At 70.6% G+C, this 225,702-nt stretch carries 216 protein-coding genes, 2 tRNA genes, 4 pseudogenes and 1 riboswitch (1 of these 223 only partly in view); of the genes and pseudogenes, 118 read left to right on the top strand and 104 right to left on the bottom strand.

What is annotated here, in order from left to right; genetic code table 11:
- The 4 genes in view from AQJ46_RS05875 to AQJ46_RS05860 are tightly spaced (each overlapping or abutting the next) and all read left to right on the top strand, a layout consistent with a single transcriptional unit that may run on beyond the window.
- On the top strand, positions 1-627 hold the 3' portion of the coding sequence (locus AQJ46_RS05875; protein WP_059204584.1) for an ABC transporter ATP-binding protein. 309 nt of this gene lie to the left of the window's left edge; the window shows 627 of its 936 coding nt (coding positions 310-936); its start codon lies beyond the left edge, outside the window; its stop codon occupies positions 625-627.
- Complete coding sequence (locus tag AQJ46_RS05870) at positions 624-1,364, top strand: ABC transporter permease (RefSeq protein ID WP_059204583.1); 741 nt, start codon at positions 624-626, stop codon at positions 1,362-1,364. The genes AQJ46_RS05875 and AQJ46_RS05870 overlap by 4 nt, the downstream gene beginning before the upstream one ends.
- Entirely contained in the window at positions 1,361-2,527 is a 1,167-nt protein-coding gene (locus tag AQJ46_RS05865) for a sensor histidine kinase (RefSeq protein WP_059204582.1), read from the top strand. Before AQJ46_RS05870 ends, AQJ46_RS05865 begins: the two co-directional genes overlap by 4 nt.
- A complete protein-coding gene (locus AQJ46_RS05860) occupies positions 2,524-3,141 on the top strand; it encodes a response regulator transcription factor (RefSeq protein WP_059204581.1) in 618 nt (205 codons plus the stop codon). Before AQJ46_RS05865 ends, AQJ46_RS05860 begins: the two co-directional genes overlap by 4 nt.
- Positions 3,142-3,145: 4 nt before the next feature.
- Here AQJ46_RS05860 and AQJ46_RS05855 read toward each other — a convergent pair whose 3' ends face one another.
- Both AQJ46_RS05855 and AQJ46_RS05850 read right to left on the bottom strand, forming a co-directional pair.
- Positions 3,146-3,997, bottom strand: a complete 852-nt coding sequence (locus tag AQJ46_RS05855; RefSeq protein ID WP_059204580.1) for a transglutaminase family protein — start codon at positions 3,995-3,997, stop codon at positions 3,146-3,148.
- A 32-nt stretch (positions 3,998-4,029) separates the two neighbouring features.
- Positions 4,030-5,034: a GNAT family N-acetyltransferase gene (locus AQJ46_RS05850; protein ID WP_059204579.1), complete on the bottom strand. Its 1,005-nt coding sequence runs from the start codon at positions 5,032-5,034 to the stop codon at positions 4,030-4,032.
- Between the two features lie 135 nt (positions 5,035-5,169).
- Between AQJ46_RS05850 and fdxA the strand changes: the two genes are divergently transcribed.
- Both fdxA and AQJ46_RS05840 read left to right on the top strand, forming a co-directional pair.
- Positions 5,170-5,487 carry a ferredoxin gene (gene fdxA / locus AQJ46_RS05845; RefSeq protein WP_007384503.1) on the top strand — a complete coding sequence of 106 codons (318 nt, stop codon included), beginning with the start codon at positions 5,170-5,172 and terminating at the stop codon, positions 5,485-5,487.
- Positions 5,488-5,598: 111 nt separating this feature from the next.
- Positions 5,599-6,693 (top strand): bifunctional succinyldiaminopimelate transaminase/glutamate-prephenate aminotransferase, encoded by a 1,095-nt coding sequence (locus tag AQJ46_RS05840; RefSeq protein ID WP_059204578.1) that lies wholly within the window; start codon positions 5,599-5,601, stop codon positions 6,691-6,693.
- A gap of 68 nt (positions 6,694-6,761) precedes the next feature.
- Here AQJ46_RS05840 and AQJ46_RS05835 read toward each other — a convergent pair whose 3' ends face one another.
- Positions 6,762-7,232 (bottom strand): hypothetical protein, encoded by a 471-nt coding sequence (locus tag AQJ46_RS05835; RefSeq protein WP_059204577.1) that lies wholly within the window; start codon positions 7,230-7,232, stop codon positions 6,762-6,764.
- A 275-nt stretch (positions 7,233-7,507) separates the two neighbouring features.
- On the bottom strand, positions 7,508-8,476 hold the full coding sequence (locus AQJ46_RS05830; protein ID WP_079072144.1) for a heavy metal transporter: 969 nt from the start codon (positions 8,474-8,476) through the stop codon (positions 7,508-7,510).
- A gap of 84 nt (positions 8,477-8,560) precedes the next feature.
- On the opposite strand from AQJ46_RS05830, the gene dapE reads away from it, so the two are divergent.
- Positions 8,561-9,640, top strand: coding sequence for a succinyl-diaminopimelate desuccinylase (dapE, locus tag AQJ46_RS05825; RefSeq protein ID WP_059204576.1), 1,080 nt, complete (start codon positions 8,561-8,563; stop codon positions 9,638-9,640).
- 122 nt (positions 9,641-9,762) lie between these two features.
- Complete coding sequence (locus AQJ46_RS05820; protein ID WP_057610047.1) at positions 9,763-10,521, top strand: LOG family protein; 759 nt, start codon at positions 9,763-9,765, stop codon at positions 10,519-10,521.
- 87 nt (positions 10,522-10,608) lie between these two features.
- On the opposite strand, the gene folP is transcribed toward AQJ46_RS05820, so the two are convergent.
- Positions 10,609-11,469 (bottom strand): dihydropteroate synthase, encoded by an 861-nt coding sequence (gene folP, locus AQJ46_RS05815; RefSeq protein WP_059204575.1) that lies wholly within the window; start codon positions 11,467-11,469, stop codon positions 10,609-10,611.
- Between the two features lie 152 nt (positions 11,470-11,621).
- Between folP and AQJ46_RS05810 the strand changes: the two genes are divergently transcribed.
- The gene (locus AQJ46_RS05810; RefSeq protein WP_059204574.1) at positions 11,622-11,975 is read left to right on the top strand and encodes a DivIVA domain-containing protein; all 354 of its coding nucleotides are present in this window, start codon (positions 11,622-11,624) and stop codon (positions 11,973-11,975) included.
- Positions 11,972-12,550 carry a DNA-3-methyladenine glycosylase I gene (locus AQJ46_RS05805; protein ID WP_059204573.1) on the top strand — a complete coding sequence of 193 codons (579 nt, stop codon included), beginning with the start codon at positions 11,972-11,974 and terminating at the stop codon, positions 12,548-12,550. The genes AQJ46_RS05810 and AQJ46_RS05805 overlap by 4 nt, the downstream gene beginning before the upstream one ends.
- A 22-nt stretch (positions 12,551-12,572) precedes the next feature.
- On the opposite strand, the gene chcB is transcribed toward AQJ46_RS05805, so the two are convergent.
- On the bottom strand, positions 12,573-13,364 hold the full coding sequence (gene chcB / locus AQJ46_RS05800; RefSeq protein WP_057610051.1) for a 2-cyclohexenylcarbonyl CoA isomerase: 792 nt from the start codon (positions 13,362-13,364) through the stop codon (positions 12,573-12,575).
- Between the two features lie 358 nt (positions 13,365-13,722).
- Between chcB and AQJ46_RS51795 the strand changes: the two genes are divergently transcribed.
- Positions 13,723-13,890 carry a DUF3117 domain-containing protein gene (locus AQJ46_RS51795; protein ID WP_003966491.1) on the top strand — a complete coding sequence of 56 codons (168 nt, stop codon included), beginning with the start codon at positions 13,723-13,725 and terminating at the stop codon, positions 13,888-13,890.
- A gap of 103 nt (positions 13,891-13,993) precedes the next feature.
- Here the strand turns inward: AQJ46_RS51795 and AQJ46_RS05795 are convergent, their stop codons facing one another.
- Positions 13,994-14,692 carry an O-methyltransferase gene (locus AQJ46_RS05795; protein ID WP_079072143.1) on the bottom strand — a complete coding sequence of 233 codons (699 nt, stop codon included), beginning with the start codon at positions 14,690-14,692 and terminating at the stop codon, positions 13,994-13,996.
- Between the two features lie 235 nt (positions 14,693-14,927).
- Between AQJ46_RS05795 and sigE the strand changes: the two genes are divergently transcribed.
- The 5 genes from sigE (at position 14,928) to AQJ46_RS05770 (ending at position 20,195) form a co-directional block, all read left to right on the top strand.
- The gene (gene sigE, locus AQJ46_RS05790; protein ID WP_059204571.1) at positions 14,928-15,626 is read left to right on the top strand and encodes an RNA polymerase sigma factor SigE; all 699 of its coding nucleotides are present in this window, start codon (positions 14,928-14,930) and stop codon (positions 15,624-15,626) included.
- The gene (locus tag AQJ46_RS05785) at positions 15,623-16,582 is read left to right on the top strand and encodes an anti-sigma factor family protein (RefSeq protein ID WP_059204570.1); all 960 of its coding nucleotides are present in this window, start codon (positions 15,623-15,625) and stop codon (positions 16,580-16,582) included. The genes sigE and AQJ46_RS05785 overlap by 4 nt, the downstream gene beginning before the upstream one ends.
- Positions 16,583-16,673: 91 nt before the next feature.
- Positions 16,674-18,596, top strand: coding sequence for a S1C family serine protease (locus tag AQJ46_RS05780; protein ID WP_059204569.1), 1,923 nt, complete (start codon positions 16,674-16,676; stop codon positions 18,594-18,596).
- Between the two features lie 235 nt (positions 18,597-18,831).
- Positions 18,832-19,257 carry a sec-independent translocase gene (locus AQJ46_RS05775; RefSeq protein WP_057610056.1) on the top strand — a complete coding sequence of 142 codons (426 nt, stop codon included), beginning with the start codon at positions 18,832-18,834 and terminating at the stop codon, positions 19,255-19,257.
- 272 nt (positions 19,258-19,529) lie between these two features.
- Positions 19,530-20,195: a hypothetical protein gene (locus tag AQJ46_RS05770; protein WP_059204568.1), complete on the top strand. Its 666-nt coding sequence runs from the start codon at positions 19,530-19,532 to the stop codon at positions 20,193-20,195.
- A 44-nt stretch (positions 20,196-20,239) separates the two neighbouring features.
- On the opposite strand, the gene AQJ46_RS05765 is transcribed toward AQJ46_RS05770, so the two are convergent.
- Genes AQJ46_RS05765 through AQJ46_RS05750 form a run of 4 tightly spaced genes read right to left on the bottom strand, consistent with a single transcriptional unit; the run spans position 20,240 to position 25,262 of the window.
- Positions 20,240-22,171, bottom strand: coding sequence for a glycosyltransferase family 2 protein (locus tag AQJ46_RS05765; RefSeq protein WP_059204567.1), 1,932 nt, complete (start codon positions 22,169-22,171; stop codon positions 20,240-20,242).
- Between the two features lie 47 nt (positions 22,172-22,218).
- Positions 22,219-23,352, bottom strand: coding sequence for an Mrp/NBP35 family ATP-binding protein (locus AQJ46_RS05760; protein WP_057610059.1), 1,134 nt, complete (start codon positions 23,350-23,352; stop codon positions 22,219-22,221).
- Positions 23,353-23,395: 43 nt separating this feature from the next.
- Entirely contained in the window at positions 23,396-23,995 is a 600-nt protein-coding gene (locus AQJ46_RS05755) for a DUF1003 domain-containing protein (protein ID WP_057610060.1), read from the bottom strand.
- Positions 23,985-25,262, bottom strand: a complete 1,278-nt coding sequence (locus tag AQJ46_RS05750) for a magnesium transporter MgtE N-terminal domain-containing protein (RefSeq protein WP_057610061.1) — start codon at positions 25,260-25,262, stop codon at positions 23,985-23,987. Before AQJ46_RS05750 ends, AQJ46_RS05755 begins: the two co-directional genes overlap by 11 nt.
- 202 nt (positions 25,263-25,464) lie before the next feature.
- Between AQJ46_RS05750 and AQJ46_RS05745 the strand changes: the two genes are divergently transcribed.
- Positions 25,465-26,217, top strand: coding sequence for a hypothetical protein (locus AQJ46_RS05745; protein WP_079072142.1), 753 nt, complete (start codon positions 25,465-25,467; stop codon positions 26,215-26,217).
- Here the strand turns inward: AQJ46_RS05745 and AQJ46_RS05740 are convergent.
- Positions 26,214-26,723, bottom strand: coding sequence for a hypothetical protein (locus AQJ46_RS05740; protein WP_059204566.1), 510 nt, complete (start codon positions 26,721-26,723; stop codon positions 26,214-26,216). The two genes, AQJ46_RS05745 and AQJ46_RS05740, sit on opposite strands and share 4 nt — an antisense overlap.
- 10 nt (positions 26,724-26,733) lie before the next feature.
- Positions 26,734-27,852: a magnesium and cobalt transport protein CorA gene (locus AQJ46_RS05735; protein ID WP_007384525.1), complete on the bottom strand. Its 1,119-nt coding sequence runs from the start codon at positions 27,850-27,852 to the stop codon at positions 26,734-26,736.
- 484 nt (positions 27,853-28,336) lie between these two features.
- On the opposite strand from AQJ46_RS05735, the gene AQJ46_RS05730 reads away from it, so the two are divergent.
- A complete protein-coding gene (locus tag AQJ46_RS05730) occupies positions 28,337-28,921 on the top strand; it encodes a suppressor of fused domain protein (RefSeq protein WP_059204565.1) in 585 nt (194 codons plus the stop codon).
- Positions 28,922-28,951: 30 nt separating this feature from the next.
- On the opposite strand, the gene AQJ46_RS05725 is transcribed toward AQJ46_RS05730, so the two are convergent.
- Positions 28,952-30,187: an MFS transporter gene (locus AQJ46_RS05725; RefSeq protein WP_059205115.1), complete on the bottom strand. Its 1,236-nt coding sequence runs from the start codon at positions 30,185-30,187 to the stop codon at positions 28,952-28,954.
- A 159-nt stretch (positions 30,188-30,346) separates the two neighbouring features.
- Here AQJ46_RS05725 and AQJ46_RS05720 point away from each other — a divergent pair, with 159 nt between their 5' ends.
- From AQJ46_RS05720 to AQJ46_RS05710, 3 genes are all read left to right on the top strand, one after another.
- Positions 30,347-30,988: a DUF6758 family protein gene (locus AQJ46_RS05720; RefSeq protein WP_057610066.1), complete on the top strand. Its 642-nt coding sequence runs from the start codon at positions 30,347-30,349 to the stop codon at positions 30,986-30,988.
- Positions 30,989-31,090: 102 nt separating this feature from the next.
- Complete coding sequence (locus tag AQJ46_RS05715) at positions 31,091-31,948, top strand: PHP domain-containing protein (protein WP_059204564.1); 858 nt, start codon at positions 31,091-31,093, stop codon at positions 31,946-31,948.
- Between the two features lie 82 nt (positions 31,949-32,030).
- Positions 32,031-32,636, top strand: coding sequence for a MarC family protein (locus AQJ46_RS05710; protein WP_059204563.1), 606 nt, complete (start codon positions 32,031-32,033; stop codon positions 32,634-32,636).
- 96 nt (positions 32,637-32,732) lie between these two features.
- Here AQJ46_RS05710 and AQJ46_RS54060 read toward each other — a convergent pair whose 3' ends face one another.
- Positions 32,733-32,885: a hypothetical protein gene (locus tag AQJ46_RS54060; RefSeq protein WP_007384531.1), complete on the bottom strand. Its 153-nt coding sequence runs from the start codon at positions 32,883-32,885 to the stop codon at positions 32,733-32,735.
- Between the two features lie 194 nt (positions 32,886-33,079).
- On the opposite strand from AQJ46_RS54060, the gene AQJ46_RS05705 reads away from it, so the two are divergent.
- On the top strand, positions 33,080-33,973 hold the full coding sequence (locus AQJ46_RS05705) for an NYN domain-containing protein (RefSeq protein ID WP_059205114.1): 894 nt from the start codon (positions 33,080-33,082) through the stop codon (positions 33,971-33,973).
- Positions 33,974-34,001: 28 nt separating this feature from the next.
- Here the strand turns inward: AQJ46_RS05705 and AQJ46_RS05700 are convergent, their stop codons facing one another.
- Both AQJ46_RS05700 and AQJ46_RS05695 read right to left on the bottom strand, forming a co-directional pair.
- Positions 34,002-34,871 carry an alpha/beta fold hydrolase gene (locus AQJ46_RS05700; protein WP_059204562.1) on the bottom strand — a complete coding sequence of 290 codons (870 nt, stop codon included), beginning with the start codon at positions 34,869-34,871 and terminating at the stop codon, positions 34,002-34,004.
- A 187-nt stretch (positions 34,872-35,058) separates the two neighbouring features.
- On the bottom strand, positions 35,059-37,737 hold the full coding sequence (locus AQJ46_RS05695; protein WP_059204561.1) for a DEAD/DEAH box helicase: 2,679 nt from the start codon (positions 37,735-37,737) through the stop codon (positions 35,059-35,061).
- A 486-nt stretch (positions 37,738-38,223) separates the two neighbouring features.
- On the opposite strand from AQJ46_RS05695, the gene AQJ46_RS05690 reads away from it, so the two are divergent.
- Positions 38,224-38,979, top strand: a complete 756-nt coding sequence (locus AQJ46_RS05690) for a ferritin-like fold-containing protein (protein WP_057610071.1) — start codon at positions 38,224-38,226, stop codon at positions 38,977-38,979.
- A gap of 69 nt (positions 38,980-39,048) precedes the next feature.
- Here the strand turns inward: AQJ46_RS05690 and AQJ46_RS05685 are convergent, their stop codons facing one another.
- The 4 genes from AQJ46_RS05685 to AQJ46_RS05670 form a co-directional block, all read right to left on the bottom strand.
- On the bottom strand, positions 39,049-39,315 hold the full coding sequence (locus AQJ46_RS05685; RefSeq protein WP_057610104.1) for a hypothetical protein: 267 nt from the start codon (positions 39,313-39,315) through the stop codon (positions 39,049-39,051).
- A 184-nt stretch (positions 39,316-39,499) separates the two neighbouring features.
- A complete protein-coding gene (locus tag AQJ46_RS05680; RefSeq protein ID WP_019754243.1) occupies positions 39,500-39,727 on the bottom strand; it encodes a DUF3107 domain-containing protein in 228 nt (75 codons plus the stop codon).
- Between the two features lie 176 nt (positions 39,728-39,903).
- Positions 39,904-40,545: a TetR/AcrR family transcriptional regulator gene (locus tag AQJ46_RS05675; RefSeq protein WP_057610072.1), complete on the bottom strand. Its 642-nt coding sequence runs from the start codon at positions 40,543-40,545 to the stop codon at positions 39,904-39,906.
- A 222-nt stretch (positions 40,546-40,767) separates the two neighbouring features.
- Positions 40,768-41,001 carry a hypothetical protein gene (locus tag AQJ46_RS05670; RefSeq protein ID WP_059204560.1) on the bottom strand — a complete coding sequence of 78 codons (234 nt, stop codon included), beginning with the start codon at positions 40,999-41,001 and terminating at the stop codon, positions 40,768-40,770.
- Positions 41,002-41,191: 190 nt separating this feature from the next.
- Here AQJ46_RS05670 and AQJ46_RS05665 point away from each other — a divergent pair, with 190 nt between their 5' ends.
- From AQJ46_RS05665 to moeZ, 12 genes are all read left to right on the top strand, one after another.
- The gene (locus AQJ46_RS05665) at positions 41,192-42,280 is read left to right on the top strand and encodes an alpha/beta hydrolase (protein WP_059204559.1); all 1,089 of its coding nucleotides are present in this window, start codon (positions 41,192-41,194) and stop codon (positions 42,278-42,280) included.
- Between the two features lie 305 nt (positions 42,281-42,585).
- On the top strand, positions 42,586-44,265 hold the full coding sequence (locus AQJ46_RS05660) for a DUF3152 domain-containing protein (protein WP_079072139.1): 1,680 nt from the start codon (positions 42,586-42,588) through the stop codon (positions 44,263-44,265).
- Positions 44,266-44,322: 57 nt separating this feature from the next.
- Positions 44,323-44,418 carry an Ms4533A family Cys-rich leader peptide gene (locus tag AQJ46_RS58765; protein ID WP_311714713.1) on the top strand — a complete coding sequence of 32 codons (96 nt, stop codon included), beginning with the start codon at positions 44,323-44,325 and terminating at the stop codon, positions 44,416-44,418.
- A gap of 164 nt (positions 44,419-44,582) precedes the next feature.
- The gene (locus tag AQJ46_RS05655) at positions 44,583-46,301 is read left to right on the top strand and encodes an ABC transporter substrate-binding protein (RefSeq protein WP_059204557.1); all 1,719 of its coding nucleotides are present in this window, start codon (positions 44,583-44,585) and stop codon (positions 46,299-46,301) included.
- Between the two features lie 4 nt (positions 46,302-46,305).
- Positions 46,306-47,310: an ABC transporter permease gene (locus AQJ46_RS05650; protein ID WP_059204556.1), complete on the top strand. Its 1,005-nt coding sequence runs from the start codon at positions 46,306-46,308 to the stop codon at positions 47,308-47,310.
- Complete coding sequence (locus tag AQJ46_RS05645; protein ID WP_059204555.1) at positions 47,307-48,305, top strand: ABC transporter permease; 999 nt, start codon at positions 47,307-47,309, stop codon at positions 48,303-48,305. The genes AQJ46_RS05650 and AQJ46_RS05645 overlap by 4 nt, the downstream gene beginning before the upstream one ends.
- The gene (locus AQJ46_RS05640) at positions 48,302-49,894 is read left to right on the top strand and encodes a dipeptide ABC transporter ATP-binding protein (RefSeq protein ID WP_059204554.1); all 1,593 of its coding nucleotides are present in this window, start codon (positions 48,302-48,304) and stop codon (positions 49,892-49,894) included. Before AQJ46_RS05645 ends, AQJ46_RS05640 begins: the two co-directional genes overlap by 4 nt.
- Positions 49,895-50,084: 190 nt before the next feature.
- A complete protein-coding gene (locus AQJ46_RS05635; protein WP_063803767.1) occupies positions 50,085-51,791 on the top strand; it encodes a DUF3492 domain-containing protein in 1,707 nt (568 codons plus the stop codon).
- The gene (locus AQJ46_RS05630) at positions 51,788-53,170 is read left to right on the top strand and encodes a hypothetical protein (protein ID WP_167368198.1); all 1,383 of its coding nucleotides are present in this window, start codon (positions 51,788-51,790) and stop codon (positions 53,168-53,170) included. The genes AQJ46_RS05635 and AQJ46_RS05630 overlap by 4 nt, the downstream gene beginning before the upstream one ends.
- A 189-nt stretch (positions 53,171-53,359) precedes the next feature.
- Positions 53,360-54,319: an NAD-dependent epimerase/dehydratase family protein gene (locus tag AQJ46_RS05625; RefSeq protein ID WP_059204551.1), complete on the top strand. Its 960-nt coding sequence runs from the start codon at positions 53,360-53,362 to the stop codon at positions 54,317-54,319.
- Positions 54,307-55,053: a spherulation-specific family 4 protein gene (locus tag AQJ46_RS05620; protein WP_059204550.1), complete on the top strand. Its 747-nt coding sequence runs from the start codon at positions 54,307-54,309 to the stop codon at positions 55,051-55,053. Before AQJ46_RS05625 ends, AQJ46_RS05620 begins: the two co-directional genes overlap by 13 nt.
- A gap of 63 nt (positions 55,054-55,116) precedes the next feature.
- Positions 55,117-56,295 (top strand): adenylyltransferase/sulfurtransferase MoeZ, encoded by a 1,179-nt coding sequence (gene moeZ, locus AQJ46_RS05615; protein ID WP_057610084.1) that lies wholly within the window; start codon positions 55,117-55,119, stop codon positions 56,293-56,295.
- A 53-nt stretch (positions 56,296-56,348) separates the two neighbouring features.
- On the opposite strand, the gene AQJ46_RS05610 is transcribed toward moeZ, so the two are convergent.
- From AQJ46_RS05610 to AQJ46_RS05600, 3 genes are all read right to left on the bottom strand, one after another.
- The gene (locus AQJ46_RS05610; protein ID WP_059204549.1) at positions 56,349-57,893 is read right to left on the bottom strand and encodes an alpha/beta hydrolase; all 1,545 of its coding nucleotides are present in this window, start codon (positions 57,891-57,893) and stop codon (positions 56,349-56,351) included.
- Positions 57,894-58,036: 143 nt separating this feature from the next.
- Positions 58,037-59,581, bottom strand: coding sequence for an alpha/beta hydrolase (locus AQJ46_RS05605; protein ID WP_059204548.1), 1,545 nt, complete (start codon positions 59,579-59,581; stop codon positions 58,037-58,039).
- An 81-nt stretch (positions 59,582-59,662) separates the two neighbouring features.
- Positions 59,663-62,371 carry a lysylphosphatidylglycerol synthase domain-containing protein gene (locus AQJ46_RS05600; protein WP_059204547.1) on the bottom strand — a complete coding sequence of 903 codons (2,709 nt, stop codon included), beginning with the start codon at positions 62,369-62,371 and terminating at the stop codon, positions 59,663-59,665.
- 186 nt (positions 62,372-62,557) lie between these two features.
- Between AQJ46_RS05600 and AQJ46_RS05595 the strand changes: the two genes are divergently transcribed.
- From AQJ46_RS05595 to AQJ46_RS05570, 6 genes are all read left to right on the top strand, one after another.
- Positions 62,558-62,944 (top strand): MGMT family protein, encoded by a 387-nt coding sequence (locus AQJ46_RS05595; protein ID WP_059204546.1) that lies wholly within the window; start codon positions 62,558-62,560, stop codon positions 62,942-62,944.
- A gap of 266 nt (positions 62,945-63,210) precedes the next feature.
- On the top strand, positions 63,211-66,633 hold the full coding sequence (locus AQJ46_RS05590) for an ATP-dependent helicase (RefSeq protein ID WP_079072138.1): 3,423 nt from the start codon (positions 63,211-63,213) through the stop codon (positions 66,631-66,633).
- Positions 66,634-66,744: 111 nt separating this feature from the next.
- On the top strand, positions 66,745-70,398 hold the full coding sequence (locus tag AQJ46_RS05585) for an ATP-dependent DNA helicase (protein WP_059204544.1): 3,654 nt from the start codon (positions 66,745-66,747) through the stop codon (positions 70,396-70,398).
- Positions 70,399-70,408: 10 nt separating this feature from the next.
- On the top strand, positions 70,409-71,821 hold the full coding sequence (locus AQJ46_RS05580) for a dipeptidase (protein ID WP_059205113.1): 1,413 nt from the start codon (positions 70,409-70,411) through the stop codon (positions 71,819-71,821).
- A 154-nt stretch (positions 71,822-71,975) separates the two neighbouring features.
- Positions 71,976-72,920, top strand: coding sequence for an NAD(+) diphosphatase (nudC, locus tag AQJ46_RS05575; protein WP_057610091.1), 945 nt, complete (start codon positions 71,976-71,978; stop codon positions 72,918-72,920).
- 10 nt (positions 72,921-72,930) lie between these two features.
- Positions 72,931-73,536, top strand: a complete 606-nt coding sequence (locus AQJ46_RS05570; protein ID WP_059204543.1) for a class I SAM-dependent methyltransferase — start codon at positions 72,931-72,933, stop codon at positions 73,534-73,536.
- Here AQJ46_RS05570 and AQJ46_RS05565 read toward each other — a convergent pair.
- On the bottom strand, positions 73,533-74,342 hold the full coding sequence (locus AQJ46_RS05565; RefSeq protein WP_059204542.1) for a phosphotransferase: 810 nt from the start codon (positions 74,340-74,342) through the stop codon (positions 73,533-73,535). The two genes, AQJ46_RS05570 and AQJ46_RS05565, sit on opposite strands and share 4 nt — an antisense overlap.
- 99 nt (positions 74,343-74,441) lie before the next feature.
- On the bottom strand, positions 74,442-74,699 hold the full coding sequence (locus AQJ46_RS05560) for a mycoredoxin (RefSeq protein ID WP_059204541.1): 258 nt from the start codon (positions 74,697-74,699) through the stop codon (positions 74,442-74,444).
- A gap of 183 nt (positions 74,700-74,882) precedes the next feature.
- Here AQJ46_RS05560 and AQJ46_RS05555 point away from each other — a divergent pair, with 183 nt between their 5' ends.
- The 4 genes from AQJ46_RS05555 to AQJ46_RS05540 all read left to right on the top strand — a co-directional run bounded on the left by AQJ46_RS05555 (position 74,883) and on the right by AQJ46_RS05540 (position 78,435).
- Complete coding sequence (locus AQJ46_RS05555; protein ID WP_208616888.1) at positions 74,883-77,078, top strand: ATP-dependent DNA helicase UvrD2; 2,196 nt, start codon at positions 74,883-74,885, stop codon at positions 77,076-77,078.
- Between the two features lie 169 nt (positions 77,079-77,247).
- Complete coding sequence (locus AQJ46_RS05550; protein ID WP_059204539.1) at positions 77,248-77,571, top strand: hypothetical protein; 324 nt, start codon at positions 77,248-77,250, stop codon at positions 77,569-77,571.
- Positions 77,572-77,746: 175 nt separating this feature from the next.
- Positions 77,747-78,115, top strand: coding sequence for a WhiB family transcriptional regulator (locus AQJ46_RS05545; RefSeq protein ID WP_030784068.1), 369 nt, complete (start codon positions 77,747-77,749; stop codon positions 78,113-78,115).
- Complete coding sequence (locus AQJ46_RS05540; protein WP_057612243.1) at positions 78,112-78,435, top strand: hypothetical protein; 324 nt, start codon at positions 78,112-78,114, stop codon at positions 78,433-78,435. The genes AQJ46_RS05545 and AQJ46_RS05540 overlap by 4 nt, the downstream gene beginning before the upstream one ends.
- Before the next feature lie 153 nt (positions 78,436-78,588).
- Here the strand turns inward: AQJ46_RS05540 and AQJ46_RS05535 are convergent, their stop codons facing one another.
- Both AQJ46_RS05535 and AQJ46_RS05530 read right to left on the bottom strand, forming a co-directional pair.
- Positions 78,589-79,959: an ABC1 kinase family protein gene (locus tag AQJ46_RS05535; RefSeq protein WP_059204538.1), complete on the bottom strand. Its 1,371-nt coding sequence runs from the start codon at positions 79,957-79,959 to the stop codon at positions 78,589-78,591.
- Complete coding sequence (locus AQJ46_RS05530; protein ID WP_059205112.1) at positions 79,952-81,169, bottom strand: TOMM precursor leader peptide-binding protein; 1,218 nt, start codon at positions 81,167-81,169, stop codon at positions 79,952-79,954. Before AQJ46_RS05530 ends, AQJ46_RS05535 begins: the two co-directional genes overlap by 8 nt.
- Positions 81,170-81,430: 261 nt before the next feature.
- Between AQJ46_RS05530 and AQJ46_RS05525 the strand changes: the two genes are divergently transcribed.
- The 4 genes from AQJ46_RS05525 to AQJ46_RS05510 all read left to right on the top strand — a co-directional run bounded on the left by AQJ46_RS05525 (position 81,431) and on the right by AQJ46_RS05510 (position 85,156).
- Complete coding sequence (locus tag AQJ46_RS05525) at positions 81,431-82,027, top strand: M48 metallopeptidase family protein (RefSeq protein WP_079072137.1); 597 nt, start codon at positions 81,431-81,433, stop codon at positions 82,025-82,027.
- Between the two features lie 115 nt (positions 82,028-82,142).
- Positions 82,143-83,717: a TerD family protein gene (locus AQJ46_RS05520; protein ID WP_059204537.1), complete on the top strand. Its 1,575-nt coding sequence runs from the start codon at positions 82,143-82,145 to the stop codon at positions 83,715-83,717.
- A gap of 4 nt (positions 83,718-83,721) precedes the next feature.
- Positions 83,722-84,399 carry an AIM24 family protein gene (locus tag AQJ46_RS05515; RefSeq protein ID WP_059204536.1) on the top strand — a complete coding sequence of 226 codons (678 nt, stop codon included), beginning with the start codon at positions 83,722-83,724 and terminating at the stop codon, positions 84,397-84,399.
- Between the two features lie 19 nt (positions 84,400-84,418).
- Positions 84,419-85,156: an AIM24 family protein gene (locus AQJ46_RS05510; protein ID WP_059204535.1), complete on the top strand. Its 738-nt coding sequence runs from the start codon at positions 84,419-84,421 to the stop codon at positions 85,154-85,156.
- Between the two features lie 49 nt (positions 85,157-85,205).
- Here the strand turns inward: AQJ46_RS05510 and AQJ46_RS05505 are convergent, their stop codons facing one another.
- Together AQJ46_RS05505 and AQJ46_RS05500 are read right to left on the bottom strand one after the other, a co-directional pair.
- A complete protein-coding gene (locus tag AQJ46_RS05505; RefSeq protein ID WP_059204534.1) occupies positions 85,206-85,727 on the bottom strand; it encodes an NUDIX hydrolase in 522 nt (173 codons plus the stop codon).
- Positions 85,724-87,154, bottom strand: coding sequence for a zinc-dependent metalloprotease (locus AQJ46_RS05500; RefSeq protein ID WP_059204533.1), 1,431 nt, complete (start codon positions 87,152-87,154; stop codon positions 85,724-85,726). Before AQJ46_RS05500 ends, AQJ46_RS05505 begins: the two co-directional genes overlap by 4 nt.
- A 191-nt stretch (positions 87,155-87,345) precedes the next feature.
- Between AQJ46_RS05500 and AQJ46_RS05495 the strand changes: the two genes are divergently transcribed.
- The 4 genes from AQJ46_RS05495 (at position 87,346) to AQJ46_RS05480 (ending at position 90,577) form a co-directional block, all read left to right on the top strand.
- The gene (locus AQJ46_RS05495; RefSeq protein ID WP_059204532.1) at positions 87,346-88,461 is read left to right on the top strand and encodes an SDR family oxidoreductase; all 1,116 of its coding nucleotides are present in this window, start codon (positions 87,346-87,348) and stop codon (positions 88,459-88,461) included.
- A 208-nt stretch (positions 88,462-88,669) separates the two neighbouring features.
- On the top strand, positions 88,670-89,131 hold the full coding sequence (locus AQJ46_RS05490) for a molybdenum cofactor biosynthesis protein MoaE (RefSeq protein WP_059204531.1): 462 nt from the start codon (positions 88,670-88,672) through the stop codon (positions 89,129-89,131).
- A 123-nt stretch (positions 89,132-89,254) separates the two neighbouring features.
- Entirely contained in the window at positions 89,255-89,443 is a 189-nt protein-coding gene (locus tag AQJ46_RS05485; RefSeq protein ID WP_057612233.1) for a hypothetical protein, read from the top strand.
- A gap of 36 nt (positions 89,444-89,479) precedes the next feature.
- Positions 89,480-90,577, top strand: a complete 1,098-nt coding sequence (locus tag AQJ46_RS05480; RefSeq protein ID WP_059204530.1) for a YlbL family protein — start codon at positions 89,480-89,482, stop codon at positions 90,575-90,577.
- 126 nt (positions 90,578-90,703) lie between these two features.
- On the opposite strand, the gene AQJ46_RS05475 is transcribed toward AQJ46_RS05480, so the two are convergent.
- Positions 90,704-91,246, bottom strand: a complete 543-nt coding sequence (locus AQJ46_RS05475; RefSeq protein WP_059204529.1) for a PPA1309 family protein — start codon at positions 91,244-91,246, stop codon at positions 90,704-90,706.
- A 200-nt stretch (positions 91,247-91,446) separates the two neighbouring features.
- On the opposite strand from AQJ46_RS05475, the gene AQJ46_RS05470 reads away from it, so the two are divergent.
- The 4 genes from AQJ46_RS05470 to AQJ46_RS05455 all read left to right on the top strand — a co-directional run bounded on the left by AQJ46_RS05470 (position 91,447) and on the right by AQJ46_RS05455 (position 96,686).
- Positions 91,447-94,371 carry a UPF0182 family membrane protein gene (locus AQJ46_RS05470; protein ID WP_404828376.1) on the top strand — a complete coding sequence of 975 codons (2,925 nt, stop codon included), beginning with the start codon at positions 91,447-91,449 and terminating at the stop codon, positions 94,369-94,371.
- A 55-nt stretch (positions 94,372-94,426) separates the two neighbouring features.
- Positions 94,427-94,500: transfer RNA gene (locus tag AQJ46_RS05465), tRNA-Met, on the top strand.
- Between the two features lie 206 nt (positions 94,501-94,706).
- On the top strand, positions 94,707-96,542 hold the full coding sequence (locus AQJ46_RS05460; protein WP_059204528.1) for a tetratricopeptide repeat protein: 1,836 nt from the start codon (positions 94,707-94,709) through the stop codon (positions 96,540-96,542).
- A 70-nt stretch (positions 96,543-96,612) separates the two neighbouring features.
- Positions 96,613-96,686, top strand: a tRNA-Met gene (locus tag AQJ46_RS05455).
- A gap of 49 nt (positions 96,687-96,735) precedes the next feature.
- Here AQJ46_RS05455 and AQJ46_RS05450 read toward each other — a convergent pair.
- The 6 genes from AQJ46_RS05450 to hisN form a co-directional block, all read right to left on the bottom strand.
- The gene (locus AQJ46_RS05450) at positions 96,736-97,881 is read right to left on the bottom strand and encodes an ABC transporter substrate-binding protein (RefSeq protein ID WP_059204527.1); all 1,146 of its coding nucleotides are present in this window, start codon (positions 97,879-97,881) and stop codon (positions 96,736-96,738) included.
- Complete coding sequence (locus AQJ46_RS05445) at positions 97,878-98,738, bottom strand: ABC transporter permease (RefSeq protein WP_059204526.1); 861 nt, start codon at positions 98,736-98,738, stop codon at positions 97,878-97,880. The genes AQJ46_RS05450 and AQJ46_RS05445 overlap by 4 nt, the downstream gene beginning before the upstream one ends.
- Positions 98,735-99,466, bottom strand: coding sequence for an ABC transporter ATP-binding protein (locus AQJ46_RS05440; protein ID WP_059205110.1), 732 nt, complete (start codon positions 99,464-99,466; stop codon positions 98,735-98,737). Before AQJ46_RS05440 ends, AQJ46_RS05445 begins: the two co-directional genes overlap by 4 nt.
- A gap of 232 nt (positions 99,467-99,698) precedes the next feature.
- On the bottom strand, positions 99,699-100,115 hold the full coding sequence (locus tag AQJ46_RS05435; RefSeq protein WP_057612227.1) for a Fur family transcriptional regulator: 417 nt from the start codon (positions 100,113-100,115) through the stop codon (positions 99,699-99,701).
- A gap of 80 nt (positions 100,116-100,195) precedes the next feature.
- The gene (locus tag AQJ46_RS05430; protein ID WP_059204525.1) at positions 100,196-100,594 is read right to left on the bottom strand and encodes a CBS domain-containing protein; all 399 of its coding nucleotides are present in this window, start codon (positions 100,592-100,594) and stop codon (positions 100,196-100,198) included.
- A 183-nt stretch (positions 100,595-100,777) separates the two neighbouring features.
- Entirely contained in the window at positions 100,778-101,578 is an 801-nt protein-coding gene (gene hisN, locus AQJ46_RS05425) for a histidinol-phosphatase (protein ID WP_057612225.1), read from the bottom strand.
- Positions 101,579-101,785: 207 nt separating this feature from the next.
- Between hisN and AQJ46_RS05420 the strand changes: the two genes are divergently transcribed.
- Positions 101,786-102,394 (top strand): TetR/AcrR family transcriptional regulator, encoded by a 609-nt coding sequence (locus AQJ46_RS05420; RefSeq protein ID WP_079072194.1) that lies wholly within the window; start codon positions 101,786-101,788, stop codon positions 102,392-102,394.
- Between the two features lie 15 nt (positions 102,395-102,409).
- Here the strand turns inward: AQJ46_RS05420 and AQJ46_RS05415 are convergent, their stop codons facing one another.
- From AQJ46_RS05415 to AQJ46_RS05400, 4 genes are all read right to left on the bottom strand, one after another.
- Positions 102,410-102,733, bottom strand: coding sequence for a DMT family transporter (locus AQJ46_RS05415; RefSeq protein ID WP_057612223.1), 324 nt, complete (start codon positions 102,731-102,733; stop codon positions 102,410-102,412).
- A gap of 95 nt (positions 102,734-102,828) precedes the next feature.
- Entirely contained in the window at positions 102,829-103,839 is a 1,011-nt protein-coding gene (gene rsgA / locus AQJ46_RS05410; RefSeq protein ID WP_059204524.1) for a ribosome small subunit-dependent GTPase A, read from the bottom strand.
- Positions 103,840-103,851: 12 nt separating this feature from the next.
- Complete coding sequence (gene aroA, locus AQJ46_RS05405; protein WP_059204523.1) at positions 103,852-105,177, bottom strand: 3-phosphoshikimate 1-carboxyvinyltransferase; 1,326 nt, start codon at positions 105,175-105,177, stop codon at positions 103,852-103,854.
- Positions 105,178-105,275: 98 nt separating this feature from the next.
- Positions 105,276-105,998, bottom strand: coding sequence for a M50 family metallopeptidase (locus tag AQJ46_RS05400; RefSeq protein WP_059204522.1), 723 nt, complete (start codon positions 105,996-105,998; stop codon positions 105,276-105,278).
- Positions 105,999-106,048: 50 nt separating this feature from the next.
- On the opposite strand from AQJ46_RS05400, the gene AQJ46_RS05395 reads away from it, so the two are divergent.
- The 10 genes from AQJ46_RS05395 (at position 106,049) to AQJ46_RS05350 (ending at position 116,022) form a co-directional block, all read left to right on the top strand.
- Positions 106,049-106,864, top strand: a complete 816-nt coding sequence (locus AQJ46_RS05395) for an SOS response-associated peptidase (protein ID WP_059204521.1) — start codon at positions 106,049-106,051, stop codon at positions 106,862-106,864.
- A 9-nt stretch (positions 106,865-106,873) separates the two neighbouring features.
- Entirely contained in the window at positions 106,874-107,503 is a 630-nt protein-coding gene (locus AQJ46_RS05390) for an alpha/beta hydrolase family protein (protein WP_059204520.1), read from the top strand.
- A gap of 257 nt (positions 107,504-107,760) precedes the next feature.
- Positions 107,761-108,444, top strand: a complete 684-nt coding sequence (gene sigR / locus AQJ46_RS05385) for an RNA polymerase sigma factor SigR (RefSeq protein ID WP_007384596.1) — start codon at positions 107,761-107,763, stop codon at positions 108,442-108,444.
- Positions 108,441-108,752, top strand: a complete 312-nt coding sequence (gene rsrA, locus AQJ46_RS05380; RefSeq protein ID WP_059204519.1) for a mycothiol system anti-sigma-R factor — start codon at positions 108,441-108,443, stop codon at positions 108,750-108,752. Before sigR ends, rsrA begins: the two co-directional genes overlap by 4 nt.
- 118 nt (positions 108,753-108,870) lie before the next feature.
- Entirely contained in the window at positions 108,871-110,211 is a 1,341-nt protein-coding gene (locus AQJ46_RS05375) for an HD-GYP domain-containing protein (protein ID WP_059204518.1), read from the top strand.
- Complete coding sequence (locus tag AQJ46_RS05370; protein WP_059204517.1) at positions 110,208-111,476, top strand: HD-GYP domain-containing protein; 1,269 nt, start codon at positions 110,208-110,210, stop codon at positions 111,474-111,476. Before AQJ46_RS05375 ends, AQJ46_RS05370 begins: the two co-directional genes overlap by 4 nt.
- 104 nt (positions 111,477-111,580) lie before the next feature.
- Positions 111,581-112,561 (top strand): tetratricopeptide repeat protein, encoded by a 981-nt coding sequence (locus tag AQJ46_RS05365; RefSeq protein ID WP_057612214.1) that lies wholly within the window; start codon positions 111,581-111,583, stop codon positions 112,559-112,561.
- A 73-nt stretch (positions 112,562-112,634) separates the two neighbouring features.
- A complete protein-coding gene (def, locus tag AQJ46_RS05360) occupies positions 112,635-113,285 on the top strand; it encodes a peptide deformylase (protein ID WP_057612213.1) in 651 nt (216 codons plus the stop codon).
- A 248-nt stretch (positions 113,286-113,533) separates the two neighbouring features.
- Complete coding sequence (gene cyc1 / locus AQJ46_RS05355; RefSeq protein WP_404828374.1) at positions 113,534-114,652, top strand: epi-isozizaene synthase; 1,119 nt, start codon at positions 113,534-113,536, stop codon at positions 114,650-114,652.
- Positions 114,649-116,022 (top strand): bifunctional albaflavenone monooxygenase/terpene synthase, encoded by a 1,374-nt coding sequence (locus AQJ46_RS05350; protein ID WP_059204515.1) that lies wholly within the window; start codon positions 114,649-114,651, stop codon positions 116,020-116,022. Before cyc1 ends, AQJ46_RS05350 begins: the two co-directional genes overlap by 4 nt.
- Position 116,023: 1 nt before the next feature.
- On the opposite strand, the gene AQJ46_RS05345 is transcribed toward AQJ46_RS05350, so the two are convergent.
- Positions 116,024-116,989 (bottom strand): helix-turn-helix domain-containing protein, encoded by a 966-nt coding sequence (locus AQJ46_RS05345; RefSeq protein WP_059204514.1) that lies wholly within the window; start codon positions 116,987-116,989, stop codon positions 116,024-116,026.
- A 92-nt stretch (positions 116,990-117,081) separates the two neighbouring features.
- Here AQJ46_RS05345 and AQJ46_RS55350 point away from each other — a divergent pair, with 92 nt between their 5' ends.
- Entirely contained in the window at positions 117,082-117,252 is a 171-nt protein-coding gene (locus AQJ46_RS55350; protein WP_158013019.1) for a hypothetical protein, read from the top strand.
- A gap of 30 nt (positions 117,253-117,282) precedes the next feature.
- Positions 117,283-118,059 (top strand): hypothetical protein, encoded by a 777-nt coding sequence (locus AQJ46_RS05340; RefSeq protein ID WP_225887253.1) that lies wholly within the window; start codon positions 117,283-117,285, stop codon positions 118,057-118,059.
- Here AQJ46_RS05340 and AQJ46_RS05335 read toward each other — a convergent pair.
- The 9 genes from AQJ46_RS05335 to AQJ46_RS05295 all read right to left on the bottom strand — a co-directional run bounded on the left by AQJ46_RS05335 (position 118,052) and on the right by AQJ46_RS05295 (position 127,971).
- On the bottom strand, positions 118,052-118,510 hold the full coding sequence (locus AQJ46_RS05335; RefSeq protein WP_208616887.1) for a hypothetical protein: 459 nt from the start codon (positions 118,508-118,510) through the stop codon (positions 118,052-118,054). The genes AQJ46_RS05340 and AQJ46_RS05335 overlap by 8 nt on opposite strands.
- 51 nt (positions 118,511-118,561) lie before the next feature.
- Entirely contained in the window at positions 118,562-119,572 is a 1,011-nt protein-coding gene (locus AQJ46_RS05330; protein WP_059204513.1) for a ribonucleotide-diphosphate reductase subunit beta, read from the bottom strand.
- Positions 119,572-121,938: a ribonucleoside-diphosphate reductase subunit alpha gene (locus AQJ46_RS05325; protein WP_059204512.1), complete on the bottom strand. Its 2,367-nt coding sequence runs from the start codon at positions 121,936-121,938 to the stop codon at positions 119,572-119,574. The genes AQJ46_RS05330 and AQJ46_RS05325 overlap by 1 nt, the downstream gene beginning before the upstream one ends.
- A 126-nt stretch (positions 121,939-122,064) precedes the next feature.
- Positions 122,065-122,193: riboswitch (cobalamin riboswitch) on the bottom strand.
- Between the two features lie 52 nt (positions 122,194-122,245).
- A complete protein-coding gene (locus AQJ46_RS05320) occupies positions 122,246-122,743 on the bottom strand; it encodes a GNAT family N-acetyltransferase (protein ID WP_059205108.1) in 498 nt (165 codons plus the stop codon).
- A 73-nt stretch (positions 122,744-122,816) separates the two neighbouring features.
- Positions 122,817-124,427 (bottom strand): monocarboxylate uptake permease MctP, encoded by a 1,611-nt coding sequence (gene mctP, locus AQJ46_RS05315; protein WP_059204511.1) that lies wholly within the window; start codon positions 124,425-124,427, stop codon positions 122,817-122,819.
- Positions 124,424-124,675, bottom strand: a complete 252-nt coding sequence (locus tag AQJ46_RS05310; protein WP_079072132.1) for a DUF3311 domain-containing protein — start codon at positions 124,673-124,675, stop codon at positions 124,424-124,426. The genes mctP and AQJ46_RS05310 overlap by 4 nt, the downstream gene beginning before the upstream one ends.
- A 136-nt stretch (positions 124,676-124,811) precedes the next feature.
- Positions 124,812-125,009: a CstA-like transporter-associated (seleno)protein gene (locus tag AQJ46_RS05305; RefSeq protein ID WP_059204510.1), complete on the bottom strand. Its 198-nt coding sequence runs from the start codon at positions 125,007-125,009 to the stop codon at positions 124,812-124,814.
- Positions 124,984-127,119, bottom strand: a complete 2,136-nt coding sequence (locus tag AQJ46_RS05300) for a carbon starvation CstA family protein (RefSeq protein ID WP_059204509.1) — start codon at positions 127,117-127,119, stop codon at positions 124,984-124,986. Before AQJ46_RS05300 ends, AQJ46_RS05305 begins: the two co-directional genes overlap by 26 nt.
- An 87-nt stretch (positions 127,120-127,206) precedes the next feature.
- Entirely contained in the window at positions 127,207-127,971 is a 765-nt protein-coding gene (locus AQJ46_RS05295) for a GntR family transcriptional regulator (RefSeq protein ID WP_059204508.1), read from the bottom strand.
- Between the two features lie 306 nt (positions 127,972-128,277).
- On the opposite strand from AQJ46_RS05295, the gene AQJ46_RS05290 reads away from it, so the two are divergent.
- The 4 genes from AQJ46_RS05290 (at position 128,278) to AQJ46_RS05275 (ending at position 132,974) form a co-directional block, all read left to right on the top strand.
- Positions 128,278-129,561 (top strand): extracellular solute-binding protein, encoded by a 1,284-nt coding sequence (locus AQJ46_RS05290; protein ID WP_059204507.1) that lies wholly within the window; start codon positions 128,278-128,280, stop codon positions 129,559-129,561.
- 99 nt (positions 129,562-129,660) lie between these two features.
- Positions 129,661-130,641 carry a carbohydrate ABC transporter permease gene (locus tag AQJ46_RS05285; RefSeq protein WP_059204506.1) on the top strand — a complete coding sequence of 327 codons (981 nt, stop codon included), beginning with the start codon at positions 129,661-129,663 and terminating at the stop codon, positions 130,639-130,641.
- Positions 130,638-131,480 carry a carbohydrate ABC transporter permease gene (locus AQJ46_RS05280; RefSeq protein WP_057612198.1) on the top strand — a complete coding sequence of 281 codons (843 nt, stop codon included), beginning with the start codon at positions 130,638-130,640 and terminating at the stop codon, positions 131,478-131,480. The genes AQJ46_RS05285 and AQJ46_RS05280 overlap by 4 nt, the downstream gene beginning before the upstream one ends.
- Before the next feature lie 9 nt (positions 131,481-131,489).
- Positions 131,490-132,974 (top strand): glycoside hydrolase family 3 protein, encoded by a 1,485-nt coding sequence (locus AQJ46_RS05275; RefSeq protein WP_059204505.1) that lies wholly within the window; start codon positions 131,490-131,492, stop codon positions 132,972-132,974.
- A 92-nt stretch (positions 132,975-133,066) separates the two neighbouring features.
- Here AQJ46_RS05275 and nagB read toward each other — a convergent pair whose 3' ends face one another.
- Positions 133,067-133,852 (bottom strand): glucosamine-6-phosphate deaminase, encoded by a 786-nt coding sequence (nagB, locus tag AQJ46_RS05270; RefSeq protein ID WP_059204504.1) that lies wholly within the window; start codon positions 133,850-133,852, stop codon positions 133,067-133,069.
- A 227-nt stretch (positions 133,853-134,079) separates the two neighbouring features.
- Here nagB and AQJ46_RS05265 point away from each other — a divergent pair.
- Positions 134,080-134,298: pseudogene (locus tag AQJ46_RS05265) on the top strand (SIS domain-containing protein); the annotation flags it as partial.
- 327 nt (positions 134,299-134,625) lie between these two features.
- Here the strand turns inward: AQJ46_RS05265 and AQJ46_RS05260 are convergent.
- A complete protein-coding gene (locus AQJ46_RS05260; protein ID WP_059204502.1) occupies positions 134,626-135,378 on the bottom strand; it encodes an SDR family oxidoreductase in 753 nt (250 codons plus the stop codon).
- A gap of 96 nt (positions 135,379-135,474) precedes the next feature.
- Here AQJ46_RS05260 and AQJ46_RS05255 point away from each other — a divergent pair, with 96 nt between their 5' ends.
- Together AQJ46_RS05255 and AQJ46_RS05250 are read left to right on the top strand one after the other, a co-directional pair.
- Positions 135,475-136,116 carry a TetR/AcrR family transcriptional regulator gene (locus AQJ46_RS05255; protein ID WP_057612193.1) on the top strand — a complete coding sequence of 214 codons (642 nt, stop codon included), beginning with the start codon at positions 135,475-135,477 and terminating at the stop codon, positions 136,114-136,116.
- 362 nt (positions 136,117-136,478) lie between these two features.
- Complete coding sequence (locus AQJ46_RS05250; RefSeq protein WP_208616886.1) at positions 136,479-137,954, top strand: sensor histidine kinase; 1,476 nt, start codon at positions 136,479-136,481, stop codon at positions 137,952-137,954.
- A 182-nt stretch (positions 137,955-138,136) separates the two neighbouring features.
- Here AQJ46_RS05250 and AQJ46_RS05245 read toward each other — a convergent pair whose 3' ends face one another.
- Complete coding sequence (locus AQJ46_RS05245) at positions 138,137-138,394, bottom strand: WhiB family transcriptional regulator (protein WP_006142322.1); 258 nt, start codon at positions 138,392-138,394, stop codon at positions 138,137-138,139.
- Positions 138,395-138,714: 320 nt separating this feature from the next.
- Positions 138,715-139,683 (bottom strand): diacylglycerol/lipid kinase family protein, encoded by a 969-nt coding sequence (locus AQJ46_RS05240; RefSeq protein WP_059204500.1) that lies wholly within the window; start codon positions 139,681-139,683, stop codon positions 138,715-138,717.
- Between the two features lie 169 nt (positions 139,684-139,852).
- Between AQJ46_RS05240 and AQJ46_RS05235 the strand changes: the two genes are divergently transcribed.
- On the top strand, positions 139,853-140,302 hold the full coding sequence (locus AQJ46_RS05235) for a hypothetical protein (protein ID WP_059204499.1): 450 nt from the start codon (positions 139,853-139,855) through the stop codon (positions 140,300-140,302).
- 652 nt (positions 140,303-140,954) lie between these two features.
- Here the strand turns inward: AQJ46_RS05235 and AQJ46_RS05230 are convergent.
- From AQJ46_RS05230 to AQJ46_RS05220, 3 genes are all read right to left on the bottom strand, one after another.
- The gene (locus AQJ46_RS05230; RefSeq protein WP_079072131.1) at positions 140,955-142,100 is read right to left on the bottom strand and encodes an RNA polymerase sigma factor SigF; all 1,146 of its coding nucleotides are present in this window, start codon (positions 142,098-142,100) and stop codon (positions 140,955-140,957) included.
- Between the two features lie 17 nt (positions 142,101-142,117).
- Positions 142,118-142,531, bottom strand: a complete 414-nt coding sequence (locus AQJ46_RS05225; RefSeq protein ID WP_004925829.1) for an ATP-binding protein — start codon at positions 142,529-142,531, stop codon at positions 142,118-142,120.
- A 260-nt stretch (positions 142,532-142,791) separates the two neighbouring features.
- Positions 142,792-143,052 carry a UBP-type zinc finger domain-containing protein gene (locus AQJ46_RS05220; protein ID WP_057612189.1) on the bottom strand — a complete coding sequence of 87 codons (261 nt, stop codon included), beginning with the start codon at positions 143,050-143,052 and terminating at the stop codon, positions 142,792-142,794.
- Between the two features lie 88 nt (positions 143,053-143,140).
- Between AQJ46_RS05220 and AQJ46_RS05215 the strand changes: the two genes are divergently transcribed.
- Complete coding sequence (locus AQJ46_RS05215) at positions 143,141-144,736, top strand: Na+/H+ antiporter (RefSeq protein WP_059204498.1); 1,596 nt, start codon at positions 143,141-143,143, stop codon at positions 144,734-144,736.
- A gap of 79 nt (positions 144,737-144,815) precedes the next feature.
- Here the strand turns inward: AQJ46_RS05215 and AQJ46_RS05210 are convergent, their stop codons facing one another.
- Positions 144,816-145,727, bottom strand: coding sequence for a 1-aminocyclopropane-1-carboxylate deaminase/D-cysteine desulfhydrase (locus tag AQJ46_RS05210; protein WP_107117211.1), 912 nt, complete (start codon positions 145,725-145,727; stop codon positions 144,816-144,818).
- A 10-nt stretch (positions 145,728-145,737) separates the two neighbouring features.
- Positions 145,738-146,328, bottom strand: coding sequence for an N-acetylmuramoyl-L-alanine amidase (locus tag AQJ46_RS05205; RefSeq protein WP_063803766.1), 591 nt, complete (start codon positions 146,326-146,328; stop codon positions 145,738-145,740).
- Positions 146,329-146,640: 312 nt separating this feature from the next.
- Between AQJ46_RS05205 and AQJ46_RS05200 the strand changes: the two genes are divergently transcribed.
- The 9 genes and pseudogenes from AQJ46_RS05200 to AQJ46_RS05165 all read left to right on the top strand — a co-directional run bounded on the left by AQJ46_RS05200 (position 146,641) and on the right by AQJ46_RS05165 (position 153,420).
- Positions 146,641-148,047 (top strand): family 2B encapsulin nanocompartment shell protein, encoded by a 1,407-nt coding sequence (locus tag AQJ46_RS05200; protein ID WP_059204496.1) that lies wholly within the window; start codon positions 146,641-146,643, stop codon positions 148,045-148,047.
- A gap of 728 nt (positions 148,048-148,775) precedes the next feature.
- Positions 148,776-149,780 carry a family 2 encapsulin nanocompartment cargo protein polyprenyl transferase gene (locus AQJ46_RS05195; protein WP_059204495.1) on the top strand — a complete coding sequence of 335 codons (1,005 nt, stop codon included), beginning with the start codon at positions 148,776-148,778 and terminating at the stop codon, positions 149,778-149,780.
- 173 nt (positions 149,781-149,953) lie between these two features.
- Positions 149,954-150,559, top strand: a complete 606-nt coding sequence (locus tag AQJ46_RS05190) for a GNAT family N-acetyltransferase (protein WP_059204494.1) — start codon at positions 149,954-149,956, stop codon at positions 150,557-150,559.
- A gap of 128 nt (positions 150,560-150,687) precedes the next feature.
- Positions 150,688-150,866: pseudogene (locus tag AQJ46_RS57045) on the top strand (dihydrofolate reductase family protein); the annotation flags it as partial.
- Between the two features lie 43 nt (positions 150,867-150,909).
- Positions 150,910-151,143, top strand: coding sequence for a hypothetical protein (locus AQJ46_RS05185; RefSeq protein WP_059204493.1), 234 nt, complete (start codon positions 150,910-150,912; stop codon positions 151,141-151,143).
- Between the two features lie 85 nt (positions 151,144-151,228).
- The gene (locus AQJ46_RS05180) at positions 151,229-151,642 is read left to right on the top strand and encodes a YciI family protein (RefSeq protein ID WP_059204492.1); all 414 of its coding nucleotides are present in this window, start codon (positions 151,229-151,231) and stop codon (positions 151,640-151,642) included.
- 5 nt (positions 151,643-151,647) lie between these two features.
- Positions 151,648-152,853: an RNA polymerase sigma factor gene (locus AQJ46_RS05175; RefSeq protein ID WP_059204491.1), complete on the top strand. Its 1,206-nt coding sequence runs from the start codon at positions 151,648-151,650 to the stop codon at positions 152,851-152,853.
- A gap of 10 nt (positions 152,854-152,863) precedes the next feature.
- On the top strand, positions 152,864-153,193 hold the full coding sequence (locus AQJ46_RS05170; protein WP_059205104.1) for a DUF952 domain-containing protein: 330 nt from the start codon (positions 152,864-152,866) through the stop codon (positions 153,191-153,193).
- Positions 153,190-153,420, top strand: coding sequence for a hypothetical protein (locus AQJ46_RS05165; RefSeq protein ID WP_225887252.1), 231 nt, complete (start codon positions 153,190-153,192; stop codon positions 153,418-153,420). The genes AQJ46_RS05170 and AQJ46_RS05165 overlap by 4 nt, the downstream gene beginning before the upstream one ends.
- On the opposite strand, the gene AQJ46_RS05160 is transcribed toward AQJ46_RS05165, so the two are convergent.
- Genes AQJ46_RS05160 through AQJ46_RS05150 form a run of 3 tightly spaced genes read right to left on the bottom strand, consistent with a single transcriptional unit; the run spans position 153,407 to position 154,987 of the window.
- The gene (locus AQJ46_RS05160) at positions 153,407-154,150 is read right to left on the bottom strand and encodes a VOC family protein (RefSeq protein WP_059204490.1); all 744 of its coding nucleotides are present in this window, start codon (positions 154,148-154,150) and stop codon (positions 153,407-153,409) included. The two genes, AQJ46_RS05165 and AQJ46_RS05160, sit on opposite strands and share 14 nt — an antisense overlap.
- An 18-nt stretch (positions 154,151-154,168) precedes the next feature.
- Positions 154,169-154,582 (bottom strand): VOC family protein, encoded by a 414-nt coding sequence (locus AQJ46_RS05155; protein WP_057612182.1) that lies wholly within the window; start codon positions 154,580-154,582, stop codon positions 154,169-154,171.
- Positions 154,583-154,591: 9 nt separating this feature from the next.
- Positions 154,592-154,987: a helix-turn-helix transcriptional regulator gene (locus tag AQJ46_RS05150; protein WP_057612181.1), complete on the bottom strand. Its 396-nt coding sequence runs from the start codon at positions 154,985-154,987 to the stop codon at positions 154,592-154,594.
- A gap of 103 nt (positions 154,988-155,090) precedes the next feature.
- Here AQJ46_RS05150 and AQJ46_RS05145 point away from each other — a divergent pair, with 103 nt between their 5' ends.
- The 5 genes from AQJ46_RS05145 to AQJ46_RS05125 all read left to right on the top strand — a co-directional run bounded on the left by AQJ46_RS05145 (position 155,091) and on the right by AQJ46_RS05125 (position 160,097).
- On the top strand, positions 155,091-156,245 hold the full coding sequence (locus tag AQJ46_RS05145) for an inorganic phosphate transporter (protein WP_059204489.1): 1,155 nt from the start codon (positions 155,091-155,093) through the stop codon (positions 156,243-156,245).
- Positions 156,246-156,265: 20 nt separating this feature from the next.
- Positions 156,266-156,502 (top strand): hypothetical protein, encoded by a 237-nt coding sequence (locus tag AQJ46_RS05140; RefSeq protein ID WP_057612179.1) that lies wholly within the window; start codon positions 156,266-156,268, stop codon positions 156,500-156,502.
- A gap of 27 nt (positions 156,503-156,529) precedes the next feature.
- Complete coding sequence (ppk2, locus tag AQJ46_RS05135) at positions 156,530-157,402, top strand: polyphosphate kinase 2 (RefSeq protein ID WP_057612178.1); 873 nt, start codon at positions 156,530-156,532, stop codon at positions 157,400-157,402.
- Between the two features lie 149 nt (positions 157,403-157,551).
- Entirely contained in the window at positions 157,552-159,297 is a 1,746-nt protein-coding gene (locus AQJ46_RS05130; protein ID WP_059204488.1) for a histidinol-phosphate aminotransferase family protein, read from the top strand.
- Positions 159,294-160,097 (top strand): phosphatidate cytidylyltransferase, encoded by an 804-nt coding sequence (locus AQJ46_RS05125; RefSeq protein WP_208616900.1) that lies wholly within the window; start codon positions 159,294-159,296, stop codon positions 160,095-160,097. The genes AQJ46_RS05130 and AQJ46_RS05125 overlap by 4 nt, the downstream gene beginning before the upstream one ends.
- Positions 160,098-160,168: 71 nt before the next feature.
- On the opposite strand, the gene sodN is transcribed toward AQJ46_RS05125, so the two are convergent.
- Positions 160,169-160,564: a superoxide dismutase, Ni gene (sodN, locus tag AQJ46_RS05120; protein ID WP_020136639.1), complete on the bottom strand. Its 396-nt coding sequence runs from the start codon at positions 160,562-160,564 to the stop codon at positions 160,169-160,171.
- Positions 160,565-160,709: 145 nt separating this feature from the next.
- Here sodN and sodX point away from each other — a divergent pair, with 145 nt between their 5' ends.
- A complete protein-coding gene (gene sodX / locus AQJ46_RS05115) occupies positions 160,710-161,147 on the top strand; it encodes a nickel-type superoxide dismutase maturation protease (RefSeq protein WP_057612176.1) in 438 nt (145 codons plus the stop codon).
- On the opposite strand, the gene AQJ46_RS05110 is transcribed toward sodX, so the two are convergent.
- Positions 161,051-161,680 carry a CGNR zinc finger domain-containing protein gene (locus AQJ46_RS05110; RefSeq protein ID WP_059204487.1) on the bottom strand — a complete coding sequence of 210 codons (630 nt, stop codon included), beginning with the start codon at positions 161,678-161,680 and terminating at the stop codon, positions 161,051-161,053. The genes sodX and AQJ46_RS05110 overlap by 97 nt on opposite strands.
- Before the next feature lie 99 nt (positions 161,681-161,779).
- Here AQJ46_RS05110 and AQJ46_RS05105 point away from each other — a divergent pair, with 99 nt between their 5' ends.
- Entirely contained in the window at positions 161,780-162,538 is a 759-nt protein-coding gene (locus tag AQJ46_RS05105; protein ID WP_059204486.1) for a class I SAM-dependent methyltransferase, read from the top strand.
- 58 nt (positions 162,539-162,596) lie between these two features.
- Here the strand turns inward: AQJ46_RS05105 and AQJ46_RS05100 are convergent, their stop codons facing one another.
- The 3 genes from AQJ46_RS05100 to AQJ46_RS05090 are packed head-to-tail and all read right to left on the bottom strand — an operon-like array spanning position 162,597 to position 165,291.
- The gene (locus tag AQJ46_RS05100; protein ID WP_059204485.1) at positions 162,597-163,358 is read right to left on the bottom strand and encodes an amino acid ABC transporter ATP-binding protein; all 762 of its coding nucleotides are present in this window, start codon (positions 163,356-163,358) and stop codon (positions 162,597-162,599) included.
- Position 163,359: 1 nt separating this feature from the next.
- Positions 163,360-164,298 (bottom strand): amino acid ABC transporter permease, encoded by a 939-nt coding sequence (locus AQJ46_RS05095; protein WP_059204484.1) that lies wholly within the window; start codon positions 164,296-164,298, stop codon positions 163,360-163,362.
- A 30-nt stretch (positions 164,299-164,328) separates the two neighbouring features.
- Positions 164,329-165,291, bottom strand: a complete 963-nt coding sequence (locus AQJ46_RS05090; protein ID WP_059205102.1) for an ABC transporter substrate-binding protein — start codon at positions 165,289-165,291, stop codon at positions 164,329-164,331.
- A gap of 646 nt (positions 165,292-165,937) precedes the next feature.
- On the opposite strand from AQJ46_RS05090, the gene AQJ46_RS05085 reads away from it, so the two are divergent.
- The 4 genes from AQJ46_RS05085 to AQJ46_RS05070 all read left to right on the top strand — a co-directional run bounded on the left by AQJ46_RS05085 (position 165,938) and on the right by AQJ46_RS05070 (position 169,692).
- Complete coding sequence (locus AQJ46_RS05085) at positions 165,938-167,161, top strand: NAD(P)-dependent malic enzyme (protein WP_059204483.1); 1,224 nt, start codon at positions 165,938-165,940, stop codon at positions 167,159-167,161.
- A gap of 686 nt (positions 167,162-167,847) precedes the next feature.
- Positions 167,848-168,813 carry a zinc-binding dehydrogenase gene (locus AQJ46_RS05080; RefSeq protein ID WP_059204482.1) on the top strand — a complete coding sequence of 322 codons (966 nt, stop codon included), beginning with the start codon at positions 167,848-167,850 and terminating at the stop codon, positions 168,811-168,813.
- 106 nt (positions 168,814-168,919) lie between these two features.
- Entirely contained in the window at positions 168,920-169,129 is a 210-nt protein-coding gene (locus AQJ46_RS05075; protein ID WP_059204481.1) for a helix-turn-helix domain-containing protein, read from the top strand.
- Positions 169,129-169,692, top strand: a complete 564-nt coding sequence (locus AQJ46_RS05070; protein ID WP_059204480.1) for a Clp protease N-terminal domain-containing protein — start codon at positions 169,129-169,131, stop codon at positions 169,690-169,692. The genes AQJ46_RS05075 and AQJ46_RS05070 overlap by 1 nt, the downstream gene beginning before the upstream one ends.
- A 45-nt stretch (positions 169,693-169,737) precedes the next feature.
- Here the strand turns inward: AQJ46_RS05070 and AQJ46_RS05065 are convergent, their stop codons facing one another.
- Both AQJ46_RS05065 and AQJ46_RS05060 read right to left on the bottom strand, forming a co-directional pair.
- Positions 169,738-170,814 (bottom strand): PadR family transcriptional regulator, encoded by a 1,077-nt coding sequence (locus AQJ46_RS05065; protein WP_059204479.1) that lies wholly within the window; start codon positions 170,812-170,814, stop codon positions 169,738-169,740.
- 1 nt (position 170,815) lies between these two features.
- A complete protein-coding gene (locus tag AQJ46_RS05060; protein WP_059205101.1) occupies positions 170,816-171,868 on the bottom strand; it encodes a DUF4097 family beta strand repeat-containing protein in 1,053 nt (350 codons plus the stop codon).
- Positions 171,869-171,937: 69 nt separating this feature from the next.
- Between AQJ46_RS05060 and AQJ46_RS59435 the strand changes: the two are divergent.
- A pseudogene (locus AQJ46_RS59435) lies at positions 171,938-172,354 on the top strand (hypothetical protein); the annotation flags it as partial.
- Positions 172,355-172,507: 153 nt separating this feature from the next.
- On the opposite strand, the gene AQJ46_RS05055 reads toward AQJ46_RS59435, so the two are convergent.
- The 5 genes from AQJ46_RS05055 to AQJ46_RS05035 form a co-directional block, all read right to left on the bottom strand.
- A complete protein-coding gene (locus AQJ46_RS05055) occupies positions 172,508-172,696 on the bottom strand; it encodes a DUF6104 family protein (RefSeq protein WP_030597201.1) in 189 nt (62 codons plus the stop codon).
- 85 nt (positions 172,697-172,781) lie between these two features.
- The gene (locus tag AQJ46_RS05050; RefSeq protein ID WP_059204478.1) at positions 172,782-176,609 is read right to left on the bottom strand and encodes a multifunctional oxoglutarate decarboxylase/oxoglutarate dehydrogenase thiamine pyrophosphate-binding subunit/dihydrolipoyllysine-residue succinyltransferase subunit; all 3,828 of its coding nucleotides are present in this window, start codon (positions 176,607-176,609) and stop codon (positions 172,782-172,784) included.
- Positions 176,610-176,903: 294 nt separating this feature from the next.
- Positions 176,904-178,010 (bottom strand): HAMP domain-containing sensor histidine kinase, encoded by a 1,107-nt coding sequence (locus tag AQJ46_RS05045; RefSeq protein ID WP_059204477.1) that lies wholly within the window; start codon positions 178,008-178,010, stop codon positions 176,904-176,906.
- Positions 178,007-178,744 (bottom strand): response regulator transcription factor, encoded by a 738-nt coding sequence (locus AQJ46_RS05040; protein ID WP_057612257.1) that lies wholly within the window; start codon positions 178,742-178,744, stop codon positions 178,007-178,009. Before AQJ46_RS05040 ends, AQJ46_RS05045 begins: the two co-directional genes overlap by 4 nt.
- Before the next feature lie 123 nt (positions 178,745-178,867).
- A complete protein-coding gene (locus AQJ46_RS05035; protein ID WP_059204476.1) occupies positions 178,868-179,545 on the bottom strand; it encodes a spermine/spermidine synthase domain-containing protein in 678 nt (225 codons plus the stop codon).
- Between the two features lie 139 nt (positions 179,546-179,684).
- Here AQJ46_RS05035 and AQJ46_RS05030 point away from each other — a divergent pair, with 139 nt between their 5' ends.
- Positions 179,685-180,491, top strand: a complete 807-nt coding sequence (locus AQJ46_RS05030; RefSeq protein WP_059204475.1) for a rhomboid-like protein — start codon at positions 179,685-179,687, stop codon at positions 180,489-180,491.
- 70 nt (positions 180,492-180,561) lie between these two features.
- On the opposite strand, the gene AQJ46_RS05025 is transcribed toward AQJ46_RS05030, so the two are convergent.
- The gene (locus AQJ46_RS05025; RefSeq protein WP_059204474.1) at positions 180,562-181,359 is read right to left on the bottom strand and encodes a GNAT family N-acetyltransferase; all 798 of its coding nucleotides are present in this window, start codon (positions 181,357-181,359) and stop codon (positions 180,562-180,564) included.
- 540 nt (positions 181,360-181,899) lie between these two features.
- Positions 181,900-182,556, bottom strand: a complete 657-nt coding sequence (locus AQJ46_RS05020; protein ID WP_059204473.1) for a GNAT family N-acetyltransferase — start codon at positions 182,554-182,556, stop codon at positions 181,900-181,902.
- 179 nt (positions 182,557-182,735) lie between these two features.
- Here AQJ46_RS05020 and lon point away from each other — a divergent pair, with 179 nt between their 5' ends.
- Complete coding sequence (gene lon / locus AQJ46_RS05015; protein ID WP_059204472.1) at positions 182,736-185,150, top strand: endopeptidase La; 2,415 nt, start codon at positions 182,736-182,738, stop codon at positions 185,148-185,150.
- A gap of 100 nt (positions 185,151-185,250) precedes the next feature.
- Here the strand turns inward: lon and AQJ46_RS05010 are convergent, their stop codons facing one another.
- Complete coding sequence (locus AQJ46_RS05010; protein ID WP_059204471.1) at positions 185,251-186,093, bottom strand: lysozyme; 843 nt, start codon at positions 186,091-186,093, stop codon at positions 185,251-185,253.
- A 233-nt stretch (positions 186,094-186,326) separates the two neighbouring features.
- On the opposite strand from AQJ46_RS05010, the gene AQJ46_RS05005 reads away from it, so the two are divergent.
- Complete coding sequence (locus AQJ46_RS05005; RefSeq protein ID WP_059204470.1) at positions 186,327-186,821, top strand: MarR family winged helix-turn-helix transcriptional regulator; 495 nt, start codon at positions 186,327-186,329, stop codon at positions 186,819-186,821.
- A 710-nt stretch (positions 186,822-187,531) separates the two neighbouring features.
- On the opposite strand, the gene AQJ46_RS05000 is transcribed toward AQJ46_RS05005, so the two are convergent.
- Positions 187,532-188,320, bottom strand: coding sequence for a protein phosphatase 2C domain-containing protein (locus AQJ46_RS05000; protein ID WP_059204469.1), 789 nt, complete (start codon positions 188,318-188,320; stop codon positions 187,532-187,534).
- A gap of 372 nt (positions 188,321-188,692) precedes the next feature.
- Between AQJ46_RS05000 and AQJ46_RS04995 the strand changes: the two genes are divergently transcribed.
- The 5 genes from AQJ46_RS04995 to AQJ46_RS04975 are packed head-to-tail and all read left to right on the top strand — an operon-like array spanning position 188,693 to position 194,193.
- Positions 188,693-191,377, top strand: coding sequence for a sensor histidine kinase (locus AQJ46_RS04995; RefSeq protein WP_059204468.1), 2,685 nt, complete (start codon positions 188,693-188,695; stop codon positions 191,375-191,377).
- Complete coding sequence (locus AQJ46_RS04990; protein ID WP_057612155.1) at positions 191,374-191,877, top strand: roadblock/LC7 domain-containing protein; 504 nt, start codon at positions 191,374-191,376, stop codon at positions 191,875-191,877. Before AQJ46_RS04995 ends, AQJ46_RS04990 begins: the two co-directional genes overlap by 4 nt.
- Positions 191,874-192,287, top strand: coding sequence for a DUF742 domain-containing protein (locus AQJ46_RS04985; RefSeq protein WP_059204467.1), 414 nt, complete (start codon positions 191,874-191,876; stop codon positions 192,285-192,287). Before AQJ46_RS04990 ends, AQJ46_RS04985 begins: the two co-directional genes overlap by 4 nt.
- Positions 192,268-192,924, top strand: a complete 657-nt coding sequence (locus tag AQJ46_RS04980) for a GTP-binding protein (protein ID WP_057612153.1) — start codon at positions 192,268-192,270, stop codon at positions 192,922-192,924. Before AQJ46_RS04985 ends, AQJ46_RS04980 begins: the two co-directional genes overlap by 20 nt.
- Before the next feature lie 15 nt (positions 192,925-192,939).
- Complete coding sequence (locus tag AQJ46_RS04975) at positions 192,940-194,193, top strand: styrene monooxygenase/indole monooxygenase family protein (protein ID WP_059204466.1); 1,254 nt, start codon at positions 192,940-192,942, stop codon at positions 194,191-194,193.
- Here the strand turns inward: AQJ46_RS04975 and AQJ46_RS04970 are convergent.
- From AQJ46_RS04970 to AQJ46_RS04955, 4 genes are all read right to left on the bottom strand, one after another.
- A complete protein-coding gene (locus AQJ46_RS04970; protein ID WP_079072129.1) occupies positions 194,166-195,272 on the bottom strand; it encodes a C40 family peptidase in 1,107 nt (368 codons plus the stop codon). The two genes, AQJ46_RS04975 and AQJ46_RS04970, sit on opposite strands and share 28 nt — an antisense overlap.
- A gap of 101 nt (positions 195,273-195,373) precedes the next feature.
- Entirely contained in the window at positions 195,374-195,703 is a 330-nt protein-coding gene (locus AQJ46_RS04965) for a hypothetical protein (protein WP_208616885.1), read from the bottom strand.
- Entirely contained in the window at positions 195,696-196,343 is a 648-nt protein-coding gene (locus AQJ46_RS04960; RefSeq protein WP_059204463.1) for a TetR/AcrR family transcriptional regulator, read from the bottom strand. Before AQJ46_RS04960 ends, AQJ46_RS04965 begins: the two co-directional genes overlap by 8 nt.
- Before the next feature lie 74 nt (positions 196,344-196,417).
- Entirely contained in the window at positions 196,418-197,356 is a 939-nt protein-coding gene (locus tag AQJ46_RS04955) for an AurF N-oxygenase family protein (protein WP_057612148.1), read from the bottom strand.
- A gap of 90 nt (positions 197,357-197,446) precedes the next feature.
- Here AQJ46_RS04955 and AQJ46_RS04950 point away from each other — a divergent pair, with 90 nt between their 5' ends.
- Complete coding sequence (locus AQJ46_RS04950; protein ID WP_059204462.1) at positions 197,447-198,553, top strand: ferritin-like domain-containing protein; 1,107 nt, start codon at positions 197,447-197,449, stop codon at positions 198,551-198,553.
- A gap of 22 nt (positions 198,554-198,575) precedes the next feature.
- Here AQJ46_RS04950 and AQJ46_RS04945 read toward each other — a convergent pair whose 3' ends face one another.
- The 8 genes from AQJ46_RS04945 to AQJ46_RS04910 form a co-directional block, all read right to left on the bottom strand.
- Entirely contained in the window at positions 198,576-199,796 is a 1,221-nt protein-coding gene (locus AQJ46_RS04945; protein ID WP_059204461.1) for an outer membrane protein assembly factor BamB family protein, read from the bottom strand.
- Positions 199,797-199,848: 52 nt separating this feature from the next.
- On the bottom strand, positions 199,849-200,358 hold the full coding sequence (locus tag AQJ46_RS04940; RefSeq protein ID WP_059204460.1) for a DUF3291 domain-containing protein: 510 nt from the start codon (positions 200,356-200,358) through the stop codon (positions 199,849-199,851).
- A gap of 45 nt (positions 200,359-200,403) precedes the next feature.
- The gene (locus AQJ46_RS04935; protein ID WP_059204459.1) at positions 200,404-201,867 is read right to left on the bottom strand and encodes a penicillin-binding transpeptidase domain-containing protein; all 1,464 of its coding nucleotides are present in this window, start codon (positions 201,865-201,867) and stop codon (positions 200,404-200,406) included.
- Between the two features lie 17 nt (positions 201,868-201,884).
- Positions 201,885-203,246 (bottom strand): FtsW/RodA/SpoVE family cell cycle protein, encoded by a 1,362-nt coding sequence (locus AQJ46_RS04930; RefSeq protein WP_059204458.1) that lies wholly within the window; start codon positions 203,244-203,246, stop codon positions 201,885-201,887.
- Positions 203,247-203,296: 50 nt separating this feature from the next.
- Complete coding sequence (locus AQJ46_RS04925) at positions 203,297-203,788, bottom strand: SH3 domain-containing protein (RefSeq protein ID WP_059204457.1); 492 nt, start codon at positions 203,786-203,788, stop codon at positions 203,297-203,299.
- A 107-nt stretch (positions 203,789-203,895) separates the two neighbouring features.
- Positions 203,896-205,131 (bottom strand): sensor histidine kinase, encoded by a 1,236-nt coding sequence (locus AQJ46_RS04920; RefSeq protein WP_059204456.1) that lies wholly within the window; start codon positions 205,129-205,131, stop codon positions 203,896-203,898.
- Positions 205,128-205,859, bottom strand: coding sequence for a hypothetical protein (locus AQJ46_RS04915; RefSeq protein WP_059204455.1), 732 nt, complete (start codon positions 205,857-205,859; stop codon positions 205,128-205,130). The genes AQJ46_RS04920 and AQJ46_RS04915 overlap by 4 nt, the downstream gene beginning before the upstream one ends.
- Positions 205,860-205,952: 93 nt before the next feature.
- Positions 205,953-206,459, bottom strand: a complete 507-nt coding sequence (locus tag AQJ46_RS04910; protein WP_059204454.1) for a protein-tyrosine phosphatase family protein — start codon at positions 206,457-206,459, stop codon at positions 205,953-205,955.
- 120 nt (positions 206,460-206,579) lie between these two features.
- On the opposite strand from AQJ46_RS04910, the gene AQJ46_RS04905 reads away from it, so the two are divergent.
- Positions 206,580-207,383, top strand: coding sequence for a nuclease-related domain-containing protein (locus tag AQJ46_RS04905; RefSeq protein ID WP_059204453.1), 804 nt, complete (start codon positions 206,580-206,582; stop codon positions 207,381-207,383).
- 586 nt (positions 207,384-207,969) lie between these two features.
- On the opposite strand, the gene ligD is transcribed toward AQJ46_RS04905, so the two are convergent.
- A complete protein-coding gene (gene ligD / locus AQJ46_RS04900; RefSeq protein WP_059204452.1) occupies positions 207,970-208,851 on the bottom strand; it encodes a non-homologous end-joining DNA ligase in 882 nt (293 codons plus the stop codon).
- Positions 208,852-208,912: 61 nt separating this feature from the next.
- Here ligD and ku point away from each other — a divergent pair, with 61 nt between their 5' ends.
- Entirely contained in the window at positions 208,913-209,917 is a 1,005-nt protein-coding gene (gene ku, locus AQJ46_RS04895; protein ID WP_455770087.1) for a non-homologous end joining protein Ku, read from the top strand.
- Positions 209,918-209,968: 51 nt separating this feature from the next.
- Here ku and AQJ46_RS04890 read toward each other — a convergent pair whose 3' ends face one another.
- The 6 genes from AQJ46_RS04890 to AQJ46_RS04865 form a co-directional block, all read right to left on the bottom strand.
- Positions 209,969-210,469 carry a peptidylprolyl isomerase gene (locus AQJ46_RS04890; protein ID WP_059204450.1) on the bottom strand — a complete coding sequence of 167 codons (501 nt, stop codon included), beginning with the start codon at positions 210,467-210,469 and terminating at the stop codon, positions 209,969-209,971.
- Positions 210,470-210,554: 85 nt separating this feature from the next.
- On the bottom strand, positions 210,555-210,947 hold the full coding sequence (locus AQJ46_RS04885; protein WP_059204449.1) for a hypothetical protein: 393 nt from the start codon (positions 210,945-210,947) through the stop codon (positions 210,555-210,557).
- Positions 210,948-210,955: 8 nt separating this feature from the next.
- Entirely contained in the window at positions 210,956-211,468 is a 513-nt protein-coding gene (locus AQJ46_RS04880) for a SigE family RNA polymerase sigma factor (RefSeq protein WP_059204448.1), read from the bottom strand.
- 180 nt (positions 211,469-211,648) lie between these two features.
- Positions 211,649-212,008, bottom strand: a complete 360-nt coding sequence (locus AQJ46_RS04875; RefSeq protein ID WP_059204447.1) for a hypothetical protein — start codon at positions 212,006-212,008, stop codon at positions 211,649-211,651.
- 573 nt (positions 212,009-212,581) lie between these two features.
- The gene (locus tag AQJ46_RS04870) at positions 212,582-213,655 is read right to left on the bottom strand and encodes an acyltransferase family protein (protein WP_059204446.1); all 1,074 of its coding nucleotides are present in this window, start codon (positions 213,653-213,655) and stop codon (positions 212,582-212,584) included.
- A 106-nt stretch (positions 213,656-213,761) separates the two neighbouring features.
- Positions 213,762-214,433, bottom strand: a complete 672-nt coding sequence (locus AQJ46_RS04865; protein ID WP_059204445.1) for an SDR family oxidoreductase — start codon at positions 214,431-214,433, stop codon at positions 213,762-213,764.
- A 168-nt stretch (positions 214,434-214,601) separates the two neighbouring features.
- On the opposite strand from AQJ46_RS04865, the gene AQJ46_RS04860 reads away from it, so the two are divergent.
- Complete coding sequence (locus tag AQJ46_RS04860; protein ID WP_059205100.1) at positions 214,602-215,165, top strand: hemerythrin domain-containing protein; 564 nt, start codon at positions 214,602-214,604, stop codon at positions 215,163-215,165.
- A 27-nt stretch (positions 215,166-215,192) separates the two neighbouring features.
- Here the strand turns inward: AQJ46_RS04860 and AQJ46_RS04855 are convergent, their stop codons facing one another.
- The 4 genes from AQJ46_RS04855 to AQJ46_RS04840 form a co-directional block, all read right to left on the bottom strand.
- Entirely contained in the window at positions 215,193-215,813 is a 621-nt protein-coding gene (locus tag AQJ46_RS04855) for an Rv1733c family protein (RefSeq protein WP_107117210.1), read from the bottom strand.
- A gap of 64 nt (positions 215,814-215,877) precedes the next feature.
- Positions 215,878-216,699, bottom strand: a complete 822-nt coding sequence (locus AQJ46_RS04850) for an acetate and sugar kinases/Hsc70/actin family protein (RefSeq protein WP_059204443.1) — start codon at positions 216,697-216,699, stop codon at positions 215,878-215,880.
- Complete coding sequence (locus tag AQJ46_RS04845) at positions 216,696-217,067, bottom strand: TraR/DksA family transcriptional regulator (protein ID WP_059204442.1); 372 nt, start codon at positions 217,065-217,067, stop codon at positions 216,696-216,698. The genes AQJ46_RS04850 and AQJ46_RS04845 overlap by 4 nt, the downstream gene beginning before the upstream one ends.
- A gap of 49 nt (positions 217,068-217,116) precedes the next feature.
- On the bottom strand, positions 217,117-217,443 hold the full coding sequence (locus tag AQJ46_RS04840) for a TraR/DksA family transcriptional regulator (RefSeq protein ID WP_059204441.1): 327 nt from the start codon (positions 217,441-217,443) through the stop codon (positions 217,117-217,119).
- A gap of 340 nt (positions 217,444-217,783) precedes the next feature.
- Here AQJ46_RS04840 and AQJ46_RS04835 point away from each other — a divergent pair, with 340 nt between their 5' ends.
- The 4 genes from AQJ46_RS04835 (at position 217,784) to AQJ46_RS04820 (ending at position 223,307) form a co-directional block, all read left to right on the top strand.
- The gene (locus AQJ46_RS04835) at positions 217,784-218,734 is read left to right on the top strand and encodes a HAMP domain-containing sensor histidine kinase (protein WP_059204440.1); all 951 of its coding nucleotides are present in this window, start codon (positions 217,784-217,786) and stop codon (positions 218,732-218,734) included.
- Positions 218,731-219,396 (top strand): response regulator, encoded by a 666-nt coding sequence (locus AQJ46_RS04830; protein WP_059204439.1) that lies wholly within the window; start codon positions 218,731-218,733, stop codon positions 219,394-219,396. The genes AQJ46_RS04835 and AQJ46_RS04830 overlap by 4 nt, the downstream gene beginning before the upstream one ends.
- Positions 219,397-219,933: 537 nt before the next feature.
- Complete coding sequence (secD, locus tag AQJ46_RS04825; protein WP_059204438.1) at positions 219,934-222,165, top strand: protein translocase subunit SecD; 2,232 nt, start codon at positions 219,934-219,936, stop codon at positions 222,163-222,165.
- Positions 222,166-222,602: 437 nt separating this feature from the next.
- Positions 222,603-223,307, top strand: a complete 705-nt coding sequence (locus tag AQJ46_RS04820; RefSeq protein WP_059204437.1) for a hypothetical protein — start codon at positions 222,603-222,605, stop codon at positions 223,305-223,307.
- A gap of 64 nt (positions 223,308-223,371) precedes the next feature.
- On the opposite strand, the gene AQJ46_RS04815 is transcribed toward AQJ46_RS04820, so the two are convergent.
- A complete protein-coding gene (locus AQJ46_RS04815) occupies positions 223,372-223,695 on the bottom strand; it encodes a transposase (RefSeq protein WP_159063993.1) in 324 nt (107 codons plus the stop codon).
- A 53-nt stretch (positions 223,696-223,748) separates the two neighbouring features.
- On the bottom strand, positions 223,749-224,333 hold the full coding sequence (locus tag AQJ46_RS04810; protein WP_059204435.1) for a DinB family protein: 585 nt from the start codon (positions 224,331-224,333) through the stop codon (positions 223,749-223,751).
- A gap of 104 nt (positions 224,334-224,437) precedes the next feature.
- Between AQJ46_RS04810 and AQJ46_RS57030 the strand changes: the two are divergent.
- Positions 224,438-224,893: pseudogene (locus AQJ46_RS57030) on the top strand (tyrosine-type recombinase/integrase); the annotation flags it as partial.
- A gap of 85 nt (positions 224,894-224,978) precedes the next feature.
- Entirely contained in the window at positions 224,979-225,401 is a 423-nt protein-coding gene (locus tag AQJ46_RS04800) for a hypothetical protein (RefSeq protein ID WP_059204433.1), read from the top strand.
- Positions 225,402-225,702: the final 301 nt, after the last annotated feature.

The raw sequence follows: 225,702 nt of genomic DNA, 5'->3' as shown, positions 1-225,702 counted from the left end.
GACCTGCACCCCAAGCCGTACCAGGTGAACGACGTCCTGGCCCGCGCCGGCATCGCCCAGATAGCCGACCGCAAGGTCAACAAGCTCTCCGGCGGCCAGGCCCAGCGCGTCCGCTTCGCCCTCGCGACCGCGGGCGACAGCGACCTGATCGTCCTCGACGAACCCACGACCGGCATGGACGTCACCACCCGCCAGGCCTTCTGGGCCACCATGCGCGAACAGGCCGACCAGGGCCGCACCGTCCTCTTCGCCACCCACTACCTCGAAGAGGCCGACGCCATCGCCGACCGGGTGCTGGTGCTGCACCGGGGCCGCCTGCTGGCCGACGGCACGGCCGCCGAGATCAAGGCCAAGGCGGGCGCCCGCAGGATCGCCTTCGACCTGGAGGGCACGATCGACGAGGCGCCCCTGCGCGCTCTGCCGTTCCTCACCTCCGTCACTGTGTCGAAAAGCGGCTCCGCCGCGGGCAGCGGCCAGACGATCCGCATCCAGTCCACCGACGCCGACGCGACCGTCCACGCCCTCTACGGACTCGGCGTCTACCCCCGCAACCTCGAAGTCGCCGGGCTCGGTCTGGAGCAGGCCTTCGTCGCCATCACCGCCGCCGAGGAGGCGAAGTCGAAGTGAACAGCCTCATCAAGCTGGAACTCACCCGCGCCCTGCGCAACCGCAAGTTCCTGTTCTTCTCCGTGATGTACCCGTCGCTGCTGTTCCTGCTCATCGCGGGCAACGCCGACAGCACGTCGAAGGTCGACGGCACGGGCCTGACCCTGCCGACCTACATGATGGTTTCGATGGCCTCCTTCGGCGCCCTGACCGCCGTCCTGATGGGCAACAGCGAGCGCATCGCCAAGGAGCGGGAGGGCGGCTGGGTACGGCAGTTGAGACTGACCCCGCTGCCGGGACGCGGCTATGTGTTCGCGAAGACGGCGAGCGCGGCCGTGGTGAGCCTGCCCTCGATCGTGGTCGTGTTCGTCGTCGCCGCGGTCGTGAAGGACGTACGCCTGGACGCCTGGCAGTGGCTCGCCCTCACCGGCGCGATCTGGGCCGGAAGCCTCGTCTTCGCCGCGCTCGGCGTCGCCATCGGCTACCTCGCCACCGGGGACGCGGTCCGCCCGATCACGATGATCACCTACTTCGGCCTGTCGATGCTGGGCGGCCTGTGGATGCCCACGACGACCTTCCCGCAGTGGCTCCAGGACATCGCCAAGTGGCTGCCCACGCACGCGTACGCTGCCCTCGGGCAGGCCATCGAGCAGAGCCGCGCCCCGCACGCACAGGACATCGCCGTCCTGGCCGTCTCCTTCGCCCTGTTCGCGGGCGGAGCGGCCTGGCTGTACCGGAAGGACACGTTGAAGGCGTGAGCGGCACCGGCGTCGGGATCGGGCAGCGCCCGGAGACCCGCAAGCAGACGATGGTCAAGATGCTGTGGACGGGCATCTGGCTGGTCTATCTGAGCGCACCCGTCTCGGACCTCCTGCACGGCGGCCACGGGGCCGTGGCCGTCGTCCTCGGCTGGCTCGGCCTCGCGGGCTTCGTCGCCTGGTACCTGGCCCTGCTGTTCAGGACCGGCCGCCGCAACGCCCAGAACTTCGTCCTCGTCTCCCTCGCGGTCCTCTCGGCCGAGTCGACCCTGCTCGTCCTCACCCTGGGCCGCGAGTGGCTCGTCCTCTTCGTGTACGTGTCGATCGCGTCCGGCGCGGCCCTGCCGCTGCGGCTCGCCCGCTGGACCATCCCGGCCGCGTCCGCCCTGATGGCGAGCCTCGCCCTGGTCGTCGCCGACGGCACGGACTACATCGGCGCCCTCCTCATCCCGGCGCTGCTCGGCGGCTTCGCGATGACCGGCGTACGCGAACTCGTCCGTACGACCATCGAGTTGCGGGAGGCCAGGGCGCGGGTCGCCCAGCTCGCCGCCAACGAGGAACGCCTGCGCCTGGCCAGGGACCTGCACGACCTCCTCGGCCACTCCCTGTCCCTCATCACCCTGAAGAGCGAACTGGCGGGCCGGATGCTCCCCGCCCACCCCGAGAAGGCGGCCCAGCAGGTCGCCGACATCGAACAGGTCAGCCGCCAGGCCCTGGTGGACGTCCGTGAGGCGGTCACCGGCTACCGGCGCGCCCGCCTGGCCGCGGAACTCGCGGGCGCCCAGGTCGCGTTGACGGCCGCCGGAGTCAACCCCGCGCTGCCCGCCGAACCCGACCTCACCGGCGTCCCCGAGGAGAGCGAGTCGGCCCTGGCCTGGGCGCTGCGCGAGGCGGTCACCAATGTCGTACGGCACAGCGGCGCCCGCGGCTGCACGGTGGAACTGTTGCGCCGCCAGACCCTCGACGGACCGAGGCTCGAACTCACCGTGGAGGACGACGGCTCGGGCGGCCCGGGCAACGTTCCGGGCAACGGCCTGACCGGTCTCACCGAGCGCCTGGAGAAGGCCGGCGGCACCCTGGAGGCCACCGGCACCCGGCACGGCTTCCGCCTGGTCGCCCGGGTGCCCGCCGGTTCCGCGGCCGACGTAGGATCCGCCACATGACGAGCCGCACGATCAAGGTCCTGCTCGCCGAGGACCAGTCGATGGTCCGCGAGGCCCTGGCCGCCCTGCTCGGCCTGGAGGACGACATCGAGGTCGTCGCCCAAGTGGCCCGCGGCGACGAGGTCCTGGCGGCGGCCCGCGCCCACGACATCGACGTGGCCCTCATGGACATCGAGATGCCGGGCGCGACGGGCATAGAGGCGGCGGCCCAACTCCACAAGGAACTCCCGGCGGTGAAGCTCGTGATCCTCACGACCTTCGGCCGCCCCGGCTATCTCCGCAGCGCGATGGAATCGGGTGCCGACGCCTTCCTCGTCAAGGACGCCCCCGCCGCCCAACTGGCGCAGGCGGTTCGCAAAGTACTGGCGGGGGAGCGGGTCATCGACCCCACCCTGGCGGCAGCGGCGCTGGCAGAGGGCGCGAACCCGTTGACGGACCGGGAGCGAGAGATCCTCCGAGCGGCGGCCGACGGCTCCACGAACGCGGAGTTGGCGCAGACCCTCCACCTGTCCCAGGGCACGGTCCGCAACTACCTCTCCACGGCCATCCAGAAGCTGGCGGTACGGAACCGGGCGGAGGCAGTCCGGATCGCGAGGGAGAAGGGCTGGCTGTGACGCCCTAGTTCAACATCGCCCGTGCGGCGTGAGCCTGCTGCCGCACGCGCGCCGCCCCCGGCTCGTCGACGGCCGCCACCACCTCGGCGTACGCGTCCAACTCGACGGCTCCCTGGACGAAGTCCCCCCGCTGGACGAACAACTGGGCCCGCTCGTACCGCAGTCGGGCCGGGTGGGACGGCAACAGCAGCGACAGCTCCACGGCCCACAGGGCCACGTCCGACCGTTCGGGCCTGGCCGCGGCCCAGGCCCGGACGTTGTTCAGGATCCGCTGTACGACGTCCAGCGGATCCGCCGGACTCAGCATCGACGGATCCAGCGAACTCCCCGTCGCCCCGGCGACCAGCAACTCCGCGTCGCCACCGCTCAACACCCGCCCTCCATCGAACGGATCGGCCAGCACCTGCTCCTGAGGCGGCCCGAACCCGACCACGAAATGCCCCGGCAGCGCCACCCCGTACACCGGAGCCCCCGCCCGCCGGGCCACCTCCATCCACACCACGGACAGCAGGATCGGCAGCCCCCTGCGCCGCCGTAGCACCTCATGCAGCAGGGAGGACTCCAGCCGCTGGTAGTCCACCGGCGCGCCACGGAACCCGCAGCGGTCCCCGAGCAGCTCCCGCAGTGACACCGCCCACGACCGCGGACCACCCGGCCGGAACGGCAACTGCCCGGCCAGCCGGTCGAGTTCGATCTGGGCCGCGTCGATGCCGGTCTCGTCGAGCGACCCGTCCGCCTGCGCCCCGACGAGCAGACACAGCGCGGACAGATCCGGCCGCTCGGACCGCGCCTCTTCGGCGAACCGCCTCCGGAGCTCGGCGGAACGTTCGGGCGGGGGCGGAAACGGGGGACGCATAGCTGGCTCGTGCCCTTTCACGGCGATCGCTACTACCGTGCCTCGCCGGAGACGTCCGGCTCGCGGTAGTGGTGGTAGGCATGGTGCGCGGCGAAGCCCATGCCGTCGTACAGGGCCCGTGCACCGGCGTTGTCCGACTCGACCTGGAGCCACGCGGCCGACGCCCCCTCGTCGAGCGCCCGCCGGGCCAGCGCCGCCATCACGGTCGAGGCCAGCCCCCGTCGCCGTTGCGAAGGATCCACCTCGACCGCGGCGAACCCCGCCCACCGCCCGTCGACGACACACCGCCCGATCGCGGCCGGCGCGTCCTCGCCGGGGACGGTGGCGAACCACACCGACGGCCCGCTCCTCAGCACCCGCAGTGCCACCTCGCTCACCCCCTTGCGCTGATAGCGCGCCAGCCAGTCCGCGTCCGCGTCCCGGGACAGCACGACACCCGAGGTCTCCCGGTCGGCGACCGGCGCCAGCGCCCCGATCCACAACTCCGCGGTCACCTCACGCGTCCACCCCCGCGCCTCCAGCTCCGCGCACAGCGCCTCCTGGGTGCCGGTGGCGCCGGTCGCGGTCTGGATGTACGCCGGCAGACCGCGGTCGCCGTACCACCGTCGTACGGCGGTCAGGGCCTCGTCGAGCGGCAGCCCGGGGTCGCCGAGCGGGAGGACGGAGTTGGCGCGGCGGGTGAACCCGGAGGCGGCCCGCAGCTCCCACTCGCCGAGCCGCTCGCTCTCCACCGGCCGCCAGCCGCGCGCGGTGATCCGGGCCAGTTCCTCGTACGAGGCGGCCGGCCCCCGGCGGCGGGCCGGCTCGGCGGGGACGACCTTGCCCGCGACCAGCGCGGATTCCGGAATGCGGACGCGCTCGCCGTCCCGGCGCGTGATCATCAGCACACCGTCGTCCCATGATGTGAGAACACCCACCGTGTCGGTGAAGTTCTGCTGCGTGCCGCCGGTTTCGTCCAGGCGCCGCACGGATACCCGTTTGCCCACGTCAGCTGCGGAGATACGGACGACAAGACGCCCCGCGGCGGAGATTTCCACAGGTCAGTTCACCCCTCCTGTTCGGATCATGCCCAAGAACGGAGATACTAGGGGCGGGCATCGACGACGCCGCGCTCCCGCGCGCGAGGCGGCGGAGCCTGAGGAGGCCCGCCAGCATGGAGGAGGAACGACAGCGTGACCTACGTCATCGCGCAGCCTTGTGTCGACGTGAAGGACAAGGCCTGCATCGAGGAGTGCCCGGTCGACTGCATCTACGAGGGCTCCCGGTCCTTGTACATCCACCCGGACGAATGCGTCGACTGTGGTGCATGTGAGCCGGTCTGCCCGGTCGAGGCGATCTTCTACGAGGACGACACCCCGGACGAGTGGAAGGACTACTACAAGGCGAACGTCGAGTTCTTCGACGAGCTCGGCTCGCCCGGCGGCGCCAGCAAGCTGGGTCTGATCGAGCGGGACCACCCGTTCATCGCCGCGCTGCCGCCGCAGGCATAGTCATCCGCATCAGCGGCCCGCACTTCGTGCCGCCTCGGTCCCGTACGGCCTGAACGCGGCCGTGCGGGGCCGAGGCGTTTGCCGTACGACCCGAAAGTGAGCCCGAAAGCCGTGTCCGCAGTCTCCGACCGCCTTCCCACCTTCCCCTGGGACAAGCTGGAGCCGTACAAGAAGACGGCGGCCGCGCACCCCGGAGGCATCGTCGACCTGTCGGTCGGCACCCCCGTCGACCCGGTCCCCGACCTCGTCCAGAAGGCCCTGATCGACGCGGCGGACTCCCCGGGCTACCCGACGGTCTGGGGCACCCCGGCGCTGCGTGACGCGATCACCGGCTGGGTCGAGCGGCGCCTGGGCGCCCGCGAGGTCACCCACCGTCACGTGCTGCCGATCGTCGGCTCCAAGGAACTCGTCGCCTGGCTCCCCACCCAGCTGGGCCTCGGCCCCGGCGACCGGGTCGCGTACCCCCGCCTGGCCTACCCGACGTACGAGGTCGGCGCCCGCCTCGCCCGCGCCGAGCACGAGGTCTACGACGACCCCACCGAGCTGGACCCGGCGGGCCTCAAGCTCCTGTGGCTCAACTCCCCGTCGAACCCGACCGGCAAGGTGCTGTCGAAGGAGGAGCTGACGAGGATCGTCGCCTGGGCCCGGTCCCACGGCATCCTGATCTTCTCCGACGAGTGCTACCTGGAGCTCGGCTGGGAGGCCGACCCGGTCTCGGTCCTGCACCCGGACGTCAACGGCGGCTCCTACGACGGCCTCGTGGCCGTGCACTCGCTGTCGAAGCGGTCCAACCTCGCGGGCTACCGCGCGGCCTTCCTGGCGGGCGACCCGGCCGTCCTGGCGCCCCTCCTGGAGATCCGCAAGCACGGCGGCATGATGACTCCGGCGCCGACCCAGGCCGCGGTGGTGGCGGCCCTGGGCGACGACACCCACGTCCAAGAACAGCGCGAGCGCTACCTGGCCCGCCGCACCCTGCTGCGTGAGGCGCTGCGCTCCCACGGCTTCCGTATCGAGCACAGTGAGGCCAGCCTCTACCTCTGGGCCACGCGGGACGAGTCCTGCTGGTCGACGGTCGCCCACCTGGCCGACCTGGGCATCCTGGTGGCCCCGGGCGACTTCTACGGCGAGGCGGGCGAGAAGTTCGTGCGCGTCGCGCTGACGGCGACGGACGAGCGGGTGCGGTCGGCGGTCGAGCGCCTGGCATAGACGCGCGGGCATACGGCGAAGGGGTCCGGGATGGTGTTCCCGGACCCCTTCACCGTATGCCTGAGCTGTCAGCCGAGCGGAAGGCCCTTCACCGGCAGGGTGCCCGCCGCCGGCACGCCGCCCTTGGCGAGGGCCCCGGTCGGCAGGCCGCCCTTGGCCAGGGCGCTGGTCGGCAGGCCGCCCTTCGTCGCGCTGGACGCGGTCTGACCGAGGAGGCCCCCGGCGGAACCGGCGGCCTCGCCCGCGGCCTTCTGCGCGGCCGGTGCCACCTTCTTCACGGCCTTGCCCGCGGTCGGCACCGCCTTCTCGACCGTCTTGCCACCGGTCTTGGCCGCGGTCCCGGTCAGGTTCTGCGTCGCGCCGTCCACCGCGTTGCCGACGTTCGCCCCGTCCAGAGCGGTCAGCCCACCGACGTTCGGGGTGGCCGGCGGCTGCGCGGGGGCCGCACTGGCGGCGCCGGCCGCACCGACCCCGGCTGCCGCTCCCGCAGCGACAAGCAGCGCGGCACGGGCGATCCTGCGGGTCAGGGGGAGGGACATGTTGCTCCTTCGACGGAGGAAAACGTTGCTAGGACGCCGTGACTACCGCTCGAAGCCGTCGAAGGTTGCGGAGGGCCAACGTAAAGAGTTGGCAATGCGTCGCATTATCACCTACGGATAAAAACGGGCAAAAGGCTTCCGGTCTGAAAGTCTGCCGAATCGTTGCAGCCCTTTGAACTCAAGGGTCTTTGCGGATACGGGGGTGACGTGACGAAAACCTGCGCACACCCGCTCCGACAGCGGCCTGACGTGACCCTTCCAGGTGATCTTCCGAACTACCGTGCCGTCACTATCCGCACCGAGCCCGAGCCGCCCTCGCCGGCCGCCGTACGCCACGCGCTGTCCGTGCTCCCGGCCGTCCACTGCCGCCCGGCGTACGAGACGCGCTCGATGCGCAGCGCGGAGGAGTTGGCGACGGCCCAGTGGGCGAGCTGCCAGCCGCGTTCCCGGAGACTGCGGTCGGAACCCGGGCGGGTGTCCCCCCGCACGGGCAGGGTCACGGTGCGCCCGTCGCCCGGGGTGGGCGTCGGGCTCGGCGAGGCCTTGCCGCCCACCTCTGCGGCGGTCGTCTCCAGGGCGTCCCGCCCGAAGTCCCGTACGAGAGCCGACCGCACCGCGTCCGGGCCCGTGGCGGTGGCCTGGGCGGCCTGTGCGGGGTCCTGGCGCCCGTCACAGGTCAGGGTGGCCGCGGAGGTTCCGGTCAGCGCGGCGGCGAGCAGGGTGGCGTCCGGCTCGTGCTTGGCGTACGCCTCCGGATACCCGCTGCGCTGCACACGCTGGGCGGCGACGGTCAGCGGGAGGTCCTGGTAGCCCCGCACCTTGACCAGGTGCTTGTAGAACTCGCCCGCCGCGTACGTCGGGTCCAGGATCTCCCGCGGGGTGCCCCAGCCCTGCGAGGGCCGCTGCTGGAACAGCCCGAGCGAGTCACGGTCGCCGTGCTGGATGTTGCGCAGCCCCGACTCCTGGAGCGCGGTGGCGAGCGCGATCGCCACGGCCCGCTCCGGCAGCCCGCGCCCGGTGCCGACGGCGGTGATCGTCGCCGCGTTCACCGCCTGCTCGGGCGTGAACTCGTACGACGGTCCGCCCGCACCGCCCGAGACGACTTTGCAGCGCGGTCCGTCGGTGCCTCCGGTGACGTACTGCACCACGAGGTAACCGGCGACCGCGCACAGGACCACGAGGGCCGCCATGAAGCGGAGGAGGCGGCCACGGCGCTTGCGAGTAGGGGGCAACGGCTCTGGCATCCGGACAAGATACTGGAGGGTACTGAGACACCCGCGCCGGATGTGGACAGTGGGCGCGAACAGCGGGGCGTTAGGGTCGGGAGCATGGCCGACACCCCTCTTGACCTTTCGCTGGACGCAGCTCAGCTCACCGCGCAGCTCGTCGACTTCCCCTCCGAGAGCGGCACCGAGAAGCCTCTGGCGGACGCGATCGAGACCGCCCTGCGCGCCCTGCCGCACCTGACGGTCGACCGCCACGGCAACAACGTCGTCGCCCGTACGAACCTCGGCCGTCCGGAACGCGTCATCCTCGCCGGCCACATCGACACGGTCCCCATCGCGGGCAACGTCCCCTCCCGCCTCGACGACGAGGGCTACCTGTGGGGCTGCGGCACCTGCGACATGAAGTCCGGGGTCGCGGTCCAGCTGCGGATCGCGGCGACGGTCCCCGAGCCCAACCGCGACCTCACCTTCATCTTCTACGACAACGAAGAGGTCGCGGCACACCTCAACGGCCTGGGACATGTGGCCGAGACCCACCCCGAGTGGCTGGAGGGCGACTTCGCGGTCCTCCTGGAGCCGACGGACAACCAGGTCGAGGGCGGCTGCCAGGGAACCCTGCGGGTGCTGCTGACGTTCAAGGGAGAGCGTGCGCACTCCGCGCGCGCGTGGATGGGCTCCAACGCGATCCACAAGGCCGCTCCGGCCCTCGCGAAGCTGGCGGCCTACGAGCCGCGCAAGCCGGTGGTGGACGGGCTCGAGTTCCACGAAGGTCTCAACGCGGTGCGGGTGGAGGGCGGCGTGGCCACGAACGTCATCCCCGACTCCTGCACGCTGACCGTCAACTTCCGTTACGCCCCGGACCGCAGCGAGGCCGACGCGGAGGCCTTCGTGCGGGACTTCTTCGCGGACTGCGGCGTGGACGAGTTCACCGTCGACGACCACACCGGCGGTGCCCGTCCCGGCCTCACCCACCCCGTCGCCCAGGCCTTCATGACGGCGGTCGGAGGCGTCGCCCGCCCCAAGTTCGGCTGGACGGACGTGTCCCGCTTCAGCGCGCTCGGCGTGCCCGCGGTGAACTACAGCCCCGGTCAGCCGCTGCTCGCGCACAAGGTGGACGAGCGGGTGAAGGTGTCGCTGATCCCGGAGGCGGAGGACAAGCTGCGGGCATGGCTGACGTCGTAGGAGACGTGTCGCGCCGGGTTCCGCCCGGTGGCGCTTCATGGCGGACACGCGTACGTCCCCCCTCCGTAACCCGCGTAGATCTACGCTGAGACGGAAAAACCAGGCAAGCGGAGGGAGCGCACATGGCTACCGGGAACCCCGAGGGCAAGAAGCAGCCGCCGGAGGAGCAGCGCCTGGGACCGGTCCTCCGCAGGCGGGGACAGGTCACGGCGAGCACGACCGACCAGCGCCTGCTGGACGCGGGCGGTCCCTCGGACTGGGTCCACACCGACCCCTGGCGCGTTCTGCGCATCCAGTCGGAGTTCATCGAGGGCTTCGGCACGCTCGCCGAACTCCCGCCCGCGATCAGCGTGTTCGGCTCCGCGCGGACGCCTGCGGACTCTCCGGAGTACGAGGCGGGCGTGCGGCTCGGCCGGGGCCTGGTGGAGGCCGGCTTCGCCGTCATCACCGGCGGCGGCCCCGGCGCCATGGAGGCGGCCAACAAGGGTGCCTGCGAGGCGAACGGCACCTCCGTCGGCCTCGGCATCGAGCTCCCCTTCGAGCAGGGGCTCAACCCCTACGTCGACATCGGCCTCAACTTCCGCTACTTCTTCGTCCGCAAGATGATGTTCGTGAAGTACGCGCAGGGTTTCGTGGTCCTGCCGGGCGGACTCGGCACCCTGGACGAGCTGTTCGAGGCGTTGACGCTGGTCCAGACCCAGAAGGTCACCCGCTTCCCGATCGTGCTGTTCGGCAGCGAGTACTGGGGCGGACTGGTCGACTGGCTCAAGAACACCCTGATCGCCCAGGGCAAGGCGTCCGAGAAGGACCTGCTGCTGTTCCACGTGACGGACGACGTCGACGAGGCGGTGGCGTTGGTGTCCAAGGAGGCGGGTCGGTAGCCCCTGTGCATTCGTCAAAGGCCGGAGCGGCTGGAAGATCAGCCTCTCCGGCCTTTGACGAGTGAGTGGGGAAGTGGGGAAGAACCCCTACGCCAGCCCTCGACGCGCGACCGCCGGAGGCCGATGCCCCGCGATCGACGCCACCATGTCCAGCACCTGCCGGGTCTCGGCGACCTCGTGCACCCGGTAGACCTGCGCCCCCAGCCACGCCGACACCGCGGTGGTCGCCAGTGTCCCCACCACCCGCTCCTTCACCGGCTTGTCCAGGGTCTCGCCCACGAAGTCCTTGTTGGACAGGGACACCAGCACGGGCCACCCCGTCCCGACCATCTCCCCGAGCCGACGGGTCGCCTCGAGACTGTGCCGCGTGTTCTTCCCGAAGTCGTGTCCGGGATCGATCATCACGGACTCCCGGGGCACCCCCAGAGCCACCGCCCGCTCGGCGAGACCCACGGTCACCCGCAGAATGTCGGCCATGACGTCGTCGTACGTCACCCGGTGCGGCCGCGTACGCGGCTCGGCGCCCCCGGCGTGCGTGCACACCAGCCCCACCCGGTACCGCGCGGCGACCTCGGCGAGCCCCGGATCGACCCCGCCCCACGCGTCGTTGAGCAGATCCGCCCCCGCCTCGCAGACGGCCTCACCGACGGACGCCCGCCAGGTGTCGACGCTGATGATCACGTCGGGGAAGCGCCGCCGCACCTCCGCCACGAACCCGACGGTCCGCCGTGCCTCCTCCGTCGCGGACACCTCTTCCCCGGGCCCGGCCTTGACCCCGCCGACGTCGATGATGGCGGCCCCTTCCGCCACCGCCTGCTCCACGCGCGCGAGGGCGGGCTCGTCGAGGAACGTGGCTCCCTGGTCGTAGAAGGAGTCGGGGGTCCGGTTCACGATCGCCATGATCACCGGCTCGTGCGCGTCGAATTCACGCCTGCCCAGCCTGAGCATCGCCTGTGACCTCACTTCATGCGTCTGTGTGTTCGGAGTCTGCGGCCGCCTGCGACCCTAACTGTCAGACTCGCATGGCACGATCGGACCCTGACACATTCGACGCCGGCGGCCGGCCGCCGGCAGGGACCATGGGGACCTCAGCGATGGTTATGTTCTTGTTCCTGGTCATCGCGCTCGCGGTCGTGGTCGCCGCGGTGACACTCGCCGTCGTGGGCGGCGGGGAGAGCGACGGCCCGCTGCCGGACGTCACCCCCGAGCGGCTCCAGGACCCGCTGCCGCCGGACCGACCGGTGAACCGCGCGGACATCGACAGCCTGCGCTTCCCGCTCACCGCCCGCGGCTACCGCATGGCGGACGTCGACGACGCGCTCAGCCGCCTCGGCGCGGAGCTCGCCGAGCGGGACGCCCGGATCGCCGACCTGGAGTCCGCGCTGGCCGGCGCCCGGGCCGCGGTCCACGTCTCCATGGAGAAGCCGGAGCACGGCCACGGGGAGCAGCGGTGAGCGACGGCACTGCCCTGGCCGGACCGGACGGCGCGCCACGCTGCCCCTGGGCCCTGTCCACGCCGGACTACGTCACGTACCACGACGAGGAGTGGGGCCGCCCGGTCCACGGTGACGACGCCCTGTACGAACGCCTCAGCCTGGAAGCCTTCCAGTCCGGCCTGTCCTGGATCACGATCCTGCGCCGCCGCGAGGGCTTCCGCGCCGCCTTCGCGGGCTTCGAGATCGCCAAGGTGGCCGCGTTCGGCGAGGCCGACCGCGACCGCCTGCTGCTCGACCCGGGAATCATCCGCAACCGCGCCAAGATCGACGCGACGATGGCCAACGCGCGCGTGCTGGCCAAGTGGGCCCCGGGCGAGCTGGACGAGCTGATCTGGTCACACGCGCCGGCTTCTCATGCGGTCCGCAAAACCCTGGGAGACGTCCCGGCGGTGACTCCGGAGTCGACGGCCCTGTCGAAGGCATTGAAGAAGCGAGGCCTGCGCTTCGTGGGCCCGACGACGGCATACGCGCTGATGCAGGCCTGCGGCCTGGTCGACGACCACCTGGAGTCCTGCGTGGCGAGACGCTTTTAGGCACGCTCCCGGCGACGGCGGGTCACCGCCCCAGATACTCCGGCGTCTCCTTGTTCACGAACGCCCGCACGGCGATCGCGTGGTCCTCGGAGGCCCCGGCCCGCCCCTGCAGCTCGTCCTCCTTCTCCAGCGTCTCCGCCAGAGAGTGCGACAGCGCGTACGCAAGAGACTCCTTGATCGCCCCGTACGCCACCGTCGGCCCCGAGGCCAGCGCCCGCGCCACCTTCTCCGCCTCCGCGGGCAGCTCGGTCGACGGCACGAGACGGTTCACGATGCCCAGCTCGTAAGCGTCCTGCGCCGAGACGGTCCGGGGAAAGAGCAGCAGATCCGCGGCCCTGCCCGGCCCGACCACCCGCGGCAGCGTCCACGAGATCCCGGAGTCCGCGGTCAGCGCGACCCCCGCGAAGGACGTGTTGAAGGCGGCGGTGTCCGCCACCACCCGGTAGTCCGCGGCCAGCGCGAGCCCGAAGCCGGCCCCGGCCGCGACCCCGTTCACCCCGGCGACCACGGGCTTGCGCATCTCCGTCAGTGCCCGCACCACGGGGTTGTAGTGCTCCTTGACCGTGCTCATCACGACGTCGGAACCCTGCATCAGAAGCCCGATGTGCTCCTTGAGGTCCTGTCCCACGCAGAACGCCCGCTCCCCGGCCGCGGTGAGCAGCACGGCCCGTACGCCGTCGTCCGAGGCCGCCGACTCCACGGCCTCCCGCAGCGCGACCTTCGTGGCGACGTTCAGCGCGTTCATCGCCTCCGGCCGGTTCAGCGTGATCGTCGCGAGCCCGTCGTGCACCTCGTAGAGCACGGTGTCGGCCATGGCGTATCCCCTCCGGTGTGTCCGCTGCATCCGATGTCCGAGGGACAGCATGGCGGAGATCGCCGTCCGAGGACCGGACCGGACGTGTGACCTGCGTCAAAGAATTCCGGAGCGCTCACGGCCGGCCGGGATCGGCGCAACGGCGGAGTATCGCAGCCACATCGCCGAATTGAGTGGTTTTGCTCGCGCGCGTTGCCCAAGCGATGCCGACTGATGTTGGTCATCGGGTCCTGCGATGCGGGATAATGGCTGGGAAGCAATGTGTTCGATGCCGGTGGCGCGTGTCCCACTTTGACGCGCGTGCCCTCCCAGGGCTGTCGGCTTTGACGATGAGCTGGTTTCAGGAAGGGGAACGAGCATGGCGGCCATGAAGCCGCGGACGGGCGATGGCCCGCTCGAGGTGACCAAGGAGGGGCGGGGCATCGTCATGCGCGTTCCGCTCGAAGGCGGCGGTCGGCTCGTCGTCGAGCTGACCCCTGACGAGGCCGACGCCCTGGGCGACGCCCTCAAGAAGGTCGTCGGCTGAGCGGAAGCGACCATACCCTTTCGGCTGCCCCGGCATCTCATGAGGTGCCGGGGCAGCGGTTTGCCCGGGCTTTTCCACGAATGGCCGTACGGCACTCAACGGCTCAGCGCTTGACCGCGCAGAGCAGTCCGTCACCCACCGGCAGCAGTGACGGCATCAGGTCCTGGCTCTCGCGTACCGCCCGCAGCAGCTCCCTGAGGCGCAGCACCTCCGTGGGCTGCGGCCCCGAATCCATCGTGCGGCCGTTGGCGAAGACGCCCTCGAAGACGACCAGTCCCCCCGGACGCAGCAGGCGCAACGATTCAGCGAGATAGTCCATGACCTCCTGCCGGTCGCCGTCGCAGAAGACGAGGTCGTAGCCGGCGTCGGCGAGGCGGGGCAGGACGTCCAGCGCGCGGCCCGGAATGAAGCGGGCCCGGTTGCTGGCGAAGCCGCAGGCGCGGAAGGCCTGGCGGGCGAACTGCTGGTGCTCCGGCTCGGGATCGACGGTGGTCAGCACCCCGTCCGGGCGCATGCCGTGCAGCAGATGGATGCCGGAGACACCGGTGCCGGTGCCGATCTCGGCGACGGCCTTGGCGTCCACGGAGGCGGCCAGCAACCGCAGCGCCGCGCCCGTGCCGGGCGACACCGAGCGCAGCCCCGCGTCACGGGCCCGGTCGCGGGCCCAGCGCAGGGTTTCGTCCTCGGCGACATAGGCGTCGGCGAACGCCCAGCTCGTCTGCCGGTTGCCGGTAATGAGCCTCTCCTTGCCCCGTGGTTGCCTGGGCGTGACTGTATCCGTTGCCGCCGGGAACCCGCAGATGGGACCGGGCGTTTAGAGGGGTGGAGACGCACCCGGGGGGACACAGTTGGATCACGATGACGAGCAGGCCCTCGAGCAACTGCTGACGCAGGGGACCGAGTGGTATCAGCCCAGATCAAATTCTCGTAAAACCGCTTATCCGGAGCTAACGGGCGAGGTGGCTATGGTAGGGGCTCCACTGGAGACAACCAGAGCCGACAGGGGAGGTGCGGCCGCGCCTGGAGATCGTGGGGGAGTGCTGCGGCGCTTCCTCGGATCGGCGGGCAGGCCGAAATCCGTGAACAACACTGCTGACCAAAGCCACGCCGGCGACTACGCCCAGACCGCGACCTTCGCCACCGACGCGGACGGGCAGGCGTGGACTCCGCCCACCTGGGAGGAGATCGTCAGCACGCACAGCGGCCGCGTGTACCGCCTCGCCTACCGCCTCACCGGCAACCAGCACGACGCCGAGGACCTCACGCAGGAGGTCTTCGTCCGCGTTTTCCGCTCGCTGTCCACGTATACACCGGGCACCTTCGAGGGCTGGCTGCACCGCATCACCACCAACCTCTTCCTGGACATGGTCCGCCGCAAGCAGCGCATCCGCTTCGACGCCCTCGGCGAGGACGCGGCCGAGCGACTGCCCAGCCGCGAGCCGTCACCCCAGCAGGTCTTCAACGACGCCCACTTCGACGCGGACGTCCAGCAGGCCCTCGACACCCTCGCGCCGGAGTTCCGCGCCGCGGTCGTCCTGTGCGACATCGAAGGACTGTCGTACGAGGAGATCGCCGCGACCCTGGGCGTCAAGCTCGGCACCGTCCGCTCACGGATCCACCGCGGCCGGTCCCAGCTGCGCAAGGCCCTCGCGCACCGTTCGCCCGAGGCCCGCGCCGAGCGCCGCTCCTTCATGGCCAGGGTCCCCGCCTTGGGGGGAGGGGGCGCGTCCGCGTGAGTGGATCACTGCCCAAACCCGGCGAGGGGAGCCTCGCGGAACAGCATCTGGGAGACCGACTCGCCGCCCTGGTGGACGGCGAGCTCGGTCACGCCACGCGGGAGCGTGTTCTCGCGCATCTCGCCACCTGCCCGAAGTGCAAGGCGGAGGCGGACGCCCAGCGCCGCCTGAAGAACGTCTTCGCGGAGGCCGCCCCGCCCCCGCCCTCGGAGAGCTTCCTGGCCCGGCTCCAGGGACTGCCGGGAGGTGATCCGGAGGATGGCGACAGTTCGCCGTTCGGCGGGGGAGGACTCGGAGGACTGTCGGGACGACCCGGCACCGCCGGAGCCTTCGGCGTGAGACGTGGCGAGCGCTTCGAGTTCGGCTACGTCCCCGCCCGTCCGCACGCCTCGGTGCTCCCGCCCGCCGCGGGCCGGGGCTTCCGCATCCATGACGTCAGCCGTCACGAGGCCGAGCGCTCGGCCTCGCGCGGCATGAGGTTCGCGTTCGTCGCCGCCGGGGCGGTGTCGCTGGCCGCGATCGCGCTGGGCGGCGTCACCACGGGGACGCCGGGCGACACCGACGCTCGCGGGGCCGGCAGCAATGTGACTCCGGCGCGCACGCCGGGCACGGGAGCGGCGGTGCCGGAGAACCAACGGCGGCGTGGCGTGGGTCCGTTGCTCGCACAGGATCAGGGACAGCGGCTGCTCGGTGACACCCCGGTCTCCCCGACCGAGGCGTCCGCGCCGCTGCTGCCGGGCGTCCCCGCTCAGGTCAAGGAGGCGGCCCTGCACACCCTCACGGCACCCGTGCTCGCCGGTGCCGCCGCCATGTCCCCTCTCATACGTCCGCTCAGCACCACTCCACCGCTCACCCTGACGTCCTGGTCCGCGACCCCGGACCTCTCCGCCTCCGGCCTCCCCGCCGCGCCCGTCCCCCACATGTCCGCGCCCACGCCTCCCAGCACCTCCCGCTGACCGGCGCCCTGCTCCGCGGCGCGTGAACCTGGTTGAATCCACAGGTAGGTCGACGTGCCGCGCACCGCGGCCGGTCAGCTGTGGGGAGAGCATGGACGAGGGGAAGCCCACGAAGGCGAAATGGTGGAGCCGACCAAGGCCACGGGGGGTTTCGGGGCCGCGCGAGAGCGACAGCCCGACACCTGCCACGACACCGTCCGACGACGACTTCGTGCTGAGGCCTCCGTTCTCCGGGGCGAACTCGGAGGGTGACTACGAACTCCCGGCCCCGCGGGACGCCTCCGCCGCGGAGGGGGACTTCGCGCCGACACGGCCGGAGTCGGCGGCTGCCCTGCCGACGGAGGCCCCTGCGAAAGACACTCCCGTCGACGACCGCTCCACCGAGCCCGTCGACGCCGTCGGCCAGGCTCCTGCCGAGCCCGCCACGGACCGCCCCGAGTCCGCGCACGGCTCCGACTCCACCAGCACCCCGCCGTACGGCGTACCGGGCCCCTGGGCCCCCGCCCCGCCGGTCCAGCACCCGGCGAACCCACTCGCACCCGCACCCGGCACAGCGATACCCACACCGCCTCCGCCGCCCCTCTCCGCGCCGCCCGCCCATGGCACGCCCGCGACCCGGGGCGCGGTCACCTCCGGGCCGCCCAAGGACCATGACGTGCCCGCGCCGCACGGCTCACCCACGCCCACATCGCCGGAAGCACCCCTGACGCCTTCCCCCGACTCACCGGTGCCCTCGTCGGCCCCGGTCCCCGAGAACCCGCTCCCGCCCCAGGCCTCCGGCCTTCTCTTTCCGCCCCCGGCCCCGGGCGCCTCCACCCGCACCCCCTGGCAGAACTACGACCCCTGGGCCCCCGTCGCCGCCCCCCTCCAGCAAACCGGCGCCGCCGTGGAGACCCCGCGTCGCCGAACCCGGCGGGCGCTCCTCGCCGGTGCTCTCCTGCTCGCGCTCGTCGCAGGTGGTGTGGGTGGGGTCGTAGGGGCGTATCTCGAGCGCCATGGTGCGGGAGGGGACGTCGTGGAGTTGCCGCAGGCTGCGGAGGAGCCCAGGGGGCGGGCTCCCGACAGTGTCGCCGGGATCGCCGCCCGCGCCCTGCCCAGCGTCGTGACCCTGCATGTGAGCGGGGCCGCGGAGTCCGGTACCGGTACCGGCTTCGTGCTGGACGATCGTGGGCACATCCTGACCAACAACCACGTCGTGGAGCCGGCCGGGACCGACGGCGAGATATCGGTGACCTTTCACAGCGGGGACACCGCCAAGGCCACCGTCGTGGGACGGGACAGCGGGTACGACCTCGCCGTCGTCGAAGTGAGCGATGTCAGAGGGCTGAAGCCCATGGCCCTCGGCAACTCCGACAACGTCCAGGTCGGCGACCCGGTCGTCGCCATCGGCGCCCCCTTCGACCTGGAGGGCACCGTCACCTCCGGCATCATCAGCGCGAAGGAACGGCCCATCACCGCCGGAGGCGAGAGCGGGGGCGGCACCGATGTGTCGTACGTCGACGCCCTGCAGACCGACGCCCCCATCAACCCCGGCAACTCCGGCGGCCCGCTCCTCGACTCCCGGGCCCAGGTCGTCGGCATCAACTCCGCCATCCGTTCCGCCGACGACGGATCCGGTTCCGGGACCGGTCAGGCCGGTTCGATAGGTCTTGGCTTCGCGATCCCCGTCAACCAGGCCAAGCGGGTCGCCGAAGAACTGATCAACACGGGCAAGGCGACCCACCCCGTCATCGGCGTCACCCTCGACATGGACTACACCGGCGACGGCGCCCGCGTCGGGACGAAGAGCAGTGACGGCGGACCCGCCGTGACCGAGGGCGGCCCGGGCGACAGGGCCGGGCTCGAAGCGGGCGATGTCATCACCGAGGTGGACGGCCGCCGTATCCACTCCGGCGACGAACTCATCGTGAAGACCCGCGCCCACCGCCCCGGAGACCGTCTGGAGCTCACCCTGAAGCGCGACGGCAGGGAAAAGAACGTCTCGTTGGTCCTCGGATCCTCGGACGGTGCCTAAGAGAATCGATGGAGAACCGGCAGAGGGCCGATCGACGGAAACCTCACAGACACGCCCCCGAACCGCGCTCCACAAGGCAAACAACCCGGAAAACCGCCCACCCGCCCGCACTCGGAGCCCTCGGGACAGTACCGGTCGTACGGGAACGGCAGGTACCGTGGACCCGGCCCGGACCACGGAAGACCCGCACAGACCACCGAGGGCCGAGGACCGAGGACATCGCAAGGAGCTTCAGGTGTTCAATGACATAGGACCGCTCGAGCTGATCACGCTCGTTGTCCTCGCCGTGCTCGTCTTCGGTCCGGACAAGCTCCCGAAGGTCATCCAGGACGTCATGCGGACCGTGCGCAAGATTCGCGAGTTCTCGGAGAGCGCCAAGCAGGACATCCGCTCGGAGCTCGGCCCGGAGTTCAAGGACTTCGAGTTCGAGGACCTCAACCCCAAGACGTTCATCCGCAAGCAGCTGGACAACGACGAACTGGGGCTCAAGGAGATCCGTAACGGCTTCGACCTGAAGAAGGAGATGGCCGAGGTCACCGACGCGGTGCACAGCACGGACACCCCCGCGGCGTCCTCCTCCGGTGGCCGGATCGACATGACCAAGAAGCCCGAGGAGCCCGGCGAGGACAACCGCCCGCCCTTCGACGCGGACGCCACCTGAGCGGTAGGCCCCACCGGAAGGCGCCTGTCCGAGCGGGTCGGCTCGCGGGCGCCTTTTCGCGTCGTACGTGACGCGTTTCATACCCTGCTCTCACCTCGTACGGCCTGAACGCATCCCCCGTGCGCCCCGCGCGCCGGGCGGTTTCCCGGCAGCTCGGAGCGGTGTGGCTATGCTGCCGAGTTGTTGTGCGGGCCGTACGCGTACCAGCGACGCCGCCCGAAGGGGGGCGGGCCGGTCCGGTCCGACGAGAGCTAGTAGGAGGCGTCCGGCACATGGAGACGACGAGTGGGGCGGTCGCGCAGGCGCCGGCCGTGGAGGGTGGCCAGCAGGTTTCCTCCGCCCGGCGCACGGTCGACGGCTACCTTCAGGCGCCCTTCCCCTGGTACGGCCTCGACGAGGCCTTCACGGGGCCGCGCTGGCTGATGCAGGTCGGCACGTCGGCCGACGGGGCCGTCGAGCATGGGTCGATCGGGCACGGTGACGAGCCCTCGGTGAAGAACGAGGCGGGTTCCACGGCGGAGCCGAAGGAGAAGTTCGCGGTGGTCGTGACCGTCGCCGCGAACCCCTCCCGCAGGAGCGCGGACGGCACGGGGCTGCTGGAGGCCACGTCCGTCTCCTCCGCCGCCTGGCTGGCCGGAGTGGGGCTGCTGTCGTTCACCTGGCCCGGCCAGATGGACCACTCCCTGCGGGACGACTGGCTGGACCAGCAGACCGAGACGGCCTGGGTCCTGGCGGACGACCTCGAAGGAGCCGACTGGTCCACGCTGTCCCTGCCGGTGGACGGGGTGCCCACGCCCTTCCACTACCGGGAGTCGGAGTTCGGCTGGGTGCTCGCCGGCTCCACGCCGGAGGGCGTGCACGTGGGGGCGTACGGGAGAGGCATGAGCGCGTACGGGCTCGGGTTCGCGATGATCAAGGACATCTCGGCGTACGCCTAGCGCGTAGGGGGCACCGCAGGCCCGTGCGGTGCCCCCCACCTGTCCTATCGGCCCAGTCGCCGCCGTACCCGCCGGACCTGGCGGTGGTCGGCGACCGCGTCGAGGAACCGGCGTCCGGTACCGGACGCGTGGGCCGGGCCCTGGAGCCGCAGCAGGGCGCCGTCGCGGACGACGGCGTAGGCGACGGGAGCGTGGGACTTCGGCAGGGCGACCGGGTGGCGTCCGTCCGGGAGCCGGAGACGAGCCGGGAGCCTCAGTCGTGCGGTCGTCCCGTCGTCACCGGCGATCAGTTCGGCGTCCACCGTCAGGGCGGACACGGTGACCTCGAGGCGGGCCGGGCCACTGGCCGCGGTCGCCGCCAGGTACGGCAGCGGCAGTGACCGCTCGCCGCGCGCGGTGTTCGCCGCGGCGGCACCGGCCGTGTCGGGACCGAGCCTGCGCCGGCGCTGGTCCACGTCGAGGGCGAGCTGGCCGCTGCCCGTCCAGTACGGCAGCGCGAGCCGCCCGCCGGTCAGCGCCGGGCCGGCGGCCGGGGCACCCGGGGTGCCGTCGCCGGTCAGGCGGACCATGCGCTCGACGCCCAGCAGTTGGACGTACGCCCACACGTCGTGGACCCCGCGCTCCAACGGCCGCCCGCCCGCGAGCCGTTCCGGATCGAGCCGCAGCCGCCCGGACGCGACGAGCCGCGACCGCCCCTGGCCGAAGGGCTCGAGCCGCACCTCCAGGTCGCCCTCGGGGTACCACCAGTCCTCGCGCTCGCGGTCCTTGACGACCAGTTCGGCGTACGCCAGCCGGAACGGATCGCGGACCTCCCAGCCGTCCTCGGTCCCCGGGACCCCGGCGAGCAGCTCCGGGTCGAGCCACCGCTTCCCGTCCCGCTCGACCAGCACCAGCGGCTCGCCGTCCGCGCGCAGCAGGTCGAGGGTGACGTCGGCGACCAGCCGGCCGCCCTCCCACCGCAGACCGCCGACCCTGCTGCGGGCCTTGACCTGACGGATGCGCTCCGCGAGGGTCACGGCGCTGTCGAAGTCACCGCGTTCGAGGAGTTCGGCGCGGAGGCGGGACACGGCGGGGAGCCCTTCGCGGACGGCTGCCGGGAACTCCTCGGTCGCCAGCTTCCGGGCCGCCTCGAAGCGCTCCCGCTGTTGCGCCGGTTCCTCGCGGAGGATCTCGGGCTCGCGGGTGCGGGAGAGGATCTCGACGTGGTAGAGACGGTGCAGGAGGCGGTTCTGCAGCGCGTCGACATCGTCGGACGGGGGTGTGCCGTCCTTGATCTGACGCACGACGGTCCGGCAGTTGGCCCAGAAGCCGTGACGCGGGTTGAAACGATGCCGGGTGTTGTTGCCGCCGTCGTCCCGCTTCATCCAGTAGTAGCAGGGATAGTCGGCCAGGACCGAGATCCGCTCGGCCTTCAGGTAGGCGGCGCTGACGAAGGCCAGGTCCTCCAGGATCCAGGGCCCCTCGGGGAACAGCAGACCGTGCTCCTCGATGAAGGCGCGCCGGAACATCTTGTGCGGCGACATGCTCTGCATGAGCTCGTCGTTCTCGATGGTGCACGCGTCCACCGTGTGCCGGAACAGCCGTCGGGGACGCACTATCGTGCTGGACATCTTGCCGAGGACCACGTCGGCGTCATTGCGCTTGGCGTGTTCGTACAGCCGCTCCAGGGCCTCGGGCCCGAGCATGTCGTCGTGGTCGACGAACTGGATGTACTCGCCCTTGGCGTGCCGCATGCCGAGATTGCGCGGGGCGCCCGGCCAACCTGAGGCCGGCCGGGTGTGCACCTGAACGTTGGAGTGTACGGCCGCGAGCTTGTCCACCCGGGCCGGCGTGTCGTCCGTCGATCCGTCGTCGACGTAGATGACCTCGTACTCGTCGGCGGGCAGGCTCTGCCCGAGCAGCGAGGGGGCGCACTCGTCGACGTACTTCCCGGTGTTGTGGACGGGAACGATGACGCTGACCTTGACTCCCGGCATTCCACGGACCCTACCGGGCCCCTGGAATGCCTTCCGTCACGTGCGGCTCAGAACTTGTTCCTCGGAGTGATCCCCAGCGACAAGCCCGAAAGCCCTCGCTGCCGCCCCCCGAGCTTCCCCGCGATCCCCCGCAGAGCCGCCCCCGCCGGAGAGTCCGGGTCCGTGAGGACCACCGGCTTGCCCTCGTCGCCGCCCTCGCGGAGGCGGACGTCGATCGGAATGGAGCCGAGCACCGGGACCGTCGCACCCGTCGTGCGGGTCAGGCCGTCCGCCACCGTCTGACCGCCACCCGTGCCGAAGACGTCCACCATCTCGCCGCAGTGCGGGCACGGCAGGCCGGACATGTTCTCCACCACGCCGACGATCTTCTGGTGGGTCTGGACGGCGATGGAGCCGGCACGCTCGGCGACCTCGGCGGCGGCCTGCTGCGGGGTCGTCACCACCAGGATCTCCGCGTTCGGGACCAGCTGGGCCACCGAGATCGCGATGTCGCCCGTGCCCGGGGGGAGGTCCAGGAGCAGGACGTCCAGGTCGCCCCAGTACACGTCCGCCAGGAACTGCTGGAGGGCACGGTGGAGCATGGGACCACGCCACACCACCGGCGCGTTGCCCGGCGTGAACATGCCGATCGAGATGACCTTCACGCCGTGCGCGGACGGCGGCATGATCATGTTCTCGACCTGGGTGGGACGGCCGTCGGCGCCCAGCATGCGCGGCACCGAGTGGCCGTAGATGTCGGCGTCGACCACGCCCACCTTGAGGCCGTCGGCCGCCATCGCCGCCGCCAGGTTCACCGTCACCGAGGACTTGCCGACACCGCCCTTGCCGGAGGCGACCGCGTAGACGCGGGTGAGCGAGCCGGGCTTGGCGAAGGGGACCTCGCGCTCGGTCTGGCCGCCGCGCAGCGCGGTCGCCAGCTCCTTGCGCTGTTCGTCGCTCATCACGTCGAGCGTGACGTCGACGCGGGTGACGCCCTCGACGGCCGCGACCGCGTCGGTGACGCGTTGCGTGATCGTCTCGCGCATCGGGCAGCCGGAGACCGTCAGGTACACGGTCACCGCGACCGCGCCGTCGGCCCCGATCTCCACCGACTTCACCATCCCGAGCTCGGTGATGGGCCGGTTGATCTCGGGGTCGTTCACCGTCGCCAGTGCCTCGCGCACCGCGTCTTCGCTAGCCATACAGACGATGGTACGGCGCCGTACAAGCACCCCTGTACGGCTCTCAACGGTCGTCTACGTCACGTCCCGGCGGCCGATCCGACCGTTCTGCCGGGAATACGACGTGCCCGTCGTGCTGCCGTGCCTCCAGCTCCTTCATCAGGTCCTGGAGCTCCGAGCGGATCCAGTCGCGGGTCGCCACCTCCCCGAGGCCGATCCTGAGGGCGGCGATCTCGCGGGTCAGGTACTCGGTGTCCGCGATCGACCGCTCGTTCTGCTTGCGGTCCTGCTCGAGATTGACCCGGTCCCGGTCGTCCTGCCGGTTCTGTGCCAGCAGGATCAGCGGGGCCGCGTAGGAGGCCTGGAGGGACAGCATCAGGGTGAGGAAGATGAACGGGTAGTTGTCGAAGCGCAGATCGCCGGGCGCGAAGATGTTCCACAGCACCCACGCGATGATGACGACCGTCATCCAGACGATGAACCGCCCGGTGCCCAGGAACCGCGCGATCCGCTCCGACAGCCGCCCGAACGCCTCCGGGTCCCATTCGGGCAGCAGCCGGCGGCGCGGCGCCCGGGGCTGGTCGAGCCGGGTGCGGGGGCGGGTGGCCGCCGTGGCCCCGGCCGGGCCGCGCTCACGGGCCGACGTCTCGCGCTCAGGCACCATGAGGGGTCCCCTCTTCGGAGTCGAACTCCGTCTCCCGCCAGTCCTCCGGCAGCATGTGGTCCAGTACGTCGTCCACGGTCACCGCGCCGAGCAGCGAGCCCGAATCGTCGACCACGGGCGCCGCGACCATGTCGTACGTCGCGAAGAACCCGGCGACGACCGGCAGGGTCGCGTCCGGATCGAGGGCCTGCAGGTCGTCGTCGAGCATGGAGCTGACGAGGGTGTACGGCGGGTCGCGCAGCAGCCGCTGGAAGTGGACCGTGCCGAGGTACTTGCCGGTCGGTGTCTCGTCGGGCGCGCGGCACACATAGACCTGGGCGGCCAGGGCCGGGGAGAGGTCGGCGTTGCGGACGCGGGCGAGCGCGTCGGCGACGGTCGCGTCCGGCCGCAGGACGATCGGTTCCGTCGTCATCAGACCGCCGGCCGTGTGCTCCTCGTACGCCATCAGGCGCCGCATGTCGGCCGCGTCCCCCGGCTGCATCAGGCTCAGCAGCCGCTCCTGCTCCTCCGTCGGGAGCTCGGACAGCAGGTCGGCCGCGTCGTCGGGGTCCATGGCCTCCAGGACGTCGGCGGCCCGCTCCTCCTTCAGCTTGCCGAGGATCTCGATCTGGTCGTCCTCGGGGAGCTCTTCCAGTACGTCGGCCAGGCGGTCGTCGTCGAGAGCCGCGGCCACCTCGGCGCGCCGCTTGGGGGAGAGGTGGTGCAGGACGTTGGCGAGGTCGGCCGCGCGCAGCTGCTCGAAGGTGGCGAGGAGGCTCTCGGCGCCCTGTCCGTGCTCCTCCAGCGTGAAGCCGGTGACCGCGGACCACTCGACGGTCAGCGCCTCGCCCTTGCGCCTGAACGCCCCGCCCTTGCCGCCCTTGCGCACGAAGACCCGGTCGATCTCCCAGTCCCGGCGGGCCGGCAGGTGGTGCACCGACGCGTCGAGGACGGTGACCTGTTCGTCCGTCTCCACGAGCGTGACGCGCCGGTCGAGGAGTTCGCCGAAGACCAGGCGCTCGGTGGGCCGTTGCTCGAAGCGCCGGACGTTGAGCACGCCGGTGGTGATGACCTGGCCGGACTCGATGCTCGTGACCCGGGTCATGGGCAGGAAGATGCGGCGCCGGGTGGAGAGTTCGACGACCAGCCCGAGCACGCGGGGCGGCCGGCGCCCGACGCGCAGCACGACGACGAGGTCGCGTACGCGGCCGACCTGGTCGCCGTTGGGATCGAAGACGGCGACGCCGGCGAGGTGCGAGACGAAGATCCGGGGGGCGCCCGCTGCCATGGCTGTGCTTCCTTTGCGTACGGGGTGCTTCGTTCGTCGTTCGTTGTCCGGATTGCCCGCTCGGGAGGGCTTAAGGCTAGCCCGTACCGATCGGATACGCCCTGGTGAGCGGTCCGGACGGTCTGGCTCCGCCCGGGGCCCGGAGCCCCGGTACGCTGCCGTACGCCGCTGAAGGACCCTCGTCAGAAAGGCAGCCCCACCTGTGACTGCGATTCCCCAGGGCCGTGCCCGCAGGGCCGTACTGGTGAGCGCGATGTGCGCCCTGGTCGTGACGGGAACGGGGCTGACAGGATGCAGCGAGGACCCCGACGAGGGCACCAACGGGGTCGGCAAACTGCCCGCCGACCAGATCCAGTCCAGGACCCGGGCGGCCGCCGAGTCCGCCGACGCGCTGCGCCTGTCGGGGAACGTCGTCACCAGCGGGCGTACGTACAGGCTCGACATGCGCCTGAACTCCGGCGGCGGCTCCGGATCGGTCACCGCGCAGGGGGCCACCTTCCAGCTGCTGCGGATCGGCAAGGAGCTGTACCTGAAGGCCGACGCGGACTTCTGGACCCAGGAGGACGGCAAGGGCGACGGTTCGGACTCGGACGCGGCCGCCGACAAGCTCGACGGCAAGTACGTGAAGGTGCCGTCGGGCGACCCGGCGTACAAGAAGTTCAGCGGTTTCACGGACAAGGACGTTCTCCTCGACGGACTTCTGACGCTGCACGGCAGCCTGGACACCGACGGCCACCATGAGCAGGCGGGTACCCGCACGATCCGCATCACGGGTGACAAAGGTGACGGCGGCACGCTGGACGTCTCCCTGGAGGGCAAGCCGTACCCTCTGCGCCTGGCCCGGGCGGGCGGCGCGGGCACGCTGACCTTCTCGGCCTGGGGCAAGAACTTCTCCCTGACCGAACCGGGCAAGGACGAGACGGTGGACTACGGCAAACAGCTGCCGACGTCCTAGCGTTTGCGTCGTTTCATCAGCAGCCGCGGAAGCCCCGCGGGGATCGGCTCACGCGTGGTCGCCGGTGTCGGCAGCGGCGGTTCGGCCAGGTCGCCGTCGGGGAGCGAACCCGTGATCCCCGTCGGCTCGAGCCGCAGTACCCGGCACTCGCGGGACCAACGGCCCGTCATCGCCTCGCCGTCGGGGGCGTTCAGCCGTTTCCCCTTGAGCTCGGCGACGGCCGCCTCCCACGCCTCGGATCCGGGCGCCAGCTCGACGACCCTCGCCGTCCACGAGACCAGCCGGCCCCCCTTGTCCTTGCTCCGGACGGTCACCTCGGCGGCACCCCCGTCGGTCAGCCCCGGCAGCGGCTGCTCTCCGGGCCCGTCACCGACCAGGCACGCGGCGCCTTCGTGCCACACGTGCCACAGGGCGCGGGCCGGGCCGCCGGGTCCCGCGACCCAGATGAGGCCGGACTTCTTCGTGGCCTCCTCGACGAGGGCCCGGTCGAGCAGCTCACTTGTCATGGGGCCCACCCTAGAGCCAGCCGTTGCGCTTGAGGGTGCGGTGGATGCCCAGGCAGATGACACCGGTGATCGCCATGATCACCGGATAGCCGAGCTTCCAGTGGGTCTCCGGCATGTAGTCGAAGTTCATGCCGTAGACCCCGCACACCATCGTCGGTACGGCGATGATCGCGGCCCAGGACGTGATCTTGCGCATGTCCTCGTTCTGGGCGACGGACGCCTGCGCGAGGTTGGCCTGGAGGATCGAGTTGAGGAGCTCGTCGAAGCCCAGGACCTGCTCCTGGACGCGGGCGAGGTGGTCGGCGACGTCTCGGAAGTACTTCTGGATGTCGGGGTCGACCAGCCGCATCGGCCGCTCGCTGAGCAGCTGCATGGGCCGCAGCAGCGGGGCGACGGCCCGCTTGAACTCCAGCACCTCACGCTTGAGCTGGTAGATCCGCGCCGAGTCGACACCGCGCGAGACCTTGCCGCCGCGCCCCGGGGTGAACACCTCGGTCTCCACCTCGTCGATGTCGTCCTGCACCGCGTCGGCGACCGCGACATAGCCGTCGACGACATGGTCGGCGATCGAGTGCAGCACCGCCGAGGGGCCCTTGGCGAGCAGTTCGGGGTCGTCCTGGAGCCGGTGGCGCAGCGCCCTGAGCGAGCCCTGGCCGCCGTGCCGGACGGTGATGAAGAAGTCCCGGCCGGTGAAGCACATGACCTCGCCGGTCTCGACGATCTCGCTGTTGGCGGTGAGCTCGTCGTGCTCGACGTAGTGGATGGTCTTGAAGACGGTGAACAGGGAGTCGTCGTAGCGCTCCAGCTTGGGCCGCTGGTGGGCCTGCACGGCGTCCTCGACGGCGAGCGGGTGCAGTCCGAACTCACCGGCGATACCGGAGAATTCGGCCTCGCTCGGCTCGTGCAGACCGATCCAGACGAACCCGCCGTCGCGGCGCACCTGGCGCATCGCCTCGTGCGGGCTCAGCTGCTGGTCGGTCTGCACGCGCCGGCCGTCGCGGTAGACGGCGCAGTCGACGACGGCGGAGGGCGTCGAGGGGTCGCGCGTCGCGTCGTACGCGCCGGTGTCCTTGCGCAGCGAGGGGCGCGACGGCCGCACGGCGGCACGCAGGTCACGGATCATCGACATGGCAGGCTCCTTCGTGACGGGCAACAAAGGGCGCCGGCGAGGGATGGAACTACCCGGAATGGGGACGTCCTGCTGTGGGTGTTTGGCACGTCCACAAAGCGGGGAGCACCGCACCATCGCGGTGGCGAACTTCGCTACTGATTCAGCTACTGCTGCAGATCAGACAGATCAGGCAAAACGAACGAAGTGCTCTTCCGCACGAAGACGCGAACGTGAAAGGCGGCGGTTGCCGAAAGTCACAGAGCTGCATCAGCGGCCGGAAGAACGAGTGGTACTACCAGGTCGACTTCGATCCATGACAGCCCCACCTCCTCCGGCCGGTCCCTCGTAAGGGACGATCCAATCCCGTAAGGGAGTCTCACTGGCGTCGGGACTCGATGCGCGACGCTTCTGCGTGCTGCCCCGGCGACCGGGCAAGACTATCAGCCGACCCAAGTGTCAAGGCGCTGCTTTGCCCGGTACTGACGAGTTCTATGCTCGCGGCATGGCAGATGTTCTTCCTCTGGTCGAGGCCCGGTTGCGCAGCGCGCTGGGCGAGCCGGACGCGCGCGCGGCGGTCACGTTCCTCGGCACGGACCGCATCGAGGTGCTCCGCTTCAGTGACGGGGACGTCGTCCGCTACGCCACTCTCGGCATGTCCGCCCAGCCGATGGGCGACCCCACCGCGATGCTCGCCGACCCGGTCAAGGGCCCGCGCGCCGAACTGCTGATGTCCGTACGGTCAGGGCTCACCGATACCGACAAGGTGCTCCGCCCGCTCGCCGTGCTCGCCGCGTCCCCGCAGGTCGAGGGCGTGGTCGTGGCTCCGGGCGCCTCACTCGACGTGGGTGAACCCCTTTGGCCCGGCGCCCCGTTCACCTCGGTCCTGGTCGCCGAGCCGGGCGGACTGGTCGAGGACCTGGAACTCGACGAGCCCCTCGACCCGGTCCACTTCCTGCCGTTGCTCCCCATGACGCCGAACGAGGCCGCCTGGAAGCGCGTCCACGGCGCCCAGGCGCTGCAGGAGCGCTGGCTGACGAACGGGACGGACCTCAGGGATCCGTCCCGGAAATCCGTCCCGCTGGAGTGAGCAAGGTCACCAAGTGGTGGCCGGAAGCCGTCAGTTGGCGAAGACGGTGACACTGTCCTCGGTCGCGTGCCTCGGCTCCAGCTCCTCCGCCTCGTGGGTGAGCGCGTTGCGCCGTACGACGACCACGAGCGCGCCCAGCACCGCCGTCACCGCCGCCACCACGAAGGGGATGTGGATGTCGGTCCACTCCTCGATCTTCGGTGCGAAGTAGGGCGCCGCGGCCGCCGCGAACCAGCGCACGAAGTTGTAGCCCGCGCTCGCCACGGGCCGCGGGGCATCCGAGACGCCGAGCGCCAGCTCCGTGTAGACGGTGTTGTTCACGCCGATGAAGGCGCCGGACAGGATCGTGCAGACGATGGCCGCCGTGTGGTTGCCGTAGCCGAGAACGAGCACGTCGAGCGCGAGCAGGACGAGTGAGCCGCCGAGCACCTTGAGCGAACCGAACCTCTCCTGGAGGCGCGGCGCGGCGAACACCGAGAAGACGGCGAGCAGGACACCCCAGGCGAAGAACACGGCACCCGACTTGTACGGGGTCATGTCGAGCACGAAGGGGGTGAAGGCCAGCACGGTGAAGAACGTGTAGTTGTAGAAGAAGGACGACACCGCTGCCGAGGCGAGCCCGCCGTGGCCGAGCGCCTTGATCGGGTCGAGCAGGGACGTCTTTCGGGCCGGCTTGGGCTGCTCCTTCAGGAACACCGTGATGCACAGGAAGCCGATCGCCATCAGGAAGGCCGTACCGAAGAACGGGTAGCGCCAGCTGGCGTCACCGAGCAGCGCGCCCAGAAGCGGGCCGCAGGCCATGCCGAGGCCGAGCGCGGACTCGTACAGCAGGATCGCCGCCGCGCTGCCGCCCGCCGCCGCGCCGACGATGACGGCGAGGGCCGTGGAGACGAACAGGGCGTTGCCCAGTCCCCAGCCGGCCCGGAAGCCGACCAGCTCCTGGACCGAGCCCGAGGTGCCCGCGAGCCCCGCGAAGACCACGACGAGGGCGAGGCCGAGCAGCAGGGTCTTCTTGCCGCCGATGCGGCTGGAGACGAAGCCGGTGACCAGCATCGCGATCGCGGTGATCAGGAAGTACGAGGTGAACAGGAGGGAGACCTGGCTCGCCGTGGCGTTCAGGCCCTGGGCGATCGACGGCAGGATCGGGTCCACGAGTCCGATGCCCATGAAGGCGACGACGGACGCGCCGGCGGTTGCCCAGACTGCCTTGGGCTGGCGCAGGAGGCTGGTCGCTCCCGCGTCGAAGGGGTCCTGACTGGCTCCCATCATGTGCTCCCATCCAGACGTAGATAGTTGGTATATGCACATAGTAAGTTAGAGGAGCTAATTAATGCAAGCTACATCTACTTGCCCTGGTGAACCGCTTCCGTCCGGACGGGTGATCGTCCTTGACGTGAGGGAGTGAGGGTAGGACCGTGGGGCCCTATGAGGGGCGAACCCAGTTGCCCGAAGTGTGGTGGCCGGGTCAGGGCTCCCGGACTCTTCTCCGATTCCTGGCAGTGCGATGTGCACGGGACCGTGCATCCGCTGCAGCCCGTGATCCCGCCCAGCGTCGAGGCCCTCGATGTCGTGGTGCATCGCACGCAGGTGCCGGTGTGGATGCCGTGGCCGCTGCCGGTCGGCTGGCTGTTCACGGGCGTGGCCTGCGCCGGTGACGACCGCAGCGGCGGTCGCGCCACGGCCGTGGCCTGCACGGGACCCGGACCGCTCGGGGGTGTCGGCGAGCTGATCCTCGTGGCCGAGGAGCTCGGCGTCGGGCTCGGGGCGCGTTACGCGGGCATCGACGGGCCGGACCCGGGGCCGTACATGAGCGTGGAGAAGCCGGCGCAGGCGAAGGTGCTCGCCGCCGGCCGGCCGACTCCGCTGTGGCATGTCGCAGGGGCGCCGGACGACCGGGCGGTGTTCGCGGGAGAGGCGCTCGGGTTGTGGGTGTGGGCGGTCGTCTGGCCCGAGCAGTCCGGGTTGCTGATGTACGACGAGCTGGTGCTCACGGACCTGCGGGACGCGGGGGCGGAAGTGGAACTGGTGCCCTGCGGGGCGCTGTCGCCCCGACTGCTGAAGCCCTGACGGTAGGGGGCGCACCCTAGTAGCGGGTGTGACAGAGGAGCTGGATGATCTGGTTATCCTTGAGCGTCCTCTTCTGTTCCGTCAGCGTCTGGAGTCCGCGTCGTGCGCATCGATCTGCACTGCCACTCCACGGCCTCCGACGGGACCGACACGCCCGCCGAGCTGGTGCGGAATGCCGCCGCTGCCGGGCTGGACGTCGTCGCCCTCACCGATCACGACACGACCCGCGGGTACGACGCGGCCATCGCCGCGCTGCCCGTGGGACTGACCCTCGTCACCGGGGCCGAGCTGTCCTGCCGGATCGGCGGGGTGTCCATGCACATGCTGGCCTACCTCTTCGATCCCGAGGAGCCGGCGCTGCTCGCCGAGCGGGAGCTGGTGCGGGACGACCGGGTGCCCCGAGCGCGCGCGATGGTGGTCAGGCTTCAGGAGCTGGGCGTGCCGGTCACCTGGGAGCAGGTGGCACGGATCGCCGGTGACGGGTCCGTCGGGCGGCCGCATGTCGCCACCGCGCTCGTCGAGCTCGGGGTCGTCGCGAGCGTCGACGACGCCTTCACCGGCGACTGGCTGGCCGACGGCGGGCGGGCCTACGTGGAGAAGCACGAGACCGACCCCTTCGAGGCGATCCGGTTGGTCAAGGGAGCCGGAGGGGTCACCGTGTTCGCCCACCCCGGCGCGAGCAAGCGCGGTCACACGGTCCCGGAGTCCGCGATCGCCGAGATGGCCGCCGCCGGGCTCGACGGCATCGAGGTCGACCACATGGACCACGACGAGGACACGCGCGTACGGCTGCGCGGGCTCGCCAAGGAACTGGGGCTGCTGACCACCGGTTCCAGCGACTACCACGGCAGCCGCAAGACGGTCGCCCTCGGCGAGTACACGACGGACCCCGAGGTGTACGGGGAGATCACGCGGCGGGCGACGGGCGCGTTCCCCGTCCCGGGGGCCGGCGGAGTCTGAGGCCCGCCCCCGCTTCCCGTCACCCGGCGCCGGGCCGCACCCGGCGCCGCGTTCCACCTCCTTCGGTAAGGCCAGTTCCGTCATGTTCGACGTCGCCGTCTTCGGCTCGCTCTTCCTCACCCTGTTCGTCATCATGGATCCCCCCGGGATCACCCCGATCTTCCTCGCGCTCACCGCCGGACGGCCCGGCAAGGTGCAGAAGCGGATGGCCTTCCAGGCCGTCTGTGTCGCGGGCGGTGTCATCGCCGTCTTCGGGCTCCTGGGCCACCAGATCCTCAACTACCTGCATGTCTCCGTGCCCGCGCTGATGATCGCGGGCGGGCTGCTGCTCCTGCTGATCGCGCTCGACCTGCTCACCGGCAAGACCGACGAGCCGAAACAGACCAAGGACGTGAACGTGGCGCTCGTCCCCCTGGGCATGCCGCTGCTGGCGGGTCCGGGTGCGATCGTCTCCGTCATCCTCGCCGTGCAGAAGGCCCACAGCGTCGCCACGCAGGTCTCGGTGTGGACGGCGATCCTCGCCATCCATGTCGTGCTGTGGCTGGTGATGCGGTACTCGCTGCTGATCATCCGGGTCATCAAGGACGGCGGGGTCGTGCTGGTGACACGCCTCGCGGGCATGATGCTCTCCGCGATCGCCGTGCAGCAGATCATCAACGGGATCACCCAGGTGGTCCGGGCGAGCTGAGCGGCCATGGGTACGCGGCCTTGGGTATGCGCAGAGCCCCCGCCCGGCGTCGATGCCTGGCGGGGGCTCTGAAGCTTCGGCGGTGATCCGCGTCTGTTACGAGGCCGAGGTGTCGGCCGGACGGATCCAGAGCCGCTGTCCTATGGCGGCGGCCTGCTGAACGATCCGATTGACGGAGGCGGCGTCCACGACAGTGCTGTCCACGGGCGTGCCGTCGACGTCGTCGAGTCGCATGATTTCGAAGCGCATGGCTTCTCCCTTCGTCTGGTCATCCTCCTGCGGAGAATTACTGCGTACGTGAGTAGTCAACGGGGTGCGTGTTACAAACATTCCCTACGCTAAAGAAATTTTTCGAACGGCTAACTACTGACCGGTAAGTGAGTCTTCGGAGACTCCTTGGGACCGGTTGTGTTCGCAGCGTGACCGCCGGGACAATGGTGGCGATGAACGACGACCTGGCGCCCCTGAGCGCCCGCATCGACCGCACCAACGAGCTGCTCACGCGCATGCTCGCCGAGGTCGCGAAGACGCCCTCGACGCATGCGATCTTCGTCGACGCGGGATACCTCTACGCGGCCGCGGGACGACTCGTCGCCGGCACCGAGGACCGTCGCGCCTTCGACCTCGACGCCGAGGGCCTGATCGAGGCCCTCATCGACCGGGCCCGCACCATCTTCGCGGACAGCAGACTGCTGAGGGTCTACTGGTACGACGGCGCGAGACGTCGTATCCACACCTCTGAACAGCAGTCCATCGCCGAACTCCCGGACGTGAAGGTCCGGTTGGGCAACCTCAACGCCAACAACCAGCAGAAGGGCGTCGACTCGCTGATCCGCTCCGACCTGGAGTCCCTGGCCCGGCACCGCGCGATCAGCGACGCGGCGCTCCTGGGCGGAGACGAGGACCTGGTCTCGGCGGTCGAGGCGGCCCAGGGATACGGCGCCCGCGTGCACCTGTGGGGCATCGAGGCGCCGGAGGGCCGCAACCAGGCGGAACCGCTCCTCTGGGAGGTCGACAGCCAGCGCACCCTCGACCTCGACTTCTTCAAGCCGTACGTCTCCCGGCGAGCGGCCGTGCCCTACGAGGCGACGGCCACCCGGCCCACCCGCGAGGACGTCCGTTTCGTGGGCGCGCAGATCGCCGCGAAGTGGCTTGGGGAGCGGGGGAGGGCGGCGCTGCAGGAGCTGCTGCCCGGCCATCCGTATCTGCCGGGCTCGGTGGACCAGGACCTGCTGGTGGAGGCGGAGGTGCTTCTCCAGTACTCACTGCGGGGGCAGGCGGATCTGCGACGGGTGCTGCGGGACGGGTTCTGGGAGCACTTGCAGGGGCAGTACTGACCGCTCATCGGCAGCCAGTGGTGACCGCTCAACGGCCGACGCTGTCCCAGAAGTCGGCCAGGGCGTGGGCCATGGGGAGGGGCTGGTCGGCGTTGGGGGAGTGTTCCGCTCCCGGGATCACCGTGCGGCGGGCGCCCAGTCGTACGGCCATGTCGTCGAGGAGAGGCACCGGCCAGGTGTCGTCCTGCGATCCGGACAGGACGTGGAACGGCAGCGGGACGGCGGCCAGTTCGCCGACCCGGTCCGGCTCGGTGCACAACTGGTGGCCCGTTGCGAGGAGTTGGGCGGGTTTGTTGCCCAACCAGCGGCGGCGGAGCTGTTCGACGTCCCCGATGCCCTTGGCGGGGCCGCCGACCTCCTCCGGCGGTCCCATGGCCAGGATCGCGTCCCACACCTCGGCCATCGTCATCACACCGAGCGCGTCCCGCAGCAGCTTCACCCGCTGCTGCTGGGAGTCGGAGATCTGCGCGGGGCCCGAGGAGACGAGGGTGAGGGACAGGAAGGGGGAGTGGTCGAGCAGTACGGTGGCGCGCGCGATCTGACCGCCCAGGGAATGCCCGACCAGGTGCGCGGGTGCGTCGAGGGCGGCGGCCTGTGCGAGCACGTCCCGCGCCAACTCGCCTCGCGCGTAGGCGGATTGGTCGGTCTCCGGCCCGTCCGACTCGAACTGTCCTCGCCCGTCCACGGCCACGACCCGGTATCCGCGCGCCGTGAGCGGCTCGTGGAGCAGCGTGAAGTCCTCCTTGCTTCCCGTGAACCCGGGCAGCAGCAGCGCGGTGCCCTTCTCGGCGACGCCGGGGGCCACGGCCGAGTCCACGACCGCGAACTCGCCGCGGGCGGTGCGCAGGGGGTAGGCACGGGCGCCGGGGGGCGGGGTGAAGACGGCTCGGGTGCTCACGGGGTGAGGGTAGCGGGCGGTCGTGACGGGTCGGTCCCGCAGGGGGTGGCGCGGGCGCGGTCCCGGGCGGCTGCGGGTTCGTCGTGGCTCGTCGCGCAGTGGTGTGGTCGGCGCCGGCTGCCACGGGCCGGTGCGGGAACGCCGACGGCCCGGCCCCAGGTGAAGGGGCCGGGCCGTCGGTGTGGGATCAGCTGTCCGCGGGCTCCGCGGCGGCCGTCTTGCGGGTCCGGCGGCGCGGTGCGGCGACCTTCGGCTCCTGGTCCGCCTGGGCCGGGATGTCGGCGGTCACCGCCGGCTCGGCGGCCTTGCGGGTGGTACGCCGGCGGGGCGTGGCCTCGACCGTGTCCGCGACCTCGGCGGTGGCCGCGGTCTTGCGGGTGCGACGCGGCTTGACCTCAGCGGTCTGCGCCGTGTCGGTGGCCTCCGTCGTCGCGGTCGCGGTCGTGGTCTTGCGGGTGCGGCGCGGCTTGGTGGCCGTGCCTTCCGCGGTGTCCACAGCCGTCTCGGCCGCCTTGGCCGAGGTCGCCGTCTTTCGCGTACGCCGCGGGTTGGCCACCTCGACGGCCTCCGGCTCCTGGACCGACTGGGCCGGGATCTCGGCGGTCACGGCGGGCTCGGCGGCCTTGCGGGTACGGCGGCGCGGCTTGGCTTCCGTCGCCTCGGCCGTGTCCACGGCAGCCTCTGCGGCCGGAGCCGCAGTCTTGCGCGTGCGGCGCGGCTTGGGCTCGGTGGCCTCAGCCGTGTCCAGGGCGGCTTCCGCGGCGGGTGCGGCGGCGGCCGCCTTGCGGGTGCGGCGCGGCTTGGCCTCGGTGGCTTCGGCCGTGTCCACCGCGGTTTCGGCGGCGGTCGTAGCCGCGGCTGCGGTCTTGCGGGTGCGCCGGGGCTTGGCCTCCACGGCCTCCGCCGTGTCGGCGCCGGCCTCCGTCGTCGTGGCCGCGGTCTTGCGGGTGCGGCGCGGCTTGGCGGCCGTGCCTTCCGCGGTGTCCACTGCCGTCTCGGCGGGTGCGGCGGCAGCTGCCTTGCGGGTGCGCCGCGGCTTGGCCTCGGTGGCTTCGGCCGTGTCCACCGCGGCCTCTGCGGCGGGAGCCGCGGTCGTGGTCTTGCGGGTGCGCCGCGGCTTGGTCTCCGTGGCCTCGGCCGTGTCCACGGCGGCCTCGGCGGCCGGAGCCGCCGACTTGCGCGTACGGCGCGGCTTGGTGGCCGGAGCCTCCGGAGCGGTCTCCGTGACCGGCGCGGTCTCGACGACCGTCTCCACGGCTGCCGGTGTCTCCGCGGACCTGCGGGTCCGGCGGCGGCGCGGCTTGGCCGGGGTCTCGGTGTCGAGGGACGGGCCCTCCGCCGCCGTGACGGCGGACTCCGCGGCCTCGGACACGGTCGGCTCGACCGCCGCCGCTGCCGTGGTCACCGTGGCCGGAGCCGAGTCGGACGCCCCGCCGCGGGTGCGCCGACGACGGCGCGGGGTGCGGGTCGCGGTGGTGTCCTCGACCGCGGTGGTCTCCGACGGGGCGACCGCCTCGGCGGGGGCCGCCGCGTCCGGCGAGGTACCACCACGGGTACGACGGCGACGGCGCGGCGTACGCTCCGAACGCTCGCGGTCGGCGGAGCGGGACTCGTCCCGGCCACCACGCCCGCGACCCCGGTCACGGTCACCGCGTCCGCGTGCACCGCGTCCGCCCGGCTCGCCCAGGTCCTCCAGCTCCTCCGCGGCGAGCCCCGCGCGCGTGCGGTCGGCCCGCGGCAGGACACCCTTGGTGCCCGCGGGGATGCTCAACTCCTCGTAGAAGTGCGGGGAGGTGGAGTACGTCTCCGGCGGATCGTTGAAGTTGAGCTCGAGCGCCTTGTTGATCAGCTGCCAGCGCGGGATGTCGTCCCAGTCGACGAGGGTGATCGCGATGCCCTTGGCACCCGCGCGACCGGTACGGCCGATGCGGTGCAGGTACGTCTTCTCCTCTTCGGGAGACTGGTAGTTGATGACGTGCGTGACGCCCTCGACGTCGATACCACGGGCGGCGACGTCGGTGCAGACGAGGACGTCCACCTTGCCGTTGCGGAAGGCGCGCAGCGCCTGCTCACGGGCGCCCTGGCCCAGGTCGCCGTGGACCGCGCCGGCGGCGAAGCCGCGCTGCTGGAGCTGGTCGGCCAGGTCGGCCGCGGTGCGCTTGGTGCGGCAGAAGACCATGACCAGTCCCCGGCCGTCGGCCTGCAGTATGCGCGCGACCATCTCGGGCTTGTCCATGTTGTGCGCGCGGTACACGTGCTGCTTGGTGTTCGCGACCGTCCTGCCCGCGTCGTCGGGCGAGGTGGCGTTGATGTGCGTGGGCTGCGACATGTAGCGGCGCGCGAGACCGATGACCGCGCCCGGCATGGTCGCCGAGAACAGCATCGTCTGGCGGCGGGCCGGAAGCATGTTGATGATCTTCTCGACGTCGGGCAGGAAGCCCAGGTCGAGCATCTCGTCGGCCTCGTCGAGGACGAGCGCCTTGATGTGTCCCAGGTTGAGCTTCTTCTGGCCCGCGAGGTCCAGCAGTCGGCCCGGGGTGCCGACGACGACGTCGACGCCCTTCTTGAGGGCCTCGACCTGGGGCTCGTAGGCGCGGCCGCCGTAGATGGCGAGGACACGTACGTTGCGTACCTTGCCCGCGGTCAGCAGGTCGTTGGTGACCTGGGTGCACAGCTCGCGCGTGGGGACGACGACGAGCGCCTGCGGGGCGTCGGTGAGGTCCTCGGGCTTGGCGCGGCCGGCCTCGACGTCGGCGGGGACGGTGACGCGCTCGAGGAGCGGAAGGCCGAAGCCCAGCGTCTTGCCGGTGCCGGTCTTGGCCTGGCCGATGACGTCGGAGCCGGAGAGGGCCACCGGGAGCGTCATCTGCTGGATGGGGAACGGGTTGATGATGCCGACGGCTTCGAGGGCCTCGGCCGTCTCGGTGAGAATCCCGAGATCGCGGAAGGTCGTAGTCAGGGTGCTGCCTCTTCTGTGTGCGCGGTGCGAGGCGAGCGCAGGGGGTCGTCTACCGTGCTGGGGACGTCGGCTGCCTTACGGGCTAGGCCGTAATGGCACGGGACCACTGCCGACGCTCTAGCGCTCGTACCGCTGAGGGTCCCCCTCCGAACTTCGTACGCACAGTGCCGTACGGGCGAGGAGGGCTGTCGGGTCGGAGCCGATCGGGCCACCGACCGGGCATCCTCATACGTGCGGCCTGTCGAGGTTCGGTGCACTCATGAAGTGCCGTCGTACCAGCAGGCGCATTACCACCATACCCCGGAATCGTGCACATGCGATGGCCGATTTGGTCACGTAGTCGTCGTCACACTGATTGACCAGGGCCTTCCGCCGTCCGGAGAGCGGGCTATTGTGCGCTTCATGACGACCTCTGACAAGCCCGACAACGCCTCCGAGACCCCTGCCGAACCCACCGGAGTCGCCGCCCAGGACTGGACGAAGGCCTCCGCCGACCCGCAGTACCGAGCCGCGGTCGTCGACCTGCTCGGCGCGCTCGCGTACGGCGAACTCGCGGCCTTCGAACGGCTCGCGGAGGACGCGAAGCTCGCGCCGACGCTGGCGGACAAGGCGGAGCTGGCGAAGATGGCGTCGGCCGAGTTCCACCACTACGAGAAGCTGCGTGACCGGCTGACCGAGATCGGCGAGGAGCCGACGCTCGCGATGGAGCCGTTCGTCGCGGCGCTCGACGGCTTCCACCGGCAGACGGCTCCGTCGGACTGGCTGGAGGGGCTCGTCAAGGCGTACGTCGGTGACTCGATCGCCAGTGACTTCTACCGGGAGGTCGCGGCGCGCCTCGACGCGGACTCGCGCGAGCTGGTCCTGGCCGTCCTCGACGACACCGGGCACGCTGGGTTCGCCGTCGAGAAGGTGCGGGCGGCGATCGACGCGGACCCGCGGGTGGGCGGCCGACTGGCCCTGTGGGCGCGGCGGTTGATGGGGGAGGCGCTGTCGCAGTCGCAGCGGGTCGTCGCCGACCGGGACGCGCTGTCGACGATGCTCGTGGGCGGCGTCGCCGACGGGTTCGATCTCGCCGAGGTGGGACGGATGTTCTCGCGGATCACCGAGGCGCACACGAAGCGGATGGCTGCGCTGGGCCTGGCCGCCTAGCGCCCGACCGCCCGGGGAGCTGTGCTCCGTCGGCGGCCGCGGGTTCGTCGTGGCCGGTCGCGCAGTTCCCTACGCCGGCGCTGATCGGCGCAGTCTGCCGTTCGGCCGCAGGAGCAGGGACAGCGACGCCACCGAGACCACTGCCGCGCCCAGGAGGATCAGCAGGAGGTTGCCCGGGTCCAGCGCGGTGTGGGTCACGAAGGCGCCGAAGAGGGCTCCGGCGGTGCCCGTCGCGAGGACCAGGGAGCGGGTCGGCAGGCGGTGGGCGAGGCGGTGTACCGCCACCCCTGCCAGCACGAGACCGAGCAGTGCGGAGCCGAGCGCTTCGATCAACATCATGGGGTCCCTCCCACATGGCCACACTGCCATCACGGTCGTAGCCCGTCATACCCGTGACCTGCGGAATGCAATCCTCCTCCGTGTGTTCCTCGTGCTCCATACGTGGAGAAAGGAATCTCGCCCGCAGCACGAAGAGGGGCCCGGCGACTTCCGGTCGCCGGGCCCCTCTTCGTCTGTGTGCCTACAGCGCGCCGAAGCCCACCTTGCGGGGAGCCGGCTCACCGAGCTCGACGTACGCCAGACGGTCGGCCGGGACGAGGACCTTGCGGCCGTGCTCGTCCACCAGGCTCAGCAGCTGAGACTTGCCGGCCAGGGCCTCCGAAACCGCCCGCTCGACCTCCTCGGCGCTCTGACCGCTCTCCAGAACGATCTCGCGGGGCGCGTGCTGCACGCCGATCTTGACCTCCACGGCTATGTCCCTCCGACGGTCAGTGAAGTGCGCGACCTTCCGCGCCGTACCCAGCACACATTAGCCCGGTGAGGGGACGTACACGTTCCGCGCAAGAACGCCAACAGCGAACAAGGGACGGGAACAAACGACCCGCACGCGCGCGTGCGGGTCGAGTGGTGGTCCCAGAGCTGATCTCAGTGGTTCTCCGTGCCGTGCAGCGGGAATCCGGCGATGCCCCGCCACGCCAGTGACGTCAGCAGCTGGACCGCCTGGTCGCGCGGGACGCTGCGGTCGCTGTGCAGCCAGGACCGGGCCACCACCTGGGCGAGCCCACCGAGGCCCGAGGCGAGCAGCATCGACTCCGCGCGCGAGAGACCGGTGTCCTCCGCGATGACCTCGGAGATCGCCTCGGCGCACTCGACGGTGACCTTGTCGACGCGCTCGCGCACCGCGGGCTCGTTCGTCAGGTCCGACTCGAAGACCAGGCGGAAGGCGCCGCCGTCGTCCTCGACGTAGGCGAAATAGGCGTCCATGGTCGCCCGCACGCGCTGCTTGTTGTCGGTCGTCGACGCCAGCGCGGTGCGCACCGCCAGGATCAGGGACTCGCAGTGCTGGTCCAGCAGCGCGAGATAGAGGTCGAGCTTGCCCGGGAAGTGCTGGTAGAGCACCGGCTTGCTGACGCCGGCGCGCTCGGCGATGTCGTCCATCGCGGCCGCGTGGTAGCCCTGCGCCACGAAGACTTCCTGCGCGGCGCCCAGCAGCTGGTTCCGTCGGGCACGGCGCGGCAGGCGCGTCCCGCGCGGGCGTGCCGCCTCTGTCTGCTCGATGGCTGTCACGCCGCCTCCCAATGTCGTCCACATGCGGTGTGCGCCGCGCCGCCATCGTACTTTTCGGTAACCGTGCTGTGCGCGGTACGAACGCAGAATTTCACGGACCGGACGGTGACGAAAACCGTCCAAAGGTTTCAAACGGTCATCTAGTGGGCAGGGCTGCCGTCCCGTTCCTGCTCGGGAATGCGCTGATGAGTGCCTTGTCGGCCGCTCGGCGCCGGTCCGACGTCACCGATAGTCGTCCTCGTCGAGCGAGACGACCCTGGCCTGTTCGACCAGGTCGGCCTCGTTGGCCCGGTCGGGGTCCACGCCGGTCAGGGGGTCGTCGCGGTCGGGCGCGATGTCGGTGTGCTGCTCGGCCGCGTCGACCTCGGGGGCCTCGACGTCGCGCTCGGCGACGTCGTCCTCCTCGAAGGCCTCGGAGTCGGTGAAGGCCTCGGGGTCGGTGGGGTCGTAGGCCATGGTGGGCTCCCTTCCTAGAACGTCCCTGATGTACACAGGGGGCCACATTCGGGTGCCCTGCGTACGAGCCTAGGAGACACACGATCTGGACGCCATGCGATGTACGTGCGACCGCCGCGCACGCCTCGTACATGTGCTCTGTGATGGCGAACACATGAACCACAGCGTGATCGTCTCGTAACATTGCCGCATGTCTTCGACCGAGCTGCCCTTCGTGCCGCCCGCCACCGTCCTGCCGAAGGTGGCGCCCGTCAGGGTCGGTGAGGGCGAGCGGATGAGGTCGGTGGGGCTGCCGGGGATCACCCTGGCGGTGCGTTCGAGACCACCCGCGCGCGAGGGGCTGCCGCCCGCGCTGTACGTCCATGGCCTGGGCGGTTCCTCGCAGAACTGGTCGGCGCTGATGGAGCAGCTGGAGGGCGACGTCGACGGCGAGGCCGTCGATCTGCCGGGCTTCGGTGACTCCCCGCCGCCGGACGACGGCAACTACTCGATCACCGCGCACGCGCGCGCGGTGATCCGTTTTCTCGACGCGTCCGGCCGCGGCCCCGTCCACCTCTTCGGGAACTCCCTCGGCGGCGCGGTGTCCACCCGCGTGGCAGCGGTGCGGCCCGACCTGGTGCGTACGCTCACCCTCGTTTCGCCGGCCCTCCCGGAGATCCGCGTCCAGCGCACCGCCGTGCCCACGGGGCTGCTGGCGGTCCCCGGCGTGGCCGGTCTGTTCACCCGGTACAGCAGGGACTGGACGGCCGAGCAGCGCGTCCGCGGGGTCACGGCCCTGTGCTACGGCGACCCCGGGCGGGTCACTCCGGAGGGGTTCCGGTACGCGGTGGAGGAGATGGAGCGGCGGCTGCAACTGCCGTATTTCTGGGACGCGATGACGCGTTCCGCGCGCGGGCTGGTGAACGCGTACACACTGGGCGGCCAGCACGCGCTGTGGCGCCAGGCCGAGCGTGTTCTCGCGCCCACGCTTCTCGTCTACGGCGGCCGCGACCAGCTCGTCGGCTTCCGCATGGCCCAGAAGGCGGCCCGAGCCTTCCGCGACTCCCGACTGCTGACGCTGCCGGAGGCGGGGCATGTGGCGATGATGGAGTACCCGGAGACGGTGGCGGGCGCGTTCCGGGAGTTCGCCGTGGACGGGGCGACTTCTGACGGTTCCGTGGGAGGCTCTGACAAGCGTGACGGTTCCGTGGGTGCCTCCGGTGAGGGGGCCTCGGGTGACCGGCGCGATTCCGCGACGGCCTCCGGTGACGGGGCCGACGCCACGACTGTGGGGAGCTGAGGCGGGGCGTGGGACGCCACAGTCGACGCGGGCCCGCTCCCAAGAAGGGGCCCGACAAGGGCAGTTCCGACCGGGGGGATTCGGGCCGGGCGGGCGCCGAGGGTCTTGGCACGGAGGCGAGGGACCGGGCGGACGCCGAGGGGGCGCGGGGCGCTACGGGTCTCGGCCGGGAGACGCAGGGCTGGGCGGGCGTCGAGGGAGTGCGGGGCGCCACAGGTGTCGGCCGGGAGACGAGGGACCGGGCCGGGGCCGAAGGGGCGCGGGGCGCTACAGGTCTCGGCACGGAGGCGACGGGCCGGGGACGGATGCCGACTTCGTCCGCTGCGGCGCCGCAGTCTGCTCGGCGGAGGACGCAGGGTGGCCGGGGGCCCGACCGCGGGGCACCCGGAGCTGGACCCGGAGTCGACGCTGCCGGGTATCGGGTGCCTGCGCAGGGCGGCCCGCGGCATCCAGACGGCACGCCTGCACATGGGTTTCCTCGGCTTGCGGACGGCACGCCTGCGGGTGGGTTTCCGGGGGTTCCGGATGGGGCGCCCGCCGGTTTCCCCCGGCTTGCGGACGGGTCGCCCGCGCGTGGCGTTCCTCGGCTTGCGGACGGGACGCCCGCGCACGGGTTTCCCCGGCTTCCGGACGGTACCCCCGCTCACGGCTTTCCTCGGCTGCCCGACGGCACGCCGGCGCGCGGGGTCCCTCGTGTGTCCGACGGTCCGTCCGGCCAAGGTGGGCGGCGGTTCCCGGAGGGGACGCCCCCGCACGGTTTCCCGCGGCTTTCCGACGGCACGCCGGCCCATGGCGTCCCCCGGGCCCGTGGTGGCCATCCCGAGCAGCGTGAATCCGGGGGCGGCTGGGGGGAGTTGAGTGATCGGGGACCGGGCGGGTACGCCGCCGGACCCGGAGCCGCTCCTCCGCGGCAGCGGCAGGGCCCGTCGGGATCGAGGCCACGACAGGACTACCTTGACGCGTTCACCGACGAGGTCGATGCCTTCGCGCCCGGTGGGCCTCGCGGCCCTGTTCCCGTCACGGCGGCCCGCGCGTCCGACTCCGCGTACCCCGCCGTCGCGCACCACTCCGACCCGTACGGCTCGGTCACCGACTGGCCCGACGACACCGCCACCGACACCGACGAGGACGCCCGCCCCGACTCCGGCGACGCGCCACCGGCCGACCCGCCGGTGGCCAAGGGCGGCAAGGGCCGGGCGTTCACCGGCATCGCGGCCGCCGCGGTCGTCACCGTCCTCGCTGTCGTCGTGGCAGGACAGGTCACCGACGGGCGCGACACCGCCGTGGGCACGCAGTCCGCGACCGACCAGGCCCGGGACGCCCGCGACTCCGTCTCGGGCGCGGACGGGCAGCCGACGCCGTCCGCCTCGGCCAGTGTGGCGACGCTGACGTACGAACAGGCGATGGGCACCAAGTACCCGCTCAGCGCCAAGCTCGACGGCTCGGGGAAGTTCGACGCGATCCAGGGCGTCGACAAGGCGCCCGGCAAGGGACAGAAGTACACCTACCGCGTGGACGTGGAGCAGGGTCTCGGACTCGACGGCGCACTCTTCGCCGAGGCCGTGCAGAAGACGCTCAACGATGACCGCAGCTGGGCCCACAGCGGCGCCCGGACCTTCGAGCGCGTCTACACGGGCAAGCCCGACTTCGTGATCACGCTCGCCAGCCCCGGCACCACCGCCGACTGGTGCGCCAAGTCCGGACTCGACACCACCGAGGACAACGTCTCGTGCGACTCGGCCGCCACCGAACGCGTGATGATCAACGCGTATCGATGGGCGCAGGGATCAAGTACATACGGTGATCAGATCCATGCCTACCGTCAAATGTTGATCAACCATGAAGTCGGTCACCGTCTCGGCTACTCCCATGTCACCTGCGACAAGAACGGCGAGCTCGCGCCGGTGATGCAGCAGCAGACCAAGTTCCTCGACCACGACGGGATCCACTGCCGGGCCAACCCCTGGCCGTACCCCGGGAGTTGACGGATGGCGCCCATGTCACATTGACATGGGTTGAGCCGGTCGTACATATTGCTGCGCATGTGGTCTAGTCATGCCGTCGAGAGCAGCGCCGCCATCCAGCTGGCGCTCATCGGTGTGACCCCGCTCTGCGTGGCCGACATTCTCTGTCGCTGACGCCCGCCCTCAGGCGCGCGCGTCGCGAATCCCGTACTTCTCCGTGACCTCGGTCATGGCTCTTTCGACGACCCGACGCCAGGGCGGACGTCTGTCCACTTTCGTCTCACCCTTCGTCAACCTGTCTCGCCATTCGAGACTCATCATTCGAGAGGTCGTCTCCGATGCGTCCACCGTCCCTCACCACGCGCCGTGTGGCAGCGGTATCCGTAAGCCTGGTTCTGGCAGCGGGCGCGGCCGCCTGCGGCCCTGAGGACAACGATGCCAAGAGCTCCGGTGGCGACTCCACGCCCCACAAGGGCGGCACCCTCACGGTGCTGAACTCCAACCCGCAGCAGGACTTCGACCCCGCCCGCCTGTACACCTCCGGCGGCGGCAACGTGCCCTCGCTCGTCTTCCGCACCCTCACCACCCGCAACCGCGAGAACGGCGCCGCCGGTGCCGAGGTCGTCCCCGACCTCGCCACCGACACCGGGCGCCCCAACAAGGACGCGACCGTGTGGACGTACACGCTGAAGGCAGGGCTCAAGTACGAGGACGGCGCCGCGATCACCTCGGCCGACATCAAGTACGGCATCGAGCGCTCCTTCGCGCCCGAACTCTCCGGCGGCGCCCCCTATCTGCGGGACTGGCTGGTCGGCGCGGCGGACTACCAGGGGCCGTACAAGGACAAGAAGGGTCTCGCGGCCATCGAGACGCCTGACGCCCGCACCATCGTCTTCCATCTGAACAAGCCCGAGGGCGAGTTCCCGTACCTGGCCACGCAGACGCAGTTCACGCCCGTCCCGAAGGCCAAGGACACCGGTACGAAGTACGAGGAGCACCCCGTCTCGTCCGGCCCGTACAAGGTCGTCACGAACCAGAACGACGGTGAGCACCTCGTCCTGGAGCGCAACACGTACTGGTCCACTTCCACGGACGCCGAGCGCAAGGCGTACCCGGACAGGATCGACGTCAAGTCAGGGCTCGACTCATCGGTGATCAACCAGCGGCTGTCGGCGTCCCAGGGTGCGGACACCGCCGCGGTCACCACGGACACCAACCTCGGCCCGGCCGAACTCGCCAAGGTGACGGGCGACAAGGAGCTCGCCGCCCGCGTCGGCACCGGGCACTTCGGTTACACCAACTACATAGCGTTCAACCCGACGGTCAAGCCGTTCAACAACGTCAAGGTGCGGCAGGCGATCTCGTACGCCATCGACCGGTCCTCCGTGGTGAACGCGGCCGGCGGCAGCGCGCTCGCCGAGTCCGCCACCACTTTCCTGCCGAACCAGAAGTCCTTCGGCTACGAGCCGTACGACCTCTTCCCGGCAGGTGCGACGGGCAACGCGGCGAAGGCCAAGGAGCTGCTGAAGGAGGCCGGACACCCGAACGGGCTCACGGTCACGCTCACCCACTCCAACGCCAAGGACTTCGAGACCAGCCCCGAGATCGCGACCGCGATCCAGGACGCGCTCAAGAAGGCCGGCATCACGGTCAAGCTCCAGGGACTGGAGGACAACAACTACTCGGACACGATCCACAGCGTGAAGACCGAGCCCGGCTTCTTCCTCGCCCACTGGGGTGCCGACTGGCCCTCCGGCGGCCCCTTCCTCGCTCCGATCTTCGACGGCCGTCAGATCGTCAGGGACGGCGCGAACTTCAACACGGGCCTGCTCAATGACACGTCGGTCAATGACGAGATTGACGCGATCAACAAGTTGACCGATCTTGACGCTGCCGCCAAGCGGTGGGGCGCACTGGACAAGAAGATCGGCGAGCAGGCACTGACCGTGCCGCTGTTCCACCCGGTCTACAAGCGTCTGTACGGCAAGGACATCAAGAACGTCGTGATCAGCGACTGGACCGGTGTGCTGGACATCTCGCAGGTCGCGGTCAAGTAACCCGATGAGCGAGGCACTTGTCGCCACCGAGGTTCCCGAGGCGTCCGTCTCGGGAACCTCCGGGGCCCGTCAGTTCTGGCGGCGGCTGCGGGCGCAGCGTGCCGCCATGGTCGCGGCGTTCGTCGTCGCACTGCTCGTCCTGGTGGCGCTAGCGGCGCCCCTGCTCACCGCGCTGGAGGGCCAGGATCCGACCAGCTACCACCCCTCCCTGGTGGACTCCGCGCGCGGTGGCGTGCCCATCGGGTCCTTCGGAGGGATCAGTGCGGACCACTGGCTCGGTGTCGAACCGCAGACCGGACGCGACCTGTTCGCGCGCCTGCTGTACGGCGCCCGGGTCTCCCTCGGCGTCGCGCTGACCGCGACCGCCGTACAGGTCCTGCTCGGTGTCGTCGTGGGCGTCGCGGCCGCGCTCGGCAACCGATGGGTTGATCAACTGTTGAGCCGGATCACCGACATCATCGTGGCCATGCCGTTGATGATCATGGCGTTGGCGCTGCTGGCCATCGTGCCGAGCAGCTTCTCGCGGCCGGTTCTGGTCGCACTCATCATCGGCTTCGTCGCCTGGGGCACGATCGGCAAGATCGCGCGCGCCCAGACACTCACCCTCAAGGAACTGGACTACGTGGCCGCAGCCCGGCTGAGCGGCTGGGGCACCTTGCGGATCGCCCGCCGGGAACTGCTGCCCGGTCTCGCCGCGCCGGTCATCACCTATGCGGCACTGATGGTGCCGGCGAACATCAGCATCGAGGCCTCCTTGTCCTTCCTCGGCGTCGGCGTGAAGCCGCCCACCCCGTCCTGGGGACAGATGCTCTCCTCGGCCGACGTCTGGTACCAGGCGGCCCCGCAGTACCTGCTGCTGCCCGCCGCCGCGCTGTTCCTCACCGTCCTCGCGCTCACCGTCCTCGGCGACGGCGTCCGCACCGCCCTCGACCCGCGCGCGGCCTCCCGCCTGCGCATCGGCACGGGCCGCAGGCAGGAGTCCAAGGCCGGCAAGGAGGGATCCGCATGAGCGGCTTCACCGGATTCGCCCTGCGCCGGACCGTGAGCGCCGTACTCACCCTGCTCGCCCTCTCGGTGATCATCTACGTCGTCTTCTACGCCACTCCCGGCAACGTCGCCCAGATCACCTGCGGCCCGCGCTGCTCACCGGAACAGGTGCACCAGGTCGCCCAGCAGCTCAGGCTCGACGACCCGCTGTACCTGCGCTACTGGCACTTCCTCCAGGGCATCGTCGCAGGCCACGACTACTCCACCGGCACCTCGGTCGAGCACTGCCCGGCGCCCTGCCTCGGGCTGTCGTACCAGAGCGACCAGCAGGTCACGCAGATCATCCTGAACAAGCTGCCCGTCAGCCTGTCGCTGGTGCTCGGCGGGATGGTCCTGTGGCTGCTGCTGGGCGTCGGCACCGGTGTGCTGTCCGCCTGGCGACGCGGCCGGTTCACCGAGCGCGCGCTGACCGGGCTCACCCTCGCGGGGATCGCCACACCTGCCTTCGTCATCGGCCTCGTCCTGATGATCGTGGTCTGCGGGCAGCTGGAGATACTGCCGTTCCCGGAGTACGTCGCCTTCTCCGACGACCCCGAGCAATGGATGTGGGGCCTGCTGCTGCCCTGGGTCACGCTCGCCCTCGCCGAGGCGGCCTACTTCGCACGGCTGACCCGTGCGTCGATGCTCGAGACGCTCGCCGAGGACCACATCCGCACCTTCCGGGCCTACGGCGTCGGCGAGCGGTCGATCGTCGGCCGGCACGCCCTGCGCGGGGCCCTGGCACCGATCATCGCCCTGAACGCCAACGACTTCGGCAGCGCGGTGGGCGGGGCCGTCCTCGTCGAGTCACTGTTCGGCCTGCCCGGCATCGGCCAGGAACTGGTCCACGCCGTCACCGTCGTCGACCTCCCGGTCGTCGTCGGGATGGTCCTGGTCATCGGCTTCTTCGTGGTGCTCGCCAACGCCGTCGCGGACGTGCTGTACGCGGTGGCCGACCGACGGGTGGTGCTCGCATGAGCCTCGTCCATGTCACGGACCTGACCGTCGAGTTCGGCGACCTGCGTGCCGTCGACGGCCTCTCCGTCCGCCTGGAGCAGGGCGCCGCCCTCGCCCTGGTCGGCGAGTCCGGCTCCGGCAAGTCCACCGTCGCCTCGGCCCTGCTCGGGCTGCACCGCGGCACGGGCGCCCGCGTGGGCGGCTCGGTCGAGGTCGCCGGAGTGGACGTACAGCGAGCGCCGGACGACGACCTGCGGCGGCTGCGGGGCGGGAAGGCCGCGATGGTCTTCCAGGACCCGTTGTCGTCCCTGGACCCGTACTACGCGATCGGCGACCAGATCGCCGAGGTGTACCGCGTGCACACGCGTGTGTCGCGACGAGCCGCACGCGCGCGTGCGGTGGAGGTGCTGGACCGGGTCGGCATTCCGGACGCCGTACGGCGATCCCGGGCCCGTCCGCACGAGTTCAGCGGCGGCATGCGTCAGCGCGCCCTCATCGCGATGGCACTGGCCTGCGAGCCCGACCTGCTGATCGCCGACGAGCCGACGACCGCGCTCGACGTGACCGTCCAGGCCCAGATCCTCGACCTGCTGCACACCCTGCGCCAGGAGACCGGGATGGGTCTGCTGCTCGTCACGCACGACGTGGGCGTCGCCGCCGAGAGCGTCGACGACGTGCTCGTCATGCGGCACGGCCGCGCGGTCGAGCAGGGGCCGGTCGGCGCGGTGCTCGGGGCGCCGGCGGAGGCGTACACGCGTGAACTGCTCGCCGCGGTACCGCGCGTGGACGCGCCTCGGACACCTTCCCGGGCATCCGGCGAGGTGGTCCTCGAAGCGAAGAGCCTGCGGCGCGAGTTCGGGCGAGGCAAGAAGGCCTTCGCGGCCGTCGACGACGTCTCGCTGACGGTCCACCGTGGCGAGACCCTCGGCGTCGTCGGCGAGAGCGGCAGCGGCAAGACGACCCTGGGGCGCATGCTGGTCGGGTTGTTGGAGCCGACGGCGGGCGAGGTCCGTCACGACGGCCACGCGCGCGTGGGCGTGAACCCGGCCGTCCAGATGGTCTTCCAGGACCCCGTCTCCTCCTTGAACCCACGCCGCAGCGTGGGCGAGTCGATCGCCGACCCGCTCCGCGCGCGTGGTGAACGGGACGAGAAGCGGATCAGGGGGCGCGTGACGGAACTCCTGGAGCGCGTGGGGCTCGAAGGGGCGCACTACGACCGCTACCCGCACGAGTTCAGCGGCGGCCAACGCCAGCGCGTGGGCATCGCGCGGGCGCTCGCGGCGGACCCGCGCGTCATCGTCTGCGACGAACCGGTCTCCGCGCTCGACGTCACCACCCAGGCCCAGGTGGTCGCCCTGCTCGGCGAGTTGCAGCGGGAGCTGGGGCTCGCGCTGGTCTTCGTCGCGCACGACCTCGCCGTCGTACGCCAGGTCAGCGACCGGGTCGCCGTGATGCGGCGCGGCCGGATCGTCGAGACCGGGCCCGCCGACGAGGTGTACGACAACCCCCGGGACCCGTACACCAAGCAGCTCCTGGCCGCCGTACCGGCGCTCGATCCGCGCATCGCGGCCCGGCGCAGGGCGGAGCGCCGGGAAGTGGCCGTGACCTGACGTTCTGTGTCCGCATGATCTCCTAGCGCGACCGAACGCGATCCGCACGGGAAAGTTACGACCGTTCACCCCTTTTGGTGGCGCGATGGACAACCGTCCGTCGCGCCACCGCCTTGTCCGCATACGTTCTTCCCGCTGCGAGCCGCCGGGCCAACGGCGGCTCTCGACACGGGAGATCGGGGGCGCACTCGTGCGCATAGGACTGCTTACGGAGGGTGGCTATCCGTATGTGAGCGGTGACGCCAGGCTCTGGTGCGACCGGCTCGTGCGCGGCCTCGGGCAGCACGAGTTCGACATCTACGCGCTCAGTCGCAGCGAGCGCCAGGAGGACGAGGGCTGGGTCCAGCTGCCGCCGCAGGTCGGCCGGGTCATCACGGCCCCGCTGTGGACCGCGGCGGACGACGGCGTGGTGTACGGCAGGCGGGCGCGCCGTCGGTTTGCCGAGTCCTACGGCGAGTTGGTGGCGGCGCTGTGCGAAGGGGGGGTCGGCGACGCCTCGGGGGAGTCGTCGGCCGCCGAGGCGGACCGTTTCGCCATCGCCCTGTACGGGCTCGCCGAACTCGCCCGCGACGAGGGCGGACTGGTGGGGGCGCTCCGCTCCGAGACCGCCGTACGCGCCCTGGAGCGCGCCTGTCGCGCACCCGGCGCCCGGCAGACGGCACGCGAGGCGCGCGTACCGGATCTGCTGGCTGTCGCCGCGCACCTGGAGCGCGCCCTGCGCCCCCTCTCGCTCGACTGGTACGAGGACGACGGCCTCGGCGCGGTCGACCTGTGTCACGCGGCCTCCGGTGGCCCGGCCGCCCTGCCCGGTCTCCTCGCGCACCGCTTCTGCGGCGTCCCGCTGCTGGTGACCGAGTACGGCGTGCGGTTGCGCACGCACTACCTGGCCGACACCGAGTCCGCGCCCGCCGTACGGGCCCTGCTCGCCGCCTTCCACGGCCGGCTGGCCACCGAGACCTACCGGCGGGCCGCGGTCGTCACGCCCGGCAACGCCCACGCCCGCCGCTGGCAGGAGCGCTGCGGCGCCGACCGCGAGAAGCTGCGCACGGTCTATCCCGGCATGGATGCCGCCCGCTTCACGGAGGTGGGGGAGTCCGCGGAGTGCGGGGACCCGGACCGGCTGGTCTGGGTGGGCCGCGTCGAACCCGCCAAGGACCTGATCTCCCTCCTCCACGCCTTCGCGGAGGTCCGCAAGGAGGAGCCCAAGACGCGGCTGAGAATCGTCGGCGCGCCCACCGGCCCCGAGGGCGCGGCCTATCTGGGGCACTGCAAGGCGCTGGCCGCGCAGCTCTTCCCGGACGAGGCGGAGGGACTGCACGCCGTCGGCGACAACCCCGTCTCCTTCGAGGAGATCGGCGGTCCCGAGGTGCCGACCCTCGCCGACGCGTACGCCTCGGGCGCGGTCACCATCCTGTCCAGCGTCGTCGAGGGCTTCCCGATCAGCCTCGTCGAGGCCATGTTCTGCGGCCGGGCCACCGTGTCCACCGACGTCGGCGCGGTCGTGGAGGTCATCGGTGGCACGGGGCTCGTCGTCCCGCCGCGCAACCCGAAGGCGCTCGCGGAGGCGTGCGTGACGCTGCTGCGCGACCCCGAACGCCGTGAGCGCCTCGGCGCCGCCGCGCGCGCCCGCGCTCTCGAACTGTTCACCGTGGAGCAGAACATCACGGCATTTCACGGCATTTACCTGGAGATCGTCTCGCACACGCCGGTCCGCCGGGTCGTGCTGGGCGGCACCGGCAAGCCCCTCCCGTTCGCCACCCCCGCCGAGGCCCATGTCCCCGGCCACTGGACCGAACTCAACACCCGCGTCGTGGCCCGAAGCGGCCCCGGCTGGGCCGCGGGGCCCCCGGTTCACGCGACGCCTCCCTTCGCCGCCACGGAAGGAGCGTCCGGATGAGCGACGTGGGACTCGACCGCCCCGACACTCCGGGCGGCTCGGGGGCGGGCGAGCACGGAGCGGATGGCGGCCCGGGGGGCGGTGAGGCAGCGGTAACGTCGGGAACTTCGGGGCCGCGATCCGCGAAGGTCCCAGAGAAGTCAGAGGAGTTCGGAGGATCCACGGCATCCGGAGGGTTCGAAAGGGCTGAGGCGGGCGTCGCGGACGCGGACCCGCCCACCCCATCGGCACCCGCTCCCCGCGCCCCCGAGGTCTCCACCGGCCGCAAGTCCACCACCCCCGGCCCCGCCCGCCGTTCCCCTGCCGACCCGGTGAAGGCCCTGATGCACCGTCACCGCGAGCTGTGCGAACGGGCCGTCGACCCCCTGGAGATCGCCGCGGGTCTCGAGGCGCACGGCGTCACCGACCGCACCGCCGTCCGCTTTCGGCACCGGGACGTCTTCTCCCTCGCCGAGGAGATGTACGCCCGCGTCCCGAGGGACGGCGAGACGCCCCCGCCCCCCACGGCGGAGCAGGCACCCCGGGCCCGTGCGGACTGGGCCCTGCTCACCCTCCTCCCCGGCGCCCTCTGCGCGGCCACGGTGGCCGGCATCCGCCTCACCGACGGCCAGTCCCGCCTGGTCGCCGCCTTGGTGGGCTTCCTGGCCGTGTCCCTGGCCATGCGCGCGGCCCTGTCCCGCGGCCCCCTCGGCATCCCCGACCGCGCACACACCCCCGGCACCTCCACCTGGATGTACTGGCTCCTCGCCTACGCAGCCCTCGGCGACGGCCTCCTCGCGGCGGCCGTGACCGGCGGTCCCGACGCCCTGCCCACCGGCACCCCCGAGGCCCCCTGGCCCATGGCCACCGCTCCCGTCCTCGCCCTGGCCCTGTCCTGCGCTCCGGCAGCCTGGTCCGCCCACCTCTTCGCGGCGGGCGCCCGCCGCAAACTGACCGTCAGTCGAGGCCTGGAGGACTTCGCGGCCTCCGTACGCCCCCTGCTGCTCGGCACGTTCGCCCTCTATCTGTGCGCCTTGACGGCTCTCTCGGCCCTGTCCGGCGCCGCCCTGGACGAACCCTCCGCCCACCCACAGGTCATCGCCCTGGGTGCCCTCCTCTTTCTCGCCCGCCTCCTCACCGTCCACGGCTTCACTCACGCCCCCGCGGTGGTGCTCACCGCCGCCGCGACAGCCCAGACGACGGCCCTGGCCGCGGCCTTCGCCTCCCGCCTGCCGGGCTGCGGCTTCCTGACCGCACCGGTGGAAGCCCTCGTGGACCTCTGGGGCGCGGGCGGCATCCAGACCCTTTCCTGCGGAATCGGCGCCCTGGCCCTGCTGATCCACGGGATCCGCAAGCTGACCAGGGCATCGGCCCACGCCCAGGCGGAGGACCCGTGCTGACCCGGCCCCGAGCGACGCACCCGCCGTAGGCGCGGCCACCCGCCCCGTGGGCGAAACCGCCCGCTGAACCCGCACAGGCCGCCGCAGGCACCCCGGCCCCACCGCCGGACGCAACTCGCAAGCCCCTCCCGAAGGAGAACCCGCAATGACCACCTCCCGACCTGCCCCCAAGGCCCCGGGAGCAGCCCGATGAGAGTCCTGCTGATCGGAGCCAACGGCTACCTCGGCCGCTTCGTCGCCGACCGCCTGCTCGCCGACCCCGCCGTCCAGCTCACCGCGCTCGGCCGCGGCGACGACGCCGACGTCCGCTTCGACCTCGCGTCCGGCAGCCCCGGCGCCCTCACCCGCTTCCTCGACGCGGTCCACCCGGGCGTCGTCGTCAACTGTGCCGGCGCCACCCGCGGCGGTGCCCGCGAACTCACCCGCCACAACACGGTCGCCGTCGCCACCGTCTGCGAGGCCCTGCGGCGCAGCCGCTGCGCTGCCCGTCTGGTGCAGATCGGCTGTGGCGCGGAGTACGGCCCCAGCCAGCCCGGCTCCTCCACGGCCGAGGACGCCGTCCCCCGTCCCGGCGGTCCGTACGGCGTCAGCAAACTCGCCGCCACCGAACTGGTCCTCGGATCCGGCCTGGACGCCGTCGTCCTGCGGGTCTTCTCACCGGCGGGCCCCGGCACTCCCGCGGGCTCCCCGCTCGGCCGTCTCGCCGAGGCCATGCGCCGCGCCATGCAGTCCGGCGACGGCGAACTGAAACTCGCCGGCCTCGGCGCCCAGCGCGACTTCGTCGACGTCCGCGATGTGGCCCGCGCCGTCCACGCGGCCTCGCTCTCCGCCGCACAGGGCGTCATCAACATCGGCTCGGGCCGTGCCGTCCGCCTCCGCGACGCTGCGGCCGTCCTGGCCCGGGTCGCCGGATACGGCGGCGCCCTCCATGAACTCGACGGTCCTCCCGGCCAGCTGAGGGCGACCATCGGGCATCCCCGCTCCGAACCGGACCACGCGGGACCCGTCGCGTACCCGTACCCCGACGGCTGTGGCAGCTGGCAGCAGGCCGACGTGCGCACCGCACGCGACCGGCTCGGCTGGCGCCCCCGGATCAACCTCGAAGAGTCCCTCGCCGACATCTGGATGGAGGCGGCATGCCGCATCTGACCAGCACGAAGACAAGCACGCCGAGCACCGACCTGCGCGTCGGCCTCGGTGCCCCCGGCTTCGCCCATCCCCTGGTCGCCCCCGCCGAATGGGCCGAACTCAGCCGTCCCGGCACCCCACTGCACTGGGCCGTCCTCAACGTCGCCGACGGACCCGGGGCCCGCCCCGACCCGCACTGCCTCGAAGCGGCCGGCCGGCTGCGCAACGCGGGCGTCCGCGTCCTCGGTCACCTCGACACCTCCGGGGTCCGCACCTGCGGCGAGCTGGTCCCCGAGGCACATCGCTACATCAACTGGTACCAGGTCGACGGCTTTCTCCTGGACCACTGCCCGGTCGAACACGCGGCGCTCCCCGAGGTGCGCCGCACCGTCACCGCGCTCCGCGCGATCCGTGACGATGCCCACATCGTCCTCGGCCACGGCACCCACCCCCACCCGGGATACGCCGAGAACGCCGACCAGCTGGTCACTTTCTCCGGGTCCTGGAGCGACTACCGCTGGTCGCAGGTGGCCGAGTGGACCGCCGACTACCCGCCCGACCGCTTCTGCCACCTCGTCCACGGAGTGCCCGGCCCGCACCTCGAGGAGGCCCTGCGGATCGCGCGCTGGCAGGGTGCCTCGACGATCTGGTTCACCGACCGCACGGACCGCGGCGGCCGCGTCGACCCGTGGGAGACCCTGCCCGGCTACTGGGACGAGATCGTCTCGCGGATCGGAACGGGTGTCTCGGAATGAAGAAGCCCATGGCAGTGTTACGGGGAGAACAACTGTAGTGATTGACCGACCAACGGAGTCCCCGTGTCGCTGCCACCCCTGGTCGAGCCCGCCTCCGAGCTCACCGTAGACGAGGTCCGCAGGTACTCCCGCCACCTGATCATCCCCGACGTCGGGATGGACGGGCAGAAGCGGCTGAAGAACGCCAAGGTGCTCTGTGTGGGCGCCGGCGGCCTGGGCTCGCCGGCGCTGATGTACCTGGCCGCGGCGGGCGTCGGCACGCTCGGCATCGTGGAGTTCGACGAGGTCGACGAGTCGAACCTGCAGCGCCAGATCATCCACAGCCAGGCCGACATCGGCCGCTCCAAGGCCGAGTCCGCGCGCGACTCGGTCCTCGGCATCAACCCGTACGTGAACGTGATCCTTCACGAGGAGCGGCTCGAGGCCGAGAACGTGATGGAGATCTTCAGCCAGTACGACCTGATCGTCGACGGAACCGACAACTTCGCGACCCGCTACCTGGTCAACGACGCGTGCGTGCTGCTGAACAAGCCGTACGTCTGGGGCTCGATCTACCGCTTCGACGGCCAGGCCTCCGTCTTCTGGTCCGAGCACGGCCCCTGCTACCGCTGCCTCTACCCGGAGCCCCCGCCCCCCGGCATGGTCCCCTCCTGCGCCGAGGGCGGCGTCCTGGGCGTGCTGTGCGCGTCCATCGGCTCCATCCAGGTCACCGAGGCGATCAAGGTCCTCACGGGCGTCGGCGAGCCGCTCGTCGGCCGCCTGATGATCTACGACGCCCTCGAGATGCAGTACCGCCAGGTCAAGGTCCGCAAGGACCCGGACTGCGCGGTCTGCGGCGAGAACCCGACCGTCACCGAGCTCATCGACTACGAGGCCTTCTGCGGCGTCGTCTCCGAGGAGGCCCAGGAGGCGGCCGCCGGCTCGACGATCACTCCGAAGCAGCTCAAGGAGTGGATCGACGACGGCGAGAACATCGAGATCATCGATGTCCGTGAGATCAACGAGTACGAGATCGTCTCGATCCCGGGCGCGAAGTTGATCCCGAAGAACGAGTTCCTCATGGGCACCGCCCTGGAGGGCCTCCCGCAGGACAAGAAGATCGTCCTGCACTGCAAGACGGGTGTCCGCAGTGCGGAAGTTCTCGCGGTCCTGAAGTCCGCGGGCTTCTCCGACGCCGTGCATGTCGGTGGCGGCGTGATCGGCTGGGTCAACCAGATCGAGCCGGACAAGCCGGTCTACTAGGCCCACGTCTTCCCGGGAGGGGCTCGGCACCAGGTGTGCCGGGCCCCTTTCCGCTACTGGCGCCGACCGCAGACCTTGCCGTCCTTCGGCACCGTGCCCTTCAGCAGATACGCGTTCACCGTGGAGTTCACACAGTCGCTCCCGTTCCCGTACGCCCCGTGTCCCTCGCCTTTCCAGGTGAGCTCCACGCCGACGCCCTTGCCCAACTCGTCCGCCATCCTGCGGGCCCCCTCGTACGGGGTCGCCGGGTCGCCCGTGTTGCCGATCACCAGCACCGGCGCCGCACCGGGCGCGCTCACCTCCGGGGTCGCGTACTGGCCGGGCACCGGCCAGTCGTGGCACCAGCCGGCCGCGTCCCAGCCGAGGAAGGGGCCGAACACCGGCGAGATCTTCTCGAACTCGGGCAGCAGCTTCTTCGTCTCCGCGAGCGTGGGCCGCTGCTTGTCGTCCAAGCACGATATGACTCGTTGTGACTGCGTCAGCAGGCCGTAACGGCCCGAGGCGTCCCGTTCGTTGTAGCCGTCGGCGAGCGCCAGCAGTTCGGAGCCGTCCCCCTGCTCGGCCGTGTCGAGAGCGCTGGTCAGCGAGGGCCAGCTGTCCTGGCGGTACAACGGCAAGACGATGCCGGTGAACGCCAGCACCTGGGTCAGTTTCCGCCCGGAATACGTGTCCAGCGGGTCCGCGTCGATCCGCTCCAGCAGATCCGCGATCTTCCGGGTGCCCCTTTCCGGGTCCTGTCCGGTGGATTCGAGGTAGTTGTCGAGGGCCCGCTGGAAGCCCCGGGCCTGGTTCTTGCGGTGGTCCACCAGGTCGGCGGTCGGATCGACGACCGCGTCGAGCACCAGCCGCCCGACCTTCTCGGGGAACAGGTGGGCGTAGACGCCGCCGAGTTGGGTGCCGTAGGAGATGCCGAAGTAGTGCAGCTCGGTGTCGCCGAGGACCTGGCGCATGAGGTCCATGTCCCGCGCGGTGTCGGTGGTCGAGACGTGCGCCAGCAGTCTGCCCACGCCCTTCTCGCAGCCCTGCGCGAAGTCGGTGGCGTCCCGGAGATACGCCCGTTCCTCGGCTGGGGTGTCCGGGGTGGCGTCCACCGACTCCGCGGCCTGGGTCTCCTTGTCGCCACGGCAACGGACGCCTTCGCTGGCTCCGACCCCGCGCGGGTCCCAGCTCACCAGGTCGTACCGCTCGCGCAGCAGGGAGACGGTGGCGGCATACCCGGGCATTCCGGCGACGCCCGACGCGCCGGGGCCGCCGAAGTTGAACAGGAGCGAGCCGATGCGGTCGCCGCCGCGGGCCTTGGAGCGGATCAGCGCGAGGTCGATCGTCTCGCCGCCCGGCTTCGACCAGTCGAGCGGCGCCTTCAACGTTGCGCATTGCCAGTCTCTGCCGGGCGGGGAGGAGTCCGCGGTGGCCTTGCAGCGCACCCAGTCGAGCTTCTGCGAGGTCAGCGCGGCGGGCAGTGCTTTCGCGCCTGTGGTGGTGGGCCTCGCGCTGCCCGACCGCTCGTCCCCTTCACCGCCGCCGGACGAGCCGCTGCAGCCCGCCGCCAGCAGTGCCGCCGCGGCGGTCATGGCCGCCCACCGTACGAAACGCCTCATTCCAGTCCCCCTCCCCAACCGTCCGTGCCGAGCCACGAACGTCGGTCTGGCCATGGTAGGCCGATCACCTGACACCCGTCGGGGCCTGTGGATAACCTTCTGACCAGCGATTTCACAGAGGCTTGGGGGGGGCTACGGTCGCGCTACGAGCAGACGGTCCCGGGCGCCGGCACCTTCCCGCTCAGGAGGTAGCCGTTCACGGCGTCCTGGACGCACTTGTTCTTGCTCTCGTACGCCCCGTGCCCCTGCCCCTTGTACGTCAGCTCGACCCCGACGCCCGTTCCGAGCGCCTCCACCATCTTGCGCGCGCCCTCGTAGGGGGTCGCCGGGTCCCCGGTGTTGCCCACGACCAGGATCGGTGCCGAGCCGGTGGCGCTCACGTCGGGATGGTCGGCGGCACCCGCCACGGCCCAGTCGGTGCAGGCCACCATCGACCAGGCCATGAAGTCGCCGAACAGAGGGGACGCGGCACGGAACTCGGGCAGCCTCCGCTCGACCTCGGCGGAGGTGTACCGGGGTTTGTTGTCGGCGCAGTTGATGGAGGTGTTGGCCGCGGCGATGTTGCTGTACTCGCCGTTCTCGCTGCGCCCGTTCATCGAGTCGGACAGCAGCATCAGGATGCTGCCGTCGCCGGCGTACGCCTGCTCCAGGCCCTCGGTGAGGTACTCCCAGAAGTCCTTCGAGTACAGCGCCTGCGCGATGCCGTTGGTCGCGGCGGTCTGGGTCAGTACGCGCTGCCCGATGCCGGGGATCGGCTTGCGGTCGAGGTCGGCCAGCAGTTCGGCGATGCGGTTCCTGACATCCTGCGCGGTGTCGCCGATGGGGCAGTCCGTGGGCTGCGAGGTGCAGTCCTCGGCGAAGTTGTCGAGCGCGAGCTGGAATCCCTCGGCCTGTCCGAGCGAGCCCTGTTCGCTGCTCTGCGTCGGGTCGACGACCGCGTCGAAGACCGCGCGCCCCACGCGCTTCGGGAACAGATGGGCATAGACGCCGCCGAGTTCGGTGCCGTACGAGATGCCGAAGTAGTTCAGCTTGTCGTCGCCGAGGACCTGGCGCATCAGGTCCATGTCGCGGGCGGCATCGGTCGTGCGCACATGCGGCAGCATCTTCCTGGAGTTCTCCTCGCAGGCCGCGTTGAACTCCTTGGTGTCGTCCAGCAGCGAGGCGCGCTCGGCCGGGTCGTCAGGGGTCCAGTCCTGCTCGAAGTACACGTCGAGCTGGGGATCGTTCAGGCACTCCACCGGGGCGCTGCGGCCGACCCCGCGGGGGTCGAAGCTCACCAGGTCGTAGCGGGTGCGCAGGTTCGCGTAGTCCGTGCCGAAGGCGGGCAGCGTGGTGACGCCCGAGCCGCCGGGTCCGCCGAAGTTGAAGACGAGCGAGCCGATACGCCTGTCCTCGGCGCCGCTGGCCTTCGCCCGGATCAGAGCGAGGCCGATCGTGTCGCCCTTGGGCTTCGCCCAGTCGAGAGGGACCTCGAGGGTGCTGCACTGCCACTCCTCGTCACCCGGCAGCGGGGAAGGGGCGTCACCTCCGCCCTCGGCCCGGGAGGGCGCCGGGCAGTCCTTCCAGTTCAGCTTCTGGGCCGACAGGTCCTCGTCCTGGGAGTCGCCGCTGCAGCCTGCCAGCACGGAGGTCAGCAGAAGGGCTGTGGTGGTCAGGGCGGCGGCGCGCAGTCGAGGGGGGGTGGGCATGATCCCATCCTGCGGTCGCGCGCGGGGGGACGCTCGGGGCGCGAGCCGTAAGAGGTACTCGTCCCGGCTCGGCGGTACGGACTACAGCGCGCCCTTCCGGGACAGCTGGTTGAAGGCCAGCCAACCCGGCAGCACCGGCAGCCACAGCGTCAGCAGACGGAACAGCAGGACGGCCGGGGCGGCGACCTCCTTGGGGAGCCCCACGGCGATCAGACCGACCGTCAAAGTGGCCTCCACGGCGCCCACACCGCCCGGTGTCGGGGCCGCCGACCCGAGCGCGTTGCCGGCGAGGAAGACGACGGCGACGCTGGCGATGCTGAGCGAGGTCCCCTCTTGGCCGAAGGCACGGATCGAGGCGTCCAGGCACATCACGAAGCAGGCCGTCAGCAGCAGCATGCCGCCGATGCCCGTGACCAGCTTCTGCGGCCGCTGGAGCACGTCCAGCATGCGCGGCACGACACCCGCGAACAGCGACCTCACGCGCGTGACGACGAATTTCCTGAGGAACGGCACCGAGGTGACCACGAGCACGAGCACCGCCACCGTCAGCAGACCCGCGATGACCGTTCGGGACGGCGACAGCGACGGCGTCTTCTCGGTACCGGTCAGATAGCCGAAGGACAGCAGCATCAAAATGTGGCAGCCGAGCCCGAACAACTGCGAGGCCCCGACGCTGGCCACCGCGAGCCCCGGCCGCACCCCCTGGCGTTGCAGGAAGCGCGTGTTGAGTGCCACACCACCGACCGCGGCCGGCGCGACGATCTTCACGAACGACCCGGCGACCTGGGCCGCGACCGTTCGCAGGAACCCCACCCGCTCGGGCACGAAGCCCAGCAGCGCCATGGCCGCGGCGAAGTAGCTGCACGCCGAGAACAGCACGGCAGCCGCGACCCAACCCCACTCGGCGTTGGCGACGAGCGGCCCGAACTCGATGTGGGTGAGCTGCGTCAGCAGGAAGTACGCGCCGATGGCACCCGCGATGAAGCTGATCAGCGTGCGCGGCTTCACCCGCTCCAGGCGGGCCGGTTCGACCGGTGCCTGTGGCCTGATCAGCAGCACCTGGTGGCGGATCTGCGTCAGCAGGTCCTCCTCGCGCGCCTCTTCGATGGCCTCGTCGATGGCCCGCTTCTCGGCCCGCGCCTCCGCCTTGACGGCCTTCTTGTCGGGCTTTTCGAGTTCGGGTCTTGCGTCCCCCGGCGCCTCCTCCAGACGAGCCTGCTTGGCCTGCTGGGACGCGTCCAGGACCGCCTCGCGCTCGCGCTGGGCCCGCTCCCGGGCCAGTTTGCGCAGTGTCGCGCGCGTGGAGCGCGTCAGCGCGATGGGCTGCAGCATCGGCAGACAGTCGGCCACGGCGTCGGGGCCGAGGATGCTGACCGCCGAGGCCACAGCGCGCTCCGCGCCGGCCAGCAGCCCCAGGGTCGTCACCAGCTGGGCGACGTCCATGCGCAGCAGCAGGGTGCTGGCCGCGATCTCGCCGCCACGAAGATCGGTGAGGATCACCCCACCGGAACGATCCACCAAAACCGCGTCACCCGCGAGCCTGCGGTGCGCGATACGCCGCGACTGCAGCGCCTGCACCTGACGCCAGGTGTTGCGCAGCAGTTCGTCGGTGATCTCCTCCTCGGCCAGTGACTCGAGCGTGCGCCCGCCGGTGTGCTCGTAGACCAGCATCACGGCGTCGGGGCCGAGCTCGGAGGTGGCGATCAGCTTGGGCGCGTTGGCACCGGCCGCGATGGCCGCGTAGGCGAGCAGCGCTTCCTGCTCCAGCGCCTGCCTGAGCGACTGGAGGCTGCTGCGGGTGGCGAAGCCGCGCAGAGTGAGATTGCGCCACACGCGGTAGAAGAAGCCCTGCGCCTGCTGCTCCCGGTCGACGACCGTCACATCCAGCGGCGGGCCGTCCTCCAGGGTGACGAAGTAGCGCCGGCCGCGGTCGCTGTTCTCCGCGGTCTCCGAGGCCTCCTCGCGCGCCGCGCTGACCGGGTGGAAGCCGACGGTCCTGAGGCCCGCGATCAGCGTCTGCCCGGTGGGCCGGACATTGGGCGAGCCGACCGCGTACAGCGTCCCGTAGGCGACCGTCCAGCCGATCAGCACCGTCAGGATGATCGAGAACGGTGTGGTGTAGCCCGTGACGAGCATCGAGAACGCGTCGAGCATCAGCACGATCCAGAGCACCGCCCGCCAGCGCGGCCTGCGGGACATGCCGACGGCCGTCATATAGGCGATGACGGGCGCCAGATAGCCGTGCACCGGGTCGGTGAGGGCGTGGACGTCACCGGGGGAGGGCTGGGTGAGCGCCTCCTGGATCGAGCTCGGGGCGGCCTTGGCGACCCACAGGTCGGTGGCGAGAGTCACACCGTGGGCGAGGACCGCGGCGAGCACGCCGTCGGCGATCCGCAGTCCGTCGCGTTTGATCAGCCGCTCGATCGCGAACGCGACCGGGACGAGGAGGATCGCGATGCTGGAGGCCAGACCGGCGATCTTGATGAGCAGGTCGGGCGCCTGGCCGGTGCCCTTGTTGATGTCCTGTTCGAGGCCGGAGGTGGTGCCGTGCGCGAACGCGGCGATCGCGAGCAGGACGACGACGGCGAGCACGCCGACCAGCAGTCGCATGAGGTCGGAGGGCCGGTGCACGCGCGCGGGAAGCAGCGGTTCGTCGCTCTCGACCTCGTCGGCGTGCACCTCCTCGACGCAGCCGTCGGCGTCCTTGCCGTCCGCGTCGGCGGTGTCGGGGCGCGACGAAGCGTCAGAGGTGCTCTCGGCGTCCTCCGGGTGCACACCCTGTGGCTTCATCGTCTCTTCTTGATCTCGTATCACCAGTCACCGCCCGCACGATGGTGGCATGCCCCACCGACACACGGGGGCGTCAGGGTGCACATGCGGGGGCGCACAGTCTGCCCGAAGCGCTGTCCCCGGGCGAGGGATACGCACGGTCGCGAGCCCGTCACATTGTCGGTGGCGTGGGGCAGGATGGGGCGGATGAGCGAGCAGAGCCTTCCTCCGGACGCCCACCCGGAGTACGCGGACCCGCTGCCGGAGTACGCCGAGCGGGTCCTCGACGTCGCCGAACGCATTCCGGCCGGGCGCGTCATGACGTACGGCGACGTCGCCGAGTGGCTGGAGGAGGGCGGCCCCCGTCAGGTCGGCCGGGTCATGGCCCTGTACGGCGGAGCCGTCCCCTGGTGGCGTGTCGTCCGCTCGGACGGCGTCCTGCTTCCCGGGCATGAACTGCGGGCGCTCGGCCACTACCGCGCCGAGGGCACGCCCCTGAAGGAGGCGAGCAGGGCCGCCGAGAACCATCTGCCGCGCCTCGACATGAGACGGGCTCGCTGGGACGGCGGCGCTCGGGCGGAGGGTCACACCTGACAGCTTCCGCCATCCCGCGGGCCCGGGGACACCCTGAGGCCCGTACGGGGGAAACAGGGCACGTCCGTGCCATGCCGTACGTTCGTGGGGTGAGGGACGTACGGGTCGCGTGGGCCGCATGGGTCGCGCGGGAAGAAGCGGAAGTCCTGCTTCCGTCCTTGGCGTCGGCGTAGCGTCGGCTGCACGCGTCCCCCTCACCCCCCGTCCACCGCTCTCCACGCGCGGCGGGCCGCCCAACAGCACACCCACCAGGACCGGCGAACCACGTGAGCTCCTCTTCCTCCACCAGGCGTCTGTCGCACTCCCCGGTGCGACAGGGGAACCGTGGCGCTTACCGACTGGTCCGTACCCCGCCGACGCGGGTGGATCCCCCTCGTCTGGACGCCGCACAGCGCGCCGTGGTTGAGCACGGAGGCGGCCCTTTGCTCGTTCTTGCAGGTCCGGGCACCGGCAAGACCACCACGCTCGTCGAGTCGGTGGCCTCACGAATCGCCCGCGGAGGGGACCCCGCGCGCGTGCTCGTGCTGACGTTCAGCCGCAAGGCGGCCGTCGAGCTGCGCGACCGCATGGCGCTGCGCATAGGAGCGGCGCGCGCGCCGCAGGCCACCACCTTCCACTCGTTCTGCTACGCCCTGGTCCGCGCCCACCAGGACAGTGACCTGTTCGTGGAGCCGCTGCGGCTGCTGTCGGGTCCCGAGCAGGACGTGGCCGTACGCGAACTGCTGGCCGGTCAGCCCGACCTGGAGCGGCTCGGCCTCGCGCACGTGCGCTGGCCGGACGAACTGCGCGCCTGCCTGACCACCCGCGGCTTCGCCGACGAAGTCCGCGCGGTCCTCGCCCGCAGCCGCGAGCTGGGCCTCGGACCAGGCGCCCTCGACGCCTTCGCCCGCCGCAGCGGCCGCCCCGACTGGCGGGCCGCGGCCGCCTTCCTCGCCGAGTACCTCGACGTCCTCGACCTCCAGGGCGTCCTCGACTACGCCGAACTCGTCCACCGCGCGGTGCTCCTCGCCCGCCGCCCCGAAGTCGCCGAGGGACTCGCCGCCCGGTACGACGCCGTGTTCGTCGACGAGTACCAGGACACCGACCCGGCCCAGGTACGGCTGCTGCAGGCGCTCGCCGGGGGTGGCCGCACCCTCGTCGCCTTCGGCGACCCCGACCAGTCGATCTACGCGTTCCGTGGCGCGGACGTCAACGGCATCCTCGACTTCCCGTACGCCTTCCCGCGCGCGGACGGCCGGACGGCCCCCGTCGAGGTCCTGCGCACCTCCCGCCGCTCCGGAGCCGCTCTGCTGGCCGCGACCCGTCTGGTGACCCAGCGCATGCCGCTGACCCGGCTGCCGGCGGAGAAGGTCCGCGCCCACCGCGAGCTCGCCCCGGTCCGGGACGGGGGACGCGCGGAGGTGTACACGTACCCGACATCCGGCACCGAACTGGACAACATCGCGGACATCTTGCGCCGGGCGCATCTGGAGGACGGCGTCCCCTGGGGCGAGATGGCGGTTCTGGTGCGCGCGGGATCCCGCACGATTCCGACGGTCCGACGCGCACTCACAGCGGCCGGGGTCCCCCTCGACATCGACGGCGACGACCTGGCCCTGCGACACGAACCGGCGGTGGCGCCGCTGCTGACGGCATTGCGGGCAGTGGCCACGGCGGAGGCGGCGGAGGGTGCCGTACGCCTTGAGGAGGGCAACGCTTCCGACGAGGCCGGGTCGGTGCCGGAGGAGGAGGCGCGGTCGGGGTCAGACGAGGGGCCGCAGCAGGACTCGGCCGACGAGCCGCAGCCCCCCTCCACGGAACCGTCGTCGGACACCTCTTGGCTCGACACCGAGACCGCCCTCACTCTCCTCGCCTCCCCCCTCGCCGGTATGGACGCCGCCGACCTGCGCCGCCTCGGCCGTGCCCTGCGGGACGAGGAGCGGGCCGCGGGCAACGCTCTGCCGCCGCCCTCCGACGTGCTGCTCGCGCGGGCGCTCGCCGAGCCCGAACGCCTGGCCGTGCACGACCCCGCGTACGCGCGCGGAGCCCAGCGGCTCGGCGCGCTGCTCGGCAAGGCCCGCGAGCGCCTCGCGAACGGCGGCAGCGCCGAGGAGGCGCTGTGGGACCTGTGGGAGGGCACACCGTGGCCCGGACGCCTCGAGCGGGCCGCCCGGCGCGGCGGCGCCGCGGGACGCAACGCGGACCGTGATCTCGACGCCGTGTGCGCGCTGTTCGCGACCGCCGCGCGCGCGGAGGAGCGCACCGGAGGCCGCGGCGCCCTGAACTTCCTGGAGGAGATCGACGCCGAGGACATCGCCGCCGACACCCTCACCCGGCGTGCCGTACGCCCCGACGCCGTCCGCCTGATGACCGCGCACCGCTCCAAGGGACTGGAGTGGCGCCTGGTCGTCGTCGCGGGCGTGCAAGAGGGCCTGTGGCCGGACCTGCGCCGCCGCGGCTCCCTGCTGGAGGCCGACCGCATCGGCCGCGACGGACTCGCCGAACCGCTCACCCCGGGCGCCCTGCTGGCCGAGGAGCGCCGCCTGTTCTACGTGGCCGCCACGCGTGCGCGTGAGCGACTCGTGGTCACGGCGGTGAAGGCACCGGCCGACGACGGCGACCAGCCCTCCCGTTTCCTGACCGAACTCGGCGTCGAACCCAGGGACGTGACGGGCCGCCCCCGCCGCCCGCTGTCCGTCGCCGCCCTGGTCGCCGAACTCCGCGCCACCACCGTCGACCCACGCGTGTCCGACACCCTGAGGGAGGCCGCCGCCCGCCGGCTGGCCCGGCTCGCCGCCCTCGCCGACGAGGACGGCCGCCCGCTCGTCCCCTCCGCCCATCCCTACCGCTGGTGGGGCATGTTCGAGCCGACCGAGTCCAAGGTGCCGCTGCGTGACCGCGACCAGCCCGTCGTGCTCTCCGGCAGCGCCCTCGACCAGCTCGCCAACACCTGCGCCCTCCAGTGGTTCCTGGGCCGCGAGGTGAAGGCCGACGCGCCGGCGACGGTCGCCCAGGGCTTCGGCAACGTCGTGCACGTCCTCGCCGACGAGGTCGCCTCCGGACACACCCCCGCCGACCTCGACGTCCTCATGGAGCGCCTCGACTCCGTGTGGAACGCGCTCGCCTTCGACGCGCCCTGGAAGTCGGCGCAGGAGAAGGAGAACGCGCGCGTGGCGCTCGAACGCTTCCTGAAGTGGCACGTCATGGACCGCACCGGCCGCACGCCGGTGGCCAGCGAACACGACTTCGACGTCACCCTGGAGGCGGGCGAGGTCGAGGTGCGCATCCGCGGCCAGATGGACCGCGTGGAGGCCGACGGCGAGGGCCGCGCGTATGTCGTCGACTTCAAGACGGGCAAGCAGCCCGTGAGTTCCGCCGAGGTCGAACGCCACCCCCAGCTCGCCGTCTACCAGCTAGCCGTCCGCGAGGGCGCCGTCGACGAGGCCTTCGACGGGGTACGGCCGGAGCCGGGCGGCGCCGAACTCGTCCAGCTGCGCCAGGGCGCCCCCAAGCGGGACGGCGGCGAGACCCTCCCCAAGGTGCAGGCGCAGGAACCGCTGGAAGGGGAGTGGGTCGGAGATCTGCTCGCCACGGCGGCGGGGAAGGTCCTCGACGAACGGTTCACACCGAACGCGGGGCAGCACTGCTCCCATTGCGCCTTCCGGGCCTCGTGCAGCGCCCAACCGGAAGGACGGCAGATCGTGGAGTGAGGTGGGCACACCGGTGTGATCAGTCGCACCACGCGTGCTGACCTGCGCTTCTTCCGGCCCGCCGAGGTGATTCGTCCTCCGTTGTCAGTGCGCGCCGCTAGCCTCTGCGACATGCCCGCCCGTATCACCGATCCCGATCAGCTCAAGGAGCTCCTCGGTATCCCGTTCACCCCGGAGCAGACGGCCTGCATCACCGCGCCGCCCGCCCCACAGGTGATCGTGGCCGGCGCCGGCTCGGGCAAGACGACGGTGATGGCGGCCCGCGTGGTATGGCTGGTCGGCACCGGCCAGGTCGCCCCCGAACAGGTCCTCGGCCTCACCTTCACCAACAAGGCCGCCGGAGAACTCGCCGAGCGCGTCCGCAAGGCACTCATCAAGGCCGGCGTCACCGACCCCGACGTCATCGACCCGGACAACCCGCCGGGCGAACCCGTGATCTCCACCTACCACGCCTTCGCGGGCCGCCTGCTGACCGACCACGGCCTGCGCATCGGGCTCGAACCCACCTCCAGGCTGCTCGCCGACGCCACCCGCTACCAACTCGCCGCGCGCGTACTGCGCGAGGCCCCGGGCCCCTACCCGGCCCTGACCCGCTCCTTCGCCGACCTCGTCAGCGACCTCCTCACCCTCGACGCGGAACTCGCCGAGCACCTCGTACACCCCGAGCGCCTGCGCGCGTACGACGCCGAACTGCTGCGCGACCTGCAGGGCGCCAAGCTCACCAACGACGCCCTGCGCAAGGTCCCCGAGACGGCCGCCGCCCGCCGTGAACTCGCCGACCTGGTCGTCCGCTACCGCACCGCCAAACGCGAACGCGACCTGCTCGACTTCGGCGACCAGATCGCCCTGTCCGCACGCCTCGCGGGGGCCCCGGAGGTGGGCCGCATCCTGCGCGACGAGTTCAAGGTGGTGCTGCTCGACGAGTACCAGGACACCTCGGTCGCCCAGCGCGTCCTGCTGGCAGGCCTGTTCGGCGGCGGCACCGGCCATCCGGTCACCGCCGTCGGCGACCCCTGCCAGGCCATCTACGGCTGGCGCGGCGCATCCGTCGCCAACCTCGACGACTTCCCCGAACACTTCGCCCACCCCGACGGCCGGCCCGCCACGCGTCAGGCGCTCAGCGAGAACCGCCGCAGCGGCGGCCGCCTCCTCGACCTCGCCAACGGCCTCGCCGAGCCCCTGCGCGCCATGCACGCGGGCGTGGAGGCCCTTCGCCCGGCCCCCGGCGCCGAGCACGACGGCATGGTGCGCTGCGCTCTCCTGCCCACCCACGCCGAGGAGATCGACTGGCTCGCGGATTCGATCGCCCATCTCGTACGGACCGGGAAGGAGCCCGGTGAGATCGCCGTCCTGTGCCGCACGGCGACCGACTTCGCCGAGATCCAGGGCGCCCTCGTCGAACGGGACGTCCCGGTGGAGGTGGTGGGGCTCTCGGGCCTGCTGCACCTGCCCGAGGTCGCCGACCTGGTCGCCGTCTGCGAGGTCCTCCAGGACCCCGGTGCCAACGCCGCCCTGGTCCGCCTGCTGACCGGCCCGCGCTGGCGCATCGGCCCGCGCGACCTCGCCCTCCTCGGCCGGCGTGCCCGGCGACTCGTGTCGTACACGCGCGTGGACGGCGACGACGACCCCGACCGCCGGCTCGCCGAGGCCGTCGAGGGGGTCGACCCGGCCGAGGTGATATCGCTCGCCGACGCCCTGGAGACCTTCCTGGAGACACCCCTCTACAGCGACGACGAGGACGACGACGGGCTGCCCTTCTCGCCGGACGCGCGCGTGCGGTTCGCGCGCCTGGCCGCCGAACTGCGCGACCTCCGCCGCTCCCTCGCCGACCCCTTGATGGACGTTCTGCACCGCGTCCTCGCCGTCACCGGCCTGGAGGTCGAACTGGCGGCGTCCCCGCACGCGTTGGCCGCCCGTCGCCGCGAGACCCTGTCCAACTTCCTCGACATCGCCGCCTCGTTCGCGGCGGGCGACAACGAGGCGACCCTCCTCGCCTTCCTCGGCTTCCTGCGCACCGCCGCCCAGTACGAGAAGGGCCTCGACAACGCACTGCCCGGCGGCGAGAACACCGTCAAGGTGCTCACCGCGCACAAGTCCAAGGGCCTGGAGTGGGATGTCGTCGCCGTCCCCGGCCTGGTCACCGGGACCTTCCCGAGCACCCAGGGGCGCGAGAAGTGGACCGCCCAGGGCAAGGTGCTGCCGCACGCGCTGCGTGGCGACACCGACACCCTGCCCGACATCGACTCCTGGGACTCACGCGGCATGAAGGCCTTCCACGAGGCCATGAAGGACCACCAGCACACCGAGGAACTCCGCCTCGGCTACGTCACCTTCACCCGCCCCCGCTCCCTCCTCCTCGGCTCCGGCCACTGGTGGGGACCGACACAGAAGAAGCCCCGAGGCCCGTCCGACTTCCTCAAGGCCCTGTCCGACCACTGCACGGCCGGCTACGGCGAGATCGAGGCCTGGGCCGACGAACCCGCCGAGGACGCGGAGAACCCGGCCCTGCACGCACAGAGCGCCGACCAGGTCTGGCCCCTGCCCCTCGACGACACCGCCCTCGCGCGCCGCCGAGCCGCCGCCGAGACGGTCCTGGCCCATCTGGAGAACCTCGCCTCCCCCACGGACGGCCATCCCGCGGCCGCCCACGACCCGGACACCTACGACGACCCGGACTGGCCCCCACCACCGGATGACGAGGAGCCGGACTTCGACGACCGGGACCTCGCGGAGCGGGACTTCGCAGAACCGGACCCGGATGACTTCGCGGACGCCGAGGACGAGCCCCTCCCGGAGGACCCCGCCGACTGGGACACCTGGACGACGGTCCGCGCGGCCGTCCCGCACCAGGCCACGTCCCCGGACGGTGCCGAGCCGCCCGGCCCCGACGAGGGCCCGCGCAGCCATCCCGAGGAGCGTGAGCCCCAGGAGGCGCGCGCCCACGGTCCGGAGCGCCAGCCCAAGCACCCACGCGCCTTGCAGCAGCCCCCCACGCACCCCCGGCTCACCCCCGAGGAAGCCCGCACCATCGCCTCCTGGGACCGCGACCTCGACGCCCTGGCCGGGGAACTCCTGCGCGTACGGCAAGCCGTCACCGACGTGCCCCTGCCCGCGTCACTCACCGCGTCCCAGGTCCTGCGTCTGGCGAGCGATCCGGACGGGCTCGCACAGGAGCTCGCGCGCCCCATGCCGCGCCCCCCGCAACCCGCCGCACGTCAGGGCACCCGGTTCCACGCCTGGGTCGAAGCCCGCTTCGAAGCCCTGACGCTGCCCATGCTCGAACCGGACGACCTGCCCGGCAGCGACGCCGAGATCGCCGACGAACGCGACCTGGAAGCCCTCAAGGACGCCTTCGAGCGCAGCGAGTACGCCCACCGCACCCCCTACCGGGTCGAGACGCCCTTCCAGCTCGCCATCGCAGGCCGCGTGATCCGGGGCCGTATCGACGCCGTCTACCGACACGGCGACGGGGACACGACGACGTACGAGATCGTCGACTGGAAGACCGGCCGCACCCGCACCGCCGATCCCCTCCAGCTCGCCGTGTACCGGTTGGCCTGGGCCGAGCGGCAGGGCGTCCCTGTGGAATCGGTCACGGCCGCGTTCCTCTACGTCCGTACCGGAGAAGTCGTACGCCCCGGGGACCTGCCCGGCCGGGCAGCACTGGAGCGGCTGCTCACCCAGGGACCGGGAGGGCAGCCGAGCGGTTCCGCGCAAGCACACTGTGAGGAACCGCCCACCGAGGATGTCGGCGCGGGCCGATAGGCTCGTGACCATGAGCCAACCCGTTGACAGTGCCGTCAGCGCCGTCCGTACGTACATCGAGCAGCACCGCGCCGCCTTCCTCGACGACCTCGTCGAATGGCTGCGCATCCCGTCCGTCTCGGCGCAGCCCGACCACGGCCCCGATGTACGCCGCAGTGCCGACTGGCTCGCTGCCAAGCTCAAGGAGACCGGGTTCCCCACGGCCGAGGTCTGGGAGACGCCGGGAGCGCCCGCCGTCTTCGCCGAGTGGCCCGCCGAGGACCCGACGGCGCCCACGGTCCTCGTCTACGGTCACCACGACGTACAGCCCGCCGCCCGCGAGGACGGCTGGGACAGCGACCCGTTCGAGCCGGTCGTCCGCGACAACCGCCTCTACGCGCGCGGGGCGGCCGACGACAAGGGCCAGGTCCTCTTCCACGCCCTCGGTGTCCGCGCCCATCTCGCCGCCACCGGCCGCACCGCCCCCGCGGTGACTCTGAAGCTGCTGATCGAGGGCGAGGAGGAGTCCGGCTCACCCCACTTCCGCGCCCTCGTCGAGGAGCACACGCACCGGCTCGCCGCCGACGCCGTGATCGTCTCCGACACCAGCATGTGGGACGAGAACACCCCCACCGTGTGCACCGGCATGCGCGGCCTCGCCGAGTGCGAGATCCGGCTGTACGGCCCCGACCAGGACATCCACTCGGGGGCCTTCGGCGGTGCTGTGCCCAACCCGGCCACGGCGGTCGCCCGTCTGGTCGCCGCCCTGCACGACGAGCACGCACGCGTGACCGTCCCCGGCTTCTACGACGGCATCGTCGAACTGACCGATCGTGAGCGTGAACTCTTCGCCGAGCTCCCCTTCGACGAGGAGCAGTGGCTGCACACGGCCAGGTCGCACGCCACCCACGGCGAGTCCGGACACACCACCCTGGAGCGGATCTGGGCCCGCCCCACCGCCGAGGTCAACGGCATCGGCGGCGGCTACCAGGGCCCCGGGAGCAAGACGATCATCCCGTCGTCGGCCATGGTGAAGCTGTCGTTCCGTCTGGTCGCGGGCCAGGATCCCGACCACATCGAGAAGGCCGTCCGGGCCTGGGCCACCGAGCAGGTGCCCGCCGGGATCCGGCACGAGATCACCTTCGCGCCCGCCACACGCCCGTGCCTGACCCCGCTCGACCACCCCGCGCTGCAGTCCGTGGTCCGCGCCCTGGGCCGCGCCTTCGAGAGCTCGGTCCGCTTCACCCGCGAAGGTGGCTCCGGCCCCGCCGCCGACCTCCGGGACGTCCTCGGCGCACCCGTGCTGTTCCTCGGCATCTCCGTCCCCTCCGACGGCTGGCACGCGCCGAACGAGAAGGTCGAGCTCGATCTGCTGCTCAAGGGCGTCGAGGCCTCCGCGTACCTTTGGGGTGATCTCGCCGAGCACTGGAGCCACGCGCCCTGACCGTCCCGCGCCGCCCGGCCCGGCAGCGCGCGGGGCACCCTGAAAGGGCCGCCCCGTACCGCGAGGCCCCGCCGGACCCGGTCGCCCTCCGACGTACGTCCCGCCGAACCGTTCGCCGAAACAATCCGCTGCACCGGGGGAGTTGGAAGCACCCGTGACCACCTGGACCGACCACACCGCCGACCGTCCCGTCTCGCTCACCGCCCCCAGCGGCATCGACCGCGCCGCGCACCACCGGCTCGACGAGGCCTGGCTCGCGGCAGCGTGGAGCCACCCCACAACCCGCTGCTTCGTGGTTTCCGGCGGTCAGGTCCTGATCGACGAGACGGCTGACGGCCGTACCGAACTCGTCATGACCCCGTCCTTCGAAGCCCCGCTCACCGAGGCACACCGCTACTTCCTCGGCATCGACGAGGAGGGCGTCCGCTACTTCGCCCTCCAGAAGGACGCCCTGCCCGGCCGCATCGACCAGTCCGCGCGTCCGGCCGGACTGCGCGAGGCCGGCCTGCTGCTGTCCGCGCGCGAGGCGGGCCTGATGGTGCACGCGGTCGGCCTGGAGAACTGGCAGCGGACCCACCGCTTCTGCTCCCGCTGCGGCGAGCGCACCGTCATCGCCGCGGCCGGCCACATCCGCCGCTGCCAGGCCTGCGGCGCCGAGCACTACCCGCGCACCGACCCGGCCGTGATCATGGCCGTCACGGACGACGAGGACCGCATCCTGCTCGGCCGCCAGGTGCACTGGCCGGAGGGCCGCTTCTCGACCCTCGCCGGATTCGTCGAGCCGGGCGAGTCCATCGAGCAGTCGGTGCGCCGCGAGGTCTTCGAGGAGGCCGGGATCACCGTCGGGCCGGTCGAGTACGTTGCCAGCCAGCCCTGGCCGTTCCCCTCCAGCCTCATGCTCGGCTTCATGGCCCGTGCCACCTCCACCGAGATCAATGTCGACGGGGACGAGATCCACGAGGCCCGCTGGTTCTCCCGCGACGAACTGGGCGCCGCCTTCGAGGCCGGAGAGGTCCTCCCGCCGTACGGCATCTCGATCGCGGCCCGTCTGATCGAGCTCTGGTACGGCAAGCCGCTGCCGACGAGGAGTTTCGTCTGAGAGGACGGGCATGCCCGACCCGTACTGGAACCACAACGTCCACTACCACCGCCTGGTGCTCGACGCCGTACCGGACGGCTGCCGCGAGGCCCTGGACGTGGGGTGCGGTGACGGACTGCTCGCCCGCAAGCTGGCCACCAAGGCCGCGTTCGTCAGGGGCGTGGACCGCTCACCGGAGATGATCCGGCAGGCGCGCGCGACCGCCTCCGGGAACGTCACGTTCCTGGAGGCGGACTACCTGGACGGCGCCGCCCTGCCCGAGAGCCGGTACGACTTCGTCAGCGCGGTCGCCGTGGCGCACCACGCGCCCTTCGAGGAGGCGGTCGACAGCCTGGTTCGGCTACTGGCCCCCGGCGGACGGCTGGTGATCGTCGGGATGGCGTACAACAGGACGGCGCTGGACTGGATCATCAGCGGCTGTGGCCTACCCGTGTCCCTGCTCCTCAGACGGCGACGGGGCGGCAAGCGGGCACCGTCCGGCATGCCCATGGAGGACTCGACCGTGCACTGGGGCGAGGCGCGCAGGGCTGCCCGCCGCCTTCTGCCCGGCTGCCGTTACCGGCGCCGACTGCTGTGGCGCTACACGGCGGTGTGGGACAAACCACTTGAGTCCTAGGTCAGCGCCACAGTGAACGTCTCGCGGTGGTCGGTCAGCCAGGACTGTAGGCGGTCCCAGCGTTCCCATCCGCCACGGTCGGCCAGCGCTTGGAGGTAAACAGGATCGCTGTCGGCCACGCGGCGGGCGACGAAGGCCCGGCAGATCTCCGTGGCCTGTTCGATGACGCCGGGCAGTTCGGCGCGTTCTCCTGGCGAGAGGCCGTAGCCGTCGGCGAGCGTCCGCAGCCGTGCAGGCGCGTCCAGTCCGGCGGGATACACGGCAGCCGCGGACACCGGATCAAGCATGGGAACCCAGTAGCGGGCGGTCATGGCCACGTCCCAGAGGGGACGGCCCGGAGCCGCCAGGTCGAAATCGATCAAGGCGGCGGCACGACCGTCGCGGAAGACGACGTTCTCCGGGCACACGTCGTTGTGGCACACCATCGTTCCGCCCTCCGGGTCGGAGAGGTCCTGGGGCCACTCGACGTCTGTGTCGACAGCGATGGACACGCTGACCTCGTGCAGGCGGCGCAGCAGGTTCCCCACCGATTCGAGGGCGGTTGTCGTCAGCACCCAGGGCGGGAACGGTGGCAGAGCCACGTCGCCCGGGATGAAGGTCAGCCGCTCCCGACCGTCAGCGGTCGGGCCCACGGGAGTCGGAGCCGCGTCGAAGCCGTGCTCTTTCAGCGCGAGAAGGTGGGCATGGAGGGCGTGTGAGTTATGCGGTGCCGGGCGTTCCACCAACGCACCCCGGCGGAAGACCGCGCCCGCATTCGCCATGCCCCCGACCAGCGCCTCACGGTCCGCCTCGTCCTCGGTCGTCATGTTCGATCACGCTACCGTCCAGCCGCCTCGTACAGGGCGGGCACACAAAACCCCCGATTCCGGTGCCAGGCCGGTCGGGGGTCGTGTGCGTCAGGTGAGTCAGACGCCGAGCGCCTGCTTCACCTGGGCAAGGCTCGGGTTCGTCATCACGACCTCAGAGCCACCGCTGGAGGGAACCACCTGAACCGTGGGAACCGTCTGATTCCCGCCGTTCGCCTTCTCCACGAAAGCCGCGGACGCCGGGTCCTGCTCGATGTTGATCTCGGTGTACGCGATGCCCTCGCGGTCCAGCTGCTTCTTCAGCCGCTGGCAGTAACCGCACCATGTGGTGCTGTACATCGTCACACTGCCCTGCATGTCTCGCGCGCTCCTTCGGTGGCCCGGGGGAAGAGATCGTCCGTTGAGGGAACGTAGGAGACCTGAGCGCCATTCCCGGCCCGGGTGCCCGGCCAGGTGACGCCTGCCGCATTAGTACGACTGCGGCTACCTGCCTGTGGACAACCGGCTCACCCGTCTCCGCCGACCTGGCAGCATGGCCGTGTGACAGCAGCAACGCACTCCACGCTCTTCCCGCGCACACCGGACTCTGCCGACGCGGTGCTCGAAGGGCTTGATCCCGAACAGCGCGAGGTGGCCACCGCCCTGCACGGGCCGGTGTGCGTGCTGGCGGGCGCCGGTACCGGCAAGACCCGGGCGATCACCCATCGCATCGCCTACGGGGTGCGGGCCGGCATCCTCCAGCCCTCCAGCGTGCTCGCCGTCACCTTCACCAACCGCGCCGCCGGAGAGATGCGCGGGCGACTGCGCCAGCTCGGCGCCGCGGGCGTCCAGGCGCGTACGTTCCACTCGGCGGCCCTGCGCCAGCTCCAGTACTTCTGGCCGAAAGCCGTCGGTGGCTCCATGCCCCGGCTCGTCGACCGCAAGATCCAGCTCGTCGCCGACGCGGCCGCCGCCTGCCGCATCCGCCTCGACCGGGGCGAGCTGAGGGACGTCACCGGTGAGATCGAATGGTCCAAGGTCACCCAGACCGTCCCCTCCGACTACGCCCTCGCGGCAGCGAAGGCCGGCCGCGAGACCCCTCGCGCCGCGGCCGAGATCGCACAGCTCTACGCCGCCTACGAGGACCTCAAACGCGATCGCGCCGTCATCGACTTCGAGGACGTCCTGCTGCTGACCGTCGCCATCCTCCAGGACCGGCACGACATCGCCGAACAGGTCCGTTCCCAGTACCAGCACTTCGTCGTCGACGAGTACCAGGACGTCAGCCCCCTCCAGCAGCGCCTGCTGGATCTGTGGCTCGGGCGCCGCGACAGCCTGTGCGTCGTCGGCGACGCCAGCCAGACGATCTACTCCTTCACTGGCGCAACTCCCGACCATCTCCTCGACTTCCGTACCCGTCACCCCGGCGCCACCGTCGTCAAGCTGGTCCGCGACTACCGCTCCACGCCCCAGGTCGTCCATCTCGCCAACGGCCTGCTCGCCCAGGCCCGCGGCCGCGCCGCCGACCACCGGCTGGAACTGATCTCCCAGCGCCGCCCCGGCCCCGAACCCGTCCACACCGAGTACACCGACGAGCCCTCCGAGGCCGAGGGAGCCGCCCGCCGCATCCGGGAGCTCATGGACGCGGGCGTCCGGGCCAGCGAGATCGCCATCCTGTTCCGCACCAACTCCCAGTCCGAGACCTATGAACAGGCCCTGGCCGACGCCGGAGTGCCCTATCAGCTGCGCGGCGCCGAGCGGTTCTTCGACCGTCCCGAAGTACGCAGGGCCATCGTCAACCTCCGGGGCGCGGCCCGCTTCGGCGGCAACGACTCGCGGTTGGACGACGCCGTCGACCTGCCCTCGCAGGTGCGTGCCGTGCTGTCGGGCGAGGGCTGGACCACCGTGCCGCCGGCCGGCTCCGGAGCCGTCAGGGAGCGCTGGGAATCGCTGGCCGCGCTGGTGAACCTCGCGCAGGACTTCGCCGCCGCGGGAGCCGGCGCCACTCTCAACGACCTCGTGGCCGAACTCGACGAGCGGGCCGGCGCCCAGCACGCCCCTACCGTCGAGGGCGTCACCCTCGCCTCCCTGCACTCGGCCAAGGGCCTGGAGTGGGACGCCGTGTTCCTGGTCGGTGTCGCCGAGGGCATGATGCCGATCACCTACGCGAAGACGGACGAGCAGATCGAGGAGGAGCGCCGGCTCCTCTATGTCGGTGTCACCCGCGCCCGCGAGCGCCTTCACGTCTCCTGGTCGCTCTCCCGCTCGCCCGGCGGCCGCCCCAACCGCCGCCCCAGCCGCTTCCTCGACGGACTGCGTCCCGGTTCCACCGCCACCGCGGGGCGGACTGCGGGTGGCGGTCCCGGAGGCGTCGAGCGCGGCTTCACGAGCCCCGCCGGCGCCGCTCCCAGACGCACCCAGCGCACCCCGGCGCGCTGCCGGGTGTGCGGGCGCACGCTCACCGACGCGGGCGAGATGAAGCTCATGCGTTGTGAGGACTGCCCCTCCGACATGGACGAGGGACTCTACGAGCGCTTGCGCGACTGGCGTGCCATTCAGGCGCAGCGCAGCGGACAGCCGGCCTTCTGCGTCTTCACGGACAAGACCCTGATGGCGATCGCCGAGGCAGTGCCCGACGACGAGCACGAGCTCGCGCGGATCCCGGGCGTCGGTATGCGCAAGCTCAACCGGTACGGAGCCGATGTGCTGACCATCTGTGCAGGCCAGGAGGTTTCGGAAGAAGAAGACGAGGCCTGATCCCAACTCGTCGGAAAAATAGTTTGCGCATGCCCCAGCAATCCCCATAGGTTCTTAGCCACGGGGACGGAGGCCTTCTCGGAGGCCCCGATTCCGTGTTCTACTTGCATTTCCGTCGGACAGCGGCTCGCGCCGCCGTCCCCAGAGACGCCGAGAGGAGGCGATTGAAGTGATCAGCATCAACAGCAGCAAGGCCGTCAGCTCGGCCAAAATGACCGATCGCTCGGTCGTCTCCGCGTGCATGCTCGGCGTTTCGAACCTGGGCACCGGTCTGTCCGGCATTCCTGCCGCGCGTCCGGCGTCCTCCGTGTCTCTCGCGGTCCTTCCCGTCCGTGAGCGCAATGAGCGACCGACCAAGGCACTGGAAGCAGTAGTGGCACAGGCGCATGTCTATGCCTTTGCGGCGGCCGGTGCCGGATTCCGGAAGCAGACGACGCAGCACCACCTGATGTGGGCCTTCCGTGGGCCAGAACCCTGGAGTGATCCAGCCTGATCGTCGATCAGGCCGGCGCCTTCAGGGCCGCGGAACCCCATCCGGGATCCGCGGCCCTTCTGTTTTCCCCGAACGGGGAGAGCGGAGCGAAGGGGCCTCGGGACAAGAAAAGAACCCGGTACCAAGCGACTACCGGTCCAACAGGGCCGGACCGAACAGACGAGGAAGACGAACCGTGCAACTCGAAGCGCACGCCCCGTCCGTACCGCCTTCCGAAACGATCCCCCCGCCCGGCCTCACGGAGGACTCCGCCTTGACTCCGCTCACCGCGCTCACCGCGCTCGACGACGCCATCGAGAACCTCGGCGTACCCGTCCCCTGCCGTTCCTACGACCCGGAGGTCTTCTTCGCCGAGTCGCCGGCCGACGTCGAGTACGCCAAGTCCCTCTGCCGCACCTGCCCGCTGATGGAGGCCTGCCTCGCCGGCGCCAAGGAGCGGCGTGAGCCCTGGGGCGTCTGGGGTGGCGAGCTGTTCGTCCAGGGTGTTGTCGTCGCCCGGAAGCGGCCGCGTGGTCGCCCGCGCAAGAACCCGGTCACGGCATGAACACCGCAGGAACGATCGACCGCCCCCTCACGAACGACCCCACGAAGCAGGCCCCGATGAAGCCGTCCACCAGCGAGCCCGCCGGCTCCGCGATCCCAGACTTCACCACCACCGACGCGTCCGACTCGCGTCAGAACAGGACCCGAGAGATGCAACTCATCCCAGAAGCCCTGGCTCGTGCGCATATGCACGACCGCCTGCATGAGGCCGAGCAGGAACGCCGGGCGATCCGCCTGGCGACCGCTCGCCGGATGCAGCGCCGGGCCGAGCGCGCCTCCCTGCGTGCTCGCCGTGCGCTCGCCATCGCCGTCATGCAGTAGATCCGACCCACACCTGAAGCGGTGGCCTCCCGAACCGAGCAGAACTGAGCTCACCGGGAGGCGGAAGCTCTCCCCCGCGGGGGCCGGTCCGTCCGAACGGACCGGCCCCCGCGGTGCGTTGCGCGTCGGGCGCCTTCACCTGACGAAGACCGTTCACGCCTCCGCCGCGGAACCCTCCTCGTCCAGGTCCTCCTCCGGCACGAACCCCGGCAGCCATTCCTCCAGTTCTTCGCGCAGCCGGACGGTCGCGCCCAGCTGGCACAGAACGCCGATGGTGCTCAGGGTGACCCGGTGTATCAGGAGGTATGCCGGGGGGAGGTTGAGCTGTTTGCCCAGTTGGTGGGCGGGGGAGCGGGGGTCTGCGATCCGGGCGGCCTGGCTGCGCATCCAGCCGCGGGTGAAGGTGAACTCGTCGACCTCGGCCGGTTCGATGATCGGCAGGAGGTAGTCGAGGACCGCGTCCGGGTCCAGCTCTATCGACTCCTTGACGAAGCCCTCCACACGGAGGAGTTCGTAGACCGCGTCCGCCTCACCGTCCAGCGTCATGCGCAGGCAGGTGCCGATGGTGTCCGGCAGACCGCCCGGGAGCCGGTCGACCGTGCCGAAGTCCAGGACGCCCAGGCGCCAGTCCTCCTCGCCGTCAGGACCGCCGGGCAGCAGCCGGAAGTTGCCCGGGTGCGGGTCGGCGTGCAACAGGCCGGTGCGGGCGGGGCCGGAGAAGAGGAAACGGGCCAGGAGTTGTCCGGCGCGGTCGCGCTGCTCCTGGGTGCCGTCGGAGATCACCTCCGACAGGGGTACACCGTCGATCCACTCCGTGATCAGGACCTGGTCGCTCTGGTGGACCACGGCCGGGACCAAGACGTCCGGATCGTCCGCGAACTCCTCCGCGTGGGCCTGCTGGGCCTGTGCCTCCAGGCCGTAGTCGAGCTCCTCCGAGACCCGGTCGCGCAGCTCGGCGATGAGCGGCTTGATGTCGATACCGGGGACGAGGGGCCCCAGCAGACGGGCGAAACGGCCCAGTTGGTTCAGATCGGACAGCAGGGCCTCGCCGGCTCCCGGGTACTGGACCTTGACCGCCACCTCACGCCCGTCGTGCCACACGGCCCGGTGCACCTGGCCGATGGACGCCGCCGCGGAGGGCTTGTCGTCGAACTCGGCGAACAGCTCCCGCCAGTCCTCGCCCAGCCGCTCCTCGAGCACGGTGTGCACGGTGCGGGTCGGCATCGGGGGCGCCGCCTCCTGCAGCTTCGTCAGGGCCGCGCGGTAGGGGCCTGCGACCTCCTCGGGGAGCGCCGACTCGAAGACGGACAGGGCCTGGCCGAACTTCATGGCTCCGCCCTTGAGCTCCCCGAGCACCTTGAACAACTGGTCGGCGGTGCGCTGTTGCAGCTCGCGGCCGACGATCTCCGCGGACTCGCCCACGATCCGCTTGCCGAGTCCCCAGGTGGCCCGCCCGGCGAAGCCGAGCGGGAGCGCGGCGAGCTTGGCGGTCCGGGTGACCGCCTTCCGGGGAAGATCAGACATGCGCCCTCCAGGTCCCAGCAGGCCGTGGCGCGGTTGCCTTGCGGCACAGCTCCTCCGACGACCCTTGCTCCGTCATTGTCTCGTGCGCAGCCTCCTCCTTGGAGGTGTGTTCTCCCTTACCTTTCTCCGCGGCTCCGCACGGACATGCGGAATGCGGCCAGACCGGCCGCGCGTGCCAGCTCAGATTGGGCAGTGAGACCTCCCAGCGGGCACCCGCGCTCGACGGGAGGCGGCCGTCCAGGAAGGCGAGCGCGTGCGAGGCCGCGAGTCCGGCGACTGCGGTGGCCAGTGCCAGGTCACAGGGCCGCGCCGCAAGCCGTCTGCTGCCCGAACGCCACTGGGCGACAAGCCGGGGCCAGGCCTGATCGCGGTCGGTCCGCGTCTCGTGGAGACAGCCCGCGCAGCCCGTCTCGCCCGGCAGGACGAGAGGACCGACCACTCCTGTCGCCTCGACCACACCGGCGTACAGATGAGGTGTGCCGGATCTCACGAGGGGCTCCCCGGTGGCCGGGGCGGGCGCGTGCACGTCGACGTCGTCCCGCGGGGCCAGGATCACCAGGGAGAACCCGGGGTCGTCCGCGCCGGCCGAGGCCCGGGAGCCGCCGCGGGGCGGGCGCCCCGGAGCCGCCGCGGACACCGCCCGGCGTGCGGCCGTGTCCCTGCGGTCGCCGACCGAGCCGGCGGGCAGCCCACCCGGAGCCACGTCCCAGGGCTCGACCCGCCCGCTGTCCCGCACGTCGACCTCCCCGACGCCGGCGCCCGAGAGCAGCGCGGCCAGCACCACACCCACCCGGCCGGCACCTCTGATCTGCACGCGCAGTGAACGGCGGGCGGCCAGGAGTCTCATCGCCTCACCCGGCTCCGACGTGGTCAGCGAGAGGGACGCCAGGTCGGGTGCCAGCCGGTCGAGGACCTCCTTCTTCCCCCGCAGCGTGTCCGCGTCCGGCCCGCCGCCCCTCGCGTCGTCGACGAGTCCGGAGCGTGCGAGCCGCCCCACCAGCGTGTCGACATGGCCCTCGGGCAGATCCATACGGCGTCCCTCCTCCCGCAGCAGCGCGAGACCCCGCGTGCCGTTGAGCAGGTCGAGGAAGCTGCCCGTCGCCGTGTCCACCGGACCCAGCGTCATCGCGTGCGCCGGGGTCATCCCGAACTGCACGGTGTTGAGATCGCGCCACCCGCGCCGGAGCGCGGGCTTCATCTGCGGAACCATGGTGTGCTCGAGCGGAACCACTGCTTGCATGACAGGCCCCCGTAGCCCTCGTAGAACGTCCCCGTCCGTCGCCGGAGCCCGGACGACGGCCGGTCGTGGCTCAGGCGGCGGTGCCAGGATGCCCGGACCCGGCCGTCACGTGCCGAAAGTTGTCCACAGGTGAGGGCCATTCGTCGTACAAATCAGACGCATGGCGGGCGATCGGAACCGAACCGTCCCGGAGTCGGGACTTCACCCGTGTGCAGCGGGTAACGTCAGGGCGTGCCCGCCGACCCACTGCACAGCGCCGGAAAGCCACAGCGCAGTACGACGAGCCAGCCGCCGAGCGGCTCGGGGGCGAGCGCGATCGAGGTACGCAGGAGCAGCCGTCGCCGCCGGACGGTCTCCGCGTACCGCGAGGGCGATCGCACCGTCGTGCTCATCCCTGCCCGGATGTCCGAGGCCGAGGAGCAGCGCTGGGTGAGCGTCATGCTCGACAAGCTGGCCGCCCAGGAGAGCAAACGGGTCCTCGGGGACACCGAGCTCTCCGAGCGCGCCCAGCGGCTTTCGGCCCAGTACTTCGACGGCCGGGCACGGCCCGCCTCGGTGCGCTGGGTCACCAACCAGAACACCCGCTGGGGCTCGTGCACCCCGTCCGAGGGCAGCATCCGGCTCTCACACCGGCTTCAGGGCATGCCGGAGTACGTCGTGGACTACGTCCTGCTCCATGAGCTCGCGCATCTGCTCGTGCCCGGCCACGGGCCCCGTTTCTGGCGCTTGCTGGAGGCCTATCCGCGCACTGAGCGGGCCAAGGGCTATCTCGAAGGCGTGGTCGCCGCGGACCGGTTGCCGCACCTTCCGGACGCCCGCGGAGAGTGACCGCCGACTCGAACGGGTTTTTGTACCGGATCTGTACCGGCCTGCACCGGTGTCCGAGTTTGCCGTTAGCCTGTCGCGACGCACTCGTATTCGGGATGGGGGACGGTCGTTACGCATGGCCAGGGAATTCCAACGCGGCCACAAGGCCAAGATCAGTGACCTGACCGCGGGCACGGACCTGTATGTAGGTGTGCAGATCTCCGGCCCCGGACTGACCTTCGACATCAGCTGCTTCGGCCTCGACGCCGACGAACGGCTCTCGGACGACCGGTACTTCATCTTCTTCAACCAGCCGAAGTCCCCCGAGGACTCGATCCAGCTCCTGGGCGCGCAGTCGGGCGACACGGAATCGTTCCGGGTCACGCTCGATCAGATTCCGTCGCAGATCCAGAAGCTGTCGTTCACGGCGACGATCGACGGCGCCGGCCAGATGTCCCAGATCGCCCCCGGCTACCTCCGCATCGTCGCCGGTGGCGAGGAAGTGGCCCGGTACTCCTTCGACGGCAGCGAGTTCTCCACCGAGCGTGCCGTGATGGTGGGCGACCTGTACCTGAAGGACGTCTGGCGGTTCGCCGCGGTCGGCCAGGGCTTCGACGGCGGCCTCGACGCGCTGCTGAAGAACTTCGGCGGCGAGGTCGCCGAGGAGGAGCCCGAGGCCGCGCCCCAGCAGCCCGCCGTCCCGGCCCAGTCCCAGGCGCCGGCCTTCGCCCCGCCCCCGCAGACCGCCGCGCCAGCACCTTCGTTCGGCGCCCCGCCGGCCCCCGCGCCCGCCGCTGCGCCGGTCGCCGGGACCACCCCGCCCGCTCCCCCCGCGCCGACGAGCCCGCAGACGTTCACTCCTCCCGGTCAGACCTTCACCCCGCCCGGCGCACCTCCGGCGGGACAATTCGCGCCCCCCGGCGCACCCGCGGGACAGTTCACGCCTCCGGGCGCCGTCGCCGGCCAGTTCGCGCCCCCCGGCACCCCCGGAGCCTTCCCCGGCCAGGCGCAGCCCTTCGGCGGCGGCACCCAGCTCGCCCCGGTGCCGCCCGAGGCCAACGTCCGGGTCGTCCTGACGAAGTACGCGGAAGCCCCCGTCGGTGACCGCTGGACCGAGCAGAACACGAACCTGGTGCGGGCCACCCTCACCAAGGACGCCCCCATCCTCGCCAAGCAGGGCAGCATGGTCGCCTACCAGGGCGACATCGACTTCGCCCACAAGGGCTCGGGTCTGCTCGGCAAGCTCACCGGGGCGCTCACCGGCCAGGGCATGTCCCTGATGCGCTGCACCGGCAACGGCGAGGTGTTCCTCGCCGACGAGGCCAGCCGGGTCTTCGTGATCCGCCTCCAGGGCGAGCAGCTCTACACCAGCGCCCAGGGCGTGCTGGCCTTCGACGAGACGCTGGAGACCGAGGTCCGCCGCATCGAGGGCGCGGGACTGCCCGGCGGGGGCTTCTTCAGCATGCTCTTCTCCGGCACCGGCGCGGTCGTCGTCAAGACCCGCGGTGTGCCCGTCGTCCTCCCGGTCGGCGCGGCCACCTACGTCGACGGCAACGCCGTCATCGCCTGGTCCGCCGGTGCGCAGGCGGTCACCACGACCTCGCTCAGGCTGCGCCGCTCCGGGTACGCCCGGCAGACCACCGAGGCCGTGAACCTCCAGTTCCGCGGCGCCCCCGGCAACTTCGTCGTCGTACAGCCCTTCGAGGTGTGAGGCCATGGACTCCCAGACTCTGAGTGCGCACCGCGCCGCCGCGACCGGCGTCCGCATGAGTGTGCACAGCTCCAAGACGCTCAAGGTCACCATGGTCACCGGACAGGACCTGATCGCCAAGGCCGGCTCGATGATCGCCTACGACGGTTATGTGCAGTTCGACGGGGCGCCCGCGAGCCTGCGCCGCTCGGCTGAGGAGATGGTCAGCGGCGAGGGCGGCAAGCTGATGCTGGCGCGCGGCGACGGCGATCTCTACCTGGCCGACTACGGCGGCGACGTCCTCGTCCTGCACCTCAACGGCGAGGCCCTTTCGGTCAACGGCGCCACCCTGCTGGCCTGCGACGCCTCGCTGGAACTGGCCATCGAGCCGGTCAAGGGACTCGCCAAGCTGTCCGGCTCCGGCCTGACCAACCTCGTGATCAAGGGCACCGGCTGGGTCGCCCTGGTCAGCCGGGGCATCCCGATGGCCCTGGACTGCGCCGAACGCGAGACCTACGTCGACCCGGACGCCCTCGTCGCCTGGACCACCGGCCTGGAGATGAAGGCCCGCCGCACCATCAAGGCGAGCGCCCTCATCGGCCGCGGCAGCGGCGAGGCCTTCCAGATCGGCTTCAAGGGACAGGGCTTCGTCGTCGTCCAGCCGAGCGAGGACACCGGCGACCGATTCAAGATCCGGGGCTGAGGGGAGCACCAGGCACATCATGCACAGCACACTCTTCGCACACGTCCCGGTCGAGTCGACCGGGCGCTACACCCTGCAGAACCCGCAGCTCCTGAAGACCGACGTCACCCAGGGCAGCAGCGCCGTTCTCGCCCGGCAGGGCGCCATGGTGGCCTTCGAGGGCCAGGTCGAGTTCGACAGCCAGTACCGCAACCGCAGTTGGCGCAACGTCGAGCGGATGACCGGCGAGCGCCTCGAACTCATGCGCTGCAAGGGCAACGGCATCGTCTACCTGGCCAACCTCGCCCAGCATTTGCACATCATGGAGGTCGGCAGGGGCATCACGGTCGACAGCTCCTACGTCCTGGCCTTCGACGGCTCCCTCGGTGTCGGCATCGTCGCGGTGGACAGCGCCGTCGAGGTGGCCGCCGCGGGCGCCTACAACCTGGAGCTGTCCGGCTCCGGCCAGGTGGTCCTCATGACCTCCGGCGAGCCGCTGGTGCTGGAGGTGGGACCGGACAAGAACGTCTGCGTCGACTCCGACGCCGTCATCGCCTGGTCCACGTCCCTGCGCACCCAGCTCCAGGCGCCGACCTCCACCTCCGGAGTGTGGCGCCGCCGGGGGACCACCGGCGAAGGCTGGGAGATGCACTTCGGCGGCACGGGCCACGTCCTGGTCCAGCCCAGCGAACTGCTGCCGCCGCAGGGCATGCGCAACGGCGGGATGCTCGGCCAGTTCGGCATGCGCGGCAACTCCCTCGGGGGCAGCAACAGCTAGCCATGCGTAAGGGGCGCCTGCCATTGCCGGGCGCCCCTTACCCGTGCGCTCACAGCCTCGAGCGGGTCGCTTCCAGCAGTCGTACGACCGAATCGTCCGCCACTGCCGCCACCTCGTCGTAGGCGAACCACCGCACGTCGAGCGATTCGTCGCTGACCGTCTCCACGGCCCCGGACGGAGCGAGCGCCGCGTACTGGACGTCGAAGTGGCAGTGGCACGGCGGCGGAATCGGATGCCGGTCCAGGCGCACCGGACCGCCCGGCAACAGTGTCAGGCCAGGGATGCCGGACTCCTCCGTCGCCTCGCGCAGGGCCGCCGCCGCCAGGGAGGTGTCTTCCGGTTCGCAGTGGCCGCCCATCTGCAGCCACATGCCCAGCTTCTTGTGGAGGGTCAGCAGAGCCCGTCCGCGCTCCGGGTCGACGACCAGGGCACTCGCCGTGATGTGGCCCGCCTCGCAGGCCTTCCACATGCCGTCCGGGTGTGCCGCCAGATGGTCCAGGTAGGCCTGGCGAAGATCCGCCTGGTCCTCATATCCCTTGAGGACCAGGGCGGCGTCGTCATGGAGGCTCACTCTGCGCTGCCGCCCTCGGCGGAGTCGTCCTTCTTCTTGAGGTCGGGCTTCTCCGCGGCCTCGCCGAGCATCTTGTCCAGCTCGGAGAAGTCCAGCTGCTCGCGGTGCACGAAGCCGTCCGGGTCGTCCAGGTCGGACGCGGTCGGCAGCATGTCCGGGTGGGACCACAGGCCGTCACGGCCGTCGACACCGCGCGCGTCGGTGAGCGAGGCCCACAGACGGGAGGCGTCCCGCAGGCGGCGCGGACGCAGCTCCAGCCCGATCAGTGTGGCGAACGTCTGCTCGGCCGGACCGCCCGAGGCCCGGCGGCGGCGCAGGGTCTCGCGCAGCGCGTCGGCGGACGACAGACGTGGCTTCGCGGCCGCGTGGACCACCGCGTCCACCCAGCCCTCCACGAGCGCCAGAGCGGTTTCCAGACGGGCCAGGGCCGCCTTCTGCTCCGGCGTGTCCTCCGGCTGGAACATCCCCTGCTGGAGCGCGTCCTGCAGCTGCTCGGGGTTCTGCGGGTCGAACTGGCCGACCACGTCCTCCAGCTTGGCGGTGTCGACCTTGATCCCGCGCGCGTAGCCGTCGACCGCGCCGTACAGGTGCGAGCGCAGCCACGGAACGTGCGCGAAGAGGCGCTGGTGGGCGGCCTCGCGCAGGGCGAGATACAGCCGCACCTCGTCCTTGGACACGCCGAGGTCCTTGCCGAAGGCCTCGATGTTCGCCGGCAGCAGTGCGGCCTTGCCGGCCGGGCCGAGCGGCAGGCCGATGTCGGTGGAACCGACGACCTCGCCCGCGAGCACACCGACGGCCTGCCCGATCTGGGTGCCGAACATGGCCCCGCCCATCGAGCGCATCATGCCGATCAGCGGGCCCGCCATGGCCTGCATCTCCTCCGGCAGGACATCACCCATGGCATTGCCCACGCGCTCGGCGACCGGGTCGACGAGCTCCTTCCACGCGGGCAGGGTCGCCTCGACCCACTCCGCGCGGGACCATGCCACGGCGGAGCCCGCCCCGGACGGCAGCGACGTCGCGTCGTCGAGCCACAGGTCCGCAAGGCGCACGGCCTCCTGGACCGCGGTGCGCTCGGCGGGGCCGATGCTCGCGTCCTTGGTGCCGTCCGCGGTGCCCTGGGACACCGTCTGGCGGGCGATCTGCTTGGCCATGTCCCAGTTCACGGGGCCGCCCTCGTACGAGAGCATCTGGCCCAGCTGCTGGAAGGCGGCGCCCAGGTCGGTGGGGTTCAGTGAACCGAACATGGCTGCGAGCGGATTGTCCGCACCGGGGCCGCCAAAGCCTCCGGCTCCGGGCAGACCGCCGAAACCGAACGGGTTGGCCGGTCCCTGACCACCACCGCTCTCCTGGTCCTTCTTCTTGCCCTCGTCGCCGTCGTCCGGCTCCTCCGGCGGAAGGCCGAATCCGAATGGGGTGTCACTCACGGGATTCCTCGGCTGGTAAGGCCACCGGTTCCTCCGGCGGCGCGGCTGCCCGATAACACCCCCCAGCGTAGACACCGACGGCCGTTAGGGCCTCGGTGCTCCGCCGACTCTCCGCCTGCGGCAGGATGGATGCCACCTGGTACGTACGCGTCACTCGCGTTCCTACTGAAGACAACCGCTGGAGACGCCTGGTGAGTTCCCCTGATCCGCAGGTTCGCGCAGCGCGAAACCAGTCAACCAACCCCGCCGCGCTCCGGCCAGTCGTCGCGGTCACCGGTGCCGCGTCCGGCATCGGAGCGCTGCTCACCGAGCGGCTGGCCGCCTCGGAGGAGATCAAGCAGGTCATCGCGCTGGACGAGCGGCGTGGTGAGTGCGCCGCGGCGCAGTGGCACATCCTGGATGTGCGGGATCCGGCCATCGCGGAGAAACTGCGCGGGGCCGACGTCGTGGTGCATCTGGCGCTCGACCTCGATCTGGAGACGGACCCGGCCGCGCGTACGGCGTACAACGTCCGGGGGACACAGACCGTGCTGACCGCCGCGGCGGCCGCCGGTGTCCACCGGGTCGTGCTGTGCACCTCCGCCATGGTCTACGGGGCGCTTCCGGACAACGAACTGCCCCTCTCGGAGGACGCCGAGCTGCGGGCCACCGCGGAGGCGACCGGGGTCGGGGATCTGCTGGAGATCGAGCGGCTCGCGCGGCGGGCCCCTCGGGCACATCCCGGGCTCAATGTCACCGTCGTGCGGCCTGCCGTGCTGGTGGGCGGAGGGACCGACACCGCTCTGACCCGGTACTTCGAGTCCCCGCGGCTGCTGGTCGTGGCCGGGTCCCGGCCCGCCTGGCAGTTCTGCCATGTCGAGGATCTGTGCAGCGCTCTGGAGTACGCCGTCCTGGAGAAGGTCGACGGGGAGCTGGCCGTCGGGTGTGACGGGTGGCTGGAGCAGGAGGAGATCGAGGAGCTCAGCGGGATCCGCCGGATGGAGCTGCCGTCGGCGGTCGCGCTGGGGGCGGCGGCCCGGCTGCACCGGATCGGGCTGACGCCGTCTCCCGCGGGGGACCTCGCGTACACGATGTACCCCTGGGTGGTGAGCGGGAGCCGGCTGCACGACGCCGGGTGGCGGCCGCAGTGGACCAACGAGGAGGTGCTCGCGGAGCTTCTGGAGGAGGTCGCCGGGCGGCACACGGTCGCCGGGCGGCGGCTGGGACGGAAGGACGCGACGGCTGCGGGGGCCGCGGGGGCGACGGTGGCTCTGCTCGGCGCGGCGGCTGTGGTGCGGCGGGCCAGGAAGGCGCGGCGGCGGATCTGACCGGAGCGCCTCGCGGAGTGCTGCACGAGGTCGACCGGCGACTGCGGGTTCGCTGTGGCTGGTCGCGCCCACGCGGCGGAGCCGCAGGTCGATACAGCCCCGCGCACCTGCGGGGCGCGTCCCCTGTACGAGCCTCCAAACGCACACACGCGTGTGCCGGGTGAAAGCGCTATTTCCCGTGGTCTCAGGAGTGCGGCACGATGGACGCATGGCACCCACTTACGACCACCCCGGTGAGCAGGCCGCCGATGAGCCGATCAAGCTGATCGCGATCCGTGAGACCCCGCTCTCCCTCGACGAGGTCTTCCGGGCCGTCGGGGACGACTCCGCCGGGGGGACCGCCCTGTTCGTCGGGACCGTCAGGAATCACGACGGGGGAGCCGACGTCGACAAGCTCGGGTATTCGTGTCACCCCAGTGCCGAGGCCGAGATGCGGCGGGTCGCCGAAAAGGTCGTCGCCGAGTTTCCGGTGCGGGCCCTTGCCGCCGTGCACCGGGTCGGGGATCTCGGGGTCGGGGATCTCGCTGTCGTGGTCGCCGTTTCCTGCCCTCACCGGGGAGAGGCCTTCGAGGCCTGCCGGAAGCTGATCGACGATCTCAAGCACGAAGTGCCGATCTGGAAGCACCAGACGTTCTCTGACGGTACGGAGGAATGGGTCGGCGCCTGCTGAACCCTTCCTTCACCCCTCCGGTTGCGTAACCGCACCCCTGGCGTGAGCGTTGTCAGTGCGGATGATTAATCTGCTGATCAGTCAGTTTTTCGCGGTCGCTCAGCGCGGGGTCGGGAGGTCGGCATGGGGGCGCTCATCTGGTTGTTGATTCCGTTCGTGGCCGCGGTCGCTGCCGGACTCTGGGGCAGTTGGGCCAACCGGACCCAGCGGATGCGCAGCGACGGCCCCGAGCTCGACGGTTACGCCCGCTTCCGCGCCGCGATGGAGAAGTCGCACTCCGGCCCTGACGACCGGGTGACGACGGCGCCCTGACGATGGTCCGACAGGAGCGTCCCGTACTGTCGTGCCATGCCACGCCGCACCGCGACGATGCTCGCCTCCACCCTGATGCTGATCGCGCTCCTGTGCGCGGGAGTCTTCATCAAAGTGCCCTACGCCGAGATGTCACCGGGCCCCACGGTGAACACCCTCGGGGACCACGGCGGCGAGCCGGTACTGCAGATCTCCGGGCGCAAGACGTATCCGACGAGCGGTCACCTGAACATGACCACCGTCCGGGTCACCAGCGCCGACTACAAGATGAACCTCGTCGAGGCCGTGTACGGCTGGCTCGCGCACGACAACAAGGTCGTCCCGCACGACACCCTCTATCCGGACGGCAAGACCGAGGAGCAGTCCACCCAGGAGAACGCCGAGGAGTTCAGCCAGTCCCAGGAGAGCGCCAAGGTCGCCGCCCTGAAGGAACTGGACGTCCCGGTGCAGGCCTGGGTGATCGTCTCCACCGTCGTGAAGGACTCCCCGGCCGAGGGCAGACTGCACGCCGGTGACGTGATCAAGGCCGTCGACGGTACGACGGTGAAGGAGCCGGGCGACGTCGCCAAGCTGGTGACCAAGCACAAGCCCGGCGAGGATGTCGTGTTCACGATCGTCCCCGCGAAGGAGCAGGCCGCCGCCGAGAAGGCGCACCGGACGGCGACGAAGACCGAGAAGATCACGATCACGACCAGGACGTCCGACGACGAGGGCGAGAAGCGCGCCATCGTCGGGATCGCCGCCGGGACCGACCACACCTTCCCGTTCACCGTCGACATCAAGCTCGCCGACGTCGGCGGCCCGAGCGCCGGTCTGATGTTCGCGCTCGGCATCTACGACAAGCTCACCCCGGGCAGCCTGACCGGCGGCAAGTTCGTCGCCGGCACCGGGACGATCGACGACGACGGCAAGGTCGGCCCGATCGGCGGCATCGAGATGAAGACGGTCGGCGCGCGCGACAAGGGCGCCCAGTACTTCCTGACGCCCGCCGACAACTGTGCGGCCGCCGCCAAGGACACCCCCGGCGGGCTCACCCTGGTCAAGGTGAACACCATCGACGACGCCCTCGGCGCACTCAAGGACATCCGCGAGGGCAGGACGTCCGACCTGCCGAAGTGCACGACCAAGAGCTGACCGGCACGCGCGTGTACGACGACGGGGGCGCCCCTCACACCGAGGGCGCCCCCGTCGTCGTACCGGAAGACCTTGAAGACCTGGAAGACCCGGAAGACCCGGAGGACCCGGAAGACCCGGAGGACCTCAGTCCGCGAACGTCGCCGACAGGGCCTCCGCCAGGCCGGGAACCAGGTCGCGGCCCGTGAGGACCTCCGTCGGGGAGTCCTTCTCGCGCAGGCGCAGGGCCGAGTCGCGGGTGCCGTCGCGCAGGACGGCGACCGTCATACGGACGTCCTGGCGCGCCGGGTGCTCGGCTACCCACTTCGCCAAGCCGGCCTCGCTCAGCCCCTGCGGGACGGACGCCTCGGCGGACGGCGGCAGCATCAGGCGCTCCACGGTGAGCGCGCAGCCGACGACCGCGTCGGGCCAGGCGATGGTGCCGAGGAACTCGTCGAGCGGCTTGCCCGCGGGAATCTCGTCCTGCTCGATGGGGGTCAGACCTGAGGACTCCTGCGCGTCCTCCAGACCGAGCTGGCTCGCGAGAGCGGGTTCCTGAGCTCGCAGCTGTGCGGTGTCTACGAGGGCGAAGAGGCGAGCGGGCTGGTCCCAGCCGAGGCCGGAGGCGTACTCGTCGATCTCGAGTACGGCCCGGGTGAGCGGGCTCGCCGCCATGGGGGTGTTGGACATGGTCACAATCCTGCCTCGTTCGTGACCGGAATCGGGAACCGAGTAAACGGTGAGTAAGTTGCATAGGTGTGGGCCCGCGATCACGGGGGCTCTGGAGGGGCTCGCGAACACGGGGGCCTGACGGATCGACAGCGAACTTCGAGGTGCGCACCTTGGCTTTCCAGATGCCGGACCGCGGCGGAGGCCCGACGGGGCCGCGGATGAGAGTGGGCCGCCCGTCCCGGCGTGCCCGGACCCTGCTCATGACGCTGGGCGTCCTTGCCGTTCTCGGCATGGCGTTCACCATGTTCGCGGGTTTCTGGACGGACTGGCTCTGGTACCGCTCGGTGAACTACTCGTCCGTGTTCACCACCACGCTGTGGACCAAGATCGGGCTGTTCTTCTTCTTCGGCGTGCTGATGGCCCTCGCGGTCGGCTTCAACATCTGGCTGGCCCACCGGCTGCGCCCGCCGCTGAGCGCCATGTCCATGGAGCAGCAGAACCTCGATCGCTACCGCATGGGCATCGCGCCCTACAAGAGGTGGCTGCTGCTGGGGATCGTCTCCCTGGTGGGCCTGATCGCGGGTGCCTCCGCCTCCAGTCAGTGGCGGACCTGGCTGATGTGGGTCAACGGCGTCTCCTTCGGACAGAAGGATCCGCAGTTCCACCTCGACATCTCCTTCTACACCTTCGATCTGCCCTGGTACCGGTTCCTGCTCGGCTTCGGCTTCGCGGCAGCGATCCTGTCGGTGATCGCGGCCGCGCTCACCCACTACCTGTACGGCGGTCTCCGGATCACCTCCCCGGGCGCGCGGGCCACGGCCGCCGCGACCGGGCACCTGTCGGTGCTGCTCGGCGTCTTCGTCGCCCTGAAGGCGGTCGCGTACTGGCTCGACCGGTACGGCCTCGCGGTCAAGTCCAGCGACTTCAAGGCGACCGACAGCTGGACGGGCCTGCGGTACGTCGACGCGAACGCCTATCTGCCCGCCAAGACGATCCTGTTCTGCATCGCCGTCATCTGCGCCCTGCTGTTCTTCGCCACCCTGTGGCGGCGCACCTGGCAGCTGCCCGTGATCGGCTTCGGTCTGATGGTGCTCTCGGCGATCCTGATCGGCGGGCTCTACCCCGCGATCGTCCAGAAGTTCCAGGTCCAGCCGAACGAGCAGGCCAAGGAAGCGCCGTACGTCGAGAAGAACCTCAAGGCGACGCGTGAGGCGTACGGCATCGACGACGCCTCCGTGAAGGAGTACGACGGCAAGTCCACCACCACGGACAAGACCAAGCTGCGCGACGACGTCGACGCGACGGCGAGCATCCGGGTCGTGGACCCCAATGTGGTCTCGCCGACGTTCCAGCAGCTCCAGCAGATGCGGAACTACTACGCGTTCCCGACCAACCTGGACGTCGACCGTTACAGCAAGGACGGCAAGAACGCCGGAGATCAAGACACGGTCATCGGTCTGCGCGAGCTGAACCTCGCCGGTATCCCGAAGAACAACTGGATCAACGACCACTTCCGTTACACCCACGGCTACGGCGTGGTCGCCGCGAAGGGCACCGAGGCCGACGCCGAGGGCCGCCCGGTCTTCACCGAGTCCAACCTGCCGTCCCAGGGCGACCTCGGGACGTACCAGCAGCGCGTCTACTACGGCGAGAAGACCACCGAGTACTCGATCGTCGGCGGTCCCCAGAAGGAGATCGACTACTCCGACGACAACGGTGAGAAGACCTACAGCTACAAGGACAAGAGCGGGGTCAACCTCTCCAACCCGGTCAACCGGGCCGCCTACGCGGTGGCGTTCAGCGAGCCGCAGATCCTCTACTCCGGAGCGATCGGCGAGGGTTCGAGGATCCTGTACAACCGCACGCCCAAGCAGCGCGTCGAGGCGGTCGCCCCCTGGCTGACCATCGACGGCGACGCCTATCCGGCGGTGGTGAACGGCAAGATCCAGTGGATCGTCGACGCGTACACGACGACGAACGGCTACCCGTACGCCTCCCGTACGACCCTCGGTGACACGACGGCCGACTCGCTGACCGCGACGAACAACCAGCGTGCGGTGGTGGCCCAGCAGAACCAGGTCAACTACATCCGCAACTCGGTGAAGGCGACCGTCGACGCGTACACCGGCGAGGTCAAGCTCTACCAGTGGGACACCAAGGACCCGGTCCTCAAGACCTGGATGAAGGCGTTCCCGGGCACGGTGGAGCCGAGGAAGGACATCTCCACCGACCTGATGGCCCACCTGCGGTACCCGCAGGACCTGTTCAAGGTCCAGCGTGAACTGCTGGCGCGCTACCACGTGGAGGACGCGGACACCTTCCTCAGCGGCAGCGAGGTGTGGCAGGTGCCGGACGACCCGACCAACAAGTCGGGCGACGCGGTGCCGCCGTACTACCTGAGCATGAAGATGCCCGACCAGGCGGCACAGGCGTTCTCGCTCACGACGACGTTCACGCCCAACGGCCGGGACAACCTCAGTGCGTTCATGTCGGTCGACGCCGAGGCGGGCACCAGTGACTACGGCAAGATCAGAATCCTGAAACTGCCGACCAACACCACGGTCAACGGGCCCAAACAGGTGCAGAGCCAGTTCAACTCCGAACAGGACATCGCCGAGACCATCAGCCTCCTCAACAGAGGCGACTCCAATGTGGAGTACGGCAATCTCCTGACGGTGCCGCTCGACGGAGGACTGCTCTATGTGGAGCCGGTCTACGTACGCGGTGGTGGACTCAAGTACCCGCTGCTGCGGAAGGTGTTGGTGACCTACGGCGGCAACACGGCCTTCGAGGACACCCTCGACGAAGCCCTGAACAAGGTCTTCGGAGCGGACGCTTCGACGACTCCGCCACCGGACGACGACGGCGGGACCACCAAGCCGCCGCCGACCTCCAGCAACCCGACGGTCCAACAGGCGCTGGACGACGCCCAGAAGGCCTTCGACGCCGGCCAGGAAGCCCTGAAGAAGGGCGACTGGGAGGCGTACGGCCGGGCCCAGAAGGATCTGGAGGACGCGCTCAAGCGGGCCGAGGACGCGCAGGCCGCGGCGGACAAGAGCGGCGGCAGCAGCGCGAAGCCCAGCAGTAGCCCGAGTCCCAGGAGCAGTCCCAGCAGCAGTCCCCGTAGCAGTCCGAGCGGCTGAGCAGCCGCTGGTCACATGCCCACCCCCGCACCGTGATACGGTTGCGACACAACGGCGCGGGGTGGAGCAGCTCGGTAGCTCGCTGGGCTCATAACCCAGAGGTCGCAGGTTCAAATCCTGTCCCCGCTACTGAAAACGAAGGCCCGGATCCTCAAGAGGATCCGGGCCTTCGTGATGTGCGAACGCATGTGCCGACCGAGGGACGGCCGTGCCGCCTCGGGGAGTTGGGGGTAGCCGTGTTTGACTTGTCTCTCTGTGGGCATGTCGACAAAACGCTGAAGTGACCTCACTGGCTGCGGTATACCAGGTGTACCCAGGTTGCAGGTGGTGCGACGATGGACGTTATGGGGGACAAGGCAACTCTGTTGGAGACAGGGCGTTTTGTGCAGCCTGCCGATTTTTCGGAGTCGACGGGCGACTTGTCGCAGCCCATGGACCGGGACGAAACCGGAGAGGCTGCCGAGGAGGCACGTCAGCGTCTTGCCGCGCAGACCGGTGACGTCGAGGCGATGAGCGTCCTCGGCGCCCTCCTGCTGCGCCGCGGTGACCTCGACGGAGCCGAGCCCCATCTGCGTGCCGCCACCGCCGCGGGCGACCGGGCGGCCGCCAACAACCTGGGTGTCCTGCTGCACCAGCGCGGTTACGCCGAGGACGCCGCCGGCTGGTGGCGGATCGCCGCCGTCGCCGGATCCGCCGCGGCCGCGCACGCGCTGGGACGCCACCACCGTGAGCGGGGCGACGAGCCCGCCGCCGAGTACTGGCTGCGCCAGTCCGCCGAGCAGGGGCACGCGCTGGGCGCCTACGCGCTGGCCGACCTGCTGGAGCACCGCGGGGACGCGGGCGCCGAACAGTGGATGCGGATCGCCGCCGAGCGGGGGCACCGGGAGGCGGCCTACCGGCTGGCCCGCGCGCTCGACCGCCGGCTGGTTCCCGAGGGGGACGTCGGGGACGACCACGGGGCCGGGGCCGAGGCCGAGCAGTGGTACCGGCAGGCCGCCGCGCGGGGGCACCGTCGGGCGGCGCTGCATCTCGGGGCGATCCTGGAGAGGCGCGGCGCGCTCAAGGAGGCCGGGCGCTGGTATCTGACGTCCGCCAAGGACGGCGAGGCACGGGCCGCCTGCGCCCTCGGGTTCCTGCTGCGGGACGCCGGTGACACCGAGAGCGCCGCCGTGTGGTGGCTGCGCGCCGCCCAGGACGGGGACGGCAACGCGGCCAACGCGCTGGGCGCCCTGCACGCCGAGCGTGGCGAGCCGCAGACAGCCGAGCGCTGGTACCGGGCGGCGATGGACGCCGGTGACGACAACGGCGCGTACAACCTGGGGCTGCTCTGCGCCGAGCAGGGGCGGACCGCGCAGGCCGAGCAGTGGTACCGGCGGGCCGCGTACGCGGGGCACCGGGAGGCGGCCAACGCGCTCGCCATTCTGCTGCTCCAGGGCGGGGACGCGGCCGGGGCGGAGCCCTGGTTCTCCAAGGCCGCGGAGGCCGGGAGCGTGGACGCCGCGTTCAACCTCGGGATCCTCTTCGCCGGGCGGGACGAGGAGGCCGTCGCCCTGCGGTGGTACGAGCGGGCGGCTGCCGCCGGGCACACCGAGGCCGCGCTGCAGGTGGGCATCGCCCGGCTGCGGGACGGGGACGAGGCCGAGGCCGAGCGGCACCTGCGGTGTGCGGCGGGGGGCGGCAGCGCGGAGGCCGCGTACCGGCTGGCGACCGTGCTGGACGCCCGGCGGCCGCCGGTGCCCGCGCACTCGCTCGGTGAGCCGGTGCACACGGAGAAGAGCGAGTGCGAGGAGTGGTACGAGCGGGCGGCCTCCCAGGGACACCGGCGCGCTCAGGTGCGGGTGGGCATGCTCGCCGCCGCTCGGGGTGATGTCGTGGAGGCGGCCCGTTGGTACCGGGAGGCCGCGGAGGCGGGGTCCCGGAACGGAGCCTTCAATCTGGGGCTGCTGCTCGCCAGAGAGGGCAGCGACCCGGAGGCCGCCGTGTGGTGGGCTCGCGCGGCCGACGCGGGGCACGGGCGGGCGGCGTTGCGGCTGGCCCTCGTCTACGCGCGTCGGGGTGAGCTGGCCGAGGGGCAGCGGTGGGCCGACCGGGCGGTGGCTCTGGGGCCGGCCGAGGTGTCCGAGCGGGCTGCTCGGCTGCGGGACGCGTTGCGTGAGGAGCTGTCGGCGTAGCGATGCACGGCGGGGCGCTGGAAGCGATTTGCCTCTGGCCTCCTCCTTCACGTAACGTTGCATTCATCGCCGCGGGGTGGAGCAGCTCGGTAGCTCGCTGGGCTCATAACCCAGAGGTCGCAGGTTCAAATCCTGTCCCCGCTACTGAAGACCGAGGGTCGGAATCCGAAAGGGTTCCGGCCCTCGGTGTTTCTCAGGGGCGGTGACCCACCGCCTCCTCGTACAGGCTTCTGTTCACGGTCTTCGATTCCGGCAGCGGCTCGCCCTCCGCCACGCCCTGTGACGTGTACGCCGCCTGCAGCCGGTCCGTGGTGCCGGACCTGATCTCCCAGTCCATGCGCAGGGACGGGGTGGACCTGAGGATCGCCTCGTCGGTCTTCAGGAGTTTCGCCAGGTAGGTGACGAAGGTCGCATCCGACTTGTAGTCGGCCGTGAAGTACGTGTTCACCGTGCGGATGTACGCCCGCAGCAGGGCGACCCCGGCGTCCAGGTCGTCGTTCAGCAGGCCGGGACCGTAGAGCATGCCGCCCAGGGGCTCGCCGAGCGGCTGGCCGCCGAGGAAGGCGTAGCCGGGCTCGCCGTCGACCCTGCGCCAGACCGGGTCCAGGAGCCAGGCCGAGTCGACGCCGCCGTTCTGCAGGGCCGTGAGGACGTCGGCCGAGCCGAGCTGCTGGTACTGGATCTCGTCGAGGCCGCCGCCGTGCCTTTCGAGGGCCTTCTCCATGGGGTACGCGATCACCGAGCCCTTGCCGATCATCGTGCCCATCCTGCGGCCGGCCATCTTCACCTGGTCGCCGGTCTCGCCGTCCTTCAGGCGTACCCACAGGCCGCTCTTCGACTTCGGGTCGGGCGAGAAGTTCGCGGCGACCCAGCGGATGTCGAAACCGCCCCGGACGCCGTTCATGACCGCCGCCTCGGGGGCCGCCCACAGCGCGTCGATGTCGCCCTTGGCGAGGAGGGGGAGCGAGTCGGGGGTCGGCAGCACCTTCAGGGTGACCTCCAGGCCCTCCTTCTTGAACTCGCCCTTGTCCAGCGCAACTTGGAGTGGTGCCACGTACTCCGCGCTCAGTGTGCCCGTGGCGATCGTGATCTCGCGGGGCTCGGGGAGCGGGGCGGGCGCGGGGGTGCCGGGCTCGCAGCGGGCCGGGGTGCGGGTCGGGGAGAGGTCGGCGGGGTCCGTCCAGGACTTCGCGCCGCAGCCCGCCACCGGGCGGACGGTCCGCGTCCCACCTCCCCCCGCCTTCGACTCCGAGCTCGTCGAGTCATGTGACGCCGTGCAGGCTGTCGACGTCAGCAGAACGGCTGCGGTCAGTGCTGCGCCGTAGAACCGTGTTTTCACGACTGGCCCCTTCCGCGGTCCCTGGGTGCCCATGGGGTGAGCAGGCGGCCCACGATGCGGACCAGTTCGGAGAAGAGGACTCCCAGGGCGGCCACGCAGACGATGCCGACGAACATCACGTCGTTCTGGAACAGGGCGCGCGAGTCGAAGATCAGATGGCCCAGGCCGTTCGTCGCGGCGATCTGTTCCGAGGCGACGATCACCAGGACCGCCACGCCCGCCGCGATCCTGGCGCCGACCAGGACGGACGGGAGGGAGGCGGGGAGCAGGACGTGGCGGAACATCTGCCACGGTGAGGCGCCGAAGACCTGGCCCGCGTCGCGGTGACCGGAGGGGATCGCGATCACCGCCGACATCGTCTGGATCCAGACGAAGAAGAAGACCGTCGCCGCCACCAGGGCGATCTGCGGGCCCTCGCCCAGGCCGAACATGTTCAGGAAGACGGGCAGCAGGGCCAGTTTCGGGACGACGTACAGGGCGTCCAGCAGGGGTTCCAGGGCCGCCCTCACCAGGGACAGCGAGCCCATCAGAAGCCCCAGCGCGTAGCCCGTGGCCGTGCCGATCGCGTAGCCCGCCAGGACGCGTTTCGTGGTCGCCCACACGTCCGGCCACAGCTCGCCGGCCGCCGCGCGGTCCCAGCCGTCGGCCAGGATCGTGGAGGGGGCGGGGTAGACGCGGTCGTCCAGCCAGGCCTGGGTGGCGGCCAGTTGCCACAGCAGGACGAGGAGCAGCGGGACCGCTGTCGCCAGGGTCAGTTCCAGGGCTCGTCTGCGGCGGTGGGTGCGTACCGGGTGCAGCTCTTCCGGGCCCGGGCGGCGTACGAGTACGGAGACCTTCTCGGGAGCCACGGTCGTCATGCCGGTACCGCCTCCTTGCGCAGCAGGTCCCACAACTCGCTTTTCAGGGACGTGAATTCGGGCGCCGAGCGGATGTCGCCGGTGCGCGGGCGGGGGAAGGGCGGGCGGTGTTCGGCGATCAGCCGGCCGGGGCGGGCGGACATCACCAGGACGCGGTCGCCGAGGATGATCGCCTCCTCCAGGCTGTGGGTGATGAAGAGGGTGGTGGTGCGCAGGGTCTGCGTGATCTCCAGCAACTCGTCCTGGAGGATCATGCGGAGTTGGGTGTCCAGGGCCGCGAACGGCTCGTCCATCAGGAGCAGTTCGGGTTCCACGGCGAGGGCGCGCGCTATCGCGACCCGCTGGCGCATGCCTCCCGAGAGGGTCGCCGGGTACGCGTCGGCGAAGTCCGACAGGCCCATGCGGGCCAGCCACTCGTCGGCACGGGTGTTCGCCTCGCGGCGTGGGACGCGCTGGATGTCCAGGCCGAAGCGGACGTTGGCGCGGACGGACTTCCAGTCGTAGATGCCGTAGTCCTGGAAGATCATGGCGGCCGGGCGCGGTGCGGTCGTGCGGATCTCCAGGGTGCCCGTGCTCGGGCGGAGCAGGCCCGCGGCGATGCGCAGCAGCGTCGACTTGCCGCAGCCCGAGGGACCGACCAGGCAGACGAACTCGCCGGGGTCGACGGTGAGGTCGAGCGGGCCGAGGGCTTCGACGGAACGGGGCGGGCGGCCGAAGGTACGGGTCAGGGCGGTGGCGTGGAGTTTGGGGCGCGGACGGTCGGGAGTGGGCTGCGGTGGCGGTTCTCCCGCGGTGGGTTCGGGGTGCGGATCTCCCACGGTTGCTCCTTGCGGAGTTCGGTACGGAGAGGGGGTGGCCGCACGACGATATGACGGTCCGTCAGATTCAGGAACCCCGTGGGCAGCACAAAGCCCCGGCGTCCGCGAAGGATGCCGGGGCTTTGTGCTGCGGTGAAGGCGGTTACGCCGCCGCGCAGTTCGGGCAGACGCCCCGGTACGTGACCTCGACACCCGAGACGGTGAAGCCGAAGCGCTCCGTGTCGGGAAGCTCGGTCAGCGGGTCGCCCGTGGGGTGGACGTCCCGGATGGCGCCGCACTGGGCGCAGACCAGGTGGTGGTGCGGTCGGTGGGCGTTCGGGTCGTACCTCTTGGCGCGCTTGTCGGTGGCGACCTCGAGCACCTCGCCGAGGCTGACCAGCTCGCCCAGCGTGTTGTAGACGGTCGCCCGGGAGATCTCCGGCAGCTTGGCCACGGCGCGCGCGTGGACCTCGTCGGCCGTCAGGTGGACGTGTTCGCCGTCGAGGACCTCGGCCACGACGCGCCGCTGCGCGGTCATCCGCCAGCCGCGGCCGCGCAGTCGTTCCAAAAGGTCGCTCATGCGTCCCAGCCTAACAGCAAGGGACCAGAATCCGAATGGGTGTGAGTTTGGATGGCTGCTGGACTTGGATTAAGTCCAGATCAGGAGCGGGCCGGTACGCGCTGCCGGACAGGCGCCCAGCAGCGGATGATGTCGCGGACCGAGACGATGCCCGCGGGCTCGCCGTGGTCCAGGACGATGAGGTGCCGGAAGCCGCCGTGGGTCATCGCGTGCGCCGCCTCCTCCAGGGTCCAGGTCGGGGCGGCGAAGACCACGTCGGTCGTGGTGTGGGCGTGTGCGTACTCCGTGTCCGGGCTCTGGCCGAGGCCCACGGAGTTGAGGATGTCGCGCTCGGTCAGTATGCCGATACCGGTGCCGTCGGGGTCGAGGACCACGGCCGCGCCCACCCGGCGGGCGGACATCAGGGCGGCGGCCTGGCGGAGTGTGTGGGCGGGGCCGATGGTGAGGACCACCGTGCTCATGGCGTCGCGGACGAGCATGGGTTCGCAGTCACCTCCTGGGAGCCGGTGCGTTAGTTCACCGGTTCACAAGTTCACAAATGAGGGTCCTCTCAGAGTCGCAGGTAAAGCGAGGGTCAACAAGAGGGCGCGCGTCGCCGATTGAGGGCGTGCGTGCTCAGATGTGCTCCCCGGAAGCGCCCCTCGGCCTCCGGTGGAGGGGCGCTAGTAGCGCTCGTTGAGATAACCCAGGAACTCGTCGTGGAGCAGGCCGTTGGAAGCGGCCGCATTGCCGCTGTGCGGGCCGGGACGGCCGTCGAGGCCGGTGAAGGTGCCGCCGGCCTCCGTGACGACGATCGCGTTCGCGGCCATGTCCCAGAGGGAGAGCTCCGGCTCCGCGCACAGGTCGATCGAGCCCTCGGCGACCATCATGTACGGCCAGAAGTCGCCGTACGCGCGCGTGCGCCACACCTCGCGGGTCAGGTCCAGGAAGCCGCCGAGGCGGCCCTGGTCCTCCCAGCCGGTGAGGGAGGAGTACGCGAACGAGGCGTCCGAGAGCTTGCCGACCTGGGAGACGCGCAGCCGGGAGGCGGCGGAGAGGCTGCGGCCGGTGTAGGCGCCGTGCCCCTTCGCGGCCCACCAGCGGCGGCCGAGGGCGGGGGCGGAGACCACGCCGACGACGGGCTGGTAGCCGCCCTCCGCCGCCTCCATCAGGGAGATCAGCGTGGCCCAGACCGGGACTCCCCGTACGTAGTTCTTGGTGCCGTCGATGGGGTCGATGACCCAGCGGCGGGGACCGGTGCCCTCGATGCCGAACTCCTCGCCGAGGATGGCGTCGCGGGGACGGGCGCGCTTGAGGTGGCCGCGGATGAGTTCTTCCGCCGCCTTGTCCGCCTCGCTGACCGGGGTCATGTCCGGCTTTGTCTCGACCTTGAGGTCCAGTGCCTTGAAGCGGGCCATGGTGGTCGCGTCGGCCGCGTCCGCGAGGACGTGGGCGAGGCTGAGGTCGTCGAGGTAGTCGGGCATGTTGCGAACGGTATCTGTCGGTGTCGGTACGGGGCCAGCGGGCCCGGTGTGTGGACGGTGCGGGGGTTCGTGCGGACAGGGCCCCTTTTTGCTCGCCCCCGCTTGTGAGGCGCCGCCGCGCGCGCCCCTTCGTGTCCTCGCGAACCCTTGACAGTGCTCCCGTGCGCGTCAAATCTGGGCGCAGAGCTGCTTGCTCCCTGGGAGGCGCTGATGCCTGCTGCGCGGGAATCGCTGCTGGACGCCGCTTATGCGGCGTTGGCGCGTCGGCCGTGGTCCGCCGTGAGGATGGTGGACGTCGCGGCGTCGGCCGGAGTGTCCCGGCAGACGTTGTACAACGAGTTCGGGAGCAAGGAAGGCCTGGCCCGCGCGCTGGTCAGACGAGAGGCCGACGGGTATCTCGTCGGCGTCGACCGGGCGCTCACCGCGCACGGCGACGCCCGGGAGCGGCTGACCGCGACCGCCGAGTGGACCACCGCCTCCGCCCGGGAGAACGCGCTGGTACGGGCCATGCTCACCGGTTGCTGGAGTGAGCGGCTGCCCTCGCCGACGCTCTCCGCGGTGCCGTCCTCCTCCGCGGTGCCGGCGCAGCGCCGGGCCGACGGAGCGCTGCCGTCGCCCGGCGACTTCGTTGCACTGGTGCGGGACCGTGCCGTGTCCGTCCTCTCCGGACCCGGTGTGCACAAGTCGGACGTCCCCGAGCTCGCCCGCTCCTGCGAACTGGCCGTCCGGCTCGCCCTGTCCTGCGTGGCGGCCCCGCCGGGTGAGGGCGGGGTCGGGGACCTGGTGCGGAGCGTGCTGCACCGGCAGCCGGTGTGAAGGGCCCTCGTGGCCCTAGTGGGAGGACCCCGACAGTTGGAGTCCGATCACACCGATGATCACCAGGCTGATCGAGACGATCTTCAGCGTCGAGACCAGGTCGTCGAAGAAGATCATTCCGTAGATCGCGGTGCCGGCCGCGCCGATGCCGGTCCACACCGCGTACGCGGGGCCGACATCCAGCTTCTTCAGGGAGAGGGTCAGCAGGCCGAAGCTGCCGAGGGCGAAGATGCAGAACGCGACCGTCGGCCACAGTCGGGTGAAACCGTGAGAGAGCTTCAGACACACGGCGAATCCGGTCTCGAGCAACCCGGCCACCACCACCAGCAGCCACGCCATGTGCTGTCCTCCCGTATGTCCGGCTCGATGCGATTATGCACTTACCGAACTCGCGTACAGCCAAACAATGCGGAGGTCGGGCCCCCGGCCCTCTCTCAGTCCCCTTCGGTCCGCTCCCGCGTCGAGAGCAGCCGTCGCAGGGAGTACAGCCGGGCCGGATCGGCGTGCCCCTCGGCCACCCACGCGTCCAGCGCGCAGTCCGGCTCATCATGACTGCACGCGCGCGGACAGCCCTCGGTTCCCGGTACCAGGTCGGGAAACGCGAGGATCACGCGGGACGGGTCCACGTGGTGGAGGCCGAACGACCGTACGCCCGGGGTGTCGATCACCCAGCCGGCGTCGCCCGCCAGGGGAAGCGCCAGCGCCGAGGTCGTGGTGTGGCGGCCGCGGCCGGTCACCGCGTTCACATGACCCGTCACCCGGCGCTGCTCCACCGGGACCAGCGTGTTGACCAGTGTCGTCTTGCCCACGCCCGAGTGGCCGACGAAGGCCGTGATCTTGCCGTCGAGGTGCTCGCGCACCACGTCCGCGGCGCCGCCGTTCTCCAACTCCTCGCGGCTGGTGACGACGTACGGGATGTCCAGGTGGCCGTACAGCTCCAGCAGCTTGTCGGGCTGGGCCAGGTCCGACTTCGTCAGGACCAGGAGGGGAGTCAGGCCACCGTCGAAGGCGGCCACCAGGCAGCGGTCGATCAGACGGGGGCGGGGTTCCGGGTCGGCGAGAGCCGTGACGATGGCGAGCTGGTCGGCGTTGGCGACGACCACGCGCTCGTACGGGTCGTCGTCGTCCGCCGTGCGGCGCAGGACCGAGGTGCGCGGCGAGATGCGGACGATGCGGGCCAGGGTGTCCTTCTCGCCGGAGAGGTCGCCGACGATGTCCACCCGGTCTCCGACGACCGCGGCCTTGCGGCCCAGTTCGCGGGCCTTCATCGCCATGACGACCCTGCCGTCGACCAGACAGGTCAGACGGCCCCGGTCGACGGTGAGGACCATGCCCTCGACCGCTTCCTCGTGCTTGGGGCGGATGTTCGTACGAGGCCGGTTGCCCTTGCGGTTCGGGCGGCTGCGGATGTCGTCCTCGTCGGTGTGCTTGCCGTAGCGGCGCATGGCGTGAGTCCCCTACGCCTTCTCGCTCCCGAGCATCCCGCTCCACATGCCGGGGAAGTCCGGCAGCGTCTTGGCCGTCGTCGCGACGTTCTCGATCTGTACGCCCTCGACCGCGAGGCCGATGATCGCGCCGGCCGTGGCCATGCGGTGGTCCTCGTAGGTGTGGAAGATCCCGCCGTGCAGCCGGCGCGGGCGGATGTGCAGACCGTCGGCCGTCTCGGTGACGTCACCGCCGAGTTCGTTGATCTCTTTGGTGAGCGCGGCCAGCCGGTCCGTCTCGTGCAGGCGCAGATGGGCCACCCCGCGCAGGCTGGAGGGGGAGTCCGCGAGGGCCGCCACGGCCGCGATGCCGGGGGTCAGCTCGCCGACCTCGCCGAGGTCGACATCGATGCCGTGGATCGCACCCGAACCGGTGAACACCAGGCCGTACTCGGTGAGTTCGCAGGAACCGCCCATCTCGGTGAAGATCTCGCGCAGCCGGTCACCGGGCTGGGTGGTGCGGTGCGGCCAGTCCGGGACGACGACCTTGCCGCCCGTCACCAGCGCCGCCGCCAGGAACGGCTGGGCGTTGGAGAGGTCGGGCTCGACGGTGAGGTCCCGGCCCAGCAGGGCACCCGGCGTGACCCGCCAGACGTTCGGTTCGCCACCCGACTCCGGGGTGTCCACCTGGGCGCCCACCGCGCGCAGCATGTCCACGGTCATCCGGATGTGCGGCATCGACGGCAGGGCGGCGCCGACGTGGCGGACCTCGACGCCCTGGTTGAAGCGCGGGCCGGACAGCAGGAGCGCCGACACGAACTGGGACGACGAGGACGCGTCGATCTCGACCGGGCCGCCGTCCAGGGCACCCCCGCCGTGCACCGTGAGCGGCAGCGCGCCACGGCCGTCGTCGTCGATCCGCGCGCCGAGGACGCGCAGGGCGTCGATCACACCGTTCAGGGGGCGTTCGTACGACCTCGGGTCGCCGTCGAAGTGGATCGGGCCGTCGGCGAGCGCGGCGACCGGTGGCAGGAAGCGCATCACCGTGCCGGCGTTGCCGACATCGATCGTGGCCGGGCCGGCGAGGCCCGTCGGAAGCACCCGCCAGGCCTCACCCGAGCCGTCGGGGCCCACGCCCTCCTCGATCGCCACGCCCATCGCCCGCAGGGCGCCCGCCATCAGCAGGGTGTCCCGGGAACGCAGCGGGCGGCGCAGCCAGCCGGGCTCGGAGGCGAGGGCGGCCAGTACGAGGGCTCGGTTGGTGACTGACTTCGACCCCGGCACGTGGACCGTCGCGTCGACGGCTGCGCTCGCGTGGGGGGCGGGCCAGAGGGCGGTGTCTGCGGGGTTCGAGGCCATGGGGTCCACTTTAGTGGCGGTCGTCTTTCGGGTGCAGCGCCGTCGTGGCTGGTCGCGCAGTTCCCCGCGCCCCTGTGATGCGCCCCTTTGGGGCTGCATCACACCTCCAGCAACCACCTTCCGCCGCCTATCAGGGAGCACAGGCTCACCGCGTGGAACAGGAACAGCCACAGCCCCGCCGGGACGTTCGTGAGGCGGGAGAGCTGGTCCGCGTCCGAATCACCCGCCCCGCCCCGCGCACGCTTCGCCTGGAGCTCGAAGGCCGGACGCACCCCACCGAGCAGTAGGAACCACACCACGGCGTACGCGAAAGCCGCCTGCACCTGGGACCCGGCGAGCCAGGACACCATGACGAAGGTGCCGCCCGTGAGCACCACCGTCAGCGCCCCGTACGCGTTGCGGATCATCACCAGCATCACCACGAGCAGGGCCGTCGCCGCCCAGAGCAGCAGGGTGATCCGGCCGGCGGCCAGCAGGGCGGCGCCGCCGAGGCCGAGCAGCGGGGGAGCGGTGTAACCGGCCGCCGCCGTGAGGATCATGCCGATCCCGTGCGGCTTGCCCCGGCTGACCGTCAGTCCGCTGGTGTCGGAGTGCAGCCGTATGCCGGTGAGCTGACGCCCCGTGAGCAGGGCGACCAGGCCGTGGCCACCCTCGTGGGCGATGGTGATGGCGTTGCGCGAGAGCCGCCACAGCGTGTGCGGGACAACTATGGCGAGCGCCGCCACCATGGTGGCCAGGACCACCCACAGGTCGGGGTCGGGCTGCAGGCCGACGAGGCGGTCCCAGAGGTCGGGCAGCGCGGTCGATGCGGTGCTGTCCATGTTTCCCGGTGGCTCCCTCTCCTCGTACGGAGTCTGGCAGTGTGGCACGTATGTGCGGACGGTATGCAGCGAGTCGTGGGCCCGAGGATCTCGCAGGAATCTTTGAGATCGAGAAGTGGGAGCCCGAGGAGACCCTCGAGCCCGACTACAACGTGGCCCCGACCAAGGAGGTTTACGCCGTCCTCGACCGCCCCCTCAAGGACGTCGAGGACCCGCGACCGGTTCGGCAGCTGCGGAAGCTGAAGTGGGGACTGGTCCCGAGCTGGTCGAAGACCCCCGAGGGCGCCGCCCGGATGATCAACGCGCGCGCGGAGACCGTGCACGAGAAGCCGTCGTACAAGAGGGCCTTCGCCACCCGCCGCTGCATCATCCCGGCCGACGGCTACTACGAGTGGGTCACCGGGTCCGGCGAGCGGGAGCTGGAGGTCGAGGGGAAGAAGAAGCGGCCGCGCAAGCAACCCTATTTCGTGCTGCCCGCGGACGGTTCGGTGTTCGCGATGGCCGGCCTGTACGAGTTCTGGCGCGACAAGACCCTGCCCGACGACCATCCGCAGGCCTGGTGGACGACCTGCTCCGTGATCACCACCGAGGCGGAGACGGGCCCGCTGGCGGTCTCCCCGGCCGACGGCCCGCGCTCCCTCACCGACATCCACCCCCGGATGCCGCTGATGCTGACCCCGGACCGCTGGGACACCTGGCTCGACCCGTCCCGCACCGACCTCGACGACCTGCGCAACCTGCTCGCGCCGCCGCCCGAGGGACTGATGCGGGCCTACCCGGTGAGCACGGCCGTCAGCAACGTCCGCAACAACGGGCCGGAGCTGCTCAAGGAGCTGGACGGGCCGGAAGAGGGCACTCTCTTCTAGCCTTCTGGTGTGAAGACCCAGATCATCAGCACCGAGGCCGGGGACGCCCGCATCACCTGGCACCCGGCGCGCAGGCCGCGGCTCGTGCTGGCCGTGAGCCATGGCGCCGGCGGCGGCATCGAGGCACGGGACCTCCAGGCGCTCGCCCGGGTGCTCCCCGGCCATGGCGTGAGCGTCGCTCTGGTCGAGCAGCCCTGGCGGGTGGCCGGCAAGAAGGTCGCGCCCGCGCCGAAGACGCTGGACGTGGGATGGCGGGGCGTCTGGCCCTCGCTCGAGGAGCCCGGCCTGCCGGTGATCTCCGGCGGGCGCAGTGCCGGGGCCCGGGTCGCCTGCCGTACGGCCGTGGAGCTGGGCGCCGCCGCCGTCCTCGCCCTGAGCTTCCCCCTGCACCCGCCCGGCAGGCCGGAGAAGTCGCGCGCCGGGGAGCTGCTCGGATCCGGGGTGCCCACCCTGGTCGTACAGGGCGGCAACGACCCGTTCGGGAAGCCGGAGGAGTTCCCGGACGGATCCTTCGAACTGACCGAGGTGCCCTACGGCGATCATGGCTTCGTCGTGCCGAAGCGGGCGCAGATCACTCAGGAGGAGGCCGTGACGGTCATCACGGACGCGGTGGTGAAGTGGGTCGGGTCACTGGGGTGAAAGCCCGGGAATGCTGAGCCGCGGACCTCTGTTGAGGCGGACAGAAGCGCTGAAGAGCAGCGCCGACCGTCGTAGGAGAGGAAGTCCGCCGCATGGGTTCGACCTTCTGCCCGAGGCGCACCAGTCGCGCTGACCTGGACTGGACGGTGCTGCATGCGGCCAAGACCACCCCGATTCGAGGGGCGGGCGGGACGGGTAGTCGTCTATCCTCCAATTCCGGTGGCACCGGTTTCGGTGCTGCCCGGAATCTTGAGGAGGTGGGTCCGGTCACTGGGATCGACGCAGGGACCGACAACGGCCAGGCGGAGCAGCCCGAGGGCCAGGGCGCGAGCACGGAGTCGACTGCGGAGCGCACCGCGCGCTTCGAGCGGGACGCGCTCGAATTCCTCGACCAGATGTACTCGGCCGCTCTGCGCATGACGCGCAACCCGGCCGACGCCGAAGACCTGGTGCAGGAGACGTACGCCAAGGCGTACGCGTCCTTCCACCAGTTCCGCGAGGGGACCAACCTCAAGGCGTGGCTGTACCGGATCCTCACCAACACGTTCATCAACTCGTACCGCAAGAAGCAGCGCGAACCCCAGCGCTCCGCGGCCGAGGAGATCGAGGACTGGCAGCTCGCCCGCGCCGAGTCGCACATGTCGACCGGTCTGCGCTCCGCCGAGTCGCAGGCGCTCGACCACCTGCCCGACTCGGACGTGAAGGAAGCGCTCCAGGCGATCCCCGAGGAATTCCGCATCGCCGTCTACCTCGCTGACGTAGAGGGCTTTGCGTACAAGGAGATCGCGGACATCATGGGGACACCCATCGGAACGGTGATGTCCCGACTGCACCGGGGCCGCCGTCAACTGCGCGGCATGCTCGAGGACTACGCCCGTGAGCGCGGGCTCGTCCCGGCCGGTGCCGGAGAGTCGAACGAAGCGAAAGGCTCGGGCTCATGAGCTGCGGAGAGCCGCACGAGACGGACTGCAGTGAGGTACTCGATCATCTCTACGAGTTCCTCGACAGTGAGATGCCGGACGTCGACCGCGTCAAGTTCAAGCAGCACTTCAGCGAGTGCTCTCCGTGCCTGGAGAAGTACGGTCTCGAAGAGGCCGTGAAGAAGCTCGTCAAGCGGTGCTGCGGCCATGACGACGTGCCGACCGACCTGCGCTCCAAGGTGCTGGGGCGGCTCGACCTGATCCGCTCCGGACAGGCCGTGCCCGAGCACGACGTGACGGCGTCGCCGGCGACACCGCAGGAGTCCTGAGCAGTCCGGTCGCCGTTCACTCGAACGTGCTAATCGGCAGGTGATCGGCCCACACCGCCTCCCCTCGCCGTCCTAGGCTCCTCACAGCTGTGCGGACTTGGGGCTGGAGGGGCGAGATATGGAGGCGGTACCGGCACGGGCGCGTGCGTACGTCGCCTGTGTCGCCGTAGCCGCACTGCTCTGTCTGCTGCCGCTGCCGGCCGTACGCACCCCCTGGTGGGAGGTCGCGCTGCTCGCGGCGCTCTCCGCCGGATGTGAGCAGGCCGCCGCCCACCGGCGGTTCGCCGGCACCTTCTACCCCGTCCTGCTCGCCGGCGCCTTTCTGCTGCCGCCCCCGGCCGCCGCCCTCGTGGCCCTGCCGGGGGCGCTGCTGTCCCCGGTCGAACAGCGCCCGCGTGGGCTGCGCCGTGTCTGGCGGGCCGCGCAGCTCACGGTGGGGGTGTGGGCGGCCGCACGGGTGCACGGGGCGATGGGCGGCCGGGACACGGTCCTGGCCTCCGACTTCCCGTACGCGCTGGTCCCGGCCGTGGTCGCGGTGCTCGTCTTCTGCCTGGTGCTGAGCCTGCTGGACGGGGGGATCCTGGCGCTCGCCGTGGGGGCACCTCCCACGCCTTTCGGGCAGTGGGGGAGGATTCCCGTACGGCGGGCCTGGCGCGGCCTGTTTCTCCGCTCCCTCGCCCCCGTCGCCGTACACGGGCTGGCCGGACTCATGATGGCCGTCCTGTGGCGCAGTCCCTACGGTCCCGTCGCCGCGTTGCTCGTCCTGCTGCCGATGTGCGTGTCGTGGTGGGTGTTCGCGCAGTACCACCGGGAGCGCGCCGCCCACCAGGCCACCATCCGGGCGCTGGTGCAGGCCGTCGACATCAAGGACGAGTACACGCGCGGGCACAGCGAGCGGGTCGGGCAGGCGTCGATGATGATCGCGCGGGAGCTCGGCATGGACGACGACCGGATCGAGGTGCTGCGGTTCGCCGGGATCCTGCACGACGTCGGGAAGCTCGGCGTGCCGACGCGGCTCCTCAGGAAGGACGGGCCGCTGACCCCTCAGGAGCGGCGGATCATCGAGCTGCATCCCGAGTACGGGCACGAGATGGTCCGGGGCATCTCCTTCCTCGGGGAGGCCCGGGCGGCCGTACTGCACCACCATGAGCGGCTGGACGGGAGCGGGTACCCGTACGGACTGACAGGGGGCCAGATCCCGGAGTCCGCACGAGTGGTGGCCGTCGCCGACGCCTTCGACGCCATGACGTCCACCCGTTCCTACCGGCGGGCCCGGCCCGTCTGCGCCGCGTTGGAGGAGCTGGAGCGGTGCGCGGGCAGCCAGTTCGACCCACGGATGGTGACGGCCCTCGTCCACGCCCTGTCCCGGCACGGGTGGCATCCGGCGGTCACGGCCGACGAGCCCGGTGTGCCGCGTCCCCGTCCGGCGGTCCCGGGGCCGACGGGAGCCCGCCGGTGAGCGCCCGGTGCGCGCCGAAGACGTCCTGCCGGGTGCCGCCGATCCTCACCCTGGTCCACACCTCCGCCGCTCTCCTCGCCACCGGCTCGCTCGCCTTCGTCCTCTGGACCGGTCTCGAGGAGCGCGGCACCGCCCTCACCTTCGGGGTGCTGATCGCGGTCGGTGAGCTCAACCGGCGCAGCGGTCCCCATGTCAGGGAGGCCGCACCCCTCGGTGCCGCCGGGGCGCTGTCCTACGCCCTGCTCGGCGAGAGCGCCGGTGCGCCCACGCATCACGGCGCCGCCCAGGTCGTCACCGTCGTGCTCGCCGCCTCCCTCGTCGGCAGCGTGCCGCACGTCGGACGCGGACAGGGCCCCCTCGCCGACCAGCTCGCCCGCCGCGTCCTGACCGTCGGATTCGCCGCCGTGTGCTTCCAACCCCTGTACAACCAGGGGACCTTCGCACAGTGGGGCGGTCCCGCGTACGCCCTGCTCCTGCTCGCCCTGCTCTCGCTCACCGCGCTGTGCGACGCCGTGCTCGCGGCGGCCCTGGCGCACTCCCGCACCCGCTGGCCCTTCGGCCCGCTGCTCAGGGACGAGCTGCGGGCCCTGCTCGGCATCGGGTCCGCCGTCGTGGCCACCGGGGCCGTGATGGCGCTCGCGGTCGCCGTCGCGGGACTGTGGGCGCTGCCCGTGTTCTCGGTGCCGTTGCTGCTCACCCAGCTCTCCGTCCGCCGGTACGCCGCCGTCCGTTGCACCTACCGGCAGACCATCGCCTCCCTCGCCCGTGCCACCGAGATAGCCGGGTACACGCCCGCCGGGCACGCCCACAGGGTCGCCGCGCTCAGCCGGGAGGTCGGGCGCGACCTGGGACTGTCCCGGCCCGAACTCACCGTCCTGGAGTACGCCGCCCTCATGCACGACATCGGCCAGCTGAGCCTCGTCGACCCGGTGCCCGCGGGCGCCACCGCGAGCCTGCCCCTGGCAGAACAGCGCCGTATCGCGCTCCTCGGCGGGGCCGTCGTACGGCAGACGGGCGTGGACGCGGCCGTCGCCGTGGTCGTGGAGCGGCAGGCCGACCCCTGCCGGGAGCAGCCGCTGGCCGCGCGGATCGTGCGGGCCGTGAACGCGTACGAGGAGAAGGCGCGTGACGCCGGACCCGGCGGTCCACTGACCGCGCTCGAGGAGCTGCGCCTGGGCACCGCGGGGGACTACGCTCCGGAGGTCGTGGAGGCGCTGGCCAGGGTGCTGTCGAGAGACTGTCTGACCTCCCCCGCGACGGGGTAACCCATGGGTAATGAGCGCCCTTCCAAGCACACGTGGTTGGATGCGAGAGAGAGGGTGTCCGGGGGCACAGCCAGCCCACTCGACGGAACTGGCAGGCGGGAATCGTGAGGATCTTCGGCAAGGGACGGCACCGGCCCTCCGCCTCCTGGCGGCAGGCCACGGACCGCGCGTTCACGCTGATCGGCGACGGCCGGTACGAGGACGCGGGCGCGCTGCTGACACGTGCCGCGGACCTGGAGCCGTGGCTGTCCGAGTCCTGGTTCAACCTCGCCCTGCTCCACAAGTTCCGGCACGACTGGGAGCAGGCGCGGGCCGCGGGCCTCAGGGCCGTGGCGCTGCTCGACCGGGAGACCGGGGCGCCCGACTGGTGGAACGTCGGCATCGCCGCGACCGCGCTCCAGGACTGGTCGCTGGCGCGGCGGGCCTGGCAGGCGTACGGGCTGCGGGTGCCCGGTGGGGCCACCGACGCCGGTGAGCCGCTCGGCATGGACCTCGGCAGCGCGGCCGTGCGGCTGTCTCCCGAGGGGGAGGCCGAGGTGGTCTGGGGGCGGCGGCTCGACCCGGCCCGTATCGAGGTGCTGTCCATCCCGCTGCCGTCCTCCGGGCGGCGGTGGGGCGAGGTCGTACTGCACGACGGGGTGCCGCACGGCGAGCGGACCACGGCGTCCGGGCATGCGTATCCCGTCTTCGACGAGATCGAGCTGTGGGCTCCCTCACCCGTCCCCACCTGGGTGGTGCTCCTGGAGGCGGCCACCGAGGCGGACCGGGACGCGCTGGAGCAGCTCGCGGCGGACGCCGGGTTCGCGGCGGAGGACTGGTCGTCGTCGGTGCGGTTGCTGTGCCGGATGTGCTCCGAGTCGCGGATGCCGTCGGACGAGGGCGACGGGGAGCACCTGGACCCCCACGACCACAGCGAACCGGGACACCCGGGGCCGCTGGGGCATCGCACGGACGGTCAGCTGTGGGTGCCGGAGCGGGAGTGCGGGGTGGCCGCGCCGGCCTCGCTGGTTCGGGGACTGTTGGACGGTTGGGTCGCGGACAGTCCGGACTCCAGGGACTGGCGGGATCTCGAAGAGGTCTGCTGACCGTTCGCCGTACCCTGTATCAGCGTCACACCCTCTTTGTTCTTTGTTTGTGCAGGAAGGCGATCCGTAGGTCATGGCCCAGCAGGACACCGATCAGCAGCACGCGGGCGTGCTCCCCGTCGACGACGAGGGGTTCGTCATCGACACCGAGGACACGGAGGAGCGGGAGAACGCCTGGCGTGAGCGCGGCACCTCGCGGCCCATCACCGTCGTCGGGAACCCCGTGCTGCACAAGGAGTGCAAGGACGTCACCGAGTTCGGTGAGGAGCTCGACCAGCTGGTCGCGGACATGTTCGCCAGCCAGCGCACCGCCGAGGGCGTCGGCCTCGCCGCCAACCAGATCGGCGTCGACCTGAAGGTCTTTGTGTACGACTGCCAGGACGACGAGGGCCGACGGCACGTGGGTGTCGTCTGCAACCCGAAGCTCGTGGACCTGCCCGCGGACAAGCGCCGCCTCGACGACAGCAACGAGGGCTGTCTGTCGGTGCCCACCGCGTACGCGCCGCTCGCCCGCCCCGACTACGCCGAGGTCACCGGGCAGGACGAGAAGGGCAACGCGGTCAAGGTCCGCGGCACCGGCTACTTCGCCCGGTGTCTGCAGCACGAAACCGACCATCTGTACGGCTACCTCTACATCGACCGGCTCTCCAAGCGCGAACGCAAGGACGCGTTGCGGCAGATGGCCGAGAACGAGCCCCGCTACCCCGTGGTCGCGAACGACTGACGCCCCACAACTCCCGCCCGCACGGCGCCTGTTCAGGAATCACTCCCCGAACAGGCGCCGTTCGCATGTGCGTCGCACGTTCGATCGGATGTGCTCACATGGTGATCCGATTCGAGTCACACATGGGGAGAATTCCGACACTGCGGGGTGGTGAATGAAGCAAATGCGTTCCCAGAATGGTCAGTTGTGGTGCTGAATGGGAAGTGCGGGGATACGCAACGGCGCACGCCCGGTTCAGCGGCAGGGGCATGCGTCAACTGGCGGCTGGAAGGGGTTTGTTCGTGCCTGCTTTCCCACACAGCACCACATCGACGCCGACGGCGATCGCGGTTCCACCGTCGCTCTCTCTCCCGGTGATCGAGGCAGCGTTTCCCAGGCAACTGCATCCGTATTGGCCCAGGCTCCAGGAGAACACCCGTACCTGGCTTCTGGAAAAGCGGCTCATGCCGGCGGACAAGGTGACGGAATATGCCGACGGACTGTGCTACACGGACCTCATGGCGGGGTACTACCTCGGCGCCCCGGACACGGTCCTCCAGGCGATAGCGGACTTCAGCGCGTGGTTCTTCGCCTGGGACGACCGGCACGACCGCGACATCGTCCACCGCCGTCCGCGCGCGTGGCGGCGGCTGAGGTTCCGGTTGCACGCGGCGCTCGATTCCCCTCGGGATCATCTGCACCACGAGGATCCGCTGGTCGCCGCCTTCGCCGACAGCATGGTGCGGTTGTACTCGTTCCTGCCGCGGACATGGAACACCAGGTTCGCCGGACACTTCCACGAGGTGATCGAGGCCTACGACCGGGAATTCCGCAATCGTACCCGGGGAATCATCCCACCGGTCGGTGAATACCTGGCACTGCGCCGCCTCACCTTCGCGCACTGGATCTGGACGGATCTGCTGGAGCCGTGCGCGGGACGTGAACTCCCGGACCGGATAAGGAAACACCCGGCGTACCGGCGGGCGGCGCTGTTGAGCCAGGAATTCGCCGCCTGGTACAACGACCTCTGTTCGCTGCCCAAGGAAATCGCGGGAGACGAGGTCCACAATCTCGGCATCAGTCTCATCAAGCACGAGGGGCTGACTCTCGAAGAGGCGATCCGGGAAATGCGGCGGCTGCTCGAGAAATGTGTGGACGCATTCCTCGTCGCCGAGGCCGACGCCCTCCTTTTCGCCGACGGCCTCGACGACGGCACCGCGCGGGGGAGGGAACTGAGCGTCGCCGTCCGGGCCTGCGTCCGCAATATGCGCAACTGGTTCAGCACCGTCTACTGGTTCCACCACGAGTCCGGCCGTTACATGGTCGACAGCTGGGACGACCGGTCCACGCCCCCGTACGTCAACAACGAAGCGGCAGGTGAGAAATGACCGTCGAATCCGTGAAACCCGAAGCCACGGTGGCTCCCGAGTTGCGTGAGCCGCCGTTCGCGGGCGGGCGCGTCCCCGTCCTCGGCCACGGCTGGCGGATGGTCCGCGATCCGCTGAGCTTCATGTCCGGGCTCCGGCGGCACGGCGATGTCGTACGCCTCAGGCTCGGCCCCAAGACGGTGTACGCACCCACCACCCCGGAACTGACCGGAGCGGTGGCGCTCAATCCGGACTTCATCATCGCCGGGCCGCTGTGGGAGTCCCTGGAGGGACTGGTCGGCAAGGAGGGTGTGGCCACCGCGAACGGCCCCCAGCACCGGCGGCAGCGGCGCGTCATCCAGCCCGCGTTCCGGCTCGACGCCATCCCGGCGTACGGGCCGATCATGGAGGAGGAGGCGCATGCGCTCGCCGAGCGCTGGCGGCCCGGTGAGACCGTCGACTGCACCTCTGAGGCCTTCCGGGTCGCCGTGCGCGTCGCGGCCCGCTGTCTGCTGCGCGGGGACTTCATGGACGAGCGCGCCGAACGGCTGTGCGTCGCGCTCGCCACCGTCTTCCGGGGCATGTACCGGCGGATGGTGATACCCGCCGGGCCGCTGTACCGGCTGCCCCTGCCGCCCAACCGAAAGTTCAATCGAGCGCTGGCCGATTTGCATCTCCTCGTCGACGAGATCGTCGCCGAGCGCAGGGCATCCGGTCAAAAGCCGGACGATTTGCTGACGGCATTGCTGGAGGCGAAGGACGAGAATGGCGAGCCCATCGGGGAACAGGAGGTCCACGACCAGGTCGTCGCGATACTCACCCCCGGCAGCGAAACCGTCGCGGCCACGGTCATGTGGTTGCTCCAGGCTCTCGCCGCACATCCGGAACACGCGGACAAGGTGTGCGCGGAAGTCGAATCGGTCACCGGCGGACGTCCCGTGGCATTCGAGGACGTCCGGGCGCTCACGTACACGAACTATCTGGTGATCGAGGTCATGCGTTTACGGCCTGCCGTGTGGATATTGACGCGGCGGGCGGTGCGGGACACGGAACTCGGTGGCTGTCGCATTCCGGCCGGGGCCGACATCGTGTACAGCCCGTATGCGATCCAGCGCGATCCGAGGTCGTACGACGACAGCCAGGAGTTCGATCCCCTGCGCTGGAGTCCGGAGCGGGCCAAGGCCGTGCCGAAACACGCCATGAGTCCGTTCAGCACGGGTAACCGGAAGTGCCCGAGCGACCATTTCTCGATGGCCCAGCTGACACTGATCACGGCGGCACTGGCCCGGAAGTACCGCTTCGAGCAGGTGCCCGGATCCGACGACACGCCACGGGTGGGCATCACACTGAAGCCGGCCGGGCTGTTGCTGAAACCCGTGCCGAGGACGTAGGTCAGGCGGCCGCCTCCGGGCCCTGGAAGGTGCGCCGGTAGGCGTTCGGGGTGGTGCCCACCGCGCGCAGGAACTGGTGACGCAGCGCGGCCGCGGTGCCGAACCCCGCCCGCCCGGCGATCGCGTCCACCGTCTCGTCCGTCGCCTCCAGCAGCCGCTGCGCCAGCAGCACCCGCTGGCGCAGGATCCAGCGGTAGGGAGTCGTACCCGTCTCCTGCTGGAAGCGGCGGGCGAAGGTGCGCGGGGACATGTGCGCGCGCTCGGCGAGCTGCTCGACGGTGACCTCCTCGTCGAGGTGCCGCTCCATCCACACGAGCACCTCGCCGACGGTGTCGCACTTCGACCGGGGCAGCGGCCGCTCGATGTACTGCGCCTGCCCGCCGTCCCGGTGCGGCGGTACGACCATGCGCCGGGCGATCTTGTTGGCGACCTCGGGGCCCTGCTCCTTGCGCACGATGTGCAGACAGGCGTCGATACCGGCGGCGGTGCCCGCGGAGGTGATCACCGGGTCCTCGTCGACGTACAGGACGTCCGGCTCGACCGTCAGCCGCGGATACGCGAGCGCGAGCTCCTCCGCGTGGTGCCAGTGCACGGCGGAGCGCCGGCCGTCGAGCAGTCCGGCGGCGGCGAGCACGAAGACACCGGAGCACACGCTGAGCACCCGGGCCCCGCGCTCGACCCCGCGCCGCAGGGCCTCCAGCAGCTCCGGCGGGAACTCCCGCGTCTCGTAGCGGGCGCCGGCCGGCACGGCGATCAGGTCGGCCGACTCCAGCCGCTCCAGGCCGTGTTCGACGTGAACGGCGAAGCCCGCCCGCGAGGTCAGCGTCGGGCCCTCGGCCGAGGCGACCGCGAAGTCGTACACGGGCAGTCCGTCGTCGCTGCGGTCGGTGCCGAAGACCTCGCAGACGACTCCGAGTTCGAAGGGATTCACACCGTCCAGGACGACGGCGGCCACGTTCTTCAGCATGCTGCCAGTGTGCCTCAGGAGTGGCAGTAAATCGAGGGTCCACGGCAGTCCTGCCACTGTTGGTAAGGAGTCTGCGGCGCGACAGTAGTGACATGACTTCAGCGCAGACAGAAGGACTGATCGCCATGCTGACTGTTTTCGCCATCCTCGTCCTCCTGGTCCTCCCCTCGGTGATCGGGATCGTGCACGACAAGCGCGTCGACCGGCAGATCCGGAAGGCGCACGAGTACCGGACCGCACACGGGGCGACCCGAACGGTCTAATCTCTCCTGGATCAACAACAGGGGAGGACCATGAGACACAGACTGTGGGCCGTGGCAGGCGGGGCGGCAGCCCTGACCCTGCTCACGGCCACCGGCGCCCACGCCGAGGGCGAGGGTGACATCAGGGTCACCAAGACCGTCGTCAACAAGGGCGGCAACGTGATCATCGGTACCGCGAAGACCGTCACGTACCCGATCGCGATCACCATCAAGGACGATTCGGGCGTCAAGAAGATCACCAGTCTCAGCACGTTCAACAAATCCAACGGCTACGGCTTCATCGACTGGAACGGCGACTCTTCCTGCGTGAAGAAGAGCGCGACGACGTCCGTGTGCACGGGCACGATGACGGTCGACCCCGGCTGGATCGCCGCGAGCGACGACATCGACAGCAACAAGGTGGCCGGCGTCTGGCAGGTCAACGCCACCGTCAAAGCCAACGACGGCGACTACTGGATCTCGGACCACATCGCCGAGTACAAGGTGAAGCGGGCCGCACAGCTCACCACCGACGCGACCCCCGAACCCGTCGCCAAGGGCGCCCAGCTGACCGTCAAGGGCAAGCTCTCCCGGGCCAACTGGGAGGACCTGAAGTACCACGGCTACCCGGGTCAGGCGGTCAAGCTGCAGTTCCGCGCCGCCGGCGCCGCCCACTACCGCACGGTCAAGACCGTGAAGACGGACAACGTGGGCAGGCTCAGCACCAAGGTGACCGCCACGTCGGCGGGCAGCTGGCGCTGGTACTTCCCCGGCACCACGACGACCTCGCTGAAGGTGTCGGTAGGGGACGCGGTCAAGCTCAGGTGACCAGTACGGTGACCCGCCACTCCTGAATCCCCTTGCACGAGACCCGGCCGGTCTCGGTGGCGCACAGGGGGCGCTGTGAACTCAGCCGCACCTGACCCGCCGAGACCGCCTTGTACGCGGAACTCGCGTCACCGGGCAGCAGGACGATGCCGCTGTTGGTGGCCTCCAGGCCACTGCCGTCGACGGCGACCGGCTTCCAGGGGCGGCTCTTCGTCCCGTCCAATGAGATCCGGATCGTGTCGCCCACCGCGAGGCACACGATGTCCCCGCTGTCGGTGGCGCCGAGTTCGGCCCGGGTCGTACATCCCGTCGCGGTGGGTGTGGAGGTGGGGGAGGGCGGCGACACACTGTCGCCACCTCCCCCCTTCCCGTTCCCGGCTTCGGTGCCGCAGCCGGCGAGAAGCAGCGTCAGCGTCGCGAGGGCGAGGGTCGTCTTGCGGATCGGGCGCATGGATGGCCTCCTTCCCTCTTGGACGTACCACCCATGTGCCCGGATCCCGGCCTAGAAGTCCTCGTCCAGGTCGACCGTGCCCTCCACCGCCACCTGATAGGCGGACGGACGCCGCTCGAAGAAGTTGGTCAGCTCCTGAACCCCCTGCAGCTCCATGAAGGAGAAGGGGTTCTCCGAGCCGTACACCGGGGCGAAACCGAGGCGCGTCAGGCGCTGGTCGGCGACGCACTCCAGGTACTGCCGCATCGACTCGGTGTTCATGCCCGGCAGCCCGTCCCCGCACAGGTCGCGCGCGAACTGCAGCTCCGCCTCGACGGCCTCCGCCAGCATGTCGGTGACCTGCTGCCGAAGCCGGTCGTCGAAGAGCTCCGGCTCCTCCTTGCGGACGGTGTCGACCACGTCGAAGGCGAAGGACATGTGCATGGTCTCGTCGCGGAACACCCAGTTGGTGCCGGTGGCGAGGCCGTGCAGCAGGCCCCGGCTGCGGAACCAGTAGACGTACGCGAAGGCGCCGTAGAAGAACAGGCCCTCGATGCACGCGGCGAAGCAGATCAGGTTGAGCAGGAAGCGGCGGCGGTCGGCCTGGGACTCCAGCCGGTCCAGCTTCTCCACCTCGTTGATCCACCTGAAGCAGAACTCCGCCTTCTCGCGGATCGAGGGGATGCTCTCGACGGCGTCGAAGGCCGCCGCCCTGTCCTCCGGGTCGGGCAGGTAGGTGTCGAGGAGCGTCAAGTAGAACTGGACGTGGACGGCCTCCTCGAAGAGCTGGCGGCTCAGGTAGAGCCGCGCCTCGGGGGAGTTGATGTGCTTGTACAGGGTCAGCACCAGGTTGTTCGCGACGATCGAGTCGCCGGTCGCGAAGAAGGCCACCAGGCGGCCGATGAGGTGCTGTTCGGCGGGGCTGAGCTTCGCCAGGTCGGAGACGTCCGAGTGGAGGTCGACCTCCTCGACGGTCCAGGTGTTCTTGATGGCGTCCCGGTAGCGCTCGTAGAAGTCGGGGTAGCGCATGGGGCGCAGAGTCAGCTCGAAGCCGGGGGCGAGCAGGTTCCGGTTGCTGGACATTACTGGCAGGCCTCGCAGGACTCGGGGTTCTCAAGGGAGCAGGCGACCGCGTCTTCCGGGGCCGGCTGCTGGACGGGGACCGTCGCCTGTGCGGCACGGGCGATACGGGTCGCCGGGCGCGAGCGCAGGTAGTACGTCGTCTTCAGCCCGGACTTCCAGGCGTACGCGTACATCGAGGAGAGCTTGCCGATGGTCGGCGTCTCCAGGAAGAGGTTCAGGGACTGGGACTGGTCGAGGAACGGGGTCCGCGCCGCGGCCATGTCGATCAGACCGCGCTGCGGGATCTCCCACGCCGTGCGGTACAGCGCCCGTACGTCCTCGGGGATCCACGCGAAGCCCTGCACCGAGCCGTTCGCGTCGCGCAGCGCCTCACGGGTGCGGGCGTCCCAGACGCCGAGCTTCTTCAACTCGGCCACCAGGTACGAGTTGACCTGGAGGAACTCCCCGGACAGCGTCTCGCGCTTGAACAGGTTGGAGACCTGCGGCTCGATGCACTCGTACACACCGGCGATCGACGCGATGGTGGCGGTGGGCGCGATGGCGAGGAGCAGGGAGTTGCGCAGTCCGGTGACGGCGATACGGTCGCGCAGGGCCGCCCACCGCTCGGGCCAGGTGAGTTCGACCCCGTAGTGGTCGGGGTGCAGGACGCCCTGGGCGGTACGGGTCTTCTCCCAGGCCGGCAGCGGGCCGCCCCGCTCGGCGAGGTCGGCGGAGGCCTCGTAGGCGGCGAGCATGACGCGTTCGGCGATCCGGGTGGAGAGTTCCTTCGCCTCGGGGGAGTCGAAGGGCAGCCGCAACTTGAAGAAGACGTCCTGGAGGCCCATCGCGCCGAGGCCCACGGGGCGCCACTTGGCGTTGGACCGCCCGGCCTGCTCGGTCGGGTAGAAGTTGATGTCGACGACCCGGTCGAGGAACGTCACGGCGGTGCGGACGGTGGCGTCCAGCCGCTCCCAGTCGATGCCGTCGCCGGTGACGAACGCGCCCAGGTTCACGGACCCCAGGTTGCACACCGCCGTCTCCCCGTCGTCCGTGACCTCCAGGATCTCCGTGCAGAGGTTGGAGGAGTGGACGACATGGCCCGGTGTGGCCGTCTGGTTGGCCGTGCGGTTGGCGGCGTCCTTGAACGTCATCCAGCCGTTGCCGGTCTGCGCGAGAGTGCGCATCATGCGGCCGTAGAGGTCACGCGCGGGGATCGTCTTCTTCGCGAGCCCCGCGGCCTCGGCCTTGCGGTACGCCGCGTCGAACTCCTCGCCCCACAGGTCGACCAGCTCGGGCACGTCGGCGGGGGAGAAGAGGGACCACTCGGCGTCCGCGTTCACCCGGCGCATGAACTCGTCCGGGATCCAGTGCGCGAGGTTCAGGTTGTGCGTACGACGGGCGTCCTCACCGGTGTTGTCCCTGAGCTCCAGGAACTCCTCGATGTCGGAGTGCCAGGTCTCCAGGTAGACCGCGGCCGCGCCCTTGCGCCGGCCTCCCTGGTTCACGGCGGCGACCGAGGCGTCCAGCGTCTTCAGGAACGGGACGATGCCGTTGGAGTGCCCGTTGGTGCCGCGGATCAGCGAACCGCGGCTGCGGATACGGGAGTACGACAGGCCGATGCCGCCGGCGTGCTTCGAGAGGTTGGCGACCTGGTGGTAGCGGTCGTAGATGGAGTCGAGCTCGTCCTTCGGGGAGTCGAGGAGGTAGCAGGACGACATCTGGGGGTGCCGGGTGCCGGAGTTGAAGAGGGTGGGGGAGGAGGGGAGGTAGTCGAGGCGGCTCATGAGCGCGTAGAGCGCGGCGACCTCGTCCAGTGCCCTGACCGTGTCGTCCTCGGCGAGGCCCGACGCCACCCGGAGCAGGAAGTGCTGGGGAGTCTCGATCACCTTGCGGGTGAGGGGGTGCCTGAGGAGGTACCGGCTGTGGAGGGTCCGGAGGCCGAAGTAGCCGAAGCGGTCGTCGGCGTCGGTGTCGACCAGGGCGTCGAGCCGCTCGGCGTGGACCCGCACGAATTCGGCGGTGCGGTCGGCGATGAGGCCCACGCGGTGTCCGACGGCGACCGATCCGGTGAACGAGGTGACGCCCTGCGAGGCGGCCTCCGCGGCGATGGTGACGGTCAGCAGCCGGGCCGCCAGCCTGCTGTACACGGGGTCCTCGGAAATGAGGCCGGCCGCCGCCTCGGTGGCCAGCTCGCGCAACTCCACGGCCATTTCGGGGGAGGCCCCCCGCGAGGACCGGCCGCGCAGCGCGGCGGCGGCGACCCTGCCGGGGTCGGCGTCGGGGAGGTCGGCGGTCAGCGCGGTCAGGGTCCGCAGCAACGCGGTTCCGGGACCGTCCTCGTCCACAAAGGTGGTCGCTGAAGCCGGTTCGGCTGGCGCGATGGTCACGTGGGGCTCTCCCTCGCTGGGGCACGGGGCCTTGCGGAGGGCAGGCGGCAGCACACGAGCGCACACGGCGTCGCGTCCACCGGCCCATTCCACGAGGCCCGGACGTCAGGACACCCGGGCCGGTATGGCTCGGGCGCGCTGTCGGCAGGTCCTCGGACTGACTCTCATGTGGGCTTATGCACGCATGAGTACACCGTTGCGGGACAGTTCCGGATTCACACCGGATTCCCCTGCGGCGACAGCGAGCATGAGCATACATCTTGTGCCGGGTGAGGAAAGCAGGCCCATATGTTGTGTCGTGGTGACTTCAGAGCGTCAACTGGTAAGTGAGAAGCGTGAAGTCGTCGCCTGGTATCGGGCGCCAGTCGCGCTCGGGGGCGCGGGTGAAGCCGAGGCGCTCGTAGATGCGGTGGGCGGTGCGCATCGTGGGCTGGGTGCACAGGACGACTGCGGTGGCCGCGCCGTTCGCGCGGTCGACGCAGGCCTGGACGAGGGCTTGTCCGATGCCTCTGCCCCGGGCCGTGTGCGCCACGGCGAGCATGCGGATCTCCGCCTCTCCGGGGCGGGCGAGGTCGGCCAGAGGGCCACCGGAGGGGACGAAGGTGACTCCGCCGAGGATGTCGTCGTGCGCCGTGGCCACCAGGACGTCCGCGGCGGACGCCCTCTTGGCCACGTCCTTGAGTTCTTCGAGGTACCAGTCGCTCTCACCGAACAGGAGAAGGCCGTCCTGGAGGTAGGCCTGGGCGGTGATCTCACCGAAGGGTTCGTAGTCGGCGGGTACCGCGGGGCGGATCAGGATGTCCATGCGGGTGAGTGTGCCCGACGGGTACGACAACGGGCCGCCGGAGGGGAACTCCGACGGCCCGTGCGCACCGTGACTATTGGGTCTTACCCGCGGTCGCCGGCGGAAGCTCCACCTGGACCCCCGGGTCGCCCGCGTCCGCCGTGTAGTCCTCCGGGCTGGTCTCGTCCACGCCGTCGGGGACCTTGGCCGCCTTCAGGGCGAAGGTCAGGACCACCGTCACCACGACGTTGAGCACGAACGCCGTCAGGCCGATGTAGCCGATCTCGCCGATGCCCGGGATCTCCTTCGCCGACCCGCCGAAGTGCTTCTGGGTCGGGGAGGCGACGCCGTACGCGGCGACCGTGCCGTAGATCATGCCGACCGCCCAGCCGGCGAGCAGGGCCCAGCGGTGGAACCAGCGGGTGAAGAGACCGCCGACCAGGGCCGGGAAGGTCTGGAGGATCCAGATTCCGCCCAGGAGCTGGAAGTTGATGGCGACCGTCTTGTCCATCGTGAGGACGAAGACCAGCGCGCCGACCTTCACCAACAGGGACACCAGCTTGGAGACCTTGGTCTCCTGCGCGGGCGTGGCGTCCGGCTTGATGAAGTCCTTGTAGATGTTGCGGGTGAACAGGTTCGCGGCCGCGATCGACATGATGGCCGCGGGCACCAGCGCGCCGATGCCGATCGCCGCGAAGGCCACGCCCGCGAACCAGGACGGGAACATGTCCTCGAAGAGCTGCGGGATCGCCAACTGCGGGTTGGTGACCTTGACTCCGGCCGCGATCGCCATGAAGCCGAGCAGCGCGAGCAGGCCCAGCATCAGCGAGTACAGCGGCAGGATCGTGGTGTTGCGGCGGATCACCTCACGGCTGCGGGAGGAGAGCGTCGCGGTGATCGAGTGCGGGTACATGAAGAGCGCGAGTGCGGAGCCCAGCGCCAGCGTGGCGTACGTCCACTGGCCCGCCTCCAGCGGGACGAGGCCGCCGGCCTTGGCCGCCGTGTACTTCTCGCTCGCCGCGCCGAAGACGTCGTCGAACCCGCCCAGCTTGATCGGGATGTAGATGATCGCCACCGCGATGACGATGTAGATCAGCGTGTCCTTCACGAACGCGATCAGGGCGGGGGCGCGGAGGCCGGAGGAGTACGTGTAGGCCGCGAGGACGCCGAAGGCGATCAGCAGCGGGAGGTCCTTGACGAACCAGTTCGTGTTCTCGCCGCCGCCGACGCCCATCACATCGAGGACCGCCTGGATACCGACCAGTTGGAGCGCGATGTACGGCATGGTCGCGAGGATGCCGGTGACCGCCACCGCCAGCGACAGTCCCTTGGAGCCGAAGCGGCCGCGCACGAAGTCCGAGGTCGTCACGTATCCGTGCTTGTGGGAGACCGACCACAGGCGGGGCAGGAACGTGAAGATCAGCGGGTACACCAGGATGGTGTACGGCACCGCGAAGAAGCCGGCCGCGCCCGCCGCGTAGATCGCCGCGGGGACCGCGACGAAGGTGTACGCCGTGTAGAGGTCGCCGCCGAGCAGGAACCAGGTGACCCAGGTGCCGAACGACCGTCCGCCCAGGCCCCATTCGTCGAGGCTGTGCTCGTTCTCGGCCTTGCGCCAGCGCGCGGCCAGGAAGCCCATGACCGTGACGGCCAGGAAGAAGAGGATGAAGACGGCGAGTGCCACGCCGTTGACGCCGTCGTTCACTTGGTACCTCCGTGGCGGGCACGCTGGTCACGCTGCCACAGCTTGTACGCGGTCATCGTCAGCGCGGTGGAGATCAGCACCCACAGCATCTGGTACCAGTAGAAGAACGGGATGCCGATGAACGTGGGGTCGACCTTGGCGTACGAGCCGACCCACAGCATCGCCACGAACGGGGCGAACAGACAGAGGGCGATGACCACCCTTGCCGGTGTCACCACCGGCGGTCTCACTTCTGGTGCGTCCGACATTCCGCGACTCCGTCCCCTGACTGATCACCTGTAACGCGCAGGCAATCTAGGTCACGGTGTCAGGTGAGCGGAAGACCTCGTCCGCATATCGGTATGTCGATTCTGTGAAGCATCAACGGCAGCATCAGCAGCAGCATCAACAGCAGCGGAAGTCCTGGCGGGGATCTCCTTCCTGACGTTCCGTCCGCATCCGTTCGAACGCCCGCCGTGTCGGCACCGGCGCCTGCGGGTGGTCCTGGCGCACATGCGCGACATAGCGGTCGTAGGCCGACTCGTCGGTCAGTTCACGGACGTACCAGCGCACGGCCCTAAACACCCGTCGGAGCGACCGCATCCCGAGCCTCCTCCCTTTCCTCCCGGGTCGGGACCAGACCGGCCGGGGCCTGGATCTTCGACTCGACGTACGGCGCCTCGCTGAGCGTGGACAGCGCGGGACGGCGCAGGTGCCGGACGCAGACCCGCAGGGCGTCGGCGATCACCACCACGATCAGCAGGGCGAGGACGGCCGTGAGGACGCCGTCGACCGTGGAGTTGGTGACCACGGTGTGCATGTCGTCCATGCTCTTGGCGGGCGGCAGGACCTTGCCGTCGTCGATGGCGTCCTGGAACACGGACCGCTGCTTGAAGAAGCCGACCTTGGGGTCGCTGGAGAACACCTTCTGGTAGCTGGCCGTCAGCGTCACGGTCGCGTCCCAGACGAGCGGAATCCCGGTGATCCAGGCCCACTTGAGGCGACCGGACTTCACCAGCAGCGTGGTGCAGACGGCCAGCGCGACCGCGGCGAGCAGCTGGTTGGAGATGCCGAAGATCGGGAAGAGCTGGTTGATCCCGCCGAGGGGCTCGTGGACGCCCACCCACAGGAAGTAGCCCCACAGTGCGCACACGATCGCGCTGGTCAGGACCAGTCCCGGCTTCCAGCTGATGTTCTTGAACGGCCGGTAGACGTTGCCCAGCATGTCCTGGAGCATGAACCGGCCCACGCGCGTCCCCGCGTCCAGCGCGGTCAGGATGAACAGTGCCTCGAACATGATCGCGAAGTGGTACCAGAAGGCCCTGAGGCTCCCGCCGGTGACCTTGGAGAAGATCTCCGAGACGCCGACGGCGAGGGTCGGGGCGCCGCCGGTGCGGGAGAGCAGGGTGGCCTCCTCGACGTTCTTCGCCGCCTGGGCGAGCTCGGCGGGGGAGATGGAGTAGCCCCAACCGGTCACCACCTGCGAGGCGTTCTCGACGGTCGTGCCGATCGCACCGGCGGGCGCGTTCATCGCGAAGTACAGACCCGGGTCGATGATGCTCGCCGCGACCAGGGCCATGATCGCGACCGACGACTCCATCAGCATGGAGCCGTAGCCGATCATCCGGACCTGCGTCTCCTTCTGGATCATCTTCGGCGTCGTACCGCTCGAGATCAGGGAGTGGAAGCCGCTCAGCGCTCCGCAGGCGATGGTGATGAAGACGAAGGGGAACAGCGAGCCCGCGAACACCGGGCCGTCGCCGCGCGAGGCGAAGTCTGTCACCGGGTCCATCTTCAGCGTCGGCAGCGCGATGACGACACCGAGGGCGAGCAGGGCGATCGTGCCGATCTTCATGAAGGTGGAGAGGTAGTCGCGGGGCGCCAGAAGCATCCACACCGGCAGGATCGAGGCGATGAACCCGTACGCCACCAGCCAGACGACCAGCGTCGAGGGCGCGAGGGTGAAGGCGCCGGCCCACGACGACTCGGCCACCCAGCGGCCCGCGACCAGCGCGAGCAGCAGCAGTCCTACGCCGATGAGGGAGACCTCGGCGACCCGGCCGGGGCGAAGTACCCGCAGATAGAAGCCCATCAGCAGAGCGATCGGGATCGTCATCGCGATGGAGAACGTGCCCCAGGGCGAGGCGGCCAGGGCGTTGACGATGACGAGGGCCAGTACCCCGAGCAGGATGATCATGATGGCGAAGGCGGCGATCAGCGCGGCCGCGCCACCGAAGGGGCCGATCTCCTCGCGGGCCATCTGCCCGAGTGAGCGCCCGTCCCTGCGCGTGGAGAAGAACAGCACCACCATGTCCTGCACCGCGCCCGCGAAGATGACGCCCGCGATGATCCAGACCGTGCCGGGGAGATAGCCCATCTGCGCGGCCAGCACGGGGCCGACGAGCGGGCCGGCGCCCGCGATGGCGGCGAAGTGGTGGCCGAGCAGGACACGGCGGTCGGTGGGGTGGAAGTCGATGCCGTTGTTGAGGCGTTCGGCCGGAGTGGCCCTGGTCGCGTCGACCTTCAGGACCTTGTACGCGATGAACTTCGAGTAGAAGCGGTAGCCGATCGCGTACGACCCGAGGGCGGCCGCGACCATCCAGGCGGCGGAGACGTCCTCGCCCCGGGCGAGCGCGAGCACGGACCAGCCGGCGGCGCCGACCAGGGCAACAAGGGTCCAGATGACGATGGTTCGGACGTTCGCGGTACGCACGAGGCGGTCCTCCCGTCCAGACGGAGTCGGAAGGACCGTAGAGCAGGATGTGAAGTTGCGCTACACCGCGTGCGGTACCGGAAAGGACTAGTCGACAGGCCTCTTGAGGCGGGCCACGAACTTGTACCGGTCGCCCCGGTACACCGACCGCACCCACTCCACCGGCTCGCCCGCCCTGTCGGACGAGTGGCGGGACAGCATCAGCATCGGCAGGCCCACGTCGGTGCCGAGCAGGCCCGCCTCGCGGGGGGTGGCCAGGGAGGTCTCGATGGTCTCCTCGGCCTCGGCGAGGTGGACGTCGTAGACCTCGGCGAGCGCCGTGTAGAGGGACGTGTACTTGACCAGCGACCTGCGCAGGGCCGGGAAGCGCTTGGCGGAGAGGTGGGTCGTCTCGATGGCCATCGGCTCGGCGTTGGCCATGCGCAGGCGCTCGATGCGCAGCACCCGGCCGCCGGCGGTGATGTCGAGGAGCTCGGCGAGACGGTCGTCGGCGGTGATGTAGCCGATGTCGAGCAGCTGCGAGGTGGGTTCGAGACCCTGGGCGCGCATGTCCTCCGTGTAGGAGGTGAGTTGGAGCGCCTGCGAGACCTTCGGCTTGGCGACGAAGGTGCCCTTGCCCTGGATGCGCTCGAGCCGGCCCTCGACCACCAGTTCCTGGAGGGCCTGGCGCACGGTGGTACGGGAGGTGTCGAACTCGGCGGCGAGTGTGCGCTCGGGCGGTACCGGAGTGCCGGGCGACTGGGTCTCCGTCATGTCGAGCAGGTGCTTCTTCAGGCGGTAGTACTTGGGCACGCGCGCGGTACGGACGCCTGCCCCGCCCTCGGTCTCCGCACTGCTGACGTCGCTGCTCATGGTCTGCCTTCCCGGCTCCGGATGCGGATCACATCGTGATCCCTTCTGTATACCGTCGCCGTCTCTTTTGGTCTAGTCCACCGAGGTAAGTGGTCTAGCGGACGACAGTACTCCGGCGCCGGTGTTTTCGCTGGCTTCTTTACTAATGGTTCCTGCATATGTAGCTCGCATAACAGCTGGTCAGAGCCATTTCGCGGGCTCTTGACAGGCTTCGTGGTCTGGTCCAAGCTCCCCCTACTGGTCTACACCATTGGTCCAGGTCCCGGCCTGTGGGCGGGAGGTGTGGGCATCCCTGAGGAGGGTGGCGTGAAGCGCAAGCTGGCAGCCGCGATCGGTATCGCGGGCATGGTGGTCTCCGTCGCGGCATGTGGGAACAGCGACAGCGGAAGTTCGGACAACAGTGGCGCGGACGCCAAGGAGCTGACCGTCTGGCTCACCGTCGACGCTCAGAACAACTGGCCCGAGCTGGTGAAGGCCGCGGACGCCGCGGTCCAGAAGAAGCACCCCGGCATCAAGATCAACCACGAGTACTACGGCTGGCCGGACAAGAACACCAAGCTCGACGCGGTCCTCGCCACCGACAAGGCCCCCGACGTGGTCGAGATGGGCAACACCGAGATGCTGGGCTACATGGTCAAGGGCGCCTTCGCGCCCCTGGACACATCGAAGTTCACCAACTCGTCGGCCTGGCTCGACGGTCTCAAGGCCTCGGTGTCCTACGACGGCAAGACCTACGGCGTCCCCTACTACGCGGGTGGCCGCGTCGGCAACTGGCGCAAGGACGTCTTCGCCTCGGTCGGCGTCAAGTCCACGCCGAAGACCTACGCGGAGCTCACCGCCGCCCTGGACAAGGTCCAGAAGAAGGAGGGCGACAAGTTCTCCGCCTGGTACCAGCCCACCCGTGACTGGTACGCGGCCATGTCCTTCGTCTACGACGCCGGCGGCTCCATCGCCAAGGAGGACGGCGGCCAGTGGAAGGGCAACCTCTCCTCGCCGGAGTCCGTCAAGGGCCTCACCGAGTTCAAGAACGTCGTCGACAAGTACATGCACGGCGACAAGACCAAGGACGAGTCCGACCGTTACATCGTCTACGGCCAGGGCAAGTCCGGCATGATCTTCGGCGCGGCCTGGGAGGGCGCGACCTCCGCCGACCCGAAGAACGACAAGACCGGCAAGCTCAAGGACAACCTCGAGAACTTCGTGATGCCCGGTCCCTCCGGCAAGAACCTGCCCGTCTTCCTGGGCGGTTCGGACCTCGCCGTCCCGGTGAAGTCCAAGGCGCAGGCCGTCGCCGCCGAGTGGATCAACGCCTTCACGGGCCCCTCCGGCCAGAAGGGCCTGATGGCCAAGGGCAACCTGCCCAACAACAAGACCGACCTCGCCACCCTGAAGAAGGACCCGGCGACCGCGGTCCCGGCCACCGCGGCCGAGTCCAACTGGTTCGTCCCGATGGCGCCCGGCTGGGGCCAGGTCGAGAAGGCGCAGGTCCTGCAGAACATGCTGCAGAACATCGGCACCGGCAGGAAGTCGGTCGAGGCCGCCGCGAAGGAGGCGGACGCCGCGATCGACAAGGTCATCAACACCAAGTGACCGCAGGCAGGGCCCCGTTGAGACCGGCGGGGCCCTGCTTCCCGTACGACGTGCGGGCTTTGCTTTCGTACGACCAGAGGGACCGCTGAGGAGCGCGCGATGAGTGCCGCAGACACGACCACCCCCACCGAGGTGCCGCCGCCGATGTCGGTACCACCGCCGTCCAGGCCGGTTCTGCCGCGCAGAAAGCGGACCTTCAACGCCACCCCCTGGCTGCTGCTCGCCCCCTGTCTGCTGATCCTGGTGCTGGTCCTCGGCTATCCGCTGGTCCGCCTGGTCACGCTGTCCTTCCAGAAGTTCGGACAGTCCCAGCTGTGGGGCTTCCTGCCCGCGGACTGGATCGGATTCGACAACTTCACGGGCGTCCTGGACGACGGCGAATTCTGGGCGGTCGTCGTCCGGACCGTCGTCTTCGCGGCCGGCTGCGTGATCTTCACCATGGTCGCCGGCATGCTGATCGCGCTGCTGCTCCAGCGGGTCTCCGGCTGGGTGAAGACCCTCGTCAACATCGCGCTGGTGGCCAGCTGGGGCATGCCGATCATCGTCGCCACCACGGTCTTCAAATGGCTGTTCGACGCGGACTACGGCATCCTCAACGCGCTGCTCAGCAAGCTGCCCGGGGTCGAGATGATCGGCCACAACTGGTTCGCGAGCGGTCCCCAGGGCCTGGCCGTGATCATGCTGCTCGTGGTCTGGGGCGCGGTGCCCTTCGTCGTCATCACCCTGAGCGCCGGGCTCACCCAGGTCCCGGCCGAACTGGAGGAGGCGGCCCGACTGGACGGCGCGGGCGCGTGGGGCATCTTCCGGTACGTCACCCTGCCGATCCTCAAGCCGCTCATCGTGATGCTGACGACCCTCTCGGTCATCTGGGACATGGGCGTCTTCCCCCAGGTGTTCGTCATGCGCAACGGCCACCCGGAGCCGGAGTTCCAGATCCTGACGACGTACTCGTACGACCGCGCTTTCGTGGTCAACGACTACGGGGAGGGTTCGGCGATCGCGCTCATCACCGTGCTCCTGCTGCTCGGGGTCGTTGCCGTCTACATGCGCCAGATGCTGAAGATCGGAGAGGTCGAATGAGCACGCTTGCTCCGGGGGCCCGCCGGAAGTCCAAGACCGGCTGGAACCTCCTCGGTCTCCTCGTCTTCGTCACCGCCGGCTTCCCCGTCTACTGGATGCTGAACACGGCGTTCAAACCGGCGAAGGACGCCATCGACCCGGACCCGAGCCTGCTGCCGACGGGGCTGACGCTGAGCAACTTCAGCCGCGCACTGGACATCGCCGACTTCTGGGGCCCGGTCGGCCGCAGCCTCGTCGTCTCCCTGTCGGTCGTGGCGATCGGCGTCGTGGTCGGCACCCTGGCCGCCCTCGCCATCTCCCGCTTCGCCTTCCGCGGTCGCAAGGTCGTGATCGTGGGCATCCTCGCGGTCCAGATGGTCCCTCTGGTCGCGATGATCATCCCGGTCTTCCTGCTCCTCAACGACCTCGACCAGTACGACAAGTTGTCGGGCTTGATCATCACCTACCTGACCTTCATCCTCCCCTTCACGGTGTGGACGCTGCGCGGCTTCATCGTCAACATCCCCAAGGAGCTGGAGGAGGCGGCGATGGTCGACGGCTGCTCGCCCACGGGCGCCTTCCTGCGGGTGGTCTTCCCGCTGCTGGCCCCCGGCATGGTCGCCACCTCGGTCTACGCCTTCATCCAGGCCTGGAACGAGTACCTCTACGCCCTCATGCTGCTCAGCCAGAAGAACCAGACCGCGACCGTCTGGCTCGGCAACTTCACCACCAAACACGGCACCGAATACGCCCCCATGATGGCCGGTTCCACCATGATGGCCGTGCCGATCGTGGTCCTCTTCCTCCTCGTCCAGCGCAAGATGGCCGCGGGCCTCACCGCGGGCGCCGTGAAGGGATAACGCCCCCCGATGACGACATTCGCCAGCGGCACAGACACGCTGACCCGCGACGCGCTGACCGTCCTGCAGCCCGGCTTCACCGGCACCACCGCCCCCGACTGGCTGCTGCGCCGTCTCGGCGAGGGCCTCGCCTCGGTCGGCCTGTTCGGCCGCAACATCGCCTCGCCGGAACAACTGACCGCCCTGACAGCCCAGTTGCGCGCCGAACGCGACGACGTCCTGGTGGCCATCGACGAGGAGGGCGGTGACGTCACCCGCCTGGAGGTGCGCACCGGCTCGTCCTTCCCGGGCAACCACGCCCTCGGCGCGGTGGACGACGTGGAACTGACACGGGAGGTGGCCGCGGAACTGGGCCGCCGTCTCGCCGCCTGCGGGGTCAACCTCAACTGGGCCCCTTCGGCCGACGTGAACTCGAACCCGTCCAACCCCGTGATCGGCGTCCGATCCTTCGGCGCTTCCTCGAAACTCGTCGCCCGGCACACCGCCGCCTACGTCACCGGCCTCCAGTCGGCGGGCGTGGCGGCCTGCACCAAGCACTTCCCGGGCCATGGCGACACGGCGGTCGACTCCCACCACGCGCTCCCACGCATCGACGTGGACACCGCTGTCCTGGGATCACGTGAACTCTCCCCGTTCCGCGCTGCCATCGCCGCCGGAACCCGCGCGGTGATGACCGCCCACATCCTGGTCCCGGCCCTGGACCCGGACCGCCCGGCCACGCTGTCCGGCCAGGTGCTGACCGATCTGCTCCGCGGCGAACTCGGCTACACCGGCCTCATCGTCACCGACGGCATGGAGATGCAGGCCATCGCCGGCACCTACGGCATCGAGCGTGGCAGCGTCCTGGCCATCGCCGCCGGCGCCGACGCGATCTGCGTGGGCGGCGGACTGGCCGACGACGAGACGGTACGGCGCCTGCGCGACGCCCTGGTCGCGGCGGTGCGCTCGGGCGAACTCCCCGAGGAGCGGCTCGCACAAGCGGCGGAACGCGTCCGCACGCTCGCCCACTGGACGGCGGCCCGCGCGGCCGACGCGCAGTTGCCGGCCGACGAGGAGGTGGGCCTGCGCGCGGCCCGAAGGGCGTTGCGCATCACCGGCGCAGACGGCTTCACCCCCCTCACCGCGGCGCCCTACGTCGCCGCCTTCACCCCGGTGGCCAATGTGGCCGTCGGCGACGAAACGCCCTGGGGTGTCGCCGCCGAACTCGCCCGTCTGATCCCGGGCACGGAGACGGGCAGCTTCGCCGGCGAGGACGCGGGCCTCGCCACCCTGGCCGCGGCCGGCCCCCGCCGTGTCGTGGCCGTGGTGCGCGACGAACACCGCCACCCCTGGATGGGAGCGGCCCTGGACACCGTCCTCAGAACCCGCCCCGACACGATCGTGATCGAAATGGGCCTCCCTCAGGCCCCCGCCCGAGGAGCCCTGCACATCGCGACCCACGGCGCCGCCCGGGTCTGCGCCAGAGCGGCGGCGGAGATCATCGCGGGGGAGTAGGGCTGAAGCAGGGCTGTACGGCATGAAGGTGCCGGTCCCGGGAACGGACCGGCACCTTCATGCCGTACAGCCCTGCCGACGTGAGAACCGCCCTAAATCCCCTGCCAGTCGGGCTTGTTGACAAACGTCTGCCGGAAGTAGTCCGCGAGCTTCAGCTTGGAAGCGGCACCCTCGTCGACCACGACCGTCGCATGCGGATGCAGCTGAAGCGCCGATGCGGGACACACCGCGGCAACCGGCCCCTCCACCGTCGCCGCAACCGCATCGGCCTTCCCCTCGCCCGTGGCGAGCAGCACCAGATGCCGAGCCTCCAGAATGGTCCCGATGCCCTGGGTGATGACGTGATGAGGGACCTGCTCGATGTCCCCGTCGAAGAACCGCGCGTTGTCCACCCGGGTCTGCTCGGTCAACGTCTTGATCCGGGTCCGCGAGGCCAGCGAGGAACACGGCTCGTTGAAGCCGATGTGGCCGTCCGTCCCGATCCCGAGCAACTGCAGATCCACACCCCCGGCATCGGCCAGCGCCGAGTCGTAGGCCTCACAGGCGCCGGGGATGTCCTCCGCCGTCCCGTCCGGACCCATGAACGAGGACATCGGCACCCCCAGCGGCTCCAGCACCTCGCGCCGCAGCACCGAACGGTACGACTCGGGGTGCTCGGCCGGCAGCCCCACGTACTCGTCGAGCTGGGCTATTCGCGCCCGCGAGGCGTCCGCGGCGCCCGACCGCACCTTGGCCGCCAGCGCCTCGTAGATGGGCAGCGGGGTCGAGCCGGTCGCCACGCCGAGCAGGGCGTCGGGCTTGCGTCGGAGCAGCTGGGCCATGGCCCCGGCGATGAGCTCGCCACCCGCCTTGGCATCCGGAACGATGACAACTTCCACGCTGGGCCTGCCGATCTGAGGAAACGGTCTGATCTGGAGTGACGGTCTGATCTGGAGAAACGGTGTGAACCGAGAGGGCCCGACCGAACCCGGTGCAGCCCATGTGGTTTAGACCAATCTAACAGAATCGGGTTCCACGGCCCAGGTCCACGAAAGCATCACCGCACCACATCTCGGACAGGCCCCATTCTGCGCGGTGGAGCGGGAGGGGGAGTGGAAGAGAGGCAATGCCCACCGTCACGACACCCGCCCCCCAGAGCGCACTGCCCGGCCCGATCATGGCCCGTGAGATGGCTGAACAGACCGCCGTCCTGCGCCGCATCCTGGACGATGGCGCCCCGGCCATCCGCAAGGTCGCCCAGGAGATCGCCGCCCGCGCACTTCGCTTCGTCCTGCTGACCGCCCGCAGCGCCTCCGGCAATGCGGCCCTCTACGCCACATACCTCCCGAAGTCCGGACGCGCCGCGCGCCCTGGCCAAGGTGACGGAGACGCACTGAGCCGGGGCGGACGGGGGAATGGTTGTGGGGGCGTACTGGGTCGTGTCGGGCGGGGCGAAAGGTGACGGGTGCGTCCTGGGTCGTGCCCGGTGGTTGGTTGCAGGGACGTGCTGGGGTGTGGCGGGCGAGGGACGGTCGAGGGGACGTTCTGCCTGGCCGAGCGGGGGCGGTTGCGGAGGGCTCCGTGCCGGGCGGACGACGGCTACGGAGGCCCCCTCCTGGGTCCTGCCGGGCAGGTGATGGTGGCGGAGACGCCCCGGGCCCTGCCGGGCGGCTCACGGCATCGAACCCCCCGTCGCGTCCACCCAGCTCCCGGTCACCCAGCGTCCGTCGTCCGACGCCAGGAACGCCACCACGTCCGCGACGTCAGCCGCTGTCCCCACCTGTCCCAGCGCCGAATATGCCTCCGCCTGCGCCCAGCCGCCCTCGGTGCCGTGCAGGAACCCGGCAGTGTTGTCGGTGTCGATCAGGCCCGGTGCCACCGAGTTCACCCTGATGCCTCGAGCGCCCAGGATCTTGGACAGATCCCGGGAGAACACGTCCAGTGCACCCTTCGTCATGGCGTAGGCCATGTTGTGCGGCATGGCGGCGGTGCGGGCGAGTCCGGAGGAGATGTTGATGATCCGGCCGCCGTCCCGCAGTCGTATCACACCCTGTTTGACCAGGAAGAACGGTGCCTTCACATTGACCGCGAAGAGCCGGTCGTACTCCCCTTCGTCGATCTCCTCGATGGGGCGTGAGGCGCCGATTCCCGCGTTGTTCACGAGGATGTCCAGCCCGTCCGCGTGCCGGTCGAACTCCTCCCAGAGGGCCTCGACGGCTCCCGGTGTCTCCAACTCGGCCCCGATCGTGAAGGCGGAGCCGCCGGCCGCCTCGATCGCCGCCACCGTCACCTTCGCCGCCGCCTCGCTCCTGCCGTAGTGCACCGCCACCTGCGCGCCGTCCCGTCCTAAGCGCTCGGCGATGCCCCGCCCGATGCCCCTGCTCGCCCCCGTCACCAGAGCTGTCCTGCCCGTGAGCACGCCCATGCCGACGCCCCTTTCGCATTTCTCTATCGGTCGCTACAGAAAAACCGTACAGGGCGCCTCGGCCCTTTATCTAGTACCCGCTATACAATTCACTCCATGGTGAGCAGCGAGGAGACGGAAGCGCAGGTCAAGACCGCAGCCAGGACATCGAGACTCCGCGGCCGCCCTCGGTCCTTCGATCGGGCCACCGCTCTGGAGAAGGCGATCCTGGCCTTCTGGGAGCACGGCTACGAGGCAACGTCCGTCTCCGACCTCACCCGCGTCATGGGTATCGGCGCCCCCAGCCTCTACGCGGCCTTCGGCGACAAGCGATCGCTGTTCGAGGAGGTCGTCCAGGAGTACGGAGCGCGATACGGCTCCTTCGGCGACCGTGCCCTTGCCGAGGAGCCCACCGTCCGGGCCGCGATGGAGCGGATGCTGCGCGAGGCCGCGGTCGAGTACACGGCTCCCGGCCGCCCGCACGGCTGCCTCGTCATCCATGCCGCGACCAACTGCTCCAGCCCGGAGGTCGAGGAGTCGCTGCGGGTGCGGCGCAACGCCAACATCGCCGCCTTCGAGAGCCGTATAAGGGCGGGGATCGCCGCGGGGGAGCTGTCCGCCGACACCGATGCCACCGCGCTCGCCCGGCATGTAGGGGCGGTGATCCAGGGCATGTCCCAACAGGCGCGCGACGGCGCGAGCCGGGAGGAGTTGGAGGCGGTCGCGGAAATTGCCATGGCCATCTGGCCCCGCACATGAACCCACACGCGTTAGGCTGCGTGGTGGTTGTTAGGGCGTCCGAGTAGGTGACTCCCGCGAGGGAAAGCTCCAACAACAAACAGGCTCCAACGCATGGACACATCTAGTGGTCTAGTCCACAATTGAACGCGTGACTTCCGTCTTCCCCGCACAGGAAGGCGGACCGAGGAACCGGAGCTCTCTGCCCTGACTGCCCCGGGTCCTCATCCTCGGCCGACCGGGACCGCACACCCCACGGCCGATATTGCTCCGGGCTGCGGTGCCGGGAAGGTTGAGGGTCCTTCCCAGGCGCCGCGGCCCGCGGGTGTTCTCAGGGCCGGTGCTTTTAGGTCACTCACATACCCCCAGGTACGCTCGCACCTGTGCCCTCCATGAACGAACTGGTCCGCCAGCACACCGCCCTCGACGACTCCGACCTCGAGTGGCTGCATCTGCTGGTCTCGGAGTGGCAGTTGCTCTCCGACCTCTCCTTCGCCGACCTCGTTCTGTGGGTCCCCACCCGCGACGGCACCCGCTATGTCTCCGTCGCCCAGATGCGGCCCAACACCGGCCCCACCTCCTACCAGGACGACATGGTCGGCCACCTCGTCCCGCGCGGCCGCCGCCCCCTGCTGGACGCGGCGCTCGACGAGGGCCGGATCGTGCGCGAGGGCGACCCGGAGTGGCGTGAGGAGGTCCCGGTCCGCGTGGAGTCGATTCCGGTACGACGGGAGGGGCGCGTCCTCGGTGTCATCGCGCGCAACACCAACCTGCTCACCGTGCGCACCCCGAGCCGTCTCGAACTGACCTATCTGCAGAGCGCGTCGGACCTGGCGCAGATGATCGCGGCCGGCTCCTTCCCGTTCCCCAACCAGCAGATGGACATGGACGCCGCCCCGCGCGTCGGCGACGGGCTGATCAGGCTGGACGCGGACGGCATCGTCCAGTACGCCTCCCCGAACGCCCTGTCCGCGTACCACCGCATGGGCCTCGCCTCCGACCTCGTCGGCCAGCACCTCGGCCGGACCACCGCCGAACTCGCCCCGACCCGCGGCCCGGTGGACGAGGCGCTCGCCAAGGTCGCCAGCGGCTGGGCGCCCCGTGAGTTCGAGATCGAGGCGCACGACGGGGTCATCCAGTTCCGGGCGATTCCGCTCAAGCCCAAGGGCACCCGCATCGGTTCGCTGGTCCTGCTACGGGACGTGACCGAACTGCGCCGACGCGAGCGCGAGTTGATCACCAAGGACGCGACCATCCGGGAGATCCACCACCGGGTGAAGAACAACCTCCAGACGGTAGCGGCCCTGCTCCGCCTCCAGGCCCGGCGCATCGAGTCCGACCGCGGCCGGGAGGCCCTCGAAGAGGCGGTACGGCGGGTCGGCTCCATCGCGATCGTGCATGAGACGCTGTCTCAGAACCTGGACGAACGCGTGGAGTTCGACGAGATCGCCGACCGGGTGCTCGCGATGGTCGCCGAGATCTCCCCGGGTAAGGTCACCGGCCGGCGCAACGGACGCTTCGGCATCCTGGACGCCGAGGTCGCCACCCCCCTGTCGATGGTCCTGACGGAAATCCTCCAGAACGCTCTGGAACACGGGTTCCGTGAGGGCGAGACCGGCACGGTCGAGGTCTCGGCCGTCCGCGGCGGTACCACCAAGGAAGCCCGCCTCCTCGTGACCGTCCAGGACGACGGCGTCGGTCTGCCCGAGGGCTTCGACCCGCACACCGGGGGCAACCTGGGCCTGCAGATCGTACGGACGCTGGTGGAGGGCGAGTTGGGCGGAACGTTCGACATGGTTCCGGCACCGGAGGGCGGCACCCGGGTGATCCTGGACGTACCGGTGCTGGCGCACAAGTAGATCCGCGCACGGGCGGGGGTGCCGGCACAGCAAAAAGCCCCGGACCGTTCAGGGGTCCGGGGCTCAAATGCTCGTTGCCAGCGTTTGCTGCGCATCGGGGGTACTGCGCGCTGCGGCTCGGGGGCGGGAGAAGCGTACGCGGTGTACGCGCCGCCAAGCTCAGGCTGTGCGGGGCGGGTGTGTCAGGCGGAGGCCTGACGGGCCCGGTTGCGGGCGGCACGGCGCTTCATGGCGCGACGCTCGTCCTCGCTGAGACCACCCCAGACGCCGGAGTCCTGACCGGACTCGAGCGCCCACTGCAGACACTGATCCATAACGGGGCAGCGACGGCAGACGGCCTTGGCTTCCTCGATCTGCAGCAGCGCAGGACCGGTGTTGCCGATGGGGAAGAAGAGCTCGGGGTCTTCCTCGCGGCAAACGGCGTTGTGACGCCAGTCCATGGCTGCTACCTCTCCTTGGTATTACGTGCAAGTTGCTTGTGAATGTGAACGCTTTCACGAATCCCTCAACAAGTGAAGGGCCGTCCGCCGAGTCTTCCCCGGCGTGGTCCTTGGATTGAAGAGGGGTTCCGGTGGTCTGTGGACGCTGGTGTTGCGGGCTGTCCCGACCGCCACGTAGAGACTCGCAAACCTCAGCGGCGGATACAACCCCTTCCGGAAAGTTTTTTTTGATTCCTCGGTGTCGACTAGGTCACAGCCGTACTTCCATGGGGTGGACCCTGGTCTAAACGTTCGAGTGAAAGGACTTTAGCCCCTTCTGCTCACACAATCACACGCAGTGCACGGCGTACGCCTGTGAACGTCACGCTCGTACGCAGTCCGAGGTGGTCGCCGTCCATCTGGAGGGGCAGGGGCACCTTCGAATGCAAGGTGAACTGGTCCAGGTCGTGCAGGGACACGGCGTGCTTGCCATGGGGGCCGCGTTCGGGGGACGAAGTGAGCAACTGGGTGCCATATCGGGTGATGGCGGTCGTCGTCATACGGCTGAGGCCGAGTATGTCGAGGCCTTTATCGAACGAGGCCTTAGGTGACGCGTACATCGGGTGATTGCCGAGGAAGGTCCACGGAGAGGTGTTCGAGACTATGGAAAGGACCAGATCGGTCACCGGCTCCGCATCCGGCCGCTCCAGGGTGATCGTCCCGTGGCGGCGGTGCGCCTCGCCGAAGAACTGGCGCAGTGCCTGACGGACGTAGAGAGCGTGGGTGGATTTCCTGCCGCGCTCACGCTGCTGCTCGACCCGCCCGACCACGCCGGCGTCGAATCCGAGCCCCGCATTGAAGGTGAACCAGCGTCCCGGGACGGCCTCGTCCTCGGTGCCAGGTGTACCGGAGGCCAGACCCAGGCCGACCGTGCGCTCGCTGCCCTCGCGCAGGGCGTCCAGGAGGGCGCCGGTTGCCTCGACGGCGTCGTTGGGCAGGCCGAGGGCCCGGGCGAAGACGTTGGTGGAGCCGCCGGGGACCACGGCGAGGCCGGGGAGGTGCTCGGGGGCGGGGCCGGCGTGCAGGAGGCCGTTGACGACCTCGTTGACCGTGCCGTCGCCGCCCAGGGCCACTACCAGGTCGATGTCCTTGCTCTCCGCCGCCTGCCGGCCCAGGTCGCGCGCGTGGCCGCGGTACTCGGTGGTGACCGCTTCCAGTTTCATCTCGCTCGCGAGCGCGTGGATGAGGACATCGCGCGTACGTGCGCTTGTGGTGGTTGCCGCCGGATTGACCACGAGAAGTGCACGCATGGGTTGCAGCGTACCTACTGGGTGGTACCGGGCACAGGCCGAGGTAGGGATCACGTAAGACTTCGGCGCGTGAACCTTGCCACGGGGGCGTGAGGCAACCCGAGTGCGGCGGTGTGCGTTGCCCGCTCCTCACCCGAGAGGCTTCGGGGGCGAGGGCTACTCTTCAGGGGTGAGCAGCGAGCAGACCCCCGCCACCCCCGAGACCGCCGGTCCGCGCCCGCGGCGCCTGACGTACGCCGCCGCCCTGGCCGCGCTGGAAGGGCTCGCGCTCGTCGCGGGAGGCGCCTGGTTGCTCGTGGAGGGCCTCGCCGGTGACCCGGACGACCGGCAGTCGGCCGTCACCGGGGGCGTCACGCTGATCGTCCTCGCACTGCTGCCGCTCCTCGCCGCGCGCGGACTGCTGTCCCGGCGCAGTTGGAGCCGGGGGCCGGCCGTCATCACGCAGATCATGGCCCTGCCCGTCGCCTACAACCTCCTCCAGGCCGACAGCGTGGCGATCCCGGCGGGCATCGCCCTCGCGGTCGTCGCGGTGGCGGCGCTGATCCTCCTGATCAACCCGGCGACGACCCAGGCCCTCGGCATCAGGGGCCCGGGACGGGCCCAGGACGGCGAGCAGTAGCGATAGGGGTGCGTCGCCCGGTGGGGGAACCGCGGCTGTCTGCTCCGAGTGCCGCCCGTGCTGCCGGCCGAGGTGGCGGGCGGCGGCCGTAGGGCTCACGGCGGCTGCCCGGTCTGGTCGAGTCGTTGCAGCCGCTCTTGAGCGTGGGCGTCGGATCGACCCGTGGCCGAGGTGGCAGGCGATGGTCGTGGAACCCGGGTGCCTTCGGCGAGTGTGGTGCCGGGGGCGCAGCCTGTCGGTCTGGTGCGCGGCTGCCGGCCGGGGGCAGCGGTGGCATCCGAGGGTGACGAATGCCGTGCCCGAGGGCGCCGCCTGTGGGTCCGGAGCGCGGCTGCCGGCCGGGGGCAGCGGTGGTGCCTGAGGAGGGGTGAGCGCGGTGACAGTGCGCGCCGCAGCTGTCGGTCCGGGGCGCGGCTGCCGGCCGAGGGCGGCGGTGGCGCCTGAGGGGGTGGCGAGCGTCGAGCCGTGGGCCCAGAGCGGCGGTGGGGTCGTACGGCGGTCGCGGTTGACCGCCTCCGGCCTGCTCCAGGGCCGAGGTCGGTGCCCGGTGGCGAGCGGTGACGTCGGGCCGAAGTGGATGTCGTCGGCCCTGAACCCGTTCGTCGGAAGCCTGGACCCGTGACGGAACCGCCGCTCGGGGAGGCCCCTGGGTCTACTCCTCCACCAGCAGCTTCTCCCGGAGCTGGGCCAGGGTGCGGGCCAGCAGGCGGGAGACGTGCATCTGGGAGATGCCGACCTCCTGGGCGATCTGCGACTGGGTCATGTTGCCGAAGAAGCGGAGGAGGAGGATTCGCTTCTCGCGCGGGGGCAGATCCTCGAGCAGCGGCTTGAGGGACTCTCGGTACTCGACGCCCTCCAGCGCCTCGTCCTCCGCGCCGAGGGTGTCCGCGACCGCCGGGGACTCGTCGTCCGTGTCGGGGACGTCCAGGGACAGCGTGGAGTACGCGTTGGCGGACTCCAGGCCCTCCAGGACCTCCTCCTCGGAGATGGCCAGTTTCTCGGCCAGCTCATGGACCGTGGGGGAGCGGCCGTGCTGCTGGGAGAGCTCCGCCGTGGCCGTCGTGAGGGCCAGGCGCAGTTCCTGCAGGCGGCGGGGCACCCGCACCGCCCAGCCCTTGTCACGGAAGTGGCGCTTGATCTCGCCCACGACCGTGGGAGTCGCGTAGGTCGAGAACTCCACGCCGCGGTCCGGGTCGAAACGGTCGACCGACTTGATCAGGCCGATGGTGGCGACCTGGGTGAGGTCGTCCAGCGGCTCGCCGCGGTTGCGGAAGCGGCGCGCGAGGTGCTCGACGAGCGGCAGGTGCATCCGGACCAGCCGGTTCCGCAGTTCCGCGTACTCCGGGCTGCCGTCCTTCAGCGCGCGCAGCTCGACGAACAGGGCGCGTGCCCCGCTGCGGTCATGGGGGTCGTGCCGCGGGACCGGCGTGTTGTTCGCGCCCGCCACGCCGTCCTCTGCTTTTCGCTCGTGCTCGCTCATCGTCCCGCCCGTCGCCCTTCCACGAGCCCTCGCCTCCGTCGGCACCGGGAGGACCCCGGCCCGCCCTGCCGGAGGCGCACCCTGCACGGCACCTTTCCGATCCCGCTGCCCGTCGTCCAGGAGGCCGGTCGCCGTGGTGTCGACGGCGTCCTCCTCCGGATGGGGCCGGGCCTGCTCGGGGATGCCGTCGATGCCGTCCGCCATGCGTCGGGAACCGCCGGGGCCGTCGCCGCCCAGGCTGTCGGCGCCGCTCGGGCAAGGAAGGCGGTGCCCGCCCTCGGCCGGCAGCTCCCGTGTGCCGCGCTCTTCGTCCCGCACCGGCCCGTCCCCGTTCCTCACGCCGGCCCGGGTCCCGCGCCGCGCTGTTTGTAGAGGCTGATCGAAACGGTCTTGTCCTCGTCCACGGCCGACGAGACCTTGCCCGCGAGGGCCGAGAGGACGGTCCAGGCGAAGGTGTCCCGCGACGGTGCGTGACCGTCCGTGGTCGGGGCCGAGACGGTGACCTCCAGCGAGTCGTCGACGAGGCGGAAGACACAGCTGAGCACCGAGCCGGGCACGGCCTGCTGGAGCAGGATCGCGCAGGCCTCGTCCACCGCGATGCGCAGGTCCTCGATCTCGTCGAGGGTGAAGTCCAAACGGGCTGCGAGGCCGGCCGTGGCCGTCCGCAGCACCGACAGGTAGGCACCCGCGGCCGGCAGCCGGACTTCCACGAAGTCCTGGGTCGCGGGCTCGCCTGCGATCTGGGACACCCTCACCTCCAAGGTGGTACAAGCTTTACGGGGGCCGAGGGTCGCCCCCCGGAGTAACGCGAAGTGTGGTTCAGCGGTGACGCTACCGCGCTCTCGACTTTCCTGTCCCCGGGACCCCAACCCCTTGCCGTCACTCACAGTAAAACTGTGAACACGCTCCGTGTCTAGGGGTTTGCGGCTCCAATTGGGAAGAACGCGCGCCGGGTTGACGTACCCAGACGTCAGACGGTCGAACCGTCCTGGAACCCGACGGTCCAGGGTCACACAAGGACATGGTCCACGAAGCACCAACGCCAGTTCTCACCCGGTTCGTGGGTCCGCATGATCGGGTGGTCGGAGTCCTTGTGGTGCTTCGTCGCGTGTTGTCCCGGCGAGGAGTCGCAGCAGCCGACGTGACCGCAGGACAGGCACAGGCGCAGTTGTACGGGGTGGGTACCGTCCCTCAGGCACTCCGGGCACGTGTCGGCCAGCGGCTCGGGTTCCGGGTGCGGCAGCGCGTCGGCGTGCGTGCACTGTTTCATGATTGCCAGGTTACGACGGCCGCGCGGGCGGACGCGCACAAAAACCGAGGGGCGGGCGCACGACTATGAGCGAGGGCGGGCGAGGGCCATGGACGTGATGCCACTGCTGTTGCTGGTGGCGGGGAGTGCGGCGATCGCCGCGGCCGCCCGGCGGACCCCGATTCCGGCGCCACTGCTGCTGGTCGCGGCCGGCCTGGTGATCTCGTACCTCCCCGGGGTGCCGGAGTACACGCTCGACCCCGACGTGGTCCTGCCCCTCATCCTGCCGCCGCTGCTGCACTCCGCGGCCACCGACAGCTCCTATCTCGATCTCAGGGCGCAAATGCGGCCCGTGGCGCTGCTGTCGGTGGGATACGTGCTCTTCGCGACCTTCTTCGTCGGCTGGGCGGCGTACCAGATGGTGCCGGGGCTGTCGCTGACCGGGGCGCTCGTGCTGGGAGCCGTGGTGGCGCCGCCGGACGCGGTCGCGGCGACGGCGGTGGCACGCCGCGTCGGGCTGCCGTCCCGGATCACGACCATCCTCCAGGGCGAGTCCCTGGTGAACGACGCCACCGCGATCACCGCCTACCGGGTCGCGCTCGCGGCCGCGGTGGGCGAGGGCGCCACCTGGGCGGGCGGCATCGGCGAGTTCCTGCTCGCGGCGGTCGGCGGCGTCGCGGTCGGCCTGGTGCTGATGGTGCCGATCCACTGGCTGCGCACGCACCTCAAGGAGCCGCTGCTGCAGAACACGCTCTCCCTGCTGATCCCGTTCGTCGCCTACGCGACGGCCGAGCAGTTCCACGCGTCCGGGGTGCTCGCGGTGGTCGTGGTGGCGCTCTTCCTCGGACACCGCGCGTGGGAGGTCGATTTCGCGACGCGCCTCCAGGAGGACGCCGTCTGGAAAATGGTTGCCTTCGTCCTGGAATCATCGGTGTTCGCCCTCATCGGACTGCAACTGCCCGTCGTGCTGAAGGGCCTCGGGCAGTACGAGGGCGGCCGCGCCGCCTGGTACGCGGTCGCCGTCTTCCTCGTGGTCGTCGTGTCAAGGTTCGTCTGGGTCTATCCGGCGACCTTCCTGCCGCGCATGCTCTCCGCGCGGATCCGCGCGCGTGAGGACAACCCCACCTGGAAGGCGCCGTTCGTCATCTCCTGGGCCGGGATGCGGGGCGTGGTCTCGCTGGCGATCGCCTTCTCGATCCCGGAGCACCTGCACAACGGAGAACCGTTCGCGGGCCGCAACCTGATCCTCTTCCTCACCTTCACCACGGTCATCGGCACCCTCGTCCTCCAGGGCGTCACCCTGCCTCCGCTGATCCGCATGCTCAAGCTCCCCGGCCGCGACCAGCAGGCCGAGACCCTGGCCGAGGCCAACGCCCAGGCGCAGGCCTCCAGGGCCGCCGAACGCCGCCTGGACGAACTCCTCTCCGACGAGCGCAACGCCCTCCCACCGCCCCTCGCCGACCGCCTGCGCATGGTCCTGGACCGCCGCCGCAACGCCGTCTGGGAACGCCTCGGCCAGTCGAACCCCCTCACCGGCGAGACCGTCGACGACACCTACCGCCGGCTGTCCGGGGAGATGATCGGCGCCGAGCGCGCGGTGTTCGTGAAGCTGCGGGATCTGCGCTACATCGACGACGAGATGCTGCGGACACTGCTGCGCAGGCTGGACCTGGAGGAGGCGGCGGCGTATCGGGAGGCGGAGTGAGGCGGGCGGGCCGGCGCAGACGGGTCGGTCATGACCGGTTGTGGGCGTCACCGCCCACCAGCCGCTCGTCGGCCCTCCGTCAGGGCTCCTGGGGTGCCCCCGTGACGACCGCCACGACCGTCGAGCCGCGCGGGAAGGCACCCTCGTCGGTCAGGACGACAAGTCCGTACAGCAACTTGGCGACATAAAGACGCTCGACGGGCACGCCGTGCCGTTCCTCGAAGTCCTCGGCGAAGGCCTCGAGTTCGGGAGTGGTGCGGGCGTAGCGGCCGAAATGGAAACGCTCGTCGAGCCGCCAGTCGCCGCGAGGACCGCCGAAGGCCTGGTGCTGGAGGGCCCTTATGCCGGCCGTCAGGAAGCCGCCTCGGAGGACCGGTACGCCCAGGGCGCGCTGGTCCGGGGAGAGGCCCGCGGCCAGGCCCGCGAGGGTGCCGCCGGTGCCGCAGGCGATCGCGACGACGTCCGCCCGCCCCGACAGCTCCTCGCCGAGCGCGCGGCACCCCCGTACGGCGAGGGCGTTGCTGCCGCCCTCAGGGACGATGTACGCGTCCGTCGCTCCCGCCGCCCGCAGCAGCGCCGCCAGTGTCTCTGGCTCGGTCTTGCGGCGGTACGTCGACCTGTCGACGAAGTGCAGACGCATACCGTCCGCCGAGCAGCGGGCCAGGGACGGGTTCAGGGGGCGGTCGGAAAGTTCCTCACCGCGGACCAGGCCGATCGTGGGCAGGCCGAGGAGGCGGCCGGCGGCCGCCGTGGCGCGCAGGTGGTTGGAGTACGCGCCGCCGAAGGTGAGGATCGGGCGGCCGGCCGCGGCCGTGAGGTTCGGCGCGAGCTTGCGCCATTTGTTGCCGACGAGGTCCGGGTGTATCAGGTCGTCCCGCTTGAGGAGGAGCCGGACGCCCCGGCGCGTGAAGCGCTTGTCCTCGACCTCCTGCAGCGGCGACGGGAGCCGGGGACGCAGGGTGGTGAGGTCGGGGACGCCGGGGCTGGACACCGCTCCATTGTCACTTGAGGCGATCCCGGATGCGCGCCCGCATCGAGGCCATCGTGAAGCCCCGCGGGTCCACCTTCCCCGGCTGCCACTCCAGGTGGCCGATGACCGACCGTTCCGTCCACCCGTGGTGCCGGCACACCGCGGCGGAGACCCGCTCGATCGCCGTCAGCTGGGCCGCCGGCCAGGGGTCCTCGCCGTCGCCGAGGTTCTCGCACTCGAAGCCGTAGAAGTGGCGGTTGCCGTCGGTGTCGGCCTCGTTGTCGAGGGGGAGCGCCTTCTCCGCGATCACGGCGCGCAGGACGTCGTCGTCGCCCAGGCCGGCGTGGTTGGCGCGGCCGTAGCCGACGAGATGGACTTTGCCGTCCTTGGTGATGACACCGTGGCAGAGCGGGCCGGGCAGGCCCGTGTAGCCCTTGCGGCACAGTTCCACCGTCGCCGCGCTGCCCTTCGTCACCGTGTGATGGATCATCACGCCGTGCACCGGACCCCAGGCGCCGACGTGGTTGCGGTTGTGGTGCTCCCAGTCGCCGACCTCGACGACGGTGGCGCCCTCCGCCCGCAGGACGGCCAGGAATCTGCCCGCGGACATGGGTGAGGCCATGGCCACCTCCTTCGCACTGCGCACCGGCCGCCGATCGCGGCCGGCTCGTACCGGTGCTTGTACCGAAAACAGCGGACTCCGACTCCTGGTTCGCACAGCGTGCGAGCTGATTCGGACAGACAAATTCCGTTCCGGGAAGTGGACTTGACTGGTCGTCAGTGGACATGAACCGCGCATATGCCCAGCGTCGCGATGATCCATTCCCGCTCTTTCGTGTAATAGCACCGCCACGTTCCGTGAGGAAGGCTTGTCCCTGCACACGATGCCCGGGAGCAGATCGCGTCCGGGCATGTATCGGGAGGGCAATTCCTTATGTCGGTAGGCGAAGAGGTCCGCACCGAGCAGGACAGGCCGCAGCAGAGCCTCGGCACGGCGGCCGCGCGGAACCTGGCCACCACCACCAAGTCCGCACCCCAGATGCAGGAGATCAGCTCCCGCTGGCTGCTGCGCATGCTGCCCTGGGTGAACGTCCAGGGCGGCACGTACCGGGTGAACCGGCGCCTGAGTTACGCCGTGGGTGACGGCCGGGTGACCTTCGTGAAGACCGGGGACCGGGTCGAGGTGATCCCCGCCGAGCTGCGTGAGCTGCCGGCACTGAGGTCGTACGAGGACGACGACGTGCTCTCCGAGCTCGCCCGACGCTGCCAGCAGCGGGAGTTCACCCCGGGCTCGGTCATCGCCTCGTTCGGTGCCCAGACCGACGAGGTGTACCTGCTGGCGCACGGCAGGGTGGAGAAGGTCGGCACCGGCCCCTACGGCGACGACGCGGTGCTCGGAGTCCTCGCCGACGGCGCGTACTTCGGCGACCAGGCGCTCCTCGACCCGGACGCCATCTGGGAGTACACCGCCCGCGCGGCCACCGCCTGCACGGTCCTCGTGCTGCCCCGCCAGGACGTCGAGCAGGTGGCGGAGCGTACCGAGGGCCTGCGCGAGCACCTCCGGGAACAGCGCGCGATCCCCTCGCAGCGCACCAACAAGTACGGCGAGAAGGAGATCGACCTCGCGGCGGGCCATGACGGCGAGCCCGACATCCCGCACACCTTCGTCGACTACGACGCGAGTCCGCGTGAGTACGAGCTGAGCATCGCCCAGACCGTCCTGCGCATCCACACGCGGGTGGCCGACCTCTACAACCAGCCGATGAACCAGACGGAACAGCAGATCCGGCTGACCGTCGAGGCACTCAAGGAGCGCCAGGAACACGAACTCGTCAACAACCGCGAGTTCGGCCTGCTGAACAACTGCGAGTACGACCAGCGGCTCCAGCCGCACGACGGCGTGCCCAGCCCCGACGACCTCGACGAACTGCTCAGCCGCCGCCGGGGCACCAAGCTGCTGCTCGCCCACCCGCGCGCGATCTCCGCGATCGGCCGTGAGCTCAACAAGCGCGGACTGGTCCCCGAGACGATCGACATGGGGGGCAACCGCATCCCCACCTGGCGCGGGGTGCCGATCTATCCGTGCAACAAGATCCCGGTCACCCCGGAGCGGACCACGTCGATCATCGCCATGCGCACCGGTGAGGCCGACCAGGGGGTCATCGGCCTCCAGCAGGCCGGTATCCCGGACGAGATCGAGCCGAGTCTGTCGGTGCGGTTCATGGGCATCAACGAGCAGTCGATCATCAAGTACCTCGTGACGGCCTACTACTCGGCGGCCGTGCTGGTGCCGGACGCGCTCGGAGTCCTGGAGAACGTCGAGATCGGCCGCTGGAGGTGACGTCTCTGCACCTGGGAGGCGTGTCCCCGCCGACCGGGGCGGGTACACCCCGGTCGAACACCGGGGCGGAGGCACCCCGGCGGAACGCGCCCACCCACAGCGGAAGCGCCACCGTCCGCGGCCTGACCGAGGGGGGTTCCATGGCCGAGTTCACGACGGGGACGCAGGAGTGGGCGACAGAACGGGCGGAGGTGCGGGTGCCGACGGCCGGGGGGACGGAGGTGCCGGCCACCGGGCGGGTCGGGGAGCGGCCGCAGTCCAGCGAGACGGGCCCACTCGACGGTCTCGAGACCCGTTCGCACCAGGAGGCCGAGGCGCGTTCGCCTAGCGGGCCCGAGGTGCGGTCCGAGACGCCTCTGCTCCGTAGGCCTGACCCGCGGTCTGGGACGCCTCCGCTTCACGGGTCCGAGGCGCGTTCGCTTCACGGGTCCGAGGCGCGGGCCGAGTTGCCTACGCTTCACGGCCCTGCCCCGCGCCCCGAGACGCCTCCGCTTCACGGCCCTGCCCCGCGCCCCGAGACGCCCCCGCTTCACGGCCCTGCCCCGCGCCCCGAGACGCCCCCGCTTCACGGCCCTGCCCCGCGCCCCGAGACGCCCCCGCTTCACGGCCCTGCCCCGCGCCCCGAGACGCCCCCGCTTCACGGCCCTGCCCCGCGCCCCGAGACGCCCCCGCTCCGCACCCCCGCCCCCCGCCCCGAGACCCCTGCGCTCGACGGTCATGAGGCCGGGGTGATCCTGGAGGGTGTCCGGGCGTCGGTCGATCCCGAGTTGCGCTCCGCCCTGGAGTCGCTGCCCGGTTCCCTGCGCAGGGTCGCGCTCTACCACTTCGGCTGGGAGCAGGCCGACGGCACCCCGGTCGCGGGCAACGCGGGCAAGGCGATACGGCCCGCACTCGTCCTCACCGCGGCCACCGCCCTCGGAGGTGACCGGGCGAGGGCGGCGGCCGTCCGGGCGGCCGTGGCGGTGGAGCTGGTCCACAACTTCACGTTGCTGCACGACGACGTGATGGACCGCGACACCACCCGCAGGCACCGACCCACCGCGTGGACGGTGTTCGGCGACGCCGACGCGATCCTCGCCGGGGACGCCCTCCAGGCGCTGGCGCTCCGGTTGCTGGCCGAGGACCCGCACCCCGCGGCGGGAGCGGCCGCGGCCCGGCTCGCGGACTGTGTCGTCGAGCTGTGCGAGGGCCAGCATGAGGACACCGCCATGGAGGCGCTCGACCCCGGCGAGGTCACCCTGGACCAGGTGCTGGGCATGGCCGAGGCGAAGACGGGGGCGCTGCTCGGGTGTGCCTGTGCTCTCGGAGCGCTGTACGCGGGAGCGTCCGGCGAGGAGGTCGGGGCGATGGACGCGTTCGGCCGGGAGGCCGGGCTCGCCTTCCAGCTCATCGACGACGTGATCGGCATATGGGGCGACCCGAGCCGCACCGGCAAGCCGGCCGGCGCGGACCTCGCCGCCCGCAAGAAGTCCCTCCCGGTGGTCGCCGCGCTCACCTCCGGCACGGCGGCGGCCGCGGAACTGGCCGCGCTGTACGCGGCGCCGTACGACGAAGGGGATCTGGCGCGCACGGCCCTCGCCGTCGAAGAGGCCGGCGGACGCGACTGGGCGCAGGTGCAGGCCGCCGACCGGATGGCTCGGGCGATGGGGCAGCTGGCCCGTGCGGTGCCCGATCCGGAAGCGGCGGGCGGGCTGCTGTCCCTCGCGGAGTTCGTGACGCGGCGCAGCGCCTGAGAACACCGGAGTGCCCGGTACCGCGCGGTTCCTGACCCCGCGCGGCCCTCCGGGGGCTCCGGCCGACGGGTCCCGCACATCCCCACGGTGTGCGGGGCCCGTTTTCGCGCTCACCGGATAGTCTCAACATCCTTGTGGCCAAAGGTGGTTGAGGCAAAGGGGTGGGGCAAGGCATGGGCGTGGCGATACGGACGGCCGGCGCAGACGACCGCGTGCTGGTCGCGCGGCTGCTGGACTCGGCCTTCCAGGACGATCCGGTCAGTGGGTGGATCTTTCCGGGGGAGGAGGAGCGCCGGACGATCCATCCCCGGTTGATGGCCGCGTTCGTCGACATCGTGCTCGCCGAGGGGCGGGTCGATGTCACGGAGGACGGGGCGGCGTGCGCGTTGTGGCTGCCGGTGCCGGCGGAGAGTGCTGACGGGCATGACGACGAGGACGGGTTCGCCCAGTTGAGAGAGGCTCTCGATCCGGACAACGAGCGGATCGAGTTGATCGGGCGGCTCACCGCGGAGGTACATCCGTCGGGACGGGCGCACGAGTATCTGTGGATGGTCGGGGTGGCTCCGGAGCGGCAGGGGGAGGGGCTCGGAACCGCGCTCATCGGGGCGGTTCTGGAGCGGTGCGACCGGGAGACACTGCCCGCCTACTTGGAGGCGAGCAGCGCGCGGAGTCGGGGGCTGTACGAGCGGCTCGGCTTTGAGCTGGTGGACCGGCCGCTCGACCTGCCGGACGGACCACAGATGTGGCCCATGTGGCGCGAGCCACGCGCTGTGCGGTAGCGCCGAGGCGGGTCGTCCTGCGGCTGCGGCCGAGTGAGCGCCGGCCGCGCCCGCGCGGTGGTGGCCGCAGTTTCCATGCGGCCACGCGCCGTGAGTAGGGGCCGGTCGCGCTCACGCGACCGCAGATTCAGCTCGCCGGCGAACTGCGCGACGAGATCGACGAACTCGTCATCAAGACCCACCCGGTCGTGCTCGGCGGCGGCATGCCGATGTTCGCCGCGGACTTCCGGTCACGGGGTTCGCGCTCGACGAGGTCCGCCGCTTCGACAACCGCGTCCTGGTGCGGACGTACAGCAGGAAGGGCTGACGGGCGGGAAGCGCCCGCGGCCCCCTCGCTCTACCCTGAAGGCATGGACAGCGACGAACACGTCTGTCCCGTCTGCGGACAGCCGGTCCAGACAGTCGTACGGCGTCACAAGACGCTGGGCGCGTGGGTCCCCGTGTGGGTGGGCGGCCCGTGCCACAACCCCGCGTGCGAGGCGAACCCCGACCGGGTCACCGAGTCCGACAAGGTCACCGCACCTGACAAGGTCACCGCGCCCGGCGAGGGCCACGGTGACGCCCCCGCCGGAAAAAGTTCCTGAATCCGTGTCGAGAATCCGTCCCCGGCTCCGACGTCCCCTGTGAGAGCCGCCCGCACGGGGCGGCCGAAGCCGAAGGAGCGAGGTCATGAAGTACCTGGTCATGGTGCAGGGGACGCAGGCCGACTACGAGGCCATGCGCGGCAAGGGCTCCGAGCACTCCCCGGCCTGGAGCGAGCAGGAGATCCAGACGATGTACGCGTTCATGAGCGCCATCAACGACGACCTGTCCGAGACCGGCGAGATGCTCGACGGCCAGGGCCTCGCCGAGCCAGCGAAGGTCCGGCACGTCAGCCGGGACGCGGACGGCAAGGCCGTGATCACCGACGGGCCCTACAGCGAGACCAAGGAGCTGCTGTGCGGCTACTGGGTGCTGGAGTGCGAGAACCTGGAGCGCGTCACGGAGATCGCCGAGCGCATCGCCCAGTGCCCCCAGCCCGTCGGCGCCCCCGACTACCCGGTGGTGATCCGGCCCATCCTGGACGGCGCCGGGGACATCTGAGGACCGTGCGAGGAGCCACCGGGACCGAGGACCTGCTGCGCCTGCACGCGCCGCAGGTCCTCGGCGCGCTGGTCAGGCGGTACGGCCATTTCGACGCCGCCGAGGACGCCGTACAGGAGGCACTGCTCGCCGCGGCCGGGCAGTGGCCGACGGCAGGGGTGCCCGACAATCCGCGCGGGTGGCTCATCAAGGTGGCCTCGCGGCGGCTGACCGACGCGCTGCGCGCGGAGGAGGCGCGGCGGGCGCGGGAGGAGCGGGTGGCGGCGCTGAGCGTGCGGGACACGGCCGTCGCCGACCGTGCGCCGCGCGAGGACGACACCCTGTCCCTGCTGTTCCTGTGCTGCCATCCGCAGCTCACCGCCTCCGCGCAGATCGCGCTCACCCTGCGCGCGGTCGGCGGGTTGACCACGGCGGAGATCGCCCGGGCCTATCTCGTCCCCGAGGCGACCATGGCCCAGCGGATCAGCCGGGCCAAGCAGAAGGTGCGGGGCGTCGGTTTCGGCCGGCCGGAGAACTGGGAGGAGCGGCTGCCCGCCGTCCTGCAGACCCTCTACCTGATCTTCAACGAGGGCCATACGGCGACCTCGGGCCCGGCCCTGCAGCGGCGCGACCTCGCGGGTGAGGCGATCCGGCTGACCCGCACGGTCCACCGTCTCCTGCCCGACGACTGCGAGATCGCGGGCCTGCTCGCCCTGATGCTCCTCACCGACGCGCGCCGCGACGCCCGCACGGGCCCGGACGGCGACCTGGTTCCCCTGGACGAACAGGACCGCGCCCGCTGGGACAAGGCGGCGATCGAGGAGGGCGTCGCGCTGGTCACCCGCGCGCTGGCCCGCCGCCGTGCCGGGCCCTACCAGATCCGCGCGGCCATCGCCGCCGTGCACGACGAGGCGCCCTCGCCGGAGGCGACCGACTGGCGGGAGATCCTCGGCCTGTACGACGTTCTCGTACGGCTCGTTCCCGGGCCGGTGGAGCGGCTGAACCGGGCGGTCGCCGTCGCCATGGTCCACGGCCCGGAGGCGGGACTCGCGGAACTGGATTCGCTCACCGGCGAGTTGGGCCACCGCCTGGACGCCGTACGGGGGCATCTGCTGGAGCGGGCCGGTTCCCGTGAGCAGGCCCGTGCCGCGTACGAGTCGGCGGCGGCCAAGACCCTGAGCCTGCCCGAGCAGCGCTATTTGCAGGGGCGGGCGGCCCGGCTGAGGCCCTAACGTGGGCCCCATGTCCACGACACCCATTCTGCACCTCACGGAACGCTCCCTGTGGGACGAGGCGCGCGCCCGGGGCACGTACGAGATGTCCACGCGCGGCCGCACCCTCCAGGAGGAGGGGTTCATCCACTGCTCGACGCGCGAGCAACTGCCCGCCGTCGCCGCTTTCCTGTACGGCTCCTACGACGGCCCCGACGAACTGGTGCTCCTCGTCATCGACCCCGCGCGGCTGTCCGTACCGCTGAAGTACGAGGCCCCCGAGCCCGGTGCCGAGGAGTTCCCGCACATCTACGGTCCGCTCCCGGTGGAGGCGGTCGTCGACGTGGAACCGTGGGGGTGAGCGGTCCCCGTCGCTGGTGGCGCCGGGTCCTGTTGGTGTGGGCGGCCCTCGTGGTCGCGGCGGGTGGGCTGACCCTCTGGCTCCAGGACTCGGACGAGCCGTCGAGGCCGCCCATGGGGGAGCGGGCGACTCCGACGCCCTCGCTCCCGGAGGGGTGGCAGACGGCGTGCTCCCGCTCCTCCCCCGACGAGAAGGGCCGTACGCTCTGCTTCGTCAGGACCCGCTAGGCAGTCCGCCCGTCTCCGGGTCCCGGCCGGTCAGGCAGTAGGTGCCGCCCGCCGGGTCCCTCATCACTGTCCAGCTCCTGCCCTGGGCGACGAACTCGGCGCCCAGGCGCTCGTGTTCGGCCCGCGTCGCCCCGATGTCCGCGCAGGCGAGGTCCAGATGGGCGGAGACGGGGCGTTCCTCGTCGAGGCGCTGGAGGAGGATGCGGACCGGGAGGCCGGCCGGCGGCTTGAGCACATGGAATTCGGGGAGCGAGCCGGAGAGGGACTCCCAGTCGGGCAACAAGGCGGCCCAGAAGGCGACTTCGGCGTCGTGGAGGGACGGCGGGATGTCGAGGCAGACCTGGTCGAGGCGGGTGCCGCGGACCACCGGCGGGCGGGTCGACTGCCCGCGCCAGGGATCGGCGCAGAACAGCTGGCCGGCCGGGGAGCGGAGCACGACCAACGTGCCCTGATCGGCGACCACATGCGCGCCGAGCGCCTCCGCCCCCTTCGCGAACTTGCGTACGTCGTCGACGCAGAAGTCGAGATGAGCACCGCCGGGCCCGGAGGCGACGGCCTGGACCTTGACGCAGGCGTCGGCCCCGCCGGGCGGCACCAGGGTCACGAACTCCCGCCGTTCGCCACGGGGTTCGGACAACCGGGTGCCGGTGACGCCGGTCCAGAAGTCGCAGGCCTGGGCGAACCGTGGCACGGGCCGGTCAACGAAGGCGTACGTCCAGCGCGTAGTCATGCCGTGATCGTAGGCGCCCTACTTCGGCGCTTCCATGAACCGCAGCATGTTCCCCGCCGGATCCCTGAAAGCGCAGTCCCGCACCCCGTACGGCATGTCGGTGGGCTCCTGGATCACCTCCGCTCCCGATTCCCGCACCCGGGCGAACAACGCGTCGCAGTCGGACGTGGTGAAGTTGACCCCTCTCAGCAGCCCCTTGGCCAGCAACCGGGCCATGGCCTCCTTGTCCGCGGGGGAGGCGTCGGGATCGGCGGCGGGCGGCTCCAGGACGATGTCCACGTCCGGCTGGAGCGGCGAGCCGACCGTCACCCAGCGCATGCCCTCGTACCCGACGTCACCGCGCACCTCCATGCCCAGGACGTCCCGGTAGAACGCGATCGCCTTGTCGTGGTCGTCCACGGCGATGAAGCAGTTCTTGAGTCTGATGTCCATGGCTTCACGTTAGGCCCGTCGGGGCCGGGTGTGCCTGCGGACCACGCACGGAGGGATGTCCGCGATCTCCTCGTGGGAGCGGGCGCGGTAGGCGCTCGGCGTCTCGCCGACCAGTTCCGTGAAGCGTGAGCTGAAGGACCCGAGAGACGTACACCCCACGGCCATGCAGACCTCGGTGACGGACAGGTCGCCGCGCCGCAGCAGCGCCTTCGCGCGCTCGATGCGCCGGGTCATGAGATAGCCGTACGGCGTCTCACCGAACTCGGCGCGGAAACTGCGCTGGAAGTGACCCGGTGACATCAGCGCGGTGCGGGCGAGCGCCGTCACGTCGAGCGGCTCGGTGTACTCGCGGTCCATCCGGTCCCGCGCCTGTCGCAGCCGCACCAGGTCCTCGATGCTCACCATCACGCCAGCATCGCACGACGCTCACGAGCTGGGCGCGTGGACCTGGAACGGGCTTTGCCTCGCGTTCGCCTGCCGTACGGAAGCGCTTGCTCCCATGAGAGGCATGGACCACATCACGTTCCTCGTGGCGGTCGTCATCGTCACGGCACTGGCTTTCGACTTCACCAACGGATTCCACGACACGGCCAACGCGATGGCGACGTCCATCGCGACCGGCGCACTGAAACCCCGGACCGCCGTCCTCGTGAGCGGCGTCCTGAACGTCGTCGGCGCCTTCCTGTCGACCGAGGTCGCCAAGACGATCTCCGGCGGCATCGTGGACGACGCCCTGGTGTCACCGGGGATGATCTTCGCGGGGCTGGTCGGAGCGATTCTGTGGAACCTGCTGACCTGGCTGGTCGGCCTGCCCTCGAGTTCCTCGCACGCGCTCTTCGGCGGACTCGTCGGAGCGGTCTGGGTCGGCGCGGGCTCCCACGGCGTCCACTTCGACAAGGTGGTCGAGAAGATCCTGATCCCCGCGGTGGCCTCACCGGTCGTGGCGGGTGTGGCGGCGCTCATCGCCACCTACCTCGCCTACAAGCTCACCACGCGCGCCCGCAAGGACTCGGTGACCAAGGGGTTCCGGCTCGGCCAGATCGCCTCCGCGTCCCTCGTCTCCCTCGCGCACGGCACCAACGACGCCCAGAAGACCATGGGCGTCATCACGCTGACCCTGATCTCCGCGGGCGCGCTCGGCCACGACGCCGGGCCACCGGTCTGGGTCATCGCCTCCGCCGGTCTCGCGATCGGCCTCGGCACCTACCTCGGCGGCTGGCGGATCATCCGCACCATGGGCAAGGGCCTCACCGAGATCCAGTCCCCGCAGGGCTTCGCCGCGGAGACCGCGTCCACCACGGTCATCCTGACCTCCGCCCACCTCGGCTTCGCCCTGTCGACCACCCAGGTCGCCTCGGGCAGCATCCTCGGCGCGGGCCTCGGCCGGAGGCTGGCGGAGGTCCGCTGGGGCGTCGCCGGGCGCATGGTCGCGGCCTGGCTGATCACCCTGCCGGCGGCCGCGCTGGTCGGCGGCGTCTCCGCGAGCGCCGTGAAGCACGGCGGGAACTTCGGCACGGTCGTCGTCGCGCTGGTCGGTGCCGCCGTCGCCGCGGGCATCGTGCTGCTCTCGCGCCGTAACCCGGTCGGCGCGCACAACGTCAACGACGCCCACGAGGTCACCCTCCGCACCGAGCCGCCGGCCCGCGTCGGTACGGCCGCCTGAACCCCGCAGGAGTACCTGTCATGAGCATCGACTGGACCGCACTCGGCCAGGTCACCGCGGTGAGCGTGGGCGTCACCGTCGCCGTGGTCGTCGTCTTCGCCCTCGGTGTCCTGGGCCTCGCCCGCTTCGAGGGGGCGAGGGAGGATGGCGGTGGTGGCACCTCCACACTCGGCATCGCCCAGGCCGGCCTGTGCTTCCTCGCCTGCGCGGCGGTGGTGGCGTACGGCATCTATCTGATCGTGCCGCAGTTCCACTGATCCACCGAGACGAGAGGGGGAGCAACGATGACGCCCCTGCTGACCGACCTGAAGGTCGACTACACCGACCCCGACGATCCCGTCCTCATCCGCCCGGACGGCAGCCCGATCGACACCTGGCGGGAGAACTACCCCTACGCGCACCGCATGGAGCGCAAGGAGTACGACTGGCACAAGCGGCTCCAGCAGATCGAACTGCTGAAGCTGCAGAGCTGGATCAAGGAGACCGGGCGCCGGCTCGTCATCGTCTTCGAGGGGCGGGACGCGGCCGGCAAGGGCGGCACCATCAAGCGCTTCACGGAGCACCTGAACCCCCGTGGCGCGCGAGTGGTGGCGCTGGAGAAGCCCACCGAGCGCGAGCGCGGGCAGTGGTACTTCCAGCGGTACGTCGAACATCTGCCGACCGCGGGCGAGATCGTGCTGTTCGACCGGTCCTGGTACAACCGGGCCGGGGTGGAGCGGGTCATGGACTTCTGCACGGACGACGAGTACCGGCGCTTCATGCGGCAGGCCCCGCTGTTCGAGCGGATGCTCGTCGACGACGGCGTGGACCTGCTGAAGTTCTGGTTCTCGGTCAGCCAGGGCGAGCAGCGCACCCGCTTCACCATCCGCCAGATCGACCCCGTACGGCAGTGGAAGCTCAGCCCCATGGACCTCGCGTCCCTGGACCGCTGGGACGACTACACCGCCGCCAAGGTCGCCATGTTCCGTGAGACGGACACCCAGTTCGCGCCCTGGACGGTGGTCAAGAGCAACGACAAGAAGCGGGCCCGTGTCGAGGCCATGCGCAGTGTGCTGGCCCGCTTCGACTACTCCGACAAGGACGACGAGGTGGTCGGTACGCCGGACCCGCGGATAGTGGGGGCGGCGGCGGGCCTGCTGGAGGCGGGCGAGGCCTAGGAGACGTGGGGAGAGCGGGCCGGGCGCGGGAGCACACAGGGCGCGATCGCGCCTGAGTACACATACTCAGGCCGGTTGCGGCGCTCGGCTCTGGCAGGGGCGACGCGGGTTTTCCATGATGCAATCCACCCGCGTCGAAAGAGGTGCTCATGGTTCGGGACCTGCAGCTGCGCACAGCCACATCCGAGGATCTCGACTGGATCCACGAACTGCGTCATCGGGTCTACGCACAGGAGTTGGGCCAGCACGCGCCGGATCCGGCCGGGCGGTTGCGCGACGGTCTCGACGGGGACAACGTCTACCTCGTCGCGGCGCGCGGAACGGCCCGCATCGGCTTCGTCAGCCTCACTCCGCCCTGGCTTGGGCGGTTCGGGCTGGACAAGTACCTGACCCGCGACGAACTGCCGGCGCTGGCCGGCCACGACGTGTTCGAGGTACGCATCCTCACCGTCGAGCCGCGCTGGCGCACGACCTCCGCGGCGCCCCTGCTGATGTACGCGGCGCTGCGCTGGATCGCCTCCCGGGGCGGCCGTCGGGTGGTGGCGATGGGGCGTACGGAAGTCCTCGACCTGTACCGGGCCGTCGGTCTGCGCCAGGTCGGTCGTACCGTCCGCAGCGGGGCGGTGACGTTCGAAGTCCTGGCCGGCGAGGTGCCCGAGCTGACGAGGCGGGCGAGGGAGCGGTACGGCAGCGCGCTGGAGCGGTTGCGGTCCGTGGTGGACTGGCGGCTCGACATGCCGTTCGCGCCCCGGCCGGACGGCTGCGAGCACGGCGGTGCCTCGTTCACCGCCGTCGGCACGGACTTCCGCACCCTGCACCGGCGGCACGACATCGTCATGGCCGATGTGCTGGACGCCTGGTTCCCGCCGGCCCCCGGAGTGCGGGCGGCCCTCGCGGACGACCCGGACTGGACCGCCCGTACCTCGCCGCCGTCCGGCGCCGAGGGCCTGTCGGCGGAGATCGCCGCTGCCCGTCAACTGCCGCAGGACGCGCTGGCGGTGGGCGCCGGTTCGTCCGACCTGATCTTCCGGGCGTTCGGCCGCCGGCTGACCCCGCAGAGCCGGGTGCTGCTGACCGACCCGTGCTACGGCGAGTACGCCCACGTCACGGAGCGGGTGATCGGATGCCGGGTGGACCGGTTCCCGCTGCACCGTGAGGACGGCTGGCGGATCGATCCGGACCGGCTGTCCGCCGCCGTCCGCTCCGGCCGCTACGACCTCGTGGTGGTGGTCAACCCGAACAACCCGACCGGGCGGCACGCGGCGGCGTCCGGGCTGCGCGCAGTGATCGCGGCCGCGCCGGACCGCACGCACTGGTGGATCGACGAGGCGTACCTGGGCTACGTCGGCCTCCACGAGTCACTCGCAGGCCTCGCCGCGACGGACCCGCGGGTGACCGTGTGCACCTCGCTGTCGAAGATGTACGCGCTGTCCGGCATGCGGGCCGCGTACGCGGTGGCCGAACCGGCCACGGCGGAGGAACTGCGCCGCTGGACCCCGCCCTGGCCGGTCAGTCTGCCGGCGCAGATGGCCGCCGTGGCGGCGCTGCGCGATCCGGAGTACTACCGAGAGCGCTGGCACGCCACGCATGCCCTGCGCCGGCGACTCGCGGCGGATCTGGCCGGATCGGCGCAGGACGTGACGGTCGAGGAGTCCGTGGCGAACTTCCTCTCGGTCACGCTGCCGCCGGGCGGACCGAGTGCCGCGCAACTGGTGCACGAGTGCCGCCGCCACGGTGTGTATCTGCGCGACCTGTCGCCGTTGTCGCCGCGGTACGAGGGGCGCACCGTGCGCATCGCGGTCCGGGACACCGCCGAGAACGCGCGCATCGTGGCGGCGTGCCGGGCTGCCCTGGACGTGCTGCGGCCGATGCCCGCCACGGCAGCCGCTCGGTGATCACCGTGGCCTCGCTGGCGCCCTGGCTAGGTGGGGCGCTGGCCCTGGGCGGTGTCGCGGTGGCGGCCTCCAGGCGCCGCGAGCTGATCGTCCGGTGGTGCGCCTGGGCGGTCGCAGTGCCGTTGGTCACCGGGGCGTTCTGGTGGGGCGAGCCGGGTACGGCGGCCGTCGCCGTCGTGGTCGGGGTGATCGCGGTGCTGGAGTTCGGCGGGCTGATGCTGCTGGGCCCGGTGGACCGTGCGGTGCTGGCCGCGGCGCTGGCGGGTGTGGTGCTGACCACCTGGCTGGCGCCCGGAGAGGTACTTCGGGCACTGGCGGTCGGGGCGCTCACGGTGGCCGCGGTGCCGTTGGTGACCGGCGACGCCGACCAGGGGCTGCGGCGGCTCGGCGCCGGACTGCTCGGGCTGGCCTGGCTGAGTGCGCTGGCCGCGCTGGTGCCCCTCGGGGCCGACGCGCTGGCGTTGTTCGTGGCGGTCTCGGTCGCCGACATCACGGCGTACTTCGCCGGACGACGGCTCGGTGGGCCACGGTTGTCGCTGCTGTCACCGGCCAAGCGGTGGAGCGGGACCCTGGCCGGGGCCGCGGCCGGACTCGGTGTGCTGACCGTGCTGTCCGCGCTGAGCTGGCCGATGGCGGTCGCGGTGGCGGTCGGCGGGCCGGCCGGGGACCTGCTGGAATCCATGATCAAGAGGGGTGCGCAGGTCAAGGACGCCGGCCACTGGCTGCCCGGCTCCGGCGGCCTGCTGGACCGGATCGACTCGCTGCTCGTCGCACTGGCCGTGCTGCTCGTCCTGAGCTGACGTCCTACGCGGAAGGGGCTCGGCCGGTATCAGCCGGCCGAGCCCCTTCCACGCGTGCGCCGACCCGGGGGTCAGGCCTTCTTGGTCTCCCAGAAGATCTTGTCGATCTGGGCGATGTAGTCCAGAGCCTTCTGACCGGTGGCCGGGTCGGTCGACGCCTTGGCGGCCGAGAGGGCCTTGAGGGTGTCGTTGACCAGCTGGTGCAGCTCCGGGTACTTCTCGAAGTGCGGGGGCTTGAAGTAGTCGCTCCAGAGCACCGAGACGTGGTGCTTCGCGAGCTCGGCGCGCTGCTCCTTGATGACGGTGGCGCGAGCCTGGAAGTGCGGGTCGTCGTTGGCGGCCATCTTCTCCTGCACGGCCTTCACCGACTCCGCCTCGATGCGGGCCTGGGCCGGGTCGTACACACCGCAGGGCAGGTCGCAGTGTGCGCTGACCTTGACCTTGGGGGCAAACAGGCGGGAAAGCATGGAGCATTCCTTCCTCGTGATCGTCTTCTCAGGTGCGACATTACTCCCTGAGAGAGGCGAATTCGCGGGTGCCCCCATGGGCTTAGGACAAAAGTCCGGGGTCAGACTGAGACTGGTGGATGAACGTACCGGGGAGGTGCCGGGGATGCCGGAGCTGTCGCAGGAGACCGAGCGGGAGAGGTCGTTGCTGCCCTTCGTGGGGGTGGCCGAGGTGACCGGGCCGTCGATGGTGCCCACGCTCCAGCACGGTGACCAGCTCGTCGTGCACTGGGGGGCCAGGGTCGGACCCGGTGACATCGTGGTGCTGCGGCATCCGTTCCAGCAGGACCTGCTCGTCGTCAAGCGGGCCGTCGAGCGGCGCGAGGGCGGCTGGTGGGTGCTCGGGGACAACGCGTTCGCGGGTGGCGACAGCACGGACTACGGCGTCGTCCCGGAGGAACTCGTGCTGGGGAAGGCCCGACTGCGTTACCGGCCGCTCAAGCCGGGTCAGCGCTCGCCGCTGGCCGCCGTGCGCTGGGCGCTGTCCGCCGTGCGGCCCGTCTTCCCCGACCGGTCGGCCTCCAGGCGTTTGCGGGCCCGGTAGGCGGCCACGTTGGCGCGGGTGGCGCAGCGGTCGGAGCAGTAGCGCCGGGAGCGGTTGGTCGAGGTGTCGAGGTAGGCGTTGCGGCACGGGGAGGCCTCGCACAGGCCCAGCCGGTCCACGCCGTACTCGGTGAGGTGGAACGCCAGGCCCATCGCCGCGATCGCCGCGTACCCGGCGGTGGCGTTGGACGGGTGGTCCGCCAGGTGCATGTGCCACAGCGGGCGGCCGTCGTCGTCGCGGAAGTCGTGCCCGGAGATCTGCGGGCTCACCGGGAACTCCAGCAGGAGCGAGTTGAGCAGGTCCACCGCGAGCGTCTCGTCGCCCTGGTCCGCCGCCTCGAAGACCGACCGCAGCCGGGCCCGGACCGAACGGAACCGAGTGACGTCGGCGTCGGTGGCGCGGCGGGCGCCCGTGCCGTAACCGCCGAACAGATCGCGGACGGCCTCCACCGAGGTCAGGGTGTCCTTGCCGCGGGCCGGGTCCTCGCTGTTGACCAGACGTACGGCGTAGTCCGAGTAATAGGCCAGTTCCACTTGTAGTCCTTACGGAGGCGTTCTATCGTCGTGGCACGGTCGGGTAACAGCTGATCGTGCTTCCAGGGTATTACGACAGCGAGCGGACAGGGGGCTCCCATGGCGACGGGTGTCGGCACCGACTGGCAGGCCTGGCAGGAGAGCTGGGACCGGCAGCAGGAGTGGTACATGCCGGACCGCGAGGAGCGGTTCCGGGTGATGCTCGACATGGTCGAGGCCCTCGTCGGGCCCCGGCCGCGCATCCTCGACCTCGCGTGCGGCACGGGAAGTATCACGGCGAGACTGCTCGCCCGGTTCCCGGAGGCGACCAGCACCGGCGTGGACCTCGACCCGGCGCTCCTCGCCATCGCCGAGGGCACGTTCGCGGACGACGAGCGGGTCACCCTCAGGACGGCCGACCTCAAGGACCCCGACTGGCCCGCGAAGCTGCCGTACGACACGTACGACGCCGTCCTGACCGCCACGGCCCTGCACTGGCTGCACAGCGAACCCCTCGCGGCCCTCTACGGCCGGATCGCGGAACTCGTCCGCGACGGCGGTGTCTTCATGAACGCGGACCACATGATCGACGAGACCACGCCCCGGATCAACGCGGCCGAACGCGCGCAGCGTCACCGGCACATGGATCAGGCCAAGCAGGACGGCGCCCTCGACTGGGCCGCATGGTGGCAGGTCGCTGCCGAGGACCCCGTCCTCGCCGGGCCGACGGCGCGCCGCTTCGAGATCTACGGCGAGCACGCCGACGGGGACATGCCGTCCGCCGCGTGGCACGCACGCGTGCTGCGCGAGAAGGGCTTCGGGGAGGCCCGGCCGGTGTGGTGCTCGCCGTCGGACACGCTGCTGCTCGCGCTCAAGTAGGGGCCATGCGAAAGGGGCGGTACGGGAATCCCGTACCGCCCCTTTCGGCGTCGTACCGCTAGAGCACCTTCGACAGGAACGCCTGCGTGCGCTCGTGCTGAGGGTTCGTCAGGACCTCGCGGGGGTCGCCGGACTCCACCACCACGCCGCCGTCCATGAAGACCAGGCTGTCGCCGACCTCGCGGGCGAAGCCCATCTCGTGGGTGACGACGACCATCGTCATGCCGGACTCGGCGAGGTCGCGCATGACGTCGAGGACGTCACCGACCAGCTCCGGGTCGAGCGCCGAGGTGGGCTCGTCGAAGAGCATCAGCTTCGGGTCCATCGCGAGCGCCCGGGCGATCGCCACGCGCTGCTGCTGGCCGCCGGAGAGCTGGGCGGGGTAGCTGTCCGCCTTGTCGGCCAGGCCCACCTTCTCCAGGAGCTCCCGCGCGCGTTCCCGGGCCTGGCTCCGGCCCATGCCCTTGACCTGGACCGGTGCCTCCATGACGTTGTCGAGGGCCGTCATGTGCGGGAACAGGTTGAACCGCTGGAACACCATGCCGATGTCCCGGCGCTGCAGCGCGACCTCGCTGTCCTTGAGCTCGTACAGCTTGTCACCCTTCTGGCGGTACCCGACCAGCTCGCCGTCGACGTAGAGCCGGCCGGCGTTGACCTTCTCCAGGTGGTTGATGCAGCGCAGGAAGGTCGACTTGCCCGAACCCGAAGGGCCGATGAGGCAGAAGACCTCGCCCCGCTTCACTTCCAGGTCGATGCCCTTGAGGACCTCCACCAGGCCGAAGGACTTGTGGACGCTCTCAGCCCTCACCATGGCGGTCATGTCACACGCCCCTTTCGCGACTGAAGGCCATCAGGTTGACCCTGATCTTCTGCCACGGCGTCGGCGGCAGGCTCCGGGACGAACCGCGGGCGAAACGGCGCTCCAGGTAGTACTGGAAGACGCTGAACACGCTGGTCATGACCAGGTACCAGATGGAGGCCACGAACAGCATCTCCATGACGGCGTACGACGTCGAGCCGATCGTCGAGGTGGCGCGCAGCAGTTCGTTGTAGGTCACCGCGTACACCAGCGACGAGGTCTTCAGCATGTTGATGAACTCGTTGCCCGTCGGCGGCACGATCACCCGCATCGCCTGCGGGATCACGATCCGGCGCAGCGTCCTGCCGTGGCTCATGCCGAGCGCGTGCGCGGCCTCCGTCTGGCCCTCGTCGACGGCCAGCAGGCCGGCGCGGCAGATCTCCGCCATGTACGCGGCCTCGTTCAGGCCGAGTCCCAGCAGGGCGCACATGAACGGGGTCATCACGTCCGTCATCTCGTCCTTGTAGATCGGACCGAGATTCAGCATCGGGAAGATCAGCGCCAGGTTGAACCACAGCAGCAGCTGGACGTAGACCGGGGTCCCGCGGAAGAACCAGATGTAGAACCAGGCCACCCAGCTCGTCACCGGGTTCTTGGAGAGCCGCATCACGGCCAGCACGACGCCGAGGACCACGCCCACGATCATCGCGAGGACGCTGATCAGCAGGGTGCGGCCGGCACCCGCGAGGACCGTGGAGTCGAACAGCTTGTCGCCGACCGCGCTCCACTGGATCTTCTCGGCGGTGGCGAACGCGTTGACCAGCAGGGCCACCAGCGCCAGCACGATGACCGCGCTGACGTAGCGGCCGTAGTGGCGGACCGGGATGGCCTTGATGGTCTCCGGTGCGAGGGAGGCCCGCGGCGGTGTGTCCGCGGGCTCCTTGTCGATCTTGTCAGTCACCGTGACTGCCCTTCAGTGGTGCGGGGTCCGTCACTTGCCGCCATTGACGACGGACTTGTCGATGGCACCGGTCTGGGCGCCCCACTTGTCCAGGACCTTCTTGTACGTGCCGTCCTCGATGATGGCGTTCACGGCCGCCTCCAGGGCGCTCGTGAGCTCCTTGTTGTCCTTGTTCACGGCGATGCCGAACGGGCCGGCGTCGACCTGCTCGCCGACGACCTCGAAGGCGTTGCCGCCATCGGCCTTGCGGGCGAGGTCGACGGCGACCGGGTAGTCGTTGACGCCCGCGACCGCGCCGCCCGACTTCACCCGGGTCTGGGCCTCGGTGTCGTTGTCGAACGACTCGATCGTCATCTTCTTCTTGCCGGCCTCGGTGCACGCCTTGGACTGCTTCTGCAGGGCCTGCTCGTAGGTCGTGCCGCGCTGCACGGCGACCTTCTGACCGCAGAGGTCCTCGATCGAGCCGATCTTCTTCGGGTTGCCCTTCTGGACGTAGATGGCGGTGCCGGCCGTGAAGTAGTCGACGAAGTCGACGCCGGGGCCGAGCTTCTTGCCGTCCTCGTCCAGGCCCTCCTGGCGCGCCTTGGTGTCCGTGATGGAGGACATGGCGACGTCGTAGCGCCCGGAGTTCAGGGAGCTGATCAGGCCGTCGAAGGAGCCCGAGGTGAACTGGAACTCCACGCCCAGCTGCTTGCCGAGCGCGGCCGCGATGTCGGGGTCGACGCCGACGATCTTGCCGCCCTCCTGGTACTCCATGGGGGCGTACTCGGCGTTGGTGCCGACCTTGATGACGCCGGCCTTCTGGATCTTCGCGGGCAGCTTGTCGAACAGCGGGGCCTTGCTGGACGACGCGGATTCCTTGGTGCTGCTGCCGCCGCTGTCCGTCTGGTCACCGCAACCGGTGAGAATCAGGGCGCCTGCGACCGCGATCGCACCTACCGCGGCTGTCCTGGTGCGCGCGACGGTCGTACGACGGGTGGAGCTTGCGGTCATGGTGGGTTCCTCCGGCGGATGGGTGGAGTTGCCGATGGGCGGGGCGGCTGCCGAGTGGTTCGGCAGCACTGCCTTCATTCCTCGGGTCGACGAGAGCACACGCCTTCGAGTGTCGCGACCTCGTGTGATGACGGCATCTTGCCATTCGGACTGGACCATTCTGGGGGCCGGTCATGTCAAAATCGGATAACGGGTGACCCCCGAACCGCACCATGTCCGTACATCACGACCGGACCATCTGCGGGAATCTGGCATTCCGGCCGGAAGATCTTCGGTCCGGGTCGCGGAGCGGATGACCGCGACCGGGCGGGGCCGCGGTGGGTTGAGCGGCGGTTCGGTGATCGTCAAGGGCCTGCTGATGGTTTGTCCGGATGGCCCTCCATGATTCATGTCACCGGCCTCGGATGATCGATGATCGATTTACGTTCCGGCATGTGACCTTGGACGTATTGGACTCGTCCCCGACGCCGGTCGTCCGGTAAGAAGGTTCTTTACACCCCTCATCCGGGGCTCAGGGCGCGTGTGCGGCGCGCCCGTCGTGTACCGGCCCGTACGCATCAGTGAACAGGGCCGTACGCGGTGCCCGCCCACTTCTCAACCAGGAGTGGCCACCCTCAAACCATGAAGACCTAAGGGGTAAGACAAAGTGGCAGCGGAGATCGTCAATCCTCGCAGCGACAGCGATACGGGACAGGACGGAGGGGCGGAGCCCCTCGATTCCTTCGACCCCGCGTTCGCGCTGCACCGCGGCGGCAAAATGGCTGTGCAGGCCACCGTGCCGGTCCGTGACAAGGACGACCTGTCCCTCGCGTACACGCCCGGCGTGGCGAAGGTGTGCAGCGCCATCGCCGAGCAGCCGGACCTCGTCCACGACTACACGTGGAAGTCATCGGTCGTCGCCGTCGTGACCGACGGTACGGCCGTGCTGGGGCTCGGTGACATCGGGCCCGAGGCCTCCCTCCCGGTCATGGAGGGCAAGGCGATCCTGTTCAAGCAGTTCGGCGGCGTGGACGCGGTTCCGCTCGCGCTGGCCTGCACGGACGTCGACGAGATCATCGAGACGGTGGTCCGTCTCGCGCCGTCCTTCGGCGGCGTGAACCTCGAGGACATCTCGGCCCCCCGGTGCTTCGAGATCGAGCGGCGGCTCCAGGAGCGGCTCGACATTCCCGTGTTCCACGACGACCAGCACGGGACCGCGGTCGTGACGCTGGCGGCACTGCGGAACGCCGCGCGGCTGAGCGGGCGGTCGATCGGGGATCTTCGTGCGGTGATCTCCGGTGCGGGTGCGGCGGGCGTGGCCATCGCCAAGATGCTCGTCGAGGCGGGCATCGGGGACGTCGCCGTCGCCGACCGCAAGGGTCTCGTGTCCGCCGAACGGGACGACCTCACGTCCGTGAAGCGGGAGCTGGCCGGGTTCACGAACAAGGCGGGGCTGTCGGGGTCGCTGGAGGACGCGCTCGCTGGTGCGGACGTCTTCATCGGCGTGTCCGGCGGTACGGTCGCGGAGTCGGCGGTCGCCTCCATGGCGGAGGGGGCCTTCGTGTTCGCGATGGCCAACCCGGACCCCGAGGTGCACCCGGATGTCGCGCACAAGTACGCGGCCGTGGTGGCCACCGGGCGGTCCGACTTCCCGAACCAGATCAACAACGTGCTGGCGTTTCCGGGGATCTTCGCGGGGGCGCTGCAGGTGCGTGCCTCGCGGATCACGGAGGGCATGAAGATCGCGGCGGCGGAGGCGTTGGCCGCGGTCGTCGGGGACGATCTGGCGGCGGACTACGTGATCCCGTCCCCGTTCGACGAGCGGGTGGCTCCGGCGGTTACGGCGGCGGTTGCCGCGGCGGCTCGGGCCGAGGGTGTTGCTCGCCGCTGAGTTCTGTTGCGTGTGGGGGTGGCCCTGTCCGGGTGTGGTTTCCGGGCGGGGCCATTTCTTTGCTTTCGGGTGCGGCTGATCGGGTGAGGGTGGGGTTGTCGGGTGGCTGCGGGCCGGTGGGGGGCGGGCGTTGTGCGCAGTTCCCCGCGCCCCTGAGTGCCTGCGGCGGCCTGTTTCGGCTTCGGTGGGGGTGCGTGTAGCGCGTGCGGGTGTGTTGTGGGTCGGGGCCGGGGTGGGGGGGGGTGTCCGTCCTCGGTCCGGCGGTTGCTGGTGCTTCAGCGGTTGCTCGGTATCGGACGCCGGCCGCTGCGGGCGGACACCCCCCACCCCCCACCCCCTCCCCTTGTCGCCGTACGCGGCCAACGGCCCGTCGTGGCGCGCGAGGTGGCGGACGGTCCGTCGTGGTGTGCGGGGTGGGGGTCGGTCCGTCGTGGCGCAGGGGAGCGCAACGCCCCAGGGGCGCGGGGAACTGCGCGACCAGCCCCTACCGGCCCGCAGCCGCGCAAGGGCCCGGTGCGGCACCCTCATAGGCGCCCGGCCCAAGCGCAGCGCACGCGGCCCGCGGGCAGCTGCGCGACCAGCCCCCGCTCACCCGACAACCCCATAGCCGCACCCGACCGCAAGAGGGCATGTGTCACAGCGCGCCCCGGTTCCCCCGTACCGCCGGCGGACCTATCGTCAAGGTCATGTTCGCTGTCTACGCCGCCCGAATCGACCGCGACAACCCGCTCTCGGGGCTGGAGTTGGGGGAGCGCCCGGCCCCCGAATCCCGCCCGGGTTGGAGCGTCGTCGACGTCAAGGCCGCTTCCCTCAATCACCATGACCTCTGGTCCCTGCGCGGCGTAGGCCTCGCGGAGGACAAGCTGCCGATGATCCTCGGCTGTGACGCCGCCGGTGTCGACGAGGACGGCAACGAGGTCGTCCTGCACTCCGTCATCGGTCAGAGCGGGCACGGCATCGGCCCCAAGGAGCCGCGTTCCATCCTCACCGAGCGTTATCAGGGGACGTTCGCCGAGAAGGTCGCCGTGCCGACCTGGAACGTCCTCCCCAAGCCGAAGGAGCTGTCCTTCGCGGAGGCCGCCTGTCTGCCCACGGCGTGGCTGACGGCGTACCGGATGCTGTTCACGAATGCCGGGGTCCGGCCCGGAGACTCCGTGCTGGTGCAGGGCGCGGGCGGTGGTGTCGCCACGGCCGCGATCGTGCTGGGGAAGGCCGCGGGGTTGCGGGTCTTCGCCACCAGCCGGGACGAGGCCAAGCGGAAGCGTGCGGTGGAACTCGGGGCCGTGGAGGCGCTGGAGCCGGGGGCGCGGCTGCCGCAGCGGGTGGACGCCGTCATCGAGACCGTGGGCGCGGCCACCTGGTCGCACTCCGTGAAGTCGCTCAAGCCCGGCGGCACGGTGGTCATCTCCGGTGCCACGAGCGGCGACCGCCCCTCGCACGCCGAACTGACCCGGATCTTCTTCCTGGAGCTCAAGGTCGTGGGGTCGACCATGGGGACCAAGGACGAGCTGGAGGACCTGCTCGCGTTCTGCGCGGCCACGGGTGTGCGGCCCGTGATCGACGAGGTGCTCCCGATGGACCGTGCGCGTGAGGGCTTCCAACGGGTGGAGTCCGGTGAGCAGTTCGGGAAGGTCGTGCTCACGAACGGCTGATTTCACCTTCCGTTCTTCCTGTCGGCGGCCGGCCCCTTCGAGGGCCGGCCGCCGATGTATGTCAACTGTGGTTGACGGGACGGTCATGTCAACGTAGGTTGACATCATGACCGAAGCAACGGATCTCGCCGCGCGCGCCGGCGATCGCGATCCCCGCGTGGGGCTGCGTGCCGTCGCCGCGCTGCGCAGGCTGCTGGAGCAGCTGGAGTCGGTGCAGGTGCGCAGTGCGCGCAATCAGGGCTGGTCGTGGCAGGAGATCGCCGCGGAACTCGGAGTGAGCAGGCAGGCCGTGCACAAGAAGTACGGGAGGCATTGATGTTCGAGCGGTTCACGAAGGACGCCCGGGCGGTGGTCATGGGTGCGGTCGAACATGCCGAGGGGGCTGGGACGGGTTCCGTGGACGCCGAGCATCTGCTGCTGGCGCTGCTGGACCGGGAGGCCAGTCGGGCCTCCTTCGCCCTGGCCGCTCTCGGGCTGGCTGAGCGTGGGGACGCCGTACGGGAGGCGCTGGGTGAGGCGCGACGGCGGGCCGGGCTGTCCCAGGCGGACGCCGAGGCGCTGGCCGGGCTCGGGATCGACGTCTCGGAGATCGTCGCCCGGGTCGAGGAGGTGCACGGGGTCGGGGCGATGGCCGGCGACCGGAAGGACAAGGGGTGGTGGTCCGGGCGGCGCTCCTTCGGGCGGGGCGCCAAGGAGATCCTGGAGAAGGCGCTTCGTATCGCCGTGGCCCGGCGGGACCGCCATGTCGGCGACGAGCACATCCTGCTGGCCCTGACCGTCAGGCCGGGAGTGCCCGGGGAGGTCCTCGCCGACCACGGGGTGACCTACGAGTCGGTCGTGCGTGTCCTCTACGGCGGAGGAGAGGCGAAGGCCGGCTGAGGTCCGCGAGGGCGCCGACGTCGGTGACGGCGGCGCCCGTCCGGCTCACGCCTTCGGCGCTCGCAGCAGTGCCCCGATGTGGGCCGCCGCCGTCGACAGATGGCGGCGGGCGTCGCGCAGCTGGTCGGCCGTGATGCCGTGATCGCGGGCCGCGTCGCGGATGTCGTCGCGGAAGCGGTCGAGCAGGCGGTCCAGGTCGCGGGCCGGGTCACCGGTGGAGTCCTCGTGGGCCCAGGAAGGTTCGTACTCGGCGGGGAAGTCCTCCGGGGTGTGCGAGTACTGGGGGCCGGGTGGCGTTCCCTCGGCCTTCTCGGACTTCGCGCCGCCCCGGCCGAAGCCGAAGTCCTTCCCGAACTCCTTGCCGTAGTCCTTCCCGAACTCGCCGAACTCCTTGGCCAGTTCGGTCAGTCCCTCGCGCACCCCCGTCGGCCAGTCGCCGCGCGCGAAGTGGTCCTGCACCCGCTCCTGTACACGCTTGGCGATGCGCTGCACCTCCTCCTGCGCCTGCTCCCGCGCCCGGTCCTGGGCCTCCTTGGCCTGACGGCGGGCCCGCTGGGCCTCCTCGCGGGCGCGGCGGCTCTCGTCCTTGGCGCGCCGGGCCTGTTCCTTCCACTCCTGCTTGACGCGGCGCATCTCCTCCTTGGCGGTGCGCCACGCCTCCTTGTCGGCGTACTCCGCGAAGTCCCCGAAGGGGCCCTCGTGTTCGCCGGTGCCTTCCTTGGCGCCACCGCCCCGGCGGGCCTGGGTCGCGGCAGCCCGCATCTCGCGCCGCAGATCACCCGCCGCGCCGCGCACATCGGCCCGGATCTCGGCGGCGAGCTCGGCGACCGAGTCGCGGATCTCCAGCTCCAGGTCGGCCAGTTCACCACTGCGGTCGGCCAGCTCGGCGCGGCCCGCGTCCGTGATGGAGTACACCTTGCGGCCGCCCTCGGTGGTGTGGGTGACCAGGCCCTCCGCCTCCAGCTTGGACAGCCGGGGGTAGACGGTGCCCGCCGAGGGGGCGTACAGGCCCTGGAAACGCTCCTCCAGAAGCCGGATCACCTCGTAACCGTGGCGCGGGGCCTCGTCCAGCAGCTTCAACAGGTAGAGACGGAGGCGGCCGTGGGCGAAGACGGGAGGCATGTCAGAGCACCTTCTTGTCGGTCGTGCCGTCGGCCGGGGCGCGGGACGGGTCGTCCGTCGGGTCGTCCGTCCGTTCGTCCGTGGGATCGTGGGCGTCCGTGAGGTCGGGGTCGTCGGCCGGGCCGGAAAGGGAATTGTCCCCCGAGGCGCCGCCCTCGCCGTCCACCGGGCCGGCGGCGCCGGCCGGTCCGGCGCCCGTGGGACCGTCCTTCACGAAAGGATCCGTCTCCCACGGCTCCTCCTCGTCCTCCCGGGGCGGGCGGCGCAGGAGGGCGATGGAGCCGGAGACGGTGGTCGCGCGGAGCTTGCCGGTCCCGGCGCCGAGGCGGCCGGTGACCTTGTGGGCGCCCCACTGGCCGTGCACGCGCAGGCCGTCGAAGGCGTTGGAGATCGTCCCGCTCGCGGTGTTGGCCTCCACCTCCGCGTCCGCGGGCTGGGGGAGCCGGATGGCGATCTCACCCGAGACGCTGGTCAGCCGGACCTCGGTGGGGCCCTCCGGATCGAGGTCCACGATCATCGAGCCGCTGACGGAGTCGGCCCGCACGGAGGGGCCGGAGCCCTCCACGACGGTGAGATCCCCGGAGACCGAGTTGAAGCGCAGGTCACCGGTGACGGCCTGCGCCTCCAGGTTCCCGGAGACGGTGTCGGCGCGGACGGGTCCGGAGAGGCCGACGAGGGTCGTGTCGCCGTTGACCCCCTTCACCACCGACGGGCCGCGCACCCCCGACACGACGGCGGCGGCGCTGACCACACCCACCTCGACGCGGGTGTCGGCCGGCACGGCCAGCGAGACGACGGCGCTGCGCCGCCAGCCCTTGCGGTCGAGCCACTTGAGGAAGCCCTTCCAGGGCAGGTCCTCGTAGGCGACCGTGAGGGTGCCGCCCTCCTGGGTGACGACCAGAGGCGGTCCCTCGATCTCGGACACCTCCAGGCGTGCGGAACCTTCGTCCGTGCCCACCACGTTCACCGTTCCGTTGACGATGCGCACGTGGAGTTCGCGTACGGGCTCGTCGAAGGTGAGCTTCCTGGGCTCCGTGACGGACCACTCGGGCATGGTGCAGACCTCCCCGTAGCAACGCGCCATATCGCGTCTCCTGCAATTCACGATATATCGTGGGGAGTGAAAGTCAAGACACTCTGGGTCACCGCCCTGGCCGTCGACGCTCCCTGGCTCGTTCTCGCCCTGTGGCGGGACCGACCGCGGCGGCTACCCATCGCGTCCGGCTTCCGCCGCCCTGTGGGCCACGTCTGGCTCGCCGGCGGCACTCCGGCGGGCGGAGGGCAAGGCCATGCGCACCTTCGCGGCCCGTCTGGCCCTCGCACCGACACGCATGGGCCTGGGCCTCCCTGCCGGCCCCGCTCCCGGCGAACCGACCGACTGCCTCCGCGCGGTGGCCCGGGACCAGCCGGAGGAAGTGGTCGCGGGAGCCGCCTCACCCCGTGGCTCCCCTGGTCCGGCGACCCGAAGGCCCCGCCCCTGGCCCAGCCGGCGGCAGGTCTCCCGCTGGCCGCCTGGGCCCTGCGCTACCTCAGCGGCGGCCGCGGCTCACGTTGGGAGCGCTGCGGCCGGCCCACGGGGCGCTCGGGCTGTCGTACGACCTGACGCACCTCCGCGACAGACCCCCGCGACCGACCGCCGCCACGAAAAGCGGGGCACCTCAGGGGTGCCCCGTGATGGAGAAGCCGTAAGGCCCTATTCGTCGTCCTCGTCGTCCTCGTCGTCCAGCCGGGCCAGCCACGTGGCCAGCCGCTCCACCGGTACCTCGAAGTCGGGATTGAGGTCGACGAACGTCCGTAGCTGCTCGGCGAGCCACTCGAAGGTGACTTCCTCCTCGCCGCGCCGCTTCTCCAGTTCCTCGATGCCACGGTCCGTGAAGTACATGGCTCAAGGATAAGTGCGCCGAAACGGCCGGGCCGCACCCCCGGAGAGGGGGTGCGGCCCGGTCACGCACAGCCTTCGAGAGCGGTTACGCGTCGAACACCTCACGCACCAACTGCTCCTGCTCGGCCTGGTGCCGCTTCGCCGAGCCCACCGCCGGGGACGAGCCGTGCGGGCGGGAGATCCGCCGCAGCCGCTCGCCGTGCGGGATGTCCGCGCCGACCGCCAGGTCCAGGTGGTCGATCAGGTTGAGGGCGATGAAGGGCCACGCGCCCTGGTTCGCCGGCTCCTCCTGGGCCCAGAGGTACTTCTCGGCGTTCGGGTACTTGGCGATCTCGGCCTGGAGCTCGGCACCCGGAAGGGGGTACAGGCGCTCGACGCGGATGATCGCCGTGTCCGTGACACCGCGCTTCTGACGCTCGGCGTCGAGGTCGTAGTAGACCTTGCCGGCGCAGAAGACGACCTTCTTGACCGCGGCCGCGTCCACCGACGTGTCGCCGATGACCGGGCGGAACTGACCCGACGTGAACTCCTCCGTCTTCGACGCGGCGGCCTTGAGGCGCAGCATCGACTTCGGGGTGAAGACCACCAGCGGCTTGTGGTGCGGGTTGTGCACCTGCCACCGCAGGAGGTGGAAGTAGTTCGACGGGAGGGTCGGCATCGCGACCGTCATGTTGTTCTGGGCGCAGAGCTGGAGGAAGCGCTCCACGCGCGCGGACGAGTGGTCCGGGCCCTGGCCCTCGTAGCCGTGGGGGAGGAGCAGCGTCACACCGCTCGTCTGGCCCCACTTCTGCTCCGCCGCCGAGATGTACTCGTCGACGATCGTCTGCGCGCCGTTGACGAAGTCACCGAACTGCGCCTCCCACAGCACGAGCGCGTCGGGGCGGGCCAGCGAGTAGCCGTACTCGAAGCCCATGACCGCGTACTCGGACAGGAGGGAGTTGTAGACGTTGTAGCGGGCCTGGTCCTCGGCGAGGTACTGGAGCGGGGTGTGCTCCTCGCCTGTCTCCCGGTCGATCAGGACCGCGTGGCGCTGGCCAAACGTACCGCGCTGCGAGTCCTGGCCGGAGAGGCGGACCGGGGTGCCCTCGAGGAGCAGGGAGCCCACGGCCAGCGTCTCGCCCATGCCCCAGTCGATCGTGCCGTCCTCGACCATCGACGCCCGGCGCTGCAGCTGCGGCAGCAGACGCGGGTGGACGTGGAAGGTGTCGGGGATGTTGACCTGGGACTCGGCGATCCGCTTCACGGTCTCCGAGGAGATCGCGGTGTTCACGGCGACCGGGAACTCGGCCTGCGGGTCGGAGACGGGTCCGGCGGCCGGCTGGGCCGTGACGGCCTCGCGGACCTCGGTGAAGACCTTCTCCAGCTGGCCCTGGTAGTCCTGCAGGGCCTGCTCGGCCTCTTCCAGGGTGATGTCGCCGCGACCGATCAGGGACTCGGTGTACAGCTTGCGCACCGAGCGCTTCTTGTCGATCAGGTCGTACATCAGCGGCTGGGTGAAGGCCGGGTTGTCCGACTCGTTGTGACCGCGGCGGCGGTAGCAGATGAGGTCGATCACCACGTCCTTGTTGAACGCCTGGCGGAACTCGAAGGCCAGACGGGCCACGCGGACCACGGCCTCCGGGTCGTCGCCGTTCACGTGGAAGATCGGGGCCTCGATCATCCTCGCCACGTCCGTCGCGTACATCGACGAGCGGGAGGACTCCGGGGCGGCCGTGAAGCCGACCTGGTTGTTGATGACGATGTGGACCGTGCCGCCGGTGCGGTAACCCCGCAGCTGCGACATGTTCAGGGTCTCGGCCACCACGCCCTGGCCCGCGAAGGCCGCGTCGCCGTGCAGGGCGACCGGCAGGACCGTGAAGTCCGTGCCGCCCTTGTTGATGATGTCCTGCTTGGCGCGGGTGATGCCCTCGATGACCGGGTCGACCGTCTCCAGGTGGGAGGGGTTCGCCGCCAGCGAGACCTTGATCTGCTCGCCGTCCAGGCCCGTGAAGGTGCCCTCGGCGCCCAGGTGGTACTTCACGTCACCGGAGCCGTGCATCGACTTCGGGTCGAGGTTGCCCTCGAACTCGCGGAAGATCTGCGCGTACGACTTGCCGACGATGTTCGCCAGGACGTTCAGCCGGCCGCGGTGGGCCATGCCGATGACGACCTCGTCCAGGCGGGACTCGGCGGCCGAGTCCAGCACCGCGTCGAGCAGCGGGATGACGGACTCGCCGCCCTCCAGGGAGAAGCGCTTCTGGCCGACGTACTTCGTCTGCAGGAAGGTCTCGAAGGCCTCCGCCGCGTTCAGCCGGCGCAGGATGCGCAGCTGCTCCTCGCGCTCCGGCTTGGTGTGCGAGCGCTCGATGCGGTCCTGGATCCACCTGCGCTGCTTCGGGTCCTGGATGTGCATGAACTCGACGCCGGTGGTGCGGCAGTACGAGTCGCGCAGCACACCGAGGATGTCGCGCAGCTTCATCAGGGACTTGCCGGCGAAGCCGCCGACCGCGAACTCCCGCTCCAGGTCCCACAGGGTGAGGCCGTGCTCGGTGATGTCCAGGTCGGGGTGCTTGCGCTGGCGGTACTCCAGCGGGTCGGTGTCGGCCATGACGTGGCCGCGGACCCGGTAGGAGTGGATCAGCTCGAAGACGCGGGCGGCCTTGGTGACGTCGTCGTCGTGCGAGGCGTCGATGTCCTTGAGCCAGCGGACCGGCTCGTAGGGGATGCGCAGCGCCTCGAAGATCTCGTCGTAGAAGCCGCCCTCACCGAGGAGGAAGTTCGCGACGATCCGCAGGAACTCGCCGGAGGCGGCACCCTGGATGACCCGGTGGTCGTAGGTCGACGTGAGCGTCATGACCTTGGCGATGCCGAGCTTGTTCAGGGTGTCCTGGGAGGTGCCCTGGAACTCCGCCGGGTAGTCCATGGAGCCGACGCCCATGATGACCGACTGGCCGGGCATCAGGCGGGGCACGGAGTGGACCGTGCCGAGGCCGCCGGGATTCGTCAGGGAGACCGTCACACCGGTGAAGTCGTCCATCGTCAGCTTGCCGTCACGGGCACGGCGGACGATGTCCTCGTAGGCCTGCCAGAACTCGAAGAAGTTCAGCGTCTCGGCCTTCTTGATGCCCGCGACGACCAGCTGGCGGTCGCCGTTGGGCTTCACCAGGTCGATGGCGAGGCCGAAGTTGACGTGCGGCGGCTTGACGAGGGTGGGCTTCCCGTCCTTCTCCGCGTAGTGCCAGTTCATCGACGGCATGGCCTTGATGGCCTGCACCATCGCGTAGCCGATCAGGTGCGTGAAGGAGATCTTCCCGCCCCGGGCCCGCTTCAGATGGTTGTTGATGACGATGCGGTTGTCGAAGAGCAGCTTCACCGGGACCGCGCGCACGGACGTGGCCGTGGGCAGCTCCAGGGAGGCGTTCATGTTCTTCGCGACCGCGGCGGCGGGACCGCGCAGGGTCACCATCTCCGGGCCCTCCGCGGAGGAACCCGCAGCGGCGGCGGGCTTCGCAGCGGCGGCGGCCGGCTTCGCAGCGGCCGGCTTGGCAGCCGGGGCGGCCTGAGCCGGAGCGGCGGCCGGAGCGGCCTTGGCGGGGGCCGGAGCCGCGGCGGCCGGCTTGGCGGCCGGAGCAGCGGCCGGGGCCGGCGCGGCGGCCTGAGCCGGAGCGGTGGGGGCCGGTGCGGCCGCGGCCGTGGTGGTGGTCTCCGCGGCCCCCGCGGCCGCGGTACCCGCCGCAGCCGGAGCGGCGGCCCCCGACTTGTAGTCGGCGAAGAAGTCCCACCAGGCACGGTCTACCGAATTCGGGTCCTGGAGGTACTGCTGATAGATCTCGTCGACGAGCCACTCGTTCGGGCCGAACGCGGCAGCGGGGTTCTTGCCCGCTTGGTCTGCGTCGGTCGAGATGCTCGAGTTACTGGGGGACTGTGGCGACACGGCGGCAACCGCCCTCTTCCGCTTCTCACAAGGTGATGGACAGCGGGAATAAAGGCTACGCCCCCAAGACGGTGAAGGTCAGGCCGGGCCGGTCCATCGTCGTGTAAGTCACATCAAAGAGCGGGTTTCGGGGGCGGAAATGGCGGGAAACAAGCGTGGTTCCGCTGCGTGAATCCACGGGAGGGAAGCACCGAGCGGGGCTCTGCGCGACGATGGCGCGGCCCTCTGCCTGATCACACGTGTCCGTCGGCGCGGAACAGAGATGGATCTTGTGGCTCCGCTTCGAACTTTACGTCAACTTGGCAGAGATGGAAGTCCTGGAAGGGTGACAAGGATCCTGCAGCCCCGATCGGATTCAGCCACTCCGATCCGGCCGCCGTGCAGATCCACCGCCCAGCGGGCGATGGCGAGCCCGAGTCCGGTGCCGCCGTCGCTGCCCGGTCCGTGCGGCCGCCTGACCTGGCCGCGGTTGAACCGCTCGAAGACGCGGTGCCACTCCGAGCGCGGAATGCCGGGGCCCTCGTCGAGAACCTCCAGCTCGAGCGACTCCGGCAGGGACCCGCGCCGCGCCTTGACCGTCACCCGGCCGTGCGCCGGGCTGTGCTTGACCGCGTTGTCGATGAGGTTGGCGACGACCTGGTGGATGCGCTCCGGGTCGGCGTGAGCGGTGAGCTCCGGCGGGGACACGTCGAGGTGCAGATGGACGTCGTTGCGGGTGTGACTGCCGGACCCGGACGCGATGCCCCCGCGCGCGGTGGCGACCATGTTGGCCTCCTTCAGCACGCCCGACAGATACGGCCACACCTCGAAACGGCGCTTTTTCAGCGGTACGACGCCGTTGTCGAGCCGCGACAGGTCCAGCAGCGTCTCCACCAGCCGGCCGAGCCGCTCGGTCTGCTTCAGGGCCGTGCGCATGGTCTCGGGGTCGGCCTGGGTGACCCCGTCGACGATGTTCTCCAGCACCGCGCGCAGGCCCGCGATGGGCGTGCGCAGCTCATGGGAGACATTTGCCACAAGTTCCTTGCGCTGGCGTTCCTGGGCCTCCAGGTCGTCCGCCATGCGGTTGATCGTCTGGGCCAGGTCGCCCAGCTCGTCCCGGCGGTTCTCCCGCACCCGGCGGGTGTAGTCGCCGTGCGAGATGGACCGGGCGACCGCGTTCATGTCGTCCAGCGGCGCGGTGAGCGAATGCGCCACGAACTGCGTAATGAGCAGTGTGGCGATCATCGAGAAGACCGTGATGAAGCGCAGCTCGGTCGCCGTGCGCATCGCGATCATCATCAGCCCGGTGGTGATGAGGACCGCGATGACGACCAGCGCGCCCAGCTTGGTCTTGATCGAGAACGGGCTCACGCCACCCCAGGGTTCCTTGGGGCTTCTCCGGACGGCCGGACCCTCGCTCATGGCGTCGGCGTCTCCAGGGCGTAGCCCACGCCGTGCACCGTACGGATCCGCTCGGCGCCGATCTTCCGGCGCAGTGCCTTGATGTGGCTGTCGACCGTGCGGGTGCCGGAGGCGTCCGCCCAGTCCCAGACCTCGGCCAGCAACTGCTCACGGGAGAGCACCGCGCGCGGGGTGTTGGCCAGGCACACCAGGAGGTCGAACTCGGTGGGCGTCAGATGCACGTCCTCCGAGCGCACCCGCACCCGGCGCTGCGCGTGGTCGATCTCCAGCTCGCCGAGCCGGAGAATGCCGGACCGGGGCGTCGCGGCGGCCAGTGCGGCCCGCTCGACCCGCCGCAGCAGGACGTGCACGCGCGCGGCCAGCTCACGCATCGAGAACGGCTTGGTCATGTAGTCGTCCGCGCCGACGCCGAGCCCGACCAGCATGTCGGTCTCGTCGTCCCGCGCGGTGAGCATCATCACCGGCACCGGACGGGCGGCCTGCACACGGCGGCAGACCTCGAGACCGTCGAAGCCGGGCAGCATGATGTCGAGGATCAGCAGGTCCGGCTGCCAGGCCTCTGCCGTGTCCACCGCCGACGGACCGTCGACCGCTGTTTGCACGAGGAATCCCTCGGCGCGCAGGCGGGTCGCGATGGCGTCGACGATCGTCGGATCGTCCTCGACGACCAGAACCCGGCGCTGTGCGCCCGGCGTGGCCGTCGTGCCGTTGTGGGAGGTGTGTGTCTGCTCCATCGCCCGCCCCTGGGGAGTGCTTTCCGGAACCATGTGGGGTGATTCCTTGTCTGCGCATGACTGCGATTGACGCTTGAATGATCGGCGTAGGGAAGCAGAGTACGGGGAGTCATCACCCCTTTGCTATCCAGGTCGGACGGCGAGATGCACGACGTCGGGTACGCCCCGGGCAACGGGGATCTCCTCGGTACGTACCTGCTGGAACCCGGCATTTGCTAGGGATCCCTCAAATTCCGCAGAGGGTTTCGCGGACCACACGGCCAGTACCCCGCCCGGCTTCAACACCCTTGCGCAGCTTGTGAGTCCGGCACGCGCGTAGAGTCCGCCGTTGCCCTCCGTGACCGTCCAGCCGGGCCCGTTGTCGATGTCGAGGCACAGCACGTCAAAAGTGGCGCATGTCTCATTGACGAATCCGACTAGATCCGTTTCCAGAATGTTCGTCCGGGGATCGGCGAGCGCCTCGGCCGAGAGCGCCGAGAGCGGGCCCGCGCGGTGCCAGTCGACGATCGCCGGTTCCCGCTCCACGACCGTGATCCGGCCCCAGCGCGGATTCGCGGCCGCGTGTGCGAGCGAGAAGCCGACGCCGAGGCCGCCGATGAGGACGTGCGGGGCGGGGCGGTCGTCGAGGGCGTCGAGCGCCGCGTCGACGAGCATCCGCTCCGAGCGTCCGTCGGAGGTGTCCATCAGGAAGCAGCCGTTGGCGATGATCTGGAGCAACTCGCCGTGGCGCCGCAGGACGACCTCCCCGTAGGGGCCCTCGCGACGGTCCAGGACTTCGGGAATGTCGTACGAGGTGGGCATCGGCCCATTCTGGCAGGTACGGCGTCCCGACCGGGACTTCTTGAGAAGTCCCTGTGAATGGGCGGCGAGGTGGCGCAGGTCACAGACAGCGGATGGGTCGGGCGCGAAGGCTGGGGTGAAAGGGAAGGAGCAGCTCACCTTGGAACGGACCGTGCCTGCCACTCCTTCCGACGACGCGCCCGCCCCCGCGCCGGTGGCGGGCCTGCTCGACGGCATGCCCCGGCAGCGGGAACGGGGCATGACGGGTGCCGTCGAGACACCGGCGACACCCCCGCCAACGGCCGCCCCGGACAGCCGACTTCGCGTCCTCCGCCTCAGGCGGCTGTTCCCCACCCCCGCCGGGACCCCGTTCACCTTCGTCTACGGTGCCGTCCTGGCCGTGGTCTCGCTCGTCGCCGCGCATCTCGACCCCGCCCTCGTGCACACCCTGCACCAGGGCTCCAGCACCGATGTCGCCCACCTCGTGCGGACACCCGTGCTGGTGCTGGTCGCCAGCGCCTTGTGGATCGCGGGCGGGATCCTCTCGCCGTACGCCGTCGCCCTGCTGTTCGTCCTGACCGCACTGGAGCGGCGGATCGGTGGCGTGCGCACGGCCGGTGTCTTCCTGCTCGGGCATGTCGGGGCGACCCTCGCCACGGAGGTCCCCATAGGACTCGCGGTCCTGGTCGGGCATCTGCCCGCCACCTCACTGCACCGCCTCGACTACGGAGTCAGCTTCGGTGTGGCCGCGAGCCTCGGCGCGCTGTCGGGGCTGCTCGGGCCGTGGCTGGGCCGGCCGTTGCTGGCCCTCTTCGGCTGGATGCTCGTGACGAACCTGATCGGGTTCACCGACCCGATGACCGACTGGGGCCACCTGATCGCCCTGACGATCGGCGTCGCGACCTGGCCGGCGGTACGGCGGTGGCACCGTGCGCGCCAGCCCTTCGCCGGTCGCTGGGTGCAGTGACTCGCAGGGTTGTCGACGCGGCTGACGGGTGGCCGGCCTGCTCCCCAAGTCCCGGCAAGCCATTGCGATGTCAGCGGCCCGGCGTCCAGACGTACGGCGTCGTCGTGGTCACCGCGTGCATGCCGAGCCTGCGCAGAATGGGCGCGCTGTCGTCGGACGCGTCCACGTGCAGATACGTGACCCCGCGGGAGACGGCGAGAGCGGCGCGTACGGCGACCAGCGCGCGGTAGATGCCCCTGCCCCGCCACTCGGCGAGCGTGGATCCGCCCCACAGGCTCGCGAACCCCGTGCCCGTGCGGAACACCAGCCAGGCGGCGCACACCACTTCGCCGTCCGCCTCGGCGACGTACACCGCGATGTCGTCCGGTGCGGCGGCCACCCTGCCGATCAGGTCGTCGGCGAGCCAGCTCCAGTCCTCGCCCCACACCGCCGACTCCATCGCGGCGATCCGGCGCATGTCCGCGTCCGCGGTGACGCGGCGCACGGTGACGCCTTCCGGTGGCGCGGGCTGTCGTACGGCCATCTCGGCGGCCCGGCCGACCAGTACCGTCTCCCGCTCCTCGGGCACGAAACCGGCCGCGCGGAGTCGTTCGGTGAGGTCGGCCGGGGTGTCGTGGGAGCGGGTCTTCCATTCGACGGCCTCGCCGCGTGCCGCGAAGAAGTCACGTTGCCGCGCGATGAGTTCGTCGAGCGCGGCGCCGTCGACGCCGAGGTCGCGCGGCCCGCTCACGAACCCGCGGAACTGGCCGACGATCCTGAGCAGCGGTCCGTCCTGGTCGTACGTCACCCCCGTGGGCGGGGTCGGGGGAGCGCCACGCATCTGGTCGTCGTAGGCGGAGAGGAGGGGCTGTATGTCTGCGGTGGTCATGGTCGTTCTTTCCCCCGGTCGTCTCGGTCGTCTCGGTCATCTGGGTCGTTCGGGGCGTCGCCCCGCACGCGCGCGGGGACGTACTGGTCGTGCCGCCGTCCGCGTGGAGGAGGGCGTGGCGCATGGTGCCCTCCAGCCGGAAGCCGGCCCTCTCCGCCACCCGGCAGGAGGCATCGTCGGCGACGGCGTGGCAGAGGGTGAGGCGGTGCAGACCGAGATCGTGCAGCGCCCGGTCGGTCAGCACGGGCAGCACCCAGTAGGCGATCTCGGCGTGGCCCCGGTGGACGTTGACGCAGCCCTCTCCCGCCGCCCCCCCGCATCCGCCCGATACGCGCCGGCCTCGTCCTCGGTCGGCGTCGGCAGCAGGGTCGCGCGCCAAGGGGCCCGAGTTCCAGTCCGCCGGGAAGAGCGAGGACCCGCCGGGCGTTGTCCGCCATGCGGCCGGCGGGAACCACCGGAGGTATCGGGGCGATCACCGGCGCAGCATGACAGAGGCCGTCCCCTGTCGCCTCCGGGTTTTCCGTGGGTGGCGACGGACGGTCACCCGGCGTCCGGTCCCACGAACTTCGCACTGGTGAGCGGAGCTTCCACATGCCAGCCCAGATACTCGTACAGCCCCCGCCCCGCCGGCGTTCCCGCGAGGACGCCGGTCTCGGCGCCCGTGTCGGTCGCCACGGCCTGGAGTGTGCGCATGACGACGCTGCCCAGCCCCCGGCGCCGATGGGCGGTCACGGTCTCGATCTGGTCGAAGACGGCGGTCGCGCCGGTCGGGGTGACCTGACCGCGCGCCGCGAGGGAACCGTCGGGCGCGGCGACGAGTACACGGGTGACGCCGCCGACGGACCAGGTGCGCAGCCGGTATCCGTCGGGGGCCGCGGTCCGGTGCGCCGGTGCGGTCAGCGGGACCGTCATCAGGTAACCCGGCTCGGGATCCACCCACCAGCCCTCGTCCAGCCAGGGCCCGACCACGTCCGGGTCCTGGAACACCTTGAGCCACACCCCGGCCCCGGTCACCCCGCCCGCCACCTTGCGCACGACCCCTTCGTCCACGTCGTCGCCCAGCGCGTCGAACACGTGCCGCGACACCTGCGCGACCTGCCCCACGTCGACGGTGAACCCCCACGGCTCACGCTGCGGCGTCGCCGCCCCGCGGGACACGACCCAGCCGGTCACCCACGCCTGTACGAGTCCGTCCATGACATCCCCCTGTAATGACCGCTAGCGGTATGTGTCTATTACTGGGTGACCTTAGGGCCCGAACCGCGGATTCCGGCAGCTGTGATCGCCGACAGCGAACAGGCGAGTGGGTGGGGAACATTCGAAGGCGGCTATGCATTGAGTCGGCATAGCTCAACTTGACTGCCTAAGGGGAGATCATGGCTTCGACGTCCACACCGCTCACCCTGCCCGTGCTGCCGCTCGACGACGAGGTCGTGCTGCCCGGAATGGTGGTTCCGCTGGATCTGAACGACACCGACGTCCGTGCCGCGGTGGAGGCCGCTCAGGCCGCCGCCCGCTCGGAACCCGGAAAGCCGAAGGTCCTTCTGGTGCCACGCATCGACGGCGAATACGCCGGCACCGGTGTGCTCGGCACCATCGAGCAGGTCGGCCGGCTGGCCGACGGCGACCCGGGCGCACTCATCCGCGGCCGGAGCAGGGTGAAGATCGGTGCGGGGACCACCGGCCCGGGCGCCGCCCTGTGGGTCGAGGGGACCACGGTCGACCAGACCGTCCCCGAACCGCTGCCCGGTCACGTCACCGAACTGGTCAAGGAGTACAAGGCCCTCGCCACCGCCTGGCTGCGCAAGCGCGCCGCCTGGCAGGTCGTCGACCGGGTGCAGGCCATCGACGACGTCTCCACCCTTGCCGACAACTCCGGTTACTCGCCCTTCCTGACCACCGAGCAGAAGGTCGAACTGCTGGAGACGGCCGACCCGGTCGCCCGCCTCAAGCTCGCCACCCAGCAGCTCCGCGACCACCTCGCCGAGCAGGACGTCGCCGAGACCATCGCCAAGGACGTCCAGGAGGGCGTCGACAAGCAGCAGCGGGAGTTCCTGCTCCGCCGTCAGCTGGAAGCCGTACGCAAGGAACTGCGCGAGCTCAACGGCGAACAGGAGGGCGAGGAGTCCGACGACTACCGCGCCCGCGTGGAGGCGGCCGACCTGCCCGAGAAGGTGCGGGAGGCCGCCCTCAAGGAGGTCGACAAGCTGGAGCGGTCCAGCGACCAGTCTCCTGAGGGTTCCTGGATCCGGACCTGGCTGGACACGGTCCTCGAACTGCCGTGGAACGAACGGACCGAGGACGCGTACGACATCCAGGGCGCCCAGGCGATCCTCGACGCCGAGCACGCGGGCCTCCAGGACGTGAAGGAGCGGATCACCGAGTACCTGGCGGTGCGCAAGCGCCGCAGCGACCGCGGGCTGGGTGTCGTCGGCGGCCGGCGCGGCGGTGCCGTCCTGGCCCTGGTCGGGCCGCCCGGCGTCGGCAAGACCAGCCTCGGGGAGTCCGTGGCCCACGCCATGGGCCGCAAGTTCGTCCGCGTCGCCCTCGGTGGCGTACGGGACGAGGCGGAGATCCGCGGCCACCGGCGGACGTACGTCGGCGCGCTGCCCGGCCGGATCGTGCGGGCGATCAAGGAGGCCGGGTCGATGAACCCGGTGGTCCTGCTCGACGAGATCGACAAGGTGGGCTCCGACTTCCGCGGCGACCCCGCGGCGGCCCTCCTGGAGGTCCTGGACCCGGCGCAGAACCACACCTTCCGCGACCACTACCTCGAGGTCGAGCTCGATCTGTCGGATGTCGTCTTCCTCGCCACGGCCAACGTGCTGGAGGCGATCCCGGAGGCGCTGCTCGACCGGATGGAGCTGGTCCGGCTCGACGGGTACACCGAGGACGAGAAGATTGTCATCGCCCGTGACCACCTGCTCCCGCGCCAGCTGGAGCGGGCGGGGCTCGCCAAGGACGAGGTCGTCATCGACGAGAGCGCGCTGCGCAAGCTCGCCGGCGAGTACACCCGCGAGGCGGGCGTCCGCACCCTGGAGAGGTCCGTCGCGAGGCTGCTGCGCAAGGTGGCGGCCCAGCACGAACTGGGCGAGCGGGAGCTGCCGTTCACCGTCACGGACGCGGAACTGCGCGGTCTGATCGGCCGGCCGCACCACGTGCCCGAGTCGGCCCAGGACCCGGCGGAGCGCCGTACGGCGGTCCCCGGGGTGGCGACCGGACTCGCGGTCACCGGAGCGGGCGGAGACGTGCTGTTCGTCGAGGCGTCGCTGGCCGACCCGGAGACGGGCGCGGCGGGTCTGACGCTGACCGGCCAGCTGGGTGACGTGATGAAGGAGAGCGCGCAGATCGCGCTGAGCTTCCTGCGGTCGCGCGGCGCGGAGCTCGAACTGCCGGTCGGCGACCTGAAGGACCGGGGCGTGCACATCCACTTCCCGGCGGGCGCGGTCCCGAAGGACGGCCCGAGCGCGGGCGTCACCATGACGACGGCGCTGGCCTCGCTGCTCTCCGGCCGCCTGGTCCGCACGCACGTGGCGATGACGGGCGAGGTCTCGCTGACCGGCCGGGTCCTCCCGATCGGCGGCGTGAAGCAGAAGCTGCTCGCCGCGCACCGCGCCGGGGTGACGACCGTCATCATCCCCAAGCGCAACGAGGCCGACCTGGACGACGTCCCGGCGGAGGTGCTGGACAAGCTCGACGTCCACGCCGTCACCGACGTCCGCCAGGTCCTGGAGCTGGCGCTGTCCCCGGCGACCAACGGGGCGACGCCGGAGGTTCCGGTGGCGGCGTGAGGCCGTAGTCCTCAGCGGGCTCGGCCCGCGGCTGCCGGACGAGGTGAAGGCCCGGGTTCTCGTGAGGGAGGCCCGGGCCTTCGCCGTACGCCGGGGTGGGTCAGCCGGCGGCGAGCGCCTGTACGCGGTCCAGGGCGCCGTTGAACCGGTCGTGGTCGCCGACCGTCGGACCGGAGGAGGTGTACTGCCACATGGTGTACGTGCTCCAGCCGGCCGGGAGGGTGCCCGCCGTCGAGGCGTACCGGGCGATCCACAGCGGGTTGGCGGAGAAGCCGCCGTAGTTCCCGGTGCACTGGCTCCACCAGTTGGTGGCCGTGTAGATGACGGCGTGGCGGCCGGTGCGCGCCTTGTACCGGTTCAGGAAGTCGCGGATCCAGGTGACCATCGCGCTCTGCGACTTGCCGAAGCAGGCGTCGCCGTACGGGTTCCACTCGATGTCGAGGGTGCCGGGCAGGGTCCTGCCGTCCTGGTACCAGCCGCCGCCGCTGTCGACGAAGTAGTCGGCCTGCGTCGCGCCGCTGCTGGTGTCCGGGGTGGCGAAGTGATAGGCGCCGCGGATCATGCCGACGTCGTTGGAGCCGGTGTACTGCTGGCTGAAGTAGGGATTCCTGTAGTACGTCCCCTCACTCGCCTTGGTGTACGCCCAGCGCACCCCGCTGTTCCACAGGGTCGACCAGGAGACGTTGCCCTGGTAGCTGGCGACGTCGACGCCCTCCGCCTGGGTGGCGCGGGTGCCGGCGGGCAGACCGTCCTGGCCGTCATGCGCTACGACGCCCATTCCCATGTGGGCGGAGCCGCGGGCCGGGGTGGCGGTGGCCTCGGGGGTTTCGGGGACTTCGGCGGCCGAGACGGCGGCCGGGTGGAGCAGGGAGAACGCGGTGAGCAGGAGTGCGACGAGGAAGAGGCGTCGGGGACGTATCGGTCCGGGTCTGTGCACGGGCATGGCGTGCCTCCGAGGGCTCGGTGATGCTCGGTTGGGGAACACGGGAAGGCCGTGCCGCGCTGGCGTGAGCATGCCAGCCGCTGCTCGGCGAAGACGCTGCGTACGACGACGAGGGTGGGAAGCGGGACCGGCGGCTGCCGTTGGTCCAGCCCTGCGAAATACTTACGGAGCCGCGGTGATGGCGCAATTTGGCGGAAACCTTTACGACCGGGACATTCAAGGCAGGGGCTGACGTGCACGAAGACGGAAACGGTGGCGGGAGCCGGGGCGGGGCCGACGTGGCGCCGAGCGGTGTGGACCAGCCCGGATTCCTCGCGCTGGAACGTGAGTTGACCGTCCTGCTGCGCCGCGCCCGGGCCAACCAGGGCGAGATGGCCCGCGAGGTCCACCCCGACCTGGAGTCGGCGGCCTACGGCCTGCTCGTCCGTCTGGATGAATGCGGCCGCCAGCGCGCTACCGAACTGGCCGCCTACATCGGCGTCGGCAAGGCCACGATGTCCCGCCAGCTGCGCGCCCTGGATGACCTGGGCCTCGTCGCCCGCGCCCCCGACCCGGCGGACGGCCGGGCCTGGCTCGTCGATCTCACACAGGAGGGCCGCTCCCGGGTGCAGAGGGTCCGCGACGCGCGCCGGGCCCGGTACGCGGGCCGGCTGGCGCACTGGGACCCGGACGAGGTCACCGAACTGGCGAGGCTGCTGCACCAGCTGAACCGGGGCATGGAGAAGTAGGCCAGACGCCGGTCGTGTCGTCGCAGGTCGGAGTGATCGAGGGCGCGGTCGTCGGCCGTGCGCCGGGTTGCCAGGCCGAGCTGGTCGTGTCGTGGTGGGTCGGCCGCCGGTCGGGCCGTCCCGGTCGCTGGGTGGTCGAGGGTGCGGTCGTGGGGGGACGGCTGTGCGGGGTGCTTGGCGACGTCGGCCGGAAACCGGCTGTCCGGACGATCGCCCGGTTGGTAGGCCGAGCTGGTGGTTTCGTCGCGGGGCCGCCCTCGGTCGGGTCACTCCCGGGAACCCGCTGGTCGAGGGCACAGTCGACGGCGGACCGCCGCGTCGTGTGCTCGACGGCGTCGACCGGGAACCGGCCGTCCGGGCGATCGCCCGGTTGGCGGTGAGGGTGGCGGTCCGGGCGGGGCGGGTGGTGTCGGGGTCTCGGTGCGGGTGGCCGCGGCGGTGCGGTGGCGGGGATGGTGCCGGCGCGGCATGGCGTCCTCAGAGGCCTGGTCGGCGCTGGGGTCGGGCGGCCCGGGCCCGAGGTCGAAGGCCGGCGTGCCGCCGTGATCCGGACGCGGGCAGGACCCGGTGGGTCGCCAGGAGCGGCAGCTCATGGCCGCGGGCATAGGCGGCAGGGGGCCGTCCCACCTCCATGGCCGGCCCGGCGACGCCCCGGGAGACCGGCTCGCGGACCTGTCGACGCGTCGGCCGGCACGGCAGGCCCCCGCCCCTCAGAGCTCCGCGTACACCACCGTCGCGTCGTCGTGGATCTTGCCCCGGCGCAGATACGTCCGGGCCTCCGCGTCCGCCCGCTCCAGCTCCCGGACGCGGTCCACCAGCGCCTGCGCCCCCTCCTTGCGGACGAAGGTGAGGCACTCCCCCCAGCCGCCCTCGTGGAACTTCTCCACCCACCGGGTCGCCCCGTCGGTCAGGGCCACCAGAGTGCGTACCGCCGATCGTGGCAGCACCCCCGTCACCGCGCGCCCCGCCACCGACGGATCGGCCGCCGCCGTGAAGAAGCCGCCCTCCTTGTTGCGGAGGTTGGCGTCGACAAGGGCGTCCGTCGCCAGGGAGGTGCGGGGGAGACGGGAGAGACGGTCGTCCACCACGGCCGTGACCGTGCCGTCGGTTGCCTCCACGAGCAGCGCCGAGTCCGACAGGACCAGGTACTCGACCGTCTCCGGAGACCATCGCGCCATCACCACCGTCGCCTGCGGCGTCCGTGGGTGAGAAAGGTCACAACCTTCACCATGTGAATCAGCTGTGCGCGCGATGGCCCGGGACAGCACCTCGGCCGGTGGAACATCCATGAGTGAAACGGCCAGTTCGGTCAGCGCCCCGCCGAGACGGGCCGTGAACCAGGGGACGGAATGCAGACAGCCCGTCGGGCCGTCGGGCGGGGTGACCCCGTCGAGGGCGATCAGCACACCGCCCCGTCCGGAAGCGGGCAGAGCGACGCTCGCGAAGTCCTCGTTGGGACGGCTGACAACACCGGGTTCCGAGACAAGTTCCGTACGCATTCGGCCAGTCTGCACGAGCCCTTCACATGCTTCGCCAAAGAGCGCCAACGGTCGCGGAATTGACGCAGTCGCGCAGGTCAGACGCCAGGTTTGGGCTGGAATGGTTCACTCCGGGCAGGCGTAGCGGCGAATACTGCCATCGGTCTTCGCCGGCGTCCAACCGGCCTGCCGTACAGGGCCCGTGCGCGTGCCGCAGGAACTTGCCCGCCAACTCACCTACGCGGTTCACTCCTTCGGGTGGCGGCTCAGGCGATGCGCGGCCACCGCCCACCGGCGCTGGGAGGGTCGGGAACCGTACCCCGGTGTGCACAACAGTTGACGGAGCGTCACTCCGGGCCAATGGTTATCACGAGTTCAGGAATGCGAGCAGCGGTGCAGAAGACGCGGCCTCGTCGCACAGGCAAGCAGACGGCCTCCGGCACAGGCGCGGAGCGCACACCCGCCACGCCCGGCGCCCCCGAGACCCCCGTCGGCAAGGGCCGCCCCACCCACGTCCGCACCCGGCTGATCCTCGCCGTCGCCGTCGTGGCCGCCGCCGTCGCCGGAGCCGGCGCCCCCTCCCTCGTGACCGCCTCCGGGGAACTCAACGACTCCCAGGACCTGGTGACGTTCGCCGAGCAGACCCAGGACGCCCTCGACCTCGCCCACTCGCTCGCCGACGAACGCGACGAGGTCACCTCCTACGTCGCGGCCGGCCGCCCCAGGTCGAAGGCGCCCGGCGAGCAGTCGAGCGCCCGCGTCGACCGCCAGGTCGAGGAACTGCGCGCCGACACCGACCTGTCCACGAACCTGCGCGGCGACCTCGACGACATCGCCGCCGTACGACGCTCCGCGCTCACCGGCAAGAGCACTGCCCTCGAGACGCACAGCGCCTACTCCGCCGCCATCACCGAACTGCACCGGCTCGCCGAGGAACTGGCCGAGAGGATGCCGTCCCGCGCCGGCTCCGGCGCCTACTCCCTCGCCGAGCTGGACTCCGCCGTACAGCAGGCCGCCGCCACCCGCGGCCTGCTGCTCGCGGCGCTCAGCGTGCCGACGACGACCCAGAGCGTCTACGACCCGATCACCGGCCTGACGAGCACCAAGAAGGTCTCCTCGAAGGCCGACGCCGCACAGCGCGACGCGCTCAGCGCCGCCGCCCAGCAGGCCCGGCTGCGCTCCGACGCGGCCCTCGCCGACTTCCAGGACTCCGCGCCCGCCGCCGCCAAGGCGAGCTACGACTCCACGGTCACCGGTCCCGAGGTCAACTCCGCCGACAAGTACCTCGCCGCCCTGACCGACCAGCCCACCCTCTCCGGCGGCGAACTCGGCACCAGCGCCGGCAAGCTCGACGCGGCGCTCTCCGCCCGCGTCGACCTCATGCGCGGCGCCGAGTCCGCGCTCTTCGACCGCCGGGTCAAGGAGCTCGCCCAGCTGCGCGACGACGACGTCACCGCGCTGGAGCTGCGCGTCGCGATCCTCGGCGCCCTGATGCTGCTGGCCGTCGGCATCGCCACCGCGATGGCCCGCACCCTCACCCGCCCCCTCTCCGTGCTCCGCCGCGGTTCCGCCCGGCTCGCCGGGGCCGAGGACCCCACCACCGAGGAAGCGGTCACCTTCACCGGCCGCAACGACGAGTTCGCCCAGGTCGTCCGCTCCGTCAACGCCCTGCACGCGCACGCCGTCGCGCTCGCCGAGCGGATCACCACCCTGGAGTCCGACCGCAAGCACCTGGTCGGCCAACGCCAGAAGATGGCGGACGCGCGCGAGCAGCTCAAAGGTGAACTCGCCGAGTCCGCTGCCCAGTTGGAGCGGCTGCGCACCACCATCGGCGCCACCTTCGTCAACCTCGCGCTGCGTACCCTCGGCCTCGTCGAGCGGCAGCTCGCCGTCATCGAGAGCCTGGAGGAGCGCGAACAGGACCCGGACCGCCTGGCGACCCTCTTCAAGCTCGACCACTTCGCCACGGTCATGCGCCGCCACAGCGAGAACCTCCTCGTCCTGGCCGGCACGGAACACGTGCAGCAGAGCGCCGGACCCGTCCCGCTCGTCGACGTCGTCCGCGCCGCGGTCAGCGAGATCGAGCGCTACGACCGCGTCCGCATCGCCGCCCTCCCGCCGCACGCCCACGTGGCGGGCTTCGCCGCGGACGACCTCTCCCATCTGCTGGCCGAACTGATGGAGAACGCCACCTCGTTCTCCCCGCCCGACCTGCCCGTCGAGGTCTCCGGCTGGCTCCTGGAGAGCGGCGAGGTCATGCTCTCCGTCCAGGACGAGGGCATCGGCATGACCGGCGAGCGGATGACCGCCCTCAACTCCCGCCTCGCCGAGTTCGATCCCGAGGCCGCGTACGAGTCGTACGACGAGGGCGACGAGGGACTCGGCCTGGGTCTGTACGTCGTGGCCAGGCTCGCCCACCGGCACGGCGTCCGGGTGCAGCTGCGCGAGCAGAAGCAGGGCGGGGTGGCCGCGGTGGTGGTCCTCCCCAAGCCCCTGCTCACCGCCGCGCCCACGTCCGCCGTACCGGCCTCCGGCACCGGCCCGGTCACCGGCGCGACCCACTCCTTCTCCCTCCCCGGCGCCGACGCGGAGGTCAACTCCAACGTCCTGAGCGGCCGTTCGCAGGGCGATCCCCTGGTGGACCTGGCCGAGCAGGCCGTACGCCACGCGGAGGCGGAGTCCCCCGCCGAGACCACGATGGAACTCCTGGCCCCTGTACCGGCACAGGGGGAGCCGGACCCCGTAGCGGAGGAGCCGCCGGCACCCACGGCCGCCGAGACCGAAGCCGCCACGGAACACACCCGCGCCGACGAGGAGCCCGTCACCGACAAGGGCCTCCCCAAGCGCACCCCCAAGATCACCGCACCCACCACCCCGGTGCCCCGCCAACGGAACAGCTCCGTGGACGCCGACGCCCTCCGCCGCAGGCTGGGCGGCTTCCGCCGGGGGGCGGAGGCCGGCTACCGCGACGTGGAAGCGGAGATCCAGGAACAGACCGGCGAGAGCAGACTGCCGGCAACGCACAGCACCGCATCCGAAGAAGCCACGGGGGGCACAGCCGAGGAGGCAAGCAGTTGACCGCGCCCAGTACCTTCGGACTGAGTCGTGAAGCACGCAATCTCCACTTCCTGCTGACCAACCTCGTCGAGGAGGTCCCCGGCGTCCAGTCCGTCGCCGTGGTCTCCTCCGACGGACTGCTCCTGCTCTCCTCCGACGCCGAGCGGAACGCGGCGGCCCGCGAGGCCCGCGAGGAGAAACCCTCCGGCCCGCGCGGCTCGTCCGCCGACCTCGCGACCGTCGTCTCCGGCATCGGCAGCCTCACCCTCGGCGCCGCGAAGCTCATGGACTTCGGCGCGACCAAGCACACCATGATCGCGATGGACGACGGCAGCCTGTTCGTGATGTCGATCAGCGACGGTTCGCTGCTCGGTGTGCACGGCTCCGCCGACTGCGACATGAGCGTGGTGGCCTACCACATGGCGCTGTTCGTCGGCCGCGCCGGACACGTCCTGACCCCCGAACTCCGCAGCGAGCTGCGCCAGTCGCTGGAGAACGACGCGACAGGGAGCGCCCGATGACGAACAGGCCCGGGCTCCCGGTCCGCGGCGGTGACCGCAAGGCCGCCCGGGTACGGCCGTACTCGCTCACCGGCGGCCGTACCCGCTTCGGCCACGTCCTCCTCGTGGAGACGTTCGTGGCCAGCACAGCGGCCCTCGAAGCCCCCGAGGAGCGCAAGGAGCTCACCAACGGCTCGCTGAGGTCGGTCATGCCGGAGCTGCGGGCCATCGTCGAACTGTGCCGCCGGATGCGCACGGTGGCCGAGATCGCCGCGCTGCTGAAGATGCCGCTCGGCGTGGTCCGCGTGCTCCTCAGCGACCTCGCGGACCAGGGAAAGATCCGTGTGTACGGCACCGGGACCGGTCACGGTACGGGCCGTCCCGACCGCGCTCTGCTGGAAAGGGTGCTCAGTGGACTCCGTCGTCTCTGACGCCGCCGCCTCCTCCGGGTACGGCGTCACCCCGTTCGTCGATGTCGAGACCGACGACAACCTCAAGTCCTGGCAGACGGACCGCACGCGGGCCCCCATCGCCACGAAGATAGTCGTGGCCGGCGGCTTCGGCGTCGGCAAGACCACCCTGGTCGGCACCGTCTCGGAGATCGAGCCCCTCCAGACGGAGGCGCTGATGACCGAGGCCAGCGAGCAGGTCGACGACCTCACCGGCACCCCGGAGAAGGTCTCCACCACCGTGGCCATGGACTACGGCCGCATCACGCTCGACGACGACCTGGTCCTGTACCTCTTCGGCACGCCGGGCCAGGAGCGCTTCTGGTTCATGTGGGACGACCTGGTGCGGGGCGCGATCGGCGCGGTGGTCCTCGCGGACACCAGGCGGTTGAAGGACTGCTTTCCGGCGCTGGACTACTTCGACGGCTGTGGGATGCCCTACGTCGTCGCGGTCAACCACTTCGACGGCAGTGATCGCTTCGAACCGGAGGATGTGCGAGAGGCGTTGACGATCCCCGCCCACATACCTGTCATGATCATGGACGCCCGGCGGAAGATATCGGTGATCGAAACGCTCCTGTCCCTCGTCGGCCACGCGCTGGACGTCACCCCCGAGTAGGAGAACAGCACCCGCATGCGGAAGATACTCGTCGTCGGAGCCGGCCAGTCCGGACTCCAGCTCGCCCTCGGCCTCCAGTCCCACGGATACGAGGTCACCCTGATGTCCAACCGGACGGCGGACGAGATCCGCTCCGGCCGGGTCATGTCGACGCAGTGCATGTTCCACACGGCACTCCAGCACGAGCGTGATCTCCAGCTGAACTTCTGGGAGTCCCAGGCCCCGAAGATCGAAGGGCTCGGCGTCTCGGTGGCGGCTCCCGGCTCGTTCGACCCGGGGCCCTCGCAGCGCGCGATCGACTGGCTGGGCAGGCTCGACGGGTACGCGCAGTCGGTCGACCAGCGGGTCAAGATGGCCGGCTGGATGGAGACCTTCGCACAGCGCGGCGGCCAGCTCGTCATCCACGGCGCGGCGGTCGGCGACCTCGACTACTTCTCCCGTACGTACGACCTCGTGCTGGTCTCGGCCGGCAAGGGCGAGCTGGTCTCCATGTTCGCGAGGGACCCGGAGCGCTCCCCGTACACCGAGCCGCAGCGCGCGCTCGCCGTGTCCTACGTCCACGGCCTGGGCCCGCGCCCTGAGCACCCGGAGACCGAGGCCGTCCGCTGCAACCTCGTCCCCGGCGTCGGTGAACTCTTCGTCATGCCGACGCTCACGACCTCCGGGCGCGCCGACATCCTCTTCTGGGAGGGCATACCCGGCGGCCCGCTCGACGTCTTCAACGGCGTGAAGGACCCGGCGGAACATCTCTCCCTGACCCTGGAACTCATGGAGAAGTTCCTGCCGTGGGAGTACGCGCGCGCCACGAACGTCGAACTCACGGACGCCGGTGGCACGCTGGCCGGCCGCTACGCGCCCACCGTGCGCAATCCGATAGGCCGCCTGCCCGGTGGGGGACTGGTTCTGGGCGTGGCCGACGTCGTCGTCGCCAACGACCCGATCACCGGGCAGGGCTCCAACTCCGCGTCCAAGTGCGCGGCTTCCTATCTCGCGTCGATTCTCGACCAGGGGGAGAAGGAGTTCGACGAGGAGTGGATGCGGGCGACGTTCGAGCGGTACTGGGCCACCGCCCAGCACGTCACCAAGTGGACGAACGCGATGCTCGCTCCGCCGCCGGAGCACATCCTGAATCTGATCGGCGCGGCCGGGCAGTTGCCGCCGGTGGCGGACCGGTTCGCCAACGGCTTCGACGACCCGGCCGACTTCGAGAACTTCTTCTACGATCCGGAGAAGACGGGGGCCTACCTGGCTTCCGTGACGGGCGGCTGATCGTCGCCCTTGCGGGTGCGGGCCGTCTGTGGCCGGTCGCGTCTGTCCGGACGTACGGCTCCGAGGAGCGGGTGGGCCGCGATCGGGGAGACCTTGATCCGCTCGCCGGTTCTCGGAGCCTCGATGACCTGTCCCCTGCCCATGTACATCGCCACGTGGGTCGCCTTGGGAAAGTAGATCACCAGGTCACCGGGGCGCAGGTCCTTCAACGGGATCCTCGGGAGCCGCGCCCACTGCTCCTGGCTGGTCCTCGGGATCGGAGTGCCGGCGTGCGCCCAGGCCTCCGACGTCAGGCCCGAGCAGTCGTACGTCCTCGGGCCCTCCGCGCCCCACTCGTACGGCTTCCCCAGCTGCCGTCGGGCGTACCGCAGGGCCGTCTCGCCCCTCCGGGTGGGCTTGCCGTCCTCCACGCCGAGGGCGCCGGAGGTCGTCAGCTCCTCCTGCGCCTTCTCGACCCCCTTCTCCTCGAACTCGGCCAGCCTGGTGAGCTGTTCGGCGGTGAGGGAGGCGAGGAGTTCCTCCACGTCGGCGAGCTTCGCCTGTACGTCGTCCCGTTCCCGCTTCTGCCGGGCGGCGAGCGTGAGCTGGTCGTCGAGCGCGCTGCGCGCCCTGCGGGCGAGTTCGCCGGCACGGTGCTCGGTGCCGGTCAGGCGGCCCACCGTCACGGCCCGCTCGCGCGCCAACTGGCCGATGACATGGCCCTGGTCGAGAGCGTGCTGGGGATCGCGGGCGAGCAGAAGGCGGACGTACGGCGAGAAATTGGTGGTGTTCTGGTACTGCTGCCGGGCCAGCCGTCCCGCGGCGCCCCGGCTGTCGTGCAGGGAGAGGCGGGCCTTGGAGAGTTGCGTATCGAGGCGGGTGACCTCCGCGCGCTTGTCCTTCAGCTTCTCCTCGGTGGCGTTGTAGGTCTCGGTGGCCTCCTCGGCCTCCCGGTACAGCCGCTGAAGGTCCGTCACCAGATCGGCGACGGAACGCTCGCGCGGCTCCGGCGCCGGGACAGCCGCCGCGGGCAACGGCGCGAGGACGGTGCCGACCGCCACCGCCGCCGTACACACCAGACGCAGAAGCCTTCCTGACACGTCATCACCTCCTGTGCGGAGCAGCCCCTCTGTTCCGCACGGTGAGCATCAGGCGGTGTCGGTGTCCTCGCGCGCCGGGTGGGCGGTTCGGCGCAACGTCGTCACCCTTCGGTGTCAGCCGGTCCGTCGTTCGGACTGTCGTTCGACCTGTCGGGCTTGGACCAGGGCCACTTCAGCCTGCCCACCCCCTTTTCACCTTCGGCGGCGTACTCGTACTTCCACCCCTTCTGGATCCCCATCCTGGAGTGGCCCCTGGGCACCAGTCGGTAGACCAGCACGGCGGGCGGTCCGCCGGCCGCGTCGGGGACGGGGATGCGGTACGTCTTCGGCGGCCGGCCCGTGGGACCCAGCAGCACGGGCAGCACCCGGCCGTCCATGGGGCCGCCCTCGAAGGGGGTGTCTTCGCTCTTCACGGCACCAGTGTCAGCCATCCGCCGCGAGGGCCGTGACCAGCGCGGCAGTCTGCGGGTCGCGGTTCGCGGTCACGGAGAGCACGGCGACGAACTGCTCGACCAGCCAGTCGCGCAGCTCCTCGACCGGGGGCTGCTTGCCCTCGTCCAGCCAGATCAGCGATGCCGCCTCCACCGCGGTGATCCACATCCGCACGGTCATGCGCAGCCGCAGACCGGGTTCGGTGACGCCGAGGTGGCTGAGGATGTGCTCGGCGGCGGCCCGTCGTACGCCGTCGACGATGGCGGTGGTCCGGGACGTCTCGACCACGCTGCCGCCCTGGAGGAGCGCGCTGAAACCGGCGTCGTGCTCGTCGACGAAGGCGAGGTAGCGGTCGAGGGCGCGGGAGAGGCGGATGAGCAGGGGCCCCTCACGGGGTTCGTCGAAGCACTGCTCCAGCTCATCGGCGGCGGAGCGGAGGGCGGCCTCGTAGAGCTGCTGCTTGCCGCCCGGGAAGTACCGGTAGACGAGGGGGCGGGAGACTCCGGCCGCTTCCGCCACGTCGTCGAGGGAGATGTCCTCGGGCGCGCGGTGCGCGAAGAGGGTGAGGGCGGCTTCGAGAAGCTGGCTGCGTCGCTCCTCGACGCTGAGGCGACGATAGGCGGGCGCGGCAGGGGTCATGCCTCGAAGGGTAGTCGGCCGTCCGCGGGTACGTCGTGGCTGGTCGTGCAGTTCCCACCGGCCCGCAGCCTGCATCAGGCCAGTAGTCCCGATGACCTCCACAGCCGTCGCCCCACACCCCGCAGTACGCCGATGTCGTCCAGGAAGTCGGTCAACCGCCGAGCCCCCGTCTGCATGACCTCCCGCCGATGACCGCTCGCCTTCACCTGCGCCAACGCCTCCCGCTGGTCAAGGCCCACATTCGTGTACACCTCCGGATTCACGAAGGCCACGGAGAACACCCGGGCGAACTCCCCGGACGTCACCCGGGTGAACTCCTGCGACCACCGCGGAGCGGAGACCATCTGCCGCCGCAGCTCCTCCCGGGCGTAGCGCACGTGGCGCGCCTCCTCCACCACATGGATCCGCGTCACCCCGCGGATCAGCGGCTGCACCCGCTCGTCCGGGAAGGTCAGCCGCTGCATCCAGTCGAGGATCTCCTCACCCAGCAGCGTCGCCGTGAAGGATCCCGGTGTCGTGGAGATCGTCTTGAACAGCCGGCCCAGCTGCTGATGGCCCCGGCTCACCGGGTACCAGGGCGTCCCGCCCCGCGAGATCAGCCGCGCGAACATCTTGGAGTGCCGGCACTCGTCCTCGATCTCGGTGAGCGCGTACCGCACATGCGCACTCGTCGCCGCCTTGTCGTAGATGTGCCGGCACAGCAGCTGCATGAGGATGATCTCGAACCAGATCCCCAGCGAGGCCAGCGCCGCGGCCTCGTGCTGCGAGAGCAGGATCCGCTGTTCCTCGCTCATCCGCCGCCACATCGGGGTGTCGTACAGCGAGACCAGCTCCGGCGGCCAGAACCACTTGCCCTCCTCGAAGGGCGCGTCCCAGTCCAGTTCCTCGTCCGGGTCGAAGGAGTGCTTCCTGGAGGAGTCGAGCAGCCGCTCGGCGACCTGCTCCCGGTCCTTGAGCAGACCGAGCGCGTCACGCAGCCCTTCGAGCGCGTCGACTTCTGTCAGACTCGTCATGGCTCTTATGAGACTGCTTGTCAGCAAGCTCGTCAATCCCTCGCGCACGACTTGTTGACCCGGCGTCTACAAAGGGGCAGCCTGCGGAGCATGCCGACTTTCGACCTGTACACCACGGACCCCGGGGACCCTCACTGGCAGGTACCGGCGACGGGTGCGGCCCGCTTCGCCTGGGAGTACGACGACGGGCGCGACCGCCTGCTGGCCCTCTACCAGAAGGGCAAGGACAAGCAGTGGGACGGGCAGAAGCGCATCGACTGGAGCCTCGAGGTCGACCCGTACGACCCGCTCGGCACCCCCGACGAGTCCATCTCCGTCTACGGCACCAAGTACTGGGCGAAGTTCACCGACCAGGACAAGGGCGAGCTCCGCAAGCACCTCGCCTCCTGGCAGTTCAGCCAGTTCCTGCACGGCGAGCAGGGCGCGATGGTGTGCGCCGCGCGGATCGTGGAGTCCGTCCCCGACCTCGACGCCAAGCTCTACTCGGCGACCCAGGTGATGGACGAGGCGCGGCACGCGGAGATCTACGGCCGCTTCCTGCACGAGAAGATCGGGATGCTGTACCCGATCAACGACAACCTCCAGTCCCTGCTGGGCGACACCCTCAGGGACTCGCGCTGGGACATGCCCTACCTCGGCATGCAGGTCCTCATCGAGGGCCTCGCGCTGGCCGCCTTCGGCATGATCCGCGACACCACCGACAAGCCCCTCCCGAAGCAGATCCTCGCGTACGTCATGCAGGACGAGGCCCGGCACGTGGCCTTCGGCCGTATGGCGCTGCGCGACTACTACAAGCAGCTCTCCGACGCCGAGCTCCGCGAACGCGAGGAGTTCGTCATCGAGGGCTGCTACCTGATGCGTGACCGCCTGCGCGGAGTCGAGGTCCTGGAGAACTTCGGCATCCCGAAGGCGGAGGCCGAGGAGTACGCCGAACGGTCCGAATTCCTCGCCCTCTTCCGTCAGTTGCTCTTCTCCCGGATCGTGCCCTGCGTCAAGGACATCGGCCTGTGGGGCAAACGCCTCCAGCAGGCCTACGTGGACATGGGTGTGTTCGAGATGGGCAACTCCAACCTCGATCTCCTCATGGCCCAGGACGAGGAGATCGCCGAGAAACTCGACGCGGAGCGCTTCGCGGCCGAGGAGCGGGAGCGGGTCGCGGAGGTGCGGGAGACGATCGAGCAGGGGGCGCGCGAGTGAGGCGAGGCGGGCGGCCCGCCGGTCAGCGCCAGTCGTAGGCCTTGACCGGCGGGGCGAGCGGCGCGCTCCGCTTGCTCACCCAGAGCAGCCGCTCGCCCTGCAGGTGCATCGCGTACGGCTCGTCCTGCGTCACCCGCAGCCTGCGCCGCGCCACTTCACGGCCGTCGGCGGGGTCGAGGACCCGCACCTTGCACCGCCACTCGACGTGATCCTCGACCTCGTGCTCGTAGTGCCGCAGGGTGACGACATGGCCCCGGTGGAAGGCCAGCGCGCCGATGCCCCAGCCGCTCTCCCATGTCCACAGGTGCCGTCCGGTCGACAGCGAGAAACCGGCGAGGCGGCTCAGGTGCTCGTAGGGGGGCGAGTCGACGAAGGTCACCAGCGTGTCCCCGGCCCAGCCCGTCCAGCGCTGCCCGTGGTCGAGCCGCCAGGGCGCGTGCGGCACGATCTCGGCGCCGTCGTCGGCCGACCCGAACTCGGCGACGGTGTTCCCGTCCGCGTCCAGCCTCAGCAGGCAGTTCGCACCGCGCCGGCCCTCGCCCTCCACGGCGAGCAGCAGCGGGTCGGCGCAGACCAGACGCACGTGGGCGACGGGGCCGTCGACGGCCGGCGACCTCTTCCAGCGCACCCGGCCGTCGGCGACGGAGACCGCCCTGACGGTGGCGGTCCCCTCGTGTCGCGTGACCACGACGAGCCGCTCTCCCGCGGCCCCGATCCGCACGTCCTGGTCACGGCCGTGCTGCATGACCCACGCCTGGCGGCCGGTACGGACGTCCAGGGCGGCGACCGCCGTTCCGGTGGCGACCATGGCCCGGGTCCCGGACAGGGCGACGGTGCCGGGTCTGAGCCGGGAGTCGTGGTGCCACAGCTCGTCGAGGGCCCGCGGGACCGTCCACAGCGCCTCGCCGGACGTCAGGTCGAGGGCGGTGACACCGGCCTGCTTCTGCCCGTTGTGGACGTCCGGCCAGTGCGCCAGCAGACCGACGCCGTCGACCACCTCGTCGGACATGGCCGCCAGCACGTCACGGCCGGGCACGTGCCAGGTCCAGCGCTCCCTGCCGGTACCGACCTCGAAGGCCCGCAACCGGTCGAAGGCGGCCCTGACGACGAGCCCCTCATGGAGCAGGCTCCCCAGCGCCTCGCTCTCGGCCCGACCGGTGTGCTGGGCCTCCCACACCGGCTTCAGCTTCCGCCACCGCCGCTTGGGTAGCCACACCGACTCCGGTGCCCTGTCCTCGTACACACGTCCCCCACCCCAGAAGAACCGATGCCGAGGGAAGCGTACGGGGCGTGATCTAGGCCGGGCAGCCCAGATCGTCCGGGATCTCCAGAGCCGTGACCGGCTCCGCCCCCTGTGCCGGGAACGGCGTCCGCAGCGTGAACGCGTACGGCGTGGGTCCGTTCGTGCGCAGGTGCAGCAGGCGGGACTCCGCCTCGGCGACCGTGGGGCGATGGCCGGCCGGGACCCACCACAGGGCCACCATCGCCTCCTGGACCCGCTCGAAGAACTCCCTGCGGCGGGCGAGCATCTCGCGGTGCCGGCCCTGGTACATGTACGCCGTCAGCGCGTTGGTGTCCCGCCACACCGACATGTTGATGATCAGCCACTCGTCGCCGAAGACGGCGATGTCCGTCGCGTCGCCGGACTCGTCCTCCAGTCGCCAGACGAAACCGTCGGCGTTGTCGGCGTCGGCGTTCACGGGATCGAGGTTGTCGACGAAGGCCTTCAACTGCGGGGAGTCCAGCGGGGCTTTGAGGCGGCCGATGTTCACCTGGGCGAGTTGGTACGCGTTGGCTTCAGTCATGTACCGAACGTTAGGTCGGTAGCCCGGCGGGACTCAACCCCCGTCTCAATACCTGGAGTTGAGCACCGCCTCCATCACCGCCCGTGCGATCGGCGCCGCCACCCCGCCCCCGGTGATGTCCCCCCGGACGGCCGACGCGTCCTCCACCACCACGGCCACCGCGACCTTCGGCTCCATGTCCCGCTCGCCCTGCGCCCACGACACGAACCAGGCGTACGGCGTCCCGGCGTTGCCGATGCCGTGCTGGGCGGTGCCGGTCTTGCCGCCGACGACGGCGCCGGGGATGGCGGCGTTGGTGCCGGTGCCCTCCGTGACCACCTGGGCCATGAGCTCCTTCAGCCGTGCGGCCGTCGCCGGGTACATCGCCTGCCGTACCGGGCGCGAGCCCGCCGTCGCCACCGTGTCACCGTCGTCCGTCGTGGTCCGCTCCACCAGATAGGGCGTGCGGATCTGCCCGCCGTTGGCGACCGCCGCCGAGACCGTCGCCATCTGGAGCGGGGTCGCGCGGGTGTTGTACTGGCCGATCGACGACAGGGCCAGCTGAGCCTTGTCGACGGTCGGGTCGAAGGTGCTGCGGGCCACCGAGAAGGGGATCCGCAGCGAGTGGTCGTTGAAGCCGAAGGCGCGTGCGGTGGCCGTCATATGACGCACCCCCACCTTCACCCCGAGCTTCGCGAACACCGTGTTGCACGACCACCGGAAGGCCTCCCGCAGGGACAGGTCCTCGCAGCCCTCGGACTCGTTGGTGAGGGAGGTGGTGGTGCCGGGCAGGGTGTACGGCTCCGGCGAGTCGGTCGGCGCGTCCACGTCCTTGATGACACCCGCGTCCAGCGCGGCCGCCGCGGTGACCACCTTGAACGTGGAACCCGGCGGATAGGTCTGCCGTACCGCCCGGTTGAGCATGGGCTTGTCCACGTCCCCGTTGAGCCGGGCCCAGGCCCGGCCCACCCGCGGGTCGTTCCCGGACAGCGCCGCGGGGTCGTACGAAGGGGAGGACGCCAGCGCGAGCACGCGGCCCGTCGCCGGCTCCACCGCCGCCACCGCGCCCTTGCGCCCGCCGAGTCCGCGGAAGGCCGCCTTCTGCGCGGCCCTGTTGAGCGTGGTGACGACGTTCCCGCCCGGATTGCGGCTGCGCGTGAAGTCGTTCCACAGTGGGAACGGCGTCAGCAGCGGGTCCGAGCCGGAGAGGACCGAGTCCTCGGTGTGCTCCAGGAAGGACGTGCCGTACTCCTGCGAGGCGAAGCCGGTCACCGGCGCGTACAACGGCCCGTCCGTGTACGTCCGTTCGTAGCGCAGCTGCTCCCCGGTGTCCCGGGATCCGGTGACCGGCCGGCCGCCGACCAGGATGTCGCCGCGCTCCCGGCCGTAACGGGCGATGGTCTCGCGGCGGTTGGCGGGGTTCTCGCCGTGGGCGCGGGCCTGGACGACCTGGACGCGGGCGGCGTTGACGAGGAGCGCCAGCAGCAGCAGGGTGCAGAAGCAGGCGGCGTGCCGGATGTAACGGGCCATGCCGGGGCCTCGCGTCGTCACGGGGTCTCCTTTCCGTCGTACTGGTCGCGGGCCGAGTCGCTCACCCGGATCAGCAGAGCGACGATCGCCCAGTTGGTGACGACCGACGAGCCGCCCTGCGCGAGGAACGGCATCGCCATGCCGGTGAGCGGGATCAGTCCGCCGACCCCGCCCGCGATCACGAACACCTGGAGCGCCACGATCGAGGCGAGTCCGATCGCCAGCAGCCGCCCGAACGGGTCGCGCAGGGCGAGGCCCGCCCGGTAGCCGCGCTCCACCAGCAGGGCGTACAGCAGGAAGATCGCGGCGAGGCCCGCCAGGCCCAGCTCCTCGCCGGCGGTCGCCAGGATGAAGTCCGACTTCGCGGCGAAGCCGATCAGGATGGAGTGCCCGAGCCCGAGCCCGGTGCCGAGGACCCCGCCCGCCGCGAAGGCGAACAGGGACTGCGCGAGCTGGTTCGGCCCCAGACCCGCCTCGATCGACGCGAAGGGGTCCAGCCAGTCCTGCACCCTGATGTGCACGTGCGGCTCCAGCCAGCCCACCGCGAAGGCGCCGACGGCGGCCAGCAACAGCCCCAGCGCGATCCAGCCGGTGAGTCCGGTGGCGACGTACAGCAGAACGACGAACAGTCCGAAGAACAGCAGCGAGGTGCCGAGGTCCCGCTCCAGGACCAGGACCCCGACGCTGATCAGCCAGATGGTGAGCAGCGGGCCCAGCACCCGCCCGGTGGGCAGCTGAAGCCCCCACAGCCGCCGCCCCGAGAACGCCAGCGCGTTCCGGTTGGTCGCGAGATACGCGGCGAAGAACACCGCCAGCAGCACCTTGGCGAACTCGCCGGGCTGGATGGAGAACCCGGCGATCCGGATCCAGATGCGGGCGCCGTTCACGGAGGGGAAGAGGATCGGGAGGGTCAGCAGGACCAGTGCGGCGGCGACACAGACGTAGGCGTACCGCTGGAGCACTCGGTGGTCGCGCAGCATCAGCACGACCACGATGAACAGGGTCACCCCGACCGTGGACCACACGAGCTGGGTGGGGGCCGCGCGGTCCCCGGGTGTCTCCAGGTCGAGCCGGTAGATCAGGACGAGGCCCAGGCCGTTGAGCAGTACGCCGATCGGCAGCAGGAGCGGATCGGCGTACGGAGCCCTCAGGCGCACCGCTCCGTGGGCGATGAGCGCGAGCACGCCGAGCCCGGCGCCGTAACCGGCGGCGCCGGGCGGGACGGAGCCGTTCTTGGCGAGGCCGACAGCGCAGTAGCCGTACACCGACAGCAGGACGGCGAGGACGATGAGGGCCAGTTCGATGCCACGGCGCCGGGGCAGGCGTACCGAGGGAGCGGAGGTCTCCGCGGGGGCCACGGTGGTTCCGGCCTTGGTCATGTCCGGAACTTACCCAAATCGGACGTGATGTCTCCTGGCGTGCGGGGAAGTCAGCACCAGCGTGGCGCCGTTCCGATGGTCCGGATGTAACGGGCAGGGCCCCAGGCCCAGGTGCCGTCCGTGAGGAGGTACCACTGGCGGTTGCCCTGGACGCTCTGGCCGTTGGTCTTGCAGAAGATCGAGACGACCTCGCCCCGGTCGGCCCACCGGATGATCTGGCCACCCCGGTTCGGCGCACTGCGCAGCGCCAGCGAACTGGCCGTCACGATGCCTCTGGACAGGCGGGGGTTGTGGCCCTGGCCCTGGCCCTGGCCCTGGTTCTGGCCCTGGCCCTGATTCTGGCCCTGGCCCTGATTCTGGCCCTGATTCTGGCCCTGGCCTTGGCCTTGCGGCTGGTCCTGGGGCTGGTCCTGGGTCTGGTTTTGCCCCCAGTCGTCGCGCGGGTCGTCCGGGTCGTCACCGGCGACGGCGGGCGTGGCGAGGGCGGTGACGGCGAGGGTACCGGCGGCCACGGCTATGGAGAGACGGGAGCGCAGGGACATGGGGGACCTCCGTGATGGGGGTGCAAACCTGACTATTCGCCACGTTAGGAGCCCCGTACACGGGTCGCCTTTCACACTGAGCCATAGGAGAACCGACCCAGGACCGTCTACCGCAGGAACAACGTCGCGACCGCCCCGCCGTTCACCGCGTTGGAGAACGACAGCCGCGCTCCCAGGACCTCCGCCTGCCCCACCGCGATGGTCAACCCCAGGCCGTGCCCCTTCGCCCCGCCCTCGGTACGGAACCGCTGAGGCCCGTGCTCGATGAGATACGACGGAAACCCGCCCCCGTGGTCCCTGACGGTCACCACCGGCCCGTCCACCGTCAGGGACACCGGTCCCCTGCCGTGCCGATGCGCGTTGGCCACCAGATTGCCCAACACCCGCTCCAGCCGCCGCCGATCCGTCTCCACGGCAAGGTCCCGCACGACGACGACCTCGGTATCGGTACCGGACGCACGGACCACCCGCTCGGCCAACGCCCCCAAGGGCTCGGTATCCAGCTCCACCGTCTCCCGCCCGGTGTCCAGCCGGGAGATCTCCAGCAGATCCTCCGTCAGGGTCCGCAGTGCCCCGACCCGATCCCGCACGAGTTCCGTGGGCCGCCCCGGCGGCAACAGCTCGGCGGCCGCGTGCAGCCCGGTCAGAGGCGTTCGCAGCTCATGCGCGACATCCGCCGTGAACCGCTGCTCACTCAGCAGCTTCCCCTGCAGGGACACCGCCATGGAGTCCAGCGCGGCGGCCACCGCGGCCACCTCGTCCTGCGGCCGCGACGGATCCTTCGTACGGGGATCGCCGACCCGCGCGTCGAGGTCGCCCGCGCTGATCCGCCGGGCCACCCGAGCGGTCGTGTGCAGCCGCGTCGTCACCCTGGTGACCGCGAACGCGCCCACCAGCAGCGTCGCCGTGATCGCCAGCGCCGACGACCACAGGATCGCCCGGTCCAGCCCCGCGATCGTCCGCGCGCCCTGCGAGTAGTCGACCTCCACGGCCAGCGCCCGGTCCCCGTCCACCGGACCCGCCGCCCACATCACGGGACGCCCGCGGTGCACGCCGACCATCGTGCCGCGGTCCCCGGCGACCGCCAGTGCCCGCAGCGAGCCCGGCAGGTCCGGCGGATCCACGCCGGCGTCCCACATCAGCGTGTCCCCGGCCTCGTACGCCTCGGTCGCGTCCTTCAGCCGGCTCAGCGCCAGCTCACGGGCCTCGCCGACGGTCTGGTTCGTCACCGAGACATGCACGAGGATTCCGAGCAGCGCGGCGAGGGCGCAGCACATCACGGTGATGAAGACGGCGGCCTTCACGGCCAGCGTGCCGGACCAGCGGGGCAGCGCGAGTCTCATCGCGAGCTCGCGGACGGGCCGGGCGCCGGGCTCTGCGCATCCCCGAGGGAACGGCTGCCGGTGCGCAGCATCTCGTCGTGGGTGAGGAGCATCGACTTCTGCTGGGGGTCCCAGGTCCACTGGAGCCGGTACTCGTATCCGGCCACCTCGGACGGCGAACGGATGATCACGGACCGCCCGGCCAGCTCGACCCCGCTGACCGCGTCCTCCCAGTGCATGACCCGCACGAGTCGGTGCTTCTCGACGGTGTAGACGCGTACGGCGGTGACATTGCCGGGCAGCTGCCGAAAGCCCAGCGTCAGGTCCTTGCGCCCGTCACCGGTCAGGTCGCGGTAGTACGGCTGGAGGACCGGACACCTCTTACCGGCCACCCCCTGCTTCCCGCAGTCCGCCATCCGGCGGGCCGTCTCGACGTAGCCTCCGGCGGCGTAGCTGCTGGGGTCCTTCTTGATCTCCGTGCGCACGAGCGCGACCGGGTCCACCTCGCGGATGTCGTCGCCCGGCACGGAGACGCCCGCCACGACCTGCGAGTCCACCTCGCCGATCTCGAACGCCGGGCTGGAGGCGGGCGTCAGCTGCGGCCACAGCCGGTCGGGGCTGATCGCGGTCGGCGTCGAGCCCGCCCCCACCAGGTCGCCCGCGTCACCGCAGCCCGACGCGGCCGCGAGCAGCAGGGCGACGGCGGCGACGGCGCGGGTCGTACGGGGTGCGCGGCGGGCGGGTGGCACTGTGCTCCTGGAGTCGGGGCCGGGGCGGGCGTCCGCCCCGACCACCCTATTCGTGTGGAAGTCTTCTTTGCGTTCCGGCGCCTCCGGGCCGCACTACTCGGTCAGCTCCTCCAGCAGCCGGGCCGTCGGGAGGCCGGCCCGGAGGTATTCGACGAACAGTTCGTTGTGCAGCGCCCACGGCGAGCGCCGCCTCCGGATCAGGCGGATCGCCTCGTCGGCCGTGTGTCCCCTGCGGACCAGGGCGTGCGCCACGACCAGGCCCGAGCGGTTGTAACCGTGGTAACAGCGGACGAGGACCTTGCGGCCGTCGTCCAGTGCCTCGCTCGCGGCCTGCGCCAGGCGCATCACGCCAGCGAGCTGGGTCCCGTCCAGCGGGCCGTCCGGAATCGGCCACACATGGTGCTCGACGCCGGGATCGGGACCGTGGCCCGGCAGCCGCAGCAGCGTCTGCACGACCTCGAACTCGTCCCGTACGACGGCGAACTCCCGTTGCCCGGACATGCCCTGGAACTCGTGCCCGCCCATCCACAGCCCGGGCACGATCTCGTCCCACGCTCTGTCCGGAGCCGGTACATCGGGTTGCTTCCTGCGGGTCCGCAACAGCGCCTCCCCAAGCCCCTGCGCCAAGCCCTGCAACTCACGGCAACTCACCCCAAAGGTATCCGGCTTCTTGCCTGCGCAGCACCCCGCCTGTTCCCATGGTCCATGGGGTGATGGTGCATGAGCGGACTGCGCGTCGTACCGACCTGGCGCCATGGTCAGGAGCGGCTGTACGTCTGCCTCACGAACGGCAGGAACATCGCCTGGTACGACCGTGAGGCGGCCCGGATCAATCTGCTGAGCGAGGCCCGCAGGGAGGATGTGCTCGATGTCCTCGGGCCCTTCCTGACCGGCCCGGTGGCCGTGGGCCCGCCCCCGGTGCCGACGCCCGCCGAACTGGCCCGGCTCACCCTCCACCCGGACGACGACCTCGCGCCCAACCGGCCCGGCGAGGCCCTCCAGATCGACCTGGACCGGGACCCCCGCTCTCCGCACCTGATCCGCCGCGACCCCCGTCGGCGCGCGCTGGAGGCGGAACAGACCGTGGGTGAGGCACTGGACTGCCTCGACGGCGTCGGCTGGCACACCCTGCACTCCGTCCCGCTGCCCGGCGGCGACCGCGTCCACCATCTGCTGATCGGCCCCGCCGGACTGTTCGCCGTGCACGCGCTCCACGCCCGCAGGCAGCGGGTCACGGTCGCCGACCCGATGGTCGCCCTCGGCCGCCGCGACCCACAGCCGCTGCTGCGCCGCGTCCGCGCCGACGCCGACCGTGCCTCCTACGCCCTGACGGCCGAGGTCCACCCGGTCCTCGCCCTCGTCGGCCCCACGGCCGTGACGGTCACCCTCCCGCCCCGCGGGGTCCGCGTCCTCGCGGACACCGACCTCGAAGGCCTCGCCCGCCTCGGCGGGGTGCTCAAGCCGGCGGACGTGGAGGCCCTGCACGCCATGGCACGGGACCGGCACACCTGGACGAAGGTCTGACCCGGGCGGCTGCCGTCGACCTGCCCGCGCTCGCCCAGCGGTGTGTTCACGGCAGCGGCGCCGCCTGCTCGCTGTCGAGGAGCGGGGGCCGACAGGTCGCCGTGGTCCGGGAAGGTCTGGCCCGGGGCGCCTGTCCTTACCCTGGGACGCGGGGCTGTGCCGAGCCGCGGTTGCGCCGCGTGGATGCGGCCGCTCACGATCTGCCCGCGCTCGCCCAGCGGTGTGTTCACGGCAGCGGCGCCGCCTGCTCGCTGTCGAGGAGCGGGGGCCGACAGGTCGCTGTAGTCCGGGAAGGTCTGGCCCGGGGCGCCTGTCCTCACCCTGGGACGCGGGGCTGTGCCGAGCCGCGGTTGCGCCGCGTGGATGCGGCCGCTCACGATCTGCCCGCGCTCGCCCGACGGTGTGTTCACGGCAGCGATGCCGCCCGCTCGCTGTCGAGGAGCGGGGGCCGACAGGTCGCTGTAGTCCGGGAAGGTCTGGCCCGGGGCGCCTGTCCTCACCCTGGGACGCGGGGCTGTGCCGAGCCGCGGTTGCGCCGCGTGGATGCGGCCGCTCACGATCTGCCCGCGCTCGCCCAGCGGTGTGTTCACGGCAGCGGCGCCGCCCGCTCGCTGTCGAGGAGCGGGGCCAGCAGGTCGCCGTAGTCCTGGAGGCGGGGGCCCATGTCCGGTGCCTCGAAGGACAGCTGGGCCGGTGCGCCGCAGTCCTCGACCTCCGTCCAGGTCACGGGTGCCGACACCAGGGGCCGGGTCCGGGCCCGCAGGGTGTAGGGCGTGGCGGTGGTCTTGCGGGCGGCGTTCTGGCTCCAGTCGACGAAGACCTTGCCGGGGCGCAGGTTCCGGGTCATCCGGTGCAGGGCCAGCCGGGGCATCGCCCGCTCCGCCTCCACGGCGAGCTGCTTGGCGTACTCCGACACCTGGTCGGACGACGCCCCCCGGACGGCCGCCAGCAGATGCAGCCCCTTCGACCCGGCGGTCTTCGGGTACGCCTCGATACCGTCCGCCGCCAGCCGCTCCCTGAGCCAGAGGGCCACCTCGCAGCACTCGACGATCGTCGCGGGCGGCCCCGGATCGAGGTCGAGGACCAGGCGGTCGGCCTCGTCGGGGGTGCCGATCGGCCACTGGTGGGTGTGGAACTCGGTGACCAGGTTGGCGGCCCACATCAGGCTCGCCAGGTCCTGCACGAGCACCATCCGGGCCGGCCCCTCGGAGCGGGGCACCTCGGCGGTGGTGACCCAGTCGGGCGTACCCGGCGGAACGTTCTTGGCGAAGAAGACCTGACCCTCGGGGCCGTCCGGATAGCGCAGGAAGGAGACGGGACGGTCACGCAGATGGGGGAGCAGCACCTCGGCCGTCGTGGCGTAGTAGTGCAGCACCTCGCCCTTGGTGAAGCCGGTGGCCGGATACAGCACCTTCTCCAGATTGCTGAGCGCGAGCCGTCGGCCCTCCACCTCGGTGATCGGCGTCATACGATGAGATTCTCACGCATATCAGATGAAACTGCGTAATGCGCCAGAAAGGGTGCTGCCGGTGAGATCCATTTGGAACGGCGCCATCTCGTTCGGCCTGGTCAGCATTCCGATCAAGCTGGTGAACGCCACCGAGAGCCACTCGATCTCCTTCCGCCAGATCCACACCGAGGACGGCGGCCGCGTCCGCTACCGCAAGGTCTGCGAACTGGAGGACCGGGAGATCAGCCAGGCGGAGATCGGCAAGGGGTACGAGGACGCCGACGGCACCATCATCCCGATCACCGACGAGGACCTGGCCCATCTGCCGCTCCCGACGACGAAGACGATCGAGATCGTGGCCTTCGTGCCGGGCGACCGGATAGACCCGCTCCAGATGGATGCCGCGTACTACCTCCAGGCGGGCGGTGCCCCCGCCGCCAAGCCGTACACCCTGCTGAGAGAGGCCCTCAAGCGCAGCAACAAGGTGGCCATCGCCAAGTTCGCGCTGCGGGGGCGGGAACGGCTCGGGATGCTGCGGGTGGTGGAGGACGCCATCGCGCTGCACGGGCTGCTGTGGCCGGACGAGGTCCGCGCGCCCGAGGGACTCGCCCCCGACACCAAGGTCACCGTCAGCGACAAGGAACTCGACCTCGCCGACGCCCTGATGGACACCCTCGGCGAGATCGACCTCGACGAACTCCACGACGAGTACCGCGAGGCACTGGAGGAGGTCGTCGCCGCGAAGGCCGCGGGCGAGGCACCTCCGGAGGCACCCGAGCGGGCCAAGGGCGGCAAGGTCCTCGACCTCATGGCCGCGCTGGAGAAGAGTGTCCGGGACGCGAAGGAGTCCCGGGGCGAGGAGCCGGGGGAGGTCACGCGGCTGCCGCAGCGCAAGTCCGCGCGGGCGGCGCCGAAGCAGACGGGTGGCAAGAAGTCCACGTCTGCCACGAAGAAGACGGCGGCCGCCAAGAAGACGACGGCGAAGTCGTCACAGGGAACGAAGAAGACGGCGTCGGCGAAGAAGGCGACGGGCGCGAAGAAGACGGCCGCCAAGAAGACGACCGCCCGCAAACGGACCGCGTGACCTGCGCACCGCCTTCGGCGCCGCGCAGGTCGCGTCAGTCTGCCGGCGAGGTCAGTCGACGGCCTTCGCGGACTCGATGATCACCGGCTGCGTGGGCACGTCACCGTGACCGCGGCTGCTGCCGGTGCGCACGCCCTTGATCTGGTCGACGACGTCCTGGCCCTCGACGACCTTGCCGAACACGGTGTAACCCCAGCCGTTCGGGCTCTTGGCCGTGAAGTTGAGGAACTCGTTGTCCGAGACGTTGACGAAGAACTGCGCGGTCGCCGAGTGCGGGTCGCTGGTGCGCGCCATCGCCACGGTGTACGCGGTGTTCTTCAGACCGTTGTCGGCCTCGTTCGGGACCGGCGCGAGCGTGGGCTTCTGCACCATGTCCGGGGTGAAGCCACCGCCCTGGACCATGAAGCCGTCGATCACCCGGTGGAAGATCGTGCCGTCGTAGTGCCCGTTGCCGACGTACTTCAGGAAGTTCTCGACGGTCTTGGGGGCCTCGGCGTCGGCGAGCTCGAGGGCGATACGGCCGAAATTAGTGGTCAGCTCGACCCTGGACATGGGAATCGTCCCTTTCTGGTGGGGCATGACCGAAGCATCTTGTCACACGGCTGCCCAGGCCCGACGGCGTCACGGCCTCACGGCCTCACGGGAGAGGCGACGTCAGGGGGGCGTCCCCGGGCGCGTCCCCGGTCGTGCCGCCCGATGGCGTCGGAACGGCCGACGGCTCGGACGGGACGGCCGACGGCGACGCCGGGTCCGTGGTGGTGGGCGGGGGACTGCTCACCGGGGCCAGCGGCACCGAGGAGCGGCCGGGGTCCTCGCCGGGCAGGGCGGCCACGGCCCCGGCCGTGAGGACGGCGGCCACCAGCACTCCCACGGCGCCCGAGACCGCCGTACGACGGCGTCGGATCCGTCGGCCGCCGGCGACGGCCGCGTCGGTGACGCTGGGCAGGGCCGGTTCCCGCGAGCCGTCGAGGATGGCCTCGAACGCGCCCCGCACGCGGCCGCCCTCCCCGTACTCGTCCGAGTCGTCCATCTGCCGCCTCACCTCCCGCTCGTCTCGCCCGCGAGTCCCTCGACGAGCCCGCGCAGCCGGACCAGCCCGCGGGCGCTCTGGCTCTTGACCGTGCCCGGGGTCACGCGCAGCGCCTCGGCGGTCTGCTCCACGCTCCAGTCCTCCCAGAACCGCAGTACCAGCACCGCCCGGTAGCGGGGCGGCAGTTCCATCAGCGCGGCCTGCATCACCAGCCGCAGTTCGGGCGTGACCGGCGGCTCGGCGGACACCGGCTCGGGCACCTCCTCCGTCGGCTCCTCCCGCCAAGTCCGCTTGCGGTACTGGTCGATGAAGACGCGGGTGAGGATCGTACGGGCGTAGGCCTCGACGTTGCCGTCGCGGCGGATGCGGCCCCAGGAGGCGTACAGCTTCATCAGCGTCGTCTGGGTGAGGTCCTGGGCCTGGTGCCAGTCCCCGCACAGCAGATACGCGCTGCGTCTGAGCTGCCCCTGCCGGGCCTCGGCGAACTCCCGGAACTCCCGCTCCCGGACTGCTTCCCGCACCCGCCGCCCCTACGCCGAACCGATCACACCTGTCCTTCAGAGGTACGGCGACGGGCTCCGCGAGGTTGCACGCCCACGGAAGAAAAGTTTCCGGCGGCCGCGTGCAACCCGCCCCGGGCGGTGCCCCGTACTCCTCTCACGCAATCGACCAGACGACAGAGGAGCAGTTTTGACGAACCGTCATGGCATCCGACCCACCCGCCGCCTGCTGATCGGGGTCCTCGCGGGAAGCGCCGTGGCCGTGGCGGGCTGGGCCGCCGTCGCAGGCGCCGCGACCGGCGCCGCCACGCCGAAGCCGGCGCCGGCCTCGGCGTCCGAGGCTCCTACGGTGCCTTCGGCCGTCCCGTCGCCCGTACCTTCCACGGTGCCGTCGGAGCGGCCGTCCGAGCCGAGCCCGGTGCCGTCCGCTGTGCCGTCCGAGCCGGGGACCGCGCCGAGCCCCGTGCCGACGGTCGTGCCGAGCCGGCACCCCTCGACCGTCCCGAGCCCCGTCCCGGCGGAGCCGACCACCGTACCGAGCCCGGTACCGTCGGTCCCCACGAGGCCGTCGAAGTAGCGCCGGCACGGACGACGGGACGGCGCTCCGAGCCGCCGTCCCGTCGTACGGCCAGCCCTCCGAGACCCCCCGCGCGGTCACGGTGGAGGCGGGGGCGAGGTTTTCGTGGCGCGCGACGAGCGATCGTGGCGCCTCCCGGGAAGGCTCACCGCGCGGTCACGGTGGCGGCTGCGGCGAGGATTTCTAAGCGCGCCGGGCGGTCGTGTCGCTGTTTCGTCGTGCGGCCATCTGCTCTCCGTCGCGTGTCCGGCTTGGGTCGTGTGCTGTCGGACTCGCCGCGCGGTCGAGGGTGACCGCGCGCGCGGAGCGGTTCTGCCGCTGTTTCGTCGTACGGCCGCGTGATCTCCGGCGCGCGTTCGGCTTGGGCCGGTTGCGGTCGGAAGGCTCACCGCGCGGTCACGGTGGAAGCGGCGGCGAGGAGTTCTGGGCGCGCCGGGCGGTCGTGTCGCTGTTTCGTCTTACGGCCACGTGCTCTCCGGCGCGCGCCGGCCGCGCGGTTACGGCGACCGGGCGCGCCGAGCGGTGATGCCGCCGCTGCGTCGTGCGGCCCACTCGCCTCAGGTGCGCCCTGGTCGGGGCGCGTGTTGACGGAAGGCCCACCGCATGTCCGGTTCCACCAGGCACCGCAGGGCGCGTCGGACCGGTGGGGTGCACAGGGCGGTCACGACGGCGGTGGCGATCAGGGCGACCGCGGCCGCGCCGAGCCGTTCGTGGACCCAGGCGGGCCCGTACCAGCCCCAGAACCGGGCGCCCTGGACGAGGAAGCCGTGCAGCAGATAGCCGTAGAGCGTGCCCGCGCCCAGCCCGGTGAACCAGGTCCGCCGCCCGGGCACCAGCGCGAGGAAGCACCCGACCAAAATCAGCGAGCACCCGAAGGTGACCAGCGTCATCACCGGTCCCGACCAGGCGGGCGCACCCAGCTCCTGGGCGCTGTCCCGGTGGTAGAACCAGGCCCCGCTCATCCGCGGCACCGCCCAGTAGGCCAGCGCGAGGGCGACCGCGAACACCGGCAGGGCCGCCAGCCGTACGGCCCGGCGACGGACCAGGCGGAAGTGCTCCGGCTTCAGGCACAGGCCCAGCACGAAGTACGGCAGGAACTGCAGGACACGCTGCAGATCGAGATCGTCGCCGATGGAGGGCGTGAGGGTGGCGAGCATCGCCACGGCGAGGGCGAGTGGCACCGGATGACGCACTCGCTGCCACAGGGGAGTGGTCAGCCGCCACACGAACAGCGCCACCAGGAACCAGGTCAGATACAACGGATCCAGCAGACTCACCGGCCGGTCCGGCTCCTGGTCGGTCCACCGGGTGAAGAACGTGTACGCCGTCTCGAACACGACGTACGGCACGACCAGCCCGGTCACCAGCCTCCGCAGCCGCTGCGGACCGGCGTCGAAATTCCGCGAGAAGTACCCGGAGACGACGATGAACGCCGGCATGTGAAAGGCGTACACGAGCAGGTACAGCGCCGAGACGCCTCGGCTCCCGTCCCGCAACGGCTCCCACGCGTGTCCCACCGCGACCAGCACGATCGCCAGATACTTGGTGTTGTCGAAGTAGGCGTCGCGCTCCACGGGACGCTGCGCTGCGGGTCTTTCCCGAGGGGCGACCGTGACAAGTTGCTCGTGCATCCCGGGCGCCTCACCACTCCGGAGCGGCCCAAACTTCGAATCCAAGTGCTATCCGTGCCCCGTAGGTGCGCGCCGGCACCGAGGGCGTGGTCAGCCCGCCCGTGGCTCACGGCAGGGGCGTGCCGGCGGTCGCGTTGAGGATCTCGGCGGTGACGAAGCTCGCTTCCTGAGAGGCCAGGTAGACGTACGCCGGGGCCAGCTCGGCGGGCTGGGCCGGGCGGCCCAGCGGACTCTGCTTGCCGAACTCCACGGTGTCGGGCAGCGTCGCGGGGATCAGCGGCGTCCACACCGGGCCCGGCGCGACCGCGTTGACGCGGATGCCGCGCTCCGCGAGCATCTGGGCCAGCCCCTGGGTGAAGGTCACGATCGCGCCCTTCGACATCGCGTAGTCCAGCAGGTGCGGACTGGGCTTGTACGCCTGCACGGACGTGGAGTTGATGATGTCGCAGGGTACGGCGACCGCCTTGCGGCCGGCGTCCTCGACGAGGCGGGACGTCTCGCGCGCCTCGTCCGTCTCCTCCTCCAGATGGGTGAACAGCACGTCGGCGCCTTCCCGGGCGAAGGCCAGCGCCACCGCCCGCCCCATGCCGGAGTCCCCGCCCGTGATGACGGTCTTGCGGCCCTCCAGCCGGCCCGTGCCGCGGTAGGACTCCTCGCCGTGATCGGGCGGCGGGTCCATCGCTCCGGTCCAGCCCGGGTGCGGCTGGTCCTGCGCCGGGAAATCCGGGCGCGGGTGCTGCGTCGCCGGGTCCTGCTGGGTGTGCTGCTGCTCGGTCACGGCGGCCTCCTCAACGCCGGCGGGTTCGGACGGATCAGCGAGTTCCCGCCCTGCATCACCGAAAAGCCTGGGTACTCCTCCTCGGCCACCGGAGTGAAGTGGCGGACCGGTGTGAGGCCGCCGGTACGCCCGTGGCAGGTATCTGGCAACGACAAGGAGTGGAGAACCATGGGACACGGCGGAAACGTCATCCAGGAACTGACTACGGACCACCGCGAGGTGGACGACCTCTTCGCGCAGATCGAAGCGCTGCCGGGAACCGACCAGAAGCGACGTGAACTGGCGGACCGGCTCACCATGGAACTGATTCGGCACTCGGTGGCCGAGGAGGAGTACCTGTACCCGGCGGTGCGCCGGTACGTCGACGGGGGAGACGACCTCGCCGACAAGGAGGTCGCCGACCACGCCGAAGTCGAGCGCATGCTCAAGGAGCTCGAGGGCTGCCGGCCCGGAGACGGGAAATTCGACACGCTGATCCTGCGGCTGAAGAACTCCGTCACGGCGCATGTCAGCGACGAGGAGAACAGGATCTTCCCGTTGCTGGCCGAGGTCTGTTCCGCCAACGCTCTGGAGGAACTCGGCGAGAAGGTCCGCTCGGCCAAGCAGCACGCTCCCACCCGCCCGCACCCGTCCGCTCCGGACACCCCGCCCGCGAACAAACTCCTCGCGCCCGGTGCCGGCATGGTCGACCGCCTGCGCGACATGCTCACCGGCCGCGGAAAGCAGGACTGACGCACTGACAGGGCTGCCGCCGACAGGTCAGCGAGACGTAGTCCAGCGGGGGGCGATCTCGGCCCAGGCCGCGTCCCACTGAGTGAGACGGTGCCGCTCCAGCCTGCGGTTGGCGTAGCCATGGAGGGCGGCACCGAGGACGGGGACAGCCAGGGCGGCAAGGAGGGCGCAGCCCATGGCGCGGCTGCGGACCTGTTCCATGGTCAGAGGCGGGTCGGTGATCTTTCCGTCGGCGTTCACCCAGACCCGGACGGTGCTGCCGGCGGTCAGGGCGGGTGCGACGTCGGTCTCCGCGGTGCGGGGCGTGCCCGCGGGGTCGGTGAAGCGGACAGTGGCCGGGTACAGGGTCTTCCTCGCCTCGTACGATCCCGGCTCCGGGTGGCGAGGGGCATCGTGGAGCAGTACGGCGGGAGTGTCGTACCGGGTGATGGCCTGGTGCCGGGCGATCTCCTTGTGGTGGCGGTAGGCAGTGGTGCCGGTCAGGAAGACGGCGACGGGGGTGGCGGCCGCCACGACGAGGAACAGGCCGACCGCGATCCACGCCTGCGCGAGGTCGGTACGGCGGCGCAGGGGGTTGCGCCGCCAGCGCCACAGCCAAAGGCGCGGGAGTTCTTCGGGAGGGCGTGCCGGGGGTGTTGCGCGGGCCACGTGAATCTCCTTCCGCATGAGCGTGGCAGCCTCGCTGGGCGCTTGCCGGTAGGGGGGCGGTGGGTCAATGAGGGTGCGCCATGTCGGGGATTCCGGTGGCGGAGGGGTGGGCGTGAGCGGCTTGCAGGAGTCGCGCCGCGCCGCGGACGGCTGCGGTGTGCGGAGCGGGGACGGACCGGACGGGAGCGCGGAGCCTGCGGCTGAGGTGGTACGTGATGTCGGGTCGTAGCGCGCCGCCACCGGCGAGGAGCACGCCCCGCTGGAGGGCATCGAGTGTCTGTGAGGTGCGGTCCTGGTCCAGCATGGCGGTCACCATCGCCCCGACCGCGTCAGTGAGTTGTGCAGCCGGCGTGCGGCCCTCCAGGTCGCCGGTGCCCAGGGCGGTGTGGCGGGCGTCGGTCACCGCGCCGTCGGTCAGGAGCGTGACCTCGGTGAGGTGGGCGCCGATGTCCAGGACGAGCAGGGGGCGGGTCAGGTCGGTGTCCGCGGCCACGGCGACAGCGCGCGCGGTGGGGACGGTCAGTACCGTTCGCGGGCGCAGGACCTCGACCGCGGTGCGGGCCTCGGCCCGGTAGGTGATGCCGCCCAGTACGGGTGTGGTCAGGATGAGCAGGGGACGGCCGAAGCGGGGCAGGCGGTGGCCGAGCAGCCGGTTCAGCATGCGGGCGGTTCCGGGGGTGTCGACGATGGTGCCGCGCTGGACGGGGTGGGTGGCGCTGTCGCCCGGGACGGTCACCGTGGGCACGTCGAGGATGCTTCGCCGTCCGGACATCCAGGCGCGGGTGCGGGCGCTGCCCATGTCGAGGGCGAGGCCGGTGCACTGCCGGCACCAGGGCCACGGGCGGTGCCGGGCCGCCGGCGGACGGGGACCGGGGGCGCTGGTCATCGGCCGGCCTCCCTGACCTGCTGGCATCGGGCGCAGTAGCGGGCCTGCGGCACGATCATCAGCCGTTCGCGGGCGATGGGCCCGCGGCACAGATGGCAGGTGCCGTACCGGCCCCGGTCCATGCGTGCGAGGGCGGCTTCGACGTCGGCGAGGACCATGCGGGCGGAGGCGGCGAGTTGGACGCGGACCTCGATCTGGGAGGCGGCCTGCCGGTCGAGACGTGCGTCGGCGCGGGTCGTGGCGGGGCCGGAGAGCTGTTGCAGCTGTTCCTGGCGGAACAGGCGCTGTTCGTGCAGGTTCGCGCGCAGCGCGGCGACGTCCTCGATCGAGAGAGTGGTGTCGTGGTCGTCGATGATCTGGTGGTTCACCGATTCACCCCTTGGGCAGGGCGGGAGAGGGAGGGGGGATGCCTGGTTGTCAGGCGGTGTCGCGCTGGCAGGGCACACAGAACGGCGTGTAGGGCAGGATTTCCAGGCGTTCGACAGGGATGGGCCTGGTGCATTTGCGGCAGGTGCCGTAGCTGCCGTCCTGGACGCGGGCGAAGGCGGCCTCGATCTCGGTGAGGACTCGTTGGAGGGTGTCCATGTGCGTGGACGTCACCTGTTCCTCGGTGTCCGGCCCGGCCTGCCCGATGGCCCGCAACTGGGTGAGGCGGGAGGCACGTTCGTGTTCGAGGCGCTGGAGAGCCTCGTGCGCCGTCAGCCGCTCACGATGGGCTTCGGTCCGGGGCGTATCGAGTGACATGGCGGATCCTTCTTCCGTAATTCCGTAATTCCGTGACGCGGCGAGGCGATGGCGGCGTCGGGCAGGGAGTCAGGGGTGGCGATTCATGCCTCTACCGTGGCCGCGACGCGGCGCAAAGCCCATCGGGCGCGATACCCATCTGTGGCATGGCCCGTGGCCCATCACGGCGTGGGCAGGCCAGGCGCGGGAAATGGGCATTGGAGCCCATGGCCGCGTGGACCGGCAGCGGGCAGCCTGGACGGCAGACCGGTCAGTACCAGTGGACGCAGCTCACGCTCGGGGTGCGCGGTGACCGACAGTAGAGACAGCGCCGTGTCACACGGAGAAAGGCGTCATCCGGGTGTCCCTGTTCTGGCGGATCTTCGCGCTCAACGCGGTGGTACTGGGAAGTGCCACCGCGCTGCTGCTGTGGGCACCGGTGACCGTCTCCGTGCCGGTGGTCCTGACCGAGGCGATCATCCTCGTGTCCGGCCTGGTCGTCATGCTGGTCGCGAACGCGGCCCTGCTGCGGATCGGACTGGCCCCGCTCGACCGGCTCACGCGGCTGATGGCCACCGTCGATCTGCTGCGCCCCGGGCAACGACTGCCGGAAGGGGGACGCGGTGAGACCGCCGAACTGATCCGCACCTTCAACGCCATGCTCGAGCGCCTCGAACACGAACGGGCGTCCAGCAGTGCCCGCGCCCTGTTCGCGCAGGAAGCCGAGCGGCGCCGCATCGCCCAGGAACTGCACGACGAGGTGGGCCAGAGCATGACCGCGATCCTGCTGTCGCTGGAGCGGGCCGCCGACGACGCGGACGAGCCCCTGCGCGGTGACCTGCGCCAAGTACAGGAGATCACCCGGGGGAGCCTGGACGAGGTACGGCGCCTGGTGCGTCGGCTCCGGCCGGGCGTACTGGAGGACCTCGGTCTGGTCAGCGCGCTGACCTCGCTGACCGGCGAGTTCGCCACCCACGTGGGGTTGCGTGTGGTGCGTCGTTTCGAGACCGGCCTGCCCGCGCTGGACCATCAGACGGAGCTGGTGCTGTACCGGGTCGCCCAGGAGGCCCTGACCAACGCGGCCCGTCATGCCGAGGCCGGCCGGGTCGAGGTGAGCCTGCGCCACGCCGGCGAGGCGGTGGTGCTGGCCGTCGTCGACGACGGCCGCGGCACCGGGGTGGCCCGCGAAGGAGCGGGAATGCGCGGAATGCGCGAGCGGGCCCTGCTGATCGGGGCCACTCTGGATGTCACCTCCCAGCCGCAGGCCGGTACGACGGTCCGGCTCACCGTGCCCCTCAGGAAGCAGCCATGACCACGCCGCACCCATCCGTGATCCGTATCCTCCTCGCCGACGATCATGCGTTGGTACGTCGCGGGGTGCGGCTCATCCTCGACCGGGAGCCGGACCTGGAGGTCGTCGCCGAGGCCGGGGACGGCGCGGAGGCCATCGAGCTGACCCGCACCCATGAGGTCGATCTGGCGGTGATGGACATCGCCATGCCCCGGATGACCGGTCTGCAGGCCACCCGGGAACTTCTCGCGCTCAAGCCCGGCGTGCGGGTGCTGATGCTGACGATGCATGACAACGAGCAGTACTTCTTCCAAGCGCTGAAGGCCGGTGCCAGCGGATATGTGCTGAAGTCCGTGGCCGACCGCGACCTGGTGGCGGCATGCCGCGCCGCCATGCGCGACGAGCCCTTCCTGTATCCGGGTGCGGTCACCGCGCTCATCCGCAACTACCTCGACCGGGTCCGCCACGGTGAGGAGCCGCCCGATCAGGTGCTGACCCCGCGCGAGGAGGAGGTCCTCAAGCTCGTGGCCGAGGGCCACTCGTCCAAGGAGATCGCCGAGATGCTCTTCATCAGCATCAAGACCGTCCACCGGCATCGGGAGAACCTGCTGCACAAGCTCGGCCTGCGTGACCGGCTGGAACTCACCCGCTACGCGATCCGCGCGGGCCTCATCCAAGCCTGAGCCCGCTGACCGCTCAGGGCTCATGGAAAGGGGGCGGTGGTGGTCCGCTGCACGCACACCGTCGCGCGCACCCGGGGTCCCGGCCCAGGCCGAGGCCTGGCGTTGGCCGCCCTGCTCGCCGTCCTCATCACTCTGCTCAGCCCGCCCGCCCTGGGCGGTACGCACCATGGCGCACCGGTCGGCGCGCTGCTCGCGGCCGAGGAGTCGGCGCACGCTGACCCGTACGCGGACAGCGCGGACCCGGCCGTCTCCACCGCCGCGGTTCGCAGCCATCGGGATGCCGCGGGCGAGCGCCCTGCGCCGCCGGTCTCCGCCCCGGGCGCGTCACCTGACCCAGTGCCCGACCGGCCCCGGCGCGCGCAGCCCCCGGTTTCGGCAGCGGGCCCGCCCGCATCGGAGCAACCGGCACTTCGGCACGGGGTGAGGGCACCGCCCGCGCTCTCCGGCACCTGAACCTCTTCCTCTCCTTTCTTCCTTTCCCGACTTTCCCGACCGCAGCCACTGCCCTGGCCGCGGTGTGCCTGCCGGAGGCCCGCTGTGAACCGATCCCCGCACATCAGAGGGCTGATCGCCCTCGCTGCCGTTGCCCTGTCCCTGTACGTCGCGCTCACCGTGCCCGTCCACCTCGGACTCGATCTGCGGGGCGGCACCCAGATCGTGCTGGAAACCCGCCCCACCGCCGCTGCCGACGCCGACGGCGAGGCGACGGACCGCACCGTGGAGGTGCTGCGCGGCCGCATCGACGCGCTCGGTGTCGCCGAACCGGGCATCGCCCGCTCCGGCAGCGACCGGATCGTCGTCGAACTGCCCGGCCTGCAAGATCCCCGCAAGGCGGCCGAGGTGCTCGGCCGCACCGCCCAGCTCACCTTCCACCAGGTACTCGGCACCGCAGCCAACACCGACGACCTGCCAACTCCCTTGCCCAAGCGGCCCCGCGAGCAGGTCGTGGCCGACGAGTCCGGCCAACTTCTGCGCCTTCAGGCGCCCTCACTGACCGGCAAGGACGTGGAGAAGGCAGCCGCCCGCTTCGACCAGCAGAGCGGTGCCGGATGGCACGTCACCGTCGACTTCAGGGGATCGGGCGAACAGGGGTGGGCCCGCCTGACCGGCGAGGCCGCCTGCCACGCGGCCGGAGACCCGGCCCGCCGGATCGCCATCGTCCTGGACGACAAGATCATCTCTTCGCCGCAGGTCGACCCGTCCGTCGCCTGCCGGTCCGGCATCAGCGGCGGCTCCACCCAGATCACCGGCACCTTCAACGACAGCGAAGCGAAAGAGTTGGCCCTGCTCATCAACGGCGGCGCCCTGCCGGTTCCGGTCGAGACCGTCGAACAACGCACCGTGGGCCCCACCCTGGGTGCGGCAGCCATCAGGGCCAGCGCCTGGGCCGCCGTCATCGGCACCGCTCTGACCTCGCTGTTCATCATCGCCGTCTACCGGCTCATGGGCGCCTTGGCCACCGTCGCCCTGGCCTGCTACGGCCTCATCTCCTACGCCGCCCTCGCCGCCCTCGGCGCCACCCTCACCCTGCCCGGCCTGGCCGGCTTCGTGCTGGCCATCGGCATGGCGGTCGACGCCAACGTGCTCGTCTTCGAACGCGCCCGCGAGGAGTACGCCTCTCGCCACCGCCCCACCCCACGGTCGTCCCTGACCGCCGGATTCCGCAGGGCCTTCAGCGCGATCGCCGACTCCAACATCACCACCCTCATCGCCGCCGGCCTGCTGTTCTTCCTCGCCTCCGGACCTGTGCGCGGGTTCGGCGTCACGCTGGGCATCGGCGTCCTCGCCTCCATGCTCAGCGCCCTCGTCATCACCCGTGCCCTGGCCGACTACGCCGTCGCCCGCCCCCGCCTGCGCCGCCGTCCCCACCTCACCGGCATCGCCCACACCGGCACCGTCCGCGATCGCCTCGCCCGTACCCACCCGAACCTGATGCGCCACCCGCGCCGGTGGCTGGCCGCCTCCGCCGCCGCCCTCGTCCTGGCCGCTTCCGGCATCGCCGTGCGCGGCCTCGACTTCGGCGTCGAGTTCACCGGTGGCCGCCTCATCGAATACACCACGGCCGCCCCCGTCGACGCCGACCGGGCCCGCGCCGCGCTCGCCGACGCGGGATTCCCCCGGGCCGTCGTCCAGACCTCCGGCGAGAACCAGCTCACCGTCCGTACCCACCACTTGAGCAACACCCAGGCAACGGCGATCACCGACACCATCACCGACCTGACATACCAAGCCGACAAGATTCGCGACGAAGCCATCGGGCCCAGCCTCGGCAAGGAACTACGCCAAGGCGCCCTCATCGCCCTCGCTGTCGCCCTCGCCGCCCAACTGATCTATCTCGCGGCACGCTTCCGCTGGCTGCTCGGCACCTCGGCGGTCGCCGCCCTCGCCCACGACGTCGTGATCCTCACCGGCATCTTCGCCTGGCTCGGCAAGCCCGTGGATGGCGTCTTCCTGGCCGCGCTGCTGACCGTGATCGGCTACTCCGTCAACGACTCCGTCGTCGTCTTCGACCGCATCAGGGAACTCGGCCGCCACGACCGCAAGATGCCCTTCGCCCGCACCGCCAACCAGGCGCTGCTGCAGACCCTGCCCCGCACCGTCAACACCGGCATGGGCGCCGCATTCATCCTCACCGCCCTGGCCGTCCTCGGCGGCGACACCCTGACCGACTTCGCCCTCGCCCTCCTCATCGGCCTCGCGGTGGGCACGTACTCCTCGATGTTCACCGCCACCCCACTGGCCATCGAACTGCACAAGCACCGCACGTAGGCGAGCTGCCGGTTGGGTCGCGCGGCTCGCTCAGGCGACGGGCTCCAACCGGACGCAGCGGTCGGGGGCTTCGTGGTGTCTCGGCCGTGCACTGACGGTCGACAGTTGAGGGGTGGGCGCCGCCGCGCGTGCGCGGCCCCTCGGTCCCCTTCGATCGATCCCGACTCCGTTGGGCGGCTCCGGTCTCATGGTCTCGATGGGGTGTCTCCTGCTCGTGCGCCTTGTGGGTCCTACGGCTGCTGATGGGTCTTCCACCCCAGGCCGGATCGCGGCGGCGGTTCCCCGCGGGCGTACCCGGCGTCACCGGAGCAAGATCCCCAGGGCATAGGGCGGTTGGCGCTCGCGGCCGGAGCAGGACGGCCGCGAGCGGAGCGAGCCTTGATGAAGTAGGGAAAGTTCTACCGCGCTCGCTCGGGAGGCATTGATACGGTCCCGTCATGGCTGAAGCGCAGGGATCACCGAATGGCCCGGTTACCGCGGCCGATGTCGAACATGCCGTCCGTTTGGCGCTCGCCGCTCTGCGCTCGGCGAAGGCGCCGGACTGGAGTGTCAAGGCTGGTTCCCTGGAGTGGGATTGTTGGGAGACGGTCGAGCACCTGGCCGACGACCTGTTCTCCTACGCCGTCCAACTGGGCCCGGCGAACCCGCCGCTGGACACTCACGTGCCGTTCGCGTGGGATCGCAAGAGGCCGGGCGGCCCCGCGAATGCTGTCTTCGCAGACCGCGAGGCTGGCCCAGCCGGTCTGCTGCAAGTACTGGATGCCAGCGGCGCCTTGCTGGCCGCAATCGTCCGCACGATGCCACCCACGGTCCGGGCGCATCACGTCTTCGGCCCTGCCGACCCCGAAGGCTTCGCCGCGATGGGCATCGTCGAGACCCTGGTGCACACCCACGACGTCGCCGAGGGTCTGGGCGTTGACTGGACGCCGCCCGCAGACCTGTGCGGCCGCGTGCTGGACCGGCTCTTCCCCGACGCCCCGACCGATACCGACCGGTGGCCAACCCTCCTTTGGGCCACCGGCCGCACGGAACTGCCGGGTCGGCCGCGCCTTACCAAGTGGCGCTGGTATGGCGCACCCCGCGCTGACAGTAGGCCGCACAAGACCGTCAGCCCGGCTGGGGTCGCGCTGACGGAGGTCTGACCGAGACCCCCGAATACGACCTCTGTCGGAGCCAGCGGAACCACCCATTCGAAGTGGGGCCAAATCACCTTGCTACAGGGGCGCGATCCCCTGCGCCCCGGACCCAGAGTTCGTCCAGCACCGCCCGATGCAGCCGACGCCACAGGCCGACCTCGGTCCATACCGTGAAGCGGCGATGCGCGGTGGCGGAGGATGTGCCGAACGTCGGCGGCAGATGCTGCCAGGCACAGCCGCTGGTCAGCACGTACACCACTGCGGTGAACACGCCCTGCTGGTCGCGCGGAGGAGTCCCGCCACCTTGCGGTCGAGCCGCGAATGACGGCAGTAACGGGGCGACCACCCTCCAGAGCTCACCAGGAACCAGACGCTTCGACAGATCAGCACTCACGGCCGGCACCATGCCGCTCGAACATCAAGCATCAAGTCACGGGGGACAGCCTTCTATGCCTCGACTGATGCGGCCGATCTGGCGGCCTGCTCGATCTTCGCGCAGTAGGCGGTGCGGGCGTCCTCATCGATCTGCATCTCGTGTTCGGGGCGCAGCCCGGTTCGGCCGTCCACGCCTTCGCGCAGGATGTCGGCGTGCCCGGCATGCCGGTTGGTCTCGCCGAGGACGTGGACCAGGATGGCGAAGAGGTTCGTGTTGGGATAAGGCTCCGGCCACCACGGCACGTGGCCCGGGGCATCGAGGGCAAGCTCGTCGATCGTCGCGTCTGAGTGTTCCCACGTGCGCCGGTAGGACTCGATGATCTGATCGCGCGCCTCGTCCTCAGCCGCCCACAGATCGCTGCCGTCATGGTCCTGCCACCGGGGCAGCGGTTCTGGGGACGGCCGGTCGAAGACCTCGCCAAAGTACCTGGCCTCGACGCTGGCCACGTGTTTGACCAGGCCGAGGAGGTTGGTCCCGGTCACTGTCAAAGGTCGGCGGGCGTCGTATTCGGACAGGCCGTCGAGCTTCCAGAGCAGCGCCTTGCGGTCCCGCCGCAGTCGCCCGTGCAGGGTACCCTTCGCGAATTCATCGATCATGCGGCATGAGCCTGCCATGGGCTATTTCCTGGCCTCAAGATCGCGTACGTGGACCGCAACGACCGGCAGTGCTGAAGCCCGGCCATGGCCGCCGCCCCGAGCTAACGGCACTGCTGAACAGCACTCGTCCCAGCGTCGGCAAGCAGTGGACCGACTCCGGCGAAACCCACGACGACCGAGGCTTCAAGAACCGGCCCGTGGAAGAGGTCCGGCCTGTGCCAATCCCGCCTCACCTCTTCACGAGCCTGCGGAATCACCTCGACACCTTCGGGGTGGCCGGCGACGGACGGCTCTTCACCAATGAACGCGGGGGAGCAGTTGGGTGGCAGGAGGCTCGCGCCCTGGCTCTTCCACTGGCCGCCGTCACCTCGCCACTCGCCGCCCGCCCGTACGACCTTCGGCACTCGGCGCTGTCGACTTGGCTCAACTTCGGGGTCGACGCAACCGAGGTCGCCGAACGTGCGGGCAACAGCGTCGAGGTCCTGCTGAGCCGCTACGCGAAGTGCATCGACGGTCGGCAGGAGATCGCCAACCGCAAGATCGAAGAGCTGTTGCGCGAGAAGGATGATCAAGAGCGGTGCGCTGTCGGCGCCGTCTCCTACCCTGCGGTTACGTTCGAGCAGTTCAGATGGGGAGGGGACGACGATGGGCGGCAACGCATGGAGCCACACGGGCCCGTATCAGCAGGACCTGGCGGTGGCGTTCCGGCAGGCTCAGGAAGAGACCCTGGCACGGGACAACCACGGCTTCGTAGGTCGATCCATCGAAGAACTGTGGCGCGACCGGGAGTGGCAGGAGTACATCTTCACTGGCGGCACGTGCACTGTGCTGGACTTCCCCCTCATGATCGACGCCACGGATACCGACGATGGTCCGTTCATGCGGCCGCTGACAGACGATGAAGTGCGCGCGTGGGCTCCCCAAGGCCGGCCCACATACGAGGAGTGGGACGACGCCCTCGATTCCGAGCGGCTGGCCTTCCCGGGCCGTGCCCAAGGAAACTGCACGGTGCTCTACCGTGACGGCCGACCCGAGCAGATCGGCTACTGGGGCGTCACGGCCGACTAGCGAACGGCACCTTTGCACGGTGCGGCCCCTGGATGCGTCCGGGGCCTTCGCCGTTCCCGAGGTTGACCAGGACAACGCCTCAAGATCGTTTCCATAAATAGTCCACGGACCCCGACATACGGCCGTTCCGAGCGGCATACGCCTGCACATACGCGAAGACCCCGGCCTCAGCGTTTCCGCTGGTGACGGGGTCTTTGGGCACCTCATACAGGGTGCCCCCGGCAGGATTCGAAATGCGCACACGGCTCCGGAGTGATTGTGCATGGCTGCTCTGGAGCTAGGTGAGGGGTTTGAATCGGTA

The sequence above is a fragment of the Streptomyces canus genome, assembly GCF_001514145.1.
In the GTDB taxonomy this organism is placed as follows: domain Bacteria; phylum Actinomycetota; class Actinomycetes; order Streptomycetales; family Streptomycetaceae; genus Streptomyces; species Streptomyces canus.
This window is presented reverse-complemented; position numbering and strand designations above follow the sequence as displayed.

Excerpts from the sequence above, each read along its gene's own strand:
- AQJ46_RS05245 (WP_006142322.1), bottom strand. The coding sequence starts at position 138,394 with ATGGACTGGCGTCACAACGCCGTTTGCCGCGAGGAAGACCCCGAGCTC.
- AQJ46_RS05755 (WP_057610060.1), bottom strand. The coding sequence starts at position 23,995 with ATGGTGCCTGAGCGCGAGACGTCGGCCCGTGAGCGCGGCCCGGCCGGG.
- AQJ46_RS05620 (WP_059204550.1), top strand. The coding sequence starts at position 54,307 with ATGCCGCATCTGACCAGCACGAAGACAAGCACGCCGAGCACCGACCTG.
- AQJ46_RS51795 (WP_003966491.1), top strand. The coding sequence starts at position 13,723 with ATGGCGGCCATGAAGCCGCGGACGGGCGATGGCCCGCTCGAGGTGACC.
- hisN (WP_057612225.1), bottom strand. The coding sequence starts at position 101,578 with ATGCCCGACTACCTCGACGACCTCAGCCTCGCCCACGTCCTCGCGGAC.
- AQJ46_RS05330 (WP_059204513.1), bottom strand. The coding sequence starts at position 119,572 with ATGTCCAGCAACCGGAACCTGCTCGCCCCCGGCTTCGAGCTGACTCTG.
- AQJ46_RS05585 (WP_059204544.1), top strand. The coding sequence starts at position 66,745 with ATGCCCGCCCGTATCACCGATCCCGATCAGCTCAAGGAGCTCCTCGGT.
- AQJ46_RS05100 (WP_059204485.1), bottom strand. The coding sequence starts at position 163,358 with ATGACCGCCATGGTGAGGGCTGAGAGCGTCCACAAGTCCTTCGGCCTG.
- AQJ46_RS05720 (WP_057610066.1), top strand. The coding sequence starts at position 30,347 with ATGAGGGGCGAACCCAGTTGCCCGAAGTGTGGTGGCCGGGTCAGGGCT.
- AQJ46_RS05595 (WP_059204546.1), top strand. The coding sequence starts at position 62,558 with ATGAGCGAGCAGAGCCTTCCTCCGGACGCCCACCCGGAGTACGCGGAC.
- AQJ46_RS05820 (WP_057610047.1), top strand. The coding sequence starts at position 9,763 with ATGGCTACCGGGAACCCCGAGGGCAAGAAGCAGCCGCCGGAGGAGCAG.
- AQJ46_RS04930 (WP_059204458.1), bottom strand. The coding sequence starts at position 203,246 with ATGACCAAGGCCGGAACCACCGTGGCCCCCGCGGAGACCTCCGCTCCC.
- AQJ46_RS04800 (WP_059204433.1), top strand. The coding sequence starts at position 224,979 with ATGGGCGGCAACGCATGGAGCCACACGGGCCCGTATCAGCAGGACCTG.
- AQJ46_RS04810 (WP_059204435.1), bottom strand. The coding sequence starts at position 224,333 with ATGATCGATGAATTCGCGAAGGGTACCCTGCACGGGCGACTGCGGCGG.
- AQJ46_RS04870 (WP_059204446.1), bottom strand. The coding sequence starts at position 213,655 with ATGCACGAGCAACTTGTCACGGTCGCCCCTCGGGAAAGACCCGCAGCG.
- AQJ46_RS05200 (WP_059204496.1), top strand. The coding sequence starts at position 146,641 with ATGTCGGTAGGCGAAGAGGTCCGCACCGAGCAGGACAGGCCGCAGCAG.
- AQJ46_RS04950 (WP_059204462.1), top strand. The coding sequence starts at position 197,447 with ATGCCGACTTTCGACCTGTACACCACGGACCCCGGGGACCCTCACTGG.
- AQJ46_RS05725 (WP_059205115.1), bottom strand. The coding sequence starts at position 30,187 with ATGGGAGCCAGTCAGGACCCCTTCGACGCGGGAGCGACCAGCCTCCTG.
- aroA (WP_059204523.1), bottom strand. The coding sequence starts at position 105,177 with ATGGCCTCGAACCCCGCAGACACCGCCCTCTGGCCCGCCCCCCACGCG.
- AQJ46_RS05350 (WP_059204515.1), top strand. The coding sequence starts at position 114,649 with ATGACCGTCGAATCCGTGAAACCCGAAGCCACGGTGGCTCCCGAGTTG.
- AQJ46_RS05580 (WP_059205113.1), top strand. The coding sequence starts at position 70,409 with ATGAGCCAACCCGTTGACAGTGCCGTCAGCGCCGTCCGTACGTACATC.
- AQJ46_RS05860 (WP_059204581.1), top strand. The coding sequence starts at position 2,524 with ATGACGAGCCGCACGATCAAGGTCCTGCTCGCCGAGGACCAGTCGATG.
- AQJ46_RS04975 (WP_059204466.1), top strand. The coding sequence starts at position 192,940 with ATGCGGAAGATACTCGTCGTCGGAGCCGGCCAGTCCGGACTCCAGCTC.
- sodX (WP_057612176.1), top strand. The coding sequence starts at position 160,710 with ATGCCGGAGCTGTCGCAGGAGACCGAGCGGGAGAGGTCGTTGCTGCCC.
- AQJ46_RS05475 (WP_059204529.1), bottom strand. The coding sequence starts at position 91,246 with ATGTCCAACACCCCCATGGCGGCGAGCCCGCTCACCCGGGCCGTACTC.
- AQJ46_RS05345 (WP_059204514.1), bottom strand. The coding sequence starts at position 116,989 with ATGCTGAAGAACGTGGCCGCCGTCGTCCTGGACGGTGTGAATCCCTTC.
- ligD (WP_059204452.1), bottom strand. The coding sequence starts at position 208,851 with ATGACGCCGATCACCGAGGTGGAGGGCCGACGGCTCGCGCTCAGCAAT.
- AQJ46_RS05855 (WP_059204580.1), bottom strand. The coding sequence starts at position 3,997 with ATGCGTCCCCCGTTTCCGCCCCCGCCCGAACGTTCCGCCGAGCTCCGG.
- AQJ46_RS04985 (WP_059204467.1), top strand. The coding sequence starts at position 191,874 with ATGACGAACAGGCCCGGGCTCCCGGTCCGCGGCGGTGACCGCAAGGCC.
- rsrA (WP_059204519.1), top strand. The coding sequence starts at position 108,441 with ATGAGCTGCGGAGAGCCGCACGAGACGGACTGCAGTGAGGTACTCGAT.
- AQJ46_RS04905 (WP_059204453.1), top strand. The coding sequence starts at position 206,580 with ATGAGCGGACTGCGCGTCGTACCGACCTGGCGCCATGGTCAGGAGCGG.
- AQJ46_RS05645 (WP_059204555.1), top strand. The coding sequence starts at position 47,307 with ATGAGCGGCTTCACCGGATTCGCCCTGCGCCGGACCGTGAGCGCCGTA.
- lon (WP_059204472.1), top strand. The coding sequence starts at position 182,736 with ATGGCTTCGACGTCCACACCGCTCACCCTGCCCGTGCTGCCGCTCGAC.
- AQJ46_RS05035 (WP_059204476.1), bottom strand. The coding sequence starts at position 179,545 with ATGCCCACCTCGTACGACATTCCCGAAGTCCTGGACCGTCGCGAGGGC.
- AQJ46_RS04820 (WP_059204437.1), top strand. The coding sequence starts at position 222,603 with ATGGCTGAAGCGCAGGGATCACCGAATGGCCCGGTTACCGCGGCCGAT.
- cyc1 (WP_404828374.1), top strand. The coding sequence starts at position 113,534 with ATGCGTCAACTGGCGGCTGGAAGGGGTTTGTTCGTGCCTGCTTTCCCA.
- AQJ46_RS58765 (WP_311714713.1), top strand. The coding sequence starts at position 44,323 with ATGTGGTCTAGTCATGCCGTCGAGAGCAGCGCCGCCATCCAGCTGGCG.
- AQJ46_RS05255 (WP_057612193.1), top strand. The coding sequence starts at position 135,475 with ATGGTGAGCAGCGAGGAGACGGAAGCGCAGGTCAAGACCGCAGCCAGG.
- AQJ46_RS05830 (WP_079072144.1), bottom strand. The coding sequence starts at position 8,476 with ATGCCAGAGCCGTTGCCCCCTACTCGCAAGCGCCGTGGCCGCCTCCTC.
- AQJ46_RS05160 (WP_059204490.1), bottom strand. The coding sequence starts at position 154,150 with ATGACTACGCGCTGGACGTACGCCTTCGTTGACCGGCCCGTGCCACGG.
- AQJ46_RS04890 (WP_059204450.1), bottom strand. The coding sequence starts at position 210,469 with ATGTCCAGGGTCGAGCTGACCACTAATTTCGGCCGTATCGCCCTCGAG.
- AQJ46_RS05735 (WP_007384525.1), bottom strand. The coding sequence starts at position 27,852 with ATGTCGATGATCCGTGACCTGCGTGCCGCCGTGCGGCCGTCGCGCCCC.
- AQJ46_RS04920 (WP_059204456.1), bottom strand. The coding sequence starts at position 205,131 with ATGAGACTCGCGCTGCCCCGCTGGTCCGGCACGCTGGCCGTGAAGGCC.
- AQJ46_RS05105 (WP_059204486.1), top strand. The coding sequence starts at position 161,780 with ATGGCGACGGGTGTCGGCACCGACTGGCAGGCCTGGCAGGAGAGCTGG.
- AQJ46_RS05640 (WP_059204554.1), top strand. The coding sequence starts at position 48,302 with ATGAGCCTCGTCCATGTCACGGACCTGACCGTCGAGTTCGGCGACCTG.
- AQJ46_RS04955 (WP_057612148.1), bottom strand. The coding sequence starts at position 197,356 with ATGACGAGTCTGACAGAAGTCGACGCGCTCGAAGGGCTGCGTGACGCG.
- AQJ46_RS05055 (WP_030597201.1), bottom strand. The coding sequence starts at position 172,696 with ATGTACTTCACGGACCGTGGCATCGAGGAACTGGAGAAGCGGCGCGGC.
- AQJ46_RS05765 (WP_059204567.1), bottom strand. The coding sequence starts at position 22,171 with ATGCCGGGAGTCAAGGTCAGCGTCATCGTTCCCGTCCACAACACCGGG.
- AQJ46_RS05480 (WP_059204530.1), top strand. The coding sequence starts at position 89,480 with ATGCCACGCCGCACCGCGACGATGCTCGCCTCCACCCTGATGCTGATC.
- AQJ46_RS05395 (WP_059204521.1), top strand. The coding sequence starts at position 106,049 with ATGTGCGGACGGTATGCAGCGAGTCGTGGGCCCGAGGATCTCGCAGGA.
- AQJ46_RS55350 (WP_158013019.1), top strand. The coding sequence starts at position 117,082 with ATGACTTCAGCGCAGACAGAAGGACTGATCGCCATGCTGACTGTTTTC.
- AQJ46_RS05180 (WP_059204492.1), top strand. The coding sequence starts at position 151,229 with ATGAAGTACCTGGTCATGGTGCAGGGGACGCAGGCCGACTACGAGGCC.
- AQJ46_RS05415 (WP_057612223.1), bottom strand. The coding sequence starts at position 102,733 with ATGGCGTGGCTGCTGGTGGTGGTGGCCGGGTTGCTCGAGACCGGATTC.
- AQJ46_RS05630 (WP_167368198.1), top strand. The coding sequence starts at position 51,788 with ATGAGCGACGTGGGACTCGACCGCCCCGACACTCCGGGCGGCTCGGGG.
- AQJ46_RS05140 (WP_057612179.1), top strand. The coding sequence starts at position 156,266 with ATGAGCATCGACTGGACCGCACTCGGCCAGGTCACCGCGGTGAGCGTG.
- AQJ46_RS05470 (WP_404828376.1), top strand. The coding sequence starts at position 91,447 with ATGAGAGTGGGCCGCCCGTCCCGGCGTGCCCGGACCCTGCTCATGACG.
- AQJ46_RS05335 (WP_208616887.1), bottom strand. The coding sequence starts at position 118,510 with ATGCGCCCGATCCGCAAGACGACCCTCGCCCTCGCGACGCTGACGCTG.
- AQJ46_RS05090 (WP_059205102.1), bottom strand. The coding sequence starts at position 165,291 with ATGACCGCAAGCTCCACCCGTCGTACGACCGTCGCGCGCACCAGGACA.
- AQJ46_RS05705 (WP_059205114.1), top strand. The coding sequence starts at position 33,080 with ATGAACGACGACCTGGCGCCCCTGAGCGCCCGCATCGACCGCACCAAC.
- AQJ46_RS05430 (WP_059204525.1), bottom strand. The coding sequence starts at position 100,594 with ATGCTCGTCCGCGACGCCATGAGCACGGTGGTCCTCACCATCGGCCCC.
- AQJ46_RS05540 (WP_057612243.1), top strand. The coding sequence starts at position 78,112 with ATGAACACCGCAGGAACGATCGACCGCCCCCTCACGAACGACCCCACG.
- AQJ46_RS05080 (WP_059204482.1), top strand. The coding sequence starts at position 167,848 with ATGTTCGCTGTCTACGCCGCCCGAATCGACCGCGACAACCCGCTCTCG.
- AQJ46_RS05625 (WP_059204551.1), top strand. The coding sequence starts at position 53,360 with ATGAGAGTCCTGCTGATCGGAGCCAACGGCTACCTCGGCCGCTTCGTC.
- AQJ46_RS05740 (WP_059204566.1), bottom strand. The coding sequence starts at position 26,723 with ATGACAAGTGAGCTGCTCGACCGGGCCCTCGTCGAGGAGGCCACGAAG.
- AQJ46_RS05310 (WP_079072132.1), bottom strand. The coding sequence starts at position 124,675 with ATGTCGGACGCACCAGAAGTGAGACCGCCGGTGGTGACACCGGCAAGG.
- AQJ46_RS05515 (WP_059204536.1), top strand. The coding sequence starts at position 83,722 with ATGGACTCCCAGACTCTGAGTGCGCACCGCGCCGCCGCGACCGGCGTC.
- folP (WP_059204575.1), bottom strand. The coding sequence starts at position 11,469 with ATGCTCAGGCTGGGCAGGCGTGAATTCGACGCGCACGAGCCGGTGATC.
- AQJ46_RS05295 (WP_059204508.1), bottom strand. The coding sequence starts at position 127,971 with ATGAGCAGCGACGTCAGCAGTGCGGAGACCGAGGGCGGGGCAGGCGTC.
- AQJ46_RS05490 (WP_059204531.1), top strand. The coding sequence starts at position 88,670 with ATGGCACCCACTTACGACCACCCCGGTGAGCAGGCCGCCGATGAGCCG.
- AQJ46_RS05060 (WP_059205101.1), bottom strand. The coding sequence starts at position 171,868 with ATGCCCGAGTGGTCCGTCACGGAGCCCAGGAAGCTCACCTTCGACGAG.
- AQJ46_RS05150 (WP_057612181.1), bottom strand. The coding sequence starts at position 154,987 with ATGGTGAGCATCGAGGACCTGGTGCGGCTGCGACAGGCGCGGGACCGG.
- AQJ46_RS05750 (WP_057610061.1), bottom strand. The coding sequence starts at position 25,262 with ATGGCAGCGGGCGCCCCCCGGATCTTCGTCTCGCACCTCGCCGGCGTC.
- AQJ46_RS05260 (WP_059204502.1), bottom strand. The coding sequence starts at position 135,378 with ATGGGCGTGCTCACGGGCAGGACAGCTCTGGTGACGGGGGCGAGCAGG.
- AQJ46_RS04940 (WP_059204460.1), bottom strand. The coding sequence starts at position 200,358 with ATGACTGAAGCCAACGCGTACCAACTCGCCCAGGTGAACATCGGCCGC.
- AQJ46_RS05610 (WP_059204549.1), bottom strand. The coding sequence starts at position 57,893 with ATGAGGCGTTTCGTACGGTGGGCGGCCATGACCGCCGCGGCGGCACTG.
- AQJ46_RS05730 (WP_059204565.1), top strand. The coding sequence starts at position 28,337 with ATGGCAGATGTTCTTCCTCTGGTCGAGGCCCGGTTGCGCAGCGCGCTG.
- AQJ46_RS04860 (WP_059205100.1), top strand. The coding sequence starts at position 214,602 with ATGGGACACGGCGGAAACGTCATCCAGGAACTGACTACGGACCACCGC.
- AQJ46_RS05375 (WP_059204518.1), top strand. The coding sequence starts at position 108,871 with ATGGAGGCGGTACCGGCACGGGCGCGTGCGTACGTCGCCTGTGTCGCC.
- rsgA (WP_059204524.1), bottom strand. The coding sequence starts at position 103,839 with ATGCGCCGCTACGGCAAGCACACCGACGAGGACGACATCCGCAGCCGC.
- AQJ46_RS05565 (WP_059204542.1), bottom strand. The coding sequence starts at position 74,342 with ATGACGACCGAGGACGAGGCGGACCGTGAGGCGCTGGTCGGGGGCATG.
- sodN (WP_020136639.1), bottom strand. The coding sequence starts at position 160,564 with ATGCTTTCCCGCCTGTTTGCCCCCAAGGTCAAGGTCAGCGCACACTGC.
- AQJ46_RS05065 (WP_059204479.1), bottom strand. The coding sequence starts at position 170,814 with ATGCCTCCCGTCTTCGCCCACGGCCGCCTCCGTCTCTACCTGTTGAAG.
- AQJ46_RS05305 (WP_059204510.1), bottom strand. The coding sequence starts at position 125,009 with ATGCGGTCGCTCCGACGGGTGTTTAGGGCCGTGCGCTGGTACGTCCGT.
- AQJ46_RS05570 (WP_059204543.1), top strand. The coding sequence starts at position 72,931 with ATGCCCGACCCGTACTGGAACCACAACGTCCACTACCACCGCCTGGTG.
- AQJ46_RS05240 (WP_059204500.1), bottom strand. The coding sequence starts at position 139,683 with ATGCGTGCACTTCTCGTGGTCAATCCGGCGGCAACCACCACAAGCGCA.
- AQJ46_RS05275 (WP_059204505.1), top strand. The coding sequence starts at position 131,490 with ATGACGACATTCGCCAGCGGCACAGACACGCTGACCCGCGACGCGCTG.
- AQJ46_RS05650 (WP_059204556.1), top strand. The coding sequence starts at position 46,306 with ATGAGCGAGGCACTTGTCGCCACCGAGGTTCCCGAGGCGTCCGTCTCG.
- AQJ46_RS05535 (WP_059204538.1), bottom strand. The coding sequence starts at position 79,959 with ATGTCTGATCTTCCCCGGAAGGCGGTCACCCGGACCGCCAAGCTCGCC.
- AQJ46_RS05655 (WP_059204557.1), top strand. The coding sequence starts at position 44,583 with ATGCGTCCACCGTCCCTCACCACGCGCCGTGTGGCAGCGGTATCCGTA.
- AQJ46_RS05600 (WP_059204547.1), bottom strand. The coding sequence starts at position 62,371 with ATGAAGCCACAGGGTGTGCACCCGGAGGACGCCGAGAGCACCTCTGAC.
- AQJ46_RS04840 (WP_059204441.1), bottom strand. The coding sequence starts at position 217,443 with ATGTCACTCGATACGCCCCGGACCGAAGCCCATCGTGAGCGGCTGACG.
- AQJ46_RS05185 (WP_059204493.1), top strand. The coding sequence starts at position 150,910 with ATGGACAGCGACGAACACGTCTGTCCCGTCTGCGGACAGCCGGTCCAG.
- AQJ46_RS05070 (WP_059204480.1), top strand. The coding sequence starts at position 169,129 with ATGTTCGAGCGGTTCACGAAGGACGCCCGGGCGGTGGTCATGGGTGCG.
- AQJ46_RS05170 (WP_059205104.1), top strand. The coding sequence starts at position 152,864 with ATGTCCACGACACCCATTCTGCACCTCACGGAACGCTCCCTGTGGGAC.
- AQJ46_RS05040 (WP_057612257.1), bottom strand. The coding sequence starts at position 178,744 with ATGGAGCAGACACACACCTCCCACAACGGCACGACGGCCACGCCGGGC.
- AQJ46_RS05205 (WP_063803766.1), bottom strand. The coding sequence starts at position 146,328 with ATGGCCTCACCCATGTCCGCGGGCAGATTCCTGGCCGTCCTGCGGGCG.
- AQJ46_RS04960 (WP_059204463.1), bottom strand. The coding sequence starts at position 196,343 with ATGACCCCTGCCGCGCCCGCCTATCGTCGCCTCAGCGTCGAGGAGCGA.
- AQJ46_RS05710 (WP_059204563.1), top strand. The coding sequence starts at position 32,031 with ATGTTCGACGTCGCCGTCTTCGGCTCGCTCTTCCTCACCCTGTTCGTC.
- AQJ46_RS05770 (WP_059204568.1), top strand. The coding sequence starts at position 19,530 with ATGGAGACGACGAGTGGGGCGGTCGCGCAGGCGCCGGCCGTGGAGGGT.
- AQJ46_RS05685 (WP_057610104.1), bottom strand. The coding sequence starts at position 39,315 with ATGTTGATCGAAGCGCTCGGCTCCGCACTGCTCGGTCTCGTGCTGGCA.
- dapE (WP_059204576.1), top strand. The coding sequence starts at position 8,561 with ATGGCCGACACCCCTCTTGACCTTTCGCTGGACGCAGCTCAGCTCACC.
- AQJ46_RS05530 (WP_059205112.1), bottom strand. The coding sequence starts at position 81,169 with ATGGTTCCGCAGATGAAGCCCGCGCTCCGGCGCGGGTGGCGCGATCTC.
- AQJ46_RS05130 (WP_059204488.1), top strand. The coding sequence starts at position 157,552 with ATGGTTCGGGACCTGCAGCTGCGCACAGCCACATCCGAGGATCTCGAC.
- AQJ46_RS54060 (WP_007384531.1), bottom strand. The coding sequence starts at position 32,885 with ATGCGCTTCGAAATCATGCGACTCGACGACGTCGACGGCACGCCCGTG.
- AQJ46_RS05435 (WP_057612227.1), bottom strand. The coding sequence starts at position 100,115 with ATGAGCGACCTTTTGGAACGACTGCGCGGCCGCGGCTGGCGGATGACC.
- AQJ46_RS05340 (WP_225887253.1), top strand. The coding sequence starts at position 117,283 with ATGAGACACAGACTGTGGGCCGTGGCAGGCGGGGCGGCAGCCCTGACC.
- AQJ46_RS05320 (WP_059205108.1), bottom strand. The coding sequence starts at position 122,743 with ATGGACATCCTGATCCGCCCCGCGGTACCCGCCGACTACGAACCCTTC.
- AQJ46_RS05760 (WP_057610059.1), bottom strand. The coding sequence starts at position 23,352 with ATGGCTAGCGAAGACGCGGTGCGCGAGGCACTGGCGACGGTGAACGAC.
- AQJ46_RS05560 (WP_059204541.1), bottom strand. The coding sequence starts at position 74,699 with ATGCAGGGCAGTGTGACGATGTACAGCACCACATGGTGCGGTTACTGC.
- AQJ46_RS05025 (WP_059204474.1), bottom strand. The coding sequence starts at position 181,359 with ATGACCACCGCAGACATACAGCCCCTCCTCTCCGCCTACGACGACCAG.
- AQJ46_RS05810 (WP_059204574.1), top strand. The coding sequence starts at position 11,622 with ATGTTCTTGTTCCTGGTCATCGCGCTCGCGGTCGTGGTCGCCGCGGTG.
- AQJ46_RS05460 (WP_059204528.1), top strand. The coding sequence starts at position 94,707 with ATGGACGTTATGGGGGACAAGGCAACTCTGTTGGAGACAGGGCGTTTT.
- AQJ46_RS05695 (WP_059204561.1), bottom strand. The coding sequence starts at position 37,737 with ATGACGCTCCCGGTGGCCCTCTCCGGCTCCGACGTCATCGGCCAGGCC.
- AQJ46_RS05835 (WP_059204577.1), bottom strand. The coding sequence starts at position 7,232 with ATGTCCCTCCCCCTGACCCGCAGGATCGCCCGTGCCGCGCTGCTTGTC.
- AQJ46_RS05190 (WP_059204494.1), top strand. The coding sequence starts at position 149,954 with ATGGGCGTGGCGATACGGACGGCCGGCGCAGACGACCGCGTGCTGGTC.
- def (WP_057612213.1), top strand. The coding sequence starts at position 112,635 with ATGGCCCAGCAGGACACCGATCAGCAGCACGCGGGCGTGCTCCCCGTC.
- AQJ46_RS05670 (WP_059204560.1), bottom strand. The coding sequence starts at position 41,001 with ATGGCCTACGACCCCACCGACCCCGAGGCCTTCACCGACTCCGAGGCC.
- AQJ46_RS05010 (WP_059204471.1), bottom strand. The coding sequence starts at position 186,093 with ATGCCCGTGCACAGACCCGGACCGATACGTCCCCGACGCCTCTTCCTC.
- AQJ46_RS05280 (WP_057612198.1), top strand. The coding sequence starts at position 130,638 with ATGAGCACGCTTGCTCCGGGGGCCCGCCGGAAGTCCAAGACCGGCTGG.
- AQJ46_RS04830 (WP_059204439.1), top strand. The coding sequence starts at position 218,731 with ATGACCACGCCGCACCCATCCGTGATCCGTATCCTCCTCGCCGACGAT.
- AQJ46_RS04850 (WP_059204443.1), bottom strand. The coding sequence starts at position 216,699 with ATGACCAGCGCCCCCGGTCCCCGTCCGCCGGCGGCCCGGCACCGCCCG.
- AQJ46_RS05520 (WP_059204537.1), top strand. The coding sequence starts at position 82,143 with ATGGCCAGGGAATTCCAACGCGGCCACAAGGCCAAGATCAGTGACCTG.
- AQJ46_RS05215 (WP_059204498.1), top strand. The coding sequence starts at position 143,141 with ATGGACGTGATGCCACTGCTGTTGCTGGTGGCGGGGAGTGCGGCGATC.
- AQJ46_RS04935 (WP_059204459.1), bottom strand. The coding sequence starts at position 201,867 with ATGGCCCGTTACATCCGGCACGCCGCCTGCTTCTGCACCCTGCTGCTG.
- AQJ46_RS05605 (WP_059204548.1), bottom strand. The coding sequence starts at position 59,581 with ATGCCCACCCCCCCTCGACTGCGCGCCGCCGCCCTGACCACCACAGCC.
- AQJ46_RS05075 (WP_059204481.1), top strand. The coding sequence starts at position 168,920 with ATGACCGAAGCAACGGATCTCGCCGCGCGCGCCGGCGATCGCGATCCC.
- chcB (WP_057610051.1), bottom strand. The coding sequence starts at position 13,364 with ATGGCCGACACCGTGCTCTACGAGGTGCACGACGGGCTCGCGACGATC.
- AQJ46_RS05020 (WP_059204473.1), bottom strand. The coding sequence starts at position 182,556 with ATGGACGGACTCGTACAGGCGTGGGTGACCGGCTGGGTCGTGTCCCGC.
- AQJ46_RS05155 (WP_057612182.1), bottom strand. The coding sequence starts at position 154,582 with ATGGACATCAGACTCAAGAACTGCTTCATCGCCGTGGACGACCACGAC.
- AQJ46_RS05400 (WP_059204522.1), bottom strand. The coding sequence starts at position 105,998 with ATGGACAGCACCGCATCGACCGCGCTGCCCGACCTCTGGGACCGCCTC.
- AQJ46_RS05510 (WP_059204535.1), top strand. The coding sequence starts at position 84,419 with ATGCACAGCACACTCTTCGCACACGTCCCGGTCGAGTCGACCGGGCGC.
- AQJ46_RS05660 (WP_079072139.1), top strand. The coding sequence starts at position 42,586 with ATGCCGACTTCGTCCGCTGCGGCGCCGCAGTCTGCTCGGCGGAGGACG.
- AQJ46_RS04965 (WP_208616885.1), bottom strand. The coding sequence starts at position 195,703 with ATGGCTGACACTGGTGCCGTGAAGAGCGAAGACACCCCCTTCGAGGGC.
- AQJ46_RS05220 (WP_057612189.1), bottom strand. The coding sequence starts at position 143,052 with ATGAAACAGTGCACGCACGCCGACGCGCTGCCGCACCCGGAACCCGAG.
- AQJ46_RS05485 (WP_057612233.1), top strand. The coding sequence starts at position 89,255 with ATGGGGGCGCTCATCTGGTTGTTGATTCCGTTCGTGGCCGCGGTCGCT.
- AQJ46_RS05145 (WP_059204489.1), top strand. The coding sequence starts at position 155,091 with ATGGACCACATCACGTTCCTCGTGGCGGTCGTCATCGTCACGGCACTG.
- AQJ46_RS04885 (WP_059204449.1), bottom strand. The coding sequence starts at position 210,947 with ATGGACGACTCGGACGAGTACGGGGAGGGCGGCCGCGTGCGGGGCGCG.
- AQJ46_RS05000 (WP_059204469.1), bottom strand. The coding sequence starts at position 188,320 with ATGCGTACGGAACTTGTCTCGGAACCCGGTGTTGTCAGCCGTCCCAAC.
- AQJ46_RS05045 (WP_059204477.1), bottom strand. The coding sequence starts at position 178,010 with ATGAGCGAGGGTCCGGCCGTCCGGAGAAGCCCCAAGGAACCCTGGGGT.
- AQJ46_RS05665 (WP_059204559.1), top strand. The coding sequence starts at position 41,192 with ATGTCTTCGACCGAGCTGCCCTTCGTGCCGCCCGCCACCGTCCTGCCG.
- AQJ46_RS05780 (WP_059204569.1), top strand. The coding sequence starts at position 16,674 with ATGGACGAGGGGAAGCCCACGAAGGCGAAATGGTGGAGCCGACCAAGG.
- AQJ46_RS04925 (WP_059204457.1), bottom strand. The coding sequence starts at position 203,788 with ATGTCCCTGCGCTCCCGTCTCTCCATAGCCGTGGCCGCCGGTACCCTC.
- AQJ46_RS05285 (WP_059204506.1), top strand. The coding sequence starts at position 129,661 with ATGAGTGCCGCAGACACGACCACCCCCACCGAGGTGCCGCCGCCGATG.
- ppk2 (WP_057612178.1), top strand. The coding sequence starts at position 156,530 with ATGACGCCCCTGCTGACCGACCTGAAGGTCGACTACACCGACCCCGAC.
- AQJ46_RS05445 (WP_059204526.1), bottom strand. The coding sequence starts at position 98,738 with ATGACGACCGTGGCTCCCGAGAAGGTCTCCGTACTCGTACGCCGCCCG.